At 58.2% G+C, this 223,412-nt stretch carries 225 protein-coding genes, 2 tRNA genes, 1 pseudogene and 1 riboswitch (2 of these 229 running past the window's edge); of the genes and pseudogenes, 113 read left to right on the forward strand and 115 right to left on the reverse strand.

Features of this window, described 5'->3' with window-relative positions; all coding sequences use genetic code 11:
• The 3 genes from ileS to ACR0CR_RS06105 form a co-directional block, all read left to right on the forward strand.
• Positions 1–6: the 3' end of an isoleucine--tRNA ligase gene (ileS, locus tag ACR0CR_RS06095; protein ID WP_480597667.1), read on the forward strand. It extends 2,913 nt beyond the left edge of the window; the window shows 6 of its 2,919 coding nt (coding positions 2,914–2,919); the start codon falls outside the window, past its left edge; the stop codon is at positions 4–6.
• Positions 7–139: 133 nt separating this feature from the next.
• Positions 140–595, forward strand: a complete 456-nt coding sequence (locus ACR0CR_RS06100) for a methylated-DNA--[protein]-cysteine S-methyltransferase (RefSeq protein ID WP_480597668.1) — start codon at positions 140–142, stop codon at positions 593–595.
• 76 nt (positions 596–671) lie between these two features.
• On the forward strand, positions 672–1,139 hold the full coding sequence (locus tag ACR0CR_RS06105) for a hypothetical protein (protein WP_480597669.1): 468 nt from the start codon (positions 672–674) through the stop codon (positions 1,137–1,139).
• On the opposite strand, the gene ACR0CR_RS06110 is transcribed toward ACR0CR_RS06105, so the two are convergent.
• The 4 genes from ACR0CR_RS06110 to fsa all read right to left on the reverse strand — a co-directional run bounded on the left by ACR0CR_RS06110 (position 1,136) and on the right by fsa (position 4,382).
• Positions 1,136–1,831, reverse strand: a complete 696-nt coding sequence (locus tag ACR0CR_RS06110; RefSeq protein WP_170654981.1) for a CDP-alcohol phosphatidyltransferase family protein — start codon at positions 1,829–1,831, stop codon at positions 1,136–1,138. The genes ACR0CR_RS06105 and ACR0CR_RS06110 overlap by 4 nt on opposite strands.
• A gap of 74 nt (positions 1,832–1,905) precedes the next feature.
• A complete protein-coding gene (locus tag ACR0CR_RS06115) occupies positions 1,906–2,826 on the reverse strand; it encodes a tyrosine recombinase XerC (RefSeq protein ID WP_480597670.1) in 921 nt (306 codons plus the stop codon).
• Positions 2,823–3,530 carry a DUF484 family protein gene (locus ACR0CR_RS06120; protein WP_480597671.1) on the reverse strand — a complete coding sequence of 236 codons (708 nt, stop codon included), beginning with the start codon at positions 3,528–3,530 and terminating at the stop codon, positions 2,823–2,825. Before ACR0CR_RS06120 ends, ACR0CR_RS06115 begins: the two co-directional genes overlap by 4 nt.
• Before the next feature lie 198 nt (positions 3,531–3,728).
• Entirely contained in the window at positions 3,729–4,382 is a 654-nt protein-coding gene (gene fsa, locus ACR0CR_RS06125) for a fructose-6-phosphate aldolase (protein WP_480597672.1), read from the reverse strand.
• Positions 4,383–4,470: 88 nt separating this feature from the next.
• Between fsa and ACR0CR_RS06130 the strand changes: the two genes are divergently transcribed.
• The 4 genes from ACR0CR_RS06130 (at position 4,471) to ACR0CR_RS06145 (ending at position 9,358) form a co-directional block, all read left to right on the forward strand.
• Complete coding sequence (locus tag ACR0CR_RS06130; protein WP_480597673.1) at positions 4,471–6,666, forward strand: primosomal protein N'; 2,196 nt, start codon at positions 4,471–4,473, stop codon at positions 6,664–6,666.
• Positions 6,667–6,739: 73 nt separating this feature from the next.
• Positions 6,740–7,972 carry an MFS transporter gene (locus ACR0CR_RS06135; RefSeq protein WP_480597674.1) on the forward strand — a complete coding sequence of 411 codons (1,233 nt, stop codon included), beginning with the start codon at positions 6,740–6,742 and terminating at the stop codon, positions 7,970–7,972.
• A gap of 64 nt (positions 7,973–8,036) precedes the next feature.
• Complete coding sequence (locus ACR0CR_RS06140) at positions 8,037–8,915, forward strand: 50S ribosomal protein L11 methyltransferase (RefSeq protein ID WP_480597676.1); 879 nt, start codon at positions 8,037–8,039, stop codon at positions 8,913–8,915.
• Positions 8,916–9,013: 98 nt separating this feature from the next.
• Positions 9,014–9,358, forward strand: a complete 345-nt coding sequence (locus tag ACR0CR_RS06145) for a hypothetical protein (protein ID WP_480597678.1) — start codon at positions 9,014–9,016, stop codon at positions 9,356–9,358.
• Between the two features lie 108 nt (positions 9,359–9,466).
• Here ACR0CR_RS06145 and ACR0CR_RS06150 read toward each other — a convergent pair whose 3' ends face one another.
• Positions 9,467–9,679, reverse strand: a complete 213-nt coding sequence (locus ACR0CR_RS06150; RefSeq protein ID WP_480597679.1) for a DUF1127 domain-containing protein — start codon at positions 9,677–9,679, stop codon at positions 9,467–9,469.
• Positions 9,680–10,012: 333 nt separating this feature from the next.
• Here ACR0CR_RS06150 and ruvC point away from each other — a divergent pair, with 333 nt between their 5' ends.
• From ruvC to ACR0CR_RS06240, 18 genes are all read left to right on the forward strand, one after another.
• A complete protein-coding gene (gene ruvC, locus ACR0CR_RS06155; protein WP_480597680.1) occupies positions 10,013–10,510 on the forward strand; it encodes a crossover junction endodeoxyribonuclease RuvC in 498 nt (165 codons plus the stop codon).
• Complete coding sequence (ruvA, locus tag ACR0CR_RS06160; RefSeq protein WP_480597681.1) at positions 10,507–11,184, forward strand: Holliday junction branch migration protein RuvA; 678 nt, start codon at positions 10,507–10,509, stop codon at positions 11,182–11,184. The genes ruvC and ruvA overlap by 4 nt, the downstream gene beginning before the upstream one ends.
• A 4-nt stretch (positions 11,185–11,188) precedes the next feature.
• The gene (gene ruvB / locus ACR0CR_RS06165) at positions 11,189–12,208 is read left to right on the forward strand and encodes a Holliday junction branch migration DNA helicase RuvB (RefSeq protein WP_480597682.1); all 1,020 of its coding nucleotides are present in this window, start codon (positions 11,189–11,191) and stop codon (positions 12,206–12,208) included.
• Between the two features lie 63 nt (positions 12,209–12,271).
• Positions 12,272–12,895 (forward strand): hypothetical protein, encoded by a 624-nt coding sequence (locus ACR0CR_RS06170; RefSeq protein WP_480597683.1) that lies wholly within the window; start codon positions 12,272–12,274, stop codon positions 12,893–12,895.
• On the forward strand, positions 12,892–13,275 hold the full coding sequence (gene ybgC / locus ACR0CR_RS06175) for a tol-pal system-associated acyl-CoA thioesterase (protein ID WP_480597684.1): 384 nt from the start codon (positions 12,892–12,894) through the stop codon (positions 13,273–13,275). Before ACR0CR_RS06170 ends, ybgC begins: the two co-directional genes overlap by 4 nt.
• A 107-nt stretch (positions 13,276–13,382) precedes the next feature.
• Entirely contained in the window at positions 13,383–14,078 is a 696-nt protein-coding gene (gene tolQ / locus ACR0CR_RS06180) for a protein TolQ (RefSeq protein ID WP_480597685.1), read from the forward strand.
• A 2-nt stretch (positions 14,079–14,080) separates the two neighbouring features.
• Positions 14,081–14,557 carry a protein TolR gene (gene tolR, locus ACR0CR_RS06185; protein WP_170655023.1) on the forward strand — a complete coding sequence of 159 codons (477 nt, stop codon included), beginning with the start codon at positions 14,081–14,083 and terminating at the stop codon, positions 14,555–14,557.
• Between the two features lie 9 nt (positions 14,558–14,566).
• A complete protein-coding gene (locus ACR0CR_RS06190) occupies positions 14,567–15,664 on the forward strand; it encodes an energy transducer TonB (protein WP_480597686.1) in 1,098 nt (365 codons plus the stop codon).
• Positions 15,661–16,980 (forward strand): Tol-Pal system beta propeller repeat protein TolB, encoded by a 1,320-nt coding sequence (gene tolB, locus ACR0CR_RS06195; RefSeq protein WP_480597687.1) that lies wholly within the window; start codon positions 15,661–15,663, stop codon positions 16,978–16,980. The genes ACR0CR_RS06190 and tolB overlap by 4 nt, the downstream gene beginning before the upstream one ends.
• A gap of 87 nt (positions 16,981–17,067) precedes the next feature.
• A complete protein-coding gene (pal, locus tag ACR0CR_RS06200; RefSeq protein WP_480597688.1) occupies positions 17,068–17,571 on the forward strand; it encodes a peptidoglycan-associated lipoprotein Pal in 504 nt (167 codons plus the stop codon).
• A gap of 4 nt (positions 17,572–17,575) precedes the next feature.
• Complete coding sequence (ybgF, locus tag ACR0CR_RS06205) at positions 17,576–18,397, forward strand: tol-pal system protein YbgF (RefSeq protein ID WP_480597689.1); 822 nt, start codon at positions 17,576–17,578, stop codon at positions 18,395–18,397.
• Positions 18,394–19,644 carry a tRNA lysidine(34) synthetase TilS gene (tilS, locus tag ACR0CR_RS06210; RefSeq protein WP_480597690.1) on the forward strand — a complete coding sequence of 417 codons (1,251 nt, stop codon included), beginning with the start codon at positions 18,394–18,396 and terminating at the stop codon, positions 19,642–19,644. Before ybgF ends, tilS begins: the two co-directional genes overlap by 4 nt.
• A 76-nt stretch (positions 19,645–19,720) precedes the next feature.
• Positions 19,721–21,637 (forward strand): ATP-dependent zinc metalloprotease FtsH, encoded by a 1,917-nt coding sequence (ftsH, locus tag ACR0CR_RS06215; RefSeq protein WP_480597691.1) that lies wholly within the window; start codon positions 19,721–19,723, stop codon positions 21,635–21,637.
• Positions 21,638–21,730: 93 nt separating this feature from the next.
• Positions 21,731–22,306, forward strand: coding sequence for an MOSC domain-containing protein (locus ACR0CR_RS06220; RefSeq protein ID WP_480597692.1), 576 nt, complete (start codon positions 21,731–21,733; stop codon positions 22,304–22,306).
• Between the two features lie 186 nt (positions 22,307–22,492).
• Entirely contained in the window at positions 22,493–24,169 is a 1,677-nt protein-coding gene (locus ACR0CR_RS06225) for a formate--tetrahydrofolate ligase (protein ID WP_480597694.1), read from the forward strand.
• A gap of 58 nt (positions 24,170–24,227) precedes the next feature.
• On the forward strand, positions 24,228–24,533 hold the full coding sequence (locus ACR0CR_RS06230; protein WP_480597695.1) for a chorismate mutase: 306 nt from the start codon (positions 24,228–24,230) through the stop codon (positions 24,531–24,533).
• Positions 24,534–24,573: 40 nt separating this feature from the next.
• Complete coding sequence (gene folD, locus ACR0CR_RS06235; RefSeq protein ID WP_480597696.1) at positions 24,574–25,464, forward strand: bifunctional methylenetetrahydrofolate dehydrogenase/methenyltetrahydrofolate cyclohydrolase FolD; 891 nt, start codon at positions 24,574–24,576, stop codon at positions 25,462–25,464.
• Between the two features lie 189 nt (positions 25,465–25,653).
• Positions 25,654–26,391: a LytTR family DNA-binding domain-containing protein gene (locus ACR0CR_RS06240; RefSeq protein WP_480597697.1), complete on the forward strand. Its 738-nt coding sequence runs from the start codon at positions 25,654–25,656 to the stop codon at positions 26,389–26,391.
• A gap of 8 nt (positions 26,392–26,399) precedes the next feature.
• Here the strand turns inward: ACR0CR_RS06240 and pdeM are convergent, their stop codons facing one another.
• The 15 genes from pdeM to ACR0CR_RS06315 all read right to left on the reverse strand — a co-directional run bounded on the left by pdeM (position 26,400) and on the right by ACR0CR_RS06315 (position 41,673).
• A complete protein-coding gene (gene pdeM, locus ACR0CR_RS06245) occupies positions 26,400–27,062 on the reverse strand; it encodes a ligase-associated DNA damage response endonuclease PdeM (protein WP_480597698.1) in 663 nt (220 codons plus the stop codon).
• 41 nt (positions 27,063–27,103) lie between these two features.
• Entirely contained in the window at positions 27,104–29,515 is a 2,412-nt protein-coding gene (locus tag ACR0CR_RS06250) for a ligase-associated DNA damage response DEXH box helicase (RefSeq protein ID WP_480597699.1), read from the reverse strand.
• 48 nt (positions 29,516–29,563) lie between these two features.
• Positions 29,564–30,871, reverse strand: a complete 1,308-nt coding sequence (locus ACR0CR_RS06255) for an ATPase (RefSeq protein ID WP_480597700.1) — start codon at positions 30,869–30,871, stop codon at positions 29,564–29,566.
• Between the two features lie 117 nt (positions 30,872–30,988).
• Positions 30,989–31,534, reverse strand: coding sequence for a prepilin peptidase (locus tag ACR0CR_RS06260; protein WP_480597701.1), 546 nt, complete (start codon positions 31,532–31,534; stop codon positions 30,989–30,991).
• A gap of 3 nt (positions 31,535–31,537) precedes the next feature.
• Positions 31,538–32,389, reverse strand: a complete 852-nt coding sequence (locus tag ACR0CR_RS06265) for a tetratricopeptide repeat protein (RefSeq protein WP_480597702.1) — start codon at positions 32,387–32,389, stop codon at positions 31,538–31,540.
• Positions 32,390–32,419: 30 nt separating this feature from the next.
• The gene (locus tag ACR0CR_RS06270) at positions 32,420–33,001 is read right to left on the reverse strand and encodes a tetratricopeptide repeat protein (RefSeq protein WP_480597703.1); all 582 of its coding nucleotides are present in this window, start codon (positions 32,999–33,001) and stop codon (positions 32,420–32,422) included.
• 4 nt (positions 33,002–33,005) lie between these two features.
• Complete coding sequence (locus ACR0CR_RS06275; protein WP_480597704.1) at positions 33,006–34,004, reverse strand: type II secretion system F family protein; 999 nt, start codon at positions 34,002–34,004, stop codon at positions 33,006–33,008.
• 10 nt (positions 34,005–34,014) lie between these two features.
• On the reverse strand, positions 34,015–34,983 hold the full coding sequence (locus ACR0CR_RS06280) for a type II secretion system F family protein (protein WP_480597705.1): 969 nt from the start codon (positions 34,981–34,983) through the stop codon (positions 34,015–34,017).
• A gap of 11 nt (positions 34,984–34,994) precedes the next feature.
• The gene (locus tag ACR0CR_RS06285; protein ID WP_480597706.1) at positions 34,995–36,434 is read right to left on the reverse strand and encodes a TadA family conjugal transfer-associated ATPase; all 1,440 of its coding nucleotides are present in this window, start codon (positions 36,432–36,434) and stop codon (positions 34,995–34,997) included.
• Between the two features lie 17 nt (positions 36,435–36,451).
• Complete coding sequence (locus ACR0CR_RS06290) at positions 36,452–37,684, reverse strand: CpaE/TadZ family protein (RefSeq protein ID WP_480597707.1); 1,233 nt, start codon at positions 37,682–37,684, stop codon at positions 36,452–36,454.
• 203 nt (positions 37,685–37,887) lie between these two features.
• A complete protein-coding gene (locus ACR0CR_RS06295) occupies positions 37,888–38,511 on the reverse strand; it encodes an OmpA family protein (RefSeq protein WP_480597708.1) in 624 nt (207 codons plus the stop codon).
• Positions 38,512–38,528: 17 nt separating this feature from the next.
• The gene (locus tag ACR0CR_RS06300; RefSeq protein ID WP_480597709.1) at positions 38,529–39,935 is read right to left on the reverse strand and encodes a type II and III secretion system protein family protein; all 1,407 of its coding nucleotides are present in this window, start codon (positions 39,933–39,935) and stop codon (positions 38,529–38,531) included.
• A 196-nt stretch (positions 39,936–40,131) separates the two neighbouring features.
• Positions 40,132–41,013 carry a Flp pilus assembly protein CpaB gene (gene cpaB / locus ACR0CR_RS06305; protein WP_480597710.1) on the reverse strand — a complete coding sequence of 294 codons (882 nt, stop codon included), beginning with the start codon at positions 41,011–41,013 and terminating at the stop codon, positions 40,132–40,134.
• Between the two features lie 185 nt (positions 41,014–41,198).
• A complete protein-coding gene (locus ACR0CR_RS06310; RefSeq protein WP_480597711.1) occupies positions 41,199–41,393 on the reverse strand; it encodes a hypothetical protein in 195 nt (64 codons plus the stop codon).
• Between the two features lie 85 nt (positions 41,394–41,478).
• Positions 41,479–41,673 (reverse strand): hypothetical protein, encoded by a 195-nt coding sequence (locus ACR0CR_RS06315; protein ID WP_480597712.1) that lies wholly within the window; start codon positions 41,671–41,673, stop codon positions 41,479–41,481.
• 351 nt (positions 41,674–42,024) lie between these two features.
• Between ACR0CR_RS06315 and ACR0CR_RS06320 the strand changes: the two genes are divergently transcribed.
• Positions 42,025–42,894: a lytic transglycosylase domain-containing protein gene (locus tag ACR0CR_RS06320; protein WP_480597713.1), complete on the forward strand. Its 870-nt coding sequence runs from the start codon at positions 42,025–42,027 to the stop codon at positions 42,892–42,894.
• Positions 42,895–42,936: 42 nt separating this feature from the next.
• On the opposite strand, the gene ACR0CR_RS06325 is transcribed toward ACR0CR_RS06320, so the two are convergent.
• The 5 genes from ACR0CR_RS06325 to tldD all read right to left on the reverse strand — a co-directional run bounded on the left by ACR0CR_RS06325 (position 42,937) and on the right by tldD (position 49,920).
• A complete protein-coding gene (locus tag ACR0CR_RS06325) occupies positions 42,937–43,563 on the reverse strand; it encodes a CoA transferase subunit B (RefSeq protein ID WP_480597714.1) in 627 nt (208 codons plus the stop codon).
• On the reverse strand, positions 43,563–44,267 hold the full coding sequence (locus ACR0CR_RS06330) for a CoA transferase subunit A (protein ID WP_480597715.1): 705 nt from the start codon (positions 44,265–44,267) through the stop codon (positions 43,563–43,565). Before ACR0CR_RS06330 ends, ACR0CR_RS06325 begins: the two co-directional genes overlap by 1 nt.
• A 91-nt stretch (positions 44,268–44,358) precedes the next feature.
• Entirely contained in the window at positions 44,359–46,983 is a 2,625-nt protein-coding gene (gene topA / locus ACR0CR_RS06335; protein WP_480597716.1) for a type I DNA topoisomerase, read from the reverse strand.
• Positions 46,984–47,135: 152 nt separating this feature from the next.
• On the reverse strand, positions 47,136–48,269 hold the full coding sequence (gene dprA, locus ACR0CR_RS06340) for a DNA-processing protein DprA (protein WP_480597717.1): 1,134 nt from the start codon (positions 48,267–48,269) through the stop codon (positions 47,136–47,138).
• Between the two features lie 229 nt (positions 48,270–48,498).
• Positions 48,499–49,920 (reverse strand): metalloprotease TldD, encoded by a 1,422-nt coding sequence (gene tldD, locus ACR0CR_RS06345; RefSeq protein ID WP_480597718.1) that lies wholly within the window; start codon positions 49,918–49,920, stop codon positions 48,499–48,501.
• A 176-nt stretch (positions 49,921–50,096) separates the two neighbouring features.
• Here tldD and coxB point away from each other — a divergent pair, with 176 nt between their 5' ends.
• The 11 genes from coxB (at position 50,097) to ACR0CR_RS06400 (ending at position 60,044) form a co-directional block, all read left to right on the forward strand.
• On the forward strand, positions 50,097–51,008 hold the full coding sequence (coxB, locus tag ACR0CR_RS06350) for a cytochrome c oxidase subunit II (protein ID WP_480597719.1): 912 nt from the start codon (positions 50,097–50,099) through the stop codon (positions 51,006–51,008).
• Positions 51,009–51,080: 72 nt separating this feature from the next.
• Positions 51,081–52,037, forward strand: coding sequence for a heme o synthase (cyoE, locus tag ACR0CR_RS06355; RefSeq protein ID WP_480597720.1), 957 nt, complete (start codon positions 51,081–51,083; stop codon positions 52,035–52,037).
• Positions 52,034–52,195: a hypothetical protein gene (locus ACR0CR_RS06360; protein WP_480597721.1), complete on the forward strand. Its 162-nt coding sequence runs from the start codon at positions 52,034–52,036 to the stop codon at positions 52,193–52,195. Before cyoE ends, ACR0CR_RS06360 begins: the two co-directional genes overlap by 4 nt.
• A complete protein-coding gene (locus tag ACR0CR_RS06365) occupies positions 52,195–52,770 on the forward strand; it encodes a cytochrome c oxidase assembly protein (RefSeq protein ID WP_480597722.1) in 576 nt (191 codons plus the stop codon). The genes ACR0CR_RS06360 and ACR0CR_RS06365 overlap by 1 nt, the downstream gene beginning before the upstream one ends.
• Positions 52,771–52,792: 22 nt before the next feature.
• Positions 52,793–53,608 carry a cytochrome c oxidase subunit 3 gene (locus tag ACR0CR_RS06370; protein ID WP_480597723.1) on the forward strand — a complete coding sequence of 272 codons (816 nt, stop codon included), beginning with the start codon at positions 52,793–52,795 and terminating at the stop codon, positions 53,606–53,608.
• A 155-nt stretch (positions 53,609–53,763) separates the two neighbouring features.
• Positions 53,764–54,441 carry an SURF1 family protein gene (locus ACR0CR_RS06375; protein WP_480597724.1) on the forward strand — a complete coding sequence of 226 codons (678 nt, stop codon included), beginning with the start codon at positions 53,764–53,766 and terminating at the stop codon, positions 54,439–54,441.
• A complete protein-coding gene (thrC, locus tag ACR0CR_RS06380; protein ID WP_480597725.1) occupies positions 54,438–55,826 on the forward strand; it encodes a threonine synthase in 1,389 nt (462 codons plus the stop codon). Before ACR0CR_RS06375 ends, thrC begins: the two co-directional genes overlap by 4 nt.
• Positions 55,823–57,085 (forward strand): M16 family metallopeptidase, encoded by a 1,263-nt coding sequence (locus tag ACR0CR_RS06385; protein WP_480597727.1) that lies wholly within the window; start codon positions 55,823–55,825, stop codon positions 57,083–57,085. Before thrC ends, ACR0CR_RS06385 begins: the two co-directional genes overlap by 4 nt.
• Positions 57,085–57,669, forward strand: a complete 585-nt coding sequence (locus ACR0CR_RS06390; protein WP_480598236.1) for a GNAT family N-acetyltransferase — start codon at positions 57,085–57,087, stop codon at positions 57,667–57,669. The genes ACR0CR_RS06385 and ACR0CR_RS06390 overlap by 1 nt, the downstream gene beginning before the upstream one ends.
• A gap of 102 nt (positions 57,670–57,771) precedes the next feature.
• Positions 57,772–58,590, forward strand: coding sequence for an MBL fold metallo-hydrolase (locus ACR0CR_RS06395; RefSeq protein ID WP_480597728.1), 819 nt, complete (start codon positions 57,772–57,774; stop codon positions 58,588–58,590).
• Between the two features lie 38 nt (positions 58,591–58,628).
• A complete protein-coding gene (locus ACR0CR_RS06400) occupies positions 58,629–60,044 on the forward strand; it encodes an FAD-binding oxidoreductase (RefSeq protein WP_480597729.1) in 1,416 nt (471 codons plus the stop codon).
• A gap of 28 nt (positions 60,045–60,072) precedes the next feature.
• Here ACR0CR_RS06400 and ACR0CR_RS06405 read toward each other — a convergent pair whose 3' ends face one another.
• Positions 60,073–60,555, reverse strand: a complete 483-nt coding sequence (locus ACR0CR_RS06405; RefSeq protein WP_480597730.1) for a fasciclin domain-containing protein — start codon at positions 60,553–60,555, stop codon at positions 60,073–60,075.
• 166 nt (positions 60,556–60,721) lie between these two features.
• On the reverse strand, positions 60,722–61,261 hold the full coding sequence (locus ACR0CR_RS06410) for an adenine phosphoribosyltransferase (protein ID WP_480597731.1): 540 nt from the start codon (positions 61,259–61,261) through the stop codon (positions 60,722–60,724).
• Between the two features lie 320 nt (positions 61,262–61,581).
• On the opposite strand from ACR0CR_RS06410, the gene ACR0CR_RS06415 reads away from it, so the two are divergent.
• Positions 61,582–61,755 (forward strand): hypothetical protein, encoded by a 174-nt coding sequence (locus tag ACR0CR_RS06415; protein ID WP_170354960.1) that lies wholly within the window; start codon positions 61,582–61,584, stop codon positions 61,753–61,755.
• A gap of 4 nt (positions 61,756–61,759) precedes the next feature.
• Here the strand turns inward: ACR0CR_RS06415 and ACR0CR_RS06420 are convergent, their stop codons facing one another.
• A complete protein-coding gene (locus ACR0CR_RS06420) occupies positions 61,760–62,389 on the reverse strand; it encodes a LysE family translocator (protein ID WP_480597732.1) in 630 nt (209 codons plus the stop codon).
• A gap of 166 nt (positions 62,390–62,555) precedes the next feature.
• Between ACR0CR_RS06420 and ACR0CR_RS06425 the strand changes: the two genes are divergently transcribed.
• Positions 62,556–63,422 carry an alpha/beta hydrolase gene (locus ACR0CR_RS06425; protein ID WP_480597733.1) on the forward strand — a complete coding sequence of 289 codons (867 nt, stop codon included), beginning with the start codon at positions 62,556–62,558 and terminating at the stop codon, positions 63,420–63,422.
• A gap of 2 nt (positions 63,423–63,424) precedes the next feature.
• On the opposite strand, the gene ACR0CR_RS06430 is transcribed toward ACR0CR_RS06425, so the two are convergent.
• Positions 63,425–64,297 carry an S-methyl-5'-thioadenosine phosphorylase gene (locus ACR0CR_RS06430; protein ID WP_480597734.1) on the reverse strand — a complete coding sequence of 291 codons (873 nt, stop codon included), beginning with the start codon at positions 64,295–64,297 and terminating at the stop codon, positions 63,425–63,427.
• A gap of 208 nt (positions 64,298–64,505) precedes the next feature.
• Between ACR0CR_RS06430 and ACR0CR_RS06435 the strand changes: the two genes are divergently transcribed.
• A complete protein-coding gene (locus ACR0CR_RS06435; RefSeq protein ID WP_480597735.1) occupies positions 64,506–66,140 on the forward strand; it encodes a SulP family inorganic anion transporter in 1,635 nt (544 codons plus the stop codon).
• A 133-nt stretch (positions 66,141–66,273) separates the two neighbouring features.
• Here ACR0CR_RS06435 and ACR0CR_RS06440 read toward each other — a convergent pair whose 3' ends face one another.
• Positions 66,274–66,879, reverse strand: coding sequence for a flavin reductase family protein (locus tag ACR0CR_RS06440; protein WP_480597736.1), 606 nt, complete (start codon positions 66,877–66,879; stop codon positions 66,274–66,276).
• 71 nt (positions 66,880–66,950) lie between these two features.
• On the opposite strand from ACR0CR_RS06440, the gene ACR0CR_RS06445 reads away from it, so the two are divergent.
• From ACR0CR_RS06445 to ACR0CR_RS06465, 5 genes are all read left to right on the forward strand, one after another.
• Complete coding sequence (locus ACR0CR_RS06445; RefSeq protein WP_480597738.1) at positions 66,951–67,445, forward strand: GNAT family N-acetyltransferase; 495 nt, start codon at positions 66,951–66,953, stop codon at positions 67,443–67,445.
• A 52-nt stretch (positions 67,446–67,497) separates the two neighbouring features.
• Entirely contained in the window at positions 67,498–68,247 is a 750-nt protein-coding gene (locus ACR0CR_RS06450; RefSeq protein WP_480597740.1) for an EcsC family protein, read from the forward strand.
• Positions 68,248–68,333: 86 nt separating this feature from the next.
• Positions 68,334–68,831, forward strand: coding sequence for an NUDIX hydrolase (locus tag ACR0CR_RS06455; protein ID WP_480597741.1), 498 nt, complete (start codon positions 68,334–68,336; stop codon positions 68,829–68,831).
• Between the two features lie 71 nt (positions 68,832–68,902).
• The gene (locus ACR0CR_RS06460; protein ID WP_480597742.1) at positions 68,903–69,355 is read left to right on the forward strand and encodes a DUF1178 family protein; all 453 of its coding nucleotides are present in this window, start codon (positions 68,903–68,905) and stop codon (positions 69,353–69,355) included.
• 3 nt (positions 69,356–69,358) lie between these two features.
• A complete protein-coding gene (locus ACR0CR_RS06465; protein WP_480597743.1) occupies positions 69,359–69,997 on the forward strand; it encodes an SDR family NAD(P)-dependent oxidoreductase in 639 nt (212 codons plus the stop codon).
• On the opposite strand, the gene ACR0CR_RS06470 is transcribed toward ACR0CR_RS06465, so the two are convergent.
• Entirely contained in the window at positions 69,991–70,347 is a 357-nt protein-coding gene (locus tag ACR0CR_RS06470; RefSeq protein ID WP_480597744.1) for a hypothetical protein, read from the reverse strand. The two genes, ACR0CR_RS06465 and ACR0CR_RS06470, sit on opposite strands and share 7 nt — an antisense overlap.
• A 157-nt stretch (positions 70,348–70,504) precedes the next feature.
• Here ACR0CR_RS06470 and ACR0CR_RS06475 point away from each other — a divergent pair, with 157 nt between their 5' ends.
• The 6 genes from ACR0CR_RS06475 to ACR0CR_RS06500 all read left to right on the forward strand — a co-directional run bounded on the left by ACR0CR_RS06475 (position 70,505) and on the right by ACR0CR_RS06500 (position 79,315).
• On the forward strand, positions 70,505–71,743 hold the full coding sequence (locus ACR0CR_RS06475) for an aspartate kinase (RefSeq protein WP_480597745.1): 1,239 nt from the start codon (positions 70,505–70,507) through the stop codon (positions 71,741–71,743).
• 47 nt (positions 71,744–71,790) lie between these two features.
• Positions 71,791–74,034: a phosphoenolpyruvate--protein phosphotransferase gene (gene ptsP, locus ACR0CR_RS06480; RefSeq protein WP_480597746.1), complete on the forward strand. Its 2,244-nt coding sequence runs from the start codon at positions 71,791–71,793 to the stop codon at positions 74,032–74,034.
• A 148-nt stretch (positions 74,035–74,182) separates the two neighbouring features.
• Entirely contained in the window at positions 74,183–75,628 is a 1,446-nt protein-coding gene (zwf, locus tag ACR0CR_RS06485) for a glucose-6-phosphate dehydrogenase (protein WP_480597748.1), read from the forward strand.
• Positions 75,629–75,630: 2 nt separating this feature from the next.
• Positions 75,631–77,436 (forward strand): phosphogluconate dehydratase, encoded by a 1,806-nt coding sequence (edd, locus tag ACR0CR_RS06490; RefSeq protein WP_480597749.1) that lies wholly within the window; start codon positions 75,631–75,633, stop codon positions 77,434–77,436.
• Between the two features lie 4 nt (positions 77,437–77,440).
• Positions 77,441–78,073 carry a bifunctional 4-hydroxy-2-oxoglutarate aldolase/2-dehydro-3-deoxy-phosphogluconate aldolase gene (locus ACR0CR_RS06495; protein ID WP_480597750.1) on the forward strand — a complete coding sequence of 211 codons (633 nt, stop codon included), beginning with the start codon at positions 77,441–77,443 and terminating at the stop codon, positions 78,071–78,073.
• 51 nt (positions 78,074–78,124) lie between these two features.
• Positions 78,125–79,315 carry a pyridoxal-phosphate-dependent aminotransferase family protein gene (locus ACR0CR_RS06500; RefSeq protein ID WP_480597751.1) on the forward strand — a complete coding sequence of 397 codons (1,191 nt, stop codon included), beginning with the start codon at positions 78,125–78,127 and terminating at the stop codon, positions 79,313–79,315.
• A gap of 127 nt (positions 79,316–79,442) precedes the next feature.
• Here ACR0CR_RS06500 and ACR0CR_RS06505 read toward each other — a convergent pair whose 3' ends face one another.
• Positions 79,443–80,552 carry a pyridoxal phosphate-dependent aminotransferase gene (locus tag ACR0CR_RS06505; RefSeq protein WP_480597752.1) on the reverse strand — a complete coding sequence of 370 codons (1,110 nt, stop codon included), beginning with the start codon at positions 80,550–80,552 and terminating at the stop codon, positions 79,443–79,445.
• A 93-nt stretch (positions 80,553–80,645) separates the two neighbouring features.
• Between ACR0CR_RS06505 and ACR0CR_RS06510 the strand changes: the two genes are divergently transcribed.
• Together ACR0CR_RS06510 and ACR0CR_RS06515 are read left to right on the forward strand one after the other, a co-directional pair.
• On the forward strand, positions 80,646–81,722 hold the full coding sequence (locus tag ACR0CR_RS06510; protein WP_480597753.1) for an SMP-30/gluconolactonase/LRE family protein: 1,077 nt from the start codon (positions 80,646–80,648) through the stop codon (positions 81,720–81,722).
• A 58-nt stretch (positions 81,723–81,780) separates the two neighbouring features.
• A complete protein-coding gene (locus ACR0CR_RS06515; protein WP_480597754.1) occupies positions 81,781–82,563 on the forward strand; it encodes a crotonase/enoyl-CoA hydratase family protein in 783 nt (260 codons plus the stop codon).
• On the opposite strand, the gene ACR0CR_RS06520 is transcribed toward ACR0CR_RS06515, so the two are convergent.
• From ACR0CR_RS06520 to ACR0CR_RS06535, 4 genes are all read right to left on the reverse strand, one after another.
• On the reverse strand, positions 82,564–82,896 hold the full coding sequence (locus tag ACR0CR_RS06520) for a DnaJ family domain-containing protein (RefSeq protein ID WP_480597755.1): 333 nt from the start codon (positions 82,894–82,896) through the stop codon (positions 82,564–82,566).
• A gap of 32 nt (positions 82,897–82,928) precedes the next feature.
• Positions 82,929–84,092, reverse strand: coding sequence for a benzoate/H(+) symporter BenE family transporter (locus tag ACR0CR_RS06525; protein ID WP_480597756.1), 1,164 nt, complete (start codon positions 84,090–84,092; stop codon positions 82,929–82,931).
• Positions 84,093–84,223: 131 nt separating this feature from the next.
• The gene (locus ACR0CR_RS06530) at positions 84,224–87,418 is read right to left on the reverse strand and encodes a valine--tRNA ligase (protein ID WP_480597758.1); all 3,195 of its coding nucleotides are present in this window, start codon (positions 87,416–87,418) and stop codon (positions 84,224–84,226) included.
• Positions 87,419–87,523: 105 nt separating this feature from the next.
• Complete coding sequence (locus tag ACR0CR_RS06535; RefSeq protein ID WP_480597759.1) at positions 87,524–88,420, reverse strand: phytanoyl-CoA dioxygenase family protein; 897 nt, start codon at positions 88,418–88,420, stop codon at positions 87,524–87,526.
• 192 nt (positions 88,421–88,612) lie between these two features.
• Between ACR0CR_RS06535 and ACR0CR_RS06540 the strand changes: the two genes are divergently transcribed.
• Positions 88,613–89,065, forward strand: a complete 453-nt coding sequence (locus ACR0CR_RS06540) for a hypothetical protein (protein ID WP_480597761.1) — start codon at positions 88,613–88,615, stop codon at positions 89,063–89,065.
• A gap of 101 nt (positions 89,066–89,166) precedes the next feature.
• Positions 89,167–90,243, forward strand: coding sequence for a DUF2235 domain-containing protein (locus tag ACR0CR_RS06545; protein WP_480597762.1), 1,077 nt, complete (start codon positions 89,167–89,169; stop codon positions 90,241–90,243).
• Positions 90,244–90,249: 6 nt separating this feature from the next.
• On the opposite strand, the gene ACR0CR_RS06550 is transcribed toward ACR0CR_RS06545, so the two are convergent.
• Entirely contained in the window at positions 90,250–90,894 is a 645-nt protein-coding gene (locus ACR0CR_RS06550; protein ID WP_480597763.1) for an NUDIX hydrolase, read from the reverse strand.
• Between the two features lie 5 nt (positions 90,895–90,899).
• A complete protein-coding gene (locus ACR0CR_RS06555; protein WP_480597764.1) occupies positions 90,900–91,469 on the reverse strand; it encodes a GcrA family cell cycle regulator in 570 nt (189 codons plus the stop codon).
• Between the two features lie 125 nt (positions 91,470–91,594).
• Here ACR0CR_RS06555 and ACR0CR_RS06560 point away from each other — a divergent pair, with 125 nt between their 5' ends.
• Positions 91,595–92,398, forward strand: coding sequence for an ABC transporter permease (locus ACR0CR_RS06560; RefSeq protein WP_480597765.1), 804 nt, complete (start codon positions 91,595–91,597; stop codon positions 92,396–92,398).
• A gap of 710 nt (positions 92,399–93,108) precedes the next feature.
• On the opposite strand, the gene ACR0CR_RS06565 is transcribed toward ACR0CR_RS06560, so the two are convergent.
• Positions 93,109–93,996 (reverse strand): DMT family transporter, encoded by an 888-nt coding sequence (locus ACR0CR_RS06565; RefSeq protein WP_480597766.1) that lies wholly within the window; start codon positions 93,994–93,996, stop codon positions 93,109–93,111.
• A gap of 292 nt (positions 93,997–94,288) precedes the next feature.
• Here ACR0CR_RS06565 and ACR0CR_RS06570 point away from each other — a divergent pair, with 292 nt between their 5' ends.
• The 3 genes from ACR0CR_RS06570 (at position 94,289) to ACR0CR_RS06580 (ending at position 96,841) form a co-directional block, all read left to right on the forward strand.
• A complete protein-coding gene (locus ACR0CR_RS06570; RefSeq protein WP_480597767.1) occupies positions 94,289–95,476 on the forward strand; it encodes an acetylornithine transaminase in 1,188 nt (395 codons plus the stop codon).
• A 78-nt stretch (positions 95,477–95,554) separates the two neighbouring features.
• On the forward strand, positions 95,555–96,481 hold the full coding sequence (gene argF, locus ACR0CR_RS06575) for an ornithine carbamoyltransferase (protein WP_480597768.1): 927 nt from the start codon (positions 95,555–95,557) through the stop codon (positions 96,479–96,481).
• A gap of 12 nt (positions 96,482–96,493) precedes the next feature.
• A complete protein-coding gene (locus tag ACR0CR_RS06580) occupies positions 96,494–96,841 on the forward strand; it encodes a 5-carboxymethyl-2-hydroxymuconate Delta-isomerase (RefSeq protein WP_480597769.1) in 348 nt (115 codons plus the stop codon).
• Between the two features lie 25 nt (positions 96,842–96,866).
• Here the strand turns inward: ACR0CR_RS06580 and ACR0CR_RS06585 are convergent, their stop codons facing one another.
• On the reverse strand, positions 96,867–97,463 hold the full coding sequence (locus tag ACR0CR_RS06585) for a ferric reductase-like transmembrane domain-containing protein (protein WP_480597770.1): 597 nt from the start codon (positions 97,461–97,463) through the stop codon (positions 96,867–96,869).
• 6 nt (positions 97,464–97,469) lie between these two features.
• Positions 97,470–97,928 (reverse strand): peptidase associated/transthyretin-like domain-containing protein, encoded by a 459-nt coding sequence (locus ACR0CR_RS06590; protein WP_480597771.1) that lies wholly within the window; start codon positions 97,926–97,928, stop codon positions 97,470–97,472.
• Positions 97,929–98,193: 265 nt separating this feature from the next.
• On the opposite strand from ACR0CR_RS06590, the gene ACR0CR_RS06595 reads away from it, so the two are divergent.
• A complete protein-coding gene (locus ACR0CR_RS06595) occupies positions 98,194–99,156 on the forward strand; it encodes a pirin family protein (RefSeq protein WP_480597773.1) in 963 nt (320 codons plus the stop codon).
• A 67-nt stretch (positions 99,157–99,223) separates the two neighbouring features.
• Entirely contained in the window at positions 99,224–100,234 is a 1,011-nt protein-coding gene (locus tag ACR0CR_RS06600; RefSeq protein WP_480597775.1) for a 2-dehydropantoate 2-reductase, read from the forward strand.
• Here the strand turns inward: ACR0CR_RS06600 and ACR0CR_RS06605 are convergent.
• The 3 genes from ACR0CR_RS06605 to hrpB form a co-directional block, all read right to left on the reverse strand.
• Positions 100,191–101,669, reverse strand: a complete 1,479-nt coding sequence (locus ACR0CR_RS06605) for an inorganic phosphate transporter (RefSeq protein ID WP_480597776.1) — start codon at positions 101,667–101,669, stop codon at positions 100,191–100,193. The two genes, ACR0CR_RS06600 and ACR0CR_RS06605, sit on opposite strands and share 44 nt — an antisense overlap.
• A gap of 85 nt (positions 101,670–101,754) precedes the next feature.
• Complete coding sequence (locus ACR0CR_RS06610; protein WP_480597777.1) at positions 101,755–102,216, reverse strand: NUDIX hydrolase; 462 nt, start codon at positions 102,214–102,216, stop codon at positions 101,755–101,757.
• 85 nt (positions 102,217–102,301) lie between these two features.
• Entirely contained in the window at positions 102,302–104,749 is a 2,448-nt protein-coding gene (hrpB, locus tag ACR0CR_RS06615) for an ATP-dependent helicase HrpB (RefSeq protein ID WP_480597778.1), read from the reverse strand.
• Positions 104,750–104,936: 187 nt separating this feature from the next.
• Between hrpB and meaB the strand changes: the two genes are divergently transcribed.
• From meaB to ACR0CR_RS06640, 5 genes are all read left to right on the forward strand, one after another.
• Positions 104,937–105,935 carry a methylmalonyl Co-A mutase-associated GTPase MeaB gene (gene meaB / locus ACR0CR_RS06620; protein WP_480597779.1) on the forward strand — a complete coding sequence of 333 codons (999 nt, stop codon included), beginning with the start codon at positions 104,937–104,939 and terminating at the stop codon, positions 105,933–105,935.
• Between the two features lie 138 nt (positions 105,936–106,073).
• Positions 106,074–107,267 (forward strand): Hint domain-containing protein, encoded by a 1,194-nt coding sequence (locus tag ACR0CR_RS06625; RefSeq protein ID WP_480597780.1) that lies wholly within the window; start codon positions 106,074–106,076, stop codon positions 107,265–107,267.
• A gap of 119 nt (positions 107,268–107,386) precedes the next feature.
• Positions 107,387–107,674, forward strand: a complete 288-nt coding sequence (gene rpmB / locus ACR0CR_RS06630; protein WP_120633384.1) for a 50S ribosomal protein L28 — start codon at positions 107,387–107,389, stop codon at positions 107,672–107,674.
• Positions 107,675–108,077: 403 nt separating this feature from the next.
• Positions 108,078–108,434 carry a hypothetical protein gene (locus ACR0CR_RS06635; RefSeq protein ID WP_480597781.1) on the forward strand — a complete coding sequence of 119 codons (357 nt, stop codon included), beginning with the start codon at positions 108,078–108,080 and terminating at the stop codon, positions 108,432–108,434.
• A 39-nt stretch (positions 108,435–108,473) separates the two neighbouring features.
• On the forward strand, positions 108,474–108,938 hold the full coding sequence (locus ACR0CR_RS06640; protein ID WP_480597782.1) for a copper chaperone PCu(A)C: 465 nt from the start codon (positions 108,474–108,476) through the stop codon (positions 108,936–108,938).
• A gap of 74 nt (positions 108,939–109,012) precedes the next feature.
• Here ACR0CR_RS06640 and ACR0CR_RS06645 read toward each other — a convergent pair whose 3' ends face one another.
• Both ACR0CR_RS06645 and ACR0CR_RS06650 read right to left on the reverse strand, forming a co-directional pair.
• Positions 109,013–109,621 (reverse strand): HdeD family acid-resistance protein, encoded by a 609-nt coding sequence (locus ACR0CR_RS06645; RefSeq protein ID WP_480597783.1) that lies wholly within the window; start codon positions 109,619–109,621, stop codon positions 109,013–109,015.
• A 67-nt stretch (positions 109,622–109,688) separates the two neighbouring features.
• Positions 109,689–110,384 carry an NAD-dependent deacylase gene (locus ACR0CR_RS06650; protein ID WP_480597785.1) on the reverse strand — a complete coding sequence of 232 codons (696 nt, stop codon included), beginning with the start codon at positions 110,382–110,384 and terminating at the stop codon, positions 109,689–109,691.
• A gap of 28 nt (positions 110,385–110,412) precedes the next feature.
• Here ACR0CR_RS06650 and ACR0CR_RS06655 point away from each other — a divergent pair, with 28 nt between their 5' ends.
• Positions 110,413–110,862 (forward strand): low molecular weight protein-tyrosine-phosphatase, encoded by a 450-nt coding sequence (locus tag ACR0CR_RS06655; RefSeq protein ID WP_480597786.1) that lies wholly within the window; start codon positions 110,413–110,415, stop codon positions 110,860–110,862.
• Positions 110,863–110,975: 113 nt separating this feature from the next.
• The gene (locus ACR0CR_RS06660) at positions 110,976–111,341 is read left to right on the forward strand and encodes a hypothetical protein (protein WP_480597787.1); all 366 of its coding nucleotides are present in this window, start codon (positions 110,976–110,978) and stop codon (positions 111,339–111,341) included.
• Between the two features lie 188 nt (positions 111,342–111,529).
• On the opposite strand, the gene ACR0CR_RS06665 is transcribed toward ACR0CR_RS06660, so the two are convergent.
• The 3 genes from ACR0CR_RS06665 to ACR0CR_RS06675 form a co-directional block, all read right to left on the reverse strand.
• Entirely contained in the window at positions 111,530–112,471 is a 942-nt protein-coding gene (locus ACR0CR_RS06665) for a LysR family transcriptional regulator (protein WP_480597789.1), read from the reverse strand.
• A 66-nt stretch (positions 112,472–112,537) separates the two neighbouring features.
• Complete coding sequence (locus ACR0CR_RS06670; RefSeq protein ID WP_480597791.1) at positions 112,538–112,846, reverse strand: hypothetical protein; 309 nt, start codon at positions 112,844–112,846, stop codon at positions 112,538–112,540.
• Positions 112,847–112,987: 141 nt separating this feature from the next.
• Positions 112,988–113,950 (reverse strand): tetratricopeptide repeat protein, encoded by a 963-nt coding sequence (locus tag ACR0CR_RS06675; protein ID WP_480597792.1) that lies wholly within the window; start codon positions 113,948–113,950, stop codon positions 112,988–112,990.
• Between the two features lie 416 nt (positions 113,951–114,366).
• Between ACR0CR_RS06675 and lepA the strand changes: the two genes are divergently transcribed.
• From lepA to ACR0CR_RS06695, 4 genes are all read left to right on the forward strand, one after another.
• Positions 114,367–116,166, forward strand: coding sequence for a translation elongation factor 4 (gene lepA, locus ACR0CR_RS06680; RefSeq protein ID WP_480597793.1), 1,800 nt, complete (start codon positions 114,367–114,369; stop codon positions 116,164–116,166).
• A gap of 165 nt (positions 116,167–116,331) precedes the next feature.
• Positions 116,332–117,273: a hypothetical protein gene (locus ACR0CR_RS06685; RefSeq protein WP_480597794.1), complete on the forward strand. Its 942-nt coding sequence runs from the start codon at positions 116,332–116,334 to the stop codon at positions 117,271–117,273.
• 359 nt (positions 117,274–117,632) lie between these two features.
• Positions 117,633–117,953 carry a hypothetical protein gene (locus ACR0CR_RS06690; protein WP_480597795.1) on the forward strand — a complete coding sequence of 107 codons (321 nt, stop codon included), beginning with the start codon at positions 117,633–117,635 and terminating at the stop codon, positions 117,951–117,953.
• Between the two features lie 128 nt (positions 117,954–118,081).
• Positions 118,082–118,534: a hypothetical protein gene (locus tag ACR0CR_RS06695; RefSeq protein WP_480597796.1), complete on the forward strand. Its 453-nt coding sequence runs from the start codon at positions 118,082–118,084 to the stop codon at positions 118,532–118,534.
• A 255-nt stretch (positions 118,535–118,789) separates the two neighbouring features.
• Here ACR0CR_RS06695 and ACR0CR_RS06700 read toward each other — a convergent pair whose 3' ends face one another.
• Together ACR0CR_RS06700 and ACR0CR_RS06705 are read right to left on the reverse strand one after the other, a co-directional pair.
• Positions 118,790–118,927, reverse strand: coding sequence for an entericidin A/B family lipoprotein (locus ACR0CR_RS06700; RefSeq protein WP_480597797.1), 138 nt, complete (start codon positions 118,925–118,927; stop codon positions 118,790–118,792).
• A gap of 195 nt (positions 118,928–119,122) precedes the next feature.
• Positions 119,123–119,458, reverse strand: a complete 336-nt coding sequence (locus ACR0CR_RS06705; protein ID WP_480597798.1) for an ArsR/SmtB family transcription factor — start codon at positions 119,456–119,458, stop codon at positions 119,123–119,125.
• Between the two features lie 307 nt (positions 119,459–119,765).
• On the opposite strand from ACR0CR_RS06705, the gene ACR0CR_RS06710 reads away from it, so the two are divergent.
• The 6 genes from ACR0CR_RS06710 (at position 119,766) to ACR0CR_RS06735 (ending at position 123,632) form a co-directional block, all read left to right on the forward strand.
• Positions 119,766–120,398 carry an ATP-dependent Clp protease proteolytic subunit gene (locus tag ACR0CR_RS06710; protein WP_480597799.1) on the forward strand — a complete coding sequence of 211 codons (633 nt, stop codon included), beginning with the start codon at positions 119,766–119,768 and terminating at the stop codon, positions 120,396–120,398.
• A gap of 133 nt (positions 120,399–120,531) precedes the next feature.
• The gene (clpX, locus tag ACR0CR_RS06715; protein ID WP_170655310.1) at positions 120,532–121,791 is read left to right on the forward strand and encodes an ATP-dependent Clp protease ATP-binding subunit ClpX; all 1,260 of its coding nucleotides are present in this window, start codon (positions 120,532–120,534) and stop codon (positions 121,789–121,791) included.
• A 185-nt stretch (positions 121,792–121,976) separates the two neighbouring features.
• Positions 121,977–122,339, forward strand: a complete 363-nt coding sequence (locus ACR0CR_RS06720) for a RidA family protein (protein WP_480597800.1) — start codon at positions 121,977–121,979, stop codon at positions 122,337–122,339.
• A 78-nt stretch (positions 122,340–122,417) separates the two neighbouring features.
• A complete protein-coding gene (locus ACR0CR_RS06725; RefSeq protein ID WP_480597801.1) occupies positions 122,418–122,801 on the forward strand; it encodes an NADH:ubiquinone oxidoreductase subunit NDUFA12 in 384 nt (127 codons plus the stop codon).
• A 13-nt stretch (positions 122,802–122,814) separates the two neighbouring features.
• Positions 122,815–123,267: an outer membrane lipid asymmetry maintenance protein MlaD gene (gene mlaD, locus ACR0CR_RS06730; protein ID WP_480597802.1), complete on the forward strand. Its 453-nt coding sequence runs from the start codon at positions 122,815–122,817 to the stop codon at positions 123,265–123,267.
• A complete protein-coding gene (locus tag ACR0CR_RS06735) occupies positions 123,264–123,632 on the forward strand; it encodes a DUF2155 domain-containing protein (RefSeq protein ID WP_480597803.1) in 369 nt (122 codons plus the stop codon). Before mlaD ends, ACR0CR_RS06735 begins: the two co-directional genes overlap by 4 nt.
• On the opposite strand, the gene aat is transcribed toward ACR0CR_RS06735, so the two are convergent.
• The 4 genes from aat to ACR0CR_RS06755 all read right to left on the reverse strand — a co-directional run bounded on the left by aat (position 123,587) and on the right by ACR0CR_RS06755 (position 126,812).
• Positions 123,587–124,219, reverse strand: coding sequence for a leucyl/phenylalanyl-tRNA--protein transferase (gene aat / locus ACR0CR_RS06740; protein ID WP_480597804.1), 633 nt, complete (start codon positions 124,217–124,219; stop codon positions 123,587–123,589). The two genes, ACR0CR_RS06735 and aat, sit on opposite strands and share 46 nt — an antisense overlap.
• A 48-nt stretch (positions 124,220–124,267) precedes the next feature.
• Complete coding sequence (gene accC, locus ACR0CR_RS06745) at positions 124,268–125,617, reverse strand: acetyl-CoA carboxylase biotin carboxylase subunit (RefSeq protein ID WP_480597805.1); 1,350 nt, start codon at positions 125,615–125,617, stop codon at positions 124,268–124,270.
• A gap of 9 nt (positions 125,618–125,626) precedes the next feature.
• Positions 125,627–126,124: an acetyl-CoA carboxylase biotin carboxyl carrier protein gene (gene accB / locus ACR0CR_RS06750; RefSeq protein WP_480597806.1), complete on the reverse strand. Its 498-nt coding sequence runs from the start codon at positions 126,122–126,124 to the stop codon at positions 125,627–125,629.
• A 151-nt stretch (positions 126,125–126,275) separates the two neighbouring features.
• Complete coding sequence (locus tag ACR0CR_RS06755) at positions 126,276–126,812, reverse strand: LuxR C-terminal-related transcriptional regulator (protein ID WP_170655332.1); 537 nt, start codon at positions 126,810–126,812, stop codon at positions 126,276–126,278.
• A gap of 197 nt (positions 126,813–127,009) precedes the next feature.
• Between ACR0CR_RS06755 and ACR0CR_RS06760 the strand changes: the two genes are divergently transcribed.
• From ACR0CR_RS06760 to ACR0CR_RS06775, 4 genes are all read left to right on the forward strand, one after another.
• On the forward strand, positions 127,010–128,305 hold the full coding sequence (locus tag ACR0CR_RS06760; protein ID WP_480597807.1) for a helix-turn-helix domain-containing protein: 1,296 nt from the start codon (positions 127,010–127,012) through the stop codon (positions 128,303–128,305).
• A 78-nt stretch (positions 128,306–128,383) separates the two neighbouring features.
• Positions 128,384–128,764 (forward strand): response regulator transcription factor, encoded by a 381-nt coding sequence (locus ACR0CR_RS06765; protein ID WP_480597808.1) that lies wholly within the window; start codon positions 128,384–128,386, stop codon positions 128,762–128,764.
• Between the two features lie 298 nt (positions 128,765–129,062).
• The gene (locus ACR0CR_RS06770; RefSeq protein ID WP_480597809.1) at positions 129,063–131,744 is read left to right on the forward strand and encodes an ATP-binding protein; all 2,682 of its coding nucleotides are present in this window, start codon (positions 129,063–129,065) and stop codon (positions 131,742–131,744) included.
• Between the two features lie 74 nt (positions 131,745–131,818).
• Positions 131,819–132,913, forward strand: coding sequence for a FliM/FliN family flagellar motor C-terminal domain-containing protein (locus tag ACR0CR_RS06775; protein ID WP_480597810.1), 1,095 nt, complete (start codon positions 131,819–131,821; stop codon positions 132,911–132,913).
• 4 nt (positions 132,914–132,917) lie between these two features.
• Here ACR0CR_RS06775 and ACR0CR_RS06780 read toward each other — a convergent pair whose 3' ends face one another.
• Genes ACR0CR_RS06780 through ACR0CR_RS06795 form a run of 4 tightly spaced genes read right to left on the reverse strand, consistent with a single transcriptional unit; the run spans position 132,918 to position 135,101 of the window.
• Positions 132,918–133,349 (reverse strand): protein tyrosine phosphatase family protein, encoded by a 432-nt coding sequence (locus ACR0CR_RS06780; protein WP_480597811.1) that lies wholly within the window; start codon positions 133,347–133,349, stop codon positions 132,918–132,920.
• A gap of 9 nt (positions 133,350–133,358) precedes the next feature.
• Positions 133,359–133,790, reverse strand: coding sequence for a DUF6691 family protein (locus ACR0CR_RS06785; protein ID WP_480597812.1), 432 nt, complete (start codon positions 133,788–133,790; stop codon positions 133,359–133,361).
• A complete protein-coding gene (locus ACR0CR_RS06790) occupies positions 133,790–134,218 on the reverse strand; it encodes a YeeE/YedE family protein (RefSeq protein WP_480597813.1) in 429 nt (142 codons plus the stop codon). The genes ACR0CR_RS06785 and ACR0CR_RS06790 overlap by 1 nt, the downstream gene beginning before the upstream one ends.
• Positions 134,219–134,237: 19 nt before the next feature.
• On the reverse strand, positions 134,238–135,101 hold the full coding sequence (locus ACR0CR_RS06795) for an MBL fold metallo-hydrolase (protein ID WP_480597815.1): 864 nt from the start codon (positions 135,099–135,101) through the stop codon (positions 134,238–134,240).
• A 242-nt stretch (positions 135,102–135,343) separates the two neighbouring features.
• Here ACR0CR_RS06795 and ACR0CR_RS06800 point away from each other — a divergent pair, with 242 nt between their 5' ends.
• Complete coding sequence (locus ACR0CR_RS06800) at positions 135,344–135,559, forward strand: hypothetical protein (RefSeq protein WP_480597816.1); 216 nt, start codon at positions 135,344–135,346, stop codon at positions 135,557–135,559.
• 8 nt (positions 135,560–135,567) lie between these two features.
• Here the strand turns inward: ACR0CR_RS06800 and ACR0CR_RS06805 are convergent, their stop codons facing one another.
• Complete coding sequence (locus ACR0CR_RS06805; RefSeq protein ID WP_170655355.1) at positions 135,568–135,786, reverse strand: hypothetical protein; 219 nt, start codon at positions 135,784–135,786, stop codon at positions 135,568–135,570.
• A gap of 166 nt (positions 135,787–135,952) precedes the next feature.
• Between ACR0CR_RS06805 and ACR0CR_RS06810 the strand changes: the two genes are divergently transcribed.
• Entirely contained in the window at positions 135,953–136,222 is a 270-nt protein-coding gene (locus ACR0CR_RS06810; RefSeq protein ID WP_170655357.1) for a DUF2312 domain-containing protein, read from the forward strand.
• 111 nt (positions 136,223–136,333) lie between these two features.
• Here ACR0CR_RS06810 and ACR0CR_RS06815 read toward each other — a convergent pair whose 3' ends face one another.
• The 5 genes from ACR0CR_RS06815 to ACR0CR_RS06835 form a co-directional block, all read right to left on the reverse strand.
• Positions 136,334–137,647, reverse strand: coding sequence for a TRAP transporter large permease (locus ACR0CR_RS06815; protein WP_480597817.1), 1,314 nt, complete (start codon positions 137,645–137,647; stop codon positions 136,334–136,336).
• 4 nt (positions 137,648–137,651) lie between these two features.
• Positions 137,652–138,185, reverse strand: a complete 534-nt coding sequence (locus ACR0CR_RS06820; RefSeq protein ID WP_480597818.1) for a TRAP transporter small permease — start codon at positions 138,183–138,185, stop codon at positions 137,652–137,654.
• A gap of 68 nt (positions 138,186–138,253) precedes the next feature.
• On the reverse strand, positions 138,254–139,231 hold the full coding sequence (locus ACR0CR_RS06825) for a TRAP transporter substrate-binding protein (RefSeq protein WP_480597819.1): 978 nt from the start codon (positions 139,229–139,231) through the stop codon (positions 138,254–138,256).
• A 53-nt stretch (positions 139,232–139,284) separates the two neighbouring features.
• The gene (locus ACR0CR_RS06830; RefSeq protein ID WP_480597820.1) at positions 139,285–140,535 is read right to left on the reverse strand and encodes an NAD(P)/FAD-dependent oxidoreductase; all 1,251 of its coding nucleotides are present in this window, start codon (positions 140,533–140,535) and stop codon (positions 139,285–139,287) included.
• Positions 140,532–141,665 carry an enolase C-terminal domain-like protein gene (locus tag ACR0CR_RS06835; RefSeq protein WP_480597822.1) on the reverse strand — a complete coding sequence of 378 codons (1,134 nt, stop codon included), beginning with the start codon at positions 141,663–141,665 and terminating at the stop codon, positions 140,532–140,534. Before ACR0CR_RS06835 ends, ACR0CR_RS06830 begins: the two co-directional genes overlap by 4 nt.
• A gap of 97 nt (positions 141,666–141,762) precedes the next feature.
• Between ACR0CR_RS06835 and ACR0CR_RS06840 the strand changes: the two genes are divergently transcribed.
• A complete protein-coding gene (locus ACR0CR_RS06840; protein WP_480597823.1) occupies positions 141,763–142,683 on the forward strand; it encodes a LysR family transcriptional regulator in 921 nt (306 codons plus the stop codon).
• Here the strand turns inward: ACR0CR_RS06840 and ACR0CR_RS06845 are convergent.
• Entirely contained in the window at positions 142,644–144,338 is a 1,695-nt protein-coding gene (locus ACR0CR_RS06845) for a thiamine pyrophosphate-binding protein (protein WP_480597824.1), read from the reverse strand. The genes ACR0CR_RS06840 and ACR0CR_RS06845 overlap by 40 nt on opposite strands.
• Before the next feature lie 112 nt (positions 144,339–144,450).
• Between ACR0CR_RS06845 and ACR0CR_RS06850 the strand changes: the two genes are divergently transcribed.
• Together ACR0CR_RS06850 and ACR0CR_RS06855 are read left to right on the forward strand one after the other, a co-directional pair.
• Positions 144,451–145,155 carry a GntR family transcriptional regulator gene (locus ACR0CR_RS06850; protein ID WP_480597825.1) on the forward strand — a complete coding sequence of 235 codons (705 nt, stop codon included), beginning with the start codon at positions 144,451–144,453 and terminating at the stop codon, positions 145,153–145,155.
• Positions 145,152–145,877: an aspartate/glutamate racemase family protein gene (locus ACR0CR_RS06855; protein WP_480597826.1), complete on the forward strand. Its 726-nt coding sequence runs from the start codon at positions 145,152–145,154 to the stop codon at positions 145,875–145,877. The genes ACR0CR_RS06850 and ACR0CR_RS06855 overlap by 4 nt, the downstream gene beginning before the upstream one ends.
• 12 nt (positions 145,878–145,889) lie before the next feature.
• On the opposite strand, the gene ACR0CR_RS06860 is transcribed toward ACR0CR_RS06855, so the two are convergent.
• Together ACR0CR_RS06860 and ACR0CR_RS06865 are read right to left on the reverse strand one after the other, a co-directional pair.
• Positions 145,890–145,975: transfer RNA gene (locus tag ACR0CR_RS06860), tRNA-Leu, on the reverse strand.
• Between the two features lie 234 nt (positions 145,976–146,209).
• Positions 146,210–147,151 (reverse strand): hypothetical protein, encoded by a 942-nt coding sequence (locus ACR0CR_RS06865; RefSeq protein WP_480597828.1) that lies wholly within the window; start codon positions 147,149–147,151, stop codon positions 146,210–146,212.
• A 115-nt stretch (positions 147,152–147,266) separates the two neighbouring features.
• On the opposite strand from ACR0CR_RS06865, the gene ACR0CR_RS06870 reads away from it, so the two are divergent.
• A tRNA-Thr gene (locus ACR0CR_RS06870) sits at positions 147,267–147,342 on the forward strand.
• A 59-nt stretch (positions 147,343–147,401) separates the two neighbouring features.
• Positions 147,402–147,512, forward strand: a pseudogene (locus ACR0CR_RS06875) (hypothetical protein); the annotation flags it as partial.
• A gap of 38 nt (positions 147,513–147,550) precedes the next feature.
• Here ACR0CR_RS06875 and ACR0CR_RS06880 read toward each other — a convergent pair.
• The 5 genes from ACR0CR_RS06880 to ACR0CR_RS06900 all read right to left on the reverse strand — a co-directional run bounded on the left by ACR0CR_RS06880 (position 147,551) and on the right by ACR0CR_RS06900 (position 152,765).
• Entirely contained in the window at positions 147,551–148,072 is a 522-nt protein-coding gene (locus ACR0CR_RS06880) for a recombinase family protein (RefSeq protein WP_480597829.1), read from the reverse strand.
• The gene (locus tag ACR0CR_RS06885) at positions 148,065–148,373 is read right to left on the reverse strand and encodes a hypothetical protein (RefSeq protein ID WP_480597830.1); all 309 of its coding nucleotides are present in this window, start codon (positions 148,371–148,373) and stop codon (positions 148,065–148,067) included. The genes ACR0CR_RS06880 and ACR0CR_RS06885 overlap by 8 nt, the downstream gene beginning before the upstream one ends.
• A gap of 484 nt (positions 148,374–148,857) precedes the next feature.
• Positions 148,858–151,212, reverse strand: coding sequence for a P-loop ATPase, Sll1717 family (locus ACR0CR_RS06890; RefSeq protein WP_480597831.1), 2,355 nt, complete (start codon positions 151,210–151,212; stop codon positions 148,858–148,860).
• Between the two features lie 307 nt (positions 151,213–151,519).
• Positions 151,520–152,017, reverse strand: a complete 498-nt coding sequence (locus ACR0CR_RS06895; protein ID WP_480597832.1) for a hypothetical protein — start codon at positions 152,015–152,017, stop codon at positions 151,520–151,522.
• Positions 152,010–152,765, reverse strand: coding sequence for a helix-turn-helix transcriptional regulator (locus ACR0CR_RS06900; protein ID WP_480597833.1), 756 nt, complete (start codon positions 152,763–152,765; stop codon positions 152,010–152,012). Before ACR0CR_RS06900 ends, ACR0CR_RS06895 begins: the two co-directional genes overlap by 8 nt.
• A gap of 605 nt (positions 152,766–153,370) precedes the next feature.
• Here ACR0CR_RS06900 and ACR0CR_RS06905 point away from each other — a divergent pair.
• The 5 genes from ACR0CR_RS06905 to ACR0CR_RS06925 all read left to right on the forward strand — a co-directional run bounded on the left by ACR0CR_RS06905 (position 153,371) and on the right by ACR0CR_RS06925 (position 161,763).
• Positions 153,371–155,584: a beta strand repeat-containing protein gene (locus ACR0CR_RS06905; RefSeq protein ID WP_480597834.1), complete on the forward strand. Its 2,214-nt coding sequence runs from the start codon at positions 153,371–153,373 to the stop codon at positions 155,582–155,584.
• Positions 155,585–155,720: 136 nt separating this feature from the next.
• Complete coding sequence (locus ACR0CR_RS06910; RefSeq protein WP_480597836.1) at positions 155,721–157,670, forward strand: type I secretion protein; 1,950 nt, start codon at positions 155,721–155,723, stop codon at positions 157,668–157,670.
• 39 nt (positions 157,671–157,709) lie between these two features.
• Positions 157,710–159,953 carry a type I secretion system permease/ATPase gene (locus ACR0CR_RS06915; protein ID WP_480597838.1) on the forward strand — a complete coding sequence of 748 codons (2,244 nt, stop codon included), beginning with the start codon at positions 157,710–157,712 and terminating at the stop codon, positions 159,951–159,953.
• A gap of 3 nt (positions 159,954–159,956) precedes the next feature.
• Complete coding sequence (locus tag ACR0CR_RS06920; protein WP_480597839.1) at positions 159,957–161,297, forward strand: HlyD family type I secretion periplasmic adaptor subunit; 1,341 nt, start codon at positions 159,957–159,959, stop codon at positions 161,295–161,297.
• Positions 161,298–161,370: 73 nt separating this feature from the next.
• The gene (locus tag ACR0CR_RS06925; protein WP_480597840.1) at positions 161,371–161,763 is read left to right on the forward strand and encodes a rhodanese-like domain-containing protein; all 393 of its coding nucleotides are present in this window, start codon (positions 161,371–161,373) and stop codon (positions 161,761–161,763) included.
• Positions 161,764–161,838: 75 nt separating this feature from the next.
• Here ACR0CR_RS06925 and ACR0CR_RS06930 read toward each other — a convergent pair whose 3' ends face one another.
• Positions 161,839–162,639, reverse strand: a complete 801-nt coding sequence (locus ACR0CR_RS06930) for an alpha/beta fold hydrolase (protein WP_480597842.1) — start codon at positions 162,637–162,639, stop codon at positions 161,839–161,841.
• A 48-nt stretch (positions 162,640–162,687) separates the two neighbouring features.
• Between ACR0CR_RS06930 and ACR0CR_RS06935 the strand changes: the two genes are divergently transcribed.
• Positions 162,688–163,062, forward strand: a complete 375-nt coding sequence (locus ACR0CR_RS06935; RefSeq protein WP_480597843.1) for a hypothetical protein — start codon at positions 162,688–162,690, stop codon at positions 163,060–163,062.
• An 87-nt stretch (positions 163,063–163,149) separates the two neighbouring features.
• Here the strand turns inward: ACR0CR_RS06935 and glyA are convergent, their stop codons facing one another.
• Complete coding sequence (gene glyA, locus ACR0CR_RS06940; protein ID WP_480597844.1) at positions 163,150–164,445, reverse strand: serine hydroxymethyltransferase; 1,296 nt, start codon at positions 164,443–164,445, stop codon at positions 163,150–163,152.
• 168 nt (positions 164,446–164,613) lie between these two features.
• On the opposite strand from glyA, the gene ACR0CR_RS06945 reads away from it, so the two are divergent.
• A complete protein-coding gene (locus ACR0CR_RS06945; protein WP_480597845.1) occupies positions 164,614–165,375 on the forward strand; it encodes an NAD kinase in 762 nt (253 codons plus the stop codon).
• A 248-nt stretch (positions 165,376–165,623) separates the two neighbouring features.
• Here the strand turns inward: ACR0CR_RS06945 and ACR0CR_RS06950 are convergent, their stop codons facing one another.
• From ACR0CR_RS06950 to ACR0CR_RS06960, 3 genes are all read right to left on the reverse strand, one after another.
• Positions 165,624–167,069: an amidase family protein gene (locus ACR0CR_RS06950; RefSeq protein WP_480597846.1), complete on the reverse strand. Its 1,446-nt coding sequence runs from the start codon at positions 167,067–167,069 to the stop codon at positions 165,624–165,626.
• 82 nt (positions 167,070–167,151) lie between these two features.
• Positions 167,152–169,044, reverse strand: coding sequence for a propionate-CoA ligase PrpE (gene prpE, locus ACR0CR_RS06955; protein ID WP_480597847.1), 1,893 nt, complete (start codon positions 169,042–169,044; stop codon positions 167,152–167,154).
• 269 nt (positions 169,045–169,313) lie between these two features.
• On the reverse strand, positions 169,314–171,587 hold the full coding sequence (locus ACR0CR_RS06960; RefSeq protein ID WP_480597848.1) for an NADP-dependent malic enzyme: 2,274 nt from the start codon (positions 171,585–171,587) through the stop codon (positions 169,314–169,316).
• A 183-nt stretch (positions 171,588–171,770) separates the two neighbouring features.
• Here ACR0CR_RS06960 and ACR0CR_RS06965 point away from each other — a divergent pair, with 183 nt between their 5' ends.
• From ACR0CR_RS06965 to upp, 7 genes are all read left to right on the forward strand, one after another.
• Positions 171,771–172,463 carry a hypothetical protein gene (locus ACR0CR_RS06965; RefSeq protein WP_480597849.1) on the forward strand — a complete coding sequence of 231 codons (693 nt, stop codon included), beginning with the start codon at positions 171,771–171,773 and terminating at the stop codon, positions 172,461–172,463.
• Positions 172,438–173,529 (forward strand): cupin domain-containing protein, encoded by a 1,092-nt coding sequence (locus ACR0CR_RS06970; protein ID WP_480597850.1) that lies wholly within the window; start codon positions 172,438–172,440, stop codon positions 173,527–173,529. Before ACR0CR_RS06965 ends, ACR0CR_RS06970 begins: the two co-directional genes overlap by 26 nt.
• Positions 173,530–173,618: 89 nt before the next feature.
• A complete protein-coding gene (locus tag ACR0CR_RS06975) occupies positions 173,619–174,005 on the forward strand; it encodes a cytidine deaminase (RefSeq protein ID WP_480597851.1) in 387 nt (128 codons plus the stop codon).
• Positions 174,006–174,008: 3 nt separating this feature from the next.
• Positions 174,009–175,316: a thymidine phosphorylase gene (locus tag ACR0CR_RS06980; RefSeq protein WP_480597852.1), complete on the forward strand. Its 1,308-nt coding sequence runs from the start codon at positions 174,009–174,011 to the stop codon at positions 175,314–175,316.
• Positions 175,313–176,524, forward strand: a complete 1,212-nt coding sequence (locus ACR0CR_RS06985; protein ID WP_480597853.1) for a phosphopentomutase — start codon at positions 175,313–175,315, stop codon at positions 176,522–176,524. The genes ACR0CR_RS06980 and ACR0CR_RS06985 overlap by 4 nt, the downstream gene beginning before the upstream one ends.
• Positions 176,521–177,507, forward strand: coding sequence for an adenosine deaminase (locus ACR0CR_RS06990; protein ID WP_480597854.1), 987 nt, complete (start codon positions 176,521–176,523; stop codon positions 177,505–177,507). Before ACR0CR_RS06985 ends, ACR0CR_RS06990 begins: the two co-directional genes overlap by 4 nt.
• Positions 177,504–178,136 carry a uracil phosphoribosyltransferase gene (gene upp, locus ACR0CR_RS06995; RefSeq protein ID WP_170654180.1) on the forward strand — a complete coding sequence of 211 codons (633 nt, stop codon included), beginning with the start codon at positions 177,504–177,506 and terminating at the stop codon, positions 178,134–178,136. Before ACR0CR_RS06990 ends, upp begins: the two co-directional genes overlap by 4 nt.
• Positions 178,137–178,142: 6 nt before the next feature.
• Here upp and ACR0CR_RS07000 read toward each other — a convergent pair whose 3' ends face one another.
• On the reverse strand, positions 178,143–179,156 hold the full coding sequence (locus ACR0CR_RS07000; RefSeq protein WP_480597855.1) for a hypothetical protein: 1,014 nt from the start codon (positions 179,154–179,156) through the stop codon (positions 178,143–178,145).
• A gap of 360 nt (positions 179,157–179,516) precedes the next feature.
• Here ACR0CR_RS07000 and ACR0CR_RS07005 point away from each other — a divergent pair, with 360 nt between their 5' ends.
• On the forward strand, positions 179,517–180,209 hold the full coding sequence (locus ACR0CR_RS07005) for a Hint domain-containing protein (RefSeq protein WP_480597856.1): 693 nt from the start codon (positions 179,517–179,519) through the stop codon (positions 180,207–180,209).
• 72 nt (positions 180,210–180,281) lie between these two features.
• Here ACR0CR_RS07005 and ACR0CR_RS07010 read toward each other — a convergent pair whose 3' ends face one another.
• From ACR0CR_RS07010 to ACR0CR_RS07045, 8 genes are all read right to left on the reverse strand, one after another.
• On the reverse strand, positions 180,282–182,483 hold the full coding sequence (locus tag ACR0CR_RS07010) for a 3-hydroxyacyl-CoA dehydrogenase NAD-binding domain-containing protein (protein ID WP_480597857.1): 2,202 nt from the start codon (positions 182,481–182,483) through the stop codon (positions 180,282–180,284).
• Positions 182,480–182,965 carry a cupin domain-containing protein gene (locus tag ACR0CR_RS07015; RefSeq protein WP_480597858.1) on the reverse strand — a complete coding sequence of 162 codons (486 nt, stop codon included), beginning with the start codon at positions 182,963–182,965 and terminating at the stop codon, positions 182,480–182,482. The genes ACR0CR_RS07010 and ACR0CR_RS07015 overlap by 4 nt, the downstream gene beginning before the upstream one ends.
• Positions 182,965–184,176: an acetyl-CoA C-acetyltransferase gene (locus tag ACR0CR_RS07020; protein WP_480597859.1), complete on the reverse strand. Its 1,212-nt coding sequence runs from the start codon at positions 184,174–184,176 to the stop codon at positions 182,965–182,967. The genes ACR0CR_RS07015 and ACR0CR_RS07020 overlap by 1 nt, the downstream gene beginning before the upstream one ends.
• Before the next feature lie 10 nt (positions 184,177–184,186).
• On the reverse strand, positions 184,187–184,825 hold the full coding sequence (locus tag ACR0CR_RS07025) for a glutathione S-transferase family protein (RefSeq protein ID WP_480597860.1): 639 nt from the start codon (positions 184,823–184,825) through the stop codon (positions 184,187–184,189).
• Positions 184,826–184,943: 118 nt separating this feature from the next.
• Entirely contained in the window at positions 184,944–185,156 is a 213-nt protein-coding gene (locus ACR0CR_RS07030; protein ID WP_480597861.1) for a hypothetical protein, read from the reverse strand.
• Positions 185,157–185,211: 55 nt separating this feature from the next.
• The gene (locus ACR0CR_RS07035) at positions 185,212–186,993 is read right to left on the reverse strand and encodes an acyl-CoA dehydrogenase C-terminal domain-containing protein (protein ID WP_480597862.1); all 1,782 of its coding nucleotides are present in this window, start codon (positions 186,991–186,993) and stop codon (positions 185,212–185,214) included.
• A 42-nt stretch (positions 186,994–187,035) separates the two neighbouring features.
• The gene (locus tag ACR0CR_RS07040; protein ID WP_480597863.1) at positions 187,036–187,437 is read right to left on the reverse strand and encodes a MerR family transcriptional regulator; all 402 of its coding nucleotides are present in this window, start codon (positions 187,435–187,437) and stop codon (positions 187,036–187,038) included.
• Positions 187,438–187,696: 259 nt separating this feature from the next.
• Positions 187,697–188,065 (reverse strand): MerR family transcriptional regulator, encoded by a 369-nt coding sequence (locus ACR0CR_RS07045; RefSeq protein WP_480597864.1) that lies wholly within the window; start codon positions 188,063–188,065, stop codon positions 187,697–187,699.
• Between the two features lie 116 nt (positions 188,066–188,181).
• Between ACR0CR_RS07045 and ACR0CR_RS07050 the strand changes: the two genes are divergently transcribed.
• Genes ACR0CR_RS07050 through ACR0CR_RS07060 form a run of 3 tightly spaced genes read left to right on the forward strand, consistent with a single transcriptional unit; the run spans position 188,182 to position 190,439 of the window.
• Positions 188,182–188,601, forward strand: a complete 420-nt coding sequence (locus tag ACR0CR_RS07050; protein ID WP_480597865.1) for a PaaI family thioesterase — start codon at positions 188,182–188,184, stop codon at positions 188,599–188,601.
• Positions 188,602–189,120 carry a PaaI family thioesterase gene (locus ACR0CR_RS07055; RefSeq protein ID WP_480597866.1) on the forward strand — a complete coding sequence of 173 codons (519 nt, stop codon included), beginning with the start codon at positions 188,602–188,604 and terminating at the stop codon, positions 189,118–189,120.
• 2 nt (positions 189,121–189,122) lie between these two features.
• Positions 189,123–190,439, forward strand: coding sequence for an MATE family efflux transporter (locus ACR0CR_RS07060; RefSeq protein ID WP_480597867.1), 1,317 nt, complete (start codon positions 189,123–189,125; stop codon positions 190,437–190,439).
• Here ACR0CR_RS07060 and arsC read toward each other — a convergent pair.
• From arsC to ACR0CR_RS07080, 4 genes are read right to left on the reverse strand one after another with little or no spacing between them, the layout of a single operon-like run.
• Positions 190,436–190,777: an arsenate reductase (glutaredoxin) gene (gene arsC / locus ACR0CR_RS07065; RefSeq protein WP_480597869.1), complete on the reverse strand. Its 342-nt coding sequence runs from the start codon at positions 190,775–190,777 to the stop codon at positions 190,436–190,438. The two genes, ACR0CR_RS07060 and arsC, sit on opposite strands and share 4 nt — an antisense overlap.
• Entirely contained in the window at positions 190,774–191,832 is a 1,059-nt protein-coding gene (locus ACR0CR_RS07070; RefSeq protein WP_480597870.1) for a quinone-dependent dihydroorotate dehydrogenase, read from the reverse strand. The genes arsC and ACR0CR_RS07070 overlap by 4 nt, the downstream gene beginning before the upstream one ends.
• Positions 191,829–192,260, reverse strand: a complete 432-nt coding sequence (locus ACR0CR_RS07075) for a DUF1330 domain-containing protein (RefSeq protein ID WP_480597871.1) — start codon at positions 192,258–192,260, stop codon at positions 191,829–191,831. The genes ACR0CR_RS07070 and ACR0CR_RS07075 overlap by 4 nt, the downstream gene beginning before the upstream one ends.
• Entirely contained in the window at positions 192,257–192,595 is a 339-nt protein-coding gene (locus ACR0CR_RS07080) for a DUF952 domain-containing protein (RefSeq protein WP_480597872.1), read from the reverse strand. The genes ACR0CR_RS07075 and ACR0CR_RS07080 overlap by 4 nt, the downstream gene beginning before the upstream one ends.
• 108 nt (positions 192,596–192,703) lie before the next feature.
• Here ACR0CR_RS07080 and ACR0CR_RS07085 point away from each other — a divergent pair, with 108 nt between their 5' ends.
• Positions 192,704–194,287 carry a bifunctional metallophosphatase/5'-nucleotidase gene (locus ACR0CR_RS07085; RefSeq protein WP_480597873.1) on the forward strand — a complete coding sequence of 528 codons (1,584 nt, stop codon included), beginning with the start codon at positions 192,704–192,706 and terminating at the stop codon, positions 194,285–194,287.
• A gap of 62 nt (positions 194,288–194,349) precedes the next feature.
• Here the strand turns inward: ACR0CR_RS07085 and ACR0CR_RS07090 are convergent, their stop codons facing one another.
• Positions 194,350–196,002, reverse strand: a complete 1,653-nt coding sequence (locus tag ACR0CR_RS07090) for a tetratricopeptide repeat-containing sulfotransferase family protein (RefSeq protein ID WP_480597875.1) — start codon at positions 196,000–196,002, stop codon at positions 194,350–194,352.
• 55 nt (positions 196,003–196,057) lie between these two features.
• Between ACR0CR_RS07090 and ACR0CR_RS07095 the strand changes: the two genes are divergently transcribed.
• Entirely contained in the window at positions 196,058–196,723 is a 666-nt protein-coding gene (locus ACR0CR_RS07095) for an SOS response-associated peptidase (protein WP_480598237.1), read from the forward strand.
• Between the two features lie 44 nt (positions 196,724–196,767).
• Positions 196,768–197,820, forward strand: a complete 1,053-nt coding sequence (gene mnmH / locus ACR0CR_RS07100) for a tRNA 2-selenouridine(34) synthase MnmH (protein ID WP_480597876.1) — start codon at positions 196,768–196,770, stop codon at positions 197,818–197,820.
• Here the strand turns inward: mnmH and selD are convergent.
• From selD to ACR0CR_RS07135, 7 genes are read right to left on the reverse strand one after another with little or no spacing between them, the layout of a single operon-like run.
• Positions 197,811–199,970, reverse strand: coding sequence for a selenide, water dikinase SelD (selD, locus tag ACR0CR_RS07105; protein ID WP_480597878.1), 2,160 nt, complete (start codon positions 199,968–199,970; stop codon positions 197,811–197,813). The two genes, mnmH and selD, sit on opposite strands and share 10 nt — an antisense overlap.
• Positions 199,971–199,975: 5 nt before the next feature.
• Entirely contained in the window at positions 199,976–200,362 is a 387-nt protein-coding gene (locus ACR0CR_RS07110; RefSeq protein WP_480597879.1) for a Na+/H+ antiporter subunit G, read from the reverse strand.
• A gap of 7 nt (positions 200,363–200,369) precedes the next feature.
• Positions 200,370–200,639 (reverse strand): K+/H+ antiporter subunit F, encoded by a 270-nt coding sequence (locus ACR0CR_RS07115; RefSeq protein WP_480597881.1) that lies wholly within the window; start codon positions 200,637–200,639, stop codon positions 200,370–200,372.
• Complete coding sequence (locus ACR0CR_RS07120; RefSeq protein WP_480597882.1) at positions 200,636–201,136, reverse strand: Na+/H+ antiporter subunit E; 501 nt, start codon at positions 201,134–201,136, stop codon at positions 200,636–200,638. The genes ACR0CR_RS07115 and ACR0CR_RS07120 overlap by 4 nt, the downstream gene beginning before the upstream one ends.
• Entirely contained in the window at positions 201,133–202,677 is a 1,545-nt protein-coding gene (locus ACR0CR_RS07125) for a monovalent cation/H+ antiporter subunit D (RefSeq protein ID WP_480597883.1), read from the reverse strand. Before ACR0CR_RS07125 ends, ACR0CR_RS07120 begins: the two co-directional genes overlap by 4 nt.
• Positions 202,674–203,033: a Na+/H+ antiporter subunit C gene (locus tag ACR0CR_RS07130; protein WP_480597884.1), complete on the reverse strand. Its 360-nt coding sequence runs from the start codon at positions 203,031–203,033 to the stop codon at positions 202,674–202,676. The genes ACR0CR_RS07125 and ACR0CR_RS07130 overlap by 4 nt, the downstream gene beginning before the upstream one ends.
• Complete coding sequence (locus ACR0CR_RS07135) at positions 203,033–205,903, reverse strand: monovalent cation/H+ antiporter subunit A (RefSeq protein WP_480597886.1); 2,871 nt, start codon at positions 205,901–205,903, stop codon at positions 203,033–203,035. The genes ACR0CR_RS07130 and ACR0CR_RS07135 overlap by 1 nt, the downstream gene beginning before the upstream one ends.
• Positions 205,904–206,123: 220 nt before the next feature.
• Between ACR0CR_RS07135 and ACR0CR_RS07140 the strand changes: the two genes are divergently transcribed.
• Positions 206,124–206,597, forward strand: a complete 474-nt coding sequence (locus tag ACR0CR_RS07140) for a rhodanese-like domain-containing protein (RefSeq protein WP_480597887.1) — start codon at positions 206,124–206,126, stop codon at positions 206,595–206,597.
• A complete protein-coding gene (locus ACR0CR_RS07145) occupies positions 206,594–207,409 on the forward strand; it encodes a CE1 family esterase (protein ID WP_480597888.1) in 816 nt (271 codons plus the stop codon). Before ACR0CR_RS07140 ends, ACR0CR_RS07145 begins: the two co-directional genes overlap by 4 nt.
• On the opposite strand, the gene mdoH is transcribed toward ACR0CR_RS07145, so the two are convergent.
• The 7 genes from mdoH to ACR0CR_RS07180 form a co-directional block, all read right to left on the reverse strand.
• On the reverse strand, positions 207,410–209,278 hold the full coding sequence (gene mdoH / locus ACR0CR_RS07150; protein WP_480597889.1) for a glucans biosynthesis glucosyltransferase MdoH: 1,869 nt from the start codon (positions 209,276–209,278) through the stop codon (positions 207,410–207,412).
• Positions 209,275–210,774 (reverse strand): OpgD/OpgG family glucan biosynthesis protein, encoded by a 1,500-nt coding sequence (locus tag ACR0CR_RS07155; protein WP_480597890.1) that lies wholly within the window; start codon positions 210,772–210,774, stop codon positions 209,275–209,277. Before ACR0CR_RS07155 ends, mdoH begins: the two co-directional genes overlap by 4 nt.
• Positions 210,771–211,988 (reverse strand): OpgC family protein, encoded by a 1,218-nt coding sequence (locus tag ACR0CR_RS07160; protein ID WP_480597891.1) that lies wholly within the window; start codon positions 211,986–211,988, stop codon positions 210,771–210,773. The genes ACR0CR_RS07155 and ACR0CR_RS07160 overlap by 4 nt, the downstream gene beginning before the upstream one ends.
• A 35-nt stretch (positions 211,989–212,023) precedes the next feature.
• Complete coding sequence (locus tag ACR0CR_RS07165; protein WP_480597892.1) at positions 212,024–213,394, reverse strand: tetratricopeptide repeat protein; 1,371 nt, start codon at positions 213,392–213,394, stop codon at positions 212,024–212,026.
• A gap of 181 nt (positions 213,395–213,575) precedes the next feature.
• Positions 213,576–214,760 carry a CaiB/BaiF CoA transferase family protein gene (locus ACR0CR_RS07170; protein WP_480597893.1) on the reverse strand — a complete coding sequence of 395 codons (1,185 nt, stop codon included), beginning with the start codon at positions 214,758–214,760 and terminating at the stop codon, positions 213,576–213,578.
• Complete coding sequence (locus ACR0CR_RS07175; protein ID WP_480597894.1) at positions 214,747–216,366, reverse strand: thiamine pyrophosphate-binding protein; 1,620 nt, start codon at positions 216,364–216,366, stop codon at positions 214,747–214,749. Before ACR0CR_RS07175 ends, ACR0CR_RS07170 begins: the two co-directional genes overlap by 14 nt.
• Before the next feature lie 79 nt (positions 216,367–216,445).
• Positions 216,446–216,904 (reverse strand): DUF302 domain-containing protein, encoded by a 459-nt coding sequence (locus ACR0CR_RS07180; protein ID WP_480597895.1) that lies wholly within the window; start codon positions 216,902–216,904, stop codon positions 216,446–216,448.
• 98 nt (positions 216,905–217,002) lie between these two features.
• On the opposite strand from ACR0CR_RS07180, the gene ACR0CR_RS07185 reads away from it, so the two are divergent.
• Positions 217,003–217,389: a DUF1636 family protein gene (locus ACR0CR_RS07185; RefSeq protein ID WP_480597896.1), complete on the forward strand. Its 387-nt coding sequence runs from the start codon at positions 217,003–217,005 to the stop codon at positions 217,387–217,389.
• Here the strand turns inward: ACR0CR_RS07185 and ACR0CR_RS07190 are convergent.
• The 9 genes from ACR0CR_RS07190 to cbiE all read right to left on the reverse strand — a co-directional run.
• Positions 217,386–217,880: a hypothetical protein gene (locus tag ACR0CR_RS07190; protein ID WP_480597897.1), complete on the reverse strand. Its 495-nt coding sequence runs from the start codon at positions 217,878–217,880 to the stop codon at positions 217,386–217,388. The two genes, ACR0CR_RS07185 and ACR0CR_RS07190, sit on opposite strands and share 4 nt — an antisense overlap.
• Before the next feature lie 67 nt (positions 217,881–217,947).
• Positions 217,948–218,646 (reverse strand): CbtA family protein, encoded by a 699-nt coding sequence (locus ACR0CR_RS07195; protein WP_480598238.1) that lies wholly within the window; start codon positions 218,644–218,646, stop codon positions 217,948–217,950.
• Positions 218,647–218,650: 4 nt separating this feature from the next.
• Positions 218,651–218,815, reverse strand: coding sequence for a CbtB domain-containing protein (locus tag ACR0CR_RS07200; RefSeq protein WP_480597898.1), 165 nt, complete (start codon positions 218,813–218,815; stop codon positions 218,651–218,653).
• Between the two features lie 35 nt (positions 218,816–218,850).
• A riboswitch (cobalamin riboswitch) is annotated at positions 218,851–219,056 on the reverse strand.
• 38 nt (positions 219,057–219,094) lie between these two features.
• Positions 219,095–219,841 carry a precorrin-6A synthase (deacetylating) gene (cobF, locus tag ACR0CR_RS07205; RefSeq protein ID WP_480598239.1) on the reverse strand — a complete coding sequence of 249 codons (747 nt, stop codon included), beginning with the start codon at positions 219,839–219,841 and terminating at the stop codon, positions 219,095–219,097.
• Entirely contained in the window at positions 219,834–220,562 is a 729-nt protein-coding gene (gene cobA / locus ACR0CR_RS07210) for a uroporphyrinogen-III C-methyltransferase (protein ID WP_480597899.1), read from the reverse strand. The genes cobF and cobA overlap by 8 nt, the downstream gene beginning before the upstream one ends.
• The gene (locus tag ACR0CR_RS07215; protein WP_480597900.1) at positions 220,559–221,887 is read right to left on the reverse strand and encodes a cobyrinic acid a,c-diamide synthase CobB; all 1,329 of its coding nucleotides are present in this window, start codon (positions 221,885–221,887) and stop codon (positions 220,559–220,561) included. Before ACR0CR_RS07215 ends, cobA begins: the two co-directional genes overlap by 4 nt.
• Entirely contained in the window at positions 221,880–222,674 is a 795-nt protein-coding gene (cobM, locus tag ACR0CR_RS07220; protein ID WP_480597901.1) for a precorrin-4 C(11)-methyltransferase, read from the reverse strand. Before cobM ends, ACR0CR_RS07215 begins: the two co-directional genes overlap by 8 nt.
• Positions 222,671–223,039: a cobalamin biosynthesis protein gene (locus ACR0CR_RS07225; protein WP_480597902.1), complete on the reverse strand. Its 369-nt coding sequence runs from the start codon at positions 223,037–223,039 to the stop codon at positions 222,671–222,673. Before ACR0CR_RS07225 ends, cobM begins: the two co-directional genes overlap by 4 nt.
• On the reverse strand, positions 223,036–223,412 hold the 3' portion of the coding sequence (gene cbiE / locus ACR0CR_RS07230; protein WP_480597903.1) for a precorrin-6y C5,15-methyltransferase (decarboxylating) subunit CbiE. 823 nt of this gene lie beyond the right edge of the window; only the last 377 of its 1,200 coding nucleotides appear in the window; the start codon falls outside the window, past its right edge; the stop codon is at positions 223,036–223,038. The genes ACR0CR_RS07225 and cbiE overlap by 4 nt, the downstream gene beginning before the upstream one ends.

Here is a 223,412-nt window from a genome sequence, read left to right on the forward strand (position 1 = left end):
GGGTAAGCCTCTGCCGGGTGCGCGTTGGCAGGCTTTTGCGAGGCTCTGCCTCGCGCTCCGGGATATTTTGGGCCAGATGAAGGATGGATCGTCAGGATTTGGGTTGCAGGGGATGTGATGCATCTGCCACCGTGCTCTTATGCCTATGATCGCGGTGGATACGCAGTTCGGACGTCTTGGCGTTGAGGAATATGACGGTGCCATTGCCCGCCTGGTCTGGAATGGCCGGGATGAGGGGGCCTCGACAGCATTGTTGCGCGAGGCGGCGGCGCAGCTGGTCGCTTATGACGCGGGGCGGCTTCAGCGGTTCGATCTGCCATATCGCGTTGCGGGGTCGGTGTTTCAGCAACAGGTCTGCGATATCATGTACGCCATCCCCTTTGGCGACACGCTGACTTATGGGGATATCGCGAAGCAATTGGGCCAGCCCGCGCAGCCAGTGGGTCAGGCTTGCGGCGCAAATCCGATCCCTGTGATCATTCCGTGCCATCGCGTGTTGTCTGCCACGGGTCTTGGTGGGTTCTCTGGCGATGGCGGGATCGAAACTAAGGTTGCGCTACTGCGTCATGAGCGCGCCGCTGGTCTGCTTATTTGATCATAGGAAATCTGTTGCAATCCCGCCGGTTGAGGCCCAACTTATATCAGAAGCCGAATTTGAAGGACCAAATTGCATGAGCACTGCAACGGACCCCGCCGCTCGGAAGAAGATTATAATCGACCGATTGATGTCTCTTGAGGCTGAGGAGTTGGCGACAGCGCAAGCGCATTACGACGCGTTTCTGAAGGACTCGCAACTGGACGACCGCGAAACCCATGACAAGGATGACATTGCGGCCTCACGCGAGAATGCCGATCTGGCCGCGGCATTTGACGCGCCGGTACAGGCGCATCATGCCAAGATCGACGTGATCGAGAACACCGACTTCAGCGTCACCGATACCGTGCAGCCTGGCGCCGTCGTCAAGTTCAACAACCGCCGCTTTGTGGTATGTGTCTCGACCAGCAGGTTCGAGGTCGACGGCAAGACTTACATGGGTATTTCAACCCAAAGCCCGATTTATCTGGCCATGACCGGTCTGCAAGAGGGTGATGTGTTCACTCACAACGGAACCGAATTCGAGGTTGAAAAGGTCCTTTAACCTTTGCGCTGCGGGATCAACTGCTGTGCGATCCCGGCCGAGACCAGATACAAACTGGTGACGACCAACCCCCAATGCGCCCAGCTTTCGGGGTGGAAATCCACCCATGCCGCCCATCCGGCAAAGAAGGTCCATGCAAAAGCTATTGGCAGCGACAGGCTGCGCCAGCGTTCGGTGCGGACAGGATGTATGAACTTTAGCGGCAGGAACATTGCGACTGAAAGCAACGTGACCAGCAGCAGGATGACCCAGAAATTAGGCTCGAGCGCGAAGATAACGATCACGAACATGTTCCAGCAGCCGGGGAAGCCCGAGAATGAGTTGTCCTTGGTCTTCATGCGCGTATCGGCAAAATACATCGCGCTGGCAAAGGTGATGACGATGATTGCGAACCAGCCGGTCCAGCCGTCCATCAGGCCCGATTTGAACAAAGCGAAGGCGGGAATGAACACATAGGTCAGATAGTCGATGATCAAATCCAGCAGGACGCCATCGAACTCGGGCGCGTTGTGCTTGACGTGATAGTGCCGCGCCAAAGGCCCGTCGATGCCGTCCACGATGAAGGACACCACCAGCCAAAGATACATGAGACTCCATTTTTCTTCGACGGCGGCCAGCATGGCCAGCATCGCAAAAACGGCACCTGTGGCGGTGAAAAGGTGAACGGCTAGGGCTTTGAATCTTAATGTCATCCATGTCTCATGGACGATGCGCGCGTCAGATGCAAACCAAAAGCCCGGCCATTGTTGACCCGCTGCGGGGTTTGTCAGGCTTTGGGGTGCGCGCGGTTGTAAACCTCCATCAGGCGCGCGGTGTCGACGGCGGTGTAGGCTTGGGTCGTGGACAGCGAGGCATGGCCGAGCAGTTCCTGAATGGCGCGCAGATCGCCTCCGGCTGACAAAAGATGGGTGGCAAAGCTGTGGCGCATAGCGTGTGGAGTCGCGGTCGCGGGCAGGCCAAGTTGCATTCGTGCCTTTGCCATAGCGCCCTGAATGGCCCGAGGGTTCAGCGGGCCGCCACGGACACCGCGAAACAAGGGGGCCGCTGGCGATTGCGAATGCGGGCACAACTTAAGGTAACGGTCGACCGCCACACGCGCGGCGGGAAGAACAGGCACGATACGCTCTTTCCCGCCTTTGCCGAGGATGCGCAGCGTATCAGGCAGAGGCGCGTCGGACCCGGTCAGCGACAGCGCCTCGGAAATACGCAGACCGCAGCCGTATAGAAGGGTCACGACCGCGACGTCCCGCGCAGACACCCAATCGTTCACCGATTGCAGTTCAACGGTTTCGATCATCGCGCGCGCGGCGTCTTCAGCCAGCGGACGAGGCAGTTTTTTGGTGAATTTTGGCGCACGAGCGGACAGGACCGCTGTGGGTTCAAACCCTTCACGCTCGGCCAACCAGCGATAGAAGCTTTTGACCGCTGACAGCTTACGAGCCAAGGATCGCGCGCCAACTCCGGAATTGCGCTGATCGGCCATCCAGGCGCGCATGTCGGCAACGCTGATGCGCTCCAGCGCCTTCAGCCCCTGCTGTTCATTATGATGTACTGTCATGAACGACAGAAATTCGGTGACATCGCCCCGGTATGCGGCCTGTGTGTTTTCGGACCGCCCCCCCAGCGCGCCCAGACCGTCCAGCCAGTGCTGTAACGCGTCTCGGCAAGCGGGGGAAATCAGGCTCATGACAACCAGTGGCGCATCGATCGTTCAAAAACACCGGCGAAGAAGGCCAGCAAATCAGTGCCCAACTGAGGCGAAAAATGGTGCGGGTCATTCGCGGCCATGACAATCATACCGGGAAGGCGGCCAGGCCCGAGGTTGAGCTTGAGGCAGGCCTCGGACTGCAGATGAGTGCTGTCGTTGCCGAACACCTGAGGGTTGGGTCGGTGCACCTCGCGCAGGATGACATCACGGGCCGGGCCTGAGCGATCGAATGTCAGGTAGTTCTGAACAAACCCCGGTTCGGCCACAGTTAGAACACCGCCGAGCTTGTTGATCGCTGGATCGTCGCGCATCAGGGTTGTTTCAAGAACCAGCGTGATATGGTCCACGCGCAAAATTTCGGCCACGTCATTGCCAAGCGCGCGCAAGAAGTCCTCGAACTCAACAGGTTCGAGCAGGCGCAGGATCGCGCGGTGGACCTGATTGGTGCCAGCAAGGTTCTCATAGGCCGCAGCGATGACGGATCGGTGCGTGTCTTCCAGTCGGTCCAGACGCGCCTCAAGCCGCTGCATGGCGATGCCCCGCAGGTCGATGACGTTGTCGCCACGGGCTTGTTCATTGGCCATGACAAGCGCCTGCATCAGGTCCTTGTCGTCCAGAATGGCGTCTGGTTCGGCCAAAATCGCCGCGCGCAGATTGTCCTTGAGAATTGTGTTGCTGCTCATGTCCTGTCCGGTCGTCTTTTGTTTTGGCAGGCTTATAACATGAGCAGGCGAATTTGCCTCGGAAAAAATGCACGCAGAAGTGGATTTCGTTCCTGCTGTGGCGGAGGCGCTCCCGCCTGCAAGTCCCTGATCACAGATCAGAGTCTGGCAGTTGGGCCGGGCGCGGTGCCTTTCGGCACCGCGCGGTTGCATTGTGCTTCAAAGGATCTTTTGACCGGTCTTGGCCCAGTCGGCCAGGAATGTCTCAAGTCCTTTGTCCGTCAGCGGGTGGTCTGCCAGTTTTTTGATAACTGCGGGAGGGGCCGTAATAACATCAGCCCCAATGCGGGCGCTGTCGGTAACGTGATTCACAGTGCGGATCGAAGCGGCGAGAATTTCGGTTTCGAACCCGTAATTGTCGTAGATCTGGCGGATATCGGCGATCAGGTCCATGCCGTCGAGGTTGATGTCATCCAGGCGACCAATGAAGGGCGAGATGAAGGTCGCGCCAGCTTTTGCGGCCAACAGCGCTTGATTGGCCGAGAAGCACAGGGTCACGTTGACCATCTGGCCTTCATCGCTGAGCGTTTTGCAGGTTTTGAGGCCGGCCCATGTCAGCGGTACTTTGACGGCGATGTTGGGTGCGATTTTGGCCAGCTTGCGCCCCTCGGCGATCATATCGTCGGCTTCCGTGGCCACAACTTCGGCAGACACGGGGCCTTCGACCAGATCGCAGATTTCTTTGGTTACTTCCAGAATGTCGCGGCCCGATTTCAGGATCAGCGAGGGGTTGGTGGTTACGCCGTCCACCATGCCCAGGTCGTTCAGTTCGGCGATGGCGTCGATCTCGGCTGTGTCTACGAAGAATTTCATGCGGGCAGTCCTTTGATGGGTTGGCCTTGGTCGCGGATGGCTTTACCTCAAAGAGACCCATGCTGGAACCCCCTGCGAAGGATATGCCGTGAGCGCTAACGGATTTTTCGACGAAGGAGAGCTTGTGGCGGTGCTAACCACGCAGCCGCTGGACCGGACGTTGGATTACAAAGCGCCTGAAGGGGGCTGCTTTCTAGGTGCGTTTGTCGAAGTCCCGTTGGGGCCGCGCAAGGTGTTGGGTGTGGTTTGGGGTCCGGGGCAGGGGGGCTTTGATCTGAGCAAGGCGCGCTCGGTGATCCGGGTGCTTGAGGTCGCGCCGATGCGCGAAGAGATGCGGTTGTTTCTGGGCAAGGTGGCCGATTACACGCTGACCCCGATGCCTGCGATGTTGCGTCTGGCGACCCGCGCGCCGGGGCTGGGGGATCCGCCATCCATGCGGAAAGTGTACCGTTTGGGCGATGCCTTGCCTGACCGGATGACCGATGCGCGGTCACATGTGCTGGAAGTGCTCCGCGAATATGGCGGATTGGCATTCACGCTGAAGGAATTGGCCGATCAGGCGGGGGTGACGTCTTCGGTCGTGAAGGGCTTGGTCAAGCAAGGTGCAGTGCGCGAAGAAGATAGTCCGCGCGATCTGCCATATCCGCGATTGGACCCCGATTTGACGGGCAAGCAGCTAACCGAGGATCAGGCCACCGCAGTGGCGCGGCTGCAGGCAGGGCAGCGCACAGGGGACTATGGCACGACATTGCTGAAAGGCGTGACGGGTTCGGGCAAGACCGAGGTTTATCTTGAGGCCGTGGCCGAGGCTCTGCGCATGGGACGGCAGGCGCTGGTTTTGCTGCCCGAGATTGCTCTGACCGCAGAATTCCTCACGCGGGTCGAGGCCCGGTTCGGCGCGCGCCCGGCGGAATGGCATTCGGGCGCGACCATGACCGAACGCCGCCGGGTCTGGCGGATGGTCGGGCAAGGTGAGGCGCAATTGGTCGTCGGGGCTCGGTCTGCGCTGTTCTTGCCGTTCCGCGATCTGGGGCTGGTGGTGGTCGATGAGGAACACGACACCTCTTACAAACAGGAAGACGGAGTGCATTACAGCGCGCGGGACATGGCGGTTCTGCGGTCATCGATCTGCGGCGCGCGGGTAATTCTTGCCAGCGCGACGCCGTCGCTGGAGAGCTGGGCCAATGCCGAAGCCGGTAAATATGAGCGGCTGGACCTGACCTCGCGCTTTGGGGCCGCGGTGCTGCCCGAGATGAAACCCATCGACATGCGGGCCGAGCAGATGCAGCCAGGGACGTGGATTTCGCCGTCGCTGCGACAGGCGGTAGGACAGCGGATTGAGCGCAGAGAACAGTCTCTGCTGTTCATCAACCGCCGCGGCTATGCGCCGGTGACTCTGTGCCGGGCATGTGGCGAGCAGATCGCCTGTGACCACTGCGACGCGCGCATGGTCGAGCATCGGTTCCTCAAGCGCCTCATGTGCCACCAGTGCGGTGAGACGAAGCCGATGCCGGACGCTTGCCCATCCTGCGGGGCCGAGGGCAAGCTGGCCCCGGTTGGCCCCGGGATCGAACGGTTGGCGGAAGAAGCCGAGGCGACCTTCCCCGAGGCCAAGATCGCGATGCTGAGTTCTGATCTTTTCGGTTCGGCCCGTGCGCTGAAGGCCAAGATCGAAGAGATTGCCGAAGGGGATGCGGATATTGTTATCGGCACGCAGTTGGTCGCCAAGGGGCACAATTTTCCCAAGCTGACGCTTGTAGGGGTGATCGATGCGGACCTGTCGCTGCATGGGGCGGACTTGCGGGCGGCCGAGCGAACGTTCCAATTGATGCGACAAGTTGCAGGCCGGGCTGGTCGGGCGGACAAGCCGGGACAGGCACTGCTGCAGACCTTCCAACCGGAACATCCGGTGATCCGGGCCATTCTGTCGGGTGATGAGGAAGGGTTTTGGAAGGCCGAAGCCGCCGGGCGTCAGGCCGCGGGCGTCCCGCCCTATGGGCGCATGGCAGGGATCGTTCTGTCCGGCCCCGAGGTCGGGCCGGTTTTTGACATCGGCAATGCGATGGCGCGCAACGATGCCCCTCTGCGTGCCATAGATGCGCAGGTTTTCGGGCCCGCACCCGCACCCATTGCCCGAATCCGGGGAAGGCACCGCGTGCGTCTCTTGGTCAAGGCCCCCAAGGGTGCCCCGATCCAGGATGCCATCGCCCGCTGGATCGCCCCTCTGCGCCTGAAGGGCGACATCCGCCTGACCATCGATATTGACCCACAGAGCTTTTACTGACCTCTGCATCTGCGCAGATCGGTTGTGCGCTGCCCCCCTCGCCAAAGCGCGAAAATGAGCGTAGAGCGGTGTCATGCTGAAACCCATACCGCTCTCTGAGGCGCAGAGCCTTCCGTTCTGGCGCCGACCCATTGCGCTTCTGTTCATGATGGCATTGATGATGCCCATCGCGTTCAACGCATGGAGCGCCCTGCTGAACAATTTCGTCATCGAGGTAGCGAATTTCGACGGTGCAGATATCGGCCTGCTACATACCGTCCGCGAAATTCCCGGTTTTCTGGCCGTGGGCGTGATTGCCGTGATCATATTCATCCGCGAGCAGGTCCTGGCCATGATCTCGCTGATAATGTTGGGCGTTGCGACAGCTGTAACGGCCTGGTTCCCCAGCCTTGGCGGGTTGTTGTTCGTGACACTGTTCAGCTCAATCGGGTTTCACTATTACGAGACGGTGAACCAGTCGCTGCAGTTGCAATGGCTGCCCAAGGACCGGGCGCCGCAGGTGTTGGGTTGGCTGGTGGCTATGGGCTCGGCCGCCACCGCAGTGGTTTACGGTCTGATCGTGCTGACATGGGACCGGTTCGATCTTTCCTATAACTTCGTCTTCATGGCTGCCGGAGGCGTGACTGCCCTGTTGGCGCTGTTCTGCCTGCTGGCTTATCCGCAATTTGACTCGCCGACGCCGCAGACCAAAAAACTGATCCTGCGCAAACGCTATTGGCTGTACTATGCACTGCAATTCATGGCGGGCGCGCGGCGGCAGATCTTCGTTGTCTTTGCAGGTTTCATGATGGTCGAGAAATTCGGGTTCGAGGTGCATGAGCTAACCAGCCTCTATCTGATCAATCTGGGGATCAACATGGCTGCCGCGCCGATGCTGGGCAAAGCGGTGGCAAGGTTTGGCGAACGCCGCACCCTGATCTTCGAATACGCCGGTTTGGCCATTGTCTTCGCGGCCTATGGCGGCATCTATTGGTTTGGCTGGGGCGTGGTTTTGGCCGCGATCCTATATGTCATCGACCACGTTCTGTTTGCTCTGGCGCTTGCGCTGAAGACTTATTTCCAGAAGATCGCCGACCCCGCAGACATCGCCCCGACCGCAGCGGTGGCCTTTACCATTAATCACATCGCGGCCGTATTCCTTCCTGCGCTGCTGGGCTTGCTTTGGGTCGTCTCGCCCGGCGCGGTCTTTGCGCTTGCCGCCGCGATGGCAATGATCTCGCTGGCGCTGTCGCTGCTGATCCCGCGCCATCCCGAGGCGGGGAATGAGACCATACTGTCGAAATACGTCCCGGCCCCGGCGGAATAGGCCGGCGCTTGACGTCCGCTGCCTGTGGCCCTAGGCGCTGTGCCAACGGACACAGGAGGCGCAGATGCCCACATTCACCGCATTTACCACTCTGACCGGCAAGAAAACCGCCGAAGGCTTGGGCGAGGCGATGGAGCGGCTAGACCCGGAACCAACAGGCGTCGGGGTTTTTGAGGTCGAAGACGGCTCGGGCTTGTGGGAGGTTGGCGGCTATTTCACCGAAGCCCCGGACGAGACTGCGCTGGCAGTGCTGGCTGCAGCCTTCGATGCCAAGCCATTTGTTGTTTCGGAACTGCCCGAAACCGACTGGGTCGCCCATGTGCGCCGCGAGCTGGCCCCGGTCGAGGCTGGCCGGTTCTTTGTCTATGGCAGCCACGATGCGAATAAACTACCCGCAGGTCGCATCCCTCTACTGATCGAGGCGGCGATGGCCTTCGGCACCGGGCATCATGGAACAACCTTGGGATGCCTCAAGGCGCTGGATCACCTGTTAGAGCAAGGGTTCACGGCGACCAAGGTGGCCGACATAGGCTGTGGCACTGCGGTTCTGGCGATGGCTGCTGCGCGCGTTTGGGACGGGGATATCATTGCCAGTGATATCGATCAGGTTGCCGTCGATGTGGCCGAGGCCAATCTGAAGGCCAATGGCATGTCGGGACAGGTCCGATGTGTCGAAGCCGCAGGTTTTGATCACTCTGAACTGCACGCACTCGCTCCGTATGATCTGATTTTTGCTAATATTCTCAAAGGTCCTTTGGTCGCCTTGTCCCCCGAAATCGCCGCGAATCTGCGGGTGGGCGGCTACGCAATCCTGTCGGGAATCCTCAATGAACAGGCAGACGACGTGATTTCTGTTTATCTACAAAACGGCTTCAATCTGACCCAAAAGGCCAAGATTGGCGAATGGACGACGCTAATCTTAACGAAACAGGGCGCAAATTAGGCAATTTGCGGGAGTCTTCTGGATTCGCGTCACTCTTTTGACGCATTCTGTGTCTACCGTCTCTGGATGCAATGAGGGGGCGGTTTTCGGAGGCTGCCATGACGGTAAAACAACTGGAATTCGATCAGCGCGTGACGCAGCTGACCAAAAAGCACCAGAAACTCAGCCGTGGTTACCGCGCCACTATGCGGTCGGACGGGTTGGTTGTGATGAAGCCACAGCGTGTCCGATCGGCGGTTCCGGCCAAGGTTCTTGTGCTGTGTATACTTGGGTTTTTCGGCTTCAAGGCGTTCTTGTTGGCCAATATCGGCAGCGGCGGTTACCAGATTCGTGTGGACAGCCTTGCGCAGGGAACCCCGGTTGAACAGGCGGGTGCCTGGATCATGCAAATTGACCCTGTATCCGAGTATTTGGCGCTACAAGTCAAAAAGCTAACGTTCTAACCCAAAAGGCTCCGGCAAAAAAAACACCGTATGTCATTCGACACACGGTGCTTTCTTGCGCCCCACCGAGGGAGGAGAGGGGGCGTGTGAGTGGTAGCTTTATTTCTTTTAATTCCGGTTATCTGCCAAAGCGGTGATATCGCCCCGGCACAGACCGATGTCGTCCAATTCACGATCCGTCAGACCATTTAGCGCGTTGCGGGTTGCGCGGGCGTCGCTCCATTCCTCAACGGCATTTACAACCGATGCGAAAAGTCCGCCGATACGGCCAGCGAGGCCGAACGAGCCAGTGGTGGTGCGGGTGGTGTCCAGTGCAGCCATATCCTGTTCCTTCTGGTTTGAGTTAACGTGTCGTTCTTTCGATCTGACGGGCATCTAGTGCTGAGATACGGGCAACGCAAGTGCAGAAATTGCATTTGTCCTATGCGTTTTCTGCAAGGCTTTTGGAGCATGAAAAGCCCTTAATTTATTGGCCATTAGGGCGTAACGTTAAGTGTCGAATTCGGACATTTTGCTGTCGCAAACAGGCTGTTTTGTCGGCGGTGGAACAGGTGTGTCGCAATTGGACTTCGGGTCAAATCGCTTGGAAAATGTTCATGCTTCGTGCTAATCCGATGGAAAGATCACAAAAACCCGAGCAGGCTGGGGCACAACATGCGAATTCTGGGCATTGATCCGGGGCTCAGGACCCTGGGATGGGGCGTCATCGAATCGCATGGCAGCCGTCTGAGCCACGTCGCAAACGGCTTGTGTAAGTCAGATGGCGACGATCTGGGCGAGCGTCTGTTGTCTTTGCACAATCAAATCGTCGAGGTCATCGCTGACCATCGCCCCGATCAGGCAGCAATCGAGCAGACATTTGTGAACAAGGATGGGGCCGGAACGCTCAAACTCGGTCAGGCGCGTGGGGTCGCGTTGCTGACGCTGGCGCAGGCTGGATTGCCGGTTGGAGAATATGCGCCGAACCGCGTCAAGAAAACCGTCGTGGGCGTCGGTCATGCCGAGAAAGAACAGGTCTTGCACATGGTCAAACTGCAATTGCCCGGTTGTCAGCCCAAGGGTGCGGACGCGGCGGATGCGTTGGCGATCGCAATCTGTCATTCCTACTACGGTGCCGCGCCGCAATCGCGGATGAAAGAGGTGCGCGTATGATTGGCAAATTGACAGGGCGGCTGGACTATCGCGCGGCGGATCATGTTCTGATCGATGTGCGTGGCGTTGGTTACATTGTTTATTGCTCGGACAGGACGATGGCCGCTTTGCCCGGTGTGGGCGAAGCGGTGGCGATCTACACCGATATGGTCGTGCGCGAGGACCTGATGCAACTGTACGGCTTCCTTTCGTTGGTCGAGAAGGAATGGCATCGCCTGTTGTGCTCAGTTCAAGGGGTTGGCGCGAAGGTATCGCTGGCAATTCTGAGCGCTTTGGGACCGGACGGTGTCAGCCGCGCGATTGCGTTGGGCGATTGGGGGGCGGTGAAGGCGGCCAAAGGGGTCGGACCCAAGACGGCGCAGCGGATCGTTCTGGACCTCAAGGACAAGGCCCCCGGCGTGATGGCTATGGGCGGTACGATCACCGAGGCGATGGATGGCCCCGGTTTGGACGTGGTGGAATTGTCTGAACCTGCGCCTGCGCCCAAACGTGTGGCTCAACCGGCCTCGGGCAACGCGGCAGCCTCTGCCGGGGCGTTGTCGGCATTGTCGAATCTGGGCTATGGCCCATCCGAAGCTGCCTCGGCGGTGGCAGAGGCCGCAGCGACGACGCCGGATGCGGGCGAGGCCGATTTGATCCGGGCCGCTCTGAAACTGTTGGCTCCGAAAGGGTGATTGAATGGTAGACGCTGATCCCGCCCTGCGACCAGACCCTTTACCCGAGGACAACGACCGTGCGCTGCGCCCTCAGGGACTGGACGAGTTTATCGGTCAGGCCGAAGCCCGCGCCAACCTGCGCATTTTCATCCAATCCGCCCGTCAGAGGGGCGAGGCAATGGATCATACGCTGTTTCATGGCCCTCCGGGGTTGGGGAAAACCACTTTGGCTCAGATCATGGCGCGCGAGTTGGGGGTGAATTTCCGCATGACATCAGGCCCGGTGCTGGCAAAGGCAGGGGACCTGGCGGCGATTCTGACTAACCTGGAATCACGAGACGTGCTGTTCATCGACGAAATTCATCGCCTGAACCCTGCTGTAGAAGAAGTTCTCTACCCCGCGATGGAAGACTTCGAACTGGATTTGGTGATCGGTGAAGGCCCTGCGGCCCGGACGGTTCGGATCGAATTACAGCCCTTTACGCTGGTGGGGGCTACGACGCGGATGGGGCTGCTGACAACGCCTTTGCGCGATCGCTTTGGCATCCCGACCCGGTTGCAATTCTACACAGTGGACGAATTGCACGAGATCGTAACCCGCAACGCCCGCAAACTGGGCGCGCCCGCCGATGATGATGGCGCGCGCGAGATTGCACGACGGTCCCGCGGGACCCCGCGGATCGCTGGGCGTTTGCTGCGGCGGGTGGTGGATTTTGCCATTGTCGAGGGCGACGGGCGGATTACGCGCGAGCTTGCGGATAGTTCGCTGACGCGGCTGGGCGTAGACAAGCTGGGTCTGGACGGCGCGGATCGGCGTTACCTTAAGCTGATCGCCGAGAACTATGCCGGTGGACCCGTGGGGATTGAAACACTCTCGGCGGCGCTCTCGGAAAGTCGGGACTCGCTGGAAGAAGTCATTGAGCCCTACTTGTTGCAGCAAGGCCTGATCCAGCGTACCCCGCGCGGGCGGATGCTGGCGCAAAAGGCGTGGACGCATCTGGGCATGGCAGCGCCAAAGCGGCAGAGCGATCTGTTTGGTTGAAGCCGCGCGACTTAGAACATAAGCCTTCAGCGAGAGTATTTTTGAAAAGATGAAGGACTGCGCGTGACTCCGAACGAGATTGAAGCGCTGTTTACCCGCGAAAGTGGTGACTTTCTATTCGCGCGCTGGGGACGACCCATTGTGCCTGTCGTCTTTGGTGTCGAGGACGCGACACTGGCGACAGTCAAGGGCGCGTTTGAGGCCGTTGTCGCACTCGCCGGACATCAGATGGCCGAGACCGACCCGGAACTGGGCGTGAACTGTATGATGTTTTTCTTTCGCGATTGGAAGGAATTGCTGGAAGTGCCGGATTTGGATCGGCTGATCCCGGATCTTGGCCCGTTGGTTGAACGATTGCTCGCGGCGGACGCCAACCAGTATCGAATTTTCCGGTTCGAAGATGATGGCGCGATCCGCGCCGCGTTTGTATTCCTGCGAATGGATCAGGAATTGTCCAAGGTTCCGGCCGAGACATTGGCGCTCAGCCAGGTGGTGCAAACGATTTTATTGTGGTCGGATGCTGCATTTCGCAGCCAATCCCCGCTGGCGGTTGCAGGTGACGCAACGATCTTGAGGCCGGACATTGCCGGTCTGATCCGCGCCGCCTACGATCCGGTCTTGCCGGGTGCTGCGCAAGACGCCTCTCACGCGTTGCGCCTGTTTGCAAGATTGGAGCAGCCGCAATGACGCACACATACCCTGTTCGCGTTTATTACGAAGACACCGATATGGGCGGGGTCGTCTATCACGCGAACTACCTGAAATTCATCGAACGCGCCCGGTCGGATTATGTGCGCCAACTGGGTAACGACCAAAACGCGATGCGGGATGCTGGGATCGTCTGGGTCGTACGGCGGATCGAGGCTGACTATCTGGCCGCAGCCAAGTTCGAAGATGAATTGGTCGTGGAAACCGAGGTCGAGTCTCTGTCAGGTGTCAGGCTGACCATGGCGCAGGTGGTCAAGCGCGGAGCTGATGAGATTTTCCGGGCCACTGTCACCGCAGTTTGCATGAACGCACAGGGCAAACCCGTGCGCCTTCCGGCAGAGATTCGCGCATTGATGTAACAATTTCGCCCTCAGGGGTGGTTCTGTTGGCTTTTCACATCCATCTACGCTAGCGTTTGGCAAAACAAGGCCAAAAGGCCGTCAGGCAAAAACTAAAGAGCAGGTTCATGGAAGCTGAAACGCTGGCGCTGGCGCAGGAGATCGATTTCTCCATGTGGGGGCTTTATGCCCGCGCGACCTTTATCGTCAAACTGGTGATGCTGATGCTCATCGGCGCATCGATCTGGTCCTGGGGGATCATCATTCAGAAGCTGATCAACTACCGGGCCGCCCGGCGCGAGGCGCAGGTTTTCGATGAGAGCTTTTGGTCTGGAAACCCCCTGGATGAGTTGTTCGAGCAGATCGGAACGCAGCCGGATGGCAGTTCCGAAAAGATTTTTGCCGCAGGGATGATCGAATGGCGGCGATCACACCGGACGGATGGTGGTTTGATCGCCGGAGCCACGGCGCGGATCGACCGGTCGATGGATGTGGCCATCGCGAAAGAGGCTGAAGGGTTGCAGAAAGGTTTGTCCATTTTGGCGACCGTGGGCTCTACAGCCCCATTCATTGGTCTTTTTGGCACGGTCTGGGGCATCATGAATGCGTTCATCGAGATTGCCGAGCAGCAGAACACCAACCTTGCCGTAGTAGCGCCGGGGATTGCCGAGGCGCTGTTGGCCACCGGACTGGGCCTGCTGGCCGCGATCCCGGCCGTGATTTTCTACAACAAACTCAGTGCAGATAGTGACCGGATCGTTGGCGGTTATGAAGCGTTTGCTGATGAGTTCGCCACCATCCTGTCGCGCCAGTTGGACGGCTGAAGATGGGAGCGGCGGTTCAGCAAAGCTCGGACGGAAATGGGCGCAGGCGCGGGCGGCGGCGTGGGCGCGCGCAGCCAATGGCCGAGATCAATGTGACACCTTTTGTCGACGTCATGCTGGTGCTGCTTATCATCTTCATGGTCGCCGCGCCATTGCTGACCGTTGGCGTGCCCGTCGATCTGCCCAAGACCGCCGCCAGCGCGTTGCCCGGCGATAACGAAGAGCCGTTAACCGTAACCCTGACGGCGGACGGGCGTGTACAGATCCAGACAACGGATGTGCAGCGCGAAGAGTTGATTGGCCGTTTGCGCGCCATTGCGGCAGAACGCAGCAGCGACCGAGTGTTCCTGCGCGCGGATGGGGCTATTCCCTATGCTCAGGTGATGCAGATCATGGGCGCTCTGAATGCAGGTGGTTTTTCCAATGTGGGCCTTGTGACCGATACCGGCGGGCCGACGCTGGATGATGGTGGAGAGTGAGGCTGCGCGGTGGATACCGGCACCAAGATTTCGGCGATTGCGCATGTCAGCCTGATTGGCTGGGCGCTGCTAGGCGGGACCTTCCGGTCCGAGCCGCTGCCGATGGCCGTACAGGATGTGTCCGTGATCTCGGCTGAGCAATTCGCGGCCATGACCGCCCAGCGGAACGCGCCTGAGGTGTCTGAACCGACCGCACTGCAGCAACCTGATCAGCCCAATGAAGTGAACGCGCCCGAACCTGAACCGGATGAGCAGCCGACCCCGGAATCCGTCTCGGTCCCCGAACCCGAACCCGAACCCTTGCCGGAAACTGTCGAATTGCCGCCGGAACCGGAGGTGATTGAGCAGCCGCCGACGCTGGATCAGCCTGACACAGAAGTCGCGGCGCTTCCGGTCCCTCCCGGCCCCGAAACCGCGCCTCGCCCGGCGGACAAGATCGCGCCAGAGCCGATTGCCCCACCTCCGCCAGATGCCAAGCCCGATGACGTCGAGACTCCACCAGTTTCGTTGGATGAAGGGGCAGATACCCAGCAGGAACAGCAGGATCAGACTGCGCCTGAAGAAGCCGCGCCCGAGATCGTGACCGAGGCGGAAGAGGTGGATGATCCGGCTCCGAAGACATCTCCGCGCCCGCAAGTGCGACCGAACCGACCGGCCCCTCAGCCCGAACCCGAAGTGGCCGAGGCCCCTGAGCCTGAGCCGGAAGAGCCGTCGTCAAACAACGAAGCTGCAATCAACGACGCCCTTGCCGAGGCGCTGGGCAACGGAAGCGAACCATCGGGGCCGCCGCTGACCAGCGGTGAAAAAGATGCCATGCGAGTGGCGGTGTCGCGCTGTTGGAACGTAGGCTCGCTGTCGACGGACGCCTTGGAGACCGTCGTCGTCGTCGGATTTTCTCTGTCACGCGATGGCAAGGTGGTCGGTGGCAGCCTGAGGATGCTCGACAGCTCCGGCGGAACTGCGGCATCGGCAAAACAAGCCTACGAAGCCGCCCGCCGCGCGGTTTTGCGCTGCGGCGCGAAAGGATACGAACTGCCTGCTGACAAATACGCGCAATGGCAGGATATTGAGATTACATTCAATCCCGAGAGGATGCGGATCAAATGATGAAACTTCTGACCAGCCTCTTTGTTGGCCTGACCCTGATTTCAGCGCCGGTTTATGCTCAGGACGGACCTCTGCGATTGGAAATCGACGAAGGGATCATTGAACCCTTGCCCTTTGCGGTACCAAGCTTCGTGCCCGATAACGCAGCCGCAGGTCAGTATGCGCAAGACATCTCGCGGGTCATCTCATCGGACCTGACTGGAACCGGGTTGTTTCGCGAGATTTCCTCGGATGCGTTCATCAGCCGCGTCAGCAGTTTCGATGCGCCCGTCCAGTTTGCCGACTGGAAAGCCATCAACGCACAGGCGCTGGTGACCGGGGCGGTGAATGTCGCGGGCAACCGACTGACGGTGCGATTCCGGGTGTGGGACGTGTTTTCGGGCGCTGAACTGGGCAATGGCTTGCAGTTCGCGGGTACAACCGAGGGCTGGCGGCGCATGGCGCACAAGGTGGCGGATCAAGTCTACAGCCGGATCACGGGCGAGGGGGCCTATTTCGACAGCCGCGTCGCGTTCGTGTCCGAGAGTGGCCCCAAGGACCAGCGCCTTAAACGGCTGGCGATCATGGATTATGATGGGGCGAATGTGCAGTACCTGACTGACAGCGCCGCAATCGTGTTGGCCCCGCGCTTCTCGCCGACCGGTGACCGCCTGCTTTACACCAGCTATGAGACCGGTCGCCCGCAGATCTATGTATTGGATATCGCGCGCGTACGTCGGCAGGAATTGAAGACGCAAGACGGCACGATGAGCTTCTCTCCGCGCTTCTCGCCAGATGGCCGGTCGATCGTCTATTCGCTGTCGCAAGGCGGGAATACTGACCTGTGGCGGATGGATTTGGCCTCGGGTCAAAGTGCGCGGCTGACGAACACGCCTGCCATTGAGACTGCGCCCAGCTATTCACCGGACGGAAGTCAGATCGTGTTCGAAAGCGACCGTTCAGGGTCGCCGCAGCTTTATATCATGCCTGCCAATGGGGGCGAGGCGACGCGGATCAGCTTTGGCCAAGGGCGCTATGGCACGCCCGTATGGTCCCCGCGCGGCGACCTGATCGCGTTCACCAAACAGAACAAGGGCCGGTTCCACATCGGAGTGATGCGCGTGGATGGCAGCGAGGAACGCCTGCTAACCGCGTCGTTCCTGGACGAGGGGCCAACATGGTCTCCGAATGGCCGCGTCATCATGTTCACGCGCGAAACACAGGGCGCAAGCGGGCGTTCGACGCTGTATTCGGTGGACATCTCGGGGCGCAATCTGAAACCGGTGCGTACCCCTGACGGTGGCAGCGATCCGTCATGGGGGCCGTTGCAAAATTGATCGGGGTGACGAATCGGAAAAGTTCACAAAAAACCTGCACTGTGTTAGACAGGCGGCAATAAAGATACAAAAGACGAGGCACTTGAAATGAAGCTATTGAGCAAAATCGCAGCGGTGGGCGCGCTGGCGTTGATCGCGGCGTGTACAAATAACGATCCTTCGGCTTTAGGCGGTGGCGCGGGCGGCAACGGCGCGCTTGTACCAGGGTCCCCCAGCGATCCGCGGTCTCCGGCCTATTTCCAGCAGACGGTGGGTGACCGGGTACTGTTTGCGGTGGATCAGTCGACATTGTCGCCTCAGGCGCAGACCGTATTGCAGGGGCAGGCCGATTGGTTGCTGGCCAATCCCGATTTCGTGGCGACAATCGAAGGTCACGCAGACGAACAGGGCACGCGGGAATACAACCTCGCTCTGGGCGAACGACGCGCGAATGCGGCGCGGGAATACCTGATTTCCAGGGGCGTTGCGGGCAATCGTTTGCAGACCGTAACCTACGGAAAAGAGCGCCCGATTGAGATTTGCAGCACCGAGGAATGCTATTCCAAGAACCGCCGCGCGGTGACGGTTCTGACCGGTTCAACCTTGGGGTAAGACGATGAGACTTGCAGGATGGGTTCTGGCCGCGGTTGTCGCAACCGTTAGCATGGCGCAAGCGCAGGATCAGCAGACTCTGGCCGATATCCGGCAAGAGCTGACGGTTTTGCACGTGGAAATTCAGAGACTTAAGCGCGAGTTCTCAACCACCGGCACGCCGTCTCCGAACCTGTCCGGCAGTTCTGTTCTCGAACGCGTGGATGCGATCGAGGCCGAGTTGCAACGGCTGACACGACAGACCGAGCAATTGAACCAAAGGGTGCAGAACGTTGTGACCGACGGCACCAACCGGATTGGTGATCTTGAGTTTCGTCTGGTCGAACTGGAAGGCGGCGACCTGAGCACCTTGGGGGAAACTTCAACCTTGGGCGGTGAGCAAACTGAGATTGCTGTGGCACCAGCGGCGACTGCGCCCGCAGCTGTTGAGCAAGGTGAACTCGCCGTCGGCGAACAGGCCGACTTTGATGCCGCGTCGCAGGCTCTGGCCGATGGCGATTACCAAGGTGCGGCTGATTTGTTCTCACAGTTTGATCTGTCTTACCCCGGCAGCCCGCTGGCTCCGGAAGCCAACCTTCGCAAGGGGCAGGCACTGGAAGGTTTGGGCGACACGCGTGAGGCCGCGCGGGCGTTTCTGGCCAGTTTTACCGGCGACTCGGAAGGCCCTCTGGCCCCTGAAGCGCTTTTCGAACTGGGCGCGGCTTTGGGACGTCTGGGCCAAACCGATCAGGCCTGCATCACTTTGGGAGAGGTCGGTGTGCGGTTCCCATCCTCGGCCCCGGCTACGTCAGCGACACAGGAAATGGCAAGTCTGGGCTGTTCTTGACCAACGCAGACACTTTGCTGACAGAACTCAGGTCTCGGCTGCCTGACCCATTGCCGCCCCGTCTGGGCGTCGCCGTTTCAGGCGGCAGTGATTCAACGGCCTTGCTGCATCTTTTGTCCCAAATTGCCCGAGAGTCGCATATCGAACTGCATGCGGCGACCGTTGACCACGGGTTGCGACCAAACTCCTCGGACGAAGCGAAATCGGTCGCTGAGCTGGCACGGTCATGGGGAATTCCGCATCAGACATTGCAATGGCAAGGCTGGGACGGTTCCGGCAACCTTCAGGATCAGGCTCGTCAAGCGCGGTACCGTTTGCTGACGGATTGGGCAAAAAGCAACAGCCTGACCGCGATTGCGCTGGGGCACACCGAAGATGATCAAGCGGAAACGGTCTTGATGCGGTTGGCCCGATCTTCCGGTGTTTCGGGTCTGTCCGCAATGTCCGGATTGCGTCGCGAAAACGGTATCGACTTACTGCGCCCGTTACTGGCCACATCCCGCGCCGCCTTGCGCAACCACCTGATCGAAGCGGGCATTAGCTGGTTCGAAGACCCCTCGAATCAGGATACTAGATTTGATCGGATCCGGATGCGAAACGCCCTGTCGGAACTGGACCAGATCGGAATTTCGACCCACGCGCTGTCGCGCGTCGCTGAAAATCTTGCACAAGCGCGTGAAGCATTGGCGCAATATGCGCAGGATGCCGCCCGTTGTTGCATTCAGTGCGTCGACGGGGCACTGCGTTTCGATCGCGACGCGTTTGCCCGATATCCGATCGAAATCCGCCGCAGGCTTTTGGTGGCCGGTGTGCTTTGGATTGCGGGTGACGGCTATCCACCGCGCAATAGCGCAATCCAGCAGGGGCTGTTGGCCATCGAAACCGGGCAAACAGCAACAATTGGCGGTTGCATCTTGCTGTCCGAGGGCAAAAAAACATGGCTTTGCAGAGAGCTAAACGCCGTGCGCGACCTTGTGGCGCAGCCGGGGGATCTGTGGGATCGCAGGTGGAAACTCACCGGACCAGACGATCCAAACTCGGAAATCAGAGCCTTGGGTGCGGACGGCATTCTTCAGGTTGAAGATTGGCGTGCATCAGGAAAGCCCCGCGCTGTATTGATGGCTTCACCCGCCGTCTGGTCGGGCGATCAGGTGATTTCAGCCCCACTTGCAGGGTTCGGCAATGGTTGGACGGCGCAAATTACGCAGGAATGGCCTGACTTTTACTCTTCGATTTTATCGCATTGAACATGCCTGAATCATCTCTATTTTAAGAGGCAACACGGCAGAACCCCATCTGCCGAAACCGTTTGGGAGATTTTCCTTGGGCAACGCTCGCAACATCGCCTTTTGGGTCGTACTGTTTCTGCTGATCCTCGCACTGTTCAACCTGTTCAGCGGACCCAGCGGGTCGCTCCAGAATAACGAACGCACCTATTCCGAATTTGTCAGCGCGGTTGACGCCGGTGACGTGACCAACGTGACATTGGATGGTGAACAGATCCGGTATCGCACAAGTGACAACCGTGACTACGTCACGATCAAGCCTGCAGATGCCGAAGTCACCAAGCTTTTGATCGACAAGAACATCCCTGTCCGCGCTGAAAAACAGCAGCAATCCGGGTTTCAGTCGTTCCTGATCACGCTGCTTCCATTCCTGCTGCTGATCGGTGTCTGGGTCTATTTCATGAACCGGATGCAGGGTGGCGGCAAAGGTGGAGCGATGGGCTTTGGCAAGTCCAAAGCCAAGATGCTGACCGAAAAGCAAGGCCGCGTGACCTTCGATGACGTTGCAGGCATCGACGAGGCAAAAGAAGAGCTGGAAGAGATCGTCGAATTCCTACGCAACCCGCAGAAGTTCTCACGCCTCGGCGGTAAAATCCCCAAGGGTGCGCTGCTGGTTGGCCCTCCGGGTACCGGTAAGACGCTGCTGGCCCGTGCCATTGCGGGTGAGGCGGGTGTGCCCTTCTTCACCATCTCGGGTTCCGACTTTGTTGAGATGTTTGTGGGTGTCGGCGCATCCCGTGTCCGTGACATGTTCGAACAGGCCAAGAAAAACGCGCCTTGTATCGTGTTTATCGACGAGATCGACGCCGTGGGTCGCCATCGTGGTGCCGGTTATGGCGGCGGTAACGATGAACGGGAACAGACTCTGAACCAGTTGCTGGTCGAGATGGACGGTTTTGAGGCCAACGAAGGCGTCATCATTCTGGCGGCCACCAACCGCAAGGACGTTCTGGATCCGGCTCTGCTGCGTCCGGGCCGGTTTGACCGCAACGTGACCGTTGGCAACCCTGACATTAAAGGCCGTGAGAAAATTCTGGGTGTACATGCGCGCAAAACGCCTTTGGGCCCCGATGTCGATCTTCGCATCATTGCACGGGGTACTCCGGGCTTCTCGGGTGCCGATCTGGCGAACCTCGTGAATGAGGCGGCGCTGATGGCTGCCCGTGTGGGTCGCCGCTTTGTCACTATGGAAGACTTTGAGAACGCCAAAGACAAGGTGATGATGGGGGCCGAGCGCCGCAGTATGGTGCTGACCCAGGACCAGAAGGAAAAGACCGCCTATCACGAGGCCGGTCACGCCGTTGTCGGCCTGACCCTGCCGCTGTGCGATCCAGTCTATAAGGCGACAATCATCCCGCGCGGTGGTGCGTTGGGCATGGTTGTGTCGTTGCCGGAAATGGACCGCCTGAACTATCACCGCGATGAGTGCGAGCAAAAGCTGGCCATGACGATGGCCGGAAAGGCCGCTGAGGTCATAAAATACGGTGAAGACCACGTTTCCAACGGTCCTGCAGGTGACATCATGCAGGCCAGCCAGTTGGCGCGCGCTATGGTGATGCGCTGGGGTATGTCGGACAAGGTTGGTAATATCGACTATGCCGAGGCGCATGAGGGCTATCAGGGAAATACCGCTGGCTTCTCGGTCTCGGCCCACACCAAGGAATTGATCGAAGAAGAGGTCAAGCGCCTGATCCAGCAAGGCTATGAGCGGGCGCATGAAATCCTCAGCGAGCAAAGCGAAGAATGGGAACGTTTGGCGCAAGGTCTTCTGGAATACGAAACCCTGACTGGTGACGAGATCAAGCGTGTCATGAACGGCGACGCGCCGACCGAGGATGACGATGAGGGCGACAAACCCGATGAGGGCAGCGCGCCCAGCGTCACCGCCATTCCGAAGACCAAGGTCAAGAAGTCTCCACCTGATGGTGGGATGGAGCCGGAACCCTCGGCATAATGAACAAAACCCGGGCCAAGGCTCGGGTTTTTCTTTTCTTTGGTGCCGTCTTACCGTCTAGTGGCCGCCGGAATACTGCGAGGGAACAAAACAATGCCGGTCTTGCGCGAAACCGAATACACGGGCGAAGTCGTCTGGTTGGGGCACGTCCCGGGGGGCAAGTCGATCCGGGCCGAAGCCGTCAGCGCCCTGTCACTGGGGTTTGCAGGGGTGCAGGGAGAGCGGCATGAGGGTCTCAACCGCGCGTCTTGCGTGAGGATGCGCAACATATATCCGCAAGGCACCGAAATCCGCAATGTGCGCCAGCTTTCCGTCTTGTCCGAAGAAGAGATGCAGGCAACGGCAGCCGAGATGGGATTGGACCATTTGGACCCGTCCTATCTGGGGGTCAGCATCTTGTTGCGGGGCATTCCGGATTTCACCCATATCCCCCCGTCCTCGCGCCTTCAGGGGCCGGATGGGGTGACCCTTACCGTCGATATGGAAAACCGCCCCTGCGTCATTCCCGGCCGCGAAGTTGAGGTGGATCAGCCGGGCCACGGTGCCGCATTCAAACCTGCCGCTCAGGGACGGCGTGGAGTAACCGCCTGGGTGGAACGAACCGGAGAATTGAAGCGGGGTGATTCCATGAAACTGTTTGTGCCGGATCAGCGCGCCTGGACACCTTAAGGCACAGGTTTTCCGATGGGAAACGATCAAAGTGACGTGACGCCACCCTGTAAGTGACGCTACGCCGTTTCACGACGTGATTATGTCGGAATCCATATCCATCGTTTCGGTACACAATTGTATGGATTGCGCAGCACCGGGCCATTTGCGCCGGTTTGCACGGCATTCAATCAGGGATCTTGCCCAATGAGCTACAAATCCGACATCGAAATCGCCCGCGAAGCGAACAAGAAGCCGATTCAGGAAATCGGCGCAAAGATTGGCATCTCTAGCGATGATCTGCTGCCCTATGGCCACGACAAGGCGAAGGTCAGCCAGGACTTCATCAACTCGGTTCAGGACCGTGAAGACGGCAAGCTGATCCTTGTCACCGCGATCAACCCGACCCCTGCGGGTGAGGGCAAGACCACAACCACCGTGGGTCTGGGCGACGGTCTGAACCGCATCGGCAAAAACGCGATGATCTGTATCCGCGAAGCCTCGCTTGGCCCGAACTTCGGCATGAAGGGCGGCGCTGCGGGTGGTGGCTATGCACAGGTTGTTCCGATGGAGGAAATGAACCTGCACTTCACCGGCGACTTCCACGCCATCACTTCAGCCCACTCACTGCTGTCGGCCATGATCGACAACCACATCTACTGGGGCAACGAATGCGACATCGACATCCGTCGCGTTGCATGGCGTCGTGTGGTCGATATGAACGACCGCGCATTGCGTCAGATCACGGCGTCTCTGGGCGGTGTGTCGAACGGTTTCCCGCGTGAAGCCGGTTTTGACATCACCGTGGCGTCCGAGGTCATGGCGATCCTGTGCCTGGCCAACAACCTGAAGGATCTGGAAAAGCGTTTGGGCGACATTATCGTAGCCTATCGCCGCGACAAATCACCGGTCTACTGCCGCGACATCAAGGCAGAAGGTGCGATGACCGTTCTGCTGAAAGATGCGATGCAGCCGAACCTGGTGCAGACGCTGGAAAACAACCCCGCCTTCGTCCACGGTGGCCCGTTCGCGAACATCGCGCATGGCTGTAACTCGGTCATCGCGACCAAGACCGCTCTGAAAGTTGCCGACTACGTAGTGACCGAAGCCGGTTTCGGTGCCGATTTGGGCGCCGAGAAGTTCATGAACATCAAGTGCCGCAAAGCAGGCATCGCACCTTCGGCAGTCGTGCTGGTTGCTACCGTGCGCGCGATGAAGATGAATGGCGGCGTTGCCAAGGCCGATCTGAGTGCCGAAAACGTCGACGCGGTTCAATCTGGATGCGCCAACCTTGGGCGTCACATCGAAAACGTGAAGTCCTTTGGTGTCCCGGTTGTCGTCGCCATCAACCACTTTGTCACTGACACCGATGATGAAGTCGAAGCGGTCAAGAAATACTGCGCGGATCACGGGGTCGAAGCGGTTCTGTCGCGTCACTGGGAACTGGGCTCCGACGGGTCGGCCCCTCTGGCCGAGAAGGTGGTTGAAATCGTAGAAGGTGGCACCGCAAACTTTGCACCCATCTACCCTGATGAAATGCCACTGTTCGAAAAGATTGAAACCATCGCCAAGCGCATCTATCGCGCCGACGAGGTTCTGGCCGACAACAAGATCCGCAACCAACTGCGCGAGTGGGAAGACGCTGGCTACGGCAACCTACCAGTCTGCATGGCGAAAACGCAGTATTCGTTCTCGACCGACCCGACCCTGCGCGGCGCGCCGACCGGCCACTCGGTCCCTGTGCGTGAGGTCCGCTTATCCGCGGGCGCTGGCTTCATCGTCGTTGTCTGCGGCGAGATCATGACCATGCCCGGTCTGCCGCGCAAACCCGCTGCTGAAACCATCTGCCTTAACGACGCAGGTGAGATCGAGGGCTTGTTCTAAGCCCCCAAATGAGACATCTCGTGGTCCGGGGAAGCCCCCGGGCCATGAGGAGACGAAGATGCCCACTCTGACACCGCCGCAAGACTGTCAATCGATGCAGGAATTGCGGGTTCAGATCGACAAGCTGGATCGCCATCTGATCGAGATGCTGGCGGCGCGCGCGGGATACATCGACCGTGCCTCGCAGCTTAAACCGGCCGAGGGGCTGCCTGCCCGCATCCCGGACCGTGTTGAGGAAGTGGTGCAGCGCGTGCGCGTCAGCTCGGACGATCTGGGTATGGACCCGGACCTTGCTGAACGGCTTTGGCGCATTTTGATTGACTGGTCGATTGCACGTGAGGAACGTGTTCTCGGCTCTGACTGACCGGGCATCCTGATCCGGTTTTGAACGAAGGGATCGAAGAATGGTAGCCCAGGTTATTGATGGCAAGGCGTTCGCAGCGAAAGTTCGCGCGCAGGTGGCTGATCAGGTTGCAAAGCTGAAGGAGCAAAGCGGCATCACCCCAGGCTTGGCCGTGGTTCTGGTCGGTGAAGACCCGGCCAGCCAGGTCTACGTGCGCTCGAAGGGCAAGCAGACCGTCGAGGTCGGCATGAACTCCTACGAGCATAAGCTGGACGCCGAGACATCCGAGGAAGACCTGCTGGCGTTGATCGACAAGCTGAACAACGACCCTGCCGTGCACGGTATCTTGGTGCAATTGCCACTACCAAAACACCTGAATGAAGATCTGGTGATTAACTCCATCGACCCGGCCAAGGATGTGGATGGATTCCACATCTCGAACGTTGGCTTGCTGGGCACGGGGCAGAAGTCGATGGTGCCCTGCACACCACTGGGGTGCTTGATGATGCTGCGTGATCACCATGGGTCGTTGTCGGGGATGGACGCGGTGGTAATCGGGCGTTCAAACATCGTAGGTAAGCCGATGGCGCAGCTGTTGCTGGGCGACAGTTGCACCGTCACCATTGCACATAGCCGCACTAAGGATCTACCCGATGTCGTGCGCCGCGCCGATATCGTTGTCGCCGCTGTTGGCCGACCCGAGATGGTGCCAGGCGACTGGATCAAAGAGGGCGCAACCGTGATCGACGTGGGCATCAATCGGATCGAGCGGGACGGCAAGAACAAGCTGGTGGGCGACGTGGACTACGCCAGCGCAGCCGAGCGCGCGGGGGCGATTACACCTGTGCCCGGTGGTGTCGGCCCGATGACCATCGCCTGCCTTCTGGCAAACACTTTGACGGCCTGTTGCCGCGCCAACGGCATGCCCGAGCCCGAAGGCCTGACGGCCTGACAATTTCAACTGGGTGTGAAGCAAGCGCAACTTGCATCTCGAAGATTACAGTTTTGTTAATTCGAGACTGATAGGGTTGCCTTCACGCAACCCGGTGATATGGCTTAAACACCAATGAGTTGGCGTGTTTTTACGCATGTGCGCGAAGCCGCAATCGGTTATGCCCTGAGGAGGGGGGCGTTTCCAGCTATGAAGATTGAATTGCAACCGATTCTGGCCTTTTGCAACCTTCAAAGAGTGTTGGCGGGGCTGGTTTTCATTCCCCTGCTCGCGTACTCCTTTGCGCCGTTTCGCGACATGAACCTTTCGTTTTCACTGCGCGTTGTGTTCTGGACGGGCGTCATGGCCCTGGCACTTGGGGCCACAAGGACAGCCAGCAAACTGGTGCGCAGGCATTTTTGTGAATTCCGTTTGATCGCCCGCGATGCCCTGTTCGCTTTGTTGATTCTTTCGATGTTTGCGCCTTCGCTGTGGTTTCTAACTTGGGTCATATTCAGCGTCAGCGGTCAGGATGCGCCTGGCTTGCCCACTGTGGTGCCTTATGGCGTTATGTTCGCAACCGGATTGCTTCTTGTAAGGCAACGTGACCAAGACGTGCCGGAACCCGCAAGGCACGACCCTCGCCTGCTGAACCGCCTTCCGGATACGTTCGACGGCCAGATCGTTCGCCTGAGCGTACGCGATCATTGCGTTGATGTTGTCACGACCGCCGGTATTTTCACCATTCGTTCCAGGCTCTCCGACGCAATTGCGGAAATGGAGCCGGTTGAAGGCTGTTGCACGCATCGGTCACACTGGGTTGTGCGCGCCGCCATCGTAGGGGCGAAAAAAGAAGGCGGAAAAAATTGGCTTCACCTCTCTAACGGTGACCGGATTCCGGTGAGCCGAAAGTACAAACCCGTGTTGGAGGATGCAGGCGTCCTATAGCCGGTTGGTTATCGCGGCATAGGTAGCATTCTGGGCTGGTCACCCGTCAGAATTGCACGGGCGGTCTTGCCGAACATACCCGCCAGAACTTTGTCCGAGCTTCTCAACCCTCCGGTGTAGGTTCCGTAAGCAGGCAAAATCAGGCGCGCGTCATCCACCAAGAAAGCCGGGCGTGTGATCGTTCTGCCTTTGGCGTTCAAACTCACTTTCGGATGGTAATGGCCCGATATCTCGGCACATGCGTCCGACTGCGCGATGTGGCGAAAGACCAGGGGCGCAATTTCCCATTCTGCCAAATGCGTCCCGCCAAGCTCAACCGGGCCGGGGTCATGGTTTCCTTCAATCCATATCCATTTTCTACCTGCCTGAAGCGTTGCGATGTGCATCTGGTCATCTGGGTCCAGGCTTTGCGCAGTTTCAAGATCGTCAAAGCTGTCGCCCAGACAGATCACGGTTGACGCCTCGGTTCTCGCCAGATCAGAGGCCAATCGAGTCAACGTCTCGCGGTTTTCGTATGGCGGTAGGGCAGGGCCACCGTTGCGAACCATTCGCTGTGACTTGCCTAGATGCAAGTCCGACACGCAGAGCAGGTCTTGCTCGGGCCACCAAAGGGCTCCCGAACCCAGCGCGGACAGGTTTTGTCCCGCAAACACAAAGTCGCACACGTTCATGATACGTTCTTTGCTTTTTTGCCCGGCGCAATCAAGCGGAATCAGCCGGTCTCCAACCCGGCGGCCTGCAAAAGGCGCGCGCTTTCGTTTGCCAACAGGCGCTCCTCGGCCTCGCCTTTGACCGGTACTTTGCCGACTTCAAGAAACAAAGGTGCCGCCAGGGGCGAGACACGATCCAGTCTCAGCAGGTCAATCCGATCATTGATCCTATCCAGCATGCCCTCGATCCGGCCGAAATCGACCAGCCCGCGCATCGCCTCTTCGCGCGTGATCTGCATCAGCAGGTGATCGGGGTCGTACTTCAGCAAAGTGTCATACAGGATATCCGACGAAAACGTGGCCTGACGCCCGGATTTACGTTGGCCACCTGTGTTGCGTTCGATCAGCCCCGCGATGGTGGCTGAGGCGCGGAACGTGCGTTTCATGACCGCGTTTCCGGCCAACCATGTGTCCAAACCATCGCGCAGCGCGTCCCGCTGAAACAGAGGTCGTGGGTCAGTGACGGCGTCCAGACCCCAGATCAACGTGGCATAATCGGTGGCGACAAAGCCAAGCGGGGCAAGACCCATCTCCTCCATACGCTTGGTCAGCAGCAGACCCAGTGTTTGCTGTGCGTTTCGCCCTGCAAACCCGTAGACGCATATGTTCTCGCGCCCGTCATTGGGAAAGCTCTCGATCAACAAGCGATCACGCTGCGGCAGGCGCGACATCTGCCTCTGCAGCGCCAGCCATTCTGCGGTATGTTGTGGAAGCTGCGGCCAATCGGTCTGGTCGAACATGCGTAGAATGCGGTCGCTAAGCTGGGTAGACGTAGCGAACTTGGTGCCCGCAAAGACCGCGACCTTAGGCTTCCTGTCGGCGCGGCGGCTGACCTCGACCACCATCTCACGCAGGCCCTCATAGCGGACGATCTGTCCTCCGATCAGGAACGTGTCACCGGGTGTGAGAGAGGCCGCAAAGGCCTCCTCAACCTCGCCCAAGGGTTTGCCGCCACGATTGCGTCGCAGCCGAACCTTGAGCGTATCCGTGTCCTGAATTGTGCCCAAGTTCATACGAATACGCTGCGCGGCGCGCGGGTCGCGCAGGTGCCAAAGACCGTCTGCGCGCTGTTGCAAACGCTGCCAGCGGTCATAGGCGCGTAGGGCATAGCCGCCGGTTGCACAGAACTCCAGACAGTCATCGAATTCGGTGCGGCTCAACTGGGCGAAAGGCCCGGCTGATGTCATCTCGGTATAGAGAACGCCCGCATCGAACGGACCGCTGGCCGCCGCGATCAGGATGTGCTGGCACAACACGTCCCGAGGTCCCTTGCCTCGGGGCTCGCCATCCAATTCATGCGCGCGAGCCGCTTCGAGCGCGGCGACGCACTCGACCACTTCGAACCGGTTTGCGGGCACCAACAACGCCTTGGACGGCGCGTTGTAGCGGTGATTGGCACGTCCGATCCTTTGCACCAGCCGTTTCACGTTCTTGGGTGCACCGATCTGTACGACCAGGTCGACGTCACCCCAGTCAATGCCCAGATCCAGACTGCCAGTACAAACAATGGCGCGCAAATCGCCGCGTACCATCGCGGCCTCAACCCGTTCGCGTTGCTGCCGATCCAGACTGCCGTGATGGATGCCAATGGGTAGACCTTCGTCATTGGCCAGCCATAGGTTGTGAAAGAAAATCTCGGCCTGCGCGCGCGTGTTGTGAAAAATCAGCGTGGTCTTGTGTTGCTTGATCTGCTCCAAAACCGCGGGGATCGCATAAGCCGCCCCGCCACCCGACCAGGGCGGTTTTTCTTCGGTTTCCAGCATCGAGATGTCGGGGTCGGGTCCGGGATCGGCCTGAATGATCTGACAGGGGTCCGGTTGCCGCGCCAAAAACTGCGCGATGGCTTCAGGGTCTTCGACGGTTGCGGACAGTCCGACGCGGCGCAAATCCGGGCACAGCGACTGCAGCCGCGCCAAGGCCAGCATCAGTTGATCGCCGCGCTTGCTCTCGGCAAGTGCATGAATTTCATCGACAATCACCCTTTCGACGCCGGTGAACATGCGGGCGGCATCCTCATACGAGGTCAGGAGCGCAAGGCTCTCGGGTGTGGTCAAAAGGATATGCGGCGGGTCGACGCGCTGGCGTTTTTTCTGCGTTGCCGAGGTGTCGCCGGTGCGATCCTCGACGCGGATTGACAGTTCGATTTCGTCGACGGGCGCGCGTAGATTGCGTCGAATGTCCGCTGCCAGCGCCTTAAGAGGGGAAACATAGATTGTATGCAGACCAGCGTGCTCTCCGGACGCCAACTCTGCCAACGTTGGCAAGAACCCTGCCATGGTTTTGCCGCCACCGGTGGGCGCAATCAGTAGCGTCGCCGGGTCCCGTGCCCGGTCGAACATGTCTTGCTGATGCGGGTGGATGGACCAGCCCTTTTGGGAAAACCAGTTCTGGATTGCCGGGGGTATCTGCGCCATCCCGGCAAACCTATCGCAGCCTTTCGCCCAATGAAACCGGACTTTGGATCAGTGAATGATCTTCTCTTCTTTGACGAACATGTTGGCCCAAGCTCGGTCGATCAGATCAGGGCTCATCTGATAGGGGATGCCCTCAAACTCGCAGATCGAGATCATCTGGTCGATCAGGAAGATCGGCTGGTAGTTCGCATAGACATTGTTGATAGTCGGATATTTGACCTTCAGCAAATGCACCAGAGCGGATTCGTCCAATGGGATACCGCGCTTGCGCGCGACCATCGCGAAGATTTTCAGGAAATTCTCCTGATTTGGACCGTCGATTTTGATCTTGAAGAAGATCCGGCGCAGGGCCGCTTGGTCGAAGATCTCATTCGGGTGGAAGTTGGTCGAGAAGATGACCAGCGTGTCGAAGGGAACCTCGAACTTTTCACCCGATTGCAGGCCAAGGATATCCTTGCTTTCTTCCAGCGGAACAATCCAACGGTTGATCAGGGCCTGAGGCGGTTCGGCCTGACGTCCAAGGTCGTCCACGATGAAGATGCCGCCGGTTGATTTCAGCTGAAGCGGGGCCTGATAGGTCCGCGCGGTCGGGTTGTAGACCAGATCCAGCATGCTGAGTGACAATTCACCACCCGTCACAACGGTCGGGCGTTCGCATTGCACATAGCGTGTGTCAAAGCGTTTGCGGCGGCGCAGGCTGTTTGGGTCGTCGGCTTCTTGCTCGATCGCGGTGTGAACGATGGGGTCGTAGACAGTGATCACCTGCCCCGCGTATTCAATCGCGCGGGGAACATAGACGTTGTCCCCCAGGGCATCGCGAATACCATTCGAGATTGAGGACTTACCGTTGCCGGGCGGGCCGTACATCAGGATCGAACGTCCCGCACTGACCGCCGGGCCGAGATGATCCAGCAAGCTGTCCGGTAAAACCAAATGACCCATGGCGCCGGTCAACTGATCGCGGGTAACCTGAATGTTGCGGATCGACTGGCGTTTGACCTGTTCGCGGTAGACATCCAGTGGCACCGGCATTGCGCCAAAATATTCCGACTGGCTGAGCGCGTCCAAAGCACGCGCCTTTCCGGCGTCGGTCAACTGATAACCCATCTCATTACCCGAGTTGGCGTTTAGCGTGCCCGTGGCCTCAAGCAGTTTCTGCTCGCGCGCAATGTCGATCAACTCCTGTGTCACAGAGCCGGGAAGGCAGACAGCTGCGGCCACTTCGGAAACAGTATCCACATTCTTGCGAAAGATCGTCTTCAGCAGAATATCCCGCATCATGACCAGCGGGAGTTGCATTTCGCCCAAACCCTTTGGGGTAGGGGGGGCCATAACAGCGGTTGTCTGCATATTCATGAGAGGGACTCGTCCATCAATTATTCACGTCTACAGCCCTAAGGCGGGCCCGTTGACGAAAATTTGGCGACGCTTTGTGGCAGCACCAAGGCGCGGGCAAGGCGTGCTGATGATTGTTTACGAACCGTGAATTATCCCAAGAGCCAGATAGATGACCAGGCTTCCGGCCAGTGTCAGCCCCATGGGAAATTGCTTGCCACGGTCCCAGCTTTCCCAATGCGGTGCCATTCGGCGCAACGGGCTATGCTTTGCCAGCCTGTGCGCGGTAAAGGCCCCCAGGGTTGTTGCCATTAGGATCACAAAGACAAGCATCAAGTCGGGCACCCAAATGAACCCTGCCGCAGCGGCGCAGAATTTGGCGTCACCCGCACCAATCAACCCGGCGGCGTTCAGAACAATGCCAATCACTAAAACGACCAAAACATGGATGAACTGCCAGACAAAAACCGGCAAAGCCAGTTGTGTCAGCAAAAACCGACCGGCGACCCATTCGCCGGACCATGGGGGCAGGACAAAAATCCCAACAACGACAAAGACAAGAAACAACGCCATGACCGCGTGGTTCTTGATCCGCATCTCACGCATGTCCGTGAAGGCAACGTAAAAGCAGATCGGCAGCACAAAGGGCAAAAACCAGGCTGCCGCCGCTGCAGGTATCGCCATGGGTCAGGCTTCCTCGAGGGCGCGAAGCGATCGAACTGCTTCGTCGTAGTGCTGCGGGTGCGTCGCTATTGCCTCACGGAAGAGGTTCTTGGCGGTCGTGATATCGCCTTGCTTCACAGCCGAAATACCCATTGTGTTCAATAGCCTGGCGCGCTCAATCTGCGACATCGGGATGACCGGCATGCCGTAGTTTCCCTGCGCGCTTCGAGCAAGCACAAGGTTGTTCTTAGCGGTGAACAGTGAATTGTCTTGCCGGATCGCCTCAGTAAACAAACGCTCGGCATCGGCATATTCGCCGCGGGTCAACTTTGAATACCCCCAGTTGTTCATCACGCCGGCCGGGCGGGTGGTCAGGCCCACAGCCGTTTCGTAGAAGTGATCCGCACGCTTCCAATCCTTGTTGGAATCCGCAACGACGGCCTCTAGCCTGTAGCGTTTGAAGGTCTCAAACGTGGGGGGGATTTTGTCCAGCGTCGCCTTGGCCTGATCCCAGTTGCCGCTGCGCACTTGGGAATCCGCAAGTTCAACCCTGTCGGCGTTTGTCGCCCCTTTCATGCCCACGACGCGCTTCCAGGCGACTGACGCTTCGGTGTTGCGTTTTGCGCGGGTCAAGCTGACGGCCAAACCACGGTGGAGGTCAATCCGTTGCGGGTTTTTGACGGCCGCGCCCTGAAAATATGTGACGGCCTCATTTGGGTCCGCTGCGTTCAGCATCACATCGTTCAGGTTGGTCTCGTCTATGACGTTGACCTCCTGAAACGTGCGTTCGACCTTTTCTTCTTCGCTTTCCTTTGCGCAGGCGGCCAAAACCAGCCCACAGGTTAGGATGGACGGAATCCAGAAAGATTGGCGCATTTTTTGCGTCCCTTACTGCTCTTGCCTCGGTTACTGGATTTTACGCAGAACGAATTGACCGTCGCCGCGTTGTTCCAGCTCAAATTCTTGTTCTTGTGCGGTATTATTATCAGGATTTTCCATTTTTGCGAGAGCTAACCGCAGATTGTCGCGGATTGCGTCACTTTCGCCATTGTCCAGCGCGTAGGCCCGCCGAAAGACCTGAGACGCCTCGGCATATTGCTCGGTTTCCATCAAGAAAACGCCCAGATTGTTCCAGCCAACGGGCCAATCCGGATCGTCTTCGACGGCGCGCCGCAACAAGGGTTCGGCCTGCCCAACACGCCGAAGTCCAAGATTGGCAGTGCCCAAAGAGGTCAGGATCTGTGGTGTCAGACCTTGGTCCAGCGCGGCTCGGGTAAACGACTTCAGAGCCAGTTCATATTCACCGGCGGCCATGAGGCGGTTGCCGATGGTGACTTCGTCTGCTGCAGGTCCGGACGGATCTATTCCCGGTGCGAACGGATCATCGGCAGGCCGACTTTCAGTGCAAGAAGCCACCATGGTCAGAACCACGGTGGCTTGAATGGCTGTGCGGAACCAATTTTTGGTTGCGCTGGTAAGTCGCTTCATCCTGTTACCCGCCGACGCCTGGTCCGGCTCCGCTTCCGAAATCCATGATGCCTTTTGCCGAAGGACCGACAAGGATCAACAACAAGGGCGGAACCGTCAGCGTCATAGTGGCAAGTGTCATTTTCGTTGGCAACTTGTTTGCAGCTTCTTCCGCACGCATGACGCGTTTGTCCCGCATTTCATCGGCGTAAACACGCAGCGCTTCGGCGATTGACGTACCAAAAGTCGCCGACTGGATCATGACGGTAACAAACGCGCTGACGTCTTGAACGCCGCAACGGGTTGCGAAATCGCGAAGCACCGAGTCTTTTTCTTTACCCGCTTTCATCTCATGGGCAACGACTTCGAATTCCAAGGAAATGTCAGGGTACGAGGCTTTCATCTCGGCCGCCACGCGCACGATTGCCTGATCCAACGACTGACCCGCTTCGACGCAGACCAGCATCAGGTCCAGCGTATCCGGGAAACCATTAGTGATGGCTTCCTTACGTTCTTCTACGCGTCTGGTGATCCAGTATTTCGGAATGAAGTATCCGATCAGTCCGGGCGCTGCCACGCGTAGAAGAATCTGAGTGGAATCAAACTCCTGATCTCCGGCGAGAACAGTGACCAACAAAATGCCGATGAACAGTCCCAGAATGCCAAGCGCAAACTGGGCGAAATTATAGAAGCGCACGGCGTCCTTTGACTGATAGCCCGCCTGCCGCAGCTTGAGCTGGACCGCCGTGTATTCTTCTTTGTCCTTGGGCTCCAGAAAGTTCGCAAACTTCTCAAGCTGTTCGTTGCGACCTGCTTGTCTCAGGCGTTCTTTTTTATTATTTTTCGTTGTCTTTGGGGGGGCCGTCGACTTCTGCAACTTCTTCAGCGGATCTTCCGGCTGATTGAGCAGCAGGGGAATGGTGATCAGGATCATGAACAATCCCAGAACACCCACCACGATGAGCGGGCCGAAATCCCCAAGGTGCTGTTTCAGCAGATCGTTGATTTGATTCAGAAATTCCATGGCTCAGTCCTTAGACCTTAATGTTCGTTAGAACACGCATGACGATCAGGTTAATGGTCAGCATGATGCCAACAAAAAAGCATGCGGGAATGAAGTAGGGATGGTCCAAAACCGTGTCATAGTAGTTGGGATCTTTGACCAGAATGAAAAGCAGACAGGCCAGAGGGAACCCGGACAGGAATTTACCGGACCATTGCGCCTCGGCGGTGATCGCCTTTACGCGGCGGAAAAGACGAAACCGAGCCCGGATCACCTTAGCCAGACCGGCTAGAATTTCGGCCAGGTTACCGCCGGATTGCTGCTGAATCGTCACGGCGACGGCCAAAAAGCGAAGATCCTGCATATCCAGGCGCTCGGCCATGTCTTTGAGGGCCTCGCCCACTTCGCGACCATAGGCGGCCTCATCCGAGATGATGCCGAATTCCGTTGCAAGCGGGTCCTCGACCTCAGACGCCACGATTTGCACCGATGACACAAACGGGTTGCCGACGCGCAATGACCGAACCATCAGTTCCACCGCATCGGGCAACTGTTCTTCGATCATGCTCATGCGTTTTTTGGCCTTGCTGTTGACCCAGGCATAGACCGCGCCCACCCCGATGGCGACCGACAGAGCAGCGCGCAGCAGGGTATCGGTATCGGTTCCGATGCTCAGACCCAGAAAGGCCACGCCGGACACCAGCATCATGATCATGATCAGTTGTCTGGGCGAAAAGGCGATGGCTGCTTTTTGGGCCTTATCGGCCAACAGAGAATAGAGCGGGATGCTCTGCGACTTCATGTGCTGCTGCATTTCCTTGCGCAGCTGTTCCAGAACCTCTTCGCGTCCGACGCCCTTGTCGATCATATCGAGGCGGCGATTTACGCGGCTGTTCAGGCTGATCGACTTGCCAAAGGCAACCAGATAAATCCCTTCGACAAGGGCCAGAACCCCGACGAAGATGACGATGTAGATGAGTGCCTCCAAAGGCAATTGCATAACCGTATCTCCTACATCGTGGTTGGGTCGTAGATCGACGGGGGCAGGTCAAAGCCCCACAGGCGGAACCGCTCGGAATAGTGGCTGCGCACGCCAGTTGCCGTAAAGTGTCCGATGATCTTGTTGTCTGGTGTCAGACCAACGCGTTGAAATTTAAAGATTTCCTGCATCGAGATGACATCGCCTTCCATCCCGGTAATTTCGGTGATCGAAGTCATACGGCGCGAACCGTCTTGCAAGCGGCTAGCCTGTACGATCAAGTTCACAGCGCTGGAGATCTGGCTGCGGACCGCCTTGATCGGCATTTCGATCCCAGCCATCGCGATCATGTTTTCCAGACGTGAAATCCCGTCGCGGGCCGAGTTGGCGTGGATCGTGGTCATCGAGCCGTCGTGGCCAGTGTTCATGGCCTGCAACATGTCGATCACCTCGGCACCACGGGTCTCGCCCACGATGATGCGGTCAGGACGCATACGCAGGGCGTTTTTCAGACAGTCACGCGGACTGACCTCACCTTTGCCTTCCACGTTAGGCGGGCGGCTTTCCATCCGGCCCACATGGGTCTGCTGCAGTTGGAGTTCAGCCGTATCCTCGATGGTCAGGATGCGCTCGGCGTCATCGATAAAGCTGGACAAGGCGTTCAAGGTCGTTGTTTTACCGGAACCTGTACCGCCCGAGACGATGATGTTCAGGCGTGTCGAAACGGCTGCTTGTAGATACGCGGCCATTTCCTCGGTAAACGCACCGAAATTGACCAGATCGTCGATGCCCAGCTTGTCTTTTTTGAATTTACGAATGGAAACCAGCGATCCATCCACAGCAATCGGCGGCACCATCGCGTTGAAACGCGAGCCGTCGGCCAGGCGGGCGTCCACATAAGGGTTGGATTCATCGACGCGGCGTCCAACGGCGGATACGATCTTGTCGATGATCCGCATCAGGTGCTTTTCATCCTTGAACGTAATGTCGCTGACTTCCAACTTACCGTGGCGTTCAACGAATATCTGCTGCGGGCCATTAACCAGAATATCGTTGACCGTATCGTCCCGCAGAAGCGTTTCCAGAGGGCCAAGCCCGGTGACCTCGTCATACAGTTCTTTGTTCAGCTGCGTCCGGTCTTCGCGGTTGAGAACAATACTACGCGCCTCAAGCACTTCACTTGCAATTGCACTGATTTCCGCACGCAATTCAGCTTCGGCCGCGTTTTCAAGCGCCCCGAGGTTCAGGTTTTCCAGCAATTCTCGATGAAGTTCGACCTTGATCTCGCCCAAACGCTCTTTGCGCTTGCGTTCCTTGTCGTTGGCAACAACCTCGGCTGGTTTTTTGGGGATCGGTTTGCGGGCGACGGCCGTAGCCGATGGGCTTGGGGCCGCAGCTTCAGTTGGAGCTGCCGGAGGCGCTTTCGTTTCGACCGGCTGTGCAGCAGGTTCTTTTTTGTATCGTGAAAACACCGCGGTTCTCCTTTGTATTACGCTGCTTCGGCGTCACTGCTGCCAAGGCTATGAAGCGATTGGGCTAATTTGGCGATTTCACGGCGCAACGGGTTCTTGGCCGCAGAATTGGCCAGCGGCAATCCGTGATCCCCAGCCTGCATGACCGGTTTTCCACCATCCGGCAGCAGCAAATCGATTGAGATCCCAAGGCTTTCGCCCATCCGCTTGACGCGACCCTTGCCACTCAGATCCGTGAACTTCGGCGCACGGTTCATGGCAAAGCGCAGCTTTTCGAACGGCAGTTCTTCTGCCTGTAAGGCACGTTTCATCCGCAGCGCATTCTGAGCAGACCGCATGTCCAGTTCCAGCAACGCAAAATAGACATGCGCGGCCTGCAGAACGGTTTCGGACCAATGCACCAGCGTTTTCGGCATATCCACGACGACATAGTCGAAATGCCGGCGCGCCGTATCAATGACACGCTGGATGTCTTCTTGTGTGATGATGTCCAGTGGCACCATGTCAGATGGGGCGGTCAGAACCTGCAGCTTGTCTTCAAATGTCTGAAGGGCCTGGCCAAAGGATTCTTCGTCCATCGAATCCGTGTCCGACAGCATCTCGAACACGGCCTCGTGGCGGGGTAGGTCCAGATAGGTCGATACGGTGCCATATTGCAGATCGAGGTCAATCAGGCAGACTTTCGGGTTTTCCTTTGCGGAAACATTTGCAAGTTCCCATGCCAAGTTGACCGCAAGTGTCGTCGCGCCGACGCCGCCGGCAAGACCATGTGCCACGAACAGCGCGCCTTCCTTGGATTCACCGCTCGTCAGTGCGACCGCTGCTTGCGGGGCGGCAACTGGATCCGGCGCATTCATCCGGTCGATCGCTTCGCTCAGTTCGTTTTCAGGCAGGGGGTAGGGGACAAACTCGTCCGCGCCCTTGCGTAAAAGCTGGTGAAGCGATGCAGGAGATACATCTTCGGCTATCAAAACGACTTTGATGCCCTTGTCCTTGGCCTGGGTGATGATCTCGCCCATCAGGGTCAGGTTGTCTTCGTCCTCACCGTCCAGCGCCAGCGCCACAAATTGCAGCGATTCGGCTTCGGGTTGGTTGAAGAAAGCCAAGGCCTCTGCAAAACCCAGATCGCCCCATCGTTCACCCAAAACGGATTCCATGTCTTCGATCAGCAGATCGAAATTCTGGACGTCCCGGCTGACGGTACAGGCCAGAATAGTTGAATTATCGTCTTGTGGCGTAGCGCTTGTCATTAACACAATCCTCGTCGAGAGGGCTGAGCAAACCTGAAAATCGCTAGGAGTTCAGTTCTGGTATGCTGTCGCCCGGTGCGGTCAAACTTGGCCGCAGGTCACCCAATTGTTGTCAAGGTCGCTTGGAAGTTGGGCGAGAATTGGGCGCAAAAGAACCAATTGTTGGGAATTGGGCGACGATGTCGCCCAATCACACGTTATTGTTAGCCGCCGGACTCGGTGGATGTCTCTTTCGAGAGACCGCTTTCGGGGGTCGCACTGGTGATGTATTCGCGGTAAACCACCGCAGCGTATTTGCCGTCCAGCACTTGTTGATGCCCGTCAACAAAGCCCGATACCTCGGTTACCGTACGACGGTTGCGCCGATCCCGGTTCGGTGTATCGATCAAAGGCTGGCTCTTGCCGAAGGAAACGACCGCTTCCAACCTGTTGCGCGAAATGCCTTGCCGCGTCAGGTACGCAACAGCGGCGTTTGCACGGCGTTGCCCCAGACTTTTGTTATAGGCGACAGACCCGACAGCGTCCGTATGGCCGTAGACCCGGAAACGGACTTCGGGGAACTGTTTGATCCAACTCGCCTGCTGCGACAGAATCCTCTGGGCCGTCGCATCAAGTTCGGCGCTGTTAAAGGCGAAATTGATCTGAGTCGGCACTTCGGCGGCAAACCTTTGGCCGAGAATCTGGCCATATGTGAGTTGGCCGTTTAAGACCTGCACATTGTTAAAGTTCGCATTACCGAATGTGCCTTGATCGATTTCGTACCCGGCTTCACGCGTACAGGCAGCGACTGCAACCGATAGGCTAAGTGTCAAGATCCACTTCTGCATTGGTCCTATCCTTTCAATCAATCCAGGACGTAGCCGTAGGAGCTGCCGAAATCCTGCTTCGCCACTTCCGAGGCTGCGCCGCTACCGGCTCTTACAGTTCTCGCGACGCGCCCGTTCAGGAACAAGTCGAACTCGCTAGGCGGTTTCACCCGATCCGTGGGCAGGGCCAGAGCCTCGCCGCGAGTCGGAGACACGAGATGTGCGGTGATGATGATAACCAGTTCGCTTTGATCGCGCTGATATTCGGCGCTGCGAAACAGTGCCCCCAGAACGGGCACATCACCAAGCCAGGGAATCTGGCTGCTCAGGTCTGTAAAGTCGTCCTGAATCAGTCCCGCGATCGCAAAGCTTTCGCCATCACGCAGTTCGACCGTTGTGCTTGTCTGGCGAACAATAAAGCTGGGGACAGCGTCGCCGTTGATCGAGAAGTTCCCGCCCGGATCGATGCTTGAAACGGATGCGGCCATTTCCAGATTGATCAGGTCACCATCTACGACGCGTGGAATAAAGTCGATCTCAACACCGAAAGCGCGATATTCGATCCCGACAACCCCGTCATCTTGTGGAACCGGGATCGGCACCTCGCCACCAGCAAGGAACGTTGCCTCCTGACCGGACAGCGCCGACAAGTTCGGTTCGGCCAGACTGCGCGCAAGTCCTTTGGATTCAAGCGCTTCCAGCAATAGACGAACCTGCGTCGATCCCGCGCCGAAGCCAAACAGGATTGCACCGGTATTGGATTGAGCCAGAGGGATATTGTTACCCAAGGCGTTATTCAATGCGCCCTGCGTGTTCAGGGTGTTGATGCCGCCCGTTACGTCGCCGTTGGCAAAGCCCAAGGATGCCGACAGGTTTTTGGCAACCGAACGGTTCATCTCGGCAAAGCGGACTTTCAGCATAACCTGCTGAACGCCCCCAACATTCATCAGGTTGGACACCCGCTCGGGGGCATAGCGTTCGGCCAGCTCAAGTGCCCGTGTCAGGCGCGCACTGCTCGAGACCGTGCCCGACAAAACGATGCCGTCGTTGGCGGTCCGTACCTCAATCCGCTCGTTCGGCAGGATCTGACGAAGACGCTCTTTGAACTCGGTCACATCGGGTGAAACCCGAACTCTGACATTGGTCAAAAGGTTGCCTGCACCATCGAACAGAGTCAGCGTCGTCATGCCCGGCGCGCGGCCAAGCACATAGATCGTTCGATCTGACAGAGTTGAGATGTCTGCAATGCCGGCGTTGGCAATGCTGATGTCGGCGAACGGCTGTTCGCTTTCCACCACGATTGCGCGGTTCACGGGCACTTCAAGCGTTTCCACTGTGCCCTTTTTCACCACGCGAAGATCTTGAGCCCAAACGGCATCACCGAAAGGACCAACAGTAAGCGCCAACCCCGTTAGGGCCGCGCCAATCCAGGAACGTATTTTCATGTGACCTGCCTCTCCGATCACCACTCGATTTTTGTCGGGTCTTGTGCCCACTACCCGGGAACCCTGCGTCAAATCCGGATTTATTGCAATAATCAATGGTTTCCGGAAACTTCCTTATGTGGATATTGCGCAACAATGAAAAAATGAGGGCCGCGCAATTTGCGCGGCCCAAGCAACCTAACAGACTGAATACGTGTCAGTTTGTGCAGGGAATCTCGGTCACCACCGTCTCGCCACCCCGTCGGGTGCGAATGGTGCAGACTTCTTTTTCGACGGCGACCGGAGCCGGTGCCGCCTCCTTTATTCCCAGCAGCTTACGCTGATCAACCTCGACCGAACCCGAAGCGATCTCATCTTGAACACTGACCAGTGCAAGCGACAAACGTCCGGTGTTCTGAGCCTGGGCAAGCGCCGCCACTTGTTCCGGCGTAACGACAACCGTCACCGTTCTGGCGATTGTCGCGCCAGTCAGATCGGACCCGGCGGTCTGATCGACCGCGATCAATTCTATTCTGGTTTGAATCAAGCGGGTGATTTCACCGTTGGCACCCTCGAATGCGCCGCGCAACGATCCTGTCCAGTAGACATCGACAACATCACCCGGTCGCAGGAAGCCGGAAACACCCGAGGCGACGTCAACAGTAATAGCAAATGCCCGCATGCCCTTGGGCAACCGCGAGGTCAGGCCAGCAGGCTCACCAGGTCTGGTGACCTTGACTTCCATGATGGCTTCGTCTTTTTCCATCGCGCGCAGAACAAAGCGATCTTTCTCACCGGTTTCGGGAAAAAGGACCGCCAAATCGACGAAACTTCCCTCGGGAATTGCGTTTTCTGGCCATTGGATTACCTGAACGTCTTCCTCGGTCAGCTTTTCTCCATACCGCAATGCCCGCGTCGATACCAAAACGCCCACGGTCGGCACCACTTCAAGCTGGGCATTGGCCTGTGCCTGTTCCCTCAACAGCCGTTCCCGCTCGAGCTTGGCCTTGTTTTCGGTAATAAACTCGCGGGCTAGGTAGACCGCGCCACCAGCCAACGCGATGCCAACGATCAGGACCAGTCCAAATACTGCACGCATTCGTGTCCCCTTTATTCTTAGTTTCTTTTGGCAGACCGCGCTGACTCGCGCAGACTTAACTCAGTCCCGCTTGTAAATTCGAATTGTGTCGAAAAGGGGGACAATCCAAAGAATTCTCTGAGCGTCTTTGAAATCGATTCACGGTGCCGAACAGCCAGCCGCGCCGGTTCAGGTCGTTACCCATGTCAGCGGATCACAAGAGATCCAACTTGCGCATTGCTCAGCGCAGCTCCTGTCTGCGAATCAAGGTTTTGAATCGGTTCTGACATATAGAAAAAGACCAGCGCTCCAAGTCCTACAATTCCTGCTGTCAGTACAACCCAGTCGGCGGTGATGGCGCCGGACTCATCCTTCCAAAAATGCTGGTATCTTTTAAACATATCGGACCATCATGTTGGTGTTAAAAATAAGGGGCCATGCCTTTTGCTAAGACACAGCCCCAATAATTTTTCAGGTACTACGGGGTTACTGCAGGACGATCGAGCCTACGTTTGCGCCCAGCAGTGCCGATTTAACGTCGCCTGCCAGATCGCTGGCACCGGCTTTAACCTGGCCGTATGCGATGGCTGCCAGAGCAACAACAGCTGCGGTCAGAACAACCCAGTCTACAGTTACGGCGCCGTCTTCGTCTTTGCGGAAGTTCTTGATGAACTTGATCATGGTACGTCCCTCCTAAAGGATCAAAAGTAATTCAACCTAGCCGTCTTACAGAGCTTTCTCTCTCAGTCCGCTCCCGTTCGTCTCGGTATGGGAATATGTTTGCCCTTCGTGCGTGGCAGGAATTGGGCCAAACGCAGTTTTTTTTCCTCAAAGCTTAACTTTTTCGAAGCGATTTTCGTAACCATATGAAAATGAACGATAAAAAGATAAATCTTTTTTGTGGGTGAATGGTCGGGCGATGCAAAATAGCGGCAAATGAGGCGAAATTGCCCCATTTCGCTTTGTTTTTCTGGTGTTGCGGGCGGATTTGGGGTTCAAAATGCTTCAAAAGAAGAAAACAGAGGCAGGCAAATGTATTTCCAGGTCGCACTTAGATGCGCCGCGGTTACGGCGTTGCTGTTGTCGGGTTCACATACCGCTGTTGCGGTCGAGCAAGAGCCGCGCGGCGTATACAAACGTATCAAGGCCCCCAAGCCGGGTCAGCATAAACGCGTTGACGTTCAAATCACCGTTGATCAACACGCGGCCGCACCTTCTGCGCCCAGCACGGGTGCTACGTTGGTCGAGCCGGAGATCATCGCTCGCGCAGAACCGCCTGCGTCGGTTGTGCCGTCTATTGCAACACCTGGAAATCCCACCGGCTCTTACAAAGCATTTTGGACAAGAGTTTCCCCAGAAATCTCCGAAGCCAGCGCAGGGCGGCTGAGAGAGGCCATGCGGGCCGTGTCCTCGACGGGCATCGCCGCACCACGCTTGCAGATCCTGCAAAACATCGCGCAACAGCGTGGGGCAGATATCCTGCGGTCCACCGTTGGCACAAACGTATCTCCGGCGCTGGTGCTTGCGGTGATTTCAGTCGAATCGGCTGGGCGGCCCAAAGCCGTCAGTTCGGCAGGCGCGCAGGGGCTGATGCAGCTCATGCCGGCCACGGCCGAGCGCTTTGGCGTTCAGGACAGCTTGCAACCCTCCCAAAACATTGAGGGCGGTGTTCGGTACCTGAATTGGCTAATGGAAGAGTTCGGCAATGATCCGATTTTGGTCCTGGCCGGATACAACGCGGGTGAGGGCGCGGTTCGAAAACACAGCGGCGTGCCGCCTTATGCCGAGACGCGGGACTATGTACCCAAGGTGCTGGCCGCGTTCCAAGTGGCCAGCGCGCTTTGTACTGCGCCGCCGCAGTTCATCTCGGACGCTTGCGTGTTCCAGACCCTAAACCCATAAAGGCCCGCACGACGGCGGGCCCTTTGCGTAATTCTTAGGGCATCAATTGACGAGAGTGGCCTCGGTCGCGGCGCGAATCTCGTCTTCCGTCACGCCCTCGGCGATTTCGACGATCTTCAATCCACCTTCAACCACATCCAGCACGCCGAGATTGGTGATGATGCGATTCACCACCTTCTTTCCGGTCAGCGGCAGCGTGCATTTCTTTAGCAGTTTGGATTTGCCGTGTTTGTTGGTGTGATCCATGACAACGATCACGCGGCCTACGCCTGCAACAAGGTCCATCGCCCCGCCCATGCCTTTGACCAGCACGCCGGGAATCATCCAATTCGCCAGATCGCCTTCTTCGTCGACCTCCATCGCACCCAGCACCGCAGCGGCGATTTTTCCGCCCCGGATCATGCCAAACGACGTTGCGCTGTCGAAATACGAGGTGCGGGACAGTTCGGTGATTGTCTGCTTGCCCGCGTTGATCAGGTCAGGGTCTTCTTCGCCTTCAAACGGGAAGGGGCCCATGCCCAGCATTCCATTCTCGGACTGAAGCGTAATATCCTTGTCACCCACATAGTTTGCCACCAGCGTCGGAATACCGATGCCGAGGTTCACATACATGCCGTCTTCCAGCTCTTGCGCCGCGCGCGCGGCCATTTGATTGCGGTCCCAGGGCATTATGCGTCCTCCTTCTTGCGGGTGGTGCGTTGTTCGATGCGCTTTTCATGCGTGCCCTGAATGATGCGGTGCACGTAGATGCCGGGCAGGTGGATTGCGTCCGGGTCGAGCGAGCCGCGCGGGACGATTTCCTCAACCTCTGCCACACAGATCTTGCCACAGGTCGCGGCGGGGACGTTGAAGTTGCGGGCAGTTTTACGGAACACCAGATTGCCGGTGTCGTCGGCTTTCCAAGCCTTGACGATGGCGAGGTCGGCAAAGATGCCTTCCTCCATGATGTAGGTCTCACCGTTGAAATCTTTGTGCTCTTTGCCCTCGGCGATCACTGTGCCCACACCGGTTTTGGTGTAGAAACCGGGGATCCCTGCGCCACCGGCACGCATCCGCTCGGCCAGCGTTCCTTGCGGGTTGAACTCCAGTTCCAGTTCTCCGGCCAGATACTGACGCATGAATTCTGCGTTTTCGCCGACGTATGAGCTGATCATTTTCTTGACCTGCTTGGTCTGCAGCAGAATGCCGATGCCGAAATCGTCGACGCCTGCGTTATTCGATGCAAAGGTCAGATTCCGGGCGCCCGATGCCCGGATCGCTTCCAGCAAAAGCTCGGGAATGCCGCAAAGGCCGAAACCGCCCGCTGCGATCAACATGCCATCCGAGATCACTCCGTCGAGCGCCTCAGCGGCATTGTCATAGACTTTCTTCATGAAAAACTCCCCCAATGACATGGTGCTGGGCAGGTTGTGCCGCCACGTCATTGGGAAGTCAATAAAAGCAAGGGTGTGGTGGTATTTCTACCTATTCCGCAACCTTTTTCGTTGCCTTCTTGGCCGCCGGTTTTTTCTTGGGGGCCGCTTTCTTCTTGGTACCTTTTTTCGCGGCGCGCTCATTGACCAGTTCAATGGCCATTTCCTGCGTCACATCTTCTGGCTTGATGTCCTTGGGAATGGTCGCGTTGACTTTTTCCCACTTCACATAAGGTCCATAACGCCCGTCCAGAACCTGCATCGCACCGCCATCGGGGTGTTCACCCAGTTCTTTCAAGGGCTTTGCAGCCGCCCGACGCCCGCGCCCTGGGTTGGCGCGTTTTTCGGCCAGCATCTCAACCGCGCGGTTCATGCCGATCTCGAATACGTCATTTGGGTCCTTGAGGTTGGCATAAACGGGCTTCGCCTCTTCCGGCATCTGATGCATCAGGTAAGGCCCGAACCGCCCGAAGTTCGAGCTGATCATACCGCCCTCTGGGTGTTCGCCGATCGGCCGAGGGAGGGACAAAAGCGTCAGCGCCTTGTCCAGATCCATGTCATCCTTGCTCCATCCACGGGGCAGGGAGGCACGCGGCGGTTTTTTGTTCTCGGGCGTGGGTTCGCCGCGCTGAACATAGGGGCCAAACCGGCCGGATTTCAGCCAGATTTCATCGCCCGCATCTTCGCCCAGCAGACGTTCATCGCCCTCAGCCCCTTCGCCCGCAATGGGGCGGGTATAGGTGCATTCGGGATAGTTTCCGCAGCCGACGAATCCACCAGTGCGGGAGGTCTTAAGGTGCAACTGACCCACACCGCATTTCGGGCAAACGCGCGGATCGGACCCGTCCTCACGCGGCGGGTAAAGCTGTGGCGCAAGCGCCTCGTCCAGCTTGTCTAGAACTTCCGAGATGCGCAGTTCCGACGTTTCGCCAATTGCGGCCGAGAAATCGCGCCAGAATTTACCAAGCAAGTCCTTATAGTCGCGGTCACCGGCGCTGACGTCGTCCAGTTCTTCTTCCAGATTGGCAGTGAACTCATACCCCACATATTGACGGAAGAAGTTCAGCAGAAAGATCGTGACGATCCGGCCCTTTTCCTCGGGGATCAGTCGATTCTTGTCCTTGCGCACATATTCCCGGTCCTGAATCGTGGTCACGATCGAGGCATAGGTGGACGGCCGCCCGATCCCCAGCTCTTCCATCCGCTTGACCAGCGTGGCCTCGGTATAGCGTGGCGGCGGTTGGGTATGGTGCTGCAGGGCCAGAACAGCCTCGTTTTCTGACAAAACGGCCTGCTTGTCGTCGCTTGTTGCTTTGACAAACTGATCCTTTAGCGAGGTTTTGGCAAAACGCGCCGGATCGCCCTGCATGATTTGTGGCAGGCGCTTGTCGTCGTCATCCGCCACATCGTCACGGCCTTCTTCGTACACGCGCATGAATCCGTCGAACATCACGACCTGGCCGGTGGCGCGCAGGCCGACCTGGCCATCATCGCTGCCGATTTCGACCGTTGTACGTTCCAGCCGCGCGGCGGCCATCTGACAGGCGATGGTGCGTTTCCAGATCAGGTCGTAGAGCTTGCGCTGGTCCTCGTCCGTGACCCTCAGGTCCTTGGCATCGCGCGACATATCCGTGGGCCGGATACACTCGTGTGCTTCCTGCGCGTTTTTGGCCTTGTTCTTATAGATACGCGGGCTGTCCGGTACGTACTCCGCGCCGTAACGATCGGTGATCGCGTCGCGTGTCGCCGCCACGGCCTCGGGTGCCATGTCGATACCATCGGTCCGCATATACGTAATGTAGCCCGCCTCGTACAGCCGCTGCGCCACCTGCATCGCGTGACGTGCGCCCATGCCGAATTTGCGGCTTGCCTCTTGCTGCAGGGTCGACGTCATGAAAGGGGCCGAGGGGTTGCGCGCGGCTGGTTTCGCCTCGACCGAGGTGACGCTGAGGGCGCGGCTGGTGATGGCCTGCACCGCTAGCTCGGCCTGCGTGGCGTTCTTCAGGTCATGTTTGTCCAGCTTGTTCCCGGCCAACGTGACCAGACGCGCCTCATAGGTCTGACCGCGTGGAGTTTCAAACAGCGCCTTGACTGACCAGTATTCGACGGGTTTGAACGCCTCAATCTCCATCTCGCGTTCGACGATCAAACGCAGGCAGACCGATTGCACGCGACCGGCGGATTTCGCACCGGGCAGCTTGCGCCACAGGACGGGTGACAGGTTGAAGCCCACCAGATAATCCAGCGCGCGGCGGGCCAGATAGGCCTCGACCAGTGGCATGTCGACCTCACGTGGGTTCTGCATTGCCTCGGTTACGGCGTCCTTGGTGATTGCGTTGAAAGTAACGCGGCTGACCGGCGTGTCCTTCTTGATCGAACGGCGTTTGGTCAGCGCTTCCTGAAGGTGCCAACTGATGGCCTCACCCTCGCGATCAGGGTCGGTGGCGAGGATCAGGGCGTTGTCTTCTTTCAACGCATCGGCGATGGCCTTGACGTGTTTGCGACTGTCAGTGCCAACCTCCCATTTCATCGAGAATTCGTGCTCGGGGTCGACCGATCCGTCTTTCGGAGGGAGGTCGCGGACATGGCCATACGACGCCAAAACCGTGTAGTCGGGGCCAAGGTATTTGTTGATTGTTTTGGCCTTCGCAGGGGATTCTACAACAACTACAGGCATTTAGGGGGAAACCTCGCTCGACGATTTTGATGCCTTCTATGATCGTGCAAAATGTGGAGGGCAAGGGCGAATTGTCAATGCGTTCCTTTGATGACAAGAATTTATGAGTGATTCCAGCTTGATAGACGGTGTGTGACCGTGCGTCCCCGGGGTCACGCAGTCAGCGACAGCAATCCACCGGGCTGCCGTTGAATACGACCATCCAATTCAAGATCGACCAGCGCGGGGCCAATTTCCCCGGCTGTGGCGGCGATGTCGCGGATCAGTTGGTCTTCGGCAACTGGTGACGGCCCCAACCTCGTTAGGATTTCCCGGTGCAGAGACTCTACCTCAGGGATGGGTTGGGTCGCTATGGAAGGCTGGGGGTCGTGCGCGTTGGAAAAAAGATCGTCTTTTTGCGGCAGTGCTTCAATCACATCCTCGGCAGATCGCACCAACGTCGCGCCGTCTCGGATCAGCAAATTGCACCCGGCGGCCCGCGCATCAAACGGATGGCCCGGTACGGCCAACACCTCACGCCCCTGATCCAGAGCGTCGCGGGCCGTGATCAGACTGCCGGATTTTGCAGCGGCTTCGACAACGACAACGGCCTGAGAGAGACCGGAAATGATTCGGTTGCGCCGCGGAAAATGACGCGCCTGCGGAGTGGTCCCCATCGGTTGTTCAGAAACACGCAGGCCGGATTCCTTGATCTTTTGCGCCAGATCTGTGTTTTCGGCGGGATAGATGGCGTCGACGCCGCCTGCCATCACCGCGATGGTTCCGGTGTCCAGTGCGGAAAAATGCGCCGCAGTGTCGATCCCACGCGCCAAACCCGATGCGATCACATACCCTTGCTTGCCCAAATCCGCAGCCAGCCCCCGAGCCATTCTGGCCCCGAGCGACGAGCAATTGCGGGCCCCGACCATTGCGATAGATGGCTTTCTTAGCAGCGCGGGATCACCAATCGCCCACAACATCGGCGGGGCATCATTCAAATCGTTCAGAGCGGCCGGAAATTCAGCGGACCCAAGGCACAAAAGCTGCGCGTTGGCGGCTTTTGCGGCCTTGAGTTCCGCTTCTATCACGCCGGGAGGGCAGATTTCATACCCCTCAATTCCGGCAGCGCGTGCCATTTCCGGCAGCGCGGCCAGCGCGTTCTGCGCCGTGCCATGTTCGCGCAACAGCCGACGAAACGTCGCCGGACCAACCTTGCGCGAGCGCAACAGACGAAGCCAGGAAAACCGATCCTCTTCCGTGGTGGGTGGGAGTGTGGGGTGATTGGAAGAAAGCTGCTCTTCAGTCATCCGTCGCTCCGTCTGATTGCAGAACTGGTTTACGGGACGGAGGGTTAACAGCGTGTAAATCGATGAAAATTAGATGCGAAATAGCTCTGGACTAGTGTCCAACACAGCGCTAGAGCATTGAAACAGATGGAGAAAATTCGTACGAATTTTCTCGGCGTTTTTGGTGGTCGGCGGGTGTTGCGGGGGCAACGTATTAACCTTGTGCCCTCGCAATGCCCTTGCTTCCGACTCAGGCAGCCGATCCCCCAACCGTCAGGCCGTCCATCAACACCGTGGGCTGACCCACCCCAACAGGCACCCATTGCCCGTCTTTGCCGCAGGTTCCCATGCCTGGATCAAGCGCCATGTCATTGCCAAGACCTCGGATGCGTTTCAAAGCAGAAGGCCCGTCGCCGATAAGTGTTGCGCCTTTCACGGGCGCGCCGATCTTGCCGTTCTGGACCCGGTAGGCCTCGGTACAGGAAAACACGAACTTGCCGTTGGTGATGTCCACCTGACCGCCGCCAAAGCCGACGGCCCAAATCCCGTCTTTGATGTTGGCCACCAGCGCAGCCGGATCAGCGTCTCCGCCCAGCATGACCGTGTTTGTCATGCGTGGCATCGGCTTATGCGCATAGCTTTGACGCCGTCCGTTCCCCGTGGGTGCCACGTCCATCAGTCGCGCGTTCTGGCGGTCTTGCATGTATCCTGTCAGAACGCCGTCTTCGATCAGCACCGTGCGCGAACTTGGAGTGCCCTCGTCATCAACTGAAATCGAACCACGTCGGTCAGGAATGGTGCCATCATCGACAACGGTGACGCCTTTTGAAGCGATCTTTTGGCCCATCAGACCGGCAAAAGCCGAACTGCCTTTGCGGTTGAAATCACCTTCCAATCCATGACCGATGGCTTCATGCAGCAGGATACCTGGCCAACCGGGGCCAAGGGCAACTTCCATCACGCCAGCAGGGGCGGGGACGGCATCCAGATTGACCATCGCAATCCGCAGCGCCTCACGCGCCTTGTCCTGCCAGTCGGCAGGATCGATTAAACCGTCCAACCCAACACGACCACCGCCTCCGGCTGAGCCGCTTTCGCGACGGCCATTTTGTTCCACAATGACCGAGACGTTCAAACGCGTCATCGGGCGTACGTCACGAACCAGAACGCCGTCGGGCCGCAGGATCTCGACCTCTTGCACGGCGGCTGCGATGGTGGCGCTGACTTGTACGACACGCGGGTCGAGGTCACGGGCAAAGGCGTCAATTTCGCGTAAGGTCTCGATCTTTACCGGGAAGGTGGCCGATTCAATCGGGTCTTCGTCGGTGTAAAGCTTTGTATTCGTTGCCCGAGGCGCCTCGGCTAAGGTGCCACCGCCATCCCCAACCGCCAAGCGAGCAGTCTCGGCCGCGCGTTTCAATGCCGGAATGGAAACGTCAGTCGAATGCGCATATCCGGCCACCTCTCCTTGAACGGCGCGCAGGCCAAACCCTTCGGATGCGTCATAGGAAGCCGTCCGCAACCGCCCGTCATCAAAGACCAGAGATTCGGATTTCCGGCGTTCGACAAACAGCTCTCCGTCCTCGGCCCCGGCAGTCGCCGATTGCAAAACCGCAAGCGCCTCGTCCTGCGGAAGAGCGCTTTCAAAAGGGCGAAACGGGTCGTTTGGCATCACTTGGGACCTTTCCGGTTTGATCCAGATCAAAAATAGCGTCTGTTTGACGCAAGCATTTTGCTTTATCTACCCGCAGGAATATGGTTTTTAACGCGGCCAAAGACAACGGGTGAGGTGTGGCCGATTCACGCCTTTTCGCCAGGGACGCAAAGATCAAACGATCAGGACAGAATATGAAGAATGCTTTGATGCTTTCGGGCTTGATGACAGCCCTCTCCAGCCTTCCCGCCATGGCTCAGGAGCTTGAGATTATTGGCAAGCCGGTAGATGGCGGAATCGGGTTTCAGCCCGCGGTCACAGAACTTGCCGACGGTATCCAGCGGTTGGACAACATGATTCTGGTGATCATCACCGCAATCTGCGTGTTCGTTGCGGGCCTGCTGATCTATTGTATCGTTCGTTACAATCGACGGGCGAACCCGGAACCCGCGCGGTTCTCGCATTACACGCCTGTGGAAATCGCATGGACTGTCGTGCCGATCGTGATTCTGGTGTTCATCGGAGCCTTCTCTTTGCCTGTTCTATTCAAACAGCAGGAAATTCCTGAAGGTGATGTTGTGATCAAAGTCGTTGGGAACCAGTGGTACTGGACCTATGAATATGTCGATCATGACTTTGCGTTTGACAGCTATCTGCTGGGTCACCCGGCCACGCTGGACGAAGGCGCGCGGCCTGCAGATGCTGACGTAACACCTTTTGTTCTTGACGATGCGATGCGCGCCAAATTGGCTGACGCAGGGTACAGCGACGATGAATGGCTGCTGGCGACAGACACCGCTGTTGTCGTTCCTGTCGGGAAAATCATTGTAATGCAGGTGACCGCGTCGGACGTGATCCATTCGTGGACCATCCCCTCCTTCGGTGTGAAGCAGGATGGTGTACCGGGTCGTTTGGCCGAGCTGTGGTTCCAGGCGGACAAGGAAGGCGTCTATTTCGGACAGTGTTCGGAACTGTGCGGGAAGGATCACGCTTATATGCCGATCACCGTCAAAGTGGTCAGCGAGGAAGCCTATGAGGCATGGCTGCAGGGTGCTCTGGAAGAGTATGCCGGTCAGCCTTTGACCTATCAGGTCGCCTCGAACTAAGCCGTCATCGGCCTAGTTTAAACAAGCAGGCTGCGCGGGTGACGCGCAGCTTTTGCCCCAAAAGGACCGGATATGAGCGACGCAAGCATCAATGCCAGCCAAGTGACCGCCACGGCGCACGCGGATGAGGCCAGCTTTGGCGATTTCTTCGCCTTGCTGAAGCCGCGCGTGATGTCTCTGGTCGTGTTCACGGCCTTGGTTGGGTTGCTGGCTGCTCCGGTCCCTGTGCATCCGGTTGTAGGCTTCTGCGCGATCCTGTTTATCGCCATCGGCGGTGGCGCATCCGGCGCTTTGAACATGTGGTGGGACGCGGATATCGACCGGGTGATGAAGCGCACCAAAGGTCGTCCAATCCCTGCGGGCAAGGTGCAAGAAGGCGAGGCGCTGGCGTTGGGGCTGGCACTGTCTGGCCTTTCCGTGATCATGCTTGGACTGGCGACCAACTGGTTCGCTGGCGCGTTTCTGGCCTTCACGATCTTTTTCTACGTCGTCGTCTACACCATGTGGCTCAAGCGTTCGACGCCGCAAAACATCGTCATCGGCGGCGCAGCGGGCGCGTTCCCGCCCGTGATCGGTTGGGTCGCGGCCACTGGATCAATGTCGATCGAGCCGTGGTTGATGTTCGCCCTGACTTTCATGTGGACTCCGCCGCATTTCTGGGCGCTGGCGCTGTTCATGCGCTCGGATTACGACGATGCGGGCGTGCCGATGCTGACCGTCACACATGGGCGCCGCGCAACGCGGTGGCATATTCTGGTATACACTGCTCTGCTGGCGACACTGGCCGTAGGCACCGCGTTCTCGGGCATCGGCGGGCCGATCTATCTGACCGTCGCTGTGGTGATGAACGCGCTGTTCCTTCGGGGTGCGTGGGCGATCTCATGCCGGTCGGAAGACGATTCAGAGGCGGATAATTTCAAGGTCGAGCGCGGCTTCTTCAAACTGTCTCTGCTGTACCTTTTCCTGCATTTCGGCGCGATTTTGGTCGAGGCGTTGCTGAAACCCTATGGCTTGGGAGGTTGGACATGAGTCTGCGTAAAAGCCACGAATTGCATCAACGCAGATTCAGCCGCAATCTGGGTGTGGGGCTAACGCTGGCTGCACTTATCGTGATCATTTTTGGCCTGACGGTCGTCAAAGTCTCGGGCACAAACTTCGGGCTGGCGACGCAGGAGGTGCAGAACTGATGGCGCTGACAGGTCCTCAGAAAACGGTCATGCAAACCGTCGGCGTTGTGGTGCTCATGGGCAGCCTCGCTTGGGCTGCGGTTCCGTTCTATGACTGGTTCTGCCGTGTCACAGGCTTTGGGGGCACGACCGGCGTAGCTGAAACTGCGCCGGAAGACATATTGGATCGCACTGTGAAGGTCCGGTTTGACGCTTCAAAAGCCAAAGGCATGGCGTGGGAGTTCAAGCCCGTCGCGCGCGAGATGGAGGTGCGCATCGGCGAAACCGGACTGGCCTTTTATGAAGCCCACAATCCAACCGACCGCCCGATTGCGGGACAGGCGTCTTACAATGTAGCGCCGTATTCTGCAGGCGGGTATTTCCAGAAAATCGCCTGTTTCTGCTTTGAAGAACAGGTGTTGGAACCCGGTGAAACCGTTCAGATGCCGGTCAGTTTCTTCGTTGACCCCGAAATGGTCGAAGATCTGGAAGCGAAATATGTGCATACGATCACACTGTCGTATACATTCTACGAAATTGACCTGCCCGAGGGCTATGCTGCCCTTGAAACGCAGGCTGATACAAACACGAACTAATGCCTTTAGCTGAGGGACTCTGATGGCACACGCTAAAAATCACGACTACCATATTCTGAACCCCTCGATCTGGCCGCTGATCGGCGCGATCGGCGGGTTTGTGATGCTGTTCGGAGCCGTTCTTTGGATGCACGGAATAACGCCATGGATGTTCTGGGCCGGGTTGATTGCAGTTCTGTATACCATGTTCGCATGGTGGTCCGAGGTTGTGGTCGAAAGCCGCGTCGGAGATCACACGCCTGTAGTGCGGATCGGACTGCGCTATGGCTTCATTCTGTTCGTGATGTCCGAGGTGATGTTCTTCTTTGCCTGGTTCTGGTCGTTCTTTAAACATCGTATGTATCCGATGTACGACTATGCCGGGACCGAGTACATCCAGCCGGATATCCACGCGGTTGACCCGTTCCACCTGCCTCTGATCAACACGCTGGTTCTGTTGCTTTCGGGCTGCGCGATCACCTGGGCGCACCATGCCCTGGTGCACAACAACGACCGCAAGGCGCTGGTCCAGGGTCTGGCGATTGGCATCGTACTGGGCATCGCGTTTACCGCGCTTCAGGCGTTCGAGTATTACGAGTTGCTGGCGCATGAAGGCTGGAAGTTTGGTGGCGATCAGTTCTATTCGAACTTCTTCATGGCGACCGGTTTCCACGGTTTCCACGTCGTTATCGGGACAATCTTCCTGAGCGTCTGCCTGATCAGGGCTCTGAAAGGCGACTTTACGCCCGAAAAACACGTCGGGTTCGAGGCGGCGGCCTGGTATTGGCACTTTGTCGACGTTGTCTGGCTGTTCCTGTTCTTTGCCGTTTACATCTGGGGCCAAGCTCCGTTGATGTAACAGCAGACAGGTGATCCAATTGCAAAAGCCGCCCTTTTGGGCGGCTTTTTCTCGATTTGGGCGCAAGATTGCGCCCGATACAATTGCATGGTTGCATTTTTGCCCATGCCAACCGTAACAAGACGCCGAAATTTGAGACAAGGTTTGGCCCCGCCATGCGCCGCATTCTGTTCCTGATGATCTTTGGCCTTGCCGGGCTGGGCGTACTGCTGTCGCTCGGTTTCTGGCAGGTGCAGCGGTTGGCAGAGAAAGAGGGGATTCTTGCTGAGATCGAAGACCGTATTGCGGCGGAACCTACGACCCTGCCTGGCACCGTATCAGCCGAACAGCACAAGTATCTGCCGGTGACGCTGTACGGCGAGATGAGGTCTGGGGAAATCCACGTTCTGGTTTCAGTCAAACAGGTTGGCGCGGGGTACCGGATCATCCAGCCGTTCAGCACCAAGGACCGCACCATTCTGGTCGACCGAGGCTTTGTGCCGACAACAGCAAAGCAAACGGAACGCTTGACCGGACCAATGGAAGTCACAGGTAACCTGCATTGGCCGGATGAGATCGACGGCTATACACCTGAAACTGACATCGACGCCAATATCTGGTTCGCCCGTGATGTGCCTAATCTGGCCGCAGCTTTGGGTGCTGAACCCGTCCTGCTGATCGCTCGGTCCGAAACTGATCCGGGCGTGATGCCTCTGCCGGTCGACACGGCGGGCATTCCGAACGATCACCTGCAATACGCAATCACGTGGTTTGGTCTGGCTCTGGTCTGGGCCGCGATGACCGTCTATTTCCTGTGGCGAAACCGCGCCCCTTCTGAAAGTGAAGTGCAATGAAATATATCTCGACCCGTGGGCAAGCGCCCGAACTGACGTTTGAAGAGGCAATGCTGACCGGGCTTGCCCGCGACGGTGGATTGTACCTGCCCGCCGAGATCCCAGTGATAAGCCACGAGGAGATCGCCGCACTGGCCGGGCTGCCCTATGAAGAGATCGCGTTCCGCGTGATGTGGCCCTATGTCAGCGGCTCGTTCACCGAAGAAGAGTTCCGGGCAATCATCGACCGCGCCTATGAAGGCTTCGGCCATGATGCCCGTGCGCCGCTGAAGCAGTTGAACGAAAACCACTTCTTGTTGGAGCTGTTTCACGGTCCGACACTGGCCTTTAAAGACTTTGCTATGCAGTTGATCGGTCAGCTGTTCCAGGTTGCTCTGAAAAAGCGCAACGATCGGGTGACCATCGTGGGTGCAACCAGTGGCGACACCGGATCAGCCGCGATTGAGTCGTTCCGGGGGCTGGACGCGGTGGATGTATTCATCCTGTTTCCGCATGGTCGCGTGTCCGAGGTGCAACGCCGCCAGATGACGACGCCTGCGGACAGCAATGTGCATGCGTTGGCCGTAGATGGCGATTTCGATGATTGTCAGGCCGCGCTGAAGGATATGTTCAACGATTTCGACTTCCGCGATGGCGTTAAATTGGCCGGTGTGAACTCGATCAATTTCGCGCGGGTATTGGCACAGATCGTGTATTACTTTTCGTCGGCTGTCAGCCTTGGTGCGCCGCATCGCAAGGTCAGCTTTACCGTGCCGACCGGAAATTTCGGTGACATCTTCGCCGGCTATTTGGCCAAGCGCATGGGGCTGCCCATCGACCGTCTGGTCGTGGCGACCAACCAGAACGACATTCTGCACCGTTGCCTGTCGGGCGAGGGGTATTTCAAAGGGGACACCATCCCTTCGATCAGCCCGTCCATGGATATTCAGGTCAGCTCGAATTTTGAACGCGCTCTTTACTATGCCTATGGCGAGGATGGCTCAGCCGTTGCGCAGTTGATGGATGAACTCAAAACCGGGGGATTCAACGTCAGCCAAGGTGCGATGGAGGCTCTGCGTGAGAGCTTCGACTCGGGGCGCGTGTCCGAGGATGAAACGTTGGCCACGATCAAGCGCACGCTGGCCCATAGCGCCGAACTGGTCTGTCCGCACACAGCAATCGGAATCAAGGTTGGTGAGGAGCATCGCGCAACAGACGTTCCGATGATCACTTTGGCCACCGCGCATCCGGCGAAATTCCCGGCCGCGGTCGAGAAGGCAAGCGGGGAACATCCGCCTCTTCCATCCCGCATGTCTGATCTGTATGAACGTCCGGAACGGGTGACCCGAATTGCCAACGATCTGGGTGCCCTCGAGGATCATATCAGAAGGCATATTGCTGAGTGACTGTCAGACAAGATCAGCTGAAGAACGGATTTCGGATCGTCAGTGAACATATGCCGGGGCTGCAATCAGCGGCCATCGGCATCTGGGTGACCGCAGGTGCGCGGAACGAGCGGATCGAGCAGAACGGCATTGCGCATTTCCTTGAGCATATGGCGTTCAAGGGAACCGAGCGCCGAACCGCGCTGCAAATCGCCGAAGCGATCGAAGATGTCGGCGGTTACATCAACGCGTATACCTCGCGCGAGGTGACGGCCTATTATGTACGCGTTCTGAAAGACGACGTGGCCCTTGCCATGGATGTCATCGGAGACATTGTTCTGAATCCGATCTTTGATCCACGTGAGATTGAGGTCGAGCGGGGCGTCATCTTGCAAGAGATTGGCCAAGCTTACGACACGCCTGACGATGTGATCTTCGACTGGTTGCAAGAGCAGAGCTATCACGACCAGCCTTTGGGGCGCACGATCCTGGGCCCTAGCGAACGGGTGCGCGCCTTCTCGCGCGAGGATTTGTCGGGTTTTGTGGCCGAGCATTATGGCCCGGAGCAAATGATCCTGTCGGCGGCAGGCGCTGTGGATCACGACGCCCTGATGAAAATGGCCGAAGAGATGTTTGGGCACATGCAGCCGCGCAAGGGTCTGGTCCCAGAGGCAGCGCAATTCACCGGAGGTGAGGCGCGGCAAGAGAAAGATCTGGAGCAGGCGCATTTTGCGCTGGCGCTGGAAAGCCCCGGCTATCGCGATGATGCGATTTACACCGCGCAGATTTACTCGACCGCGCTGGGCGGGGGGATGTCCTCACGCCTGTTCCAAGAGGTGCGCGAGAGCAGGGGGCTGTGTTACACGATCTTCGCTCAGACTGGGGCATATGCCGATACAGGGACGACGACGATCTATGCCGGAACGTCCGCGGATCAGGTGGGCGACTTGGCACGAATTACCATCGATGAAATGAAGCGCGCGGCCGAAGACATGAGCGCCGAAGAGGTTGCCCGCGCGCGTGCGCAGATGAAGGCAGGGATGCTGATGGGGCTGGAAAGCCCGTCGAACCGCGCTGAACGTCTTGCGCGGCTGGTGCAAATCTGGGGCCGGGTGCCCTCGCTGGAAGACACCGTGGCCAAGATCGATGCGGTGAGTACCGAGGAAGTGCGGGCTTTCGCCGAAAGCATGGCCATAAAGGCCCCGGCAGCATTAGCGCTGTATGGCCCGGTCTCGGGCGCGCCGACATTGACGGAATTGCAGGAGAGGCGTGCGGCGTGATGCTTCTGGGCCGACGCAAGCTGAAACTCGAAACCGAGCGCCTCAGCCTGCGCCCGCCCATCCATTCCGATTTCAACGATTGGGCTGCGCTACGGCGGGCGTCTAAGGAATATCTGACGCCGTGGGAGCCGATTTGGGCCAAGGATCACCTGACCCGTAAGTCCTTCACGAATCGCGTGTATTGGGCGCAGCGATCCGTGGCTAGCGGCACGGCGATCCCGCTGTTTCTATTTCGTCGGTCTGATGATGTGTTGGTCGGCGCGATCACCCTGGACAATGTGCGCCGTGGTCCGGCGCAGGCGGGCACCCTGGGGTATTGGACGGGTGAAGCCTTTGCTCGCAATGGATATATGCGTGAAGCCATCGGCGCGGTTGTCCACCATGCTTTCACGCGGCTGGACTTGAGCCGGGTCGAGGCCGCTTGCCTTCCCGAAAACAAACCCTCGCGCGGGTTGTTGGAAAGTTCGGGGTTTAAATATGAGGGCGTGGCCCAATCCTATTTGCAGATCAACGGACGGTGGCGGACGCATGTTCTGTACGCCAGCCTGAGATCGGATCGGCGCGGTAAGACCGACGCTGGGTAGGTGGCCCTGCGGGCCATTGGGGCTCTGCCCCAAACCCCGGGATATTTTTGGCCAGATGAACAAGGGGCATGACTTGTCCGCCGCTTGCGCTACAATCTGACTATGCGCTGGTTGGTTGCAGCATTGATGGTGATTTCGGGTGGGGCCGTGGCGCAGGAGCGGCGGCCGAGCCATTGTATCGCCATTGCCGACGCAGCGCCTGGGATCGAGTATCTACACAAAGCCGCGTGGCAGGATTCTGTTCCGGAGTTTTCCGTGCGGATCAGCTATATCGCGCATGCGTCCTTTTTGATTCAGACGCAGGGCGGGTTGAATGCTGTCACGGATTTCACCGGGTTCATCGGCAGCGCTGCTTTGATTCCGGACGTTGTGACGATGAATCATGCGCATAGCACCCATTGGACGGCGCATCCCGACCCGGCAATTCCGCATGTACTGCCCGGATGGGGCGAGTTTGGGCAGGGGATCGAGCATCACCTTGATCTTGGCGAGATGCTGGTGCGCAATGTGTCGACGGACATTCGCTCGGCCTATGGCGGTGTTGAGGAGAATGGCAATTCGATCTTTGTGTTCGAGGTTGAGGGGCTATGTATCGGGCATCTGGGCCATCTGCACCACGTGCCCTCAGATGAACAGTTTGCCGCTTTGGGTCGGCTGGATGTTGTGATGGCGGCTGTGGATGGCGGAACCACGATGCCCTTGCCCGAAATGATTTCGGTCCTGAAACGGCTTAAGAGTTCGGTCATTATTCCGATGCATTGGTTTTCCGGGTTTTCATTGGACCGGTTTCTGGTCGACATCCGAGAGGATTTTCCAGTTCAACGGAACGGGGTTTCCGAAATCACAGTGTCCCTGCGTACGCTTCCTGACCGACCCACTGTCGTGGTGCTGGAACCGCAATACCTGATCGAATTGGAATAGGGGTTGTCGTTCGGTTCTGCCTTGGGCAAGGAAAGGTCATGACCCTGAATCCCGCCAATGAAACCTTTGGTCAAACTATTCGGGCCCGGTTGGGCGGGGATATCCTGCGCCCCGTGGAGCCGCGTTATCTGGAGGAACCACGGCGGCGATACGAAGGGCAGGCGGGGTTGCTGGGGCTACCCAGGACAGTCGAGGACGTGTCCACTTTGGTGCGGCTGGCCTCGGATGCGTTGGTGCCCATCGTTCCTTATGGCGGGGGAACGGGGCTTGTGGGTGGTCAGGTCGTATCGGATGGACCTGCGCCCCTGTTGATATCGCTGGAACGGATGAAGGCCGTGCGCGCCATTTATCCGACTGAGAACATACTGATTGCTGAGGCGGGCGTTGTTCTGTCAGATGTGCAAGCCGCAGCTGAAGGTGCGGACCGACTGTTCCCCTTGTCTTTGGCCGCGCAGGGGTCCTGCACGATTGGCGGGAACCTCGCCACAAATGCGGGCGGCGTCAACGTTCTGCGCTATGGCAATGCGCGCGATCTGTGTCTTGGGATTGAGGCGGTATTGCCCAGCGGCGAAATCTGGCATGGGCTAGGGCGATTGCGCAAAGACAACACGGGGTATGACCTGCGCAATCTTATGATCGGGGCCGAGGGCACGTTGGGCATCATCACGGCAGCATCGCTCAAACTTTCTCCACGACCAGCTTCGGTTGGAACGGCCGTGTTCCAAGTACCGTCTGCGGACGCTGCTATCGAGCTTTTGGCGTTGGCCAGAACCCAAATAGGTGAGGCGGTCAGTGCGTTCGAATTGATCCATCGTCAGGGTCTTCGGTTCTTGTCGGAGGTTCTGCCGGATATTCGCCAACCCTTCCAAGACCAACCGGAATGGTGCGTATTGATTGAGTTGGGACTGTCCGGTGGGCAATCGTCGTCTGCAGCGTTGGAGACGTTGTTTACAGAGGCTGAGAAACGCAATCTGACCAGCGACGCCATCATTGCGCAGACAGAAGCTCAGAGATCAGAACTATGGGCGGTTCGCGAACACATTCCCGAGGCCAACCGGTTGATCGGGTCCGTCTCAAGCCACGATATCTCAGTGCCGATCTCGACCATTCCTGACTTCATCCGGCGTGGGGCGGAAGTGGTGGCAGCATTGGGTCCGTTTCGCATCAACTGCTTCGGACACCTGGGCGACGGGAACCTGCATTACAATGTCTTCCCGCCGTTTGGACATGTTAGGTCTGAATTCGAGGTCAGCCGACAGGCCATAAAAACCGCCGTCCACGACCTTGTTCATGAATTCGGAGGCTCTGTGAGCGCCGAACACGGTGTCGGACGGCTGAAAACCTATGATTTGGAGCGGTATGGCGATCCGGCAAAGCTGCATGCGATGCGCGCGATCAAATCGGCGCTTGATCCCAAAGGTATCATGAACCCCGGCGCTGTTCTGCGCCGGTAGGCGCAGCCGAGGGGCTGCGCCAAAAGCCTTAGGATTCAGGTATGATCACCTTGTCGATGACATGAATGACACCGTTTGACGTTTCGATATCCGCCTGCACGACGGATGCGTCGTTGACCATCACGCCGTTATCAAGATCGATCGTGATATCTCCGCCCTGAACGGTAGCGGCGGTCATATCGTCCGATAGGTCACCAGACATCACTTTGCCCGGCACGACGTGATAGGTCAGGATCGCTACAAGCTGATCTTTGTTTTCCGGCTTCAACAGCGTGTCCACTGTGCCGTCGGGTAGGGCCGCGAAGGCGTCGTCAGTTGGCGCGAAAACCGTGAAAGGCCCTTCGCCCTTCAAAGTATCGACAAGATCGGCTGCCTGAACGGCGGCGACCAGAGTGGTAAAGCTGCCTGCGCCGACTGCTGTGTCGACGATGTCCTTGGAATGTCCGTCAGCAAATGCCGAGGAGGCCAGCGCAATACTTGTCAGTCCAGCGAAAGCGAATTTGCGAAACATGGTAGATTTCCCTTGTTGGTATGCCAAAAGCGGCATCGTCAAGGGGTACGGACCATTCGCAATGTGAGATCACCTGACGAGCGATGCGGCGCAGGTTGACCGCAGGCCTAAGCGCCCTAAGCCCGCGTCGCCCGCGTTTTCCACTCACGTTTTTGTGAAAAGTCTGTCAAAGACCTTCGAATTCGCAAAGCACATGGACGTCCATTCCCATGTCCTCCAGGACATTGCGTCCGCCCAACTCGGGCAGATCAATGATAAATGCGCAAGACACGATTTCGCCACCCAGACGCTCGATCAGTTTGATGCCCGCCGCAGCAGTTCCGCCCGTGGCCAGCAGGTCGTCAACGACCAGAATCTTCTCTCCGGGCAGTATCGCGTCGTCGTGGATCTCGACGATGGCCTCACCATATTCCAGCTTGTAGTCCTGGCTGATCGTGGTTCCGGGCAATTTGCCCTTCTTGCGGATAGGAACAAATCCGACGCTCAGCTGATGCGCAATCGCGCCACCAAGTATGAAACCGCGTGCTTCCAGGCCCACAACCTTGTCGATCCGCTCTCCGGCATAGGGATGCAGCATTTGGTCGATCGCCATACGAAACCCGCGCGGGTCGGCGAACAAAGTGGTTACATCCCGAAACATGATCCCTTCATGCGGGAAATCGACGATTGTCCGGATGTAGTCCTTGACCGACTTGTTTCTTGGCATGGCCGACCTCATTGGCGTCAAAACACGCTGGGCTGTTTGGCCCATTGGGGTCAGTCATGCAAGGATAGATTGACGTCTTTTACTTACGGCGCTCTGAAATAGCGTGCGGCAAACTGTAGTAGCGATATAGCGCAGAAGGCAGCCATGACAGGTGCGGCTTGCGCCAATTCCGTTGGTCTCGCAAAAGAAATGCCTGAGCAGCATAAAGGTTCATTGCCATAATTCCTTTTTATTGTTAGGTGCTCGATAACTACAATCTCTATGCGATGTATATACAATGCATCTCGTTTAGAATCAAGTGGGGAACGGGACCGGGACGCGTGGCAAAGAAAGACGGTAAGGGTTCAACCAAGAAAAACAGTCAGTTGGTCTTGCGTCTGGACAAGGACGAGCGCGACGCTTTTGTCGAGCTGTGCAAGGAACTGGATACATCCGCCGCACGGGAAATCCGGCGGTTCATCCGCGGCTTCATGAAAGAAAACGCCGAAGACTAGCGCCTCAGGCTGGGCGTCGAAGCACGGCGGTGGCAACGCCCATTCCAACCAGGGTTAAACCTCCAAACCGGGTCAATGCGGTTATCACGCCCGCGCGTCCGATCATTCGGCGCAGGCGGTCAGCCAGAAGCGCATATGCCAGAGCGTTCAGCCAGGCCAGACCCACAAAGGTTGCGATCAGAATGACGAACTGTGGGGTCAGCAGCTCGGCCGGGCGCAGAAATTGCGGGACAAAAGCAATAAAAAACGCAATCGATTTTGGATTCAGTGCGGTCACGGCGGCAGCGTGGCTCAGAACGCTGCGGGCCGTTACGTCCCGCCCGGTGCTTACGGTTTCAAGCCCACCTGACGGTGCACTGCGCAGCAACTTGATCCCCAGCCACACCAGATAGGCTGCACCAACCCATTTCAGAACGGAAAACAATGTGGCCGAAGCCAGAACCAATGCGCCAAGCCCCAAGAGCGAGGCGGTCATGGCAACCAAGTCACCGATAGCGACCCCGGTCGCCGATGCGACGGCGACACTGCGTCCCTTGGACAGGGCGTAGCTAAGTACCAGTAACACAGTCGGTCCCGGGATCAGAAGTAATGCGGTCGATGCTGCGACGAAGGTCAGCCAAAGATCAAGTGACATGGTGTTTCCAATCTGATTTTTTCAACAAAGCCCCGGCTTTTCAGCAAGGTCAAGAGCCGTGGAAACATGTTGCTGGCTTAAGTTTTGATTAAGCGTTGGGCCGGTGACTTGAAACTCATCCCAGTGTCTACAACCTGTGAAAGGACTCGAGACAGGAGGAAGGGTCATGCAACGCTCGAACAGTGCGGAACCATCCGTGTTTTCCGGCACGGTCCGGCCGAGTTTCGGACGCTTGAGGACTGTTTTGGTCTTCATGACTCTGGTCGTGGTGACGCTCTACGCAGGCGCTGTCGGGTACATGTATTTCAACCAGCGATCCCTGCTGTTCAAGCCAGAAGGCGAACTGCCAGAGCCGAATTCGGTCGGCTTGTCCGATGTTAACGTCGAATCCCTGACAATGGCGGACGGTACACGTTTGACCGCGTGGTCTGCACCCGCCGCAACCGAAGGCGCACCAACTGTATTGTTCTTCCACGGCCAAACCGGGAACCTGGGTGACCGAGCAGACAGAATGCGTGAAATCCTCAATAGCGGATTTGGACTGTTCGCACCCAGCTACCGCGGCTACCCGGGCAGCGAAGGAGAGCCATCCGAAATCGCTCTGATCTCGGACGGTATCCAGATATTCGACAGTCTCTCTGCCGATGGCACGCCCATTGTCCTGCATGGTCAAAGCCTTGGCACAGCAGTTGCCGCGGCGGTTGCTCAGCGGCGGCCTGCGGTTGAACTACTTGTGTTGGAGGCACCGTTCACCGCGACGGTCGATGTCGCCGCGGAACGGTACCCCTGGCTGCCAGTGTCGGCCTTGATGAAGGACCAGTTCGCGACGCGGGACATCATCGGAGAGATTACTGTTCCAACCCTGATCTTCCACGGGACGGATGACGAAACCGTTCCGGTGCACCACGGAAAGTCGCTGGCCGGAATGTCAGGCGATGCCGCTCAGCTATACGTGATCCCAGATGGCACCCACAACGATCTCTGGTCGCACGGGCTTTGGGATGAGGTTCAGAGCAGCCTAGGGCAAAACTGAAGTCAGAGAATTCGGCCCGCAACAGCGTCCAGTTTGGCCAGCAACGCCGGGTCGCGTTTCTCTGGCGCGGTCAGGATCGCGTATTCCAGCGCTCTGTCGCACCCGTGCGGGCAGGGTGCGCGATCTGTCCCCAACAGCGCGGGCAACCCCTTGACCAACGCGCGGCCCTTTTCGGCGTTCCCGGTCAAGGTGGCGATGATAGATGTCACATCGACCTCGCCATGGTCAGGATGCCAGCTGTCATAGTCGGTGACCATCGCGACAGAGGCATAGCAGATCTCGGCCTCACGGGCGAGCTTGGCCTCGGGCATGTTGGTCATGCCGATAACGTCGCAGCCCCAGTGTTCGCGGTACATTTTTGACTCGGCCAGAGACGAGAATTGCGGGCCTTCCATAGCCAAGTACGTGCCGCCGCGGTGAATGTTGATACCAGCAGCCTTTCCGGAAGTTTCGCATGCGTCCGAAAGGCGGGGACACGTGGGATGCGCGACGCTGACATGGGCCACGCAGCCGGTCCCAAAGAAGCTTTTCTCACGCGCAAAGGTCCGGTCGATGAACTGATCAACGATCACGAAATCCCCCGGCGCCATGTGTTCGCGAAAAGACCCGCAAGCGGACACCGAGATGATGTCGGTCACCCCCAATCGCTTGAGCGCGTCGATATTGGCGCGGTAGGGAACTTCGGTCGGCGAATGTACGTGTCCCCGCCCATGGCGGGGCAGAAAAGCCATCTCTACGCCATCCAGTGATCCTGTCAGAATTTGGTCAGACGGGGTGCCCCAAGGCGTTTCAACGGTAACCCATTCTGCGTTTTCCAGGCCATCGATGTCATAAATGCCTGATCCACCGATGACGGCGATTTTTGTTTGGGCCACGTCTAGTCTCCACATTCATTTATTCTTTCACTGAATTTCTGCGGGGCGGGAACGGATTCGGCAAGTGGCCTCATGCGTTTACGCGATCAATCCGTTAGATATGCGAAATTTGCATATCAGTGTCCCGTCAAACGCCGTATCTTTCATCGCAAATGGCGGGTACAAGGCGCTTTTCGCGCCTAACAGACCCAAGCCACAGGACAGTCCCATGCCCCGAGCCATGCTGGCAAGCTTTGCCAATCGCCTTGTCATTCCCGATTTGCGGTGGTCTCCGGACGAAGGTCTGACTGTCTCGCGTCTGCGGATTGAATTGCTGTCGGGCCTGACCGTGGCGTTGGCACTGGTGCCTGAAGCCGTGGCCTTCGCCTTTGTCGCGGGTGTGCATCCGTTGGTCGGGCTTTATGCGGCCTTCATGGTGGGGCTGATCACTGCCCTTATCGGCGGTCGTCCGGGGATGATCTCGGGCGCAACCGGGGCTCTGGCCGTCGTTATGGTGGCGCTGGTGGCGCAACACGGCGTGGAATACCTGTTTGCGACGGTTGTTCTTATGGGCATTTTGCAGGTCATTGCCGGTGCGATGCATTGGGGCCGGTTCATTCGATTGGTGCCGCATCCGGTAATGCTGGGCTTTGTGAATGGTCTGGCGATCGTGATTTTTCTGGCACAATTGGGCCAGTTCAAAGTGCCGGGCACAATGGAAAACACCGGTCATGGCGTGGGCGGCGGCGAATGGCTGTCCGGGATGCAGCTCTATACTATGCTGGGCCTGGTCGCTTTGACGATGGCAGTGATCTGGGTCATGCCGCGTATCACCCGGATTGTTCCTGCTCCGTTGGCGGGCATCGTTGTGGTTGCGGCATTGGTCATTGGCATCGGGCTGGATGTCCCACGCGTTGGGGATCTGGCCTCGATTGAAGGAGGATTGCCGTCCTTTCACATTCCAATGGTGCCTTTGAACTGGGAAACCTTCGAGATCATCCTGCCATACGCCGTCATTCTTGCGGCCATCGGTTTGATCGAATCCCTGCTGACCCTCAACCTTGTTGGTGAAATCACCGGTAAACGGGGCGGGGCCTCGCAGGAGTGCATCGCTCAGGGCGTCGCCAACGTGGCCACCGGTTTCTTCGGCGGCATGGGTGGCTGTGCGATGATCGGGCAATCGATGATCAACGTGAAGTCTGGCGGCAGAACCCGCATCGCAGGGATCGCGGCAGCATTGTTCCTGTTGGCATTCATTCTGTTTGCGTCGCCTCTGATCGAGCGAATCCCGCTGGCTGCTCTGGTCGGCGTGATGTTCATGGTGGTGATCGGCACCTTTGCCTGGAACTCGTTCAAAATTCTGCTCAAAGTGCCTCTGATGGACGCATTTGTTATTGTCCTCGTAACTGTCGTGACGGTCATGGAAGACCTTGCTGTGGCAGTCGTTGTCGGCGTGATCGTTTCCGCCCTGGCTTATGCCTGGAACAACGCCAAGCGCATTCATGCAGTGACGCGCGAGAGCGCGACAGAAGAGGGTGCGAAAGTCTATGAAATCCAAGGCCCTCTCTTCTTCGGGTCCTCCGAGGGTTTTGTCGAACTGTTTGATGTGCCGAACGATCCGGAAACCGTGATCGTGGACTTTGCCGAAAGCCGCGTTGTCGATCAGTCGGCGTTGCAAGCGATCGAAAACATCGCCGCCAAATACGAAGCTGCGGGCAAGCGCGTTATGCTGCGCCACCTCAGCCGAGACTGCCACAAGCTGCTGAACAAGGCAGGGCATCTGATGGTCGACAGCGACGATGACCCCGACTACGAACTGGCCGTAGATTATTCTGTTCGTACCGGGATTCTGGGTGGCCACTGACAGCTATGCGAGGCTCTGCCTCGCGCTCCGGGATATTTAGGGCCAGATGAATAAGGGATCCCTCGCTTCATCTGGCTGAAAATATCCCGGGGGAGCCACCCAACGGGTGGCGGGGGCAGCGCCCCATTCGACCTCAGTCGTCGGGCCGGTTGAGCGAGAATAGCTCGGACACAACCGCGTAGTCACGATACCCCAGACGGGCCAGTGGTTGAAACGTGGTGACGTCGAATTTCCCGTCACGCAGGCAATCATCGCGCAGGTGGACGCCGGTAACTTCTCCAAACACAACCCGGTTCGCCTCGCCGGGTAAAGTTACGATTTGGGTCAATTTGCACTCGAGCGCCGCCGGAGCGTCCTTGACCCGGGAACATGCGATTGTGTTGCATTCGACGGACTGCAACCCGGCATGCTCGAACTCGTCCTGGTGTTTCGGTAACCCAGCAGAGCTTGCATTCATCGCGTCCTTATGCGCATGCGCCACCACATTCACGCAGAAAACGCCGGTCGCCTGGATATTGGCGATGCTATCTTTTCCGCCATCCTGATCATGCTTGGTTCCGGTGGTCGCAAACATCACCTGCGGGGGCGTGTAGGCAACCCCATTGAAGAACGAATATGGAGCAAGGTTGTTAATCCCGTCCGCATCACGGCTTGAGATCCATCCGATCGGGCGCGGCGTGATAATGGCGTTGAACGGGTTGTGCGGCAGACCGTGGCCGTCTTCGGGGCGATAGAACATATGATCTCCAAGCGTTTGCCCAAGGCGTACCGAAGTGCTAGGGCGATTGCCAGCAAGGAAAAGAGGGCAGGGTGCAGCAGTTCGGGATCAGGCCAGAAGAGCCGGACGATTGGTGGGAGGTCGAGTTTCTCTATGACCTGTGCTTTGCGCCCGGGCGCGAGGCTCTGTCATCGTATCGCCTGCGGGACGGAGTGCCGCCTGTACAGGACTTATCCATGCTGGCCCGCGACGGGCAGGGTATCCTGGCCGGAGCCATCAGGTTTTGGCCGGTTCATGTGGGCGAACATGATGCCTTGTTGCTTGGCCCAATAGCCGTCCACCCGACCCATCAGGGTGAAGGTTTGGGTGGCTTTCTGATCCATGAAGGGCTGGCCGCCGGTCGCGCGAAAGGGTGGGATCGGGTGATGCTGGTCGGGGATGCGCCCTATTATTCGCGTTTTGGCTTTAACAGATTGCATGGGATCGACATGCCGCCACCGACCAACCCGGATCGCATTTTGGGGTTGGATCTGACGCCGGGCGCCTGGGGCGAAACGAAAGGCCAAGTCACCCGATGGGATCGCTGACCAGTTGAAAACACGGCCCGCAGTGCCGATGTCTAATCGGCAGGAGGGCTTTATGCAGGACGTCGTTCTTATTGGCAAAGTTGACCCCGAGGCCGAGTTGGACCGGCTGGGGCAGATGTATCGTTCGGCGGGTGGCGCGGGGGTATCCTTGCTCAACCGTCTGGGCGGTTCTGCTGAATCTCTGCTGGATCAATTGCCAAATTCAGTGCGAGCTGGCCTCGGTCAGGCAACGGAACAGGCGCTCTGGCTTGCGATGCACGCGGCGCAAGGGTCGCGCCGAGCGATCCCGGACCAAAAGCCTTGGGTAAACACTGTGGTCACCACCGCGATGGGTGCCGCAGGAGGGTTAGGCGGGGTATCTACGGCTTTGGTTGAACTTCCGGCCACAACCGCAATGATTTTAAGGTCAATTCAGGGGGCGGCGGCCCAAGAGGGTTTTGATCCCGACTCGGACAATGTGAAATTTGACAGCATTAGGGTTCTGTCCGCCGCGGGGCCTTTGTCCATGGACGACGGCGCGGACTTAGCCTTCTTTTCAACACGTCTGACCCTGACCGGCCCAGCCATGCAACGACTGATTGCGGCGGTCGCGCCAAAGTTGTCCGTCGTATTGGGGCAAAAACTGGCCGTACAGTCAGTTCCCGTTTTGGGTGCCGTGGCAGGCGGTGGAACAAATTTTGTCTACACGCGGTATTATCAGCAGATTGCTCGCGTACATTTCGGACTGCGAAGGCTGGCGATTGACGCCGATATCGCGCATTCCGACTTGGTAAAACGTCTGTCGCATCGCGTGTCCAAATGACGGCAACTTTGGATGTGGCGCTTGGTTCGAATTTCAAAATATTGTAGTCTTTAGACAACAACCCGCAAAATAAGCAGAGCAGGCAAGTGAGACGGGCAGTGATTGAAGGGCTGAACAGCCGTGCAGGTAAACACGCGACCCCCGCTTTTCAGGGACGGTATGGTCAGTTGCCGCTCCGGGCGCAGTCGGCTGCACTGTGTTATCGCACCAAAGGCGGACAACCAGAGGTTCTGCTGATCACAACACGCCGGTCGCAAAGGTGGATTATCCCAAAAGGCTGGCTGGTAGATGGGCTCAGTCCGGCCCAATCGGCCGAGCGAGAGGCTTGGGAAGAAGCCGGCGTTTCCGGGCGGTGTAGCAACGTCAGTTGCGGGCGCTTCTCTTACGTCAAAAACCGACCGAACAAAGGCTCGGTATTTGTGCAGGTCGAGGTTTTTCCACTGCAAGTGAATCGAATGGCTGCAGACTTCCCTGAGGCTGGTCAAAGAAATCGTATGTGGCTTTCGCCCGAAAAAGCCTCGGACTATGTCTTTTCAAGCGAACTTGCCGCAACGTTACACGAATTCGGTCGCTACGGCCATTGAGGCATGGATATCAAGACTTGATATTGAGGTATCGCTCGGTATCTATTCGCCAACCGAACCATGGAAGTTGCATGATTCAATACGCGTTGAAATGCAGTGAAGGCCACTGCTTTGACAGTTGGTTTCAGTCGGCAGCGGCATTTGACAAGCTTGCTGCAGCCGGCATGGTCACTTGCGCCATATGTGGATGCAGCACCGTTGAAAAGGCGATCATGACGCCCCGGGTGCGCCCGGCGCGGAAGGCTGCGGATCGGACCGACCAATCGGAAACGGCAACGCAAATCGACGTGGCAACGCCTTCGCCGGACGTTGAAAAGGTTTTGACCAAGCTTCGCCAAACGGTCGAAAAAAACGCAGACTACGTGGGCGGAGATTTTGCCGACGAGGCGCGAAAGATACATTTGGGCGATGCGCCAGAACGGTCGATCTACGGGGAGGCCAAACCGGAAGAAGCTCGAGCGCTGGTCGAAGATGGCGTACCTGTAGCACCATTGCCGTTTATTCCGACCCGCAAGACCAACTGACCGATGCATGTCGTTATTACCGGGGCGAACCGCGGAATCGGCGCGGGCCTGTCTCGATACTACCGGGCGCAAGGCCATGACGTGACCGGTACGGCACGCGCCGGAGACGCGGACTTCGCTCTGGATGTGACGGACCCTGGTGATCACGCAAGTTTCGCAAGTTGGTTGGGTGGCAAGCCAATTGACCTGCTGATCTGCAATGCCGGAGTGTATCTGGACAAAAATCAGGACCTGAACGGTTACCCGCCCGACATGTGGGCACAGAGCTTTGCGACGAACGTGACCGGTGTTTTTCTTACCGTTCAGAACCTTTTGCCCAATCTACGTGCGTGTAACGGCAAGATTGCGTTGCTGTCGTCGCAGATGGCGTCACATACCCGTGCTCCAGGTGGAAGTTATATCTATCGTGCCTCCAAGGCGGCTGTTCTGAACCTCGGGAGGAACCTGGCGGCGGACTTGGAAAAGGACGGTATCCCTGTCGGTATCTACCATCCAGGCTGGGTGCAAACCGATATGGGTGGCTCTGCGGCAGCGATCACTGTTGACGCGTCTGTTGCCGGGTTGGTTGAGCGGTTTTCAGCGCTTTCGATTGCGACTTCAGGCTGCTTCGATACATACGACGGGAAATCGCACCCTTACTGAGCAGCCAGCGCAGCTTTGGGGATTTCATAGACCTCCCCCGGATCGATGAAGATGACCATCAGGTCGCCGCGCGTCTCATATGTGATCCGCGACGTCGAGCTGCTGGAGTCCGGCACCCCACCTTTAAAGTAAATTCTGCGCACATCGCCGCCGCCCAGGCCGACGGCCAATGTTGTTGTGCCGTCGTCATGGCGGCGCAGTTCGGCAGGGCAGTCGCGCAGTGCTTCACCAGAGGTTGCGGCACAAGGGATGGTGCCCACCGCGTTTTTTCCGTCGGTCCCGGATAGCTTGGCAACCTGGCCCAGGGCCGGAGTGGAAAGCAGGGTAAGGGTGAGCGCAATGTAACGCATGGAATCCTCTTGATTAAGTTGTTGTGGCAGGCTTGCATTGGGCGTCGCGAATGTAAAGAAGCCCCGCATCATGACGGGCTTTGCCCACTTGCCCTTGCGGCCCCCCTCGCATAAGACGCACGGAACCAGAAATCCAAGGCGCGGAGACGTTTTCCCCATGCCCGTACTCGTGATGAAATTCGGCGGCACGTCTGTCGCCAATCTCGACCGTATCCGCCGCGCCGCCAAGCGCGTGGGCGTTGAGGTGGCAAAGGGGTATGACGTCATCGTCATCGTCTCGGCCATGTCCGGCAAGACCAACGAATTGGTCGGCTGGGTCAATGAAACCTCGCCGCTGTTCGACGCGCGCGAATACGATGCTGTTGTCTCTTCGGGCGAGAACGTCACTGCCGGTCTGATGGCGTTGACCCTTCAGGAAATGGACATCCCGGCGCGCAGCTGGCAAGGATGGCAGGTTCCGCTGTTGACCACCAGCGCCCATAGCCAGGCGCGGATCGAAGACATCCCGACCGAGAACATCACTCAGAAATTCGATGAGGGAATGAAGGTCGCGGTGGTCGCGGGTTTTCAGGGCCTCAGCCCTGAAGGCCGTATAACCACTCTGGGCCGCGGAGGATCGGACACGACCGCGGTGGCCTTTGCGGCAGCCTTTGGAGCCGAGCGCTGCGACATCTATACGGATGTGGACGGCGTTTACACAACCGACCCGCGCATCTGCGAAAAAGCCCGGAAACTGGACAAAATCTCGTTTGAAGAAATGCTTGAACTTGCGTCGCTTGGGGCCAAAGTGCTGCAGACCCGATCAGTTGAATTGGCGATGCGCAACAAAGTGCGCCTGCGGGTGCTGTCGAGTTTTGAAGAGCAATCCGACAATGCAGGCACGCTGGTCTGCGCCGAGGAGGATATCATGGAATCTAACGTAGTGGCCGGTGTGGCCTATTCCCGCGACGAAGCCAAAATGACGGTCGTTTCCGTCGCCGACCGTCCCGGCATCGCCTCGATTATCTTTACCGCGCTTAGCGACGAAGGTGTGAATGTCGATATGATCGTGCAAAACATCTCGGACGAAGGTCGCACGGACATGACCTTTTCCTGCCCGACCGATCAAGTGGTCCGCGCCGAACAGGCGTTGATGGCCGTAAAGGAAAAGGGCGAGTTGAATTATGCCGAGCTCGTTGCTGACAATGACGTTTGCAAGGTCTCGGTTGTTGGCATCGGCATGCGCTCGCAATCGGGTGTCGCGGCCAAAATGTTCAAGGTACTCTCGGGTGAGGGGATCAACATTAAGGTCATTACAACCTCTGAGATTAAAATTTCCGTTCTTGTAGACAGGAAATACATGGAACTTGCGGTTCAGGCACTGCATGATGCTTTTGAACTGGACAAGGCGGCCTGAGCATTTTCTGCCAAGGGTCTCGCCTGACGCACTAATTTGGGTGGGCCATGGCGGACGGAACCGAAACAGAATCCCGCAAGCTGCTGGGGCGGCTGCGTGAAGAGATGGCCAGCGAGGCCGCCGGTCAGGAACGACTTGACCGGATCACCCATCTGATTGCCGACAGCATCCGTGCCGAGGTGTGCTCAATCTACCTGTTCCGCGACGAAGACACGCTGGAACTGTGCGCGACCGAAGGGCTGTCGCCCGAAGCCGTCCACAAGACGCGCATGCGCATGGGCGAGGGGTTGGTGGGCCGCGTCGCCAATTCGGGCAAGATCGTGAATACCGCCAACGCGCCCTCGGCCAAAGGCTTCCGCTATATGCCCGAAACCGGAGAGGAGCGGTATTCGTCCTTTCTGGGCGTACCTATTCAGCGGCTTGGCGAAAAGCTTGGTGTTCTTGTCGTTCAATCCCGCCAGGCGCGGGAATATTCGGCGGATGAGGTTTACGCGCTGGAAGTCGTCGCAATGGTTTTGGCCGAAATGGCCGAACTGGGCGCGTTTGTGGGCGAGGGCGCGGCCCTCTCGCCGCGACACCAGCAGTCGGTTCAGTTATCGGGCGGTCCGGCGCAGGAAGGGTCAGCCGAAGGTCATGTATGGCTGCACGAGCCCCGCGTCGTCGTCACCAACCCGATTGCCGAAGATCCGCACCGCGAACGCGAGCGTTTGATCGAGGCGGTGGATGAGTTGCGCGTCGGCGTCGACAAGATGCTCGAGATGTCCCGAAATGGCGATACCGAGCAGTTGCAAGTATTGGAAGCCTACCGCATGTTCGCCAACTCCAAGGGCTGGATGCGCCGGATGGAGGAAGACATCGCCCGTGGCCTCAGCGCCGAAGCGGCGGTTGAGAAGGAACAATCGCAGGCCCGTGTGCGCATGGGCCAGGTCACCGACCCCTATTTGCGCGAACGGTTGGCCGATCTGGATGACCTCAGCAATCGTCTGCTGCGCATTCTGACAGGGCAGGGCAAGACCGACAGTGCGGACCTGCCGCCCGACCCGATTCTGATTGCGCGCAACATCGGCCCCGGCGATCTGTTGGAATACGGACGGTCGCTGAAAGGGATCGTGCTCGAGGAAGGCTCGGTCGGCAGTCATGCCACCATCGTTGCGCGTGCGCTGGCGATTCCGCTGGTGGTGCATGTGGGGCGGATCACGACCGAAGCGCTGAACGGAGACCACATCCTTGTGGATGGCGATCAGGGCATGGTGCATCTGCGGCCCGAAGACCAGGTGGTCAGCGCATTCCGTGACAAAATTGCGATGCAGGCTAAGGCGCAAGAGCGCTACGCCTCAATCCGGGAAACCCCGACAGTGACGCGGGACGGAGAGCGGATCAATCTGGTGATGAATGCCGGTCTGATGGCTGATCTGCCTTCGCTGAACAATTCCGGGGCCGAAGGGGTCGGCCTGTTTCGCACCGAGTTGCAATTCCTGATCCGCAATCAGATGCCTAAACGGTCCGAACTTGTGACCCAATATCAACGGGTTCTGGATGCAGCGGGGGACAAGCGGGTTGTCTTTCGCACGCTGGATATCGGGTCGGACAAAGTTCTGCCCTATATGAAGCACGTCGAAGAACCCAACCCCGCACTGGGCTGGCGCGCGATCCGTGTGGGTCTGGACAAGCGCGGCGTCATGCGGATGCAATTGCAGGCGCTAATGCGGGCCGCCAATGGGCGTCCGCTGACCATTATGTTTCCCTTCGTGGCTCAAGCCGATGAATTTCGCGAAGCCCGGTGGGAGGTCAACAAGACTATCGAACGGGAAAAGCGCCTGGGGCATGTCTTGCCCCAGAACATTGAGGTCGGTGCCATGCTGGAGACACCGTCTTTGGCCTTCGCCCCGCAAAAGTTCTTTGATGAGGTCGATTTCGTCTCGATCGGCGGTAACGACCTGAAGCAATTCTTCTTCGCCGCGGACCGCGAAAACGAGCTGGTGCGCCGCCGTTACGACACGCTGAATGTCAGCTTCCTCAGCTTCATCGAACGGATTGTCGAGCGCTGCAACATCTCGAACACGCCCTTGTCCTTTTGCGGCGAGGATGCGGGCCGTCCTGTTGAGGCTTTGTGCCTTGCCGCGATGGGCATCCGCTCGCTCTCGATGCGACCGGCCTCAATCGGGCCGGTCAAAAGCGTGCTGTTGCGGACCGACCTGCAAGCGTTGCGCAAAATCATCGCTGATGCACGCCACCGGGGTGAGCAATCCGTGCGTCCCTCGGTGATGGAGTGGTTGCGAAATCAGGGCTGACGGCGGGACAATTGAGGTTTATTGCAAATCCGGTGTTGATTTATGCACCGGTTTTTCATATTCACGCGATCAATGTTAGCGTTAACATGATGGGCATCACAGGATCAGAAGCCTGAACGGTGCAAGTGCGATTTGAAGGAGCCCGCTGATGGTTTCACGCGTTATTCCTGTAAACCCGTTTGATCTGGTGCTGTTCGGAGCTACCGGCGATCTGGCGCAGCGCAAGATACTGCCAGGTCTCTATCACCGGTTCGAGGTCGGCCAGATGCCCGAAGGGGCCCGGATCATTGGCACGGCGCGGTCCGAGATGGACAGCGAAGGCTTTCGCGATCAGTTGCGCGCGTCGATGAAAGAGTTCGCACCCGAGTTCAAGAAGGACGTGTTGGACCGGTTCTTGGCGCAGGTCGAATATGTTTCGATGGACGCGCTGGGCGAGCGAGGGTGGGCCGACATGGCCAAAGCCCTGCGCCCGGATGTGGTGCGCGCGTTCTATCTGTCGGTTGGACCCAGCCTGTTTTCCGGCATTGCCCAGCGATTGAATGATCATGGTCTTGCGACCACGGACAGCCGGATTGTCGTGGAAAAACCCTTTGGTCATGATCTGGCCTCGGCCAAGGCGTTGAACGAAGGATTGCGCGCCTGTTTCGAAGAACATCAAATCTATCGGATCGACCACTATTTGGGCAAGGAGACGGTGCAAAACCTGATGGCCCTGCGGTTCGCAAACTCCCTGTTCGAGCCGCTTTGGAACGCCACCCATATCGACCACGTGCAGATCACCGTGGCTGAAACCGTGGGGGTCTCGGGGCGTGGTGCATATTATGACCAATCGGGCGCAATGCGCGACATGATCCAGAACCATCTGGTTCAATTGCTGTGTCTGACGGCGATGGAGCCGCCTTCCAAGTTCTCGCCCAACGCGGTGCGGGACGAAAAGGTCAAAGTGATCGAGGCGCTAGAGCCCGTCGCGCCCTCGGATATCGCGCGCGGTCAGTACCGCACCGACGAAGGTGGCGATGGGTATTTGGATCACGTCGGCGATCCGGCCAGCCGCACCGAAAGCTACATTGCGCTCAAGGTCCATCTGGGCAATTGGCGCTGGGCTGGGGTGCCGTTTTACCTGCGCACTGGTAAGCGTCTGCGGGCGCGTGAATCTGAAATCGCAGTATATTTCCGCGACCCACCGCACACGATCTTTCCGAATGTCGGCCCACTGCGGGGGAACGTACTGGTGATCCGCCTTCAACCAGACGAAGGCATCACGCTGCGCACAACGATCAAGGACCCCGGTCCCGGCGGGTTCCGCCTATCAGACGTGGCGTTGGACATGAGTTTCGCGGATGCATTGGGCACCGATTCCAGCGCGCCTGATGCCTATGAACGCCTCATCATGGACGTGATCCGCGGCGACCAAACCCTGTTCATGCGCGGGGATGAGGCCGAGGCCGCCTGGGCCTGGGTCGACCCCATCATACATGGTTGGGAAGAACGCGGGGACCGGCCCTCGAAATACGATCAAGGCAGTTCGGGGCCTGAAGAAGCACTGATGCTGATGCATCGCGATGGGCGCCGCTGGCGCCAGATCGGAGGGTAATCATGGTTCATCCCGTTATCACGGACGTCACGCAGCGGATCATCGATCGCAGCGCCGACCTGCGCGGCCCGCACTTGGACCGGATGGAGCATGCCAAATCCAAAGGCCCCGCTCGCGCGCATCTGTCCTGCAGCGGTCAGGCGCATGCTTATGCCGGGGCAGGGCCGGACCAACAGTCCATGGCCACGGGGACGGCGGGCAATCTGGGTATTGTCACTGCCTATAACGATATGCTTTCCGCCCACCAGCCGTTCGAGCGCTATCCGGCCCTGATCCGTGACGCGATCCGTGCGGCAGGCGGCACGGCGCAAGTCGCAGGCGGTGTGCCTGCCATGTGCGATGGCGTCACGCAAGGCGAGGCGGGGATGGAACTATCCCTATTCTCACGCGATGTGATTGCGTTGGCGACTGGCGTGGCGCTCAGCCACAACACTTACGACGCTGCTGTGTTCCTTGGCGTATGTGACAAAATCGTGCCGGGTCTGGTCATCGGTGCGCAGGCCTTTGGTCACCTGCCTGCCGTCTTTTTGCCCGCGGGTCCAATGACCAGCGGTCTGCCGAACGACGAAAAAGCCAAGGTTCGCCAGAAATTCGCCGCCGGAGAAGTGGGCCGCGATGAGCTCATGAAAGCCGAAATGGCCGCCTATCATGGCCCCGGCACATGCACCTTCTATGGCACCGCCAATACCAACCAGATGCTGATGGAGTTCATGGGGCTGCACCTGCCCGGTTCCAGCTTCATCAACCCCAACACGCCGTTGCGCGATGCCCTGACCGAGGAAGGCGCCCGCCGCGCGCTTTCGCTCAGCGCGCTGGGCAATCACTACACACCGGTCTGCCAGATTCTGGACGAACGGGCCTTCGTCAACGGTATCGTCGGCCTGATGGCGACCGGGGGGTCAACGAACCTGCTGATCCACCTGATCGCGATGGCGCGGGCAGGCGGTATCGTATTGGATTGGGAGGATTTTTCTGACATCTCCGCGGTCGTCCCTCTGGTCGCACGGGTCTACCCCAACGGTCTGGCCGATGTGAACCATTTCCACGCCGCAGGGGGCTTAGGTTTTGCCATCGGCACGCTGCTGGACGATGGCTTGCTGCACCCCGACACTCTGACTGTGGCGGGGCAGGGCCTGCACAACTACACCAAGGAACCGAAACTGAAAGACGGTGAGTTGGTCTGGGAAGACGGCGCAGGCCACAGCCTGAACGAAAAGATCGTCCGCCCTGCGACGGACCCGTTCCAGCCCACCGGTGGCCTATCACGTCTGACAGGCAATCTGGGCACCGGGGTCATGAAAGTCTCGGCCGTCGCGCCAGAGCATCAGGTGGTCGAAGCGCCTGTCCGCGTCTTCCACGATCAGAACGCGGTTAAAGACGCCTTCAAGGCCGGAGAGTTCACCGGCGACGTCATTGTTGTCGTCCGCTTCCAAGGACCAAAAGCTAATGGAATGCCTGAGTTGCACTCGTTGACACCGATCCTGTCAATTCTGCAGGGGCGGGGGCAAAAAGTGGCGCTGGTCACGGATGGGCGTATGTCTGGCGCGTCCGGCAAGGTCCCCGCCGCTATCCACATCTGCCCTGAGGCACTGGACGGTGGCCCCATCGCCTATTTGCAGGATGGTGACTTGTTACGCGTTGATGCGGTGAATGGCGACTTGGAGATCCTGACGCCGGGCGTTCTCGACCGTGCCCCGGCCACCGCCGATCTCACAGCCAACCAACACGGCGTTGGCCGTGACCTGTTTGGCGCTTTCCGCCAGAATGTCGGCTCCGCCGACACGGGTGCCAGCATTTTCGGAGTTTAAGCTCATGTCCAAAACCCAAAAAACCCGCGAAATCTGCGCCCTGGCCCCGATTGTTCCGGTCCTGGTGGTTGATGACGCAGCGCATGCGCGCCCACTGGCTGAAGCATTGGTCGCCGGTGGCCTGCCCGCGCTTGAAGTCACCTTGCGCACACCCGCTGCACTGGACGCGATCCGCGCGATGGCTCAGGTGCCCGGCGGCGTCGTCGGCGCGGGGACCCTTGTTACGCCCGAAGACGTCCGTGCGGCCAAGGAGGCCGGTGCGCAATTCGGCGTCTCCCCCGGCGCGACCGATGCTCTGATCGCTGCATGTGAGGCCGAAGGCTTGCCTCTGCTGCCCGGCGCGGCCACCGCCAGCGAGGCAATGGCCTTGCTGGAAAAAGGTTATGACATGCTGAAATTCTTCCCAGCCGAAGCCTCGGGCGGCGCACCTGCTCTTAAAGCAATTGGCGCACCGCTGCCGCAGATCACGTTCTGCCCGACCGGAGGCGTATCTCCGTCCAACGCGCGCGATTACCTGTCACTTTCCAATGTGATCTGTGCCGGTGGCAGCTGGGTTGCGCCCAAGCAAATGGTTATGGACGGGGACTGGGCGGGCATCGAAACACTCGCCCGTGAGGCATCCCGTCTGATGGATTGACGCCACCAAGCGACTCGCTAGGGTGGGCGTCAATTCAGACAGGTTGATCCCATGACAAACCACATCTCCCTCGCGCATGGGCGCGAGTATCTGGCCATTCCCGGCCCTTCGGTGATGCCCGACGCCGTATTGCAAGCCATGCACCGCCCATCGCCCAACATCTATGACGGCGAACTGATCGAGATGATGCCTGCGCTGACGCGCGACCTGCGTCGCGTTGCGCGCACCGAACATGACGTGGCTATCTACATCGCGAACGGCCACGGTACATGGGAAGCCGCCTTGTCCAACGTGATCGCCCCCGGCGAAACCGTTTTGGCGCCCGCCTCGGGTCGATTCACACACGGTTGGGCCGAAATGGCCGAGGGGATTGGGGCCAAGGCACAGATCATCGACTTTGGCATGTCCTCTGTCTGGGACATGGACCGGATCGCCGACGCGTTGCGCGCCGATACCTCGCATCAGATCAAGGCCGTGTTGGCCGTCCATGTCGACACCTCAACCTCGATCCGCAACGACATCCCGGCGTTGCGCGGGTTGCTGGACGATTTGAACCATCCTGCCCTGCTGATGGCCGATTGCATCGCTTCGCTGGGCTGCGATCGGTTTGAGATGGACGACTGGGGCGTCGACGTGATGGTCACTGCTTGCCAGAAAGGGCTGATGACGCCGGCGGGTATTGGGTTCGTGTTCTTCAATAAAAAGGCCACCGCCAAACGCGCGGCGATGCCCCGTGTCTCACAATACTGGGACTGGGCACCGCGCGCAGAACCCGACCTGTTCTACCAGTATTTCAACGGCACGGCGCCCACGCACCACCTCTTTGGTTTGCGTACCGCGCTTGACATGATTCACGCCGAAGGGATCGATCATGTCTGGGCCCGCCACGAACGCCTCGCGTCCGCAATCTGGGCCGCCTGCGAAACTTGGGCCGAAGGTCCGGCTTTGCAGCTCAACGTCGCCGACCGGTCACAGCGCAGCCACGCGGTCACCGCGCTGCGCCTGACCGACGGGCATGGCACGCCTCTGCGCCAATTCACCGAAACCAATCTCGGTCTCACTCTGGGGATCGGACTAGGGATGGAAGATTGGGACGGTTGTTTCCGCCTGGGCCACATGGGCCACATCAACGCGCAGATGGTAATGGCGATGCTGGGCGGAATGGAAACGGCCATGGTCGCCCTTGACATACCCCGGGGCAAAGGCGCACTCGAAGCCGCCGCAGCCGCTTTAACCGCCTGACCCCCTCTTTCGGGTATGATCCCTGATCCGCCTTTTCATCTGGCCAAAAATATCCTCGGGGGGAATCGCGCCCCTGCGCGATGGGGGGCAGACAGCCCCCGTGATACTGTACCCACAAAACCCTAAGTCAACTGGTTTGCGCCCGCGCCTCCGCAAGCGCGCGAGGCAATGCCGCAGCAAATGCATCAAGATCCGTCGGTTCCCCACAACTGACCCGAATACATCTGTTCTGAGGGGCCGCGAACGGCATCCGAACAAATATGCCCTGTGCCACCAATGAGTCTAAAACGGCCTTGGCAAAGACCCCGTCTCGACCGCAATCAATGGCAACGAAGTTGGTAGCGGACGGCAAGGGTTCCAGCCCGTGCGACCGGGCAACTTCAGCAATCCGGCTGCGTGCCTCAGCGATGCGTGCCTTTACCTGTGTAAGCCATTCTACATCCTGCAACGCAGCCAAAGCCCCTGCCTGCGCGGCACGGTTCATTCCGAAATGGTTTCGCACCTTGTTGAAAGCCGAAACCAGGTCCGGCGCCGCGATCCCATAGCCGACACGCGCGCCGGCCATGCCATAGACTTTGGAAAACGTCCGCATCCGAATGACGCGTGGATTATCCGCCGAAACAGGCAGGGCCGTTCCTTCCGGCGCGCATTCGACGTAAGCCTCGTCCAATACCAACAGGCAATTGTCAGGCATGTTTTCCATCGCCGTCAAGATTTCCGCGCCTGAATGCCAACTGCCCATTGGGTTGTCCGGATTGGCCAGATAAACCAGTTTTGCGCCAACCTCAGCTGCTTTGGCGAATAAGGCCGCAGGGTCCTCATGGTCGTCGCGATAGGGTACTTTGTGCAACACGCCTCCGAAGCCAGTCACGTGATAATTGAACGTCGGATAAGCTCCGTCGGACGTCACTACCGCATCGCCTGGGCCGACAAGTAGCCGCACCAGATAACCCAACAAGCCATCAACCCCTTCGCCCACAACAATGTTCTCGGCGCGGACGCCATGATGTTCGGCCAGCGCATGTCGCAATTCGTGGTTTTCAGGGTCGCCATACATCCAGATGCCGGTTTCAGACATCGCTTTGATCGCGCGGGGGGATGGCCCGAACACACTTTCATTCGCACCCAATCGCGCCACAAAAGGCGCTCCTTGCCGACGCTCCTGCGCTTCTGGGCCGACAAACGGCACGGTTGCGGGCAGGGAACGGGCAAGCGGGGTGTAGCGTGGTTCAGTCATGTGCGCAGATAAACGCAAGGTCAGGCATCAGGCAACCTTGCGTTGCGCGCCAAGCTGCCGCAATCTGCCGGAAGAAATTTGGAGATTTAATTTATGCGCATTGTACTTGGCCTGATCGTGATCGGGCTGGCTTATTTGGTTTTTTGGCCCGTTGATGTTGATCCGGTCGCCTCTGAGCTACCCGAAGCGCCTGGGTTTACCGGTGAATTTGTCACAAACAATGCTCTGGACACGCTTGAACTAATCGACTTGCCCGACGGCGAAGAAGGCCCAGAAGACATTGCGGTTGGCCCCGACGGGAAAATTTTTACGACCTCCTTGTCCGGCGCTCTTTATCGTATTGACGGAAAATCTCCGGTCAAAGTCGATGACCTGGGCGGACGTCCGCTGGGTCTTCAGGTTGGGCCTGATGGTGCGCTTTACATTGCCGACAGCTATCGTGGGTTGATGCGATGGACCGGGCCCGGAACGCTTGAAACAGTGGTGTCTGATATCGACGGGACACCGGTTATTTATGCCAATCAGCTGGACGTGGCAGAGGACGGAACAGTCTACTTTTCCAATTCGTCAGACCGGTTCGATCCCGAAACCATGGGTGGAACAAAACCCACATCAGTGCTGACAATTTGGGAGCAATCGGACACGGGTTATGTCGCGCGTCATCGACCAGACGGAACTACGGAAAAGGTGGCCGAAGGTTTCGTTTATACCAATGGCGTCGCGCTGTCCCCGGACGAGGATTTCTTGCTGATCGCCGAGACGGGGCGTGCCCGGGTGCACAAATTGTGGCTGAAGGGGCCAAAAGCCGGAACACAGGAGGTCTTGCTGGATAACCTGCCCGGATACCCTGACAACATCGAGGCGCAGGGCGACGGCACCTATTGGATGGCATTCGCCAGTCCCCGCGCGCCGACCGAAGCGTTGATGGGGTATCCATTCTTGCGCAAGGTCATCTGGCGACTGGGCCCCGCGGTCAGGCCCGCTCCGGTCCATCGCGGCATGATGATCCAGTTCGATGGCGAAGGGGCAATTCTGCAAAACCTGCAGGACCCCGATGGGCGTTTGGGCATCACTACCGGCGGCAAGGTTATTGGTGACCAGTTCTACGTGATGACGCTGGATTCGCCTTGGTTCGGTCGGATGCCCGCAGCGGATTTGCCCCAACGTTGATCTGGAACTCCGCGGGCCTTCCGGGCATGATTGCCCAAGCCAAGGTTGGGAGGTCCGCATGTCACGCGTTTCCTTAGAATACAAAGATCATATTGCCCACGTCACGCTAACGCGTGGTGACAAGATGAACGCGCTGGATGACGCGATGATCAAGGCCATTCTGAATGCCGGTCAGGAGGTCGCGGCCTCGGACGCCCGTGCGGTGGTTTTGTCGGGAGAGGGCAAGAGCTTTTGCGCGGGTATCGACATGGCGAACTTTGCCAAAATGGCGACGATCGACCCCAAGGAATGGCTGATGACCCGCAGCCACGAAGACGCCAACGAGATGCAGGAACTCGCCTTAATCTGGCGACGGTTGCCGATGCCGGTGATCTGCGCCATTCAAGGCGTGGCCTATGGCGGCGGCCTGCAAATCGCGCTGGGCGCCGATATACGGATCGCCCATCCCGAAGCCAAACTGGCCGTGATGGAGATGAAGTGGGGCATCATTCCCGACATGGGCGGGATGGTACTGTTGCCAAAGCTAGTAAGATCGGACGTGCTGCGTCTTCTGACCTACACTGCGCGCCCCATAGGAGCGGCTCAGGCGGCAGAATGGGGTTTGGTAACGCGCTTGTCGGATGATCCTCTGACCGAGGCGATTGCACTGGCAGAGGATATCGCGGGCCAAAGCTCATCGGCTATCCGCGCCGCCAAACGCTTGATCGAGGTCTCCGAAACACAACCTCGGGCCCAGGTCCTGATGGCCGAGTCCGCCGAGCAGGTGGATTTAATCGGTAAACCCGATCAAATGGAGGTTGTGATGGCCCAGATGCAAGGGCGCAAGCCGGTTTTCAAATAATCAGCGCAAAAAGGCGCGCCGGGCGTCGCGTGCCATGTTATAGCGCATCTCAAGATCGGCGATGCGTGCCATCGCCTGTTTGCGCGCGTTTGGCTCGGTCAGAGTGGCATAGTCGCGGCGGGCGGCATCCAGGTCTTTCTTGATCGTGAACTCTTCGGGCAGCACGCCCGCCTGCGCCATGATCCTGTGACCAGCGGCAATGGCTGGGTCCGTCTGCGCCTCGGACGAGCGGTCAGGCAGGGGACGGCCCTCGCCTTCAAGGCCCTGCAACTGCCCTTCGGCCTGCGCCTTTTTGATCTGGCGTTCGATGAGTTTTCCAAACGATCCGAACATGGCTGGATCATACGCTGATTTCCCGGCAGCCGCTAGCGGGAACGACTGGCCATAAGATGCACCAGCCCTCCGACGAGCAATCCCCAGACTGCAGCACCAAGCCCGAAAGCGGTTACGCCCGAGGCGGTGATCGCGAAAGTCAGGATGGCCGCCTCGCGTTCCGCAGGAACCTCCAGCGCGGCGGCGGTGGCGTTGGCCATCACACCGATCAGGGCAATGCCGGTCAATGTTCCCATCAGCAGCGGATCAGCGTGAATTGCAAACCCTGTGATCGCCACGGCGAAGATGCCGAACAGGCAATAGAAGACACCCGCCATCACGGCGGACCAATAGCGCTGTGCGGGATCCGGGTGGCTGTCCGGGTTCGAGCACATGGCAGCGGTTATCGCGGCCAGACAGGTAGCTGGGGCACCAAAAGGTGCGGACAGGATGCTTGCTGCTCCGACGGACGAGAACAGACGCCCGGACACTGGCTGATACCCAAAACTGCGCATCACCGCGATGCCGGGGATATTCTGCGTGGCCATGGTGACGATGAACAGCGGAACACCGATGCCGATGATCGAGGCAACCGAAAATTTCGGCATGGTCCAAACCGGGGCCGAGGCCAGTCGGGCCGGCACAACCGATGCATCGCCCGCATTCAGAACAACAACGACCGCAGCGGCCACCACTGCGGCGGGCACGGCGAACAGCCGGTTGATCCGGCCCGCGACAAACCATGTCAGGATAACCGGTATGGCCTGCCATGGCAGATCGACAGCAGCCTTGAACGGCACAATGCACAGCGGCAGCAACACGCCGCCCAGCATCGCCTGCGCCAGCGTGACTGGTATTGCCGCAGCCAGACGGCCAAGCGGTCTCCATAGCCCAGCCAGAACCGTCAGAGCGCCGGCGCAGGCGAATGCGCCAACGGCCTCGGAAAACCCGGCGGCCGGCAGGGAAGACACAGCGAGCAAGGCGGCCCCGGGCGTGGACCACGCAACACTGATGGGTTGCCGGTACCAGAGGCTCAGCCCAATGGCCGCCAGCCCCATCGCAATCGCCGCCATCATCAGGCCAGAGGCAGCCTGAGCCGGTGACGCCCCCATCGCAGCAAGCCCCTGCAGGACAATCGGGAATGAGCTGAAAAAGCCGACGATAGCGACAACCAAGCCGGTGGAAACGGTCTGTAGTGGCGGAGGCTGGGCGGTCATGCGATCCTCGGTCAATCGACGGCCTTTGCTAGCAAGGATTGGCGCGGGGGAACAGGTGTTTCAGCGCAAAAAACCCCGCCGAAGTTTGCTTGGCGGGGTTCCGGATTTGAGTATTTGGTAATAGGTGAAGATCAAGCGATTTCGGCCAGGCGGGCCAGCGCTTCGTTCAGTTTCGCCTCTTCTTCCTCGCGGGCGGCAAGGTTGGCTTTGGCTTCTTCAACCACCTCTTCCGGGGCCGAGGCCACGAATTTGGGGTTGTTCAGACGGCCGCGCAGGCCGCCGAGTTCTTTGGCCAGTTTGCCCTTAGCTTTTTCCAACCGTTCCTTTTCTGCGCCGATGTCGATGATGTCAGCCAGCGGCAGGCCGAACGATGCGCCAGGGGCGGCGATCGAGATGGTGCCTTTGGGCAATTCATCCGCCTTGGTCAGGCTGTCGATGCGGGCCAGACGCTTGATCAGCGCCTCGTTGCGGTCCCATGCGGCCTGACCGTGGGCGTCGATTTCCGTCACCAGCATCGGAACATAGAGCCCCGCCGGAACCCGCATCTGCGCACGGGCCGAGCGGGTGTTTTCAATCACCGAGATCACCCAGTTCATCTCACGATCCGCTTCCGCATCGACCAGTTCGGTGCCATAGGTCGGCCAGTCGGCGTGGACGACCATCTTTGGCCGCGCGCCGGTCAGACCCCAGAGTTCCTCGGTGATGAACGGCATGATCGGGTGCAGCAGGATCATGCACTGATCCAGAACCCAGCGCATTGTAGCGCGGGTCTCGGCCTGAGCTTCGGCGTCGTCGCCTTGCAGCAGAGGCTTGGAGAGTTCCACGTACCAGTCGCAGACCTTGCCCCAGACGAAGGCGTAGAGCCCGTTGGCGGCATCGTTGAAACGATAGCTCTCCAGTGCCGCGTCGACCTCGGCCCGCACGCGAACGGTTTCGCCGATGATCCAGCGGTTCACGGCGGCTTTGGGTTTCAGGTCAGGCACGTCCAGTTGCGGAACGGCATCGGTGAAGACCTCGTTCATCTCGGCAAAGCGGACGGCGTTCCACAGTTTGGTGCCAAAGTTGCGATAGCCGGTGATGCGGTCGCGCGACAGTTTCAGCACGCCACCGATGGCCGCCATCGAGGCGTTAGTAAAGCGCAGCGCGTCGGCGCCGAATTCGTCCACGATCTCTAACGGGTCGATGACGTTGCCGGTGGTCTTGGACATCTTCTTGCCCTTCTCGTCCCGGACGAGCGAGTGCAGGTAGACGGTGTGGAACGGGATCTGATCGACCACGGCCAGTTGCATCATCATCATCCGCGCGACCCAAAAGAACAGGATATCCGCGCCGGTGATCAGAACGTCGGTGGGGAAGTAGCGTTCCAGTTCTTCGGTCTGCTCGGGCCAGCCCAGCGTGCCGATCGGCCAGAGGCCGGACGAGAACCACGTGTCGAGGACGTCGGGGTCGCGAACTAGTTTTACAGCCGTAATCTTACCTTCTTCGGACACAAGGAAAGATGACGGTTGTTCGACATATCCACGGTCGGATGTAGGGGCTTGGGCCTCTGCCTCAATACCTCGGGCGAGCGCACTTACCCCAGTGGGATATAGGCTCATTGCTTTTGCCTCAGCTTCAGCTTCATTAGGCGCACAGATCGCAATATCAGGAAGCGCGATCATAAGCCTTTCAAGCTCGTCAAGCCTTTGGAACAGTTTTTCATTTTCCGGGTTACGTTTCGTGCTGCCAGAAATTTCTGTAAGGGATTTGAATATGGCGATTTTTTCTTCTGCCATGGTGATAGCTTTGGGGTTTATGCCATACCAAACCGGAATCTGATGCCCCCACCACAGTTGGCGCGAGATGCACCAGGGCTCGATGTTTTCCAGCCAGTGGTAATAGGTCTTCTCGCCCGACTCGGGGATGATCTTGACCGCGCCGTCCTTGACCGCATCCAGTGCGGGGCCGACGACCTTTTCGGCATCCACGAACCACTGGTCGGTGAACATCGGCTCGATGACCACTTTCGAGCGGTCGCCGAAGGGCTGCATGATTGGTTTACTTTCGACCAGCGGAACCAGCGCCGCCGTGTCATCATCCTCGCCCAGCTTCACACCCAGACGTGGATCATCCGCGCGGGTCATCACGGCCAGACCGTCGGCGGTGATCTCTTCCACGACCTTCGCCCGTGCCTCGAACCGGTCGAGGCCGCGCAGGTGATCGGGGATCAGGTTGATCGCGTCGATCTCGTTCTCGGTAAAGTCCTTGCCACGCGCGATTTTCTGCGCCAAATCCGCCGCTTCGGCATAAGGCGCGCCATCGGCTCGCATCGCGCCTTTTGTGTCCATCAGGCGGTACATCGGAATGCCGCCGCGCTTGGCGACCATATTGTCGTTGAAGTCATGCGCGCCGGTGATCTTCACCGCACCCGAGCCGAAATCCGGATCAGGGTACTCATCGGTGATGATCGGAATCTGACGGCGATGCTCCTTCGGACCAACGGGAATTTCGCAGAGTTTCCCGACGATTGGCGCGTAACGTTCATCCGATGGATGAACCGCAACCGCGCCATCGCCCAGCATGGTTTCGGGGCGCGTCGTGGCAATCGAGATATAGTCGCGCTGTTCCTCAAGCACGATATTCCCGTCCTCGTCCTTTTCGACATAGGTATAGGTCTCGCCCCCGGCCAGCGGGTATTTGAAGTGCCACATATGGCCCGGCGTTTCGATATTCTCGACCTCAAGATCCGAGATCGCGGTTTCGAAATGCGGATCCCAGTTGACCAAACGCTTACCGCGATAGATCAGGCCCTTTTCGTACATATCGACGAAGACTTTGATGACCGCGTCGTGAAAATTCGCAGAATTTTCGTGGCCCGTGCGCGGATCACGTGGTGCGCCCGCCATGGTGAACGCATTGCGCGACCAATCGCAGCTTGAGCCCAGACGTTTCAGCTGTTCAATGATTGTGCCGCCATATTCACCCTTCCATTCCCAGACCTTGTCCAGAAACGCCTCGCGCCCCAGTTCACTCCGTCCGGGTTGGCCGGTGGCGGCCAGCATTTTTTCCACCTGCATCTGCGTGGCGATACCGGCGTGGTCCTGACCGGGCTGCCAAAGCGTGTCGAACCCGCGCATCCGGTGCCAGCGGGTCAGGATATCCTGCAACGTGTTGTTGAACGCGTGTCCTACATGCAGCGCACCCGTCACGTTGGGCGGCGGGATCATGATGGTAAAGCTTTCGTTGCGCGAGCGGTTCGCGCCTGCCTTGAAGGCTCCGGCCTGCTCCCAGGCCTCATAAATGCGGGCCTCGGCCTCGGCCGCGTTAAATGTCTTTTCCATCGCCATGGGGTGCGTCCTGCGTCATCAATCTTGGGTCAGCGTTTGCAATAGCGAATGGAGGCGGGAAGGGGAAGGCCTCGCGCCGCCGGAACGGGTGACAATACGCGGTCTTTAGGTCGCGGATGTCGCCGAGGAATACAGGTGCAGTTGCTCGGTGGCCCCTTGAGCCAGCGCTTTGGACTGATCCGCGCGAATGCGGGCGTATAGATCCAACGCTTCGGCTGAAAACAACTCGGTCGGCGCGGGTATGTGAATGAAGTTTCCAACCTTGTCCTCGCCGCGTGCCAGAATTGCGTAGTCGCGGTCCGCAACTTTCTGCTGCACATTCGGATTCAGATAGCGGACGGCAAGGCCGATCCGCCGGTCATCTGATACGTTTGGCCCTGAGCCGTGGATGGTTAACCCGTGATGCAGCGACATTTGGCCGGGCAGCAACTTAATATGCGTTTTGTCTTCTTCGGCCACGTCAACCGCAATTTCCTGACCTCGGGACAGCAGATTGTTTTCGGAAAACGTGTCGTTGTGGGGCAGGATCGGGTTCTTGTGGCTGCCCTTGACGAAATCCATACAACCGCTTTCCACCGTAGCCGGAGACAAAGCGATCCACGCCGTCAACTGATCCGGAGTTTCGCCCATCCCCCAATAGGTCAGGTCCTGGTGCATCCCGACAACCTGGGTCGTCCGAGGCTCTTTGATGAAGAACTCGGCAGACCAGATCAAAAGATCAGGACCCAAAACACCCTCGACCACGTCCAAAACACGCGGGTCCAATGCAATGCGTGCGGCCAGTGGCAGCACGACATGCGAATTCACGCGCTTGTAAGTGTTAATCGGCAACGGGAGGTCTGCTTCACGCCAGGTGTCTTCGATCTCCTCCAATTCCTGACGGAACTGTTCGATTTCCTCGGGCTCGAACACGGTGATCGGAAAGGCGTAGCCATCTCGCCAGTACGCATCAACGGTTTCTGGACTTAAACGGCCATTGGTCAGCGTGATGGATGAGGGCATGATACCTCCGCAAGCTAAGATGCTTAATCAGGTTACGAAGCAGCTCGCCCTTATGACTAGAATGTTTGCGACATATAGGTCGCTTCGCGCATATGCGCATCCTGCTTCCGATATGTAGAGAGAAGCAATCGGGCCCAAGTCGCCCCATTCGTGCCTTAAGTACCCATTAATATTGGCAGGAAGGAGAGTATTGTGACCTTCCACGTCAATTGTTTTAATGAGTTTCCATTGTGCATGCCGACCGCTGAAAAGAAGGTGACACTGGTTGGTCGACTAAGCCTTTCGAGGCAATCGTTGCTACATATGAGGCGGAAAAAGTTCCGGAACCTCTTTGCTTTTGGCACCGGTGTTAGAAATACCGTTATCGATTCTTACATGCTTACTGGGCGAACAGCGCTGCGCACACTAGCAGGCATTTTCCGCAACATTTTCAACAAGCTGCCGTCAGAAATCCAAGGGTGGTGTGCGCTTGGGTCAATGCTCGTTTTGATCACGACTGACTGTTTCGCACTTGGTGCGAAGGGGCAACGGCTCACGGTTTCGTTGACCCGAAAAACCTTGCCCGAGGTGCTTGGGATACCCATGATTAAGTTTACCTCACCACTGGTTCCGTCAACTGCCAGCTCGACGGGATTGAAAGCATGAGGCGCACTGGGCAAGGACTGCTTTGGCTGTGCTCTGGGTTTAAAACGCTCGGCAGGCGGATACGCCGTTCAGGCCTTGCGGAAAATGGGAACTGGTTGACGATGAACATGTCGCGGCTGAGTAGAATGGTACTGGGGTGGCTCGGACGGCCTTTGCGGTCCGAGCACTCGGCCGAAACGCGGCATCGCGACCCCATCAGCCATGTCATCATTCTGGACGGCACCATGTCCACGCTGGAACCCGGGCGCGAAACGCATGCGGGCCAAACCTACCGACTGTGCTGCGAAATGGGCAGCAAGATTTCCGTTTTCTACGAATCCGGCGTGCAGTGGGAGAGCTGGAAGTCATCCATGGACGTCATGATGGGGCGCGGCATCAATCGGCAAATCCGCCGCGCGTATGGATATCTGGCGTCGCGCTACAAACCCGGCGACCGTATCTATTTCATCGGTTATTCTCGCGGAGCTTACGGCGTGCGCAGTCTTGCCGGCGTGATCGACATGATTGGCTTGCTCAAGGCCGAGCACGCGACCGAACGGAACATCAAACAGGCCTATAGGCACTATGAGTGCAACGCCAGCGGCGCTGCGGCGGCCGCGTTTCGCAAGCAGTTCTGCCATGACGATGTTGCAATCGAAATGGTCGGCGTCTGGGATACGGTGAAGGCGCTGGGCCTGCGCTTGCCGCTGCTCTGGCGCTGGGCCGAAGAACGCCACGCGTTTCACAGCCACCAACTTGGCCCCGCCACGCGCCACGGTTATCACGCCATGGCGCTGGATGAGACCCGTGAGGTGTTCGAGCCGGTGCTGTGGAAATGTACCCCCGATTTCAAAGGCCATGTGGAACAGGTCTGGTTCCGTGGCACCCATGGAGACGTCGGTGGTCAGTTGAACGGCTTTGAAGAGGCTCGACCTCTCAGCAACATCTCCCTGATCTGGATGCTAGACAAGGCCGAGCTTCACGGTTTGCCCTTGCCCGAAGGCTGGCGTGACCGTTTCCCGACCGACACGCATGCGCAATCGGTTGGCACATGGCGCGGCTGGGGCAAGATTTTCCTGCTGCGAAAGCACCGGAAAGTGGGGCGCGACCGATCCGAGAGACTGCACGTCTCAGTCTCGCCTGATGAATTACCGGGTTGGGTGCCAATGCCGGATTTGCCATCGCATCCGGCGCAGTAGCGCTGTTCAGTCAAAAATCGCGGGCCGCGTGTGTCGTTGGCGTGCTTTAAACGCTTCAGCGATGTCGGCTGGGATAACGCGGGTCAAAGACAGCTCGGGCAGGGCGTCAGGTGCAAAGAACCCAACATCGTCAGTCTCAAGGCCTATTGCAGGATCGGCATTGTCTGTCTGGCTGCAAAGGAAGAAGATCTTGTAGAAATCTCGGGGATTCGGCGGGTATGGGTGGCGCGCCTTGTGTCGAAGCGCAAACAGGCGCTCGGCCCGTACACGAAGCCCTGCTTCTTCCAGAACTTCGCGTTCAATATTCTCGGCCGGAGAACTGCCGACATCTGCGAACCCACCGGGCATTGTCCAGCACCCGTCGCTGCGTTCACGCACCAGCAGGATGCGATCGTCGCGGAACACGGCTCCTCGTATGTCGATGCTGGGGGTGGCATAGCCAGCCGAGTGCTTGGTGATCAGCCCGTCGATCCGGGCCAGAGGGACGTCGCCCAGATCGGCCAGCATTGCGCGGGCCATTTCGGCGATCTCATCATATCGTTCCCGGTCAAACGGATCTTGGGTAAAGTGCTGACCGGTCTCGGCCAGCGCCAAAAGTCGTTTTGCCCGAGCCAGCCAGGTATCCTCCATCGCTGTAGGAACCTGGCGCACCGAATTTACCGCCGCCGATCCCGACGCGAACTCATCGGCTGGAACGCCACACCCACATGCGCCTCGCAATAGGGTTTGCCCGCTTCAACCGGCAGGCCGCAGAACCAGAAATCCTCGGTCGCTGGGTCGCCGACGGGCCATTTGCAGGTTTTCTCGGTCAGTTCCATCAGGGTCAGCTTCTTGGCCTTTTTCTCAACCTCATTGACCTTAGCCAGTGCCTCAGGGCTGATCTCATTGGCCGAGGGCTGCGGCGGCAGAGGCTGACCAGCAGGGATGATCTGACGGCGGGCGGGAACAGCGGGCTTGGTCTCTGGCGCAGGGGCGGGGCGCGCCGGTTCGGTTTTGGGCGCGGGTTTCGGCTTGGCCTCGGCCTTGGGTGCAGGCGCCGGTTTTTCCTTGGGTTCGGCTTTGGCCGGGCTTGCGCCGGTGGCGCGGTTCGACAGGCCCAGACGGTGGACTTTGCCAATTACGGCGTTGCGGGTCACGCCGCCCAGTTCCTTGGCGATCTGGCTGGCCGACTGGCCCTCGCCCCACATCTTTTTCAGCAGCTCTACACGCTCGTCAGTCCAGGACATCTTTTGCCTTTCAAAAGCGGAAAGCGGCCCCGGATTCGGGCCGCCTTGGGAATTCGTCTCAGCACCCTATTTTAATCACTGCGGCCCGAGTTACAAGCGGCTTCGAATCAGCTATGGGGCAGATCATGCAGAATCTCATGGATCACGACGCGCGCCGCTTTGGTAGTGTCAACTGGATGGGTCTTTATACGCTTGCGCAGCGCGAAACCCTTCGCTTTTTGGCGGTGTGGACGCAAACGCTGATGGCCCCCTTAGTGACAGCAGGTCTGTTCCTGCTGATCTTCAACATCGCCATCGGGCCAAGCCGCTCGGATGTGATGGGCGTGCCGTTTCTGACCTTTCTCGCGCCGGGTATCATGATGATGACGGTGATCCAGAATGCGTTTGCCAACACCTCATCTTCGATGGTGATCGCCAAGGTGCAGGGCAACATCGTTGACACGCTGATGCCACCGCTGTCGCCGTTGGAAATTCTGTTGGGCTATCTGGCCGGAGGGATCGCCCGCGGCGTCCTGATCGCGCTTGTGGTGGCCATTGCATTGGCGCTGGTTCTTGGGCTCGTGCCGCAACATCCGTTGATCGCGCTGTTCTTCGTCGTACTGGGGGGCGCTTTCATGGGAGGATTGGGTTTGCTGGCCGGAATTCTCGCCAACAAGTTTGATCAGATGGCGGCGATCACGAACTTCATCGTTACGCCGCTGGCCTTTCTGTCCGGCACCTTCTACTCGGTGCAGGCTCTGCCGCCGGTGCTGAATGCAGTTAGCCATGTGAACCCGGTGTTTTATCTGATCGACGGCTTGCGATACGGCATGATAGGCGTATCGGACAGCGCGCCCTTGCTGGGATTGATTGTGTGTTCGGTTGCAACCTTTGTGGTTGGAGCGCTTGCCTGGTTGGCGCTGCGTACAGGGTACAGATTGAAAGCCTGAATTGACGGCTGGATTGCCGGATTTGGGTTAAGTTTTAACCCCTTGTGTGCCAGCCGGTTGCAAAGGGCGTAATTGAGAATCTTCCGATTGGTGATCTGGTCCGGACCGTGGAAGGTTTGGCAAAGCCCATCTTTTGGATTGGTTGGTAGAAGATGAACCGCTTAGATATTCTGGCCAAGCCGAACATAGGTTCAGTTGTGATCCGTCGGGGCGCTTTGGGTCGGGCTTGTCGTCCTGCGACAGGCGAGGATCGCCACAACACCGGCTAGCTGCCGCAATTCAAATGCGTTGAACAGGTTCTTGGCGATCCCAAGCCCTTGGTGTCGGCCAGAAAACTGACCCATCTGCCCAAGGGGGCGTGCAGCCGACCTATGCCAAGCCGTTGTTGTCAGGGGGCGAAGCCTTAAGATGCTGGCCGTCAAAGAGTTGCTGTTTCTCTAGCCTGATCTTGCCAAAACGTTGACCCCCAGAAACCGGTGCGCCTGCTGCGTGCGCATGGCAAAAGTAACGATTTCTCCGTCAGCGTCCCACACGCCAAGACAACCCTGCTGTAGTGGATATTTCATGTGATCTACCAAATTTTCGGCGGTTTTCTTCGAAAGCTGATTTTGGCCAGCATGTTGTGAACGCCGTCCCGCCTGCATACCCGCCCAGAATTGCGCATTCGCTGACCTCCAAAGCGACCGAGGTCGAAAGCGTGGAACACTCCTTCACCTTGCCTTTTGCCGCGCCAGCCCTTCGCGCCAGACCAAAATCAATCCGCCCGTCAGGATTATGGCCGATCCGATCATGCTGATCCAATCGGGGATCACCTCGAATATTGCAAAGTCGTAAAGGGCTGCAAACACCAGTGTCGCATAGCTGATCGGTGCTACAAAAGACGCATCCGCCCGCGCCATACCGTTGACGAAGCAGGCCTGCGCGCAGGCCATCAGCGCTCCGATCCCTACCAGCGCCGCCCATTGTTCCGATGTGGGCCACTGAAATACAAAGCTCACTGCGACCGAGGCGATGGTTAGACCCATCGCATTGTTGACCAACAGAATCTGGATCGGAATCTCGCGGCCCGAGAGCTTCTTGATGAAAATCAGCTCCATCCCGATCACTGCCGCTGCTGTCAGGGCCAGAAGGGCTGCGGGCTGAAAACTCTCCGGGGTCGGACGCAGCAAAATCAGCGCCCCGACCAAGGCCACCGCCGCCGCCGTCCAGCGCCACGGGCCAACCCCCTCTTTCAACAGTGGGATCGCCAGTACCATCGCAAAAACCGGGTTCAGGAAGGATATCGCCGTGGCATCTGCAATCGGGATGAACGCGACCGATGAAAACAGCAGCGTGATCCCCAGCCAGCCAAAACTCGTGCGCCCGATATGCAAGCCCCAATGCGGGCGATGCAATTGCGGGCGCATAATGCCTACGGCAGTCACGATCACCAGAAAGGCAAACAGAAACCGCCCGTGGCTGATCTGCATCGGATGCAGCGCAGGCCCCAGAACTTCCGTCCCCAACGCCTTGGCCAACAGCGTCGTGCCCGCCATCAAAGCGCTGGCGGCAAGGATCAGCAGGGCCGCAAGGGCAGGGTTCTGGCGGATAGGGATCATGGCCCACCCGTGCGTCAGCGCGATGCAAATGGCAAGCGGCAAATCCTGGTCCCAGAGTGATTTTTGGGGGTGCTGCAAAAACGGGGTTCCCAGATCGCCCGCGTCCCGCTATACGGCCCACATGATCAAACACGCACATATCCTGCGCCTCCGACGCCGACGCCTGACCGCGTAACCGGCCCGTTTGATCTTTTGCGCTGTTCAAATCCGCGCAGCCCCCACCAAATCAGTTGACGACCACGGCCCCAGTGCTTCACTCACAGGGCTTAAACTATCTGAAAAGGATGATCCGATGATCCCGTCCGTTCTGCCGACCTATAACCGCGCGCCCCTGACTTTCGTGAAGGGCGAAGGCGCCTGGCTGACCGAGGCGGATGGCCGACGTTTTCTTGACCTCGGCGCAGGGATCGCGGTGAACGCGCTGGGCCACGCGCATCCGGCGCTGGTTGCGGCGCTGACGGAACAGGCCCATGCGTTGTGGCATGTCTCGAACCTCTACAACATCCCTCAGCAACAGGCGCTGGCCGACAAGCTGGTCGAGCATACCTTTGCCGACACGGTGTTCTTCACCAACTCGGGCACCGAGTCCTGCGAGTTGGCCGTGAAAATGGCCCGCAAGTATTTTTATGACAAAGGCCAGCCCGAACGGGTCGAGATCATCACCTTCGACGGCTCCTTCCACGGCCGCTCCTCGGCAGGCATCGCTGCCGCCGGGTCCGAGAAAATGACCAAGGGCTTTGGCCCCCTGCTGCCTGGTTTCGTGCACCTGACATTCGGGGACCTCGACGGCGTCACCAACGCGATCACCGAGAACACGGCGGCCATCATGATCGAACCGGTGCAAGGCGAAGGCGGCATCCGCCCCGTGCCTGATGCAGAACTCAAAGCCCTGCGGCAGATTTGTGATGAAAACGGCCTGTTGCTGATCCTTGACGAGGTTCAATGCGGCGTCGGGCGAACCGGCAAGCTGTTCGCCCACGAATGGGCCGGTATCACCCCCGACATCATGATGGTCGCCAAAGGCATCGGCGGCGGCTTCCCTCTGGGCGCGGTTTTGGCCACCGAAGAGGCCGCCAGCGGCATGACCGCAGGTACCCACGGCTCGACCTATGGCGGCAACCCGCTCGGCTGCGCCGTCGGCTGCGCGGTGCTGGATCAGGTCGCCACGCCCGCCTTCCTCGAAGGCGTCAACCGCAAGGCAGGCCTGCTGCGCCAGAAACTCGAAGGCCTGATCGCCGATCACCCCGACGTCTTCGAGGAGGTGCGCGGCGCGGGCCTGATGCTCGGCTTGAAATGCAAGCCCTCCAATATCGACGTGGTCAATGCGGGCTACGATAACGAGGTCATAACGGTCCCCGCCGCCGACAACGTCATCCGTCTGCTGCCGCCACTCACCCTGACCGAAGACGACATCGCCCAAGCCCTGATCCGGTTGGACAAAGCAGCCACGCAGGTCGAATCCACGTTCGAAAACGCCTGATCCTTCATCTTTTCAGAAATACTCCGGGGGTCCGGGGGCAGCGCCTCCCGGGCCATCGACAGCCAAAAGTGACACGATATGAACCATTTCCTCGACATTCACAAAACCGACGCCACTGCCTTGCGGTCCATGATCGACCAGGCAGCGGCCATGAAGCAGGCCCGTCTCGGGCGCCCCAAAGCCGCGCCGGACGACGAACAACCGCTGGCAGGTCGTATGGTCGCCTTGATCTTCGAAAAACCCTCAACCCGCACCCGCGTCTCTTTCGACGTCGGAGTGCGCCAGATGGGGGGCGAAACCATGGTGCTGTCCGGCAAGGACATGCAGTTGGGCCATGGCGAAACGATTGCTGACACCGCCCGCGTTTTGTCACGCTATGTCGACATGATCATGATCCGGACCTTTGACGAAACCATCCTGACCGAGATGGCCGAGTATTCGGACGTGCCCGTCATCAACGGCCTGACCGACCGCACCCATCCCTGCCAGATCATGGCCGATATCCAGACCTTCGAAGAACACCGCGGCCCCATCGCGGGCAAGAAAGTGGTCTGGACCGGAGACGGCAACAATGTGTGCGCCTCATTCCTGCACGCCGCTGGCCAATTCGGATTTGATCTCACGTTCACCGGCCCCGCCCAATTCGATCCTGAAGAAGAGTTCATGGGATTCGCCCGCCAGAAGGGATCAAAAATCGTGGTCGAGCGCGATGCCTACAAAGCAGTCGAAGGCGCAGACCTCGTGGTCGCCGACACATGGGTTTCGATGCACGATTCACAGTCCGCCAAGGAACGCCGCCACAATCTGTTGCGTCCCTATCAGGTGAACGCAGACCTCATGTCCCACGCCAAACCGGACACGCTGTTCATGCACTGCCTGCCTGCCCACCGCGAGGAAGAAGCTACGTCCGAGGTCATGGACGGCCCCAACTCGGTCATCTTCGACGAGGCCGAAAACCGCCTGCACGCGCAAAAGGCGGTGATGCGCTGGTGTCTGGACGTCTGAACGGACCGCACCATGCCCCATGTGACACTGGAATTCTCGAAAGAGATCGAACAAACCCACGATGTTCAGGCCATCTGCGACCGGCTGTTCTCGGTTCTGGCCGACCATCCGGAATTCGATGCCGACACGATCAAAATCCGCGCCACCCCGGTCGCGTATTACCGCACTGGGTCCGAGCCCCAAAGCTTTGTCCACGCCACGCTTCTGCTGATGCAGGGGCGTGACGAGGCGACGCGTACCGCACTCAACGCCCTTTTTCTGGAGGTTCTGGCCGACGCTCTGCCGCAGGTCGGCAGCATCACTGTGCAGGATGTTCAGATCAACCGTGCGTCCTATGCCAAACGGCTCGTCGGGAACTAACCGGCACCCGGCGGCGCATCCAAACTCAGCTGCGCCGCCCCGTCTCCCAGATGCGAAGCTTGATCACCGTCGAAACGCTCGCCAACACAACCAGCACACATATCACCACCTTGGTCATGACCTCCATCGTGCCCTCGATCAGCAGCGCATGCACGACGCTGCCAACGATCGTAACCATCGCCAACCCTGCATGGCCCAGCCGCCAGATGCGGAACCGCATCCCCAACCGCTGGCGGTAAATACCCAGCACAGCCGCTGCCAAAGCCGCCCACATCGCGGTCACACCCCAGACTGAAAACGGTGTGGGTGAGGCAAACAGCAACGCATCCACAACATCCGGCGGGCTGGTCAGCCAAAGCCCGACCACATGAGTCACAATTGCTGCAATCAACGCCAAACCGAACGCCTTGTGCCAGCGACGGCTATCCATCGCGGACAAGGGCAGCCAGCGCCCCGCCAACAAGGGCTGCATCAACAACAGGCATAGGCTGATGATCCCGGCAAACCCGGCCACGACATATACCGGCTGCCGCCATGCCAACAAAGGGCTGAACGCCGCCGCGATGACCGGCACTGCCAGCACCACGATCACCGCCCCCCAGATCAGAGCATTGCGCAGCACCAAGGCTCAGACGGGCTGCAACACAAAATGCGCGGCCAGGGTCTTATCTTTCGAACTGGCCATCACGGGCCGCAGAAACACAGTCTCGAAATCGCCACTGTCATAGGCCAGATGCCCATGCGCCTGCCCAAAGGCGGGTACAATCTGCGGCATCTCCAGCCGGAATTCCCCATTGGCATCGGTCAACGTCGCGCCATGGCTGCGCTGGTCGCGTTCATGGCCTTCGGTCGTATGCGCCCAGATCTGGATGCGCTGGCCGGGCAGGGGCACTCCGTCGCCCGCCCGCCGCACGGTGCCGGTCATCCAAAACCCGCCGCCGCCGATCCGCTCGACGATGGGCGCGCCAGGGCGATAGTTATTGGCCCCGCCGCGCATCGATGGCGTAGGAGCCAAGTCATTTGCCCACGCGGGCCGCAGCAATCCGGTTGCACCGGTGGCAAGCGCAGCGCCTCCGGCGATCATCATCGTCCTACGAGAACAGGATTTCCTCATCATGCCACCCTTTTTGCACAAGCGATGCCCCTGTCAGGAGCGGTTTCTCTCAAAGATAGCATGATTGCGCAACCTTCCGAGACCTCGTGCCGAAATTTGAACCAGGCGCCTGAACGCCGCTGATTGCCCACCCTTACGAACCGCACTGACCTTGTGCGCCCATGCGGATGGAATTCGGGAAACTTGCCCTATATCGTGCATTGGCGAACGTAATGCCAAGGATCACGGGAGAGCAGGCATGAGTTGGAACCCCACCCACAGCCCCGATTGCGCATCCGAAAATCCCGCCCTCGACGCGTTGATCATTCCGCGTGCTCGCGATCTCGGAGGGTTCGAAGTGCGCCGCGCCCTGCCATCGGTTAAACGCCAGCTTGTCGGCCCTTTCATCTTCTTCGACCAGATGGGCCCGGCCGAGTTCATAACTCAGGGCGGCATCGACGTCCGTCCGCACCCCCATATCGGGCTGGGCACCGTCACCTATCTCTATCAGGGCGAGTTTGAGCATCGTGATAGTTTGGGTACGCACCAGATGATTTATCCAGGTGAGGTCAACTGGATGGTCGCGGGCCGCGGCGTCACCCATTCCGAACGTACCAGCGCCGAAACCCGCGGCCAAAAACACAGCCTCTTCGGTATCCAGACCTGGATCGCCCTGCCCGAAACGCATGAAGACATGGCCCCCGATTTCGAACACCACAAACAGGGCGCGCTGCCGCATATTCAGGATGCAGGTGTGAGTGCCCGCCTCATCCTCGGGTCTGCTTATGGTGAGAGCAGCCCGGTCACGATGCTGTCCGAGACTTTCTACCTTGACGTTCAGCTTGCCCCTGGCGCGTCATTTCCTCTGCCGGATAATCACGAGGATCGGGGCGTATATGTGACTGAAGGCGCGGTCGAGATCGCAGGAGACACCTTCGAAAGCGGGCGTATGATGGTGTTTCGCCCAGGCGACCAACTGTCGGTTAAGGCGGGACCCCAAGGGGCGCGGCTGATGCTTCTGGGCGGCGCAACCCTGAACGGGGACCGCTACATCTGGTGGAATTTCGTCTCGTCGTCCAAAGAAAAGATCAATACCGCGACCCAGGAATGGAAAGCGGCCGATTGGGCAAATGGTGCCTTTCAACTTCCACCGGGGGACGATCAGGATTTCATTCCAATATCGCAAGAGCTTGAACGTACGCGGCCAAGACGGGCGCGCTGACCGCACGTAAGTGCCGCTTGTTCGCGATCCTATTCTCGGTGATCCTATCCGCAAGGGGAGGGTGACCATGAAGATCGTATTCGCAGGTGCCGGCAGTATCGGGTGTTTTTGCGGGGCTTTGCTGGCGAAAACCGGGCACGATGTCACCTTGTTGGGCCGCGCTCGTATTCTTGATCCCATCGGGGCGCAAGGTTTGACGGCGACCGATTTTTCGGGGCTACGCTGTCATATTCCTGCCAGCGACCTGACACTGACGGAGAGCCCCGAATGCCTCGCTGACGCCGATGCCGTGATTGTCACGGTCAAATCTTCGGCGACTTCCGAAATTGCACAGCAGATACTGCAAAGAACTCCAAATACCGTCCCCGTTCTGTCGTGGCAAAATGGGATCGAGAACGCCCAAACCCTGCGCGAGGCGCTTCCGGATCATGAGGTCAGGGCCGGAATGGTGCCCTTTAACGTCGTGCCTTCCGACAATGGACATTTCCATCGCGCCACATCCGGAGAGATCGTGATCGAATCCGGCCCCGATTTGTTGGGCGCTCGCATCAGCGCGCCGGGACTTCCCGTGCTTGAAAGCGACGAAATCGAAGCCATTCAGTGGGGCAAGCTGCTGATAAATTTAAATAATGCGTTGAATGCGTTGTCTGGTCTGACACTAAAGGATCAGCTATTGATCCGCGAATGGCGTCGGTTGATGGCCGATCAAATGGTCGAGGCGATGACCGTTCTGAAGATGGTCGGCATCCCGGTCACCATGACAACGCCGTTGCCCGCCTGGATGGTTCCTTGGGTTCTGCGCTTGCCAACGCCGCTCTTCTTGCGGGTGGCTGCCCGTATGCTGACCATCGACCCCAATGCCCGATCCTCGATGGCGTATGATCTTGTCGCGGGGCGTGCGACTGAAGTTGAAAGTTTTCAGGGCGAAATCATCCGGCTTGGCGCTCATATCGGCGTCCAAACCCCGATTTGCGAAAAGGTTCGCTTGCTGATCGAGCAACGGCCGACCGCCGCGATGTCTGCAGAACAGGTTGCTAGTGAAACGCCGTCAAGAGAGAGAAGATCAAAGCTGACATAATCGCCACTGCGGGCACAGTGATGATCCATGCAGCTATGATTGTCATGAAATGAGACCTGCGAACCAGTTTGCGTCGTTGGTGCTCTTCCCGCGCCAGGCGCAGGTCCGGCGGACGCTGGTGATTTGAAATTCTCCAGCGGTGTTCGCTTTCCCATTCCCGGTAGAACCCAACCCCGAATACGGCACCGATGGCAATGTGGGTCGAACTGACAGGAAGGCCGAACCAACTGGCCAGCGTCACCGTGATTGCGGTCGAAAGTGCGATGCAGAAAGCGCGAACTGGGTTGAGTTTCGTGATTTGCATGCCGACCATCCGGATCAGCCTTGGGCCGAACAGAAACAGGCCAAACGAAATACCGAACGCTCCGATCAGCATCACCCAACCAGGGACGGAAACCACTTCGGCGACGTCGTGAAATTCACGCGCGTGTACGATCCCCGCCAGCGGTCCGATCGCGTTTGCAACGTCGTTGGCACCGTGGGCAAAACTCAGAAACGTCGCTGCGATAGCCAAGGGCAGGGCAAATAGCGCCTTCATCGCTTTTGATCGGTTCTCAAGCCCGACAGATCGGCGCCGAACCCAGGGTATTGTCACCACCCAAATAAACAGCCCGACGACGATGCCAATCATCAGCGCGGTACCGGGGCGGATCTGGACGACCCGGTTCAAGCCTTTGACCGCCATGTATGTTGCGAAAGCCCCAGCCATCAGACCAACCAGAATGGGCACCCACCGGCGTGCGGCGGCGATCTTGTCGTCTTGGTACTGGATTTTCGCCTTGATCAGCGCAAGGAATGCGGCCGCGATGATCCCGCCTAACAAGGGCGAGGTCATCCAACTCAGGGCGATTGCGCCCATCGTGCTCCAATTGACCGCTTCAAGCCCTGCAGCCGCGATGCCCGCCCCCATAACGCCGCCAACAACCGAGTGTGTGGTCGAAATCGGAGCGCGCATCCAGGTCGCGAAATTGACCCACAGCGCCGATGATATCAGCGCCGCCATCATCGCCCAGATAAACACTTGCTCGGTCTGAACGGATGCGGGATCAATGATCTCGGTCGAGATGGTTGATACCACGTCACCGCCTGCAAGCAGCGCGCCTGCGCCCTCGGCAACTGCAGCGATGGTGATTGCAACGCCCATCGACAGGGCATTGGCACCCACGGCGGGGCCCATGTTGTTGGCTACATCGTTGGCACCGACATTAATGGCCATGTAAGCCCCGAACACAGCTGCCGCCACAACCACAACGCTGCCATCAGCCCGTCCGAACAGCACCGCAGCCGTCAACCCCGCCAGCACCAGAAACGCCAAAACGATGCCGGGCGCCAGCAATGGGCGCGCGACAAAAGCGTTGGCATCTTCGACACGCGAAATGCGATGCAAATCCGTGTCCAGCGCCTTCCAGCGGGTTGTGGAGCGTTTATTCGGCATCTTTTCCGGGGTTTTCAGTTTAGCGCCCGGAGCTAACGGTTTACGCAAGGTTGTGCAATATGTCCGTCACGTCCTTGTTCGAATTTTACATGTGGCGCAGCAGTTCGCTAAGCTCGGGCTCATTGACCTTTTCTGCTGCCTCTTCCGGTGAGAACCAGTGACGCTCGCGTTGACCGACCTCTGGATACTCATCGGCCAATTCAGTGACCTCGACCAAATATACGCTGGTTACCACCGGCAAAACTGATCCGTTGTTCATGGCTTTGTCATAGGTGTATTGCCCGATTGGGTCAGGGCTCAGACTTAGTGCGCGCACGCCTGCTTCTTCCCAGGCTTCCTGCCGCGCCGTTTCTGCCCCATCCAACCCGTCAATGGGCCAGCCTTTGGGAATAATCCAGCGCCTGGTATCGCGGCTTGTAATCAACAAGACTTGGGTCTGGTCATTGATCACCCGAGTGCACATGGCCGCACACTGCACCCGTTGAGGGCGCAAAAAGAACGGTCTGGCAATCTCTGCCCATATTTTTCTGAGCCAATTCGGCATCATAAGTGTTCCGCGTTTTCAGTCTTGAGATCGTCAACCTAATTGTTCCGGCTGGATTGCTCAATGTTCGCTTGTCGTGAATGCCCGGTCAGGAGCTACGCCGTTTGGCCCGCAGGGTCGGGTCCGCCTGTGTCGGGTCTTCTGGCCAGGGGTGTTTGGGGTATTGCGCGCGCATGTCCTTGCGGACGTCCGCATAGGAGCCCGCCCAAAACCCCGGCAAGTCCCGAGTGATCTGTATCGGGCGCTGCGCTGGCGACAACAAAGTGATCTTCAGCGCTTGCCCCCCAACAACGGGATGTCGTGTGACCCCGAACAGTTCTTGCAGACGAACCGAAATTTCCGGCACCGCGCCAGAGTAGTCAATCGGGACTTTGCGTCCCAGTGGGGTCACGAACGCCCCCGGAGCACGGCGGTTGAGTTCCTGAGTCTGCGACCAATCCAGACGGGCGGTCAGAGCGGGCAGAATGTCGAACCTCTTCCACTCCTCAGCGTTGCGAACACCGGAAAGCATGGGCAGAAGCCAGTCTTCCATCGTGTCGGTCAAACCAGTGATCGAAAAATCGGGCAGGTCCGAACCTTCGGCCCTGACCAACTCTACACGCGCAGCAAGGCGGGCGGCCGCTCCGGTCAGTCGCAGGCCAAGATCGCGGACACCTTCCAGCATAGCCTGCGCAACAAGGTCGTCCGGCGCGCCTTTCCAGATGCGATCCTCAAGTGTGATCGCCCCGAACCGCTCTTGTTGGCGCGTTACAACCCTGCGTTCGCGTTTTGACCAAGTGCATGTATCAACCCATTGAATTTGATCGGCAAACAGGTCGCGAATTTCGCGTTCGGAAATCTGCGCTGCCATGCGAATGCGCGCCTCGCGCGGGTTGCCGTCGGTATCGGTTACGACCAGGTAGGGCGCGTTGGCGAGCGTGTCATCGCTGGCCAACACGGCACCTTTGCCGCCGGACAGAACATAACGAGGTACGTCGCCATTTCGCCGCTGTCCGATGCGATCCGGATAGGCGAGCGCCGCAATTGAGGCGGTGCTGAGCTCCGTCTTGCCGCCCTTTGAACGCAGCCGCTTGGCTTCGGCCTTTATCCGGTCGATGGCTCCGGGGTTCAGCTGCCAGGGCCGTTTGCGCTGAAAGGCGCGGGTATCTCGAAGCGCCTCAAGCCGCAGAAGAACGTCCGCCGGAGCACCTTTGAGCGGATCCCTTTCGGCCAACAAAGCCGCAAGCGGTGCGGCATCAGCCCCGCCGCGCACAAGCATGTGGCCCAGTCGCGGATGAAGCGGCAACGCGGCCAACGCGCGCCCATGCTCGGTGATCCGACCCTTGTCATCCAGCGCCCCGAGCATCGTCAGCAATGCGCGCGCTTCGGTCATCGCACCGTCAGGAGGTTTTGTCAGGAATGCCAAATCCTCTGGTTCCGCACCCCAAAGCGCGAGTTCCAGAGCGAGCCCTGTCAGGTCTGCAGCTTCGATCTCGGCCGGCGGGTACGCGGCCAGCGCACCTTCTTCGCCTTTGGACCAAAGCCGAAAGCAAAGGCCTTCGGACACGCGACCCGCTCGTCCGGCCCGTTGCGTAGCTTCTGCCCGCGTTACGCGTTCGGTCACCAGCCGCGACATTCCCGAACCCGGATCGAACCGCGCGCGGCGCGCTTGGCCCATATCCACTACGAAGCGTATGTCCGGGATGGTCAGAGACGTTTCGGCAATGGACGTGGCCAAAACAACCTTGCGCCCTGTTTCAACCGGCATGATTGCCGCGCGTTGGGCCGCGAATGGCATCGCCCCGAACAAGGGTCTGATCGCGCAATTGGGGGGAAGGCGTTTTTCCAACGCCGCCTGAGCTTTGCGAATTTCGCCTTCGCCGGGCAAGAAAACCAGAACGCCGCCGCCCATATCGCGAGTTTCCGCCTCGGCCTGCGCGACCAAATCCACCAAAGCATCCAGACGTCGCGCCTGAGCGCCCATCGGTCGGCTGAGCCATTGTATCTCCACCGGATAGCTGCGCCCCTCGGACGTCACTAACGGGGCGTTCATAAGTTTCCCCACAGGCTCTGCGTCCAAAGTTGCCGACATAGCCAAAAGGATCAGGTCGTCACGCAACGCTTCTGCCACTTCAAGGCACAGCGCGAGGCCCAGGTCTGCGTTCAAGGAACGTTCGTGAAATTCGTCGAAGATCACAGCGCCCACGCCGGGCAGGTCAGGATCGGATTGCAGCATCCGGGTCAGAATGCCTTCGGTCACGACCTCGATCCGGGTCGACTTGGATACCTTTGCGTCACCCCGCACCCGGTATCCGACGGTTTCGCCCGCGCGTTCCCCAAGGGTTTGGGCCATCCGTTCAGCCGCAGCGCGGGCTGCCAGTCTGCGCGGCTCTAGCATGATGATTTTGCCATCCGTTACGTTGGCCTCAAGCATCGCCAAAGGCACTCGTGTGGTCTTGCCCGCGCCCGGTGGGGCCTGCAAAACGGCACGCCGATGCTGCTTGAGCGCGTCAAGAAGGTCAGGAATCGCAGCGTCGATGGGCAGTTGTGAGGTCATGAGGGTGTTATCGGTCAATGGGCATGTCTGGTCCAGTTCTGCAATCGACAATCTGACGCGTGTGGTTTGCGGACCTGGCCCAGACGTGTTGTGCGGATTTTGCTGGTCCGGCGTGTAAGACAGACGCGTTTCACATTTCTGAACTTTGACGGGCTGGACAAATCGCCCTTAGCGGCTGCAAGTAGTCATGCTGAATATTCTCGGGGTCGAAATGGAAACGGACAACCTTGGTGAGAGGATCCTAAACGGAGACAGGCGCGCTCTGGCTCGCGCAATTACTTTGGTCGAAAGTGGTCGTGCGGATCACAGGGCACAGGCGACGGACTTGCTTGCAAGTCTGTCCGGGGCAGCGCGGCAATCCTTGCGCATCGGTCTGTCTGGTACGCCGGGGGTCGGTAAATCGACCTTTATCGAAAGCTTCGGTATGATGCTGACGGGGCAGGGGTTGCGTGTGGCCGTGTTGGCCGTTGATCCCAGCTCTGCGCGGTCCGGTGGTTCGATTCTGGGCGATAAAACCCGGATGGAGCGCCTGAGCCGCCAAAAGAACGCCTTTATCCGACCCTCTCCAAGCCAGAGCCATCTCGGCGGTGTCGCCCGCCGCACCCGTGAGGCAATTGCACTGTGCGAGGCGGCTGGTTTTGATGTCGTTCTTATTGAAACCGTTGGCGTAGGGCAGTCTGAAACCGTTGTTTCAGAGATGTCCGATCTGTTTCTACTACTGCTGGCACCAGCCGGTGGGGATGAATTGCAGGGTGTCAAACGCGGCATCATGGAAATGGCTGACATGATCCTGATCAACAAGGCGGACGGAGATCTTAAGGCGACGGCGACCAGAACCTGTGCTGATTACGCGGGCGCGCTGCGTTTGCTGCGAAAGCGTCCACAAGACCCTGAAGGCTTTCCCAAGGCAATGACGGTTTCCGCGGTTGAAGAACGTGGATTGCAAGAGGCTTGGCAAGAGATGCGGTCACTGGCCAGTTGGCGTCGCGATGCGGGCCACTGGGACAGCAACCGCTCGGCTCAGGCCCAGTATTGGTTTGAGCAAGAAGTCAGAAACGCCCTCTTGGCGCGCTTGTCCTCACCAGTTGCCCGCGTTGAAATGGAGCGACTTGGCGCGAAGGTGAGCACCGGTCAACTTAGCCCATCGGCCGCAGCGGATGAGATGTTGACCTCTTTGATGCGCTGAAGGACGCACAGCCTGACAGCGCCTATGCGAGCACTGTCCGTCACCCTGCAACCTGTGATTGTGAAAGCCTATCTATTTGGTGAATATGTGATAAACTGAGAACAAGGCGACAGTCCCAGGGCACAGGAACCGTGACACATGCCCAATATCAATGGCACGAACGGTAACGACAATATTGACGTCAACAATGACGACGGCACGCTGAACGGCACGCCGCAGGGGACGCCGATTGACAATGTGCGCGGACGCGGTGGCGACGATACCATTGTCATTCAGGACAGCACCGTCACTGGCGTGGTTGTCGGGAATGCCGGAAATGACAATATCACCGTTACCAATAGTACAATCGGCAACAGAGTAACCGGCGGCTCGGATGACGATGTTGTCAACGTGAGCGGTTCAACGATCGGCACGATTCGCCTTGGGTCCGGAAATGACACTCTGAATTTCCGAAGCACGACGATTTCACAGGATATTCGTGGCGGCGGTGGGACTGACACTCTGAACCTGCCGGTGGGCACGGTGATTACAGATGACAACTTTGGCGTCATCACGGTGCAGGATGGTGTTGGGTATTCCGTTTCCAGCGGAACATTTACACTGCCATCGGGCATTACCGTTACATATTCCGCTTTTGAGAACGGCTCTGGGGTGCCATGTTTTACCAAAGGCACACGTATTGCGGCGCAAAACGGAGAGGCTCGCATTGAGGAACTTGCGCCGGGAGATTTGATCCACACGATCGAACAGGGGCTGCAGCCGATCCGCTGGATTGGCCGTCGCCGTTTTGAACGCGCAGCGTTGCAGGACAACGAGCGTCTGTTACCGGTCCGCATTCTGGCAGGTGCCTTAGGTGAGGGCCTGCCCAGCCGCGATCTTCTGGTGTCCAGGCAACACAGGATGTTGGTGAGGTCCCGTATCGCCAAGCGCATGTTCGGAGAGGTCGAAGTGCTGATCCCTGCAATCAAACTCACCGCGCTTCCTGGTATTTTTGTCGATGACACGGTGCCTGATGTCGAGTACCTGCATCTTCTCTTTGACGGTCATCAGGTGATCTTCGCCGAAAATGCGCCCACCGAAAGCCTTTACACCGGTGCAGAAGCGATCAAGTCGCTAAGCGTCGAGGCACGCAACGAAATTTTCGAGATCTTCCCCGAATTGGCCGGACCCGGTTTGCCAAGATCACCCGCGCGGCTTATTCCGTTCGGAAGAGAGCAAAAGCAGCTGGTTCAGCGGCATTTAAAAAACAACAAACCGCTGTTGATGACGTCGGCAAATCCCGAGTTTCCGCGTTTGGACGGAGGCGCAAAGAATTCGCACGCGCCGTCTTGACCCTTCCAACGATTCCCACTACACGCATCCAACCAGTTTTCGGGCGCGACTTCGGGTTGCGCCCCTTGTGATTTGGCCGAGGGCGGTAAGCCTGGCCTCCAGAAACAAAGGAAGAAACCATGTCGCGCCGTTGCGAACTGACCGGAAAAGGCCCGATGACTGGCAACAATGTCAGCCACGCCAAAAACAGAACTCGTCGTCGTTTTCTGCCCAACCTGAACGACGTTACCCTGCAGTCCGAAACTCTGGGTCGTGGTGTCAAGCTGCGCATCTCGGCGGCTGCTCTGCGTTCGGTAGATCACCGCGGTGGTCTGGACGCGTTCCTGGCCAAAGCTAAGGACGATGAACTGTCCGATAACGCGTTGAAAGTGAAAAAGGAAATCGCCAAGGCCCAAGCCTCGGCCTGATCTTTTCACATACGTTTTTCAAAGCCCTGCACCCCAGCGTGCGGGGCTTTTTCTTTGTCTGAACACAGTCGGCCGCGCAAATTGTTCGCCATTTGGGGACAATTCAGTCATTGTCGTGATCTTGTTCACATACAGGCTGTCGGAGATCCCATAAGCTCAGACATATTTTCATGGTGGAGGGTTTCCCATGCCTTTCAAGTTTAGCGATATTATTTTTATTGTCCCGAACACGATCGTCGCCGTTGTTGCGCGGTGCACCCGGATGCAAAGCAAGGTCAACCAATTGCACAACGGTTTGAACGCCGAAGTCGTCAAGCCACCAGAGACTTGACCGGGCCATACTGTCTCGATCCTGTTTTTACGCTTGAACTGATCTGGTGGGGCTGACAATAGGCAAAACAGGATGCCTGGTTCACTTCGAAGTTTACTTGCGATCGCATTGTCCCTGCTGGTTGTATTGACCGGGCAGGGGCTTGCGGCGTCCCGCGGGATGGAGCGGGCCGTGGGACAGATGATCCTGTGCACCGGTAACGGTCCCGTGGTCGTTTATTCGGACAAGAACGGGCAGCCAACACGGGCACCGCACTATTGTCCAGATTACGCACTTTGTTTGTTGGGTGCGGTGGACGCCAGCACGCCCGAACAGATGGTTTCACGGAAACGTCACGAACAACCTCTTCCGTTGTTTGAAATCGGGCTGAAATCCGTGCCTGTGCCCCACGCATCCGCGCGTGCACCTCCTACCTGGCCTCAAGCTTGAATATCAAACCAAGTCAGACACTTATCAAGGAGAGGCCAAATGTCTTTCAAATCCACTCTGGCCACGTCACTGGCGGCGATAACCATGGCAACAGTCGCGCTTGCAGACAGCGAAATCCAGGTCTCGGATGCCTATGCACGGTCTTCAGGAAAGAGCGCCAAGGCAGGGGCTGCATTCATGGTCATTGAAAACAAGGGTGATACATCTGATCGCCTGACCGGAGTCGTATCTGATGCGGCTGCGCGGATTGAACTGCACACACATGAGATTGATGCGAACGGCGTCGCCAAGATGGTGCATGTCGAAGAGGGGTTCGAGATCCCGGCAGGCGAGGCGCATATGCTGAAACGCGGTGGCGATCACGTAATGTTCATGGGCCTCACTGCACCGTTCGAGCACGGCGGGACGGTTCCGGTCACTCTGATCTTTGAACAGGCCGGAGAAGTGACAGTCGAAATTCCCGTGGATCTTGAGCGTCAGGACGACGCCGCGCATTCGCACTGATCGGGACACCTGTCTTCGGGCCGCTGTGCGGCCGTCATCCATGTGTCAGGCCGGGCAATGCCCGGCCTGTTGCGTTAGCGGTTGACGACTCGCATGGACAACCGGTCGCCTGCCTGTTTGAAGCGCGCGGCCAGAAAGAACATCACAACCGCCGATGTCAGGGCAAAGAATGCGATGGCCCAGCCAAGGGCGACCATCCCGCTGCCGGGCCAGAAAATCATGATCAGGCCGACGATCAGCGCGACGATACCAGAGTTTCGAACCGCAGGTCTGTCCGGGTCGGCCTCGTGCATTTGCGGGACTGTCATCAGTGAACCGATACCCATGAGCAACGCCATTGCTCCGAGAAGAGTGAAAGCAAGCCATGCCACCCCTTGCGGCCATATCAGCAGCACCAGACCAATCAGCATTGCGCCGACCCCCAGACCCCCGGCGACGCCTCGGCGACCAAAGCCCATCCATGTCAGGCCGCCATCCAGTATGAGCACAACCCCAACCAGCCGTAACAGCAGGGATATGCTGCCGGTCGGCCAGAACAGCGCAGCAATACCAATCAGACCCGCCAACACGCCTCGCAGCAAAAACGTCCACCACAAGCTTGCCAGATTGTTGCTGATTGCGTCCCGATCCCTCAGCCCGTCTTCGCCGAGAATTTCGCCCTGTTGCGGTTTGTCGTCTGCCATGTGCTTTTCCTAAATGAACCTACGCCGACTAAATCACGTAATCCCACCAATGTCTGCCGCGCAAATCTTAATGCTGGCCCAGCAGGCGGTTTACCCATTGCGGCACAACCTCAGTCGCGGGACCAAGCAGGGTGTGATCAAAGCTGGATGACCCGGCGGACGGCTCCAGATTCAATTCATAGGTCTTGGCCCCCGAAGAGAGCGCCTCGTGTACGAAAGCGGCGGCGGGATAGACCTGCCCGGACGTCCCGATTGCGGCGAAAATGTCTGAGTTTGCGAGATGGTCATAAATCGCGTCCATATGGTAGGGCATCTCGCCGAACCAGACCACATCGGGTCGCCCAGCGGGTGCGGAGCAAGCGGGGCAGGGCTCGCCAACGGACATCTCGGGCGGGGCTGTCCAGCGATGATCGCATGCGGCACAGAGTGCACCTGCGAGCGTGCCATGCATATGGATGACGTCCCTAGCTCCTCCGGCCTCGTGCAGGCTGTCTACATTTTGTGTCACGATCACAACCTGCCCGGACCATTCCCGTTGAAGCTGCGCAAGGGCCTGATGCGCTGCGTTGGGCTTTGCGGTGGCCGCAAATTCCCGGCGGGCATTGTAGAATCCCTGTACCAACGCCGGATCGCGGGCAAACCCTTCGGGCGTCGCCACATCTTCAAGACGGTGTTTGGACCAGATGCCCCCCTCGTCGCGAAACGTGCTCAGCCCGCTTTCGGCTGAGATTCCGGCCCCAGTCAGAATGACAATCTTTTCCATCTTTGCCTCACGCGTTACACCTTGACCCATGAGCCACCGTATCCTGTTTGTTTGTCTGGGCAATATCTGCCGTTCCCCCGCTGCAGAAGGAGCCTTTCGCGCCCGCGCACCGCACTACGTAACTGACAGCGCCGGAACCTCGGGCTGGCATATCGGAGATCCACCATATGGACCGATGCGAAAGGCGGCAAAGGCGCGTGGAATAGCTCTGGACGACTTGCGCGCGCGCCAGTTCGTGGCCGTGGATTTCACCCGCTTCGACCTGATAGTCGGCATGGATGCCGATAATGTCGCGGGTATCGAGGCCCTGCGTCCCGAGGGCAACAAAACCCCTGTCCGTCTTCTGACTGATTTTGCACCCCATACCGGCGCGGATCACGTCCCCGACCCGTATTATACGCGCGATTTCGATGGCGCGCTGGATCTGATCGAAGAGGCGGTTGCCGGGTTGGAGGTGTATTTGGGGGAAAAACAATAGGGTATTGCGCGGATCGTTTTAGCGAGATGGCCCGGCAGTCCCAGTTAGCCGATAACATATGTCACCGCGCGCGTGAAACGCTTTTGGTTGAGCGGCTATGTCTCGGAATTTGAGTGGCTAATACAGAAGAAAATACTCGCCCCGATACAGGCCCACAAGAAATGCGTGCCAAGAGAGAGCAATTCGATATCTGTATTCAGGTAGCGGTTTGTAATAAAGCCAACAAGCGGTGGCAAAAACAAAAAGCCGAACGCACCTCCGGCCACTGCGAAACGAGCGATGATATGCTCGGAGGCCCTGAGGACGTAAGTGGAGACAGCACTGGCCAATTTGTCGCCCAGAGTGACCCCAACCCAAATGCTGACAAAAAACGCGAAGGAGCCAATGCCTTTTTGGAAATCGCCGTCAAAAATCATGGCAGCCGAGATGATGATGAATGGCGCGATACCGACCCATGGCAGCGCCCGCGACTCTCGTAGTTTTCTAAAGAATTCCATCAACATACCGCTCGAATAACACAGGCGGAAGCACAAACAAGGCAGCGCCCGCAGCAATCGCGTTCAAAGCTCATCCTGTTCGTGAGGCAGAGTTTTGTCTTCAAATTGAGTTTCAGGTAGCAAGGGCGCCTTGCCGCGCTCACAGTTTTAACACGGCGCTCGACCAATACTTACCCCATCACCTTCAATTCCCCACTCAGCCATGGCAATTGAACCATCGCCGGATCGATGATCTGGCTCTGCATCAGTCGGCGGATCATGTCTGCCACCTCTTGCGGCACCTGATCGGACCAGTCCGAACGGGTGAACAGCGAGATCATCCTTGAAAACTCGCCAAAAGGTGAGGGCAGCGCGTCGATCCCGTCGTGGAACCGCGCCGCGCGCATATAGCCCAGCGGCGTGGTGATCGCCCAGCCCAAGCCCCGCGCCACCATCGCCATCAGGGCCAGATGCGAGCCGATCTCGAACCGTTCCTCGAACTCCAACTGCTGCCGTGCCAGATGAGATTCAATCTGCCGGCTGATCAGCTGTTCGCGCGAATATCGCAGAAAGGGCAGGGTCTGCGTGGCATCCTCGGCCCCCTTCGGCACCACCAGAATGAACGGGTCCTGCACCAAAGGGTACTCGACCACGCCCTCCAACACTTCGCCGCTATGGGCAGACACGGCCAGATGAAGGCGCTGCGACTCCAGCGCCTCGAAAATCTCAAGGCTGGGCAGGGTGGTGAGTTTGAATTTCGACCGGGTCAGACTGTCGGCCAGCAAAGTCGCCAGCCGGGGCGTCAGGTCGTTGTCGAAATCGTCAATCAGACCGATAGATAGCGTCGTCAGATGCCCCAGATCCATCACCGCCAGTTCGCTTTGGGCCATTTGCAGCTCACCCAACACCGCCTGCGCTCGGGCGAGAAAGCTGCGCCCGGCCTGCGTCAGTCGCATTGGCCGCCGCCCATGGTCCACCAGTTCGGTGCCCAGAGCATTCTCCAGATTGCGCAATTGCTGAGACACCGACGGCTGGCTGAGCCCCGTTATCTCGGCCGCCTGCGCCACCGATCCCGTCCGCGCCAGAGCCTCGAACACCTCAAGGCCCCGCAGGGTCAGCCCTTTCATCACCATAAGATACACCTTTCGCTGCGCCTTTCTGAGGCGCAGCGGGCATCAGGTCAAGGATTTGCCTGAGGCTTAGCTGCAGATCGCCTGCGCCATCTGGCCAAAGTTCTGATACCGATCCCACAGCGCATCATCGCGCGCGGTCTGCGACATCTTCAACTCCTGCGCCTGATGGGGGTCTTCGAACCATTTGGCGACGGTCTTCTGATCACCGCGCGTCAACGCCTGATCCGCCACGCGCTGGATGCACGAGCACCGCGCCCGCGTCGCCGCCGACCGGTCCGACGCCAAACACGCCTGCTTGATCTTGGCCGCCTCTGCAACCGGAGCAACCGCCGTCAGCGATGCCGCACAACATGCGATTAAGAGGAACTGTTTCATACTCGAGCCTCGTTTTTGCCTGCCCGGACGGGTCTTCTGCCCCTCTCGGTCTGCGGCGGAGTATGAATCAAAGTGGATTCGGGATCAATCGGGTGGTTCGAAAAAGTGAATGCATGCTCACGATTTGCCGCAATTTTCTAGCTATTCCGTCTTCTTTTGCATGTAATGAGCCAGATCGACCATGTTCTTGCGGATGATGCCCCCATAAAAGGTCTTTGCTTCTTCGGACAGGCCGCCACGTTCAATGGGATTGAATAGGTCGCCAGTTTCAACACAAGAAACCAGTTCTTCAAACAAAAGGAAATCTTCTTCTGAGGTCTCTCCGTCTTCCCCCAGTTGGAGGCCCATCGAATACGTAACATACGCGGCCTCAATCAGCTGTATTCGCGCCATGTTCGCCTGTTTCTCAAGCGTCGTGTTGCTTTCAATGGTCTCGGGATGAAGTGAATCCCAGAACTTCGGAAATCGCTCTGCGACTTGGTTGGACGTTATTATGCAGTCCCTTTCCTCAACGGCGACTTCTAAGTCAGGCAAAAGCATCGGGCAATCGGGACCAAGTTCGATGCATGATCGGAAAAACAGTGCTCGGCTCTTTTGATCGCTTGGCCTACTCAAAACAGCGATTTTCAAGACTTCGGCGGCAGCTTCTGCTCGACCAAGATCAAGCCTCATTCTTCCCAGTTCCTGCGGCATCCAATATCTTCTGGGGTCTTCCGAAGCTGGATAAGCTGCCATGAGTTGGGAATAGTACTCGTCCGCTTCTTCAAAACGCTTAAGCTTGGTGAGGAGACGGAATTTTCTGTTCGCGCTGTATCTCATGGTCGGTTCTAGCGCCAAGGATTGTTCCACGGCTTCCAACGCCGCTAGATCTTCGTCGAGCCTATCAAGCGCGAAGCTTTTGCCTTGCCAAGCTCGAAAGTCTTTTGGGTTCAGTTCGATAGCTCGATTAAAATCAACCAATGCTTCAGCGGATTCATCTAACCGGTACAAGGCGTATCCACGACGCACATGAAAGGCGGCGAGCATTTTTGACGATGAAACTCCGGTATTGATCAGTTCCGTGCAGATATCAATGATCAAGTTCGGGTCCTGCTTGCGGTTCATGCATGGCTCTGTTGCTGGATCGTTTATAGTAACTAGTGAACGTTCAGGTCTTTCGCGCGTTGCCCAGCCAACGGAAAGAATAATAACAATAAGGGCGACCAAACGTATGAGAATCCGAGACTTACCTAGTTTCAACTTTCGAAATCCAATAATTAGTTCTGTTGTCGAGACCGCTTCGTGGGCAACAACAGAGGCCGAAATCGCTTTATGGCAGAGTGCATTTCATCAATTTCTCGTCAAGAGGGATTTCGGTCAATTGGTACGATTGGCTCCACCAAACCGTGCTGGTTTGGCCCGCTAGCGCGCGGTGCATTTTTTCGTGGGTTGGTCTTGGCTAAAGCTAGGTTCGCGGCGAGGCTGCTTTCGTGTACTTTCCTGCATTGACCAAACCCCAAAATCTCTACATATCCCAACCCATGACAGACCTCGCTCATATCCGCAATTTCTCCATAGTCGCGCATATCGACCATGGCAAATCCACCCTTGCTGACCGGCTCATCCAAGAGACCGGAACGGTCAAGGATCGCGACATGAAGGAACAGCTGCTCGACAGCATGGATATCGAGCGCGAGCGTGGCATCACCATCAAGGCCAACACGGTTCGCATCGACTATACCGCCGATAATGGTGAGCAATACGTGCTGAACCTGATCGACACCCCCGGCCACGTGGACTTTGCCTATGAGGTCAGCCGGTCCATGCGCGCGGTCGAAGGCTCGCTGCTGGTCGTGGACTCGACCCAAGGAGTCGAGGCGCAGACGTTGGCGAACGTCTATCAGGCCATCGACGCCGACCATGAGATCGTGCCGGTGCTGAACAAGATCGACTTGCCCGCGTCGGACTGTGACCGCGTGGCCGAACAGATCGAGGACGTGATCGGCATTGATGCGACCGACGCCATTCAGGTCAGCGCCAAGACAGGGCAGGGCATCCACGAAACGCTTGAGGCCATCGTACAGCAACTGCCCGCACCGCAGGGCAATCTGGACGCGCCGCTCAAGGCGATGCTGGTGGATTCGTGGTACGACGCCTATCTGGGCGTCATCGTACTGGTCCGCATCATGGACGGCACGCTGAAAAAGGGGATGCGGGTCAAGTTCATGTCGAACAACACCCTGCACCATGTGGACCGCGTCGGGGTTTTCCGGCCTGAGATGGAGATGGTGGACTCGCTGGGCCCCGGTGAGATCGGCTTTCTCACCGCCTCGATCAAACAGGTCCGCGACACCCGCGTCGGTGACACGATCACCAATGACCGCAACGGCACCGAAGACGCGCTGGACGGCTTCAAACCCGCGCAGCCGGTGGTGTTCTGCGGCCTCTTCCCCGTCGACAGTTCCGAATTCGAAGACCTGCGCGATGCGATCGACAAACTGGCGCTGAACGACGCCTCGTTCTCATTCGAAATGGAAACCTCCGCCGCGCTGGGCTTTGGCTTCCGCTGCGGCTTCCTGGGCCTGCTGCACCTTGAGGTCATCCGCGACCGCATCGAACGCGAATATGATATCGAGCTCATCACCACCGCGCCGTCGGTGATCTATCACGTCTACATGAAAGACGGCGAGATGATCGAGTTGCACAACCCCGCCGACATGCCCGACCCGTCCAAGGTCGACCATATCGAGGAGCCGCGCATCAAGGCGACCATTCTGGTGCCCGACGAATATCTGGGCGACGTGCTGAAACTCTGCCAGGACCGCCGCGGCATCCAGCTGGACCTGACCTATGCGGGCACCCGTGCGATGGTCGTGTACGACCTTCCCCTCAACGAAGTTGTGTTCGATTTCTATGATCGCCTGAAATCGGTAACAAAAGGTTACGCCAGCTTTGACTACCAGATGACCGGTTATACCGAGGATAATCTGGTCAAGATGTCAGTGCTGGTGAATGACGAGCCGGTCGATGCGCTGTCGACCATGGTTCACCGCGACCGGGCCGAGATGCGGGGCCGGGCGATGTGCGAAAAGCTCAAGGACCTGATCCCGCGCCACATGTTCAAAATCCCGATCCAGGCCGCCATCGGAGGCAAGGTCATCGCTCGCGAGACCCTCTCGGCCCTGCGCAAAGACGTGACCGCCAAATGTTACGGAGGCGACGCCACGCGGAAACGTAAACTGCTGGACAAGCAGAAGGCGGGTAAGAAGAAGATGCGCCAGTTCGGGAAAGTTGATATCCCGCAGGAGGCGTTTATTAGCGCCTTAAAAATGGACAGCTAAAAGCTGGCCATTTTTACGGCGGGTGGGCGAAAGCGGTTGGCGCAGCCAACTAGCGTGCCGACACTGTGGGGTTTTTGGGTATTCCGACTGTGACTAAGGCATCGGTATTGAAGCACTATTTGAATTTGCTCTATCTATTGTCTGCATTCGAAACGAGGAGCAGATATGCCGAATTCTCGCGAAAGCACCATCGCCAAATATGGTTGCTATCACACAAGATGTAATCTTTGCGGTAAGGTATTTCGGTTTGACTCCTACAAGTATGAGTTCATGGATAGTGATCAAACTTACTTTGCCTGCACGAGGTGTAGTGAACAGGTAGAAGTTAAGAGAAAAGAAACGGTGCTCGGCAGTTACACCGAACCAGATGCTGACGAGCATCTCTGGCGTTACATGTCAGTCGATCACTTTCTTGATCTATTGCTGCGCAAACAACTTCATTTTACGCAGCTTGGTTTCTTTGCCGACAAGTTCGAAGGTAGGATCGGGAGCAAAGAACAAGAGAATGTATGGGATGAAGAAATGTCTGCCGTTTATGCAGAAATCCTGACCATGCCGCGTCCCGATGGAACAGTTCCAACTTTTTCGGAGAAAGAGCTTACAAGGCTGTCCTCCCAACACGCTCAAAGTCACAAGGAAATGTTCGATAGAAACCGAAGCGAGATATACGTAAACTGCTGGCATCGCGCCGCACACGAGTCTGTTTTGATGTGGAGTGTCTACACAGGTGGTTTGCACAATGGTGTCAGTATAAAATCCACTATGAGACGTCTGAGGCGTTCTACTGGCCGCACACGCGAAAGATCATCGGGTGTAGCGCAAGTAAAGTATATAGACTTCCGCAAGAAAACAGCAGTCGTGAATTTCAGTTTTGTTTATAAGAGGTTGGCGTTCGCCTCTGAACAGGAGGTTAGGTATTTTATCCGCAATCACGATGATGCTGGGCCTTTCATGAAAGTTGAAGCGGGGTTAGAAGACCTAATTGAAGAGGTAATCGTTTCACCAGAAATGCCTTCTTGGCAGTTTGAGAACCTAAAGAGCATTTCAGAATGCTTGGGGCTAAGACTGCGTTTCCGCCAATCGGACCTTAACGACGACCCATTCTGAGCATCAATGGTGTGCCCGGCGGCACTGCCGGGCCGCGCCGACCCGCCCCCGTCAAACCGGAGGTTTGCCTCCGGCAAAACGGGCGGCGTGTTTGCGTCACGGGGCTCTGCCCGTTTGACCCTGAAACGGTCCGCTGGACCGTTTCCGAGACGGTCCTCACCCCCTTGGGTCGGCGCTGCCCTAAGTTCTGTTGATCGAACGGCTTTGAAAGCCCGCCCTAAGGGTGAATTGGTGGGTTGAAAACCCACCCTACGTAGGATGGGTTTTCTACCCCTCACCCACACTGTGACCCACCTCACAGCCCCAACCGCACGCTCCTGCTACACTTGACCCAACGGAACCCTCGGCAGGAGGCGCAGATGTCCACATCCATGATCCCCATCATCGCGCTTGGGTCGGCGGGTCTCTATTCCGTGGCCATGATCGCGATGAAGTTCTGGTGGAAACTCCCCGGCGTCGGTCTCGGCCTGCTGATCGTCGCGACTCTACTGGCTGGAGCGACGCTTGAACTCGCCGCGCTGCGCGAGGAACGGCTGGGCATCATCTATACCGGCATTCTGGGGGCCGAGGTGGTTCTGGTCGCCATCGCCTCGTTCTTTCTGTTTGGCGAGAACTTTTCGTATAGCGAAGCGATCGGCATCGGTTTGGTTATCCTCGGCACCGCGCTGGCCTGGGCCTGAGGCAACATTACCCTCACATGAATAGTCCTTTAGAAATCTTGTAAGCCCCGCACCTCCTCCCAATCTGTATCCCACAGCACGGATGTTCGCATTTGAACTCCAAAGGGTCGCATTCAGGAGGAGAGACCATGACCAGATACATGACTGCCGGAGCAGCCGCTCTGGCCACGAGCCTCACCCTCGCCACGGCCGCGATGGCCGACACCACGCCGGACCTGCGCGGTGCATGGACGGGGACCTATACCAAGGTCTCGCCCTCACGCACCGCCACCGGGGATGCGCCGCGCTTTCATCAGGGCGAGTGGCTGCTGGACATCCGGCAGCAGCAGGACAACCTGTTCTGGGGGCCCAGCAAGTGGCGTCCGAATGCCGATGCCGACTGGCGCGTGTTTGATGCCACCGGCACCATCAGTCTGGATGGCTCGGGCAAGATCGGGCTAGTCGAAAGCTCGGCCGATCCGGATGTGGGCGTCAACGCCATCGTGGATGCCTATTACAAAGACGGAAAGATTTACGCGGATTTCCGTAGCCTGCGTCGGGGAACGGCCTACAGCACCGTTCTGGAACGTCAGGTGAACTGAAGCGTTTCCGGTCCGGTCGGGCGGTGAGGGGGTATTGTTGCCGCCGGTTTGAGCCCGCGGCCACGAGTAGTAGGTATGCTCGCCCGGGCCGGAACGCTTCTCAGACCCTCGACCTGTGTCTCCGCAGGGGGGAGACGGGCCGGGTGGTGGACGCGTCGTTGGCAGAAGGAAATCTGCGGTGCCAGCTAAGTTGTGCGTTGGCGATCGCAAGATATCGGATTTGCCGCGCGCCGCTGCCCGGCCCAGTATTTGGGCTTAGAGATTTTCCTGAACGTCAGTGGCTGCGCCTTGAATGGCGTCACCGGCGTTTTCGATGTCTTTACCGGCGCCTTTCGCGGTTTCACAGGCGGTTAGGGCAAAAAGGGTCAGGCCAATCAGAATAACGCGTGTCATGGTTTGCTCCGTAAGTGTCTGTTTCGGATTGGTTAGCAGTTTTCTTCGAGCGAAACCATAGGTTTTGACCATTTCGAAATCGGACCTTGTTCGGGTGCGTCAGCGTCGCCAGAGTCAGGGTTTCTGCTCCCAGGTGCCAGGATAATTCACATGCGTTTTGACGGAAGCAGTCTGTCTGTGAAGGAGTTGCGCGGCTCACTTGCCGGCGCAGAATAAATCGTAGATCACCTCAAGCATGCGGCGCGGGCGATCGTCTGCCAGCCGATAATAGATGGCCTTGCCCTCGCGGCGTGGGACAACGAGACCCTCGAGCCGCAGGCGGGACAGCTGCTGCGAGACGGCGGCCTGCCGCGCGGACAGCAGTTCTTCGAGTTCGGTAACGGATTTTTCGCCGGACACCAGGTGACAAAGGATCATCAGCCGCCCTTCGTGGCTGATGGCCTTCAGGAAATTGGATGCCAACGTCGCATTCTGCACCATTTGGTCCAGTGCCTCTTGCGACATGTCCTTTGATAGCTGCGGAAGAGCCATAATTTCGTTCCTTGCTTTGGCTGCGGTATCTGGAAGGCTGAATACGCGCGGCGGAGAGGCAATTAATACATTTTATGCTCATCAAATTCCATATGCACAGATAAAAATACCGTGATGGAAGATTGGGGACCTATCCGCCAGATTGACTTTGCCAGCGCCACCACAGAGGCGGCGCCAAGGCATCCGAAACAACAAGGATTGGGCACAACGCCCGCGCCCCCTTGCAGCCCCCGGATGGCGGCACTAAGACTCAGGTAATACTTCTGCGGGTAATATCCCGATCAACAGCAACGCAGGTAGGTTCCCGATGTTCGATCCAGTAGACACCTATATGAATACGCTCGTTCCCATGGTGGTCGAACAGACCAGTCGTGGTGAGCGCGCTTACGACATCTTCTCGCGCCTTCTCAAAGAGCGTATCATTTTCATCAACGGTCCGATCCATGACGGCATGAGCCATCTGGTCGTCGCGCAGTTGCTGCACCTTGAGGCGGAAAACCCGAACAAGGAAATCTCGATCTACATCAACTCGCCTGGCGGGGTTGTGACCAGCGGCCTGTCGATTTACGACACAATGCAGTATATCAAACCGAAATGTTCGACGCTGGTGATCGGACAGGCGGCGTCGATGGGATCGGTTCTTTTGGCCGGGGGTGAGGCCGGTATGCGCTTTTCTCTGCCCAACAGCCGGATCATGGTGCACCAGCCCAGTGGCGGCTATCAGGGGCAGGCCAGCGACATCATGATCCATGCGGCGGAAACGCAAAAGCTGAAGGATCGGCTTTATGACATCTATGTACGCCATACCGGTCAGACCAAGAAAGCCGTTGAAAAAGCGCTGGATCGCGACAATTTCATGAGCCCTGAAGAAGCGAAGGACTGGGGCCACATCGACGAAATCGTCGAAAACCGCGCGAAATTGGATGGCGATGAGGCCTGAGATTAAGCCCCCGCGTAACCGGCGCGAGGGCCATTTTTGAGATTGTAGCCGCCTGAGTGGTGGCCTAAGCTGCACTAACAGGCGGCATACGCGGTTCGGATTGGCCGCAGGGACGAAGCCCGAAAGGTAAAACATGGCGACGAATTCAGGCGGTGACGGCAAAAACACGCTCTACTGCAGCTTCTGCGGCAAAAGCCAGCATGAGGTGCGCAAGCTTATCGCCGGACCGACCGTTTTTATCTGCGACGAGTGCGTCGAACTGTGTATGGACATCATTCGCGAAGAGACCAAGGCCAGCGGACTGAAGTCCAGCGATGGTGTACCGACGCCGAAAGACATTTGTGAGGTTCTGGACGACTACGTAATCGGGCAGGCGACCGCAAAGCGGGTTCTGTCGGTTGCGGTGCACAATCACTACAAACGCCTGAACCATGCCCAGAAAGCGGGCAGCGATATCGAGCTTGCCAAATCCAATATCCTGCTGATTGGTCCGACCGGTTGCGGTAAGACCCTGCTGGCGCAGACCCTGGCGCGTATTCTGGATGTGCCGTTCACCATGGCGGATGCAACCACGCTGACCGAGGCTGGATACGTGGGTGAGGATGTTGAAAACATCATTCTCAAATTGCTGCAGGCCAGTGAATACAACGTCGAACGCGCACAGCGCGGCATCGTTTACATCGACGAAGTCGACAAAATTACACGCAAGTCCGAGAACCCCTCGATCACGCGTGACGTGTCGGGTGAAGGCGTGCAGCAGGCTTTGCTGAAACTGATGGAAGGCACTGTCGCAAGTGTTCCGCCGCAAGGTGGTCGAAAACATCCTCAGCAGGAATTCCTGCAGGTGGACACGACCAACATCTTGTTTATCTGCGGCGGCGCCTTCGCTGGGCTCGATAAGATCATCGCCCAGCGTGGTAAGGGCTCGGCCATGGGCTTCGGCGCGGATGTCCGCGACAATGATGAGCGCGGCGTGGGTGAGATATTCAAAGATCTCGAGCCTGAAGATCTGCTGAAATTCGGTCTGATCCCGGAATTCGTTGGACGCCTGCCGGTATTGGCAACATTGGAAGATTTGGACGAAGACGCTTTGGTCACGATCCTGACCAAACCAAAAAATGCCCTTGTCAAACAGTATCAGCGTTTGTTCGAGCTTGAGGACGCAGAGCTGGCGTTTACAGACGATGCGCTGAAGGCCATTGCCAAGAAGGCAATCGAGCGTAAGACCGGCGCACGTGGGTTGCGGTCGATCCTGGAAGACATCCTGCTTGATACGATGTTCGAATTGCCTGGCATGAAGAATGTGACCGAAGTCGTCGTGAACGAAGAGGCGGTGAGCTCGGACTCACAACCCTTGATCATTTACGCTGACGCAAGCCAGGAATCGGCCTAATAAACTGTGATCCAAAAAGGGGGCTCTGCCCCCGCCGCCCGTTGGGCGACTCCCCCGGAATATTTTTGGCCAGATGAAGCGCGGGATCCTCCATTCATCTGGCTCTAAATATCCCGGAGCGCGAGGCAGAGCCTCGCTAATTAACTTCTTCTACAAATCTCTAACGAGCGGATATTGAGGGACGCATGTCCATTAGGCGCATATCTTCCGGTGGTGAATTTGAGAGCAAGGCGGGCTATTGCCGGGCTGTGGTCGTCGGCGGTTGGGTCCACGTCGCGGGAACAGTCGGACAAGGGGCGACGGTGACGGAACAGTGCCGCTCGGCTCTTGGGATCATCCGGGATGCTTTGAATCAGGCCGGGGCATCCTTCGCCGATGTTGTTCGCGTTACCTACATGCTGCCGGACAGGAGTGAATTCGAACCATGCTGGCCCATACTGGCCGAAGCGTTTGGGGACAATCCGCCCGCAGCGACGATGATTGAATGTGGATTGATTGATCCCAAATACCGGATCGAGATCGAAGTGACGGCAAAACTGCCGGAATAGTGCATGTGGCCCCAGTGGCACTGGACCTTGGTCAGCCTTTGGTCCATATCTGCGGGAACAGATTTGCGGAGGCACCCTATGGGTATTGTGAACAGTTTGCTGCGGGCCGTGACCTGGTGGAACGGGGCCACGCTGAACACGCAGATTTACACCGCGCGCAAGGGTGTCAAAGTCGGTGAAGACAACGAAGGCAACGTGTTTTACAGAAACGCAGACGACAGCAAGCGCTGGGTAATTTTCAATGGCGAGGCCGAGGCCAGCCGCATTGACCCGGATTGGCACGGTTGGCTGCACCGAACGTGGGATGAGCCGCCGACAGACAAGCCTCTAGCGCACAAGTCCTGGGAGAAACCGCACCAGGAAAACCTGACGGGTACGGCCTTGGCCTATGCCCCAGCTGGTTCCTTGCGCCGCCCTGACCCGGTTGAGCGTTCGGATTATGAGGCCTGGAGCCCGGAATAGAGCGAGGCGAGCAATGTCGACCTATAACGTAACCGAAGTTCTTGTCGGCGGGGTTGTTCTGGCCTGCGCAGTCTCATTTGGCGTTTATGCCAGCCAATCAACGGGTCTGTCGCAGAATGGCGCGGGCTACGAATTGGGTGCGTCTTTCCGCTCGCTCGAAGGTGTAGGCGTAGGTACGGATGTGCGTCTTGCTGGCGTCAAAATCGGGACGGTGACGGGGGTGACTTTGAACTCGGACACCTACCGAGCGGACACAACGTTCTCGATATCCGACGGAATTTTGGTACCCGACGACAGCGCAATCGTGATCTCTTCAGAAGGGTTGCTGGGTGGCAATTTCGTTGAGGTCATGCCAGGCGGGTCACCGTTTTATTTCGAAGCCGGGGACCAGGTTGAGGACACGCAGGGCGCGGTCAGCCTGATCTCATTGCTGGTTAAATTTGTGGCCGGGGACGGCAGCGAATGAAGCGCTTGGCCTTGATGGCCGCGCTGTTGGCTGCGACCGGGGTCATGGCGCAGGACAGGGTGCAGTCCGGGCCTGGTGCTACTCTGCGTGGTTTGGACAAGGTCAGTGGTCAGACGGTTGATGTCGAATTGCAAAACGGTCAGACCGAGGCTGTTTTCGGTTTGGATGTAGCATTGGGCGATTGCCGGTACCCGATCGACAACCCGACCGGGGACGCGTTCGCCTATTTGACGATCTGGGAAAAAGACAAGTCCGAACAACTGTTTGACGGGTGGATGATTGCCACGTCCCCGGCGCTGAACGCGCTGGATCATGCCCGTTACGACGTTTGGGTGATACGCTGTATCACACCCTCTGGCGACTGATCCAACGCTGCGGTGAAATCAGCACTCGCCGTGATTGCCTCTTCCAACTCCTGACGGTACCGCGCGCGCGGAATTTCTATGGCGCCCAGCGACGCCAGGTGTGCGGTTAGGAACTGCGTATCAAACAGGCGAAACCCGGTTTGGCGCAGTCGGTCAACGAGATAGGCCAGAGCAATCTTGGATGCGTCTGTTCGTCGAGAAAACATGCTTTCGCCAAAGAAAGCGGCCCCTATTGATACACCATAGACACCACCGATCAGCACGTTGTCGTGCCAGATTTCCAATGAATGCGCGTGACCGGATTGGTGCAACTGCTGGTATAAGTCCCGGAGTTCTGCGTTGATCCACGTATCTGATCTGTCTGCACACCCATCAACGACCTCGCAAAAGCTCTGATTGATGGTAACCAAGAACCCACCTTGCCGAATGCGTCGCGCAAGGCTGCGCGAGACGTGAAAGCCATCCAGAGGAAACACGCCGCGAAATTTCGGATCGACCCAGAACAATTCCGGATCGTCACGGTGTTCGGCCATCGGAAAAATGCCGACGGAATACCCGTGCAACAACAGTTCAGGTGAAAGGCTCATGATGGCTGTGTCGAGGTCGCCGCGTTTGAACGTGACGACCCCGCAGATTTATTCGGCCATGTTCTCCGCAAGCCAGTGCTCCAGCCAGTGGATGTTGTAGTCGCCACTATGAATGTCCGCTTCCTGAAGCAACGCGTGGAAAAGAGGAACGGTTGTGTCGATACCATCCACGATCAGCTCTCCCAAAGCGCGGTTCAAACGAGCCAGCGCCTCGTCTCGGTCACGGCCCTGCACAATCAGCTTGGCGATCAGCGAGTCATAGTATGGCGGGATTGAGTATCCGTCGTACAGCGCCGAATCCATCCGCACCCCAAGACCACCTGGCGCATGGTACGCCGTGATCTTGCCGGGGCAGGGTGAGAAATTGGGCAGCTTTTCTGCGTTGATCCGGACCTCGATGGCGTGGCCGTTGATTTCCAGGTCATCCTGTCCGAACGACATGGGCAGGCCCGACGCCACGCGGATTTGTTCACGCACCAAGTCGACGCCAAAAATCCCTTCGGTAACAGGGTGTTCCACCTGAAGGCGGGTGTTCATCTCGATGAAATAGAACTCGCCATTCTCGTAGAGAAACTCGATTGTGCCCGCGCCGATATAGTTGATCTTGGCAACCGCGTCGGCACAGATCTTGCCGATCCGTGCACGCTCTTCGGGCGTGATAGCGGGGCCTGGGGCTTCTTCGAATACCTTCTGGTGGCGACGCTGCAGTGAACAGTCGCGTTCACCCAGATGGACGGCGTTGCCTTTGCCATCGCCAAAGACCTGGATCTCGATATGGCGCGGCGTGGTCAGGTATTTCTCAATATAGACCTCGTCATTGCCAAAGGCGGCTTTGCCCTCGGCGCGTGCGGTCATGAAGGCGCTTTCCATTTCATCAGCGGATTGCGCGACTTTCATGCCGCGCCCGCCGCCGCCTGCAGTGGCCTTGATGATGACAGGATAGCCAAATTCTTCACCGATCGCCTTTGCGGCGGCCAGGTCGGGTACACCACCATCCGAGCCAGGAACACAGGGCACACCCAATTCCTTCATCGTGTCCTTGGCTGTGATTTTGTCGCCCATGACACGGATATGTTCGGCGGTGGGGCCGATGAATGTTAGGTCGTGGTCTTCGACGATCTGCACAAATTCGGCATTCTCGGATAAGAAACCATAGCCGGGATGGATCGCCTGCGCGCCGGTAATCTCACAGGCCGAGATGATGGCGGGCATGGACAGGTAGCTTTGCGGGCTGGGCGGAGGGCCGATGCAGACCGATTCGTCCGCCATGCGCACATGCATCGCGTCGCTGTCGGCGGTGGAATGTACGGCAACCGTCGCAATCCCCATCTCGCGCGCGGCGCGGATGACGCGCAGAGCGATCTCGCCTCGGTTGGCAATCAGGATTTTGTCGAACATGGGCCCGCCTTACTCAACGATGACCAGAGGCGTGCCGAATTCCACGGCGTCGCCATCGCCGACCAGAATGCGTTTGATGGTGCCGGATTTGGGCGCATGGATGTGGTTCATGGTTTTCATGGCTTCGACGATCAGCAGAGTGTCACCTTCCGAAACCGATGCCCCGACCGAAATGAACGCAGGCGCACCCGGCTCCGGCTGCATATAAACGGTGCCCACCATAGGTGATGTGACCGCGCCGGGATGGCTGGCGGGATCTTCCTGCGTTGCGGGTGCCTCGGCGGCGGCAGGGGCCGGAACGGCAGCAGGCGCCGCGGGTGCGGCGGCTGGCATGGCGACCTGAACCGGTGCGGCGACCGTCTGTGACATGCGGCTGACGCGCACATTCAGGCTGTCTTCCTCGCCATATTCGCGTTTGACCTGCAACTCGGTCAGGTCGTTTTCGCGCAGCAATTCGGCCAGTGCTTTGATGAATGCCACATCCGCTTCGTGTTTGGTGTCTGTCATGAGTGTCCTCGACGGTTCCCCTTTGGCCCGTCTGCTATACGCGGGCTCTGATCTGATTACGCAGCGTTATAAGCCATGCGCTCGGTCATGAAAAGCGCGTCTCGGCCTGTGAGATGGGGGTTTTAGCCAAGAATTCGAGGGGGAAAAGGGGTCAAAGCGGCATTCCGGAAAGTTTTGCCACCAATTCCGGCAGTTTGCGCGCCCCAAATTTCTCGAGCAGGCGCGCGCGGTAGGCCTCGATCGTGCGATAGCTCAGGCCCAGTTCGACGCCGATCTCTTTGGCTGACAAACCCCGACACGACAAAATGGCGACCTCGCGTTCACGAGTCGTCAATTCGACCAATGGGCGTTCTTCGGAGATATCGGAAAAGCTCCAAATCCCATGGCGGAATGGGTCGTCAGGGGTCAGGGATCGGCCCCGTGCCCGGCACCAGAACAAATCACCGTTGCGCCGCCGCATCACGCGTTCATCGGTGTAATAGCCCGTGTCGCGCATCACTTGCAGACTGCGTGCGCCGATCCTCTCCCAATCCGCGACCGAAGGGTAGAGGTGCAGCAAAGGCATATTTCGGTACGCGATTTCCTCGCCGCCAAAGGTGCGGGCAAACTGCAGATTACAGCGGCGGATGACGCGGTTTTCAAGTTCGACAAGGCCGATGGGGGCGTATTCGAAGGCAGGGTCGCTCATGTGCCCATGGTGACGCGTATTTGTAGGAATGAGAAGGGCAGAGGGCGGTTTCCGGTCGGGTTGGATCAGGAAACGATGTCAACGATGTAAATCCGGTATGAAAATGTTTGGGCAACTGCTAATAATCGTGCATATATTTTGAAAATACCCAGCAACCTGTAAGGGGCGGGGTGTTTAAGTGGAAAAGCAAAGACGCGATGCGAGACACTCTGACCGGCAGCCGAATTCGCGAAAGGCGGCAGATTTCCGGGCTGCGGCAGGCCGAACTGGCGCGGCAGGTGGGCATTTCCGCTTCATACCTGAACCTGATCGAACATAACCGCCGGCGCATTGGCGGCAAGCTGCTGGTGGACATCGCCAGCGCCTTGGCCGTAGAGCCTTCGGTGCTGACCCAAGGGGTTGAAGAGACACTGATCGCGGCCCTGCGTGAGGCCGCCGCGGATGCAGTGGGGCAAAAAGCAGAGGTGGATGGGCTGGAAGAGTTCGCCGGCCGGTTTCCCGGTTGGGCCGGTGTTCTGGCGCAGATGCATCGTCGTGTGGTGTCACTGGAACGCACAGTCGAAACGCTGTCTGACCGGCTGACCCATGATCCGCACCTGGCTGCGTCCATGCACGAAGTTCTATCAACCGCCGCTGCAATCCGATCGACCGCTGCGATTCTGGCCGAGCCGGAAGAGATCGAGGCCGAATGGCGGGACCGATTTCACCGTAACCTGAATCAGGATGCCGAACGGCTGGCCGAAAGTTCGAAAGCCTTGGTGGCTTATCTGGACGATAACGAAGGTGCAGGGGACCGTCGCGGCGTTCCAGTGGATGAGGTCGAGGCTTTCTTTGCCCGACACGGATACCATTTCCCCGAAATCGAAGCCGGTGGAACCCATCATGATCTGCCGCTTGAGGCCTTGGGGGCAGGGGCCGCGCGGACATTGGCTGAAGGCCTGCTCGCCGTCTATACGGCAGACGCCCGCGCTTTGCCGCTTGAGCAGTTAACGGCCGCCATCAATGAAACAGAATTGGACCCGTTGCGGCTGGCGGCGACCTTTTCTGTCGATCTTGCAACTGTGCTGCGCCGTCTCGCGTGTTTGCCGGAAGGCGCATTGACGCGCCCTGCCGGGTTGGTGGTTTGCGACGCCTCGGGCAGCATCTTGTTCTTCAAACCCGCTCCGGGATTCACGCTGCCGCGCCACGGAGAAGCTTGCCCGCTTTGGCCCGCTTTCATGGCGTTCAACCGACCTTTGGTGCCGATTCGACGCCGTGTCGTGCAATTGGGGCGCTCAGCCGCTGAATTCGAGTGTTTCGCCATCGCTTGGCCTCAAACGGTGACGAAGTTCGGCGCTGAGCCAGTATATAGGTCCGCCATGCTGGTTTTGCCGGTCGAGGACACTGCGCAAATGACCGAGACCGCCGCACATGCGGGTGCCAGTTGTCGGATCTGTCCCAAACGCGACTGTGAATCCCGACGAGAACCCTCGATTCTAAGCGAAGGTTTTTGACAGTTTCCTGACAGAAAGATTAATCTGAGCAGGACAGGTTGCCGGATGTGCGACCGGTCATGGGGAGGAATAACTAACATGAGCCGCAAGGTTCTGCTGATTGAAGATGAGCCCAACATTACCGAGGCCATCCGTTTTTTGCTGACCCGAGAGGGGTGGCTGGTTGAAACACATGCCGAAGGAATGGATGCCGTTCAGGTCATTCTGGCTGCTAAGCCAGATTTGGTGATTCTGGACGTTATGCTTCCAGGCAAAAGCGGAATGGATGTGTTGCGTGATCTTCGCGAGCATGACGACATGCAGGACCTTCCCGTTCTGATGCTGACGGCGCGGGGCCAATCACGCGACCGCGAAATGGCCGAGCAGGCCGGTGTGAGCCGGTTCATGACCAAACCGTTTTCAAATACCGAAGTCCTGACAGCCGTTCGTGACTTACATGCACAGGCGTCGCGGTCATGACCAGCCGTGACGAAGCTTTGCAACCATCCGCAACCCGGCCTTCGGTATTCCTAGAGCGGCAAAGCTATCGTCGACGAAGGTTGGCGGATGCGGCGCGCCTTTTGCCATTTCTGGGTGCCGGTCTTGTCGCATTGCCTCTTTTATGGCCGGACAAAGACGGCGCTGACGGCTGGCCTTTATCCTCGGCAATTTTTTACATTTTTGCCTGCTGGGGCCTCCTGATCTTGATCAGCCTTGTCTTTGGATTTGCTGCCCGGCGGATGACGTCCAGCGACAGTTCCGAAACTGAGAGCGGGCCATGGCAACCCTGAACATTCTGATCCTGGTCTGCCTGGGCTATGTGGTTTTGTTGTTCGGCGTGGCCTTCGCTGCGGACCGCATGGCGGCGGCGGGCCGGGGCAAGTGGCTGCGCTCACCCCTTATCTATACGCTTTCCTTGTCCATCTATTGTACGGCCTGGACCTTTTACGGAGCGGTCGGAAATGCCGCCCGGTCAGGTCTGGAGTTCGTGACGATCTACCTTGGACCAACGCTGGTAATGATCAGCTGGTGGTGGGGTCTGCGCAAACTTGTACGCGTAGGGCGCAGCCAGCGCGTGACCTCCATCGCGGACCTGATTTCGTCGCGCTACGGCAAGTCGAACACGCTGGCGATATGTGTGACCATTTTGGCTGTTTTGGGCGGCACGCCGTATATCGCGCTACAACTGCAGTCGATCACTTTGTCCTTTTCGATCTTCGCCGAGGCCGACCCCTCGGGGTTGTACCGCGAAGGGTCCAGCGTGTTCTGGGTGGCGGCTGGACTGGCCGTGTTCGCCATTCTTTTCGGCACGCGAAATCTGGACGCGAATGAGCGTCACCACGGCGTTGTCACCGCGATTGCCCTGGAATCTGTGGTGAAGCTGTTCGCGCTTTTGGCGGTTGGTATTTTCGTCGTTTGGGGTGTTGCTGGGGGATTTGGCCCGATGATGGAGCGCATTGATGCTTCGGAAATCGGGCAGTGGCACGTCGATGCCGGGCGCTGGACTACATTCATTTTTCTGTCGGCGGCGGCTTTTGTCTGTTTGCCCCGGATGTTTCAGGTCATGGTGGTTGAAAACGATGACGAAGGTCACTTGAGGACGGCAGCCTGGGCCTTCCCGCTATATCTACTATTGATGAGCTTATTCGTGGTGCCCATCGCAGTTGTCGGGCTGGATTTGCTGCCGCCGGGGTCGAACCCCGACCTCTTTGTCCTGACGGTGCCACTATCGCAGGGCAATGACTGGCTGGCCATGCTGTCATTCATCGGCGGATTTTCTTCGGCGACATCGATGGTGATCGTGACGGCGATGGCGCTTTCCACCATGGTGTCGAACCATGTCGTTATGCCGATCTGGCTAAGCACACATGAAGGGTCCGGATCGGTTTCAGGCGATGTGCGGACCATCGTTCTCATGGCGCGGCGGGTGTCGATCGCGGTGATCATGGCCTTTGGGTATTTCTACTACCGCTTGTCAGGCGGCGGGGCGGCTTTGGCGTCGATCGGTCTTATTGCCTTTGCTGGAATATCTCAGATCCTGCCAGCGCTCGTCGGTGGACTCTTCTGGCGTGGCGCAACTCGAACAGGGGCGCTTGTCGGGTTGAGTGTGGGGTTTTTCCTTTGGATCTACACGTTGCTTTTGCCCGGAATGGGCGGCGGAGTCATCTCGAATGCCGTATTCGAAATCGGGCCGTTCGGTTTGGGCTGGCTGCGGCCTCAGGCCCTGTTCGGGATCGAGGGTATCGACCCGATTGTGCATACGGTGATGTGGTCTTTGTCCCTGAACACGATTGCGTTCTGCGTTGCCTCGTTGCTGAGCTTTCCCAGCCCTCTGGAACGTTTGCAGGGGGCGCAGTTCGTGAATGTTTTTGATCATTCGGCTGCGCCGCGCGGCTGGACCGGGTCCGTCGCACAAAGCGAAGACCTGATGATCATGACCCAGCGTATCCTGGGGGCGGCCCCCGCGCAGGAATTCTTTCAAGCCGAGGCGAACAGGCAGGGCGGCAGGCCCGGACGCTTGCCGGAACCCACGCCCGGCTTTCTGGAACGGCTTGAGCGTGAACTGAGCGGCTCGGTCGGTGCGGCAGCGGCCCATGCGATGATCGGGCAGATCGTAGGAGGCTCGTCTGTGTCCGTCGAGGACTTGCTGGCTGTCGCCGACGAATCCGCTCAGTTGCTGGAATATTCCAGCCAGTTGGAAGTCAAATCGGCGGAGTTGACCCGAACCGCACGCCAATTGCGCGAGGCCAACACAAAATTGACTCAGGTCTCCAGGCAAAAGGACGCATTCCTCAGCCAGGTCAGCCATGAACTGCGCACACCCATGACCTCGATCCGGGCCTTTTCCGAGATTTTGCGCGACGCAGACGGGTTGGAACCCTCCGAACAGACTCGCTATGCCACGATCATCCATGATGAGGCGCTGCGTCTGACGCGGCTGCTGGATGATCTGCTGGACCTGAGCGTGTTGGAAAGCGGTCAGGTCAGTCTGAACATGGGCGACGGGACGCTGAGCGCTGTGTTGGATCGCGCGTCGTCAAGTGCGCTGGCGGGCAGCGACCGGGCTTTGAAAGTCAAACGTGTGCGATCGACTGAACGCATTCCGATCCATACAGATTTGGACCGGTTGGGGCAGGTTTTTATTAACCTGATTTCGAACGCTCAAAAGTACTGTGATGCCGACGAACCCACACTTACTATTTCCGCCCATGACGTTGGCGGGCAGGCTGTCGTTGACTTCATTGACAATGGTGGTGGGATTCCGACGGATGCACAGGCGATGATATTCGAAAAATTTGCACGGGTTGGTTCGGACAAGGCTGGCGGCGCGGGATTGGGGCTGGCGATCTGCCGAGAGATCATGCAGCGACTGGGCGGCGAGATCACTTATTTGCCCGGCCAAGGCGGGGCAGGGTTTCGGGTCAGCCTGCCGCTTGCTTATCGGCAAGCAGCTCAGTGAAGTCATAAAGACATTCGTAACCGTCTTTGGTTTACATCTGAGGCATCAAAAACAGCAGATGACGGTTCGGGGCGATGTCAGAACGGAATAATGCGGCTTTGGGACGAAAAATTTCCGCCTCGCAAGATGTCGAAGGCGGCGATGCCCGCGCAATTCTCAGGGCGTTGCGGCTAAGCCTTGCGCGGGCTGCTGGGGATAACATCGGGCTGCCGCTTTCGGTGATCGGCGTTCGTCAAAAGACGTGTGCGCAGGACAAGCTGAAGGATTTCATCGAAGAAAACTGGCTGTTGTTGATGTTCGCCGGTGACGAGCACGCGACCGCCGTTTGTCTGGACCAGGGTTTTGTCTCTGCGATTGTACAGCAGCAAACGATTTGCCTGGTGTTGGGCGACGAACCCGAACTGCGGGCTCAGACGGACACTGACGCGGCAATGGTGGTGCCGCTCGTCGAAAATATGCTGAAGCGGGCAAGTGTTTTGGTCGACTCACCGGCAGACAAGGCTGCTTTAGCGGGGTTAGAATTCACGACGCGTGCGCCGGATCGGCGCACTTTGGTGTTGGGAATGACCGACGATTCATATCGCATCTGCGAGCTGACGATTGATCTGGCGGGTGGCGCGCGTCAGGGTCGCGCCCTTATCCTGCTGCCCGCGCGTACTGGGGATGCGGAGGAAGACGCTGGGGCCTTAGAAGATTGTCCACGCCTTGATCAAGCTTCGGGAGTCATGCGGGCCGAACTGAACGCCGTCATCGGTCGCGTGTCTTTGCCGTTGACCACACTGACTGACCTGAGCGCCGGGGACATCCTGCCGCTAACCGATGCGCGGCTGGATGGTGTCGCGCTTATGTCAATTGAGCGCAAACGAACGGCTTTTGGGCGTCTGGGACAATGCCGCGGCATGCGCGCCATTCGGATAAACGAGTCGAAACCTCCGGCAACACAGCTGGATACGGATGAGGATCGTTTTCTAGCCAGCAAATCGCCTGAGACAGACGGGTCAGCCGACACACTCCAGAATGCTGACGGGTCAGTGCTCGCCAATGACTTGGAAAAGGATCAGTTGCCTGCGGGCATCACGACCGTGGACAGCCTTGCCTTGTCCGAACCCGACCAGATGCTGGCCGAGATCACCCAACTTGCCGGGCTTGACAATCCAGACAGAGCTTAGCGCCTTAGTCGCGATCCGTCTGCATCTGCTCTAACGCTGGACGAAGGTTGTCCAGCGCGTATCCAGCGCGGCCGGTTGCATCGAGGATTTCGTCTGCACTCATGCGATCGCATTGCCCCAGCGCCCAAACAACTGAACACCGCGTGCCAGACGCGCAATAGGCCAGAACCGGTCCGCCGCACTTTTCGGCCAGATCCCTCTGCAAGGCGACATTTTCGGGGGTCATGGTTTGGTGCGTCAGTTCCAAAACTTCATATTCCAAACCCGCGTCGCGCACCGCCTGACCGATTGCGTCGGACTGCATATCCGGTGGCACTTCGGTATTTGGCCGGTTGCAAATGACCTTGACGAAACCGGCTTCGACAATGGCTGGCACGTCCTCGACAGAAATCTGCGGCGAGACGGAATAGCGGGGTGTTATCTGGCGAATCTCCATGACAATTGCTTAGGCCGCCGTTGCCATCCTGTCCAGTTGCGCACCCAGTTTCGGCGCGGCGAACATACCCGCAACCATCGCTCCCAAAAACAGCAAACCACCAGTGCCGCCATAGCTGAGCGAGGCCATCGCCGGACCAGGGCAAAGCCCGGCCAGTCCCCAGCCCATGCCAAACAGAACAGACCCAACGATCAGTCGTCGATCCATCTCGACACGAGGGGGTGAGGGGAATTGCCCCCCGACCAGAGGCGCGCGGTTGCGCGTCAATTGCCATGCTACGGCCATTGGCAAAATTGCACCACCCATGACAAAGGCCAATGTCGGGTCCCAGTTCCCGAAAACATCCAGCCACCCTTGCACTTTGGTGGTGTCGGTCATGCCGGATATCAGCAGGCCGGTGCCGAACAACGATCCGGCGATCAGGGCTAAAACTATACGCATCAGATCACCCCCAGAGCTTGGCGGAACAACACCAGTGTCAGGCCACCCGCCAGAATATAGAAAACGGTGGCGACGATGCCGCGGAGGGACAGGCGCGAGATACCGCAGACGCCATGACCGGAGGTGCATCCGTTGGCGACGCGCGTACCGACTCCGACCAGAAGGCCGGCGATGATGACGATGCTAAGATTCCCCGTAAGATGCGTTTCGGCCTGAGGTGCGATGATCGGGCGCAAAAGAAATGGCACGCCGATCAGGCCTGTGACAAAGGCCACACGTTCCCAACGGCCATCCCTGCCGTCACGTGAAACCAGTTCACCCAATATGCCGCTGGCCCCCATGATGCGCCCGTTTCCAAGCAGAAAAACCGCAGCACCCAGTCCGATCAGCAAGCCACCAACCAGACCCATTACCCATTCAATGTTCATTCCCACACCTTCGTTCGGATCAAAGTTTGTTTACCGGGATTTTCATGAACACATCACCGTGTTCATCTGCGGGCGGCATTTGTCCGGCGCGCATATTCACCTGCAGTGACGGAAGGATAAGGCGCGGCATGGCCAGTGTTGCATCGCGCGCGTCGCGCATTTCGACGAATTCTTCGATGCTGCGACCCTGACCGATATGCACGTTCAGCGCCTTTTGCTCGCCCACCGTGGTCTCCCACGCGTATTCGTCCCGACCCGGAGCCTTGTAATCGTGCCCGACAAAAATGCGCGTTTCATCCGGCAGCGACAGGATCTTTTGTATCGAGGCAAAAAGATCAGCCGACGATCCGCCGGGGAAATCGCACCGAGCGGTGCCGAAATCCGGCATGAACAACGTGTCGCCGACAAAGGCGGCATCGCCAATCACATATGTCATGCAAGCGGGCGTATGCCCGGGCGTGTGAAGCACATCTGCGCGCAACTGACCGATGTGAAAGCTGTCGCCTTCCTTGAACAACGCATCGAACTGACTGCCGTCACGCTGGAATTCGGTTCCTTCGTTGAACACTTTGCCGAAAGTGTCCTGAACGATGACGATGTTTTTGCCGATCCCGATCTTGCCACCCAGTTTTTGCTGCAGGTACGGCGCTGCCGACAGGTGATCCGCATGTACATGGCTTTCCAGAATCCACTCAACCCTAAGGTCGTTGGCAGTAACGTAGTCTACAATTTGATCGGCCGACCCAGTGTCGGTGCGCCCTGAGGCGTGGTCGAAATCCAGAACGCTATCGATGATGGCGCAGGCCGCCCCCTGCGGCTCTTGAACGACATAGGAGACGGTAAATGTCTGCTGGTCAAAAAAGGCTTTTACAACGGGCGTCATCTGGTCCTCCGGCAGATTGGATTTCATATAGTGATAGCGGAATGTGATGCAAGTTCCAAATCACGAGTTGATGTCAATCAAGGCATTTTGGACCATTTTCGCATATGAGTTAATCGACTCGCGGTGAAATGAACGTTTTTGACCGAGATCGGCGAAAAACTGCAGAGCGCTGAGCGAGTCTCATGTTGGTCTTAAAGTCGTTACCTATTTCAGACACACTGGCACCGTTTGGGAGGACGCAGATGACTACTCAGGATCTCTATTCAGAAGCCGAACAGCTGGAACAAAAGCTTCAGGGCGCGTGCCTTGATACAAGGTTGGCGTTGCAACCGAGCGTCAGCAAGGTCCTTGACAGGATGCGGGCTCAGGGATTGCAGATCCCGTCAAGGTTGCGGCGACTGGACGCGGCCTTGTGCGAAGATGCCCTGGAAGCACGGTTCGACAACATGCCGGTCTGATCCGTTGGTCATCCAAAGGATATCCCAAGGATGACCAGCATCAAACCAATGACAGACAGAAACAGCGACGCCAGATTCCAGGGCAGGACGCCCTGAACGGCTGCGCGGAGGTCTTCGTCAGACAGCCCGGCTTTGCGGGCTTTCATCACTCGCAGGATGCACCAGACAAGACCGCAGAGGCCAGCCAGCGACAAGGCTGCTCCGCTCCAAACCATTATGTCGAACATGCTACCCCACGCGTTTCAGGCGAACTGGAACAGCGCTTACCGGATCGATTGCGATGGTACAAGCGGGTCCAGCGTAAAGGGAGCTTGCAGTCGGCGCATCGGCGCTGTATCCGGCTGAGTGCCCGGTGACCCGGCATTCATTTTTCAGCCTTTGGGAGAGACGCAAATGCAAGACATGACCGACGATCAGGCCGCATCGAATTATCGCGTAACCGCGGGTGAGTTGCGCCAGTTCATCGAACGGTTCGAGCGTCTTGAGGCTGAAAAGAAAGACATCGCTGAACAGCAAAAAGAGGTCATGGCCGAGGCAAAGGCGCGCGGCTACGACACAAAGGTGATGCGCAAGGTCGTCGCGTTGCGAAAGCGAGACAAGGATGACATCGCCGAAGAGGAAGCGGTCCTTGAGATGTACAAGGAAGCTTTGGGAATGAACTGACACCGATGCTGGCAGGCGCGGGCGGTTTCAACGTTTTTGCCACGTCAGGGTTGAAGCTTCTGTGAATCTCCTGGGCAGTTGCCGACGGCCGTGCTGCCCAGGTTAGATCGCCTAACCTGAAGGGCTCTGCCGCAGGTTGTCGGGCAGCCAGGTCGCAAGCTCCGGGAACCAGATCAGCACAAAGACCATCAGCACCATGATCAGGAACATCGGGATCGCGGCACGGGCGATATAGCTCATCTCGTGGTTGGTCATGCCCTGCATCACGAACAGATTAAAGCCGATGGGCGGCGTGATTTGCGCCATCTCAACAACGACCACGATGAAGATGCCGAACCAGATCAGGTCGATGCCCGCGTCGCGGATCATCGGCTCGACCACAGCCATGGTCAGCACGACCGAGGAAATCCCATCGAGAAAACACCCCAGAATCACATAGAAGACCAGCAGAACCATCAGCAGCTCGAACCGGGTCAACTCCCACCCCGCGATCAGGTCGGCCAACCCACGCGGAAGTCCGGTGAAGCCCATCGACAGGGACAAGAACGCGGCCCCTGCAAGGATCAACGCGATCATGGCGCTGGTCCGGGTCGCGCCCATCAGACTTTCGGTAAAGGTTTTCCAGTTGAGTGAGCCCTGGCCTGCAGCCAGCAGCAGCCCGCCGATGACACCAAAGGCCGCCGCTTCGGTCGCTGTGGCATAGCCCAGATACATCGATCCAATGACAACCATGATCAACAGGATCACGGGCAGCAGAAAGCGCGAATTCTTGATCTTCTCGGAAAAGCTTAGCTTGCCCTCGACGTTCGGATTCCAGTCTTTGCCCAGCTTGGAATAGATCGCGACATAGCCCATGAACATCGCCGCGAGAACCAAGCCAGGAAGGATGCCTGCAAAGAACAGTTTGGTGATGGATTCATTGATCGTGACCCCATAGACGATCAGCGTCAGCGATGGTGGGATCATCAAGCCCAGAGTCGCTGCACCCGTCAGAGTGCCGATGATCATCCGCTCGGGATAATTGCGCTTGCGCAGCTCAGGGATCGACATTTTGCCGACCGTGGTCAGCGTGGCGGCAGACGAACCAGAGACAGCAGCAAACACAGTACAGCCCACGATATTCGTATGTACCAACCCGCCGGGCAGCGGAGCCATCCAAGGCGACAGCCCCTTGAACATGTCCTCAGATAATCGCGTTCGATACAGGATCTCTCCCATCCAGATGAACATGGGCAGCGCGGTCAGGGTCCAGGATGAGGACGCCGACCAGATGGTTGTGATCATCACGTCGCCGACGGGGCGTGTGGTGAACAGCTCCATTCCGACCCAGGCGACACCCATCAGGGCCAGGCCGACCCAGACTCCGGTGCCCAGAAGCGTGAATAGCACAAAGAGGAAGAGGATGATGACGGACAGATTCTCCATGCGCTTACTCTCCGTGGCTCTGGTCGGCCAAATCACGGACGATCCGATGATCGCCCTTGAACAGCACATGAATGAGGTGATCGGTCAGGGCGATGGCAAGGATCACGGCTCCGATCAGCATGGCAGATTGCGGGATCCACAGGGCGGTTTTGTCCTGCCCCTGACTGACATCGTTGAACTTCCAGCTCCAGTAGACAAACCGGTAGGCGTACCAGCAGAAATACCACATAACGGCGGTGCCAATAGCGAAACACCAGATTTCGAGGATACGCCGGACACCATCAGGCACGGCATTCAACAGGATCGAAACGCGGATATGGCTGCCGCGGTTCAGCGCATTGGCAAAGGCCAGGAACGACGCGGCAGCCATTGCATATCCGGCATAGTCGGGCGCGCCGGGAAATACCTCTCCGGTCCAGCGGGCCAGCATCTGCACCACGATCAGCAACAAGATCGCAATCAAGCTGAGTGCCGCCAGCACACCTGCCGCCAAATAAATGAAATCCAGTACGGACCGAAGCCCTCGCAAAACCGCCATACCATCCCCGATTTGTTATGATTGGTTGGGTTGCGGGCGGCGAAAAACCCGCCGCCCGCAATATGCAGTTACTGAGACGAGTTGAACGCGTCGACGATGGCTTTGCCCTCATCCCCGGCAGCTTCCAGCCATTCATTGGTCATGGTGACGCCGATCTCTTTCAACTCACCGACCATCTGATCCGAGGCCGGACCAACGGTCATGCCACCATCCCGCAGGCCCTGCAGCGTAAAGCCGGTGTATTCCTTGGCGCGCCAGTTGCCCGCATATTCAGCCAGTTCGGCGCAGGCCTTGATGACGTTCTTGTTGGCGTCCGACACGCCGGACCAAACATCCGAGTTCACCATCACGTAGTTACGCGGCAGCCAGGCGTCGACCTCATAGAAATAGTTCAGGCTTTCCCAAACCTTGCGGTCGTATCCGGTCGAACCCGAAGACACCATCGAATCCGCAACACCCGTTGCAAAGGCTTGGCTGATTTCAGCCGCTTCGATGGTCACCGGCAGCATCCCTGTCAGCTCGGCCAGACGCGAGGTGGCGTTGTTGTAGGACCGGAACTTGATGCCCTTCATATCGGCGACCGAGTTGACCTCGTCCTTGAAGTAGAGGCCCTGCGGCGGCCATGGCACGGCGTAAAGCAGCGTCAGGTTTTGCTCAGCCAGCAGGTTCTCGATCGAGGGCTTGGCAGCATCCCACAGCTTGGCGCTGTCGTCAAACGATGTCGCAAGGAATGGGATCGAGTCGAAGCCGAAGAGTGCGTTTTCGTTCTGGTGTCCGGATAGCAAGCGCTCGCCAATCGGGGCCTGCCCGGTCTGGATCGCACGCTTGATGTCAGCACCCTTGAACAGGGATCCCGACGGGTGCGTAACGATTTCAATCTCGCCACCTGTGCCAGTGGTCACACACTTGGCGAATTCCGCGCCCGTGGCCGAATGGAAGTTCGACGCCGAATACGCCATCGGCATGTCCCATTTCTCGGCCAGAGCGGGCGCTGCCGAGGCTGCGGTCAAAGCTGTTGCGGCCAGTAGGTTTGTTAGTTTTTTCATCATAGTCTCCCAGTTGAACTTTGAAGTGCTGATGTTCGTCACCAGCCTGTTTTTTATGTTGCGAAACGTGCGGGCGCGTAGACGCTCATATCCGTGTTCGGAGTCCTTCCCGCGATCATCTGCGCCAAAAGACGCCCGGTTTTCGGCCCGCCTGTCAGACCGATGTGATGGTGACCAAAGCCCATATACGCGCCGTCAATGCCGGGAACGTCTCCGATGATCGGGATCGAATCCGCGGGCGCAGGCCTGTGCCCCATCCATTCCACTTCCTCCTTCCACGTCACGCCCGGAAACGCCGCCCGGGCATTCTTGCGCATCAATTCAAATGGCGCGCGCGATGGCGGAGCATCCAGTCCACCGAACTCCACAATCCCCGCCAAGCGTATCCGCCCGTCCATGGGCGTGGCAACAAACTTGCCCGACGCCACCATGACAGGGCTGCGTGGCATGGCAGAAGGACCCACCAATTCAAGATGATAGCCACGTTCGCTTTCCAGAGGAACAGTGATGCCAAGCCGTTTGGCCAATGGACCTGACCAGACCCCCGCAGTCACGATGGCCGTATCGCAGGAGAGGGTCTCACCGCCGGTATGAACGCCCGTAACGCGGCCATTGTCTCGCGTGACATCATCGACCTGGGCGCGGATGATCCGGCCTCCGTTTGCCTCAACATGCGCGGCAAGGTCTTTCACATAACGACCCGGGTCGGTGATATGACCGTGGTCCGCAAGCTTGGCGGCAAAGCCGATATCTTCGCTGAAGACAGGATCGTAATCGTGGAACGCCTTGCCTTCCAGTTCTTCCCACTGAAACCCGTGCTTGCGGCGGATGCCCCAGCCGAAGGCATCCCCTTCGAAATGCGCACGGTCGTTGTAAAGGAACAGATAGTCGGACGGCACGATCCATTTCTCGGCACTCGTCCCAGCCGCCAGGGCTTTGTGATCGTTCAGGCTGTCACCAACGATGGGTGTGAGCGCTGCCGCAATCCGGGCGACGTCATCGGCGTTGGCATGGCTCAGGTAGTGCTTCAGCCACGGGATCAGCTTTGGCAGGTATCCCCATTTCAGGAACAAGGGCTGAGACGGGCTGAGCAGCATCTTGGGGGCTTTGCCCAGCAGCCCCGGAACCGTCACGGGCACGATGGAGCAAGAGGCCAGGACGCCGCCATTGCCATGCGAGGTGCCTTCCCCGGGTCCGGCCTTGTCGATCAGGATCACGTCATGGCCATCGCGCTGCAGCCAAACGGCTGCCGAAACACCAACGATACCGGCACCGATGATCGCTATTGTCTTTTTGTCACTCATGCCGCCACCGCCTTGGCCACAGCATAATGATCCAGCTTCGCCGGATCGGGCCTGCCTCCCAAACCGGGACCGGAGGGCACGACGACTTGGCCATCGTGGATTTGGAATGGCTCTTCCAGGATGTCCTCAGACAGGAAATATGTGGCCTGATAGAACTCGCAACCCAGCGTGATTTCGGGCGTTGCGGCGATCATGTGCGTGCCCGCCAGATGCGCCAGACCGGCCTCGAACATATCTCCGCCGTATGCCGTGAGCCCATGCGCAGCCGCGATCCGAGCGACTGTCTGGCCTCGGGTCAAACCGCCTGACTTCATGATCTTAACCGACACTCCGTCGCAAATCCCCTCACGCGCGGCGCGTTCCATGTCCTCGGGGCCAAAGACGCTCTCATCGGCCAAAAGCGGCACATCAATTGCTTGCCGCAACCTAGCCATCAAACCGAAATGAGGCGCGCGTACCGGCTGTTCGATGAAGTCCGGTTCAAACTGGGCGACATCCCGCACACGCGCCGGAGCCTCTTTGATACCAAGCCCCTGATTGTAGTCCACGCGCACCGCAAAGTCCGGGTAATGCCGTGTGATGTGCTCCAACCGCATGATGTCGAACGCATGATCCTTGAACCCGGTCTTGAGCTTGACGATCCGCACACCATCGTCATGTAGCCGCGCCAAAAGATCAATGTCCTGTGCGAAATCCGGGTTTGCAATCGAACAGCTGAGCGGAATGGAATCCCGATAACGACCGCCAAGCAGGGACCACACCGGCACTTGGCTGACCCGTCCCGTTAGGTCTAGCAAAGCAGTTTCCAGTGCAGCCTTGGCCTCGGTGCAATGGGCAACCGCATAAGCGGCGCGGGCCATGATTGCGGCCCGATCCGCCAGTTTTGCGCCGACCACAAGCGGGCGCAGATAACGGTCCAGGGCGGCATAGCTGGCTTCGGGCGTCCCGGTGAAAACGGACCAGGGAGACGCCTCGCCAAACCCTTCGGACCCGTCCTCTGTCGTCAATCGCAGAACCACAATTTCACACGCGCCCTCGACCGACCCGATCCCATGATCCCGTCGAGACGTAACCGGCAGCTTCAGGTGCCACAGATCAAACCCTGTGATTTTCTGGTCCAGATCGCTCATGTCGTTCCCAATTGACAAAAGCAAGCCTGCCTTGACCAGGATATCATTTCAAATACTATATCTTTGAGAGTTCATCAGAAAAAATGATGCCTAGTCGATGTCCCTAAGGTTCCGCCAACTACAAGCCTTTCACGCCATTATGGAGACCGGAACCGTCACCGGCGCGGCCTCGGTCCTGGGCATCTCGCAACCTGGTATCAGCAACCTGCTGGCACAATTGGAACGCGAGGCACGATTGCCGCTGTTTGAGCGCAACAAAGGGCGCCTGCTGCCCACCCCCGAGGCCGAAATGCTGTATCGCGAGGTCGACACGGTTGTGCGTGGACTTGACCATGTGGCGCAGGCCGTGACGGACCTGCAGAATAAGCATCCCGGCCAGTTGCAGGTCGCCGCTCCACATCTGCTGTCATTTGGGTTTATGCCGCAGGAGATTGCGCGCTTTGCCAAAAGCCGCCCGAACCTTTCGGTGAGTTTTCAATCGCAATATTCGTCGAAGATTCAGGAATGGGTGATCTCGGGCCTGTTTGAGGTCGGCGTCGTCGAGATGCCCATTCTGCACGACACATTAAACTATGAGGTGTTTCAGTTCGAAACGCTGGCAACGTTTCCCGACGACAGCCCGCTGGCCGACCACGACGTCTTAACGCCGGAGATTCTGGAAAACGAACCCTTCATCGTGATGGGTCCCGAGCATCAGACCCATCGCCGGACGCGCGACATTTTCCAAACCGCAGGGCGGACCTGGCGTACGCAAATCCACACGCATCTGTCAGAAAATCTGCTGAGTTTCGTCAAACAGGGCATGGGCGTCGCAATGATCGACCCCTTTACGGTTACCTTTGACGGAGAGAGCGGGTACCAGACCCGCCCGTTCCGTCCTGCCGTGATGCTGGACCTCGCGATCATCACCGCCAAGGGCCGTCCCCTGTCGACGATGGCACAGGAGTTCCTGGCGCAACTAACACCATCGATTGCGTCTTATGCCACCCATTCCGAAACAGGCGCGGCGGCTTCGTGAAGCTGTTGCGAATGAATGTCGACCAACGTCGGACCATCATGTTCGATGGCCTGCTTAAGGACCTTGGGCAATTCATCAGGGTCCTTGACTGTCCATGACTTGACACCGAATGCCGACGCCACCGCCGCGTGGTCAGTGCGATTGAAGTCGACATTATAATACCGCTGACCGAACCCGGACTCCTGTCCGGCCTTGATCCAGCCGAAAACCGAGTTCGAGAACACGATCGAGGTGATCGGCATCTTGTGCCGAACCATGGTTTCGAACTCGCCGCAGGTGAAGCCAAACGACCCGTCGCCCATGACGGCCAGAGTTTTGACGGACGGACGGCCCACATGCGCACCCATCGCCGCGCCCAGAGAGTATCCCAACGCCCCATGTGCCCGATTTGTAATGAAATGCCGCCCCGGTTTGCGCCAACGGTAGTGCGCGCTGAAATAGGGGCAGGGCGTGCCAGGGTCAGCAACCACAATCGCATCGTCGTCGAGGATATCCATCAGTGAGGCCATCACGGCTTCGGGCCGGATCGGGGTCTCTCGGCTTGCAGCAAGCGGCGCGAAAGCCGCCAGCTTGGCCTCCCACGCTACACGTGCCTTCGTGGCGCCGCCGAGGCTGGGCAAGTCTTGTCGCTCTTCAAGCGCCAAGGCCAGCGCGTCCAACGCCAGACGGGCATCAGCGCAGATGGCCACCTCCGTCTGGTAATTCGCCCCGATCACCATGGGGTCGCTGTCGACATGGATGATCGTGGCATCGCGGCCGGGGCTCCTCCAGCGCTCGGTGGTTACAGATCCGGCACGACAACCGATGAACAGGACCACGTCAGCCTGATCGATCACGGCGCGGGTCGCGGGGACACCTCCGTTCGATCCAACAACGCCCAACGCCAAGGGGTCTGTCTCGGCAATCGAGCCTTGTCCCGACACGGTGGTGGCGACAGGCATGTCCAGCAAGCCGGCGACGCGGAGCAATGCGTCCTCGGCCCCGGACAAGACCGGGCCGCCGCCGCACACGGCCACAGCGGATTTTGCTTTGGCCAATATCTCGGCGGCCGCTTCGATGGCTTCCAGATCGGGACCAGCGCGCTCGGCCGGGTAACCGCGATGGCGGGCGTCGGCCCAGATCTCGGCCTCATCCACCTGCGCCTTCTGCGTGTCAAACGGCAGCGCCAGATGCGTCGCACCGGGGGTGCCTGTGGTCATTGCCCGGAATGCTGCACGTACCATCGCAGGCAAGCGTGTCGCGTCGTCAAGCGAGGCGTTCCATTTGGCCAATGGTCGGAACAGCGCCGGTTGGTCCAGCTCGGTCAACGGGTATTTTCCCCGGCTGGTCGTCGCCACATCCGAGGTGATGGCCAAAATCGGAACCGAGCTTTCGTTAGCCTCGACCACGCCCGGCAGGATGTATGTCGCTCCTCCACCCGAAGGCCCTTCGCAGACGCCCGGTTTGCCGGTCACGCGCGCATAGCCATCCGCCATGTAGGCCGCATGCCGTTCATCCCGTGTCAGGATATGCTGAATTCCATGATCCATCCGCGCCATCGCGTCATAGAAGGGAAGGGTGGTATCGCCGCACAGGCCGAACATATGCGTCACACCATGGGCTTGAAGCATGCGCACCATCGCTTCGGCTCCGGTCAGGTAATTCGTCCCCGTCATGGCTTGCGATTCCTTCTGGTTGAGATTGCACACAAGACTGTATACAGTTTTGTATATTGATTTCAACATCCACCTGTGGCACCTGTGAATGGCAATCGGAGGGACGAAACAAATGGCGGGTCCGCGCGTTGATGACATCTATGATCAGGTCAAGGCGATGGCAGTGTCTTTCCGCCTGCGCCCCGGTGATCGCCTCAACGAAGTGGCCTTGTCGAAGGATCTGGGTGTCAGCCGAACCCCATTGCGCGAGGCATTGAACCGGTTGGTGGCTGAACGATTGTTCGATTTCCGCCCCGGTCAGGGCTTCTTTTGCCGCCCGCTGGACGCGCAGAGCGTGTTTGACTTGTTTGAGCTGCGCCAGATCATCGAGGTTGCGGCCGTCCGCGCCACATGTCTCAAAGCATCTGATGACGAATTGCACGCCTTGCGGGATGATCTCTATACGACCGGGATCGACATCACCGGGCTGACCGTCGCCGAAGCTGTCAAGAGGGACGAGGCGTTTCATCTGCATATCGCCAAACTGTCCGGCAACGCCGAACTTTTGCAAACACTGTCCCGGATCAACGAACGCATCCGCTACATCCGCTGGGTGTCCATGACGCCTGATCGTGTTCCGCGTTCGAAGGACGAGCACAAACAGGTCATGCAAGCATTGCTGGAGCGCAACGCAGATCAGGCGGCGCATGTACTGGGCGCCCACATCGCCAAGCGAATTGATCAGGTGCAGGATGCCGTGCGGCGGGGGATTTCGGGCATATACATGGAAGGATCCGAGGTCATTTCGACCCGTATCCTCGACGAGGCCGGGACATGATCGCGCAGGGCGGAAAGTCCATCTATGGTGCTTCTGTCGGCATTTTGATGCTGGACGCCAAATTCCCACGCATCCCCGGCGATATGGGCAATGCAGTCACATGGCCGTTTCCCGTTCATTTCCGCATCGTGCGCGACGCATCCCCGGACCGCGTCGTGCGTCAACGAGCTGAGGGGATGCTGGACGCGTTCATAGACGCCGCGCAAGAGCTGGTGAAAGACGGAGTGGACGGAATAACAACCAATTGCGGTTTCCTGTCGCTGTTCCAAACCGAACTGTCCAAGGCCGTTCCCGTGCCGGTTGTGACGTCCTCTCTGATGCAGGTCGAAATGGTGAACCGCATGTTGCCCGCTGAAAAACGAACAGGTGTGCTGACGATCTCTGCTTCGTCGCTCACTCCGGATCACCTGAGACACGCCAACGTTCCGGAGGGAACTCCTATCGGGTCGACCGAAGGCGGATCGGAATTCACCAGAGCTATTCTTGGCAACGAAAACGACTTGGACGTGGAAAAGGCCCGCGCGGATAACGTCCACGCCGCGCTGGAGTTGAAAAATCGCCACCCCGAGTTGGGCGCGCTGGTCCTGGAATGCACGAACATGTGCCCCTATGCTTCGGACATTCAGAAGGCGACCAACCTTCCCGTCTTCTCGATCGTCTCCCTTGTCACGTGGTTTCAATCAGGGCTGAAGCCGAAAGACTACCGAGGCTTTGATCTTTGATTATCAAGGAAATGGTGCGGGCGGTGGGACTCGAACCCACACGGCACTAAGGCCTTCGGATTTTAAGTCCGATATGTCTACCATTCCATCACGCCCGCTTCGCTCTAGGCCCTTTGTCTCGCTAGGGTCTCGACGATGTGCAAACACTTACAGCCAACCAAAACAATTGAAAAGATGCAGGATAATCTCAATCGCCTATTCGTGGGAGAAAGACGTTCCAAGACCCGTCCGATAGCGGTTCGCACACCCCGTGAACCCGGTTTCGAGAATAAACAAGAACCTGCGGTTTTCGGTTGGAAAGCCTGGCGGATGAGTGCGCTGAATTTCGACCATCAACGGGTCAGGAAACGGATGTCCGGCATAGACTGAAGACGCGCAAGATCCTGTTCATACAATTCAGTAAACGAAGCCACGATGTCCTCGTTCCAGCCGGGCAGGTCCAGATCCTCTTCTATCGCGTCCGGCTGGGCGTGCTCCTTCAGCACATCAGCCAGGGCTTCTCGTCGTTCTGGGCTGCTTCGCGCTTCTTTTCGCCGCAGAACTTCTTGTATTTCTCGTTTGCCCGCGTCCGAAACCAGAGACGACAAGAAGCCCATCTCTCGGTTCAAAGGCGTATCTTCTGGCAAATCGGCGACGGCGCATAAGATGTCTCCCCAAATCAAAGGAGACTCCTCATTGCTCCACAGAGTGATTTTCGCATCCGGAGCAAGATCCCGAATATCCTCAATCATCGTCAACCAACTCAGGCAACTCAGATCAGTTGTTTTCAGGGTTTTCTGGCGCTGTTCATCAGTCATTTCGATCAGAGCCTTTGGTATGAATCCGGCAGGATTGCACAGCCCGACAAACAACTCGATCGGAGCGTCGGGAAAGCACTGGGCTATGCGGCGCATCCTTTGACCCGCATCAGGGTAGAACTGGCCATCCTGAATGCAGGTTTCGTGTTCCCCAAGAAACTGGGCGCAGGTCAAAATCGCACGTTCTACCGGTACGTCTTGCGGAAATAATTTTTGGAGCGCGGCCGGCACATCCGGGTTTGAGGCAATGGGTTCGGCAGTCTGCAAAACGTCCCGGAACACCCGTCTGTACGCTCTTGCCCCTAGAAAGTAACGGTCAAATCCTGCCAGGATATTTGCGTTCGCCCGCATGAACTTGATGAATCGGCCGTCATCAGTGAACATCGCACCAGCGTGAATGGCCAACCGCATACGAAGAACGTCCTTGATTTCTAACGTGTTGCCCTTTGGGTTACATGTTGCGTCCAGCTCAGTCAAATACCAGCCGGCCGTTCCAGCGTAGTGTGATTGAGGCGTAAATTAATAAATTGGCTCGAACAAACTCAAGTTCGGGCTTGCAGTCTCTGATAACACCGATTAATCGACACCCAGCGCCCCTATAGCTCAGCTGGTAGAGCAACTGATTTGTAATCAGTAGGTCCGCGGTTCGAGTCCGTGTGGGGGCACCAGACTCATTGTTTTCAAAGGGTTTTTCCGGTTCTTGTAACTGGAAGTGGAGCCTTTTGTTATGGATGTACGGTTACCCAAAGGCCTCTTTAAGCGCGGCAAAGGTGACGCTGTAAGAGTCGCTGTACCGATCGATTACCAACCGATTCTTGGTAAGAAAGAGATTGTCAGGGGTCTAGGCACTCAGGACTTGGCTGAAGCTTTGGTGCTTCAACAAGAAGTCATAGCTGCAATCTTGTCGTCTATGAGCGAGGGTAAAACCGCCCCGACTGTTCGCGCAACGAACAAGACCCGATCTGCGAGAGAAGGTACAACCATTAGCGAAACGGCACATCGATGGTTGGCAGAGTCCGATGGTATAAAGAACGCAACCAAAGCTAGATACAGGCAGCACCTTGAGGCGCTTGCGGTCATGATTTTGTTCCGCAACTCTGTATGGGCACCGACATCACGCGCAAAACGCGAAATGTCATCGACGATTACCATATATTCACGTGCGTCAACACGGTTGAGAAAATCGAGCAGGAGATTCATACCGGGCCGGTTCGAACTGGCACCTGAGATCACGTCGGTAAAGACGTCCTCAACCATCATGCCGCATTGCTGCGCGTAATCCCTGCAGCTCCGCTCCTGACTGGACAGGCCCGCGCCATCCATCGTTTGCTTGATTGATGAGACGCGGCAATAGATGACACACTTGGTCCGCTTCTGTTTCTGCTGCTTGTCAAACATTTGCGGTCCCTCCGATGCTGTACGAAACATTGCTGCAGCGAGACTTATGCGTAGGTAGGCTGATGATCTCCGCGCCGCCTGTCTGTACGGGATGAATACCGTAGCCAAGGTCAACAAAGGCGACGATCACAGTCCAAAGCGCCTTCAAAAATTCCGCCTTTTGCTCGTCGGAAACACCGCTGCTGTCGAGGAAGCTTTGATAACGGTCAACGTCAACCTCCAGTCGCTCCCGGTTCAGGTGGTGACGGTTTCTTGCTTCGACAAAATCGATGATTTTGTCATGGTTCAATTCGTGATTCATGTTCGAACTCTCCTTGTTTTTCAGTTTCACCCAGTTCCAAAAAATGGATAAGTAACAACAAGTTACAGGTGGAGAGCGCCGCTTGGGAAGGTAAGAGTAAATGACACACGCCGCTGCAGCGCGGGGCCAAATGGTCAAAATCTTTTGTCACATTCGTTGCGGCAACGGCCTTGGCTCGTTGGTGCTAAATCTGAGCCTTGTGGAATTTGTCACATCCACGAAAGCAGCAGCTTTGTATTTGGATTGCAGTCAGTCTCCGAATGTCACGCAAAGTGACACGAATCAATTGGCGAGCGTGACGTTTTGACTGCAGTGAGAAGGGGCTCCATTGCATCTTGGGTACTGTTGCCGCAAACCAGATGCGCCGATTCAGCAGTTAACCCAATTTCCATCTATCTGGAGCATAGCTGATTAGGGCTGAGCAAGTTTTGCTTAGACAAAATCAAAGGTCAGTTAGTCGGAGAGTACTATGTGAAGTCAAAGCTCAAATTGGAAGGGCGGCTTGTTGGTCAAACATTTGATCCTTGATTTCGAGAGCCGGAGCGAAAGCCGGATTCAACACGAAACGAGCATCATCACCCAGGCGCCTTAGTCGGATAAGAATCTGTTTCAGATCGTACCCCACATCAAAAATGTACTGGTCCTTCTCTTCCAGAGAGAGGCCCAGTACCCCGTGATATAGAAGGAAGTCTCGAATGGCTTCGAACTTGTCCTCTGGAATGCCAGCTTCGAGTACAATTGAAAGCAGTTGGTCTTTGTCTAGTTTAGAGTTGCTATCCAAGAAGTAGTACAGCAACTCTTTGGCCTCAGGAAATACGTCGCTAAGTTCACGATCTAGTTCCACGAGCAAGTCCTGCGAGTATGCCTTGAGACCTTTGAAATAGTCTTCTTGGTCGATCTTTTCTTTACGAAAGTTGACGGCAAACGCCCGTGCGTGACTGAGCAACTTCAGTACATTGCGAGGTCGCATTAACGACCGATCTATCAAGAAACTGGACGACTCTTCTCCGAAGACGTGAGAAATGGAAATCGCGGCCCAAATGTCCGCAAAACTCGCATTTTCAAAATCGTCATCTAGGTTAGAAACAAGCCGAAGCCTTAGCAGCTCTCGAAGAAGATCGAGGTCATTCCAGTCCAATGTGGCCCGCATTTCTTTGCCGTAGTCGGGTGAATTGGCCATCAAGTGCTGATATACGTCGTTCCGAACGAAGACTATGCACCGGAATACATGTCCGCGCTTTTGCATATCTCTCTCGACTTTACGACCAGCGTCAATCAGACAGCGAAGTGTGACCGCGTCGATCGTATCTACACCTATGGTAGACCAACTCTTGTCGAGGTTGTCGAAAAGAACCAGAACGTTCTCTTTATGGTCCAAGTACTCTGAAACTGATTCTTTCAGCGCTTTCAAATTATGGCTGTATAGTATTTCGGTCAGAATCTCCGCCGTGATTTTCCCACCATTATCGTTGCTTACTTTTGAAGAATAGTTCTCAGCAAGGTGCTGCGACAATTGCATTACGCGTTCGGAAAAATCGCCTTCTGAGACGCCTTTGCTACCCTTGTAGATTTCTTCAAGCTCTTCGTATTCATCTCTGATTTGATGATTGAATCTGTACGAATGCTGATCTTTTTCGAGAAGCTTGTAGGTCACTTCGAGTAGGATCAAATACTCCCAGAATGCAGTGATCAAGTGTTGTCGCGACCCATCGGCGAGGTGCTCGAGTATCTCGTCTTTTAGTTTTAAAAGTTGGTAACTTTCTGGTTTTAGATCCACCACAATATTGCGTTTATCGGCCCGCGTGGTGTCCCGTAGCCTGATAAATAGAGCCGTTTTTCCAGAGCCTTTTCGACCTACGACTAGGTTCACCTCTCCTCGAGACGCTCTTAGGTACTGGTCAGTTTGAAGATAATAATTCTCGAGGGTAGTCATTTCGTTCTCTGCAGTGGGGTCGCCCACAGAGACTCTTCCGAGCAAGTTGGGTGCTGTGATTGGGGGTGGTGAAGACTCTTGCTGCTTCGCGTTTATTTCTGGGCAGAACTCAGCGACGATGTCTGCGATGTCGGTTTTGTCTCTATAGGTTTTTACTTGATCTCTGATATCCAGAGGGATTTCAGTCATGTAAGGCGCAACCAGCAGCAGAGGTTTGTTCATTCCATCCGCTAAACCTGCGATGAACAAGGCTCTAATCATCTGTTCGATATTGCGGTCGTCTAAAAGCGCTACGACACCTGCAGACTGGGCTACTTGAGAAATGGCATCTGTAGCCGATAGTCGAATGTCTTCGGTCGATGAGAATGATCTAAAGCGATATCTCGCTTTTTTTACTCTGCTTATCAGGTAGGAAGAGGCCTCCGATCCACCATTGTTCGGCAGGACATACACTGGTGCCTTGTGGTTCACCGTGGCCTCAAAGGGCAAAGGGTCCTCAGAAACGTAACTGGTAAGCTTGTTACGCAGGTCGTCATCAGAACCGTAAGATTTATAGCCGATTGTGTCGAAGATACCCACTGCCTTAGCGATCTCCCGATCACCTTCGATCTGGTTGCTTCTTATGAGAAGAACTTTCTTCTTTCGTCCAATCGAAAAACCCACCTCATAGACAACATTGAGGTTGAGGTAGGTAATGTCCGCAACGACGAACGGTGATGCGTCGATCCCTTCGATTATTGGGGAAATCAAATTCTTACCTGAGATATCGTTGAATTCCCAAGGCTCAAATCGGGTGGGGCAGCCGTCTGCTGCGTTGGCCTTCCTCACTCCTGTCAGAATTGTATCTGACAAATCACCATCGCGAGACGTGTACGCGACAAAGGCCGAAGGTTTTTCCGTGGACATGTTAGCTGCTCAAATCTTTTCTACCACTTCAGGTAGAATGACAAAATCGTTCCAAGGCAGCAAGCGGTACCGACATTTTTTGTTGTAGTAATTGAACTTACATGTTGCCTGCATCTTATGTGGTGGCAACCTAAATGGCGGCACAGCAACTTACGCCGTCGTTTAGGTTGGGCATGCTACAAACCTAGATGCCGAACTTAGAACGCCCCCTTGAGCGCCATCTCCCATTGCGCCAGAGAATGGAATAAGCGGTTCGAGGTTTCTCCCTTTAGGGGCACCATTCGATCCATTCAACAACGGCTTTGTGTCAAACCGGAAACTCAAGGTGTTTGATCAACTGCCAGATGTCCCGGTTCGCTGCTGAAAGCTTGGCGACGACGTCCTCGATTTCTTTCATGGCGCTGTCGTCCACCGTATCTTCGCGGCCCAGCTTTATGTCGGTTTTTCGATCCGCGATCCGCATCAGGATGGTTTTCGGATTACCGCTTTCCTGATCAAATGAATAAATGCAGTGATTGAATTTGTTCCGCACAGCCGAGAGCCGGGAGAGACGCTGCGTATGCTCCAATATCGGATCGCGTATGTTTGCCGGGCGGCCTTCCATCTTGGCCAGACGTTCGACCAGATCAATCCTCGCTCTGGTCGTGTTCAGTGTCAGAAATATGATAACCGCCACATCTTTGTTGGCACCAGTTAGCCCGGCAATCAGATGTATCAGCAGGCTTTCGGTATTGGTCCACATGTAATTCAGGCGGCCAACCAGAAGGATCAGCCTGTCAAACCGTGCTTCGAAAAGGTCACTCAACGGGAATTGCCCCGTGTGACCCGCTTGGGGCGACTTCGAAAAAGAAATGCGCCGCTGCCGTCCTGTTGCTAACCCCGATCTTTCCCGAAACATTGTGCATGTGCAGCTTCACGGTGTGCTCGGTGATGCCCAAGGTGGACGCAATGACCTTGTTGCTTTTGCCTTTCGAAACCAGTTCCAGAACCTGTTTTTCCCGCCGCGTGAGTTTGGAATAAAGCGGCAGCTTTTCGGAGGCCCGGACTTTGGCAACGGGTTTTTCAGAACCCTGAGGGGCAGGGCTGGCATGGTTGGCGGGCACGCTGTCGGCAAGGAAACAGGGCAGAAACAACTCTTCATGCATCAACAGACGCAGGATCGCGCGCCAGACGTCGGGTGAAACGTTCATCGGCAGATAACCAATATCTCCGAATTCTGCGCGGTCCCAGTGCTCGAACAAATACCGGGCGGCATTCTCTTTGCGAAACGCAAACGCCAGACAGCCAGCGCTTGCCGCGCTGAGGTATTCAGCTGGGCGCGAGAGCAGATCATCAACCAAAATCTGGTCGACAACCACGACCCGCCCGCCGGAGCCGGGCGCTGGATCAAGAGATTCCAAGACGTCGTGACGAAAGGCCGACACTCCGAATTCGGTTTGCACACTTCTAAGAGTTTGATTGGAGAAAAACAGCTCTTTCCCGATGAAATTAATTGAAAGCTCTTCGGTGTTATTCGAATCGTGACGGGCATCACCATTCAATGAAATATTCATTGACTTTACCCCCTCCCAAATATCACTGCCGTCAATTGGTTCTAAAAATGGTGCGGATTTGACGGTGTTAAACAGTAACTGATCAACTTAATTAGTGACCGGACTATAACGGAAAGTATGAAGTTCGGCAATAGAATGTACCGTGCCATTATCTGATGTAGAACTTTTGTATTAGACGCCGGTTATTGGCGCCCGGATAACCTTATGAAAAAATAGGTGTTTTTGGAGTATCAGGTGGAAGTAATGCTTTTAGGTATAGTGATTAGCTGGCATCGATCAAATGGAAAAATATATACTTAAAAACAGTTAGTTAAGTCGACTACTTCTTTCTTACAGCTAGCCAGAACCCGTACCCGCTGCAACGATGGTCGGACTTCAATTGGTGAAGTTCTGGGAACCTGCGTGACCAAACTCCGAGTATTGCTTCGGTAAAATTACGGTCACGGGATCGGCTAAGCCGAGAAAGGGGGGGGAAAGGTCACACGTTAACAATACGCCGCAATGCTGCGTGCATGGCGCATTGCGCGAAGAATTCTATTTTAACCGCACCAAATGCCGCTTTGTAGATGAATGGCGGCCAGGTGCCAGAGTGATGGAAATTAAAAATGCGACGCAATACGAATAATACGAATGTCACTACAGTCGATGAAATGAACGTCGAAAATCTGGATGCGAATTTCGAAACCGATATCGAAGTGGCCGAAGCAGAAATTGATGCGGACCTGACCGAACAGCAGCAACAGCAGCAACAGGATCAGACGGTCGAAAACGCAGCGAACAATTCCGATTCGCAAGCTCAGGATCAAGGTCAAGACCAAGGTCAGGATCAGGGACAAGACCAGGGCCAGGATCAAGACCAGTCGCAAAGCCAGTCGAACACCAATGGTGGTAACGACAGCAACACCAACGACAACTCGAACAGCAACGCAGTCAATATTGACTTCGGTGGTGGCGAGTGGATTCCGCGTGATGACGACAAAGTCGACGTGGACATCCAGGATTCGGACGTCGGCGACGTGATCACTGCCGGTGACGACATTAACTATGATCCCGGAGATGACCTGAATCTGGACATCTCGCTGGACGGTGCCGGCAACGACATGTCGTCGATCAACAACCAACTGGCGAGCCTTGAAGACAATGACAGCCTGGATACGGCGACTGTGGGCAACTACGGCGACTTCCAGCAGAACGGCAACGCGACGGGTGGCACAGCCAGCGCGGCAGAAGGTATTTCTGCCGGGGCCAACGGCGGCACATCTGGAATGGGTGGCAGCAGCTATGGCGGCGAAGCCGACGGCGGCAAAACCTATGGCGGTAATGCAGACGGAACCGGTGGTGATACCGGTAGCGCCAGCGCGGACGCCTACGGTGGAGACGGCGGTGAAACCGGCGATGCCGACAACACCAGCGACGTCCACTCGGATTCCAACGCGGATTCCGACGGCTCGAGCACCGGTGGTGATGGTGGCGACAGCGACAGCAGTTCTGCAGCAGACAACGCGACCGACAGCGACAACTCGACCGATGGTTACTCGGGTGATGGCGGTAGCAGCGAGTCTTACGGTGTAGGTAAAGGTTACGGCGACGCGCAAAGCGACTCGGATGCTTACGCGGACGGCGGTGACAATGACTCTGCTGCGAAAGCAAAGGGTAATGGTTCGACCGACAATGACGCGGACGCATCGGGTGCCGATGGTGGCGACGGTGATTCCAACGCGGATGGATCGGCGGACAACACCACCGACAACAATACCGAAGCCAACAACAACGACGCCGGTGACAACACTGCGGACGGTACAGGTACTGGTACATCCGACAGCAACGCATCCGGCGACGGCGGCGACGGCACGGGTGGTTTCTCGCGTCTGGTTGAAGAAGCAATTGCGACCCTGCAGCGTGAACTGGCCGGTGAAGGCGGCGAAGAAGAAGGGGCCGGTGAATCCGACGGTGGCACAAATGCCGAAACCAATGGCGACAACAACTCGACAGGTGGTGACGGCACTGGCGGCGCAGGAAACTCTGGCAGCTCGGCAGCTGACGCTGACGGCCAGGGTGTAGGCGACCAGTCCGCTTCCGGACCGGACGTTGATCAGGCCTCGGGCGACTCCAATGGCTCGTCGGCAAACGCATCGGACTCTGATGCGACTGGCGGAGCAGGCGGTTCAAACGCTGCAAATGGCTCTGGTGACGGTACGGGCACGGGTAGCGCGGCGGCAGACGGCGTCGCAGGTGCCGGGGGAACGGGGACTGCAGATTCCGACTCGACCGCAAGCGGCGCGGGTTCGGGCGCATCCGACTCGGCCGGTGGTGCCAGCGGTGCATCTGACGTCTTCTCGGAAACCGACACGGACGGCTCAGCTGACAGTCTTGCCGAAGCGATTGCCGGGTATGGCGGCGCATCAGCATCTGACAACGACTCCAATTCGTCGTCGTCTGGCGCGGCTGATGGTGCGTCGACTAGCGGTGACAGCGGTTACGGCGGTGCTGGCGCAGCGAACGGCGGATCCAGCGGATCGTCGACCAACAGCGCAATGACCGGCGATACCATGGGTGGCGACACAATGGGCGGAAGCTCGGCGGGCGCATATTCGGGTGACGGCGGCGCAGGCGGCAACGCCGGTTCGTGGGGTGCAAACAACGGTGGCGACGGTATCGTCAACGGTGAATCCTACGCCTCGGCAGCGGCAGTTGTGGACACGGCGGCCTTCAACCAATCGATCGTCATGGGTGCCAACGTGCTTGGTAACTCGGTCGATACGACCATGGTTGGTGGTTCGATGACTTCGTCCTACGCAAGCGACGACACCGAGGTCTAAGACCTGTGAAAGGGAGGGGGCGCATTTTCGCCCCCTTCCGTTTTAGTTGAAAACGCCGAGGCCGCATTCCGTGGCCTCGGCCCAGCACATCCCGAACCGGAAATTTTAGGCTGGTAAGGGGGTAAAGGATCAAGACATGTCTTTCGACAGTGTTACCGAAAAGATTGCACACTTTATTGGAACTTTTGAACTGACGATTGAACAGTCCCGACTGAGGGATCAGTACGAGGAATTTACGGCCGAGCGCCGAAAGCTAGAGCTAGAAGAGCTCGAAGATCCGTTTACAATCACGATCAAAGCCGATCTTGAGCTTGATGCCGGTCGCTATGATCCGCTTCCGTTCAAATTTAAGACACCACCCACCAACCCAAATTTGCCACCACAACCGGACGGTCCGCTGGCCAAGACAGTGATCGCCGTCGAGCCGCTGCCTCCGGCCGAGTCACTTTTGCCTGACAACCAGCTTCCGCTGGCACCGGCCATCAGCCTCGTTGTTTTACAGCCCCAGATTGCAACCGATCTGATCGGCTCGGCTGTTACATATACGTTCCAATCTCTGTTCCTGCGCGACAACGATACGGTTGGAACAGGAGATTTCCGGGACGCGGAACATTTGATGGCGCTTTCCGAAGCCGCCGCGCAACTGGCCTCAACGCTTCATGCGTTTGGTGTCCCGTCACTATCACTCACGGACTATCTCTCTGTCGAATACGTTGAATCGCTGGCTGAAGCGATGTTGTCGCCAATTACGGCGAACATCGAAGGCGTCACCATACACCAGTTCCACGGCGAAGACGCGATGGGCGTCATCGTGAACGGTGAAGTTGTCGATGAAGCGCCGGAATGGGCGGACCTTCTGCCGGCGCATCACCAGCCAGATGAGACCGAGGAGGACGACTCGCCAGATCCATATCCGGCAGAGTGGTCGAAGAGAGACGAAACCGAGTATGGCGAAGGTCACAAGGTGATCGCGGGGGGTAACCTTGCCATCAACGAGATGGCTGCCACAATTGCTTGGGTCGACGCCCCGTACATTGCAGTCGGGGGGCAGGCCATCAGTCTGACGATGATCAGTCAGGTGGCATTGGTGTCCGATTGGGACCAGGGCACACCGGGCGCGGGTTCGGGGACCGACGTGATCCAGTCCGCCGAGATTTCGGTAGAACAGAATGCGGCCCCATGGCTGGATGGCGGCGGAGGCAATGGTCAACCGACGGCTTTGACAGTCGACTGGATCACCGGTGACCTGCTGGTGGCAAACTTCATAAACCAAGAGATCGACGCGACGGATATCGATCACATTCAGACCGACATTTCGGCATCGACGACGCTGTATGCGCTGGGCGACAACCAACTGACAGATGTGACAAACATCGTGCAGTTGGGCAGTTTTTATGACCTGATCCTGATCGAAGGGAACATGATCTCGGTCGATATGCTGTACCAAACCCTTGTCCTGCAAGATGACGATATCGTCACGGGCGGATTGTCCAGCCCGGTCGGAATGGCCGATGAAAATCTTCTGATGAATCAGGCCGTGGTCAAGACCGAAGGCGAGGACACGGAAGGGGCGCTCAACAACTCGATAACAGATGCGATTGCACTGGACGGGCTAGATACCGCAGGGCTGGAAGACGCGCTGCTGAACGACCCGATGTTTGCCGGGATGGAGCAGATGCGCGTCCTGAAGATTGACGGAGACCTGCTGCAGGCCAACATCGTCAAGCAGGTCACAAAACTGGCTGATCAGGACGATGTCCGTCTTACCGGTCCGCACGCCGCGGCAACCGAGGTGATCGCCGGAAGCAATGCATTATTGAACGCGGCGGGCATCACCAAGGCGGGTATCGACTCGACGGTGATGGCGGCGGATGGGACCTATTCCGATCTACTGCTGCATCAGGCCAGCCTTGTTGACGCGCCGGATTTACCCGAAAACCCCGAAATGCCCAACGAAGCGATTGCCCTGCTGATGCAGGAGGCCAACTTCCCAGGCAATGAACAGGGCATTGGTCCGAAAGGGCATGACCTGACGCCAGGTGAAATGGCGAATTCCGACGATGGCCTGCAAACCATGCTGGCCTGATCTTCCTGAAAGTTACGAGTATCTCGATAGGTTTGTTTGATGTCGATTGTATTTTCGTCGCGCCGTACCCGGTATTCCAGTCCTCTGGATCGACAGGGAGGCGGGGCCCCACTCAACCACTCGACCAGTGACCGGGTGGACTTGAAACAAAGACCAGACAAGACCGGGGCGACCCCCCGGCTGCGGCTGAGCAAGGAGATGCAAGTGCCCGAACCCGAGCATTGCCCTGCGGCCTCAGCCGAGGTTTCGCCCGCCGAACAAGCCCCGCAAGCGGCCGAGACCGAGCAAACAGAGCCGACAAAACCACCGCGTGCCCGCTCTCCCCGACGGCGCGCGTCGTCGCAGCCCGTGCAAGACAAGGATTCATCGGGTCGCGACAGTGGGGTGGCCGATGCTGACGCCCCTGATCGTGAAGCCGCCCAGTCGACGGCGCGAATGACCCCCTCTGCGCCGCCCAACGGCGGGAATCGCATAGGCACTACGATCGAGGCCAAGGCAAATGAGCCGTTGCTGCGTTCAAGTTCCGGAGGCGGCGACGGCAAAGGGCCACCCCAACCATTTCACAAGCGCACCCCGCCTGAGGATTTTCAGAAGACGCTTCGCATTTCGATGCGGGCGATCTGGCGCAATCTATCCTTTGTTCTGGTTCTGACTTGCGCGACCAATATCCTTATTCTCGCCATCCCGATCTATCTGTTTCAGATCAGTGACCGGGTGCTGACCAGCCGCTCGCTGGACACGTTGATCATGTTGACGGCTATTGTCGCCGGCGCAGTGATCTTTCAATCCGCCTTTGATGCTGTTCGGCGGTTCATGCTGATGCGCACCGCGGTCGAGGTCGCAGCCCGTCTTGGTGCTCCCGTCCTAAGCGCGGCGGCCCATGCCTCGTTGCACGGAAATGGGCGCGAATATCAGACCTTGGGTGATCTGCAGCAGGTGCGGGGATTTCTGGTATCGGGCACGTTGATATCTTTCCTCGACGTGCCTTTCGCACCGCTGTTCATTCTGATGATCTTTCTCGTGCATCCCCAGCTTGGCATGATCGTGGTCGTGACTGCGGTGCTGCTGATGATTATCGCGCTGATCAACCAGAAATTGACCGCAAAGCCGTTTGCCAAGGCAAACCATGCGCAATCTTTGGCCAATCAGCACCTGGATTCCATGTCGCGCAACAGCCAGATAATCAACGCATTGGCGATGATCCCCGAAGCTGTTCGCATCTGGGGCCGCGACACGGCGCAGTCTTTGACATGGCAGGTACGCGCGCAGGACCGCAATGTGATTTTCGCCGCGATTTCAAGGGCTGTGCGCCTGCTGACCCAAATCGGCATACTGGGCTGGGGCGCGTTTCTTGCACTGCAAGGCGAGATCACGGGCGGAATGGTGATCGCAGCCTCAATTATCGCAGGTCGCGCATTTGCACCAATCGAAGGGTCAATCGAGGGGTGGAACACTTTCCTTCTGACTCGTGGCTCGTTCGGCCGGATCAAGGGCCTTTTGTCAAATTCGGCGCTGCAGTTTGAAAAGTTGCGTCTGCCACGCCCTGAGGGTCGGTTGGATGTCGAACGGCTGCTTTACGTCCCCGGCGGCACCAAGCGAGTGGTGTTGAATGGCATATCCTTTGCGTTGAACCCCGGTGAAACACTGGCGGTCATTGGTAATTCCGGCGCAGGTAAAACCACGCTTGGGAAGACGCTTGTCGGGTCGATCCTGCCGACCTCAGGTAGTGTCCGTCTCGACCTGATGGATATCCGCAACTGGGATCCCCGCCAATTCGGCGAAAGCATTGGGTATCTGCCGCAGGACGTTCAATTGTTCCCGGGCACGATCAAGGACAATATCGGTCGCATGCGGGACGACGCGACCGACGAACAGATACACGATGCGGCCGTTTTGGCCGATGTTCACAACATGATCGCAACGCTGCCGCAAGGCTACGAGACCGTGGTGGCGGCAGACGGGACGCCGCTGTCGGGCGGTCAGAAACAGCGCATCGCTCTGGCGCGGGCTTTTTTTGGCAATCCGCGTTTGGTCGTGCTGGACGAGCCCAATTCGAACCTCGACGTGGCTGGGGACAAAGCCCTGGCTCGGGCGATCGAGCAGGCCCGCGAAAACAAGATCACCGTTGTCGTGATTACGCAGAAACCCACACTGCTGAGCGTTGTCGACAAGATCATGCTGTTGACAGACGGGCGCGTCGCGCTGTTCGGGCAGCGGGAACAGGTGCTGCAGCAGCTCAACGGTCCGCGTCAAAACCCCGAATTGCAGGGAAAGGGGGGCTAAAAGATGAATGATCTGGTCCGCGCAGAACAACAAGCACAGTGGTATTCCGAGGTTCCTCGTTCCATCAGCAAGCTGATTGTGATTGGTTTGGTTATGCTGGTTGCGTGTTTTGGTGGCTTTGGTATCTGGTCGTTTCGCGCGCCGCTTGCCGCCGCCGTGATCGCGCAGGGCAGCTTTGTGGCCACCGGGCGCAACAAGATCGTGCAGCACTTGGAGGGCGGCATTATCGAGGACATTCTAGTCACCGAGGGCCAAGCCGTTCAAGCTGGTGAAGTGCTGATGACCCTTGATCAGACCTCGGCCGAGGCCAACGAGCGTGAGCTGTTTATTCGAAAAACCCGTTTGCAGGCCATGACCGAGCGCCTTTTGGCCGAACACAGCGAAAAAGATCGTTTGACGTTCTCGCAAGGGCTGATCGAAGCGTCGGACGATGTCGAAGTGATGACCATTCTCGACAGTCAGAAGCTGAGCTTTGACGTCTCGCGCAAGACGCTGATGAATGACATCGCGCTGCTTGAGCGCAACATGGAGGCCTTGCGCATTCGTGCATCGGGGTTTGAGGCGCAGTTGGCCAGCATGGAGCGCCGCTCGGATATCCTGCAGGAGGAGTATGACACCAAGGCGTCACTCTTTGACAAAGGGCTTGTACGCAAGGGCGATTTGAACACCATCCGCAGGGTTCAAGCCGAGGCGGAAGGGCAATTGGCCCGCCTTCAGGCGGAAACCGCCGAGGTCAATCAGATGCTCCTGAAATATGAAGAGCAGATCTTGCGCACTCGGTCGGCCTACCGCGAGGCGGCGCTGGATGAGCTGGGCGTGATCGAAGCTGATCTTGAAAGTGTGCGCGAAAAGGCACGTCAAGCGCGCAGTGTGCTGGATCGGGCCGTTGTCCGGGCTCCGGTCACGGGCACCGTCGTCAGGCTGCACCATCACACCCCGGGAGGCGTGATTGAAACCGGTGAGCAGATCGCCGAAATCCTTCCGGCTGACGCGCCATTGATCATCGAAGCACAGATTCCGCGCACCGAAATTGACAGCGTTGTGACAGGGCAGGAGGCCACTGTCAGGCTCGTCGCACTGAATCAGCGCACGACACCGGTGCTGTTGGGAGAAGTCTTTTACGTGTCCGCAGACGCATTGCTCGAAGATTCAAACGGTATTCCGCAAGAAGTATATCTTGCGAGAATCTCGCTGACGCCGGACGAAATGGGACGGGTGCGAGGTTTTGTTCCGACGCCGGGTATGCCCGCTGAAATCATGATTCAGACCGAGGAACGTACCTTTGCGGCCTATATCGCCAAACCGGTCGTGGACAGCATGTCGCGCGCGTTCAGAGAGCACTGAGGCGGTTCGGAACGTCTACTCCTGCCCTGACTGGCATGTTAGCATCCTGAGAGCCAATGCAGGAGAACAGTTCATGCCACTGACGGTCAAAGACATGATGGAGGCGGCGAACGCCGTCGTGGAACGCATCGATTACGCGCAAGCCAAAGAATTGATCGGGCAGGGTGCCTTACTTTTGGATATCCGCGACGCACCCGAGTTGGAAAAGGCCGGTGTTGCCGTTGGTGCCCGTCATATCCCCCGTGGAATGCTGGAATTCCGGGCCGATCCGGACTTGCCCTCACATGACGCTGAGATGCGAAAGGATCGTGTGATCATCCTGCATTGCGCGTCGGGCGGGCGGGCCGCCTTGGCCGGAAAATTGCTGAAGGATATGGGGTACGAGCGCGTCTACAACCTGGGTGGGTTGACTGATTGGGCAAAAGGGGGCGGCGAGGTTATTGGGCCCGCAGCCTCGGGGATGTGATCCGACGCGGCAAAGCGGAGGTTTGCCGTTCCGCTTCCGTGGCTTTGGTTGCCGTTGGAATCGGGGCGTGCTCGATCAGGCGTTCAGGAACGCTCTGACTGCGGCTTCGAACTCGCGCGGTTTTTCGGCGTGCAACCAATGTCCTGCGCCCGGTATCTTGGCGAACCGGGCGGCAGGGAAGAATGCGCGAATGAGTTGCCGGTGCTCTGGCAGAACATAGTCGGACGCTCCGCCCGACAAAATCAACGTGGGGCCGGGCCACGCTCCGTCAAGTTCGGGAAAGCCAATGATCTTTGGCATCTCGCGTGCCAACACATCCAGATTCAAACGCCAGGTTTTCCCTTCGACGTCCAGCGACTGGGTGAAAAAGCTCTGAAGCGCTTTTTCCACGCCCAAACCGGCCAATTGTGCCTCGGCATCCGAACGGCGCTCGACACGCGACATATCTACTTTGCGCATCGCTTCGATGTATTGAATCTGACTGTGCCCATACGTGACCGGAGCAATATCGGCGACAACCAACTTATTGACACACGACCCGTGTTGCAGCGCCAATGTCATTGCTGCCTTGCCGCCCATGGAATGCCCGACGACATCCGCCTTGCCACCAACACTGTCGATTACGTCAGCAAGGTCCTGCGCAAGCCGCGGGTAATCGTGGATGTCATCCCAGAAACTGTGCGCGTGGTTGCGCATGTCCACGGCAATCACCTGCCGTTCGTCTGACAGGCGACGCGCTATGACCCCCCAATTGCGGGCCGACCCATAAAGGCCATGGGCTATCACCAGCGGAGGACACTCGGTCGGTTCGCCATGTACAATCGTGTTCAGCATAGGCATTTGATACGCGTCGCAGACACGAACAACCAGCCCCATTGTTGTTCATTGCATCAACGGATAAATTGACCCGTCAGGAGGTCGCCCATGTCGCAAGACGTCGATATTCAAAGTCAAATTGCACAAACTGTCGTGCTGCTGCGCAAAAAGCTGGGCGTGCGCGACGCGACCTTGGCGGCATCCATAAAACGCGCCAAGCGGCGATTGCCGCGCAGCGTGTACAAGCAAGCTTTGGTTTTGGCCGATGCCGAGAAGCTGATGGGTCACCCGAAACTTCGACTGACCATGGACAGTCCAAAACTGCATCGGGCGTCGGACGAGGTTCAGGCCCATCTCAAAGCGATCAATCTTGCAGATCGTCGCTTGGGTTGGTTTCTGAGTTTCTTGGGTTCAGTGGCGCTTGGCCTTTTGGCCTTGGCGGCACTCGCCCTCGTGGTACTTCGGTGGCGCGGCTATTTGTAGATTCACATTAAGATCTAGTTGTAAGTTATAGATTGTAAATAAAAACGGCGCCGCAGAGGGCGCCGATTTCGATGTTTCAATCTGCAATCAAAGGTTCGGATAGATCGGGAAACGCGCGCAAAGCTCGGCGACTTCGGCTTTGACCTTTGCCTCGACCTCGGCATTGCCTTCTTCGCCATTGGCGGCCAAACCGTCGACCACTTCGATGATCCAGTCCGCGATCTGGCGGAACTCGCCCTCACCAAAGCCGCGGGTCGTCCCGGCAGGTGAGCCCAGACGGATGCCCGAGGTGATGGTCGGTTTTTCCGGATCAAACGGCACACCGTTCTTGTTGCAGGTGATGTGGGCCCGGCCCAAAGCCTTCTCGGTTGCATTGCCCTTGACGCCTTTGGGCCGCAGATCGACCAGCACCACATGGGTATCGGTGCCATGGGTCACGGTGTCCAGACCGCCTTTGATCAGTTGATCCGACAAAGCCTGCGCGTTGGTTACGACCTGCTTAATATAGTCCTTGAACGCGGGTTGCAGCGCCTCGCCAAAGGCAACCGCCTTGCCCGCGATCACGTGCATAAGCGGGCCGCCCTGAATGCCGGGGAAGATCGCCGAGTTCACTTTCTTGGCGATGTCTTCATCATTGGTCAGGATCATGCCACCACGCGGACCACGCAGGGTCTTGTGCGTGGTGGTGGTCGCCACGTGGGCGTGCGGGAATGGCGAGGGGTGTTCGCCAGCCGCAACCAGACCGGCAAAGTGCGCCATATCTACGTGCAGATACGCGCCGACCATATCTGCGATCTCGCGCATGCGGGCAAAGTCGATCTGACGCGGGATGGCGGAACCACCGGCGATGATCAGCTTGGGGTTATGCTCCTTGGCCAGTGCCTCGACCTGATCGTAGTCCAGCATGTTGTCTTGCTTGCGCACACCGTATTGCACCGCGTTGAACCACTTGCCCGACTGGTTCGGGCGCGCGCCGTGCGTCAGGTGACCGCCCGCGTCCAGCGACATACCCAGAATGGTGTCACCGGGCTGGATCAGCGCCTGAAACACGCCCTGGTTCGCCTGAGAGCCCGAGTTCGGTTGAACATTGGCAAAGCCGCAACCAAACAGCTCTTTCGCGCGGTCGATGGCCAGGTTTTCGGCGATGTCGACGAACTGACAGCCGCCATAGTAGCGACGACCGGGATAGCCTTCGGCATATTTGTTGGTCATGACCGAGCCCTGCGCCTCCATCACGGCGGCAGAGACGATGTTCTCGGACGCGATCAGTTCGATCTCGTCGCGCTGACGGCCCAGTTCAGAGGTAATCGAGCCAAACAGCTCGGGGTCACGGTCGGCGAGGGACTGGGTGAAGAAACCGGTATCACGAAGATTGGCGTTCATATGCGCTCCGCATGGCTGGGGTGTGTTTGGCGGATTTCCTATAGGAAACTGAATGCGGGCAAAAGGCTGTAAAACGACGATTTGCTCTGCTGCGGCGTCAAGTCTGGTGAAATGCGGAAAGGTATGTTTGTTTCGGAACCAAATGTATTGCACCGGAAACCGGAATTGATGACCCAGAGAATCGCTTTTCTCGCCAGCGATGCGGATGTCGCGCAGACCGCGCGTGATGCTTTGATTGCGCGCTATGGTAACGCAGCCCCGCGGGATGCCGATGTTGTGGTCGCGCTGGGCGGGGATGGGTTCATGCTCCGCACGTTGCACAATATCCAGCATCTGAACACACCGGTCTACGGGATGAACCGAGGCACCATCGGATTCCTGATGAACGAGTATGGGGATACTGACCTTCTGGCGCGCCTTGAGGCCGCCGAAGAAGAGGTTATCAACCCGCTTGCCATGACCGCGATGGATCAATCGGGTAAAACCCATGAGGCTTTGGCGATCAACGAGGTCTCGCTCCTGCGGGCGGGGCCGCAGGCGGCGCGTCTGAGGATCAGTGTCGATGGGCGGGTCCGGCTGGCCGAACTTGTGTGCGACGGAGCGCTATTGTCCACGCCTGCGGGCTCTACGGCTTACAACTACTCGGCGCACGGGCCGATCCTGCCGATCGGTGCGGATGTCCTGGCCCTGACGGCCATCGCTGCTTTCCGACCGCGGCGTTGGCGCGGTGCGTTGTTACCCAAAACGGCTCAGGTCCGATTCGATGTGCTAAACGCGGACAAGCGCCCGGTTATGGCTGACGCCGATTCGATATCGATTCCCGATATCGACTGGGTCGAGATTCGCTCCGAACCTGCCGTTCAGCACCGTATTCTGTTCGACCCCGGGCACGGGCTGGAAGAACGTCTGATATCCGAGCAATTTACGTGAATTTTGCTGACCGCGAAATTTTCTTGCTCAAATGTGATCCAGTTCACATGCATCAAACTAAGCTTTTGTTAATCTCAAATTGCCCGGAGAACACGCCCAGGTGGAAGTGAGTGGCCATCTAACGGTGTTTTCGAAATGGTTGCGCAGTTTACGCGCTGGCGAGGGTGGGTGGTGCTACGCTCGTCATCAGAAATCCGGGCATATTTTAGTATGCGGACCCCGGGCAAAAACCCGGGGTCTATTTTCGTTCAGGCCGACATTTCGTTGGCCATTTTGTTCCACAGAATCGGTCCCATCTGCCCCACGCGATCTTCAATAGCGATGGCTGCGTCGACGGCCATGTCCTCGCGCCACCGGCGTGCTGCGATCTGGATATTGATAGGCTGCGGCCCATTTGGCAGCGCCGCCAAGCCTGCGGGAACACAGGCGGCAGGAAGCCCCAGGAAATTCATGGCATAGGAATAGACGGCGCAGCCCAGAACCTCGTGCACGCCCTCGGCCCCTTCGGTGTCGCGGTCGGGCTTGAAGAAGGGCTGCGGCAGGAAAGGGGACAGGACCAGAGGATAGTCCTGCATGAACAGTGACCATTCACGCGCGTAAAAGCTGCGTTGTGCCATCATGCCGATCAGATCCGTCCCGGTGATTGGCGGGAACTCCTGAAAATAGACGTCGAATATGTCGCGGATGGTCTGGGATCCCGCAGCTTCGATATCTCCTTTGAGCAGTGTCAGAACTTCGCCCATCAAAGCGCGGTATCCGGCGCGGCCGCATTCGAAAACATCAGGCGGATCGACATCGTCCACCACATAACCCGCATCGATCAAAGCGTCACGCGCTGTTTCCAACGCCTTGTTGACCTCGGGGTGGAGGGCATATCCGAAGGTATTGCGCGTAAACGCCACTTTGACCGGATTTGTCAGTCGTTCGCCATGCCACGGTAAAGGCACATGGAACGGATCACGCGGGTCTGTAGAAATCAGGCTGGGCATAGACAGATGCAAGTCTTTTGCGGACCGGGTTATTAAACCCTGCACCGACATGGATTGGGCCAACATTCCCCGTTCGGCGCTTTGGCTCGGATTGAATGCCGGGACGCGCCCAAGACCCGGTTTCACCGTCACTGCACCGTTCGCAGCCGCTGGAAAGCGCAGGCTACCGCCGATGTCATTGCCATGCGCCAACGCGCCGATCCCGGCCATGACCGACGCACCGGCCCCACCCGATGATCCCCCCGGCGAGATATGCCGCCCCCAAGGGTTATGCGTGCGCCCATGAAGCGGGTTGTCGGTGTCGGCGCGGAATGAGAATTCTGGCGTGTTCGTGCGCCCAATCACAACAGCACCAGCGTTTTGCAGATTCGCCACAACCGGCGCATCACCGCGCGCGATTACATCTTTCAAGGCAACAACGCCGTTCGTGGTCGCGTGGCCCGTTTGATCGACATTAATTTTGATCGTCACCGGCACGCCATGCAGAGGGCCGGGTTCCGCGCCCTGCGCCACTGCTTTGTCCAGATCGCGTGCGCGGGTCAGAGCCTCGGTGCTCAGGTCTTCGACGACGGCGTTCAGGTCTGGATTGACCTCATGCATTCGGTCGATCGAGGACGTCACGGCGTCTTCGGCGCTGATCTCTTTGCTGCGGGTCAGGGCGGTCAGTTCTGTGGCGGTCAGTCGCCAGATATCACTGGATGTCATAGGGCCTCACTGTCTTGGGTCAGACAGTAGAGGCCCGGTGACAGGTTGCAAGGGGCGGGTCTGAGCGCGGCCCGCCGTTGTTCTATTTTCCGGCGTAGCCGATCATTTTAAGGGCATCCGTGATTTCGTCCAGAATGGCCGGATCGTCGATGGTTGCGGGCATCTTGTAGTCCTTGCTGTCCGCAATCGAAACCATCGTGCCGCGCAGGATTTTGCCCGACCGGGTCTTCGGCAATCGATCCACCACGACGGCCTGTTTGAATGCGGCAACGGGCCCGATCTTTTCGCGCACCAGCTTGACTACGTCCTGAACGACCTCTGTGTGATCGCGCTCGCAACCTGCGTTCAAACACAGGAAGCCGACAGGCATCTGCCCTTTCAGTTGATCGGTGACGCCGATGACGGCGCATTCGGCGACGTCAGGATGGGCGGCCAGAACTTCCTCCATCCCACCAGTGGACAAGCGGTGGCCTGCAACGTTGATCACGTCATCGGTGCGCGCCATGATATAAAGGTACCCGTCTTCGTCAATCATCCCCGCATCCCCGGTTTCATAGTAACCGGGGAAATGGTTGAGGTAGGAATCCCTGAACCGCTCTTCGGCGTTCCACAAGTTCGGGAGCGTCCCTGGGGGCAAGGGCAGTTTGACCGCAATCGCGCCCAACTCCCCCGGTTTCATCGGATGTCCGCCCTCGTCAAGGATCTGAACGTCATAGCCAGGCATCGGTTTGGCTGGCGAGCCGAGTTTGATCGGCAATTCCTCGATTCCCAGCGGGTTGCCCGCGATGGTCCATCCGGTTTCGGTTTGCCACCAATGGTCGATCACCGGAACCTTCAACGCGGTTCGTGCCCATTCGATCGTGTCCGGATCGGCGCGCTCACCCGCAAGGAATAGTGCCCTAAGGTGTGACAGGTCGTATTTCCCGATCAGCTCGCCCTTCGGGTCTTCGCGTTTGACGGCGCGGATCGCGGTGGGGGCGGTGAAGAAGCTTTTGACCTTGTGTTCGGAAATGACGCGCCAAAACGTGCCTGCATCTGGCGTTCCGACCGGTTTACCTTCGAACACGATGGTGGTGTTGCCATGGATCAGAGGGGCGTAACAGATGTATGAATGCCCCACGACCCAGCCCACATCGGAAGCCGCCCAGAACACGTCGCCCGGATCGACGTCATAGATGTTTTTCATCGTCCAGTTCAGCGCCACAAGATGACCCGCTGTGGGCCGCACGACGCCTTTGGGCGATCCGGTCGTACCGGAGGTGTAGAGGATATAGGCCGGATGGTTCCCATCGACGGGGACACACTCGGCGGGCTCCACCCCGTACTGGAACCCGTGCCAATTGAAATCGCGCCCTTCGATCAGTTGCGCAACCTCTTGTTCGCGCTGAAAAATAACGCAGAAATCGGGCTTGTGGTCGGCCAAGTCAATCGCGCCGTCCAGCAGCGGTTTGTAATGCACAACGCGGCCCGGTTCCATCCCGCAGGAGGCGGCGATGATCGCCTTGGGCTTGGCGTCGTCAATCCGCACGGCCAATTCGTTGCTGGCAAACCCGCCAAAGACCACCGAATGCACCGCACCCAGCCGCGCGCAGGCCAGCATCGCCTCAAGCGCTTCGGGGATCATCGGCATGTAAATGATGACCCGGTCGCCTTTCTCGACACCCTTTGCCCGCAACGCTCCGGCCAGAGTGGCGACGCGGTTGCGCAATTCGACATACGAGATTTCACGCTTGGTGTGGGTGATCGGGCTATCGTAAATGATTGCCGTCTGCTCACCGCGGCCGTTCTCGACGTGGCGGTCCACGGCGTTCCAACAGGTGTTCACCTTGGCGTCACAGAACCATTCATAGAGCGGGGCGTTGTCGTCAAACAGCGCCTTGGTCGGAGATTGAACCCAGTCGATCCCTTTTGCAGCTTCCATCCAGAAGGCTTCCGGATCTGATTTCCAGCTCTGATAAACGTCCTGATAGGCCATGGCAGCCTCCTCCTCAAATTCCCTGTTCAGTGTGTTAGGCGTCCGGGCCGCATGCGGCAAGCAGCGGAAATGACGGCGCGTCAGTTTATCGCAAAATCTTTGCAACTTGCCCGGTTTTAACCCGTATTGCTTTGCAAAACAGGAATTTTTGTCGTGTATTCTCGATCAATCTACAAGCTTTTGCAAATGTGCAAAGTTCTTGGCTCGCAGAAAAAAGCCCGCCCAGAAACGGGGCGGGGCATCCACAATCAGCGTCTGCGGCAGCCGCGCTAGCCGTAGTGCGCAACCGGTGTTCCGGCGATGGCGGCCATATTCAACAACCCTCGGGCTGTGATGGACGGCGTCACAATGTGCGCCTTGTTGCCCATTCCCATGAGGATCGGGCCAACCTCAAGTCCGTCGGCCTTCATCTTAAGGATATTGCGTACACCGCTGGCTGCATCGGCATGGGCAAAGATCAAGACATTTGCTGCGCCTTCCAGACGGGAATTCGGGAAGATCCGCGACCGCAGCTCTGGGTCAAGCGCAAGATCCAGGTTCATCTCGCCTTCGTAGGTGAAATCGCGCGGTTCAGAATCCAGAATATCAAGCGCAGCGCGCAGACGTTTGCCGGATCCTTCGGCCTGATTGCCGAATTGCGACTGCGAGCAAAACGCGATCTTGGGAGTCAAGCCAAAGCGGCGCACATGTCGGGCCGCGCCGATCGTGGATTCCGCCAGATCAGCGGGCGTCGGCAGTTGCCGCACATGCGTATCGGCGATGAACAGGGGACCATCTTCCAAAATCATCAGCGACAAGGCGCCGTGGGGGCGAATATCACCGGCACTCAGAATTTGTTCGACATAGTTCAGGTGCCAGCGATATTCACCGAACGTACCGCAGATCATACTATCGGCATCGCCCCGTTGCACCGCAATGGCCGCAATCGCAGTGTTGTTTGTCCGCAGAATGGCCTTGGCCAGATCCGGCGTCACACCCCGGCGTTGCATGATTTCGTGATACGACGTCCAGTAATCATAGTAGCGCGGGTCGTCTTGCGGATTCACCATCTGGAAGTCCTTGCCGGGGCGGACGGTCAGACCCAACCGCTCGCACCTGGCGATGATCACATCGGGACGACCGATCAGGATCGGAGTTTCAGTCGTTTCTTCCAACACGGCCTGAGCAGCGCGCAGAACCCGTTCATCTTCGCCTTCGGCAAAAACGATCCGGCGGGATGCGGCGGCGGCTGCTTCAAAGACCGGACGCATGATCAAGGCGGATTTGAACACGGTCTGGTTGAGGCGTTCTTTATACGCCTCGATATCTGCGATTGGGCGTTTGGCTACGCCGCTTGCCATCGCAGCCTTTGCAACCGAGGACGACACGACCCCCACAAGGCGCGGGTCAAAGGGTTTCGGGATCAGATAATCCGGCCCAAAGGTCAATTGCTCGCCCTTATATGCGGCGGCAGCCTCGGCGCTGGTTGTGGCACGCGCCATGTCCGCGATTCCGTCCACACAGGCAATCTGCATCTCGTCATTGATCTCGGTTGCGCCGACATCCAAGGCGCCTCGGAAGATGAATGGAAAGCATAGCACGTTGTTGACTTGATTGGGAAAATCGCTGCGGCCGGTGGCAATGATCGCGTCCGGAGCGACCTCTCGTGCGGCGTCCGGCAGAATTTCGGGCGTTGGATTGGCCAGCGCAAAGATGATCGGGCGTTTCGCCATTTTCGCAACCATCTCGGGCTTTAGCACGTTCGGCCCGCTGAGACCGAGGAACAGATCGGCGTCTCCAATCACATCGTCCAGCGTGCGCAAATCCGACTTCTGCGCGAACTGGTCTTTGTGCGGGTTCATATCTTCGGCACGGCCTTCGTAAACCAGGCCATGGATATCGCACAGCCAGATATTCTCGCGCTTGACGCCCAGCTTGACCAACATGCTTAGGCAGGCGATCCCCGCAGCGCCACCCCCGGTCGAGACCACTTTGATGTCTTCGAACTTTTTGCCTGCGACATGCAGCGCATTCTTGGCAGCCGCGCCCACAACGATTGCCGTGCCATGCTGATCATCATGGAAAACAGGGATATTCATCCGTTCCCGGCAGATTTTCTCGACGACGAAACAGTCCGGGGCCTTGATGTCTTCAAGGTTGATTGCGCCGAATGTTGGTTCCAGCGCGCAAACAATATCGGCCAGCTTTTCAGGATCGGGTTGGTCGACCTCGATATCAAAACAGTCGATGCCTGCGAATTTCTTGAACAGAACGGCCTTGCCTTCCATCACCGGCTTTGAAGCCAGCGCGCCGATATTGCCCAGCCCCAAGACCGCAGTCCCGTTCGAGACCACTGCAACTAGATTGCCGCGCGCGGTGTATAGCTCGGCATTATGCGGGTCAGCTTTGATCTCGAGGCTGGCTTCGGCCACGCCTGGTGAATAGGCGCGGGCCAGATCACGTCCATTGGCCATCGGTTTCGTGGCTTTGATCTCAAGCTTTCCAGGTTTTGGATGGGCGTGATACTCAAGCGCGGCCTGCCGCAGGCTGGGTGTGTCAGACATTGGCTAATGAACTCCCTTCCGAAATATGATTGAGGGTTAAACTATTTCTTTGGGCTTGGCTACGCCGCGTCATCCAAGTTTTGAATGTGATCGTCAGATTGGCTCTGGTTGATTTTCGTCGCAAAACTTTTACATTGCCGAACCTTGGAAAACCGCATTTCATCAATAGGCGCGACGGCAGGAATGGCTCTTAAGGAACACACGACTCACAGCGGTATCCAACCGGTGAGATCCGGCAATTTTGGCATTGACCGTACCGGGTTTCGTGCAGCGATTGTTCTGGCTGTGGTGATTTTGTGCGCGGTGGCGATATGGCCAATTCAGGCGGCGGCTTTCAATCAGGAAGGCGGCCTTATCGAAACGATTTCGGCGGCCGCTTTGTTTACCGCTGGCGTGGTAGCGCTTGTCCGATATCGAGGGGTCCAACGGCTTTATATTGGCCTAGTATTGCTCCTTTTGGCCGAGCGTGAGTTGGAGGCAGAGATCTATGCCGAAGACAGCCTGCCGTTTCTGCTGTTGAACGGGCTGGACCAGCTTTTGGACATGACGGTTTTACGCGTTGCGCTGGCCGTTGTGATCCTCGGAGGATTTGTTTGGCACGGCGTCCCAAATGCGTGGCGCGCCCTGAAACTGCGCGCCCCATTTTTGTTGGTTTTCTTTCTCGCTGGGTTTTCCGCATTCGTTGCGCAAGTGCTCGAGGAAGTCAGCAGCGCTTTCGATCAGGGTATGTCCGAAATCATGATCGCGCGCCTGTTTGTTCTGGAAGAAACGCTTGAGATGTTCTTTTCGATTGGCATTTTGGCCGCTGTTCTGATCGGATGGCCAAAAACCAAGACCGAAGAGAAATCCAATGACCAACAGCCAGACCCGCGCTGAAATCCGCTTGCCAACGCAGGAACTACGCGAAGATATTCCGTTCTTCACCAAGGTGCTGGGCATGCGGATGGATATGATTTATCCGGCAGACGATCCACGCACCGCTGTGTTTTCAGGGCATGGATTGCGGGTGCGCATCGAAAAGGATGCGCCTGAAAGCCCTGGCACCCTTCGCATCCTGACCGACAATCCGGACGGGTTCGCAGACGGTAAGCGCGCCCTTGTTGCCCCAAACGGAACGCGGGTTGAGATCGATGAATTAAACCCGCCGATGGTGATGCCCGACACGGTGCATTCCTTTGTCGTACGCAGGCTCAAGGATCAGGCGCCGTGGATCATCGGGCGCGCCGGGATGCACTACCGCGATCTGGTGCCGGATCGGCTGGGCGGCTCGATCATCGCAAGTCATATCCGCATTCCCGATGGCGGGCCGGTGCCGGACATGGTGCATTTCCACAAGGTCGGGTTTCAGCTGATCTTTTGCATCCACGGCTGGGTGGACGTGGTCTATGAGGATCAGGGCGACAAGATGCGTCTGACGGCGGGTGATTGCTTTATCCAACCGCCGGAAATCCGCCACCGCGTGCTAGAGGCTTCGGACAACGTTCAGGTGATCGAGATCGGTGTCCCCGCCGAGCATGTCACCGAGATTGACCACGAGATGGAATTGCCGACGCCTCACTACCGTCCGGACCGGGAATGGGACGGGCAAAAGTTCGTCTTCAATCAGGCCGAAGGGGCAAACTGGGTGCCGTTCCGCCTTCCGGGCTATATCTGTCGTGATACGACGATTGCCGAAAACACTCAGGGCGTGGCCGGGGTGCAGGTTGTACGCAAAGGGCAGGGCAAGCCGCAATGGGCCGCCCATGATACCGATATCCACTTCACCTTCGTCATGAATGGCTCGGTCACGCTACAGGGTGAGGGGCGCGACCCATTCCCGTTGGAACAGGGCGACGCCTTCGTGATCCCTCCGGGGATGCGCACGCGTCTGGCGGACCCATCAGACGATGTGGAATTGCTTGAGGTCACGCTGCCCGGCACGTTCAACACGACGCTGGGCTAAGAATTGCTGCGCTCAGGGCTTCACCTTGGCGCGCCGTTTCAATAGAACTGAGTTTTCCTGACCGGATGATCAAAAATTGGGGAATCGCCATGAGCCTGAAAGACGCAGCCCTCTTAGTCCGCGAAAACGCCTATGCGCCCTATTCGAATTTCAAAGTTGGTGCGGCGGTTCGATCCGCAAGCGGAACGGTTTATGGCGGGTGCAACGTCGAAAACGTTGCCTATCCCGAAGGCACCTGCGCCGAGGCCGGGGCGATTGCCGCCATGGTCGCCGCAGGAGAGCAGGAACTGACCGAGGTCTATGTGGTCGCCTCGTCCGCTCAGCCCGTTCCGCCCTGCGGGGGCTGCCGTCAGAAACTGGCGGAATTTGGCAAGCGCGAGGTCAAGGTCACGCTGGCGTCGCTCGACGGGACCGAGACAGAGACCACCATCGGCGATCTGCTGCCGGGGGCTTTCGGCGCCTCACATATGGAGTGAGACATGGACGCCCGCTCAATCATTGCCAAACTGCGTCGGAATGACGTCCCGACTGCGGATGAACTGACCTGGTTCGCGCAAGGTTTGGCCGATGGCGGCGTCAGTGATGCGCAGGCCGGGGCTTTTGCGATGGCCGTTTGCATGGGTGGTCTGGGCGCGCGAGGTCGCGCGGATCTGACGGTTGCGATGCGCGACAGCGGCGACGTTCTGACATGGGGCGTGGACGGACCGGTGATCGACAAACACTCGACCGGCGGGGTGGGTGACAGCGTCAGCCTTGTGTTGGCCCCTGCACTGGCCGAGCTTGGGGCCTTTGTGCCCATGATTTCAGGCCGCGGGTTGGGCCACACAGGCGGCACGCTGGATAAGCTTGAGGCCATTCCCGGCGTTACCACGCAGATCGGGCAGGACCGTCTGGCGCAGATTCTGCGCGAAACAGGAGCGGCCATTGTTGGGGCTACAGGGCAGATCGCACCTGCGGACAAGCGCCTTTATGCGATCCGGGATGTGACGGCGACGGTCGAAAGTCTTGACCTGATCACCGCCTCGATCCTCTCCAAGAAACTGGCCGCCAGTCCGGATGCTTTGGTGCTGGATGTCAAAGTCGGTAGCGGTGCTTTCATGAAAACGCATGAAGATGCGCGAAAGCTGGCGCAGGCCCTTACCGAAACCGCAAACGCCGCTGGGTGTCGCACCTCGGCCGTGATTACCGATATGAATCAGCCTCTGGCCCCTGCGCTGGGCAATGCGCTGGAAATCTGTGAGGTCATGAAGGTTCTGACCGAAGGGCACGCCGCGCCGTTAGCTGAGATATCCGCCGAGTTGGGCGGTGTTTTGCTGGCCGATGCCGGGGTTTATCCGACCATCGACGAAGGCCGCAAAAAACTGGCTGATGTCATCCGGGACGGGCGGGCGGCTGAACGGTTTGGTCGCATGTTAGCCGCGGTGGGTGCTCCGCTGCACTTTGTCGAGAACTGGTCACGCTACTTGCCCGAAGCGAGCGTCATTCTTGAGGTTCCCGCCCCAGAGGCCGGCTATGTCGCTGAAATGGACGGTGAGGCCTTGGGCCTTTCGGTCGTCGCGCTGGGCGGCGGGCGGCAAGTTGAGGATGACGTGATCGATCCCGCCGTGGGCATTTCCGATATCGCGCGGCTGGGGACCAAGGTCGAAAAGGGAGCGCCGCTGGCGGTGATCCACGCTGCCCGTGAAGACGCCGCGCAGCAGGCTGCTCAGACGGTGTTGCGCGCTGTGAGGATTGCACCCGAAAGCCCTTCATTGCCGGGCATCGTGCATGAAAGGATCACCCCGTGAGCCGTGCTTTTTTGGTGGTGATGGATTCGGTCGGTATCGGCGGGGCACCGGACGCGGACCAGTTCTTCAACGGCGGGGTGCCCGATACCGGTGCAAACACGCTGGCTCATATCGCGCAGGCCTGTGCCGAGGGACGGGCCGAGGATGGCCGTTCAGGTCCGCTGCACCTGCCCAATCTGGACGCGCTGGGGCTGGGCGCTGCAACCCGTCTGGCCTCGGGCGCGGAAACGCCGGGGCTGGAGGGAGAAACCACCGGCCTGTGGGGCTGCGCGCGGGAACATTCGCCGGGCAAGGACACGCCGTCGGGGCATTGGGAACTGGCTGGTTTGCCGGTGCCTTGGGACTGGCATTATTTTCCTGACAGGACCCCATCTTTCCCCACCAACCTCAGCCGGGCCGCTGCCGAGGCCGCCGGAACCGATGGCATTCTGGGTGATTGCCACGCCTCCGGCACCGCGATCATCGCGGAGCTGGGGGCCGAGCATATGCGCTCCGGCTGGCCGATCTGCTACACGTCCGCCGACAGTGTTTTCCAGATCGCAGCTCACGAAGAGAGCTTTGGTCTGGACCGCTTACTGGACATGTGCCGAACGTTGGCACCGCGCTTGCACGACATGAAAGTGGGTCGCGTCATTGCTCGACCCTTCGTGGGAACACCGGAAGAAGGGTTTACCCGCACCACGAACCGTAAGGATTTCGCCATCCTGCCGCCCGCGCCGGTTTTGACCAACTGGGCGCAGGATGCCGGGCGGCGCGTTCATGCGGTGGGCAAGATCGGTGACATCTTCTCGATGCAGGGGATCGACACGCTGCGCAAAGGCTCGGACGCCGAGCTGATGCGGCACCTTTCTGATCTTGTTGACGAAGCCGAAGATGGCAGCCTGACCTTCGCCAATTTCGTAGAGTTCGACAGCCTTTACGGCCACCGTCGTGATATCAGCGGTTATGCCCGCGCGCTGGAATGGTTCGACCGTGAGATCGGTGCACTCATAGCGCGTCTGCAGCCCGGAGACCTGATGCTGCTGACCGCCGACCATGGCAACGATCCCAGCTGGATCGGCACTGACCACACGCGCGAACAAGTGCCCGTTCTGATCGCAGGGCAGGGCACGGGCCAGATCGGCGCGGTCAATTTTGCCGATGTTGCGGCCAGTATCGCCCATCACCTGAACATCCCGGCGCAAGGGCCGGGGCGGAGTTTCCTATGAGTGTCGCAGACCTTCCCAAGATCGAATTGCACCTGCACCACGAAGGGGCGGCCCCGCCCGCCTTCATCCGACAACTGGCGCATGAAAAAAAGATCGACCTGAGTGGGATATTCAAATCAGACGGCAGCTATGACTTCCGCGATTTCGCGCATTTTCTCAGCGTCTACGAAGCCGCCTGCGAAGTTCTGAAGACGCCCGAGGATTTTCGTCGGCTGACACTGGCGATCCTTGAAGAAAGCGCTGCAAACGGCGTTGTTTATTCAGAAACCTTCCTCAGCCCGGATTTCTGCGGCGGCGGCGATCTGCACGCCTGGCGTGATTACCTGACGGCCATTCAGGACGCGGCGGATGAGGCTGAGCGCAAATTCGATATCACATTGCGCGGGGTCGTCACTTGCGTCCGCCACTTTGGCCCCGAACAGGCCAAGCGCAGCGCGTTTTGCGCAGCGGAAACCGCCGGAAGCTGGATCACCGGCTTTGGCATGGGCGGCAACGAAGCCACAGGGTCTCAGGGAGATTACAAATGGGCCTTTGACTGCGCCCGTGAGGCCGGGTTGCGCCTGACGACCCATGCTGGCGAATTTGGCGGGCCAGAAAGTGTACGCGACGCGATCCGTGATCTCGACGTTGAACGCGTGGGCCACGGCGTGCGCGCTATTGAAGACCCCGACCTGATCCGCGAGGTCGTGGACCGGGAGATAACGCTTGAGGTCTGTCCGGGTTCGAATGTGGTCCTCGGCCTGTTTCCGGATTTTGCATCCCATCCGATCGCCAAACTGCGTGACGCGGGCGTCAAAGTCACCGTCTCGACCGATGATCCGCCGTTTTTCCACACCACAATGCGGCGCGAATATGAGATGTTGGCCCAGGCCTTCGGCTGGGACGCCGAGGATTTTGCGGCGCTGAACGAAAACGCCCTGAACGCGGCTTTTTGCGATGAAGAGACCCGCGCGCGGGTCAAGACAAGACTGGAGAAAACATGAGCGAACACCTGACCGTCGTTGACCACCCGCTGGTGCAGCACAAACTGACGCTCATGCGGGACAAGGGCACATCCACCGCGTCCTTCCGGCAGTTGCTGCGCGAAATCACGCTGTTGCTGGCCTATGAGGTCACGCGTGAATTGAAACTGACCACCCGCCATATCGAAACCCCGATGGAGGAGATGGACGCCCCGATTCTGGCAGGCAAGAAACTTGCGCTTGTGTCGATCCTGCGCGCAGGCAACGGGATGTTGGACGGGGTGCTAGAATTGGTTCCGTCCGCTCGCGTCGGCTTTGTGGGGCTCTACCGGGACGAAGAAACGCTGAAGCCCGTACAGTATTATTTCAAAGCACCCGAAGGGCTGAAGGACCGTTTGGTCATTGCCGTGGACCCGATGCTGGCCACCGGCAACAGCTCGGCTGCTGCGATTGATTTGCTGAAAGAGGCCGGTGCCACCGATATCCGGTTCCTGTGCCTGCTGGCCGCCCCCGAGGGCGTGGCGCGCATGAAAGAGGCACATCCGGATGTTCATATCGTGACGGCGTCTCTGGACCGGGAACTGAACTCCAAAGGCTATATCATGCCGGGTCTGGGCGATGCCGGAGACCGGATGTTCGGAACAAAGTAGCCGAGGCTAACCGCCGCAAATGTTTTGCAGCCGGACCCAGTCGCGGTCCGGCAGCACTTGTTCCAGCGTGCGACCGGCCATCGGGTCGGCTTCGATCAAGCCAATGACGGTTTCTCCGGTCACGTCACGCGCGTAGGCATAGGGCGTTGAGGGCAGGGCGGCTTGCGCAAACACTGCCAAAAGCTCTTCGTCGGTGAGCTTACGTTGTGGGGTCGCCAACACTTCCTCGGTATAGGCGTCGACGATTTCCGAGGTGAGGCCCCCGGTTGTCAGCAATCGGAATGCAGCCGTCGGGCCGGTTCGGTCCAGTAAGTCATCCAGGGGGTCCTGGCTTTCTGCCCGCGCGCGTGCCGCGATGACGTATCCAGCGGCCACGGCAGGGTCTTCATGATCTTCGACCAGTGCCCGATTCAGCAAAACAGTGTTGCCAGGCAGGCTGAGGCTATCCGGAACGCCCGCCGGAAGAATGACAACCTGCCGGACACCGGTGCGCCGGGCCAGACGGTCAAGCGACTCCTGAGCCTCATCCGATGCACACGCCTTGCCCGAAACCCGCTCGATACGGCGAAGCACGGCTTCACCGATTTCCTGCCGTTTGATATCGGGGACAACGGCGACCACGTGGCGCTGAAGGGCGTTGGGCAGCCAAAACAAAAGTAGAGCCAGCACTGCCACAACAACGCCGCCAACGCTGGCCCAGCGCAGACGACCTGGGTGGGGCCGAGATCGTTCGATCGCGCGCTGCAACTTGTCGATGGCTTCGACCATGGTTGTCTCGGATTCGGCAAGCTCAAGTGTTTCGCCGGGATCACCGTCCGGATTGTAGGTCGCCGGGAACGCGCCCGGATTCTGGCGTTCAACAGCGGCCAGCGACCAATGAGTCAGCGCTCGATCATTGAAATCCGAAATCGTAAGTGTCGCCTCGCCGATAGAAACCACAACCTCACGCCGCTGGTCATCGGGTGAAGGGCGCCACAGGCCAGTGGCCTCGATCCGCTGATACTGTTTGAGTGCCGTCATGGTTCAATGCTGCTCGGTATTCTTTTGCTCTGTCTTAACATGTGGACTTCGCGCCGCGCAAACCTGTTGAGCGGGCCGCGACGGCTGCAGAATCAACCTAGCCCGTTGCTGTGAGTTGGACCTGATGTTTCCAATTTGAGGTAAAAGCCATGCAAACCACCTGCTTTGTTTGGAAAAAGCGCTCTAAATATGGCGAAATCGGCGCAATCAAGCTGCAAATATGGCAAAGATGAGGCGAAATGAGGCAAAAAAGCCTAATCCTTCTGTCTGTCTGAAGGTGCCAAAAAGGGGGTGCGGCACGTGTTGAATTTAGTGAGTGTTTCTGGTTTTTCGCATAACGCCGAAGGTGATCGAATAAATTTGGCCGCGACTTCGGTACCGGCTTGCCGGGGTGGGCTTTTTTATGGAACCAAAGTTGCGACCACGGGTGGGTGGACATTAGCAGAACGGCTGAGATCGGGTGATCTGGTGCGAACTGCGGATAACGGGTTTCAGGCCATTCGGCGGGTATGTGTTGATCAGATTACTGTGCCGGTTGGTGAAACGCGTCCGGGGCATCTGCCGGTGCTGGTATCAGCGCGTGTCGCCAACAATGGGCACCCGGTTTGGCTGATGCCCGAACAAGGCGTGGCGGTCAAAGCCTCAAACCTGGGGCGGGACGGTGACTTGGCGATCGTACCGGCGCGAATGCTCAGCGGAATGAGTGGGATCACGTCCAGTGCCCCGGCGCAGAGTTTCGACGTTGTTTCCCTGTTCTTCGACAATGATGAGGTCGTCTTTATCGAAGGCGGCTTTCAGGCATATTGCGCGGCAGGCAGGGTGCCCGCGTCGCACGCACGTTCCGAGCCTGGATACAAAGTTGTCGGGTCCGATCATGCAGACGCCGACGTGCAAGCCGCTGTTCAACAGGCCGAAGTTTCCGCGTTTGTGAGCCCCGCGGTTGCTCTGCCCGCACCAACCTTGCCTGAACCGGTTGTCCCGATCCGTCCAAATATTGGCGTTCGGCGGCCCGGAAGACCGGGGCGGCCCACACTCTCGGCTTTATATTCATAGCCCTGGGACAGGGCTAACAATTCTCAAGAAAACGAAGCAGGCGCGTGGATCTACGCGCCTGCTCTTTTTGGATCAGGCTGCGGCTGCCTGCGGGGCGAAGCGGCCATAGAATGTCTGACCTTTGTCGGCCATCTCACGCAACAGCGGCGGGCAGGCAAAACGGTCACCGTATTGCGCGGCAAGTTGATCACACCGCTCGGCCGCGTAGGCTGCACCGATGATGTCGAGCCAGCTGAGCGGGCCACCGGACCAGGGGGCAAAACCCCAAGCCAGGATTGCGCCCACATCGGCTTCGCGGATGTCTTCCACAACGCCTTCTTCCAGAGCACGAACTGATTCCAGAACCTGTGCAAACATCAGGCGTTCCTGAACTTCGATCAGATCCGGCTGGTCTTCGGCACGCGGATATTTGTCCTGCAGCCCTTGCCAGAACCCTTGACGCTTGCCCTTTTCGTCATAGTCAAAGAAGCCAGCCTTGGATTTACGGCCCAGACGGCCTTGTTCTTCCATCCAGAAAATTAGATCGTCGGCGGCGCTTTCGGGATAGGCATCCCCCATTGCGGCTTTTGTCGCGCGGGCAATCTTGGCACCCAGATCAATCGAGGTTTCATCGGTCAAGGTAATCGGCCCTACCGGGAAGCCCAGTTGACGGGCGGCGTTGTCGATCAGCACGGGGCTGACGCCCTCGGTCACCATCCGCGCGCCTTCGTTCAGGTAGGGGATGATGCAGCGGTTGCAGTAGAAGAACCGCGCGTCATTGACCACAATCGGCGTCTTGCGGATCTGGCGCACATAGTCCAGCGCCTTGGCAACTGCGCGCGCGCCGGTTTCCTTGCCCTTGATGATCTCGACCAGGAACATCTTTTCGACCGGCGAGAAGAAGTGGATGCCGATGAACTGTTCGGGGCGCACGCTTGCCTTGGCCAGATCGGTGATCGGCAAGGTCGAGGTGTTCGAGGCAAAGATGCAATCCTCGGGGATGATCGCTTCGACCTTTTTGGTCATCTCGGCCTTGACGCCGACATCCTCGAACACAGCCTCGATGATCAAGTCACAGCCTTTCAGCTGTTCCACATCTGGGGTCGCAGTGATCCGGCCCAGCATGGCGGCTTTCTTGTCTTCGGTGACTTTGCCGCGCTTCATACCCTTGTCCAGATAGGCCTCGGTGTAGGCTTTACCTTTGTCGGCGGCGGCCTGATCACGGTCGATCAAAACAACCTCCATGCCGGCCTGCGCCGAGACCAGAGCGATACCGGCACCCATCATACCCGCGCCCAGAACGCCGATCTTCTTGACCGACTGATCGGGGATACCGGCGGGACGCACAGCACCTTTGTCCAGAGCTTCCTTGTTCAGGAACAATGAGCGGATCATGGCACCAGACGAAGGGTTCATCAGCACGGTAGTGAACCAGCGCGCCTCGATGCGGATGGCGGTGTCGAAATCGACCAGCGCGCCTTCGTAGACCGCGCTCAGCAGAGCCTTGGCGGCCGGGAAGGCGCCTTGGGTTTTGCCATGCACCATGGCCGAGGCGCCGACGAAATTCGGGAATCCTGCAGGGCTGTAGGGCGCGCCACCGGGCATTTTGTAGCCTTTCGCGTCCCACGGTTTGACCAGGTCGGTTTCCTTGGCGTTTAGAACCCACTCTTTCGCGGCGGCCATCGGGTCAGCCGCGATCTCGTCGATGTAACCCGCGCCCTTGGCCTTCTTGACGTCCAGCATCTTGCCTTCCAGCAGCAACGGAGCCGCGGCAATCGCGCCGACTTTGCGAACCATGCGCGTGGTGCCGCCCGCTCCGGGGAAGATGCCGACCATGATCTCGGGCAGGCCGTATTTTGCCTTGGGGTTCTCGCCGGCAAAGATGCGGTGGGTCGACAGGGGCAGTTCCATGCCGATACCCGCGGCGGTGCCGGGCAGAACGGCTGCAATCGGTTTGCCGCCCTTTTTGGTTTTGAAATCCATGCCCGCCAGTTCGATCTTGCGCAGCAGGGCGTGGATTTTCATCGTGCCTTCGAACAGGCCTTTGGCGGGCTCGTCACCGGCCTCTTCCTTCATCACGGCCAGCAGGTTCAGATCCATGCCACCGGCAAACGAACCCTCTTTGCCTGAGGTGATGATGATGCCTTTGACCTCATCATCTGCCAGCGCCTGATCGATGCTATCGTTCAGTTGCGTCAGCCCGTCAAAGGACATCACGTTCATTGATTTTCCGGGTACATCCCAGGTGATAGTTGCGACGCCATCGGCGTCTTTGGTCAGAGTAAACTCGGTCATCCGTCGTCTCCAATCTGGTCAGCCGTCAGGGGGCTGCCGTCTTTGCGGGTGAAGGCAAATCCGCTCTCGTCATCCTTCACCATCATGTCGATATCGCTGTAATAGCCGGTCTCGGTCGGGGTTCGCGTGCCCACCACCAGAAAGGTCGCGGGCGCATCGGTTTTGTTCACAAGGTGGTGGCCGTTGGCTTCACCTGCGGGCCATGCCGCGCAATCGCCGGGCTGCATCTCGTGCTCTCCATCGTCGTCGATCAACACACAGGTGCCGGTCAGCATGATTGCGAACTCGTCCTGCTCCATGTGGTAATGGCGCAGCGAGGACAAGCCATGCGGTTCAAGACGCACGATGTTGACCCCGTACTGGGTCAGCCCGCCCGCATCGCCCAGTCGCTGAACGAAGCGACCTGCGGTCGCTTCGGCCAGTTTGCCGGGATAGGACGAGCCGCCCTGAAACGGGATCTGAGAGAGATCCAGCTTGGGCATCAGACCCGCTCGATGATCGTGGCCGCGCCCATGCCGGATGCCACACACAGAGTCGCCAGACCGGTTTCCTTGTCCTGACGCTCCAGCTCGTCCAGCAAGGTGCCGATGATGATCGCACCGGTTGCGCCCAGCGGGTGACCCATGGCGATCGAGCCGCCATTGACGTTGACCAACTCGGGGTCGACATCAAACGCCTGCTGGAAGCGCAGCACGACCGAGGCAAAGGCTTCGTTGACCTCAAACAGGTCCAAGTCCGAAATCGCCATGCCGGTATCGGCCAGGATTTTCTCGGTGACGGGTACAGGACCTGTCAGCATGATGGTCGGGTCCAGACCGATCTTGGCGGTACCTTTGATGCGCGCACGTGGTTTCAGCCCGTGCTTTTCACCAAATTCCTTGTTCCCAATCAGAACAGCCGCCGCACCGTCCACGATCCCCGAGCTGTTGCCCGCATGGTGGATGTGGTTGATCTTTTCCAGATGCGGGTATTTCAGCATCGCAACTTTGTCAAAGCCGGGCATCTGCTCACCCATCATCTGGAAAGCAGGGTTCAGGCTGCCGAGGCTTTGCATGTCGGTGCCGGGGCGCATGTATTCGTCACGGTCCAGAATTGTCAGGCCATTCTGGTCCTTTACCGAGATCACCGACTTTTCGAACCGGTTTTCTTCCCATGCCTGTGCCGCACGACGCTGGGATTCCATCGCCAGTTGGTCGGCTTGTTCGCGGCTAAAGCCATACTCGGTTGCGATGATGTCCGACGAAATACCCTGCGGCACGAAATAGGTGTCCATCGCCAGCGACGGATCAACGGCAATGGCCGCCCCGTCCGAGCCCATGGCCACGCGACCCATCATCTCGACGCCGCCCGCGATATAGCCGTCACCGGCACCGCCCTTGACTTGGTTGGCGGCCAAGTTCACGGCCTCCATGCCAGAGGCGCAAAAGCGGTTGATCGCCAGACCGGGGATCCGTTCGTCCAAGTCCGACGCCAGAACAGCCGTGCGTGCCAGGCACCCACCTTGTTCCATGACCTGTGTGGCATTGCCCCAGATCACGTCTTCGACGGCGTGGCCTTCCAGATTGTTACGCTCTTTCAGCGCGTTCAGGGCCACGGCCGACAGGCGCACCGAGGTCACCTCGTGCAGACTGCCATCCTTGCGGCCCTTGCCGCGCGGTGTGCGCAGGGCGTCATAGATGTAAGCTTCGGTCATTATGCTCTCCTTAAGCTCGATCCGGCGCTTTGCCGGGCATCAGGTCATAGGGGTGTTGCCAACCCGGCTGTTCAGACAGTCGGGTTAGCCATTTGTCGATATGGGGCCACTCGGCCCGGTCAAAGCCAAAGGGCTCAGGATAATACAGGTATCCGCAGCAGCTGAGATCGGCGTTGGTCACGCCGTTTCCGACGATCCACTCGCGGTCTTCCAAATGTGCATTGAGAATTTGGTAGGCCGCCTTTAGTCGGCCCTGATTGAACGCAATTACATCTGCGTTGCGATGCTCTTCCGGCAGGAAATTGATCAAAAACCGGGTCATGCCCGCCATCGAGCTAAGTTTGTGGTTGTCCCACAGCACCCAACGCAGAACTTCGTATTTCTCTTCATGGGTGTTGCCGCCGAACTTGCCGCTTTTCTCGGTCACATAGGCCTGAATTGCGCCCGATTGACTGGTGCGGAAATCACCGTCTACAAGCACCGGAGCCTCGCCCATGGCGTTGACGTCAGCGCGGTATTCGGGTGTCCGGGTTTCGCCTTTGAAAAAGTCGACTTCGACGGGTTCCCAATCCAACCCGGACAGCTCTAGCGCCAGCGCTGCCTTATAAGAGTTTCCGCTGACACCGAAACAATACAGTTTGATCGTCATGGTAATACCCCTCCCCGGGCGTTCGTGACTGTTTTCCAGCCGTGTGTTTTGAGCAAAAAGAACCGTGTTTTTGTGGGGATTTTGCCCCCTTTGTTCTGCTTATAAAAAAGACACCGGTTCAGCGTTTTCTGGCATCTAGCTCCGAGTTGAAGATGCGCAGCCTGTGTATGAGGTTCTCCTCGTTTATGACGCTGTTGAAGTTTTCAAACAGAAACGACAGTGCTTCACCTTCATCCAATCCAGCTTCACGCGCGAACGCTTTGAGTTTTCGATAACCGTCCTCTGTCATGGCGGTCGGGAAGCGTCGGGTCAGGCGAAATCGTTTCGGCATGTCGTTCCTCAGGGAAAGTCCGGTTCCAGGCGATGAGCCCGGAACCGGTTTGAGATCAGAAGCTTGCCGCCTCCAGAGCCATGACAGTGTCGGCACCGGTCTGGATGCGCGCCAGGTGCATCGCGGTCGCAGGCAGGCGTCGCGCCATATAGTACTGGCCGGTGGCAATCTTGGTCTTGTAGAACTCGGTATCCGAGGCTCCACCTTCAAGGGCCGCATAGGCTGCTTTGCCCATTTGCGCCCAGACCAGACCCAGGCAGACATGGCCGAACATGTGCATGAAGTCGTTCGAACCGGCCAGTGCGTGGTTGGGGTTCTTCGCGCCACTCTGCATGAAGTACATGCCGGCAGCCTGCAGGTCTTTGGATGCAGACTTGAGCGGTTCGATGAACGCTTTGTCAAACTCTTCGTTCTGACCGGCGTTGTCTTTGCAGAAGCTTTTGACGATCTCAAAGAAGGCCATCACGTGCTTGCCGCCATCGGTGGCCAGTTTCCGGCCCACAAGGTCCAGCGCCTGAACGCCGTTTGCACCTTCGTAGATCATCGCGATCCGGGCATCGCGGGTGTATTGCGACATGCCCCATTCTTCGATGTAGCCGTGGCCCCCATAGACCTGTTGCGCCTGAACGGTCATGTCATAGCCCTGATCGGTCAGGAACCCTTTGATGACCGGTGTAAGCAATGAAATCAGCCCGTCTGCATCCGCATCGTGTGAGCGGTGGGCCTGGTCGATCAGCGTCGCGCCCCACAGCGCAAACGCGCGCGCGCCCTCAGTAAAGCTTTTCTGGTCCATCAGGTTGCGGCGGATATCGGGGTGGACGATCAGCGGATCAGCCGGACCTTCGGGGTTTTCCACGCCGGTCACAGCGCGACCCTGCAGGCGGTCCTTGGCATATTCAACAGCATTCTGATACGCGGCTTCGGCCTGCGCCAGACCCTGCATGCCCACACCCAGACGCGCTTCGTTCATCATGGTGAACATTGCGCGCATGCCTTTGTGCAGGTCGCCTAGCAGGTAACCTGTCGCCTCGTCATAATTCATCACACAGGTCGAGTTGCCGTGGATGCCCATTTTCTCTTCGACTTTGCCGACCGAGACGCCGTTGCGTTCGCCCAGCGAGCCGTCTTCGTTGACCATGAACTTGGGCACGATGAACAGCGATACGCCCTTGATGCCCTCGGGGCCGCCGGGGATTTTGGCCAAAACCAGGTGAATGATGTTGTCGGCCATGTCGTGATCACCAGCCGAGATAAAGATCTTCTGACCCGAAACCTTATAGCTGCCGTCGTCCTGCGGTTCCGCCTTGGTGCGCATCAGCCCCAAATCGGTGCCGCAATGCGGTTCGGTCAGGTTCATGGTGCCGGTCCATTCGCAGCTGACCATGTTGGGCAGGTACTTGGCCTTCTGCTCGTCCGAGCCGTGCGCCAGGATCGCCGAGGCCGCACCGTGGGTCAGGCCCTGATACATGGTGAAAGCCTGGTTCGCTGATTGGAAAAACTCGCCAACCGCGCTGCCGATCACGTAAGGCATGTTCTGGCCGCCGAATTCCTCGGGCATGTCAAGACCGGTCCAGCCGCCTTCTTTCATTTGCTCGAACGCGTCTTTGAAACCTGTTGGCGTATAGACAACGCCGTTTTCGTGGCGCACACCTTCGGTGTCGCCGACCACGTTCAGCGGGTGCAGGACGTTGCTGGCAATCTTGCCGGCTTCTTCCAGGACGGCACCGGTGAAATCGGCCTCCAACTCATCATATCCGGGGATGTCCGATCCGGAAACATTGAGGACTTCGTGCAGAATGAACTGCATATCTTTGGTTGGCGCAGTGTAGACGGGCATTACAAGCTCCCATTTAATCAAATGTTCGGGGGACCGCCTGACCTATTCGGCGGCTTTCTTTTCATTTTTCATTGACGCGATAACTTTTTCGCCCCAACGCATCTGCTCTTTCAGATCGTTAATCGCCTGTGTCAGCTCTTCTCGACGGGCTTCCATATCGGCCAGACGCTCACTCGCAATCTCGAACGTGCGGGTCATCTGGGTCAGTTGCTGGTCACCGACATGGTACAAATCCAACAGCTGCCGAATCTCTTCAAGGCTGAAACCGAAACGCTTGCCGCGCAAGATGAGCTTGAGGCGCGCCCGGTCCCGTTTGGTGAACAGACGCTTTTGACCTTCGCGGATCGGGAACAAAAGCTCTTTGGCTTCGTAGAACCGCAGGGTGCGAGGTGTGACGTCGTAGGTCTCACACATTTCGCGAATGGTCATTACTTCTTCGTTCATCGTTTCTAAACCTTTGTTACCGGCTTCTGTCGTGATCCGAGGTGCAGTCGGTGCACCCTTACAGCACGGAGATGCCGTTCAGTTAATCCGAACGCTGCGTCACAACCTAAGTTGACGTAGCATCCGTTCGCGTCAAGATGGTGTTCGCGGGAATTTCAATAATGACGCAACGAAAGAAAGTGAGCGCAAACATCATCGTCGTGCCAAACCCCGGGTGATTTGGCCTGGAATCCACAGGTTAAGGCAGAGGTTACCCGAGTCAGGTCAGGGATTTCGCCGTCTGGTCGCGCATCTGCTGCAAAGCGTCGATCGCATCGTCCAGTTGCTGTTTTTGATTGTTCAGCTCAACCAGTTGCTGATCGGCCATATCGACGAAGGTCTTCATCTGCGCCTGATTCCCTTTGTCTTCGTAAATCAAAAGCCACTGACGAATGTCTTCCAGCGGAAAGCCGTATTTGCGTCCGCGCATGATCAGGGTCATGCGTGCACATTCCCGAGGGCCGTAAAACCGGGACCGCCCTTCGCGATCAGGCTGCAGCAATTCAATGTATTCATAGTAGCGCAGGGTGCGCGGGGTTACATCGAACTCGGCGCACATCTCTTTGAATGACAAACGGTTGTCGGACATTCCTGATCTCCTTGTAGGCAGATTATGGTGTTGCGTCGTCAAGCGCAACAGGCAGGCTTGCCCTTTGTTGCATCGCAAGACCATAAAGGGCGCGGCACAGGATGGGAATTTCGGGTATGATCGACAAAACAGTATTGGCACGTCAGTTCATCGAGGCGATTCCCCACGCCAAGGCCCTTGGGTTGAACCTGACCCACATCGGCGAGGGAGAGGCCGAGATTTCGATGCCCTATAGTGATCACCTTATTGGGGATCCCCGAACAGGGGTTATTCACGGCGGCGCAGTGTCGGCCATGATGGACACATGTTGCGGCGCTGCGGTCATGAGCCACCCCTCGGCGCCAGGGGGGACGGCCACGATAGATCTTAGGATCGATTACATGCGCGTGGCCACGCCCGGACAGACGATCCGGACCCGCGCCACCTGCTATCACATCACGCGAAACGTTGCATTTGTGCGGGCAACCGCGATGGATGACGATCCGGACCGCCCGGTAGCGACGGCGTCAGGATCATTCACGGTCGAGGGTCAATAAATGGTGCGTCCCCGTCCTGAACCCGCGCAAGTCGTCAAACAACGTCGCGATGCCGCGCTGAACGCGCTGATTGAAGGTGTGCCTTATATCCAGTTTCTGAACATCGGATTTGACCGTCGCGGAGACGAACTTACTGGTGTTCTGAATTTCGAGGAAAAGCTGATCGGAAACCCGTTTCTGCCAGCCCTGCATGGAGGCGTTACAGCGGCCTTTCTGGAAGTGACCGCCGTAATAACCCTGAGCTGGGAATATATGTTTCCCCAGATCGAAAGCGGTGTGATTGATGCGAACAATATTCTAACTGACAAAAAGATCAGATTTCCCAAGACAATCGACTTTACAGTCGACTATCTGCGTTCGGGCCTGCCGCGCGATGCCTACGCGCGTGCTTTCATCAGCCGATCGGGACGACGTTATGCCTCGGTTCGGGTCGAAGCTTGGCAGGATAATCATGCCAAACTTTATGCGCAGGCCGCTGGGCACTTTCTGATGCCTCAGTATCCCGAAACACCGGCCTGAACATGTCCCAAACCTCGGCGCCGATCACGCATCGCCGCGTGTTGAAGATTGCGGTGCCGATTGTTTTGTCGAATGCGACGGTGCCAATCCTCGGGGCCGTGGACACCGGTGTCGTGGGCCAACTGGGGCAGGCGGCCCCCATCGGCGCAGTGGGTATGGGTGCGGTTATTCTCTCGGCGATCTATTGGATTTTCGGGTTTCTGCGCATGGGGACGACCGGCCTGGCTGCGCAGGCCCGCGGAGCTGGGGATACCGCTGAAACCGGCGCGCTGCTTATGCGCGGCTTGTTGTTAGGGGGCGCGGCCGGGCTGTTTTTCATCCTTGTTCAAATCCCGGTTTTTTGGGGGGCATTCGCGCTTTCGCCTGCAAGCCCCGAGGTGGAGTCGCTGACGCGGACTTATCTGGAAATCCGAATCTGGGGCGCTCCGGCGACGATTGCGCTTTATGCGGTGACTGGTTGGCTAATCGCCATCGAACGCACTCGGGGCGTTTTCCTTCTTCAAATCTGGATGAATGGGTTGAACATTCTGCTGGACCTTTGGTTCGTTCTTGGCCTCGGTTGGGGGGTCGAAGGCGTTGCAACTGCCACGCTGATCGCCGAATGGACAGGACTGGCATTGGGTCTGTGGCTGTGCGGCGCCGCCTTCGCAGGCAATCAGTGGCGCGACTGGCCACGGATATTTGATGCTGCCCGTCTGCGCCGGATGATGCAGGTCAACGGCGACATCATGGTGCGTTCGGTGCTTCTGACCGGAGCTTTCACGACCTTTCTCTTTGTTGGTTCGGATCTGGGTGACGTGAATCTGGCCGCCAATCAGGTGTTGCTGCAATTCCTTGAAATCACGGCTTTTGCGTTGGACGGTTTCGCCTTTTCCGCCGAGGCACTCGTCGGTGGTGCCGTTGGCGCGCGCGACAGGCTTAGGGTCCGGCGGGCGTCAGTCATGGCGTCGCAATGGGGCGTTGGCGGAGCGATCCTGTTGGGAGCAGTCTTTTACTTTGTCGGCCCGAGTCTGATCGATCTGATGTCGACTTCGTCCGACGTGCGGATTACCGCGCGAGAGTTTCTTATCTGGGCCGCGCTCGCGCCAGTGATCGGAGTAGCCAGTTGGATGTTCGATGGCATTTACATCGGTGCTACATGGACCCGCGCGATGCGCAACGCGATGGTTCAGTCCGTCGCGATTTATATCCTGGCATTGTTCGTTCTGGTGCCAACGATGGGCAATCACGGTCTGTGGGCGGCGCTAATGGCCTTGAACACGGCGCGCGGGGTCACGATGGCCTGGCGCTATCCCAGGCTTGAGGCACAAGTGGCCTAGAGCAAAGCCAGCAAATTTTCGATTGGGCGTCCGATGGCGGCCTTGTCACCGGCGATGGCGAGTGGCCGCTCAATCAGAATCGGGTTCTGGGTCATGGCGCGGATCAGGTCATCATCACGGCTGGTTCTGGACAAACCAAGTTCTTTGAACCGCTTTTCACCGGTCCGCATCATTTCGATTGGAGCCACCCCAAGCAAACCAAGCACCGCACGGATTTCGTGTTCCGTTGGCGCGGCTTCGAGGTATTTGCGAACGCCGATCTGCGCGCCGTTCTCTTCCAGCAGCGCCAGGCCCGCACGAGATTTCGAACAACGCGGATTGTGCCAGTACTCAATCACAGCCAATCCTCTCGTTTGCTGCCAACAGCCTCAGCGACGGATGCGAAGCCGTCGCGTTCAAGCAATGTGTCCAATCCATGCGCGATCTGGGCGGCAAGGGAAAGGCCGCCGTAGACCATCGCGGTATAGAACTGCACAGCAGACGCCCCGGCGCAGATCTTGGCATAAGCCTGTTCTGCCGAACTGATCCCCCCGACTCCTATCAGCGGAATCTGGCCTTGGGTCAATCGGCTGAGACGCGCCAGAACGCGCGTCGATTTTTCAAACAACGGCGCGCCGGACAGGCCTCCTGCTTCGGATTTTTGGGCGCTGCGCAAACCGTCGCGGGACAAGGTGGTGTTGGTTGCAATCACCGCATCCACGCCGGTGTCCTGCGCGACTTCCGCAATGTCCTGCAACTCTGCCTCTGACAGATCAGGTGCGATCTTCAGGAAAATCGGCAAGGGACGCAGCAGAGCGTTACGGGTTTCGATGACGCCGCTCAGCAAGGCGCTGAGCGCTGCCTTGCCCTGCAAATCACGCAGTTTCTCGGTGTTTGGCGATGACACATTGACCGTGGCAAAGTCCAGGTTCGCCGCGCAATGGGCCAGCACTTTGGCAAAGTCGCCAGGGCGGTCACGGCTGTCCTTGTTTGCGCCGAGGTTCAGGCCGATCACCGCGTTTTTGGGACGCACAGCGAGGCGGCGGGCCATCATCTCCATGCCATCGTTGTTGAAACCAAAACGATTGATGGCCGCTTTATCTTCGGTCAGGCGAAAAAGCCGGGGCCTGGGGTTGCCGGGCTGCGGGCGCGGGGTGACCGCGCCGACCTCGACAAAGCCAAATCCTGCGCGCGACAGCGGGGTCAGAACCTCTGCATTCTTGTCGAACCCGGCGGCAAGCCCGACCGGGTTCGGCAGGTCCAGACCGGCGACATTCGTGCGCAGGCGGTGAGACGTAACCGGCCCAGGCGCAGGCGCAAGTCCGGCTTTCAGCGCCTTGATCGACAGTCCATGGGCGGTTTCGGGGTCGATCCTGTGCAGCGCGGCAAGCCCCAGTTTCTCAGTCAGGTTCATCCGAATTTTTTTCCGCCGTCTGTTGCCCTACAGCGGATCAGGCGCGAGGTTTCCACGGCTGCCTGCCTGTGCACGACAGCTTTCTGGTATACCGGGTCCGTGACCATCTGCAAAAACGCGTGTGCGGTCGGATAGCGGGCGATGAAAACGGTGTCCCATTCTTCGTCCTGCGGACCGACCAGCGTGGTCTGAAATGCACCACGCCAGAGGATCGACGCACCTATTCGCGCGATGATCGGCGCAGTCTCGGCACCATAATTGCGGTATGCCTGCGCGCCAGTGATCCCCGCACCGGCCAGTTCATGATCGGTCGGGTAGGCGGCAAGGGGGCGGAACTTCACCAAGTTCAGCATCTCGATGGGATGGTCCCGGTCGAGGTTTTTGAAGGCCTCGAATTGGGCGCGCTCGGGGTCGATGAAGGCAGTCATTCTATCTCTTTCGGAAATTGGTGGGATTTACCATCGAAGGGCAGGGCGCGCGACCACAGCAAATCGGTCATCCGAAGCTGGCGGTAGAGATGCGGAAACAGCGCTCCGCCCCGTGATACCTCCCACTTCAGGTGATCACCCATGGCGTCGGCATCGCACGCCAGCAGCGTCAGGCCGTCGACGCCAGCAAAATGCTTGGAAGCAGTTTCGGCGACCTGTTCAGCGGTCGAAAAGTGAACATAGCCGTCCGCCACATCTATCGGAGCGCCTTCTGTTGCGCCATTTGCCTGCAGCGCCGCCCACTCATCAGCTCGGAATATCTTATAAATCAGCATGTGGTCGTGATGCCCCGCGTGACGGTTAGAATCAAGCCGGATTTCCCCCTTTGACTCTTTGCACGGCACAGCGCACCATCGCCGCAAACAACAACAGGGAGTTTAATAATGTTCACCCGTTTCCTGGCTTCGGTCGCTGTTCTGGGCCTGACCGCAGGCATGGCAGCTGCCGAATACAAACTGACTATCCTTCACACAAATGACCTTCACAGCCGGATTGAATCGATCAACAAGTACGACTCGACCTGCGACGCCGAAGGTGAAGCCGAAGGCAAGTGTTTCGGCGGTGTTGCCCGCCTGAAAACCCTGGTCGATACCAAGCGCGGCGAATTGGCTGATCAAAACGTTCTTTTGCTGGACGCGGGCGATCCGTTTCAGGGGTCCTTGTTCTACACGACCTATAAAGGCGCGGCCGAGGCCGAGTTCATGGAAGCCATCGGGTATGACGTGATGGCGGTCGGCAACCACGAATTTGACGATGGTCCCGCGGGCCTTGCCGCGTTCATCGATGCGGTCAGTTTTCCGGTGATTTCGGGCAATCTGGATCTGTCATCTTCAACAGAGCTTAAAGACAAGGTGGAAAACCATGTCGTCCTTGAGGTTGGGGGGCAAAAGATCGGTATTATCTCGGCGCTTGCGACGGACACGGTCGACACGTCCAGCCCGGGCGAAGACGTTGTTTTTCTCGATGAAATCGAAAGCCTGACTGCGGATGTCGAAGCGCTGCAATCCGAGGGCGTGAATATCATCATCGCACTGAACCACGTTGGTCTGGCGAAAGACCTTGAGATTGCCGAGAAAGTACCGGGCCTTGATCTGGTGATCGGTGGACACTCACACACATTGCTGTCCAACACGAATGAGGATGCAGCCGGTGCCTATCCGACAATGGTCGGAGATGTGCCGGTCGTTCAGGCCTATGCCTACTCCAAATATCTGGGTGAGGTCACGCTTACATTCGACGATGATGGCAATCTGATTTCCGCCGAGGGTGAGCCGATCTTGCTGGATGCTTCGATTGAGCCAAACGCGGATATTGCGGCCCGCGTGGCCGAGATGGGCGCGCCGATCGAAGAAATGAAAAAGCAGGTGGTTGCCGATTCGGCTGCTTCGATCGAAGGGGACCGGGCCGTTTGTCGTGTGCAGGAATGCGAGATGGGCAATCTGGTGGCCGACGCCATGCTGGCGCGGGTCGCCGATCAGGGCGCTCAGATCGCCATCGCCAACTCGGGCGGGTTGCGCGCCTCGATCGATCCGGGTGAGGTGACGATGGGCGAGGTGCTGACCGTGCTGCCGTTCCAGAACACGCTATCGACCTTTGAGATCAGCGGGCAGGGCGTAATCGATGCGCTGGAAAACGGAGTAAGCCAAGTCGAAGAGGTCAAGGGCCGCTTCCCGCAAGTTGCAGGCATGACCTTCACCTGGGACCCGTCGGTTGCACCGAACGAAGGTCGCATCACAGAGGTGATGGTTGCCAAGGACGGTGGGTTTGAGCCGATTGATCCGGCAGCGACCTATCTTGTGGTCACAAACAACTATGTGCGCAACGGCGGCGATGGCTACAGGATGTTCGCAGGTGACGACAAAAATGCCTATGATTTCGGACCCGATCTGGCCGATGTGACGGCAGAGTATCTGGCCGAGAATGCACCGTATCAGCCCTATGTGGATGGACGCATCAAGCAGAAGTAAGTGTTCTGCGAAACGACAAAGGCCGCCCCATTGGGCGGCCTTTTGCGTGACGGTCTCGTTGATTACCCGAAATCGTATTCGGGCCACAAATCCGGGTCCAGGCCGTCCAGAAGAGGGGTAAGGTGCTGAGCGACGCTGCGCCATTTCCCGATTGATCCTGTCGAAATCTTGCTGCGTACCTGATCGACACTGGCCGTCCGGACGTGTTTGGTATTGTCCTCCGGGTGAAGCATCTGCTCGCTCCAATCCAACCCACAATAGTCGGCCACCTGCCGGCTGTATGTCTGCGGGTCCGAGACCAGATCCTCGTATGAAACGGTCAAAACGCGACCGGGGAAGACCCTATCCCAATGGGTCATGTATCGGCGGTACAGGTTGGCGGAATGCGCAATCGCCTCGAGGTTGGAGGCATACCGCAGCCCCACGGCTGGAAAGCGAACGATCCATTTCGACAGCCCGACATCGCGTGGGTCGCGCAGCATGTTGATGATTTTCGCATTCGGGAAGGCGGCCAGCAAAAAGCCGACGTTGCGATAATTGTGCGGCATCTTGTCGACAAAGGCCGCAACGTCCGAGGCTAGCGTCGGTATTTGCGCCCGATACCCTTCGGCAATGGCTTGTGCTGCCTTGTCATCGAAACGCTCTCCCTCATCCGTGTAGGGATAGGCCAGGTCGGATGCCAAGGACAGTTCGCCAAAGCCTTCAACTTGGGGCAGCGCGCTGAGCATCATCTCCATCAGCGTCGTGCCAGAACGCGGCTGACCGATCACGAAAATGGGGCAGGGTTCCTGTGCAGCGCCGGATTCGAACATCGGTGACTCGGGCTGGAATATGCTGCTGACCCGGGCCAGTCGGTTTTCGTGTTCACTTGGGTCATAGGGGTTGATCTGGTGCTGCGCCGCATTGGCGCGGGCGAATTGCGGCATGGCCGCATCAAGACCGTCGCGGCGCGAAAGAAGATAGGCCTTGGCAAACTCCAACTCGGACAAAACATGGTTGCTGGCAGCGATCGCGGCCTCAACCTGCGGAATCAATTCCGCCGCCTGATCTTTATCCACCATTGCGGACAGTTGGAGCAGGCTGGTCGCGTGGTCAGGCGCGCGCGCCAGTATTTCGTTGACGATTTTCATGCAACCGTCCCGGTCGTTTCGAAAGTGCAGCGCGATGGCCATTTGAAAGGCCACGGCATTGTTTTCCGGGGCAATCTCGTATGCGCGCTGGATATCCGCGAAACCCTGCTCTTCAAAGCCGATCCGACCATATGCGCGCGACCGCGTGGCCAACAAAACCGCATCATCCGGCGACTTCTTCAACCTTTCGCTGGCGTGTTCGACAATGCTGCGCCAGTTATTGCCTTTAAGCTGGATTTCGTCCGTGACGCGGACCAGTTCCTTGTTGTTGGGAAATTGTTCCAGCTTCTGTTCGGCATAAGTCAAGGCGCGCAGGATTTGGCCGGTCTGCATCAGCGCATTGGCCAGGTTTTCTGCAAACTGCGGATCGCTGGGCTTCATGCGCGCCGCTTCCGCAAAATGGGGAATGGACTTGCGATATTGCTCTAACTCGGTCAGGACAAACCCGGCGATGGCGTGGTAATCTGGGTCTTTGGGGAACTTCTTGATCCCTTGCTGCGCCTTTTTCAGCGCTTGCGGCAATTTTCCCGCCTCCAGGTCGAACAGTGCCTTGTTCTTGAGGGATTTCGCTGTTTGCTGTGCCATGCGGGTGTGTATGATCCTGTGCCTGAGAAAAACAGCCAATGATGGTTCATTACCGATGTGCGGACGGTTTGCAATCACTCTTCCAAATGACGCCATGGCGCAGCTGTTCTCGGCACGCCCGGCAAATGCTTTGCCCGAGGTGCCGAACTATAACGTCTGTCCGACAAATCAGGTGCATGTCATCAGATCCGATGAAGGAGGCCGCAGGCTAGATGGGCTGCGCTGGGGGTTTCTGCCGCACTGGTACAAGTCCAAAACCGATGGCCCGCTGCTGATCAACGCGCGGGCTGAGACGCTGGCCGAAAAGCCCGCATTCCGCTCGGCGTGTCGGGAGAGGCGATGCCTGATCGTGGCGACGGGCTTTTTTGAATGGACGAAGACGAAGGATGCAAAACGCCTGCCCTGGTACATTCACCGGCGTGACGGGGCGGTCATTGCGTTTGCTGGCGTCTGGCAGAATTGGGGGCCAGATGGATCGCAGCAGGGAACATGCGCGATTGTCACGACACAAGCCAACGCATGCCTCGGCGCCATTCACCACCGCATGCCACTGATACTGGAACCTGATGACTGGCCGCTTTGGTTGGGGGAATCCGGAAAGGGAGCGGCCCGCCTTATGCAGCCGGGACCCGAAGACGTTCTGAAATTCCACAGGGTAGACCCAGCAGTAAACTCAAACCGCGCCAGCGGGTCGGGTTTGATTGAGCCGATACCAGCCTGAGCTGCAGTCTTTCAAATTGGCTCCGCGCAGGATAGATCGTTGACATGGCCCAGAAATTCACCAGCCTACCTCAGCTGAACGCGCACGGATTCGACACGGTGATCGACGTGCGCAGCCCTGCCGAATTCGCCGAGGATCACCTGCCGGGGGCGATTAATTTGCCGGTCCTCGACAATAACGAACGCGCGCGTGTGGGCACAATTTATGTGCAGCAGAGCCCGTTTCTGGCACGGAAACTGGGTGCAGCCCTGGTGTTTCGCAACGCGGCCAGTCATATCGAGAACAGCTTGGCCCATCACGAAGGTGCGTGGCGGCCTCTGGTCTATTGTTGGCGCGGTGGTCAGAGGTCGGGGTCGTTTGCATGGATGCTGCAACAGATTGGCTGGAGAGCCGAAGTTGTCGAGGGCGGATATCGCTCATATCGGAGGTTGGTGAACAGCTATCTGTACGATACCAAACTTCCATATCGTTTTATCGCGTTGGACGGCTATACCGGCACCGCAAAGACCGAGGTGCTGGCGCATTTGCGTGCCCGGAGCGTTCAGGTGCTTGACCTTGAAGGTCTGGCCAACCACCGGGGGTCATTGCTGGGAGAGATGTCTGGTGGGCAGCCGTCGCAGAAGGCATTCGAGTCCCGTCTGGCAGCGGTTCTGTGCGGTTTTGACCCGTTGCGCCCGGTAGTGGTCGAGGCTGAATCTTCGAAGATTGGCACCGTTATCCTGCCGCCCTCGCTTTGGTCCGCCATGACTGATGCGCAGAGAATAAGGATTGACGCGTCACTTGAGGCACGCGCCGACTATCTGGTGTCTGCCTATGACGACATCCTGTCCGATAGCGATCGGCTGCGGGATCGCCTGTCGCCGTTGCGGTTTCACAGGGGCCACCAGATCGTGGATACATGGTTGGCTCTGATCGATGCGGGGGACAAGGCCGGTCTGACCCGTGCCTTGATTGAGCAGCACTATGACCCCGCCTACACCAAATCCAGCAGAGCCCGAAATGTCGAAGTGATCGCCCGGATCAATGCGACTGTTTTGGACGAAACGGGACTGCGCGCCGTGGCGCAACAGATCGAAGCGGTTTTGGATCAGCTTTGAAGGCGCAATCCGGGCGTGTCCGAGACATACCCGATCAAACAAGCTGGGTACCCAGCTTGTCGCAGCTGGGCGCAGAGGTTCTGCGCCTGGTTTACGCCTACAGCCGCAAGCAGGCCTCCGGCTGTCTGGGGGTCGAACAACAGGTCTGCCTTGCCGCCGGTCGGCAGCTCCGGAGCGATGATACGATTTTCGTCGAAAATCGTGGACCTCACGCCCATCGTACTCAACGCCTGAGCGCCCTTCATCACCGGAACAGTGTTCAGGTCGATGATGGCTCCGCAGTCCGAGGCCTTGCACATTCCGGCAAGATGCCCGGCCAGGCCAAACCCGGTTACGTCTGTCATCGCATGCGCCCCAACAAGAATGCGCGAGGCTTCGCCCTGTGGGTGAGCCATCTCGGCGAGCGCATCGGCGATCCAATTGCCCTTGCCTTGACCTGACATGGCTGCAGACATCAGCACCCCGCTTCCCAGAGGCTTGGTCAGGATCAGCGCGTCACCGGGGCGTGCGCCACCCAAAGAGATCGGTTCGGCGTCGCAAAGACCGGTCAGCGTGAACCCAATGGTCATCTCATCGCCCATAGAGCTGTGGCCGCCGACGATTTCGGCCCCGGCATCACGGATGACTTCGCTTGCAGCAGACATGATTTCAACCATTGTCCGGCGCTGGAGATCGACGCTCATCCTCGGCAGAATGATCGTTGCCGTCGCCGCCTGCGGCTGTGCACCCATCGCCCAAATGTCGCCCAGCGCATGAACGGCGGCGATGCGGGCCATCAGTACAGGGTCTTGTGTCACACTGCGCAGGTGATCCGAAGTCATGACCTGCCGCACGTCGCCGGTGGTCAACAGCGCCGCGTCGTCACCAGGCAGGGGGGTCACATCTTGGCGCACGGGTGCAGGCAGGCTCTTTAGGGCGGCGTGCAATGCACCGTGCCCGACTTTGGCACCGCAACCGCCGCACATGGGTTTTTCACCCAGCGCCTCGTCCAGGCCCGCCGCATGGCGTGCTGGCCGCGGGGCCGCACGCATCTGCGGCAAGTGCCGGAACCTGTTCATGAAGTTTTGGTCGATGTGGTTTTTCCACCGCCACATTAAAGGCCCGCTGAATGAGGTTCCCAAACGTTCCGCAAGAGCAGACTTTCCACCCAGTGAGATGAGTTTCAAATAATCCTTTTGCGGCGTGTAGCGCCGCATTTTGCCAGCCCCCAGTGCCGCGCACAGATTGTCGAACAGAATGGGCGCTTCGCGCACGGCATAGACACCTGCCTTCGGGCGCGGGTTATCTGACAGGTGCGCGCAATCTCCTGCGGCAAAGATCGCTGGATCGCTGGATTGCAACCGGGCGTCCACCTTGATGAAACCATCATCGAGATCCAATCCCGTCTCAGCGATCCAATCATAGGGACGGGCACCTGCAGCCCCGGTCACGAACTCTGCCGGAATCTTGCGGCCGTCTCCAAGTTCTACGTGATCTGACTCGACCGCTACGATGGTGGCATTTTCGATCAGGTCGACGCCCAAATCGTGCATCGCCTTGCGAAGCGTCGCCGCGGCCTTTGGACCGATTGCGGACAAAGCCGTCGCATTGTCGATCAGCGTCACGCTGCAAGCGCGGCCCTTTTTGCGCAAGGCGTGCGTCATAGCCAGCGCCAATTCTACACCCGCAACGCCCCCGCCGATTATTGCGACCTGTGCGGAACCTTTTCCGTCAAGATACGCTGCCCATTTGGCTGCGAAGGGTCCCAATGGTTTGGCCGGAACCGCGTGCTTTGCAAAACCGCGCAGAGAAGGCATGTCAGAGGTGATCCCAACATTCACGGAAGCAACGTCGAAAGCCACGGGCAGTCGGTCGGTGACGTGCACCAGGCGCTGTTGGAGGTCGATCCCTTGGACCCGCCCCAGAACAACGCGCGCGCCCGCGAATTGAGCCAGTCGAACCAGATCGATATCCAGTTCTTCACGCGCATAATGGCCAGCCACAAAGCCCGGCAACATGCCGGAATAAGGCGCGGTGGGGCCGGGGTTGATGACGGTCACACGCGCGCCAGGCAGAGGTTTCATTCCCCACTTTCGCAACACCAGCGCATGCGTGTGCCCCCCTCCGATCAGAACCAGATCGCGGGTCAGAGGCAGAGGGTGATGATTCATGGGGCTCAGGACTTGCTGTGGTCGGGGACGTCTTCGACCTGCTCGACCGCATGGGTGGCCCAAAGCTCATCCTCGCCCGCGTCGGGCAGGTCCTCGGGCTTTTCATGGCGGTGAATGTGCCATTTGGCAATGAACAGAGCCGTGATCGGGGCCGTCAGGAACAAAAACAGCGTGATCAGCAATTCATGCAGCGACAGGTGGTTTTCGATCAGAACCGAATGAATGATCGAAGCGACCAGAACCCCGCCGACGCCTAGCGTGGTGGCCTTGGTCGGCGCATGCAGGCGTGACATCGGATCTTTCAGCTTGATCATGCCGAACGATCCGACAAATCCAAACACGCCCGAAACGATCAGGCAGAAGGCGACGAGAAATTCGAAGATAACCGACATACCGCTCTCACTCGATAATGTTGCCGCGTAGCATGAAGCGCGCATAGGCCACGGTCGAAACAAAGCCCAGCATGGCGATGATCATGGCGGCCTCAAAAAAAATCTCGGTGCCCAGGTTCAGCCCATACAGGATCATCAGAGCGATGGTGTTGATCACCATCGTATCCAGCGCCAAAACGCGGGTGCCGACGCCATCGGCGGTGATGATCCGCCACAGGCACATCATGATGGCCGCTCCGAAACAGGCGAAGCCAAAGTAGATGGCATATTCGATCATTCGAAAATCTCCTTCAAGCGGCGTTCGTAGCGGTGTTTGATCTGATCGCGCACGGCATCGGGGTCCGGGGCGTCCAGGCAATGGACCAGAAGGTTGTGCCCCTGCGCAGACAGATCGCTGCTGACCGTGCCGGGGGTCATGGTGATGGTGCCTGCCAATACAGTGATCGCCTCGGGGGTACGCAGATCCAGTGGAACGCACACCCAATTCGGTTGCCGGTCGGCATCGCGCTTGAACAAGATGATGCGTGCCACGGTGACATTCGCCACCACGATGTCCCAAAGCACGACAAGCACATATTCCACGATCATGGGCCAGTTCCGCAGAATAGGTCGATCCGGCCAGTAAGGTTGGGTGATGAACGGAATGATGATCCCTAGCAGCAGCCCGAAGACCAACGAGTTCAGCGACATGGTATTGGCCAGAAGCACCCACACGACGGTCAGCAAAACAGTCAGGTGCGGGTGTGGGAATATCCTGTGAAGCAGTCTGATCATTCTTCCACTCCCAATACGGCAGAGATGTAGTCGCCAGGATTATACAGCTGTTCGGCGGTCTTGCTGGTGTATTGCAACGCGGGGCCAGCAAACAAGGTAAGCAGTACAAGGCCAAGAACCGCACCGAACACTGCGGTGAAGGCCAGCGCGGGCTGAGGCTCGGGTGCAGGTTGGGCGATGACCTCTTCTTCGTTCTCGGGGTCCTGTTCGGTATTATGCTGCGCGTCGTGGCTTTTCCAAAAGATCAAAGATCCAGCGCGGGCCAGTCCGACGATGGTGACGAAAGACCCGATCAGGATGGCAGCCCAGACAATGTCCATATCCGGTGCGTCCCGCGCTGCGTCCAGCACCAACAGCTTGCCAATGAAACCCGAAAGCGGAGGCATTCCGGCCATGGCGATAGCGCCAACGAAGAACAGGGCCGATATCAGGCCACCTTGCGGAATCGGTGTGCCGGGCGAGATAGAACCGTTCCGGCGCTGCATCACCAGATCGGCGACCAGGAACATCAGCGCAGTCGCCAGCGTGGAATGGTAGATGTAGTACAGTGCCGCGGCCGTTGCGGTTTCGGTGAACAGCGAAACCGCGATCAGCAGCGTCCCCATCGAGGCGATGGCGCAAAACGCAACCATTCGTGCGATATGCTTTGACCCCAGAATACCGATGGCTCCGACCGCCAGCGTCACCACTGCGGCGGGTTGCAGCCATGCGCCAACCAGGCCCTGCGTCGCCGAGACGTCGGGGCCGAAGCCCAGCGTATACATGCGCAGGATCGAATAGGCCCCGACCTTGGTCATGATCGCAAACAGGGCGGCCACCGGCAACGGCGCATTGGCATAGCTGGCAGGTAACCAGAAATGCAGCGGAAGAACGGCAGCCTTGATGCAGAACACCAGCAACAACAGCACTGCGCCCACGCGCAGAAGGGCCGTGTCTTCGATCGGGATGTCGGCCACGCGCACGGCCATATCCGCCATGTTCAGCGTTCCGGTCACGGCATATAAGGTCCCCAGCGCAAACAGAAACAGCGTTGAACCCAGCAGATTATAGGCCACGTATTGCACGCCAGCCTTCAGCCTGACCGCTCCTCCCCCATGGGTCATCAGGCCGTATGATGCAATCAGCAGGACCTCGAAGAAAACGAACAGGTTGAAGGCGTCGCCGGTCAGGAAGGCACCGCACACACCCATGAGTTGGAAATGGAAGAGGGCATGGAAATGCTTGCCCCGGTCGTCCCAGCCCGAGGCAATAGCATATAGCACAATCGGCAGGGCAAGCAGCGCCGTCAGCAGCACCATCATGGCCGACAGCCGGTCCAGAACCATCACGATGCCAAACGGTGCGGGCCAGTTGCCCAGTTCGTAAACCTGAATGTCCCCGCCCGCCGCCTGGGCGGTGATGGTTAGCGCAATGCCCAGCAGACCCACAACACCGGCAACCGAGAAGATGCGCTGCAGGTCCAAATGATATCGCAGGACCATGATGATGAATGGGGCCAGGATCGCGGGCAGGACGATCGGCGCAACGATCCAGTGGTTCATGCGTCTTCTCCCGGCGCGTCAACGCTGTCCTGCGCGGTCATGTCGATATGGTCGTCCTTGGCCGACAAATACGCGCTGAGCGCGATCATCACGATCACCGCCGTCATCCCGAACGAGATCACGATCGCCGTTAGCACCAGCGCCTGCGGCAGCGGGTCTGTATAGGGGACGTCCTCGTATTTGTTCAGAACCGCAGGGGCGTCTGTTGCCAGCCGTCCAGTGGCGAACAGGAACACGTTCACTGCATAGGTGATCAGCGACAGGCCCAGAATGACGGGAAATGTTCGGCGGCGCAGGATCAGGAAGATCCCGGCGGCGGTCAGAACGCCTACGGCTGAGGCTACGAGCGCTTCCATCAGGCCTGCTCCTTCTCTTTGTCGTCTTCCGGAGGATCATCCCGAAGCGGGTTGATATCCATCGGGAACTCTTGCGCCATCCCCGGCTGCCACGCGAACCGAGACAGGCTGTCCAGCGCCAACATGACCGCGCCCAGGACGGCAAGGAACACGCCTGTGTCGAACAGGATAGCAGTGGCCCATTCGAACTCTTCCAACGGGGGCCAGTGGATATAGCCGAAATCGCTAGTCAGGAAGGGGCGTTCATTGAACCAGGCACCCAGACCAGTGGCCGCCGCGATCAGGACGCCCCAGCCGATGGTGCCGTGATAATAGAACCTCTGCCGTTCGATGGCCCAGGTATAGCCACTGGCCATGTATTGCATCAGATAGGCGATGGCGACGATCAAACCGGCGATGAAACCGCCCCCCGGTTGGTTATGGCCACGGAAGAAAATGTAGGCTCCCACCATCAGGGCAATCGGCATCATCATCCGGGTTACGACGACCATCATAAGCGGATGGGAATCCCCCGATTGCGGCCAGTGCGGCTTGCGGTTCAGCAGGTAGCCGCGCACATTGGTACTGAGAACGGATTCCGTCAGAGCAAAGATGATCAGGGCAGCGATGCCCAAAACGATGATCTCACCAAATGTATCAAACCCTCGGAAGTCTACGAGGATCACGTTGACTACATTGGTGCCTCCGCCGCCTTTATACGAATTGGCCAAATGGAAATCCGAAATCGTCGGGAAGGCGAAATCCCGCAGCATCAGGGCATAGATCAGTGCGCCAGTTCCGATCCCCGCCACAACTGAAATCGCCGCATCGCGCCAGCGTCGCGCCGCGCTGCTGTCCCAGGGCGTGTCCGTCGGCAGGAAGTTCAGAGACAGCAGCAACAGGATCATTGTCACCACCTCCACCGAGATCTGTGTCAGCGCCAAATCCGGTGCCGAAAGGTAGTTGAACGCCATCGAGACGATCAGGCCAACAACGCCGATCAGCACCAGCGACAACAGGCGATTGCGGTGGAACCACATGATGGCCAGCGTCGCCGCAACCAGGCAGATCCAACCAATGATGGGAAGCATCGGCGCGGGCAGCGGCACGCGCGTTTCAATGCCGATCGAACCGGTGGAATACGCGTAAAAGCCCATTCCAACGGTGAACGCGATCATGATGATGGCATATCGGCTGAGAACACCATTGTGTAGAGCGTCCGTTATCCAGCGGCTGAGTGCTGTCAGCGCACTGATCACGGCGTCAAAGATCACCTTGGCCTCGGGTCGGGGCAGGGCGTTCCAAACCTGCTCTCCGCGCCGGTGCAGAGCCAGTAGGAACAGGCCGCCCAGTGTCGCAACCACAGACATGTAAAGCGCTGGCGTGAAACCGTGCCAGAGCTTCAGCGAATAATAGGGCAGCTTTTCCCCACCGATCACGGCACTGGCAACCACTGCGACCAGAGGGCCAACGATGGCCGCAGAATACAGGCCGATCAGGACGACCAGAACCACAAGGAATGCCGGGGCAAGCCACAGCCCGACCGGCGGATCATGCGGGTGCGCCGGATATTCGGGACGTTCCGGGCCAAGGAATACATGGCTGACAAAGCGGAAGGAATACGCCGCCGAGAACAGCGCCGCCAGCAGCGCCAGTCCGGGTACCAGATAATGCGAATGCAGCCAAGTAGTGTGGACCGTCTCCTCCAGCATCATTTCCTTGGACAGGAACCCGTTCAGTGGCGGCAGCCCCGCCATGGACAGGGCGGCGATGGTGCCGATGGTGAAGGTGATCGGCATCAGATGCCGCAGTCCGCCCAGACGCTTGATATCGCGGGTTCCTGTCTCGTGATCGACAATACCGGCGGTCATGAACAGAGCCGCCTTGAATGTTGCGTGGTTGATGATGTGGAAAACCGCCGCCACGGCGGCGAACTTGGTGCCAAAGCCCAGCAGCATCGTCACCAGCCCCAGATGCGAGACGGTGGAAAAGGCCAGCAGCGCCTTGAGGTCATCTTTGAACAGCGCAATCACCGCGCCCATCAACATCGTCACCAGACCGGTGGTGGCAACGATGTAGAACCAAGCATCCGTTCCCGCCAGTACTGGCCACATGCGCGCCATCAGAAACAGCCCTGCCTTCACCATCGTGGCCGAGTGCAGATAGGCGGAAACTGGCGTCGGCGCGGCCATGGCGTGGGGCAACCAGAAGTGGAACGGGAATTGGGCAGATTTGGTGAAACAACCCAGCAGGATCAGGACCAATGCGGGCAGGTAATAAGGTGAGCTTTGGATCAGGTCCTTGTTTTGCAGGATCACGCTCAGGTCGTAGGATCCGACAATATTGCCCAGTATCAGCATCCCGGCAATCATTGCCAATCCGCCTGACCCGGTCACCGCCAGAGCCATTCTTGCACCCTGACGACCTTCGGGCAGATGTTTCCAGTAGCCGATCAAAAGGAATGAGCTAAGCGATGTAAGTTCCCAGAAAATAAGCAGAAGAAGTATGTTGTCGGACAGAACGATCCCGACCATCGCGCCCTGAAACAACAGCAGATAGGTATAGAACTGCCCCATCGGGTCTTCGCGCGACAGGTAGAACCGCGCATAGAGGATGATTAGCAGTCCGATCCCAAGGATCAGCAATGCAAAAAGAAACCCCAACCCGTCCAGCATGAAGTTCGCGTTCAGCCCGAGGCCCGGAATCCAGTCGAAACGCGCGGTTACAACATCTCCGCGCATGACCGAGGGGATGTGGATCAGCAATCCCATCAGCGCAAGAAACGTCGTCAACCCTGCGGCCGAAGCAGCTGCGTTTCGTCCCGCCCGGATCAGAAGGGCTGGAAATACAGCGCCGAGAAAGGGAAGGGCCGCGATGAGGAATAGGGACAAGTGCGATACTCCGGTCTGGGCGGTCTAGGTAATGCTAGATTTGTAAGGAAAAAACTTCGACTGTCCAGATATTGCGACCCGCGCCGAGGTGCAGATGGGCAGAGACTGCAACATTTGTTTGCGCACGTCTGACATGATCTTGATCGATCGGGCGCGAATTCCCTCACAAACCGGGATCGGGCTGTGATAAAACCCTGCGGCAACAGCAGGAGGGGGCAGCTTGGCGCAGAACGGAAACCGGACTCGCCGTTGGATTTTGTTGGGCGGTGGCGCTGCGGTGGCCGGTGGGTTGGCCATTCGGGAATACCTTCTGATTCCACAGGATTATGCAGGGGGGCAGATCAGTGTTCAGAACGCCTATGACGCGACCCTGGCGGGCGACATCCTGTTGATCGATATCCGCACTCCCAGGGAATGGCGGGCCAGTGGCGTCGGGGCCGGGGCCTATCCGCTGGACATGCGCCGCGACGATTTCGAGGACGCTTTGTCCCAGTTGGTCAAAGGCAATCACGACACGCCCATTGCCCTTATTTGCGCGCGGGGTGTGCGATCGGCTCGGATGAGCAATCGCCTGACACTGGCAGGCTTTACCAATATCATCGACGTGCCCGAGGGCATGCTGGGGTCGGCGGCCGGGCCGGGCTGGGTTAGCGCCGGGTTGCCAGTGCGCGATTATGAAGAGGATACACAATGATCCGAATGTTATCTCTGACTGCTACGTTGAGTGTCGCTGGCCAAATGGGCCTTGCCGCCTGTGCTGATCAGGACGGAATGTGCGAGACGCCGTCAGGTGGATATCACATCGAATTGCCCGAGAGCGAGAATCCGCCTCTAGTGGTTTTTCTGCATGGTTATGGTGGCACTGCGACCGGAACGTTGAAAAACCGCAATATGGTTGAGCCCTTGCTGGCGCGTGGATACGCGGTCATGGCACCCGAAGGGTCCGAGCGAAATGGCCGCCAGAGCTGGAATTTCTTTCCCGGCTGGGAAGGTCGGGATGAAACCGCCTTTTTGACCGAAGCTGTACAGGATGCGTCAGACCGCTTTGGCGTGGATGCAGATCGGGTTGTTCTGGGTGGATTCTCTGCCGGTGCCTTTATGGTTTACTACCTGGCCTGCGCCGCGCCGGATACGTTCTCGGCCTATGTGCCTGTCTCCGGAGGGTTTTGGCGACCGCATCCCGAAAGCTGCGACGGCCCCGTGCGCATGTTCCATACGCATGGGTGGACGGACAATGTTGTGCCGCTGGAAGGTCGCATCCTTGGCGGCGGTCGCTTTCATCAGGGTGATATCTTTGCCGGTCTGGAGATCTGGCGCGTCGCAAACGGATGCGTGGACACCAAGCCCAGCGGGTTTTCAACCACCGGTCAATTCATGCGCCGTCGTTGGACCGGTTGCGAAGATGGCGGCATGTTGGAATTTGCCCTGTTTCCCGGAGGCCACACCGTACCTAAAGGTTGGGCGGAAATGATGGTCGATTGGTACGAGGGTCTGCCGGGTGGCTGATCACTCGGCTGGGGTCATCACGCCCTTGCCTTCGATCAGGCGCTTCAGTTCGTTCCGATGACGGCGTGCCGAGCGCGTGATGGCAAGTTCCTGAACGTCCTCTTTCATCCCCACCATGCGACGCGCGGGTGCAGATGACACACCGCTGAGCGCCGAAAGGGGAATTGCAATGGCAAGACTGACAGCAATCGGGGCCAGCCAGATCGAAACGAGACCGGACAGAATGCCGACGCTTAATGCAATGCCGCTGACTGTCTCCAGCGTGTGGCAAAGGATCAGGGTTCGCAGTCCATAGCTGCCGCCATCCCGTGCTTGCGGAGACCAGCCTTTTTGTACGCCAAACGCGGTTCGAAATACCGCGATCATCTGCTGCACCATGAGGATCGGAGCATATAGGATCGACAGGACTACTTCGGCAAAGAACGAGGTCAGGAATTTCCGGCCGCCACCAAACTCGGCATAGCGCACACCGCTCAGCGGCAGGGCCAGGACGCCCAGCACCTTGGGGGCCAGAAGCATGGCGTACATCACCAGAATGATCAGTACATGCCGGGTTTCTGACATCTCAGGCCATTGCGGGAAGAACGGGTTTTCGGGGCTGAAATAGTGCAGAACCGAGGCGTCCTCGCCCTGACCAATCAGTGCCCACATCACCAGCAGCGCGAACCACAGCGGGGACATAAGATAGCCGACTGCGCCGTGAAACATGTGGAACCGTGACACGGCGCGGAACCCGGCGGAACCCAGCAGTTTAAGGTGTTGCAGGTTGCCCTGGCACCAGCGGCGGTCGCGCAAGGCGTGGTCGATCAGCGTGGGCGGTGTTTCTTCGTATGACCCTCGAATGCGCGGCAGGAATCGCACGGCCCATCCCGCGCGGCGCAGCAGACCAGCCTCGACAAAATCGTGGCTCATGATCAGTTTTTCCTGACCGTTCAAGGCACGCAGTTTGGGAAGCCCGGCACTTGAGGCGAAGGCCTTGGTTCGAATGATCGCGTTGTGGCCCCAATAATTGCCCTCTTGCCCGCACCACCGAGCCAGACCTTCGGCAAAGGCGATACCGTAGACGCCGTTTGCGAATTGCTGCATCCGGGCAAAGACCGATTGCGCCCCGATCAACTGCGGATAGCTCTGAATCAGACCCGCGCCGGGGTCGCGCGCCAAGGCGTCGGTCAGGCGAGTGATGGCGCGACCGGTCATCAGGCTGTCAGCGTCCAAAACCAGCATTGCGTCCCAATCCGAGCCCCAGCGGCTGACCCAATCAGCAATATTGCCGACCTTGCGATCCGTGTTCTGTTCGCGGCGGCGGTAATACAGTTCAAGCCCGGGGGCGAGGGTCGTGCGCAGCGCCTCAACGCTGGCTTGCTCCTGCGCGGCGATCTCAGGGTCGCGCGTGTCTGACAGGATGAACATGGCGTAGTGGTGTTGGCCACTGCGTGCGTTCAAGTCCTCCAACATGGTGCGGGCGTTCCCCAACACGTTCCACGGAACCTCGTTATAGACCGGCATCAGCAGCGCCACGCGCAGGGGCTGAGGTCTAGCCTGACGTTTGGGCTGTTCCTGTCGGGAAAGGGACACCATGCCCAGCAACACGGTGCAGACCGTGAAGGAAATCCAGAAGAAGTTGAATGAAATCAACGTCAAAAGGATGCCTTCGACAAGATTGATCCCTTCGGCCGCGAACCAATCGGACATGACCCACACAAGACCCAGTGTTGCGGCCATCGCGGGTGAAAAGGCCAGCGCGCGCCAGAAGCCAGCCTTGGCGCGCTTTGCGTCAGGTACCTGAGCATCCCGGAAATCCGCGCCGAAATCCTGCGCGGGCATCGCCAGAGGGGCCTCTGGCGGCATGATATGCAGATCGCGGTTCATGTGGTCCAACGGTAGAGCCAGACTTCGGAGGCGGGTTGCTTGTCTTTCAGCAATTGCGCTCGCAGCTCCACGTGATTGCGCTCGCCCGGTTGGAAAGAAAACGCCAGACGCAGCCCGCCTGTATCGGGGTTGCGCTGCAACACACCATCGGATGTTTCCGCGTGGGGCGAGTCGACGAAGATCGTCATCGCCTCGGGGTCATTGAACAACTCGCTGGGCTCGAAATCGATCACGGCCAGCCGGCCCTCGCCAAAGGTATTTTCGCCCATGGCCGTGTTGATCACGCGCGGCATCGGGGTGCGCTGGGGTTCGTCACCCCAGATTAGGCGATAGGAGAGGTCGATCTGGCTGCCGGCCGCGTAGGGCTCCATCGGGCGCCAGTAGGCGACGATATTGTCGTAGATTTCCTGATCCGCTGGGATTTCGACCAGTGTAACAGTGCCTTTGCCCCAATCGCCATTCGGCTCGACCCAAAGACCCGGGCGCTTGTGGTAGTTTGCTTCGAGGTCGGCATAGTCCGAGAATTCACGTTTCCGCTGCATCAGGCCAAAGCCGCGTGGGTTCATATCCACGAAGGACGAAATTTGCAGGCGGGTGGGGTTGGCCAAGGGTCGCCACAAAACCTCTCCGGCTCCGTTCCGGATCAGCAAACCGTCGCTGTCGTGCACGGCAGGGCGGAAATCATCGAACCGGCTGTGGTTGGTTTGGTCATACAGGAACATTGAGGTGCCGGGGGCGATACCCACATGCGTCAGCTCTTCGCGGGGGAAAAGCGTGGCCTCGATATCCATGACACAGTCCGCACCGGCGGTGACGTTAAACTTGTAAGCGCCGGTGACGCTCGGGCTGTCCATCAGAGCGTGAACGACCATGTTGCGCTGGCCGGGTTTGGGGCGTTCCAGCCAGAAGCGGATGAACTCGGGGAACTCCTCGCCATCCGGGTCACCGGTTTTCAAGGCCAGTCCGCGCGCAGACAAGCCGTAGACTTCGTGCAGACCGATCGCGCGGAAATAGCTTGCCCCCTGCCAGACGCAGAATTCGTCGGTTTTGCCGGGACGGTGCATCTCGGTGCGCAAGCGCAGGCCGGAAAATCCCAGCGTATCGTCGATTGGCAGCGTCGGGACATCTTCGGATTTGTCGAACATGGACAGGTCGAAGGTGACAGGCGTAGTCATCCCGTCTTCGACCGTCGAAACCTTAACTGTCCGCGGGAAATACAAGCCCGGAGTGAAGAAATCGACGTTGAAGGGCGTCTCGGTCTCGTACCACAGCGCGCGGTCCAGCCGGAACCGGATCGAGCGGTATTGCTGATAGGTCAGGTCCTGCCATTCTTGCGGCACCATCTCGCGCTCGGCATAGGGGCGGCTGGCCATGTCCCGGGCCAAAGCGATCACGTCGTTGCGGTCAAAGGGAACCTCTCCGCCAACGGCAAAGGTGGCTGGGGCAAAAGCCAGAGCCGAGGTTGAAGCCAGAAAAGCGCGACGTGTAAAGTTCATTTCTTCGATTTCCAAGGTTGTGACTTGAACCAACCGGCCAGATAGGCCACGCCGATGATCATGGCAAAGCCAATCATGTTGGCGACGAAAACACTGGCGACATCCCGCCCACTCAGATCCAGTCCGACGCCGATAAGTCGTGCTGCAGCCATGGAAAATACGAACACCGCAAGCGATTGTTGGCCGACTTTGGTGATCACGGTCAGCAGGAACTGCCACACTTTGGCCGCAGCGCTGTGGCCGGTCGCGATTAGGCGGTGACCATGTTCACCGGCAACGACCCAACCCAGATAGGCGAGTGACAAAAAGTGGAGGTAACGGAACAGACCGAACTCGGTCTTGTCGCGAAATTCCTTGGTAATCGGCCAAACCTTGCGAATTTCTTCGGCCAGATCGGGAGTCGCTGCGTTGATCCAGGTAAACACTTTCCACGACCCGAAGGGCATCGAGAAAACGAGGAACAGAGCCGCCGCCCAAATCAGCGTTTTTGACACCGGAGGGGCTGGAATCCAGCCCCGCATGAAGGCAAAGCCGGTGAAGAACAGCAACTGCCAGCCGAATGGATTGAAGAACCATTGGCGATCTGACCATGGTTCGGCAGGCAGGGCCAGAACGCCGAACTGAGTGATCAACCAGATCGTAACCGAAGTCGCTGCAACCACCCAGAAACCGATACGCGACAAGCCCATGAACAGGGGCATCATCGCCAGAACCACCAGATACATCGGCAGGATGTCAAAGTAGTTCGGAACATAGGTCAGCGTGAACAGACCAACCATCTGGGGCGCGGGATCAATGAAGAAATGCTGCAAGTTCAGGGACGAGATATAGGTTTTTTCAAACAGCCCTGTCTGATCCAGCGCGGCCATCGACATGGCAACGAAGAAGAACAGGCAGATATGCGCCCAATAGACTTGCCAGATACGGAAGGCCACACGGGCTGTGCCCATCCACCATCCTTTGCGCGCAAAGGCGCCTCCGAATGCGATGGCCGAGGCCATGCCGGAACAGAACACAAAAATCTCGGTCGCATCCGAAAAGCCGAACCGGGCGGGAATCCACTTGGCCCAGGGGTCGTTGGGGATATGCGCAATCAAGATGATGAACATCGCGATGCCGCGATAGAAATCCAGACGCGGGTCGCGCGTGCGGGCAGGGGCGGCCGCCGAGGCCGCCACAGGCGCAAAATCAGAAGCGGGCGAAACGGTCGCCATACGTGTTCTGTCCTTCTTTGGTCTTTTTTGTTTTGTTATTCAGCCGGAACGCTTTGTGCGTCTCCGTTATCACGGGCCGCGTCGATCAACGCGCGGCGCGCAATTGCGTAATTGTCCTCGCCCCCGGCGCGTTTTGCGCGGCGGTCGTCCAGAATGCGCTCGACAGCATCCAGACGTCCGGCGCGCAAGCCGGAATCGATTGTGATGCGCTCGAATACATCACGTTGAGCGTGGCTGCCACCTGCCAGTTGCATGCCGTCGCGTGCATTTGACAGGAAATCAAAGGCTTGGCCATAGAGGCCGTCGCCAAAAGCCTCAAGCCCCTTGGCCGCAGCAATGCCCGGGTCGGACATGCGGATGGGCGTGTCGCCTTGATTGCGCTGCGCGTCTTTCTGGATCCGCGCCAACATCTTGCCTGTGGCCTCGTCGCGACTGTCCCCGGTCAGGGCCAGCAAATAGTGCAGATCGGCGAAAATCAGGCAGCCATCTTCGGTCCGGGCGGCACTGAGATCGGCCAGCTCTTCCCAACGGTTGCCGACATTGACGCCTTCAAGCTCCAGCCGCGACAGCAGCGAGGTTGCGTTCGAGATATCGCGGTAGTCGTCGGTTTTGTCCTGGCGGATGTGGTTGTCGTAGAGCTCCATCACCTGATCGACCTGACCCAGGTCGAGATGCATCAGCGCTTTGTGCCACCAGACGTGATAGCGGAAGTTGTTACAATGCGCCCAAGCGTCCTCGCGCCCGGCCAGCCAGTCCAGGCCCAGTTGCGCGTTTCCGGTCATTTCGTGCACATGCGCGACGGCGTGCAGGCCCCAGGCATCATCAGAAACCATCCACAGGGCCTGACGTCCCGCGATCTCGGCTTTTTCGTACGCGCCGGTTTCTTCCAGCGCAAAGGAATGACAGCCAAGTAAATAACCGCGCCCGGCATGATCCGGCTCATACGCAGGCAAAACCCGTTCGATCGACCGCCGCATGCCAGCCGCATCGCCCAGAACAAACCGTGTTGCGTGGCTGAGCTTCATTGCCAGCGAATCTTGTGGATGATCGCGCAGGATCTCTTCGAATTTCTGAACGGCGTGCGAGGGTAGATCGGACAGGTACAGGGCCAGCGCGTCGACATAATGGCGTTCGCGTTTGCTGACAGGCTGCCGCTCCATCGCCGCGTTGGCAGCCGACAGCGCCTCAACCGCGACAGGCATCATCTCCCGGCGGCCCAGCAGAACCATGAACAGACCTTTGATTGCATGTCCCAGTGCAAAGTCCGGCTCAAGCTCCAGCACCTTGCCCAAATGCTGAGGCGTAATCGCCGCGTGTGCCATGAACCCGAGCAGAACACCGTCCCACGCTTCGACACTCGCCGGGTGGGTCAGTGTATTCATCTGTCCGAAAACGTCTTGTTTCATGCTCGAGGTCCAATCCGATTGCGATTTTCTATAGTAATTGACTTACCAGAGACTCTAGCGGCGTCGTATCAGTATCGACCCTGCTCTCGAATTGGTGAAAGGCCGTGTGCGCGAAACGTGAAAAAAACCGCCGATTCAACGGCATGTTTCAGCAACATGCCGCCGAATTGGGCATAGTGTTTCAATCGTCAAAGGGGTTTTCCGCGCCCAGCACGGCATCGGTATCCGCCCCGAATACGGGCGGGGCCGCGCGATATGTTACAGGCGTGCGCGACAGTTTCAGCGGATTACCGATCAATTGAACTTGGCCCGGATCAGCCTGCATCGCGATCTGCATCTGACGCGCAGCCACTTGCCGCGTGTCGAAAACCTGATCCACCGTTTGCACAGGTCCAACGGGAACCTTAAGCGCTTCAAGCTCGGCAATGACCGTGTCAGTGTCGCTGGTCCGCATCGCGGGTCTGAGTATTGCGTTCAGCGCGTCACGGTTTTCCAGCCGGGCCGGATTTGTCGCAAACCGGGGATCATCTGGTAGGTCCGAACGGCCAATGAAATCACAGAACCGTCTGAACTGGCTGTCGTTTCCGACTGCCAGAATCACATGGCCGTCGGCGGTTTCGTAAACGTCATAGGGCACGATATTCGGATGCCCATTGCCCCGCCGTTGCGGGACATCGCCAGACGTCAAATAGTTCACGCCTTCATTGATCAACCAAGCGATCTGAGAATCCACCAGCGAAAGATCAATTTGCTGACCTTCGCCCGTCTGGTCGCGGTGGCGCAGCGCGGCCAGAATGCCCACGCTTGCGTACATCCCGCACATCACATCTGCGATGCCGACGCCCACTTTCATTGGCGCGCCGTCGGGGTCTCCGGTCAGCGACATGATACCGCCATAGCCCTGGGCCATCAGGTCGTAACCGGGTTTTGAGGCGTTTGGTCCGTCCTGCCCGTAGCCTGAGATCGAGCAATAGACGAGGCTGGGGAATTCCTGCGACAAGCTTTTGTAATCCAGCCCGTATTTCGCCAGCCCGCCGGGCTTGAAATTCTCAATGAGGATATCAGCATGCGAGGCCAAGCGGCGGATTTCTGCTTGCCCCTCGGGCGTGGTGATGTCGATGGCCACTGACTTCTTGTTTCGGTTCGCTGCCATGAAATAGGCACTCAGATCCGAGGCGTTACCTTCGGCATCCAACACATAAGGAGGGCCCCACTGCCGGGTATCGTCGCCCCTGGTTGCAGGGTTCTCGATCTTGATAACGCTGGCCCCGAGATCGCCCAAAAGCTGCGTACAGGTCGGCCCGGCCAGAATGCGCGACAGGTCCAGAACCTTGACGCCCTTCAGCGGTCCCTCAGATGCGACCATCATATCCCCCACGCTCGATTTCTGCTGCGATAACGGTGAATTTGTCCGCTTTTACAGCATCTTCCAGCGCAGAACGCAATTCAGAACGGTTGCGGACCGTGTGGCCGTAGCCGCCAAAGGCACGGCCCATGGCGGCAAAGTCGTGCCGGTCGAAATCAACGCCCGCATTGCCCATTTGGCGCTGGCGTTGTTTCAATTCAATCAGGGCGAGGCTGGCATCGACGAAGACCAGAAATATGGGATTGCCGCCCAATTCAGCAGCCGTCGATAGCTCACCGGCAACCATAAGGAACCCGGCATCGCCCGAGAAACTGATCACTGGGCGGTTCGGTTCTACCAGCTTAAGGCCGATCGCCATCGGAACGGCGCAGCCCATTGTGCACAAGGCCGAAGACTGGATCAGCCCGCGTTCTTCAGAACATTCCCACATCTGGCTCAGCAGAATGCGATGTGCGCCGCTGTCGGCTGTCGCCAGCGTTTCCGGTGGCAACGCTTCGCGCGTCTCGGCGATCACGGCGGCTGGTCCCCAATTCTCATCTGTCGGGAAGGCTTGCGCCAGCGCTGCCTTAACCCGAGCGGGCTCGCCGCCTGGCCAAGTATCGCGGGCCGCGTTGCCCTTGGCGATGGCTTCCAGTGTCGCCCCGGTATGCGCCACCAGATTAAGGCCCGCCTGATGCATGTAGTGGTCGTTTGGGACCGCTGAGATGTCGATGACCTGCTTTTCTTCAGGGTCCCAAATCTCGCGCCATCCGGGCCGCATTTCAATGGGATCGTAGCCCAGACACAGCACCAGATCGGATTGCTCGACCAGCGGTACCAGATGCTTGTCGGCCAGAGGTGACAGCCCTGCGCCGCCGAGGCACAGCGGATGATCTTCGGGCACGACGCCTTTCGCCTTATACGTGGTCACGAAGGGGATGCCGAAATGCTCTAAGAACGCCTGGACCACATTGCGTGAGTCGTCATACAGCACGTCCAGACCCACAATGGCGATTGGGCGTTCGGCCTGCGAAACCCAACGGCGGGCTTTCTCGACGCAATTGCCCTCGGGCGCGACGGCGGCGATCTTGGCGCGGCGACGAGGTTTGATACCTGACACGCGCGTGTCGGCGACCGAGATAGGCACGTCGATATGCACCGGGCCGGGGCGGGGCCGATTGGCCAGCGTAACCGCCTTGTCGGCAATGATATCCGCGCCCTTGGCTGTAAGCGTGAACGTCCCTTTGGTGATCGAGCGGTAGACCTGCGCGTGATCCATCACCTGATGGGTGTAGGTCAGCGCCTCATCCGCATCGACGCAGCCGGTCAGTACGATCATCGGCACACGGTCCTGCAACGCGTTGGCAACCACGTTGATTCCGTTCATCGCGCCGGGGCCTAACGTTGCGACCAGTATGGCCGGAGCGCCGTCGCGGTGATGGACGGCTTCGGCCATGAAGCCAGCGGCGTTTTCATGCTTGGTCAGATGAAAGGTGATCCCGGCCTGTTCCAGTGCATCGACCAGAGTCAGAACTTCTCCCCCTGGCATACCAAAAGCGTGGCGGCATCCGGCCTCGTACAAGCGTTGGGCCAAAAGATCCGCAGCGCGGGGCGAGAGGTCCTGCATTTGGTCGTGCTCCGAAAAACTGTTTCATTGCAGATTGCGGAGGAAGGCCTCGGACGCAAGGCGGATCACGTCAGTGTGACTATTTGACTGCGGTTTCGGCGACGGCTTGAAATTTGCCGTCCAGCTCTTCGGCGATGTCTCGCAAAGGTTCTCCGCCTTCGTAGACATAGGGCGCAAAGACAAAGCTGGGGGTCTTGTAGGACAGGGTGGCGGTGCCGTCTTCGTTCTCGGTCACATAGAACCGGATCGGTGCTTCGATCATCGCATTGAGCGATGTTTCCAGTACGCGCACCGCATAGTCGTTGTTGAAAGCTCCGATCACCCGGTTGCCGGGAATGGTGATGCCGCGTGACGCGGCGGCCTTGGTGGGACCGGCTTGCGTCACAACGATCAGACCGTGCTCTTTGACAGCGGCTTTGGTGTCATCCACCAACTGGCTATAGCTTTTGTCGGTCGAATATACGGCCCAACCCGACAGAGAATCCTGTGCCCAGGCGGGCAGGGCGATCAAGGCTAGTGCAATCCAAGGCGCTTTCATCGGAGACTCCTGAGCTGGTTGTTCGTCATTTGATGCCAGAAACCCGGAAAGCGCGCACTCACATTCTTGTGCGTTTTCCCGATTGCACTGCGGGGCAGATGGCATCAGAAACGGTTCAGCACAACGTAATGGGGTCAGGATTGGATCGGGTGCGCCTTTTGATTTGCGACAGTTGCTCGGGCCATCGAGACCGTGAGGCCGAGAAGAAGGCCGTGACAGAGGCATTAGCGCAAGCCGGGCTTGAGGCTCAGGTGACGGTCAGCGAACACGCGTGTTTCAGCGGTTGCACTGAACCTGTCGCGCTCGCGTTGCAGGCAGAAGGTCGCGCGTCTTATGTTTTTTCGGGGGTCAAGGTGACCTCGGACGCCAAAGATATTGCCGCGACCTGTCAAACCTATCTGGACAGCCCCAAGGGCTGGATTGAAGACGCCCGACCCTGCGGGCGGCTTCGAATGTGTTTGCGCGCGCGCATACCGGCGCTTTAGTCGACCTGTACGGTGACCATGGCGCTGACCGGCTCGTTATCGACCATCAGCGGACTGTGGCTGTTTGAGTTGAGCGAAACGGATACCTCGACCTCGCCTTTCGGCAGGTCTCCGATGTGCATCCAGTTGCCGTATAGCCGGGCCAGTTTCGTTCCGTTGACATAGACATGCGCGTGACCCTCTCCGGGGACACCGGCGGTCGAGGCATTCTCGGGCGAAAACCGGAAGTTCTGAGGCATGACATGCAGGTTCCATCCGGACATTGGGTCCGGCTGCAGCGCGATTTCAATTCCGGGTGCATTCGGGCCCGCAGGCAGGTTGATTGCCGTCGCGTGGTCGTGCGCCATCGCCTCGGCATGTGAAGCGCCATGATGCGATGGATCTCCGTGGTCGTGGCCGTCAAAAGTGATGCCATTCCCTGCGGCGAGAACAAACCCTGCGCCACCACCAAAGACCAGGCCGATGGCAAAAAGGGCAAGTGAACGTGACATATCTAGTTCCTTGAAGACAAAAACGAAACGCGCCGGGAGGAACCCGGCGCGCCCGCTTGAGAAGCTATCAGGCCGTTGCTTCGGAGCGTTGGCCTTCGTGCTGCCAGAAATACCCGGCAAAAGCGCCCACCAGCACCCAGGCCGCCAGGCCAATGCCAAAGGCGCGCGCGGCAAACAGTGCGCCGATCTCGGTCGGGACCGGGCCTGTGAATACGTCCGGTTCGGGCGCGCCGATCAGATGCGGGGCCAGCAGCAGGGCAGCAGCGATCACATAGCTGATCAGGTTGCCACCGAACGCGATGAGCCAAAGGGCGACAACAGCAGCTGCGACCGTTGCGAACCACCAGACCTGCCGCGCATAGACGTCAGCCGCTGCAACGCCGGGCACTTCGGGTGCCAGCGTGAAGCCTGGAGCCAAATGAAAGGCGATGAAACCTGCCAAGCCCCACAGAACACCGGTCCGACCGTCGATCTTGTGTCCCTGACCTTCGGCTACGGACATCAGCGCAACCATTACCAGCGCGTAACCGGTGTAAGTCAGCATTGTGAAGATCACGCTCAGCGCGTCACGGGTCAGTTCCGAGAACATACCGGGCAGTTCGGGATGAGCCGTCACGGCCTCGGCCCCGAAATGCACCAGTTCACCCGATTCATACAATTCGGCGTGCAGCAATACAGGTTGCACAAAGACCAACTGCAGCAGGGCGGCAATCAACCCGGCTGCAGCACCAGCGAACAACGCGCTGGTCAGAATGCGACTGAACATGGTCTTAGTGGCAGGGGAAGCCGGTTGCGTGGCGTACGTCATGCGCCGCGTCGTGCAGCGCCGCAGCCTGAACGTGGCCGGTCAGCGTGATGACGCCAAAGCCAAGAATCACAGCAAACATGACCGGAAGGAAACCAGTGCGCGAAGCCGTCTGTGTTTGTGTTGCCATCTTATTTCTCCTTTGCCGCCGCACCCGACGGCCGGTGTTTCATTTTGCGCCTGGCAGGTCTCCTGGCTTGCGGGTCGGTGCCTCTGTTCGCCTTCCCCCTGAGAACAGGAGTGGCTGGTTGAACAGGGCTCTCCGCTTACAGTCGCGGGGGCGGCTTGGGATTTGACCACCGGGGTGGTCGCACCAAATTCCCTCTTAGCATCCGGATGGCTCCGGCGGGACCAGACAACTTCATTTAGCCGCTAAGGCCAGGCGGGCGCAATCTCCATTTGCGACCTTTTACGTCAGATCACGCTTTTTCAGCAAATAGACATCCATGATCCACCCATGGTCGGCGCGGGCATTGGCACGGGTTTTCACAATCTGCTCGGCCACCTCTGACAGGGGGCCGCTGACAAGAATTTCCTCCTTCATGCCCACATAGGCCCCCCACCAGATGTCGTAGTGTTCCGTCTCGAGGGTTTGAAACGAGCATTCCCCATCGAGCATGACCGCCACTTTTGAGGCATTTTTGGGCCAGCCTTCATCCCGAATGCGGCGTCCGGTGGTGACGACATAGGGCGCGCCCAGATCGTTGATTGGAATTGCATGGGCCGCCGTCAGGGCCTGAAGCGCCGTAATGCCCGGAATCACCCGCGTTTTCGGTTGTGGGTCAAGCCGAGATGCTATTCGCAACGAGCTGTCATAGAGCGATGGATCACCCCAGATCAACAGCGCCACTTGGCGCGCTTCGGGGTGCGCGCTGATCGCGTCTTGCCACCGCAGCGCAATTGCGTCGTGCCATTCGTCGACGCCACTGAGGTAGCCGTCATCAGAACGGCGCTTGGGGATATCGAAATAGGCGATTTCGGGCGATACATCGGTAACTTGTGCGATGATTTCTTCGCGCAGGCCTGCCAGATCAGCTTTGTTCTCACCTTTGCGGGGAATCAGAATTAAATCTGCCGTGCGTATGGCCTTTGCGCCCTGAAACGTCACATGGTCAGGACTGCCGGTGCCAATGCCGATCAGCGTCAGGTCAAACATCATCGAATTCTGCCAGCGGGCCATAGAGGATCAGCGCAGGGGCGGTTCCGAGCTCTCCGAGCAGTTGTTCGGACAACGCGCCAATCGTAGAGCGGTTCAGCTTTTGATCGGGCGTGGAAACAGATTCTGCCATTAGCGCCGGAGTATCCAACGGCAGGCCATGCGTGTGCAACGTTTTTACCAACAGGGGAAATGTCCGCTTGCCCATGAAAACAACCGTTGTTGCATCCGGGTCGGCCAGTGCGGGCAAGTTCAGATCCTCGGGCAGTTTGCCGCTGACGTCGTGTCCAGTGACAAATTGCACCCGCCTCGCGGTCAGCCTTCGGGTCAGTGGAATGCCGGCCGCTGCCGCTGCCGCCACTGCCGAAGGGATGCCGGGGATGATTTCATAGTCGATCCCTGCTTCGCGCAAGGCCACCAGTTCTTCCTCAAGCCGTCCGAACATGCCACCATCGCCGGATTTCAACCGAACAACCCGTTGACCAGTCTGCGCATATTCCACCAGCAACCGGCTAACATGATCCTGCTTGGGCGAGGGACGTCCGGCACGTTTGCCTACGCCCACCAGATCGGCATCTTTGCGCGCATGGCCCAGAATTGGACCGCTACTGAGATCATCAAACAGCACAGCGTCGGCCTTTTGCAGCCGGTCTACTGCCTTGAGCGTCAGCAAATCCGGGTCGCCGGGGCCGGAGCCGACAAACGAAACATAGCCGCTCATACCGACGCCTCTGCAATCAAGTGGAAGAATGTTCCTGTCACGTTGCCACGGACCGATCCGGTCTGCGGTCCTTCCGCCCCTTCTGCATCAAATACGCGCGCCAGCGGCGCGTCGGGTTGTTCCAGAATCGAGGAGTAGTGAAATTCATGCCCGCGCAACGCCGCACCAGACGCAAATCCGGGCATCGGGGCCAGCAATTCCGCACGGCGGTACCCAAGGTTGAACTTGCGTTTTTCGTACGAGGTGACCAGCCCCAAAACCCCCGCCATTTCATGCCGTACACCGGATTTATCGATCAAGGCCTGCCCCAAGGCCATGTAGCCGCCGCATTCGCCGTGAACAGGTTTGGATTCGGCATGTTTGCGCAGCCCATTTTGGAACGTCTGTGCAGCGGCAAGGGTTCCTGCATGCAATTCAGGATAGCCGCCCGGCAGCCAGACCAGATCAGCATCCCTCGCAGGGGCCTCATCAGCCAGCGGCGAAAACGGCAAGACCTCCGCCCCGGCGGCCCGCCATCCTTCCAGCAAATGCGGATAGGTAAATGAAAACGCCGCGTCCCGAGCCAGGGCAATCCGCTGCGCCGGAGGTCGCGGCGGCGTGGCGGACGATGGCCCCTTCGGGCCTGAGGACGCCGCCCGTTTGATTGCCTCCAGATCGACATGTTCGCGCAGAAACGCGGCATAGCCAACAATGGCGCTTTCCAGATCGGGATGTTCAACGGCTTGAATCAGACCCAGATGCCGTTCTGGCAAAGTCAAATCACCCCGGCGCGGCAAAACACCCAGAACGGGCAAACCCGCACGTTCCATCCCGAGGCGCGTCAGTCGCTCGTGCCGAGGACTGGCACAACGGTTCAAGATCACCCCGGCAAAGGGCAGGTCGGGGTTATACATCTTGAACCCCAAAGCCGTGGCTGCTGCCGATTGCGCCTGACCGCCGACATCCAGCACCAACACCACCGGCCAGCCCATCCGCAGAGCCGTTTCAGCGCTGGAGCCGTGGCCGATCTCGCCCGGTTTGGCCACCCCGTCGAACAAACCCATCGAGCCTTCGGCGACCACGATATCTGCACCGCCCGCCTGCGCGGAAATCGCATTCAGCAATGGTTCCCCCATCGCCCAACTGTCCAGATTGAACGAAGCGCGCCCTGCCGCTGCACGATGAAAAGCCGGGTCGATGTAATCCGGTCCGCTTTTGAATGGCTGCACGGCCAACCCGTCCTCTGCCAAAGCGCGCAGCAGGCCCAACATGACTGTGGTCTTGCCCGTCCCCGACGACGGGGCGGAAATCAGTACGCCCGGAGGATTGGTCATCGCGTCATTCATCCTCGGGACTCCAGCTTGACCACGGGCTGTCCGCGCTCTGCGGCCGATACCGTCGGTCATAATCCTTCGAGTACAGGCAGCTTTCGTCGAACCCTTCTCCGGCCAGCGCTGGTCCAACCATGATCAGGGCAGTCCGCGAGATGCTGTCATCCAGCGCATCTTTCAAGGTTCCCAGCGTGGCGCGGATAATGCGTTCGTCGGGCCAGCTGGCGCGATAGACAACGGCGACCGGGCAATCTGCGCCATAGGCCGGGCTTAGGTCACCGATCACAGAGTCCAGATTGCCAATCGACAGGTGAATCGCCAACGTCGCTCCGGTGCGGGCAAAGTTCTCTAACGTTTCACCTTTGGGCATCGAAGACGCGCGCCCGGGGGTCCGGGTCAAAACCACCGATTGCGCCAAGCCAGGCAGGGTCAGTTCGGTGCCCAACGCAGCGGCGGCCGCAGCAAAGGACGGCACACCGGGCGTCACGCTGACTGGAATGCCTATTTCTTTCAGACGACGGATTTGTTCCCCCATCGCCGACCAAACCGAAGGATCGCCGGAATGCAAGCGCGCCACGTCGTGACCGGCCTGATGCGCGGCGTCGATCTCGGTCATGATTTGATCCAGATCCATCGGCGCGGTGTTAATGATTTTGGCACCTTCGGGGCAGTGGCTCAGGATTTCCTCGGGCACCAAGGACCCGGCATAAAGGCACACAGGGCAGGAAGCGATGATATCGCGCCCGCGCAAGGTCAACAGGTCGGCGGCACCCGGTCCGGCGCCGATGAAGTGAACGGTCATGTTTGTCCTCCGATGGCTATGGCGCACGTCGCCAGCCGGTCGTCTGATATCAGTCTGGGTGCAAGAAGGCGCGCACCGGGCCCAGCGGCGGCCAGCGCGGACGCTTCGGCGACGCTGCCGGTGCCATAGGTCGATTTGCTGCGGTTCGAGCATGTCAGCGTTTGTTGCCCGGCCAGATCAGCGGTTGCAATGAAATGCACGGGCAAGGCAAGGTCTGCGGCGAACGCTGAAAGCGCCGGATGGCCTTTCTTGTCAGACACTGTTGCTATCCCAACCACATCATTCCCATTCGCTGCCGCGTCATAGGCTGCGCGCAGGCTGCCTGCTGTCGCACGAGATGAAAAGCCCAAGCCCGCAATGATCATAGCGTCACGCTCCACTGCACCACCGGATAGGCTGATTTCCAACCACGACGCGGGCCCAGCGGGGCGGAATGCGCCAGTTCGATGCGCAAAAGCTCTCCGCCCAAGTCTTCGTGCCACCGCGCCAACAGCGCCTCGCTTTCCAAAGTTACCGCGTTGGCGACCAGTCGGGTTCCGGTCGGCAGGGCATCGCGAAGCCACATTAGAAGGTCGGCGCTGAGGCCGCCGCCGACAAAGACCACATCCGGCAGGGGCAGCCCGTCCAACGCGTCCGGCGCGGTGCCGTGGACCACGTTCAGACGGTCCTGTCCCAAGGCATCTGCGTTGCGTCGAATACGCTCCGCGCGATCTGCGCGGGGCTCGATCGATGTTGCGG

Source organism: Ruegeria sp. AM2, assembly GCF_056540685.1.

Excerpts from the sequence above, each read along its gene's own strand:
- ACR0CR_RS06100 (WP_480597668.1), top strand. The coding sequence starts at position 140 with ATGCCTATGATCGCGGTGGATACGCAGTTCGGACGTCTTGGCGTTGAG.
- ACR0CR_RS06105 (WP_480597669.1), top strand. The coding sequence starts at position 672 with ATGAGCACTGCAACGGACCCCGCCGCTCGGAAGAAGATTATAATCGAC.
- ACR0CR_RS06110 (WP_170654981.1), bottom strand. The coding sequence starts at position 1,831 with ATGACATTAAGATTCAAAGCCCTAGCCGTTCACCTTTTCACCGCCACA.
- ACR0CR_RS06115 (WP_480597670.1), bottom strand. The coding sequence starts at position 2,826 with ATGAGCCTGATTTCCCCCGCTTGCCGAGACGCGTTACAGCACTGGCTG.
- ACR0CR_RS06120 (WP_480597671.1), bottom strand. The coding sequence starts at position 3,530 with ATGAGCAGCAACACAATTCTCAAGGACAATCTGCGCGCGGCGATTTTG.
- fsa (WP_480597672.1), bottom strand. The coding sequence starts at position 4,382 with ATGAAATTCTTCGTAGACACAGCCGAGATCGACGCCATCGCCGAACTG.
- ACR0CR_RS06135 (WP_480597674.1), top strand. The coding sequence starts at position 6,740 with ATGCTGAAACCCATACCGCTCTCTGAGGCGCAGAGCCTTCCGTTCTGG.
- ACR0CR_RS06140 (WP_480597676.1), top strand. The coding sequence starts at position 8,037 with ATGCCCACATTCACCGCATTTACCACTCTGACCGGCAAGAAAACCGCC.
- ACR0CR_RS06145 (WP_480597678.1), top strand. The coding sequence starts at position 9,014 with ATGACGGTAAAACAACTGGAATTCGATCAGCGCGTGACGCAGCTGACC.
- ACR0CR_RS06150 (WP_480597679.1), bottom strand. The coding sequence starts at position 9,679 with ATGGCTGCACTGGACACCACCCGCACCACCACTGGCTCGTTCGGCCTC.
- ruvC (WP_480597680.1), top strand. The coding sequence starts at position 10,013 with ATGCGAATTCTGGGCATTGATCCGGGGCTCAGGACCCTGGGATGGGGC.
- ruvA (WP_480597681.1), top strand. The coding sequence starts at position 10,507 with ATGATTGGCAAATTGACAGGGCGGCTGGACTATCGCGCGGCGGATCAT.
- ruvB (WP_480597682.1), top strand. The coding sequence starts at position 11,189 with ATGGTAGACGCTGATCCCGCCCTGCGACCAGACCCTTTACCCGAGGAC.
- ybgC (WP_480597684.1), top strand. The coding sequence starts at position 12,892 with ATGACGCACACATACCCTGTTCGCGTTTATTACGAAGACACCGATATG.
- tolQ (WP_480597685.1), top strand. The coding sequence starts at position 13,383 with ATGGAAGCTGAAACGCTGGCGCTGGCGCAGGAGATCGATTTCTCCATG.
- tolR (WP_170655023.1), top strand. The coding sequence starts at position 14,081 with ATGGGAGCGGCGGTTCAGCAAAGCTCGGACGGAAATGGGCGCAGGCGC.
- tolB (WP_480597687.1), top strand. The coding sequence starts at position 15,661 with ATGATGAAACTTCTGACCAGCCTCTTTGTTGGCCTGACCCTGATTTCA.
- pal (WP_480597688.1), top strand. The coding sequence starts at position 17,068 with ATGAAGCTATTGAGCAAAATCGCAGCGGTGGGCGCGCTGGCGTTGATC.
- ybgF (WP_480597689.1), top strand. The coding sequence starts at position 17,576 with ATGAGACTTGCAGGATGGGTTCTGGCCGCGGTTGTCGCAACCGTTAGC.
- ACR0CR_RS06220 (WP_480597692.1), top strand. The coding sequence starts at position 21,731 with ATGCCGGTCTTGCGCGAAACCGAATACACGGGCGAAGTCGTCTGGTTG.
- ACR0CR_RS06225 (WP_480597694.1), top strand. The coding sequence starts at position 22,493 with ATGAGCTACAAATCCGACATCGAAATCGCCCGCGAAGCGAACAAGAAG.
- ACR0CR_RS06230 (WP_480597695.1), top strand. The coding sequence starts at position 24,228 with ATGCCCACTCTGACACCGCCGCAAGACTGTCAATCGATGCAGGAATTG.
- folD (WP_480597696.1), top strand. The coding sequence starts at position 24,574 with ATGGTAGCCCAGGTTATTGATGGCAAGGCGTTCGCAGCGAAAGTTCGC.
- ACR0CR_RS06240 (WP_480597697.1), top strand. The coding sequence starts at position 25,654 with ATGAAGATTGAATTGCAACCGATTCTGGCCTTTTGCAACCTTCAAAGA.
- pdeM (WP_480597698.1), bottom strand. The coding sequence starts at position 27,062 with ATGAACGTGTGCGACTTTGTGTTTGCGGGACAAAACCTGTCCGCGCTG.
- ACR0CR_RS06250 (WP_480597699.1), bottom strand. The coding sequence starts at position 29,515 with ATGGCGCAGATACCCCCGGCAATCCAGAACTGGTTTTCCCAAAAGGGC.
- ACR0CR_RS06255 (WP_480597700.1), bottom strand. The coding sequence starts at position 30,871 with ATGAATATGCAGACAACCGCTGTTATGGCCCCCCCTACCCCAAAGGGT.
- ACR0CR_RS06260 (WP_480597701.1), bottom strand. The coding sequence starts at position 31,534 with ATGGCGATACCTGCAGCGGCGGCAGCCTGGTTTTTGCCCTTTGTGCTG.
- ACR0CR_RS06265 (WP_480597702.1), bottom strand. The coding sequence starts at position 32,389 with ATGCGCCAATCTTTCTGGATTCCGTCCATCCTAACCTGTGGGCTGGTT.
- ACR0CR_RS06270 (WP_480597703.1), bottom strand. The coding sequence starts at position 33,001 with ATGAAGCGACTTACCAGCGCAACCAAAAATTGGTTCCGCACAGCCATT.
- ACR0CR_RS06275 (WP_480597704.1), bottom strand. The coding sequence starts at position 34,004 with ATGGAATTTCTGAATCAAATCAACGATCTGCTGAAACAGCACCTTGGG.
- ACR0CR_RS06280 (WP_480597705.1), bottom strand. The coding sequence starts at position 34,983 with ATGCAATTGCCTTTGGAGGCACTCATCTACATCGTCATCTTCGTCGGG.
- ACR0CR_RS06290 (WP_480597707.1), bottom strand. The coding sequence starts at position 37,684 with ATGACAAGCGCTACGCCACAAGACGATAATTCAACTATTCTGGCCTGT.
- ACR0CR_RS06295 (WP_480597708.1), bottom strand. The coding sequence starts at position 38,511 with ATGCAGAAGTGGATCTTGACACTTAGCCTATCGGTTGCAGTCGCTGCC.
- ACR0CR_RS06300 (WP_480597709.1), bottom strand. The coding sequence starts at position 39,935 with ATGAAAATACGTTCCTGGATTGGCGCGGCCCTAACGGGGTTGGCGCTT.
- cpaB (WP_480597710.1), bottom strand. The coding sequence starts at position 41,013 with ATGCGTGCAGTATTTGGACTGGTCCTGATCGTTGGCATCGCGTTGGCT.
- ACR0CR_RS06310 (WP_480597711.1), bottom strand. The coding sequence starts at position 41,393 with ATGTTTAAAAGATACCAGCATTTTTGGAAGGATGAGTCCGGCGCCATC.
- ACR0CR_RS06315 (WP_480597712.1), bottom strand. The coding sequence starts at position 41,673 with ATGATCAAGTTCATCAAGAACTTCCGCAAAGACGAAGACGGCGCCGTA.
- ACR0CR_RS06320 (WP_480597713.1), top strand. The coding sequence starts at position 42,025 with ATGTATTTCCAGGTCGCACTTAGATGCGCCGCGGTTACGGCGTTGCTG.
- ACR0CR_RS06325 (WP_480597714.1), bottom strand. The coding sequence starts at position 43,563 with ATGCCCTGGGACCGCAATCAAATGGCCGCGCGCGCGGCGCAAGAGCTG.
- ACR0CR_RS06330 (WP_480597715.1), bottom strand. The coding sequence starts at position 44,267 with ATGAAGAAAGTCTATGACAATGCCGCTGAGGCGCTCGACGGAGTGATC.
- topA (WP_480597716.1), bottom strand. The coding sequence starts at position 46,983 with ATGCCTGTAGTTGTTGTAGAATCCCCTGCGAAGGCCAAAACAATCAAC.
- dprA (WP_480597717.1), bottom strand. The coding sequence starts at position 48,269 with ATGACTGAAGAGCAGCTTTCTTCCAATCACCCCACACTCCCACCCACC.
- tldD (WP_480597718.1), bottom strand. The coding sequence starts at position 49,920 with ATGCCAAACGACCCGTTTCGCCCTTTTGAAAGCGCTCTTCCGCAGGAC.
- coxB (WP_480597719.1), top strand. The coding sequence starts at position 50,097 with ATGAAGAATGCTTTGATGCTTTCGGGCTTGATGACAGCCCTCTCCAGC.
- cyoE (WP_480597720.1), top strand. The coding sequence starts at position 51,081 with ATGAGCGACGCAAGCATCAATGCCAGCCAAGTGACCGCCACGGCGCAC.
- ACR0CR_RS06360 (WP_480597721.1), top strand. The coding sequence starts at position 52,034 with ATGAGTCTGCGTAAAAGCCACGAATTGCATCAACGCAGATTCAGCCGC.
- ACR0CR_RS06365 (WP_480597722.1), top strand. The coding sequence starts at position 52,195 with ATGGCGCTGACAGGTCCTCAGAAAACGGTCATGCAAACCGTCGGCGTT.
- ACR0CR_RS06370 (WP_480597723.1), top strand. The coding sequence starts at position 52,793 with ATGGCACACGCTAAAAATCACGACTACCATATTCTGAACCCCTCGATC.
- ACR0CR_RS06375 (WP_480597724.1), top strand. The coding sequence starts at position 53,764 with ATGCGCCGCATTCTGTTCCTGATGATCTTTGGCCTTGCCGGGCTGGGC.
- thrC (WP_480597725.1), top strand. The coding sequence starts at position 54,438 with ATGAAATATATCTCGACCCGTGGGCAAGCGCCCGAACTGACGTTTGAA.
- ACR0CR_RS06390 (WP_480598236.1), top strand. The coding sequence starts at position 57,085 with ATGCTTCTGGGCCGACGCAAGCTGAAACTCGAAACCGAGCGCCTCAGC.
- ACR0CR_RS06395 (WP_480597728.1), top strand. The coding sequence starts at position 57,772 with ATGCGCTGGTTGGTTGCAGCATTGATGGTGATTTCGGGTGGGGCCGTG.
- ACR0CR_RS06400 (WP_480597729.1), top strand. The coding sequence starts at position 58,629 with ATGACCCTGAATCCCGCCAATGAAACCTTTGGTCAAACTATTCGGGCC.
- ACR0CR_RS06405 (WP_480597730.1), bottom strand. The coding sequence starts at position 60,555 with ATGTTTCGCAAATTCGCTTTCGCTGGACTGACAAGTATTGCGCTGGCC.
- ACR0CR_RS06410 (WP_480597731.1), bottom strand. The coding sequence starts at position 61,261 with ATGCCAAGAAACAAGTCGGTCAAGGACTACATCCGGACAATCGTCGAT.
- ACR0CR_RS06420 (WP_480597732.1), bottom strand. The coding sequence starts at position 62,389 with ATGTCACTTGATCTTTGGCTGACCTTCGTCGCAGCATCGACCGCATTA.
- ACR0CR_RS06425 (WP_480597733.1), top strand. The coding sequence starts at position 62,556 with ATGCAACGCTCGAACAGTGCGGAACCATCCGTGTTTTCCGGCACGGTC.
- ACR0CR_RS06435 (WP_480597735.1), top strand. The coding sequence starts at position 64,506 with ATGCCCCGAGCCATGCTGGCAAGCTTTGCCAATCGCCTTGTCATTCCC.
- ACR0CR_RS06440 (WP_480597736.1), bottom strand. The coding sequence starts at position 66,879 with ATGTTCTATCGCCCCGAAGACGGCCACGGTCTGCCGCACAACCCGTTC.
- ACR0CR_RS06450 (WP_480597740.1), top strand. The coding sequence starts at position 67,498 with ATGCAGGACGTCGTTCTTATTGGCAAAGTTGACCCCGAGGCCGAGTTG.
- ACR0CR_RS06460 (WP_480597742.1), top strand. The coding sequence starts at position 68,903 with ATGATTCAATACGCGTTGAAATGCAGTGAAGGCCACTGCTTTGACAGT.
- ACR0CR_RS06465 (WP_480597743.1), top strand. The coding sequence starts at position 69,359 with ATGCATGTCGTTATTACCGGGGCGAACCGCGGAATCGGCGCGGGCCTG.
- ACR0CR_RS06470 (WP_480597744.1), bottom strand. The coding sequence starts at position 70,347 with ATGCGTTACATTGCGCTCACCCTTACCCTGCTTTCCACTCCGGCCCTG.
- ACR0CR_RS06475 (WP_480597745.1), top strand. The coding sequence starts at position 70,505 with ATGCCCGTACTCGTGATGAAATTCGGCGGCACGTCTGTCGCCAATCTC.
- ptsP (WP_480597746.1), top strand. The coding sequence starts at position 71,791 with ATGGCGGACGGAACCGAAACAGAATCCCGCAAGCTGCTGGGGCGGCTG.
- zwf (WP_480597748.1), top strand. The coding sequence starts at position 74,183 with ATGGTTTCACGCGTTATTCCTGTAAACCCGTTTGATCTGGTGCTGTTC.
- edd (WP_480597749.1), top strand. The coding sequence starts at position 75,631 with ATGGTTCATCCCGTTATCACGGACGTCACGCAGCGGATCATCGATCGC.
- ACR0CR_RS06495 (WP_480597750.1), top strand. The coding sequence starts at position 77,441 with ATGTCCAAAACCCAAAAAACCCGCGAAATCTGCGCCCTGGCCCCGATT.
- ACR0CR_RS06500 (WP_480597751.1), top strand. The coding sequence starts at position 78,125 with ATGACAAACCACATCTCCCTCGCGCATGGGCGCGAGTATCTGGCCATT.
- ACR0CR_RS06505 (WP_480597752.1), bottom strand. The coding sequence starts at position 80,552 with ATGACTGAACCACGCTACACCCCGCTTGCCCGTTCCCTGCCCGCAACC.
- ACR0CR_RS06510 (WP_480597753.1), top strand. The coding sequence starts at position 80,646 with ATGCGCATTGTACTTGGCCTGATCGTGATCGGGCTGGCTTATTTGGTT.
- ACR0CR_RS06515 (WP_480597754.1), top strand. The coding sequence starts at position 81,781 with ATGTCACGCGTTTCCTTAGAATACAAAGATCATATTGCCCACGTCACG.
- ACR0CR_RS06520 (WP_480597755.1), bottom strand. The coding sequence starts at position 82,896 with ATGTTCGGATCGTTTGGAAAACTCATCGAACGCCAGATCAAAAAGGCG.
- ACR0CR_RS06525 (WP_480597756.1), bottom strand. The coding sequence starts at position 84,092 with ATGACCGCCCAGCCTCCGCCACTACAGACCGTTTCCACCGGCTTGGTT.
- ACR0CR_RS06530 (WP_480597758.1), bottom strand. The coding sequence starts at position 87,418 with ATGGCGATGGAAAAGACATTTAACGCGGCCGAGGCCGAGGCCCGCATT.
- ACR0CR_RS06535 (WP_480597759.1), bottom strand. The coding sequence starts at position 88,420 with ATGCCCTCATCCATCACGCTGACCAATGGCCGTTTAAGTCCAGAAACC.
- ACR0CR_RS06545 (WP_480597762.1), top strand. The coding sequence starts at position 89,167 with ATGAACATGTCGCGGCTGAGTAGAATGGTACTGGGGTGGCTCGGACGG.
- ACR0CR_RS06555 (WP_480597764.1), bottom strand. The coding sequence starts at position 91,469 with ATGTCCTGGACTGACGAGCGTGTAGAGCTGCTGAAAAAGATGTGGGGC.
- ACR0CR_RS06560 (WP_480597765.1), top strand. The coding sequence starts at position 91,595 with ATGCAGAATCTCATGGATCACGACGCGCGCCGCTTTGGTAGTGTCAAC.
- ACR0CR_RS06565 (WP_480597766.1), bottom strand. The coding sequence starts at position 93,996 with ATGATCCCTATCCGCCAGAACCCTGCCCTTGCGGCCCTGCTGATCCTT.
- ACR0CR_RS06570 (WP_480597767.1), top strand. The coding sequence starts at position 94,289 with ATGATCCCGTCCGTTCTGCCGACCTATAACCGCGCGCCCCTGACTTTC.
- argF (WP_480597768.1), top strand. The coding sequence starts at position 95,555 with ATGAACCATTTCCTCGACATTCACAAAACCGACGCCACTGCCTTGCGG.
- ACR0CR_RS06580 (WP_480597769.1), top strand. The coding sequence starts at position 96,494 with ATGCCCCATGTGACACTGGAATTCTCGAAAGAGATCGAACAAACCCAC.
- ACR0CR_RS06590 (WP_480597771.1), bottom strand. The coding sequence starts at position 97,928 with ATGATGATCGCCGGAGGCGCTGCGCTTGCCACCGGTGCAACCGGATTG.
- ACR0CR_RS06595 (WP_480597773.1), top strand. The coding sequence starts at position 98,194 with ATGAGTTGGAACCCCACCCACAGCCCCGATTGCGCATCCGAAAATCCC.
- ACR0CR_RS06600 (WP_480597775.1), top strand. The coding sequence starts at position 99,224 with ATGAAGATCGTATTCGCAGGTGCCGGCAGTATCGGGTGTTTTTGCGGG.
- ACR0CR_RS06605 (WP_480597776.1), bottom strand. The coding sequence starts at position 101,669 with ATGCCGAATAAACGCTCCACAACCCGCTGGAAGGCGCTGGACACGGAT.
- ACR0CR_RS06610 (WP_480597777.1), bottom strand. The coding sequence starts at position 102,216 with ATGATGCCGAATTGGCTCAGAAAAATATGGGCAGAGATTGCCAGACCG.
- hrpB (WP_480597778.1), bottom strand. The coding sequence starts at position 104,749 with ATGACCTCACAACTGCCCATCGACGCTGCGATTCCTGACCTTCTTGAC.
- meaB (WP_480597779.1), top strand. The coding sequence starts at position 104,937 with ATGCTGAATATTCTCGGGGTCGAAATGGAAACGGACAACCTTGGTGAG.
- ACR0CR_RS06625 (WP_480597780.1), top strand. The coding sequence starts at position 106,074 with ATGCCCAATATCAATGGCACGAACGGTAACGACAATATTGACGTCAAC.
- rpmB (WP_120633384.1), top strand. The coding sequence starts at position 107,387 with ATGTCGCGCCGTTGCGAACTGACCGGAAAAGGCCCGATGACTGGCAAC.
- ACR0CR_RS06635 (WP_480597781.1), top strand. The coding sequence starts at position 108,078 with ATGCCTGGTTCACTTCGAAGTTTACTTGCGATCGCATTGTCCCTGCTG.
- ACR0CR_RS06640 (WP_480597782.1), top strand. The coding sequence starts at position 108,474 with ATGTCTTTCAAATCCACTCTGGCCACGTCACTGGCGGCGATAACCATG.
- ACR0CR_RS06645 (WP_480597783.1), bottom strand. The coding sequence starts at position 109,621 with ATGGCAGACGACAAACCGCAACAGGGCGAAATTCTCGGCGAAGACGGG.
- ACR0CR_RS06650 (WP_480597785.1), bottom strand. The coding sequence starts at position 110,384 with ATGGAAAAGATTGTCATTCTGACTGGGGCCGGAATCTCAGCCGAAAGC.
- ACR0CR_RS06655 (WP_480597786.1), top strand. The coding sequence starts at position 110,413 with ATGAGCCACCGTATCCTGTTTGTTTGTCTGGGCAATATCTGCCGTTCC.
- ACR0CR_RS06665 (WP_480597789.1), bottom strand. The coding sequence starts at position 112,471 with ATGGTGATGAAAGGGCTGACCCTGCGGGGCCTTGAGGTGTTCGAGGCT.
- ACR0CR_RS06670 (WP_480597791.1), bottom strand. The coding sequence starts at position 112,846 with ATGAAACAGTTCCTCTTAATCGCATGTTGTGCGGCATCGCTGACGGCG.
- ACR0CR_RS06675 (WP_480597792.1), bottom strand. The coding sequence starts at position 113,950 with ATGAACCGCAAGCAGGACCCGAACTTGATCATTGATATCTGCACGGAA.
- lepA (WP_480597793.1), top strand. The coding sequence starts at position 114,367 with ATGACAGACCTCGCTCATATCCGCAATTTCTCCATAGTCGCGCATATC.
- ACR0CR_RS06685 (WP_480597794.1), top strand. The coding sequence starts at position 116,332 with ATGCCGAATTCTCGCGAAAGCACCATCGCCAAATATGGTTGCTATCAC.
- ACR0CR_RS06690 (WP_480597795.1), top strand. The coding sequence starts at position 117,633 with ATGTCCACATCCATGATCCCCATCATCGCGCTTGGGTCGGCGGGTCTC.
- ACR0CR_RS06695 (WP_480597796.1), top strand. The coding sequence starts at position 118,082 with ATGACCAGATACATGACTGCCGGAGCAGCCGCTCTGGCCACGAGCCTC.
- ACR0CR_RS06700 (WP_480597797.1), bottom strand. The coding sequence starts at position 118,927 with ATGACACGCGTTATTCTGATTGGCCTGACCCTTTTTGCCCTAACCGCC.
- ACR0CR_RS06705 (WP_480597798.1), bottom strand. The coding sequence starts at position 119,458 with ATGGCTCTTCCGCAGCTATCAAAGGACATGTCGCAAGAGGCACTGGAC.
- ACR0CR_RS06710 (WP_480597799.1), top strand. The coding sequence starts at position 119,766 with ATGTTCGATCCAGTAGACACCTATATGAATACGCTCGTTCCCATGGTG.
- clpX (WP_170655310.1), top strand. The coding sequence starts at position 120,532 with ATGGCGACGAATTCAGGCGGTGACGGCAAAAACACGCTCTACTGCAGC.
- ACR0CR_RS06720 (WP_480597800.1), top strand. The coding sequence starts at position 121,977 with ATGTCCATTAGGCGCATATCTTCCGGTGGTGAATTTGAGAGCAAGGCG.
- ACR0CR_RS06725 (WP_480597801.1), top strand. The coding sequence starts at position 122,418 with ATGGGTATTGTGAACAGTTTGCTGCGGGCCGTGACCTGGTGGAACGGG.
- mlaD (WP_480597802.1), top strand. The coding sequence starts at position 122,815 with ATGTCGACCTATAACGTAACCGAAGTTCTTGTCGGCGGGGTTGTTCTG.
- ACR0CR_RS06735 (WP_480597803.1), top strand. The coding sequence starts at position 123,264 with ATGAAGCGCTTGGCCTTGATGGCCGCGCTGTTGGCTGCGACCGGGGTC.
- aat (WP_480597804.1), bottom strand. The coding sequence starts at position 124,219 with ATGAGCCTTTCACCTGAACTGTTGTTGCACGGGTATTCCGTCGGCATT.
- accC (WP_480597805.1), bottom strand. The coding sequence starts at position 125,617 with ATGTTCGACAAAATCCTGATTGCCAACCGAGGCGAGATCGCTCTGCGC.
- accB (WP_480597806.1), bottom strand. The coding sequence starts at position 126,124 with ATGACAGACACCAAACACGAAGCGGATGTGGCATTCATCAAAGCACTG.
- ACR0CR_RS06755 (WP_170655332.1), bottom strand. The coding sequence starts at position 126,812 with ATGAGCGACCCTGCCTTCGAATACGCCCCCATCGGCCTTGTCGAACTT.
- ACR0CR_RS06760 (WP_480597807.1), top strand. The coding sequence starts at position 127,010 with ATGCGAGACACTCTGACCGGCAGCCGAATTCGCGAAAGGCGGCAGATT.
- ACR0CR_RS06765 (WP_480597808.1), top strand. The coding sequence starts at position 128,384 with ATGAGCCGCAAGGTTCTGCTGATTGAAGATGAGCCCAACATTACCGAG.
- ACR0CR_RS06770 (WP_480597809.1), top strand. The coding sequence starts at position 129,063 with ATGGCAACCCTGAACATTCTGATCCTGGTCTGCCTGGGCTATGTGGTT.
- ACR0CR_RS06775 (WP_480597810.1), top strand. The coding sequence starts at position 131,819 with ATGTCAGAACGGAATAATGCGGCTTTGGGACGAAAAATTTCCGCCTCG.
- ACR0CR_RS06780 (WP_480597811.1), bottom strand. The coding sequence starts at position 133,349 with ATGGAGATTCGCCAGATAACACCCCGCTATTCCGTCTCGCCGCAGATT.
- ACR0CR_RS06785 (WP_480597812.1), bottom strand. The coding sequence starts at position 133,790 with ATGCGTATAGTTTTAGCCCTGATCGCCGGATCGTTGTTCGGCACCGGC.
- ACR0CR_RS06790 (WP_480597813.1), bottom strand. The coding sequence starts at position 134,218 with ATGAACATTGAATGGGTAATGGGTCTGGTTGGTGGCTTGCTGATCGGA.
- ACR0CR_RS06795 (WP_480597815.1), bottom strand. The coding sequence starts at position 135,101 with ATGACGCCCGTTGTAAAAGCCTTTTTTGACCAGCAGACATTTACCGTC.
- ACR0CR_RS06800 (WP_480597816.1), top strand. The coding sequence starts at position 135,344 with ATGACTACTCAGGATCTCTATTCAGAAGCCGAACAGCTGGAACAAAAG.
- ACR0CR_RS06805 (WP_170655355.1), bottom strand. The coding sequence starts at position 135,786 with ATGTTCGACATAATGGTTTGGAGCGGAGCAGCCTTGTCGCTGGCTGGC.
- ACR0CR_RS06810 (WP_170655357.1), top strand. The coding sequence starts at position 135,953 with ATGCAAGACATGACCGACGATCAGGCCGCATCGAATTATCGCGTAACC.
- ACR0CR_RS06815 (WP_480597817.1), bottom strand. The coding sequence starts at position 137,647 with ATGGAGAATCTGTCCGTCATCATCCTCTTCCTCTTTGTGCTATTCACG.
- ACR0CR_RS06820 (WP_480597818.1), bottom strand. The coding sequence starts at position 138,185 with ATGGCGGTTTTGCGAGGGCTTCGGTCCGTACTGGATTTCATTTATTTG.
- ACR0CR_RS06825 (WP_480597819.1), bottom strand. The coding sequence starts at position 139,231 with ATGAAAAAACTAACAAACCTACTGGCCGCAACAGCTTTGACCGCAGCC.
- ACR0CR_RS06830 (WP_480597820.1), bottom strand. The coding sequence starts at position 140,535 with ATGAGTGACAAAAAGACAATAGCGATCATCGGTGCCGGTATCGTTGGT.
- ACR0CR_RS06835 (WP_480597822.1), bottom strand. The coding sequence starts at position 141,665 with ATGAGCGATCTGGACCAGAAAATCACAGGGTTTGATCTGTGGCACCTG.
- ACR0CR_RS06840 (WP_480597823.1), top strand. The coding sequence starts at position 141,763 with ATGTCCCTAAGGTTCCGCCAACTACAAGCCTTTCACGCCATTATGGAG.
- ACR0CR_RS06845 (WP_480597824.1), bottom strand. The coding sequence starts at position 144,338 with ATGACGGGGACGAATTACCTGACCGGAGCCGAAGCGATGGTGCGCATG.
- ACR0CR_RS06850 (WP_480597825.1), top strand. The coding sequence starts at position 144,451 with ATGGCGGGTCCGCGCGTTGATGACATCTATGATCAGGTCAAGGCGATG.
- ACR0CR_RS06855 (WP_480597826.1), top strand. The coding sequence starts at position 145,152 with ATGATCGCGCAGGGCGGAAAGTCCATCTATGGTGCTTCTGTCGGCATT.
- ACR0CR_RS06880 (WP_480597829.1), bottom strand. The coding sequence starts at position 148,072 with ATGTTTGACAAGCAGCAGAAACAGAAGCGGACCAAGTGTGTCATCTAT.
- ACR0CR_RS06885 (WP_480597830.1), bottom strand. The coding sequence starts at position 148,373 with ATGAATCACGAATTGAACCATGACAAAATCATCGATTTTGTCGAAGCA.
- ACR0CR_RS06890 (WP_480597831.1), bottom strand. The coding sequence starts at position 151,212 with ATGTCCACGGAAAAACCTTCGGCCTTTGTCGCGTACACGTCTCGCGAT.
- ACR0CR_RS06900 (WP_480597833.1), bottom strand. The coding sequence starts at position 152,765 with ATGAATATTTCATTGAATGGTGATGCCCGTCACGATTCGAATAACACC.
- ACR0CR_RS06905 (WP_480597834.1), top strand. The coding sequence starts at position 153,371 with ATGCGACGCAATACGAATAATACGAATGTCACTACAGTCGATGAAATG.
- ACR0CR_RS06910 (WP_480597836.1), top strand. The coding sequence starts at position 155,721 with ATGTCTTTCGACAGTGTTACCGAAAAGATTGCACACTTTATTGGAACT.
- ACR0CR_RS06915 (WP_480597838.1), top strand. The coding sequence starts at position 157,710 with ATGTCGATTGTATTTTCGTCGCGCCGTACCCGGTATTCCAGTCCTCTG.
- ACR0CR_RS06920 (WP_480597839.1), top strand. The coding sequence starts at position 159,957 with ATGAATGATCTGGTCCGCGCAGAACAACAAGCACAGTGGTATTCCGAG.
- ACR0CR_RS06925 (WP_480597840.1), top strand. The coding sequence starts at position 161,371 with ATGCCACTGACGGTCAAAGACATGATGGAGGCGGCGAACGCCGTCGTG.
- ACR0CR_RS06930 (WP_480597842.1), bottom strand. The coding sequence starts at position 162,639 with ATGGGGCTGGTTGTTCGTGTCTGCGACGCGTATCAAATGCCTATGCTG.
- ACR0CR_RS06935 (WP_480597843.1), top strand. The coding sequence starts at position 162,688 with ATGTCGCAAGACGTCGATATTCAAAGTCAAATTGCACAAACTGTCGTG.
- glyA (WP_480597844.1), bottom strand. The coding sequence starts at position 164,445 with ATGAACGCCAATCTTCGTGATACCGGTTTCTTCACCCAGTCCCTCGCC.
- ACR0CR_RS06945 (WP_480597845.1), top strand. The coding sequence starts at position 164,614 with ATGACCCAGAGAATCGCTTTTCTCGCCAGCGATGCGGATGTCGCGCAG.
- ACR0CR_RS06950 (WP_480597846.1), bottom strand. The coding sequence starts at position 167,069 with ATGACATCCAGTGATATCTGGCGACTGACCGCCACAGAACTGACCGCC.
- prpE (WP_480597847.1), bottom strand. The coding sequence starts at position 169,044 with ATGGCCTATCAGGACGTTTATCAGAGCTGGAAATCAGATCCGGAAGCC.
- ACR0CR_RS06960 (WP_480597848.1), bottom strand. The coding sequence starts at position 171,587 with ATGTCTGACACACCCAGCCTGCGGCAGGCCGCGCTTGAGTATCACGCC.
- ACR0CR_RS06965 (WP_480597849.1), top strand. The coding sequence starts at position 171,771 with ATGGCTCTTAAGGAACACACGACTCACAGCGGTATCCAACCGGTGAGA.
- ACR0CR_RS06970 (WP_480597850.1), top strand. The coding sequence starts at position 172,438 with ATGACCAACAGCCAGACCCGCGCTGAAATCCGCTTGCCAACGCAGGAA.
- ACR0CR_RS06975 (WP_480597851.1), top strand. The coding sequence starts at position 173,619 with ATGAGCCTGAAAGACGCAGCCCTCTTAGTCCGCGAAAACGCCTATGCG.
- ACR0CR_RS06980 (WP_480597852.1), top strand. The coding sequence starts at position 174,009 with ATGGACGCCCGCTCAATCATTGCCAAACTGCGTCGGAATGACGTCCCG.
- ACR0CR_RS06990 (WP_480597854.1), top strand. The coding sequence starts at position 176,521 with ATGAGTGTCGCAGACCTTCCCAAGATCGAATTGCACCTGCACCACGAA.
- upp (WP_170654180.1), top strand. The coding sequence starts at position 177,504 with ATGAGCGAACACCTGACCGTCGTTGACCACCCGCTGGTGCAGCACAAA.
- ACR0CR_RS07000 (WP_480597855.1), bottom strand. The coding sequence starts at position 179,156 with ATGACGGCACTCAAACAGTATCAGCGGATCGAGGCCACTGGCCTGTGG.
- ACR0CR_RS07010 (WP_480597857.1), bottom strand. The coding sequence starts at position 182,483 with ATGACCGAGTTTACTCTGACCAAAGACGCCGATGGCGTCGCAACTATC.
- ACR0CR_RS07015 (WP_480597858.1), bottom strand. The coding sequence starts at position 182,965 with ATGCCCAAGCTGGATCTCTCTCAGATCCCGTTTCAGGGCGGCTCGTCC.
- ACR0CR_RS07020 (WP_480597859.1), bottom strand. The coding sequence starts at position 184,176 with ATGACCGAAGCTTACATCTATGACGCCCTGCGCACACCGCGCGGCAAG.
- ACR0CR_RS07025 (WP_480597860.1), bottom strand. The coding sequence starts at position 184,825 with ATGACGATCAAACTGTATTGTTTCGGTGTCAGCGGAAACTCTTATAAG.
- ACR0CR_RS07030 (WP_480597861.1), bottom strand. The coding sequence starts at position 185,156 with ATGCCGAAACGATTTCGCCTGACCCGACGCTTCCCGACCGCCATGACA.
- ACR0CR_RS07035 (WP_480597862.1), bottom strand. The coding sequence starts at position 186,993 with ATGCCCGTCTACACTGCGCCAACCAAAGATATGCAGTTCATTCTGCAC.
- ACR0CR_RS07040 (WP_480597863.1), bottom strand. The coding sequence starts at position 187,437 with ATGAACGAAGAAGTAATGACCATTCGCGAAATGTGTGAGACCTACGAC.
- ACR0CR_RS07045 (WP_480597864.1), bottom strand. The coding sequence starts at position 188,065 with ATGTCCGACAACCGTTTGTCATTCAAAGAGATGTGCGCCGAGTTCGAT.
- ACR0CR_RS07050 (WP_480597865.1), top strand. The coding sequence starts at position 188,182 with ATGATCGACAAAACAGTATTGGCACGTCAGTTCATCGAGGCGATTCCC.
- ACR0CR_RS07055 (WP_480597866.1), top strand. The coding sequence starts at position 188,602 with ATGGTGCGTCCCCGTCCTGAACCCGCGCAAGTCGTCAAACAACGTCGC.
- ACR0CR_RS07060 (WP_480597867.1), top strand. The coding sequence starts at position 189,123 with ATGTCCCAAACCTCGGCGCCGATCACGCATCGCCGCGTGTTGAAGATT.
- ACR0CR_RS07070 (WP_480597870.1), bottom strand. The coding sequence starts at position 191,832 with ATGAACCTGACTGAGAAACTGGGGCTTGCCGCGCTGCACAGGATCGAC.
- ACR0CR_RS07075 (WP_480597871.1), bottom strand. The coding sequence starts at position 192,260 with ATGACTGCCTTCATCGACCCCGAGCGCGCCCAATTCGAGGCCTTCAAA.
- ACR0CR_RS07080 (WP_480597872.1), bottom strand. The coding sequence starts at position 192,595 with ATGCTGATTTATAAGATATTCCGAGCTGATGAGTGGGCGGCGCTGCAG.
- ACR0CR_RS07085 (WP_480597873.1), top strand. The coding sequence starts at position 192,704 with ATGTTCACCCGTTTCCTGGCTTCGGTCGCTGTTCTGGGCCTGACCGCA.
- ACR0CR_RS07090 (WP_480597875.1), bottom strand. The coding sequence starts at position 196,002 with ATGGCACAGCAAACAGCGAAATCCCTCAAGAACAAGGCACTGTTCGAC.
- ACR0CR_RS07095 (WP_480598237.1), top strand. The coding sequence starts at position 196,058 with ATGTGCGGACGGTTTGCAATCACTCTTCCAAATGACGCCATGGCGCAG.
- mnmH (WP_480597876.1), top strand. The coding sequence starts at position 196,768 with ATGGCCCAGAAATTCACCAGCCTACCTCAGCTGAACGCGCACGGATTC.
- selD (WP_480597878.1), bottom strand. The coding sequence starts at position 199,970 with ATGAATCATCACCCTCTGCCTCTGACCCGCGATCTGGTTCTGATCGGA.
- ACR0CR_RS07110 (WP_480597879.1), bottom strand. The coding sequence starts at position 200,362 with ATGTCGGTTATCTTCGAATTTCTCGTCGCCTTCTGCCTGATCGTTTCG.
- ACR0CR_RS07115 (WP_480597881.1), bottom strand. The coding sequence starts at position 200,639 with ATGATCGAATATGCCATCTACTTTGGCTTCGCCTGTTTCGGAGCGGCC.
- ACR0CR_RS07120 (WP_480597882.1), bottom strand. The coding sequence starts at position 201,136 with ATGATCAGACTGCTTCACAGGATATTCCCACACCCGCACCTGACTGTT.
- ACR0CR_RS07125 (WP_480597883.1), bottom strand. The coding sequence starts at position 202,677 with ATGAACCACTGGATCGTTGCGCCGATCGTCCTGCCCGCGATCCTGGCC.
- ACR0CR_RS07130 (WP_480597884.1), bottom strand. The coding sequence starts at position 203,033 with ATGGAAGCGCTCGTAGCCTCAGCCGTAGGCGTTCTGACCGCCGCCGGG.
- ACR0CR_RS07145 (WP_480597888.1), top strand. The coding sequence starts at position 206,594 with ATGATCCGAATGTTATCTCTGACTGCTACGTTGAGTGTCGCTGGCCAA.
- mdoH (WP_480597889.1), bottom strand. The coding sequence starts at position 209,278 with ATGAACCGCGATCTGCATATCATGCCGCCAGAGGCCCCTCTGGCGATG.
- ACR0CR_RS07155 (WP_480597890.1), bottom strand. The coding sequence starts at position 210,774 with ATGAACTTTACACGTCGCGCTTTTCTGGCTTCAACCTCGGCTCTGGCT.
- ACR0CR_RS07160 (WP_480597891.1), bottom strand. The coding sequence starts at position 211,988 with ATGGCGACCGTTTCGCCCGCTTCTGATTTTGCGCCTGTGGCGGCCTCG.
- ACR0CR_RS07165 (WP_480597892.1), bottom strand. The coding sequence starts at position 213,394 with ATGAAACAAGACGTTTTCGGACAGATGAATACACTGACCCACCCGGCG.
- ACR0CR_RS07170 (WP_480597893.1), bottom strand. The coding sequence starts at position 214,760 with ATGGTCGCATCTGAGGGACCGCTGAAGGGCGTCAAGGTTCTGGACCTG.
- ACR0CR_RS07175 (WP_480597894.1), bottom strand. The coding sequence starts at position 216,366 with ATGCAGGACCTCTCGCCCCGCGCTGCGGATCTTTTGGCCCAACGCTTG.
- ACR0CR_RS07180 (WP_480597895.1), bottom strand. The coding sequence starts at position 216,904 with ATGAAAGCGCCTTGGATTGCACTAGCCTTGATCGCCCTGCCCGCCTGG.
- ACR0CR_RS07185 (WP_480597896.1), top strand. The coding sequence starts at position 217,003 with ATGGCATCAGAAACGGTTCAGCACAACGTAATGGGGTCAGGATTGGAT.
- ACR0CR_RS07190 (WP_480597897.1), bottom strand. The coding sequence starts at position 217,880 with ATGTCACGTTCACTTGCCCTTTTTGCCATCGGCCTGGTCTTTGGTGGT.
- ACR0CR_RS07195 (WP_480598238.1), bottom strand. The coding sequence starts at position 218,646 with ATGTTCAGTCGCATTCTGACCAGCGCGTTGTTCGCTGGTGCTGCAGCC.
- ACR0CR_RS07200 (WP_480597898.1), bottom strand. The coding sequence starts at position 218,815 with ATGGCAACACAAACACAGACGGCTTCGCGCACTGGTTTCCTTCCGGTC.
- cobF (WP_480598239.1), bottom strand. The coding sequence starts at position 219,841 with ATGTTTGACCTGACGCTGATCGGCATTGGCACCGGCAGTCCTGACCAT.
- cobA (WP_480597899.1), bottom strand. The coding sequence starts at position 220,562 with ATGAGCGGCTATGTTTCGTTTGTCGGCTCCGGCCCCGGCGACCCGGAT.
- ACR0CR_RS07215 (WP_480597900.1), bottom strand. The coding sequence starts at position 221,887 with ATGAATGACGCGATGACCAATCCTCCGGGCGTACTGATTTCCGCCCCG.
- cobM (WP_480597901.1), bottom strand. The coding sequence starts at position 222,674 with ATGACCGTTCACTTCATCGGCGCCGGACCGGGTGCCGCCGACCTGTTG.
- ACR0CR_RS07225 (WP_480597902.1), bottom strand. The coding sequence starts at position 223,039 with ATGATCATTGCGGGCTTGGGCTTTTCATCTCGTGCGACAGCAGGCAGC.